This window comes from Caballeronia sp. EK, assembly GCF_014384845.1.
Lineage (GTDB): Bacteria > Pseudomonadota > Gammaproteobacteria > Burkholderiales > Burkholderiaceae > Caballeronia > Caballeronia jiangsuensis.
The window spans coordinates 1-230,686 of record NZ_JACSUE010000003.1 but is presented as its reverse complement, the minus strand read 5'-3'; the positions used below and the strand labels follow the sequence as shown (position 1 = coordinate 230,686).

197 protein-coding genes, 7 tRNA genes, 1 other RNA gene and 2 pseudogenes (1 of these 207 cut by a window edge) are annotated in these 230,686 nt (G+C 63.5%); 69 read left to right on the top strand and 138 right to left on the bottom strand.

Annotated elements, in window-relative coordinates; all coding sequences use genetic code 11:
• The 3 genes from IAG25_RS09700 to IAG25_RS09690 all read right to left on the bottom strand — a co-directional run.
• A protein-coding gene (locus IAG25_RS09700) for a saccharopine dehydrogenase family protein (protein WP_187604672.1) crosses the window boundary here: on the bottom strand, window positions 1–337 show its start. The gene continues 773 nt to the left of window position 1, outside the view; the window shows 337 of its 1,110 coding nt (coding positions 1–337); its start codon is at window positions 335–337; its stop codon lies beyond the left edge, outside the window.
• Between the two features lie 152 nt (window positions 338–489).
• Window positions 490–945: an Lrp/AsnC family transcriptional regulator gene (locus IAG25_RS09695; RefSeq protein ID WP_187604671.1), complete on the bottom strand. Its 456-nt coding sequence runs from the start codon at window positions 943–945 to the stop codon at window positions 490–492.
• 152 nt (window positions 946–1,097) lie between these two features.
• A complete protein-coding gene (locus IAG25_RS09690) occupies window positions 1,098–1,988 on the bottom strand; it encodes a LysR family transcriptional regulator (protein ID WP_187604670.1) in 891 nt (296 codons plus the stop codon).
• A 162-nt stretch (window positions 1,989–2,150) separates the two neighbouring features.
• Here IAG25_RS09690 and IAG25_RS09685 point away from each other — a divergent pair, with 162 nt between their 5' ends.
• On the top strand, window positions 2,151–2,669 hold the full coding sequence (locus tag IAG25_RS09685) for a Spy/CpxP family protein refolding chaperone (RefSeq protein ID WP_187604669.1): 519 nt from the start codon (window positions 2,151–2,153) through the stop codon (window positions 2,667–2,669).
• Between the two features lie 119 nt (window positions 2,670–2,788).
• Window positions 2,789–3,217, top strand: a complete 429-nt coding sequence (locus IAG25_RS09680) for a PGDYG domain-containing protein (protein WP_187604668.1) — start codon at window positions 2,789–2,791, stop codon at window positions 3,215–3,217.
• On the opposite strand, the gene IAG25_RS09675 is transcribed toward IAG25_RS09680, so the two are convergent.
• The 8 genes from IAG25_RS09675 to IAG25_RS09640 form a co-directional block, all read right to left on the bottom strand.
• Complete coding sequence (locus tag IAG25_RS09675; RefSeq protein ID WP_187604667.1) at window positions 3,214–3,579, bottom strand: DUF3022 domain-containing protein; 366 nt, start codon at window positions 3,577–3,579, stop codon at window positions 3,214–3,216. The genes IAG25_RS09680 and IAG25_RS09675 overlap by 4 nt on opposite strands.
• A gap of 40 nt (window positions 3,580–3,619) precedes the next feature.
• The gene (locus IAG25_RS09670) at window positions 3,620–4,411 is read right to left on the bottom strand and encodes a YhfC family intramembrane metalloprotease (protein WP_187604666.1); all 792 of its coding nucleotides are present in this window, start codon (window positions 4,409–4,411) and stop codon (window positions 3,620–3,622) included.
• On the bottom strand, window positions 4,412–5,500 hold the full coding sequence (locus IAG25_RS09665; protein WP_187605054.1) for a LacI family DNA-binding transcriptional regulator: 1,089 nt from the start codon (window positions 5,498–5,500) through the stop codon (window positions 4,412–4,414).
• Window positions 5,501–5,604: 104 nt separating this feature from the next.
• The gene (locus IAG25_RS09660; RefSeq protein WP_187604665.1) at window positions 5,605–6,573 is read right to left on the bottom strand and encodes a 2-hydroxyacid dehydrogenase; all 969 of its coding nucleotides are present in this window, start codon (window positions 6,571–6,573) and stop codon (window positions 5,605–5,607) included.
• Between the two features lie 705 nt (window positions 6,574–7,278).
• Window positions 7,279–8,559: an MFS transporter gene (locus tag IAG25_RS09655; protein WP_187604664.1), complete on the bottom strand. Its 1,281-nt coding sequence runs from the start codon at window positions 8,557–8,559 to the stop codon at window positions 7,279–7,281.
• Between the two features lie 44 nt (window positions 8,560–8,603).
• Window positions 8,604–9,605 (bottom strand): sugar kinase, encoded by a 1,002-nt coding sequence (locus IAG25_RS09650; protein ID WP_187604663.1) that lies wholly within the window; start codon window positions 9,603–9,605, stop codon window positions 8,604–8,606.
• A gap of 43 nt (window positions 9,606–9,648) precedes the next feature.
• A complete protein-coding gene (locus IAG25_RS09645; RefSeq protein ID WP_187604662.1) occupies window positions 9,649–10,464 on the bottom strand; it encodes a sugar phosphate isomerase/epimerase family protein in 816 nt (271 codons plus the stop codon).
• Between the two features lie 133 nt (window positions 10,465–10,597).
• Window positions 10,598–11,488, bottom strand: a complete 891-nt coding sequence (locus tag IAG25_RS09640; RefSeq protein ID WP_035507833.1) for a LysR family transcriptional regulator — start codon at window positions 11,486–11,488, stop codon at window positions 10,598–10,600.
• Window positions 11,489–11,603: 115 nt separating this feature from the next.
• Here IAG25_RS09640 and IAG25_RS09635 point away from each other — a divergent pair, with 115 nt between their 5' ends.
• From IAG25_RS09635 to IAG25_RS09620, 4 genes are all read left to right on the top strand, one after another.
• Window positions 11,604–12,677: a YeiH family protein gene (locus tag IAG25_RS09635; RefSeq protein ID WP_035507832.1), complete on the top strand. Its 1,074-nt coding sequence runs from the start codon at window positions 11,604–11,606 to the stop codon at window positions 12,675–12,677.
• 66 nt (window positions 12,678–12,743) lie between these two features.
• Complete coding sequence (locus tag IAG25_RS09630) at window positions 12,744–15,674, top strand: molybdopterin oxidoreductase family protein (protein ID WP_187604661.1); 2,931 nt, start codon at window positions 12,744–12,746, stop codon at window positions 15,672–15,674.
• An 11-nt stretch (window positions 15,675–15,685) separates the two neighbouring features.
• Entirely contained in the window at window positions 15,686–16,405 is a 720-nt protein-coding gene (locus tag IAG25_RS09625) for a 4Fe-4S dicluster domain-containing protein (RefSeq protein ID WP_187604660.1), read from the top strand.
• Between the two features lie 20 nt (window positions 16,406–16,425).
• Window positions 16,426–17,364, top strand: a complete 939-nt coding sequence (locus IAG25_RS09620) for a dimethyl sulfoxide reductase anchor subunit family protein (RefSeq protein WP_187604659.1) — start codon at window positions 16,426–16,428, stop codon at window positions 17,362–17,364.
• A gap of 107 nt (window positions 17,365–17,471) precedes the next feature.
• Here the strand turns inward: IAG25_RS09620 and IAG25_RS09615 are convergent, their stop codons facing one another.
• The 7 genes from IAG25_RS09615 to IAG25_RS09585 all read right to left on the bottom strand — a co-directional run bounded on the left by IAG25_RS09615 (window position 17,472) and on the right by IAG25_RS09585 (window position 27,728).
• Complete coding sequence (locus IAG25_RS09615) at window positions 17,472–20,552, bottom strand: hypothetical protein (protein WP_187604658.1); 3,081 nt, start codon at window positions 20,550–20,552, stop codon at window positions 17,472–17,474.
• Window positions 20,553–20,554: 2 nt separating this feature from the next.
• A complete protein-coding gene (locus IAG25_RS09610; protein ID WP_187604657.1) occupies window positions 20,555–21,151 on the bottom strand; it encodes a hypothetical protein in 597 nt (198 codons plus the stop codon).
• Between the two features lie 10 nt (window positions 21,152–21,161).
• Window positions 21,162–21,656, bottom strand: coding sequence for a hypothetical protein (locus IAG25_RS09605; RefSeq protein WP_187604656.1), 495 nt, complete (start codon window positions 21,654–21,656; stop codon window positions 21,162–21,164).
• A gap of 123 nt (window positions 21,657–21,779) precedes the next feature.
• The gene (locus tag IAG25_RS09600; protein WP_255503619.1) at window positions 21,780–23,165 is read right to left on the bottom strand and encodes an HlyD family type I secretion periplasmic adaptor subunit; all 1,386 of its coding nucleotides are present in this window, start codon (window positions 23,163–23,165) and stop codon (window positions 21,780–21,782) included.
• Window positions 23,162–24,889 carry a type I secretion system permease/ATPase gene (locus IAG25_RS09595; protein ID WP_187604655.1) on the bottom strand — a complete coding sequence of 576 codons (1,728 nt, stop codon included), beginning with the start codon at window positions 24,887–24,889 and terminating at the stop codon, window positions 23,162–23,164. The genes IAG25_RS09600 and IAG25_RS09595 overlap by 4 nt, the downstream gene beginning before the upstream one ends.
• Entirely contained in the window at window positions 24,886–26,283 is a 1,398-nt protein-coding gene (locus IAG25_RS09590) for a TolC family outer membrane protein (protein ID WP_255503618.1), read from the bottom strand. The genes IAG25_RS09595 and IAG25_RS09590 overlap by 4 nt, the downstream gene beginning before the upstream one ends.
• A 203-nt stretch (window positions 26,284–26,486) precedes the next feature.
• Window positions 26,487–27,728 (bottom strand): cystathionine gamma-synthase family protein, encoded by a 1,242-nt coding sequence (locus IAG25_RS09585; protein WP_187604653.1) that lies wholly within the window; start codon window positions 27,726–27,728, stop codon window positions 26,487–26,489.
• A 192-nt stretch (window positions 27,729–27,920) separates the two neighbouring features.
• On the opposite strand from IAG25_RS09585, the gene IAG25_RS09580 reads away from it, so the two are divergent.
• The 7 genes from IAG25_RS09580 (at window position 27,921) to IAG25_RS09550 (ending at window position 35,350) form a co-directional block, all read left to right on the top strand.
• On the top strand, window positions 27,921–28,655 hold the full coding sequence (locus IAG25_RS09580; RefSeq protein WP_187604652.1) for a glutathione S-transferase: 735 nt from the start codon (window positions 27,921–27,923) through the stop codon (window positions 28,653–28,655).
• A 34-nt stretch (window positions 28,656–28,689) separates the two neighbouring features.
• Window positions 28,690–29,493, top strand: a complete 804-nt coding sequence (locus tag IAG25_RS09575; RefSeq protein WP_187604651.1) for an aldo/keto reductase — start codon at window positions 28,690–28,692, stop codon at window positions 29,491–29,493.
• A 145-nt stretch (window positions 29,494–29,638) separates the two neighbouring features.
• Entirely contained in the window at window positions 29,639–31,375 is a 1,737-nt protein-coding gene (locus tag IAG25_RS09570) for a ClcB-like voltage-gated chloride channel protein (RefSeq protein WP_035507824.1), read from the top strand.
• A gap of 228 nt (window positions 31,376–31,603) precedes the next feature.
• Window positions 31,604–31,870, top strand: a complete 267-nt coding sequence (locus tag IAG25_RS09565) for a hypothetical protein (RefSeq protein WP_187604650.1) — start codon at window positions 31,604–31,606, stop codon at window positions 31,868–31,870.
• 38 nt (window positions 31,871–31,908) lie between these two features.
• Window positions 31,909–32,151 carry a DUF2795 domain-containing protein gene (locus IAG25_RS09560; RefSeq protein WP_035507820.1) on the top strand — a complete coding sequence of 81 codons (243 nt, stop codon included), beginning with the start codon at window positions 31,909–31,911 and terminating at the stop codon, window positions 32,149–32,151.
• A 518-nt stretch (window positions 32,152–32,669) separates the two neighbouring features.
• The gene (locus tag IAG25_RS09555; RefSeq protein ID WP_187604649.1) at window positions 32,670–33,059 is read left to right on the top strand and encodes a DUF2946 domain-containing protein; all 390 of its coding nucleotides are present in this window, start codon (window positions 32,670–32,672) and stop codon (window positions 33,057–33,059) included.
• 191 nt (window positions 33,060–33,250) lie between these two features.
• Window positions 33,251–35,350, top strand: coding sequence for a TonB-dependent receptor family protein (locus tag IAG25_RS09550; RefSeq protein WP_187604648.1), 2,100 nt, complete (start codon window positions 33,251–33,253; stop codon window positions 35,348–35,350).
• Between the two features lie 15 nt (window positions 35,351–35,365).
• Here IAG25_RS09550 and IAG25_RS09545 read toward each other — a convergent pair whose 3' ends face one another.
• Window positions 35,366–37,738 carry an AsmA family protein gene (locus IAG25_RS09545; protein WP_187604647.1) on the bottom strand — a complete coding sequence of 791 codons (2,373 nt, stop codon included), beginning with the start codon at window positions 37,736–37,738 and terminating at the stop codon, window positions 35,366–35,368.
• A 136-nt stretch (window positions 37,739–37,874) separates the two neighbouring features.
• On the opposite strand from IAG25_RS09545, the gene IAG25_RS09540 reads away from it, so the two are divergent.
• Window positions 37,875–38,594 (top strand): ABC transporter ATP-binding protein, encoded by a 720-nt coding sequence (locus IAG25_RS09540; protein WP_187604646.1) that lies wholly within the window; start codon window positions 37,875–37,877, stop codon window positions 38,592–38,594.
• On the top strand, window positions 38,591–39,406 hold the full coding sequence (locus IAG25_RS09535; protein ID WP_187604645.1) for an ABC transporter permease: 816 nt from the start codon (window positions 38,591–38,593) through the stop codon (window positions 39,404–39,406). Before IAG25_RS09540 ends, IAG25_RS09535 begins: the two co-directional genes overlap by 4 nt.
• 1 nt (window position 39,407) lies before the next feature.
• Here IAG25_RS09535 and IAG25_RS09530 read toward each other — a convergent pair whose 3' ends face one another.
• From IAG25_RS09530 to IAG25_RS09480, 11 genes are all read right to left on the bottom strand, one after another.
• A complete protein-coding gene (locus tag IAG25_RS09530; RefSeq protein ID WP_187604644.1) occupies window positions 39,408–39,884 on the bottom strand; it encodes a VOC family protein in 477 nt (158 codons plus the stop codon).
• 29 nt (window positions 39,885–39,913) lie between these two features.
• Window positions 39,914–40,384 (bottom strand): VOC family protein, encoded by a 471-nt coding sequence (locus IAG25_RS09525; protein ID WP_035507810.1) that lies wholly within the window; start codon window positions 40,382–40,384, stop codon window positions 39,914–39,916.
• Between the two features lie 131 nt (window positions 40,385–40,515).
• Complete coding sequence (locus IAG25_RS09520) at window positions 40,516–42,453, bottom strand: hybrid sensor histidine kinase/response regulator (RefSeq protein ID WP_187604643.1); 1,938 nt, start codon at window positions 42,451–42,453, stop codon at window positions 40,516–40,518.
• Between the two features lie 74 nt (window positions 42,454–42,527).
• A complete protein-coding gene (locus IAG25_RS09515) occupies window positions 42,528–42,992 on the bottom strand; it encodes a response regulator (protein ID WP_035507806.1) in 465 nt (154 codons plus the stop codon).
• Window positions 42,985–45,354: an ATP-binding protein gene (locus IAG25_RS09510; RefSeq protein WP_187604642.1), complete on the bottom strand. Its 2,370-nt coding sequence runs from the start codon at window positions 45,352–45,354 to the stop codon at window positions 42,985–42,987. The genes IAG25_RS09515 and IAG25_RS09510 overlap by 8 nt, the downstream gene beginning before the upstream one ends.
• Window positions 45,354–45,983 (bottom strand): biliverdin-producing heme oxygenase, encoded by a 630-nt coding sequence (locus IAG25_RS09505; protein WP_187604641.1) that lies wholly within the window; start codon window positions 45,981–45,983, stop codon window positions 45,354–45,356. The genes IAG25_RS09510 and IAG25_RS09505 overlap by 1 nt, the downstream gene beginning before the upstream one ends.
• 205 nt (window positions 45,984–46,188) lie before the next feature.
• Entirely contained in the window at window positions 46,189–46,491 is a 303-nt protein-coding gene (locus tag IAG25_RS09500; RefSeq protein WP_187604640.1) for a hypothetical protein, read from the bottom strand.
• A 22-nt stretch (window positions 46,492–46,513) separates the two neighbouring features.
• Window positions 46,514–49,213 carry a DNA ligase D gene (gene ligD, locus IAG25_RS09495; protein WP_187604639.1) on the bottom strand — a complete coding sequence of 900 codons (2,700 nt, stop codon included), beginning with the start codon at window positions 49,211–49,213 and terminating at the stop codon, window positions 46,514–46,516.
• 27 nt (window positions 49,214–49,240) lie between these two features.
• A complete protein-coding gene (gene ku, locus IAG25_RS09490) occupies window positions 49,241–50,137 on the bottom strand; it encodes a non-homologous end joining protein Ku (RefSeq protein WP_187604638.1) in 897 nt (298 codons plus the stop codon).
• 315 nt (window positions 50,138–50,452) lie between these two features.
• Complete coding sequence (locus IAG25_RS09485) at window positions 50,453–51,004, bottom strand: DUF6013 family protein (RefSeq protein ID WP_187604637.1); 552 nt, start codon at window positions 51,002–51,004, stop codon at window positions 50,453–50,455.
• 152 nt (window positions 51,005–51,156) lie between these two features.
• Entirely contained in the window at window positions 51,157–52,173 is a 1,017-nt protein-coding gene (locus IAG25_RS09480; RefSeq protein ID WP_187604636.1) for a zinc-binding alcohol dehydrogenase family protein, read from the bottom strand.
• A gap of 99 nt (window positions 52,174–52,272) precedes the next feature.
• Between IAG25_RS09480 and IAG25_RS09475 the strand changes: the two genes are divergently transcribed.
• Window positions 52,273–53,229, top strand: coding sequence for a LysR family transcriptional regulator (locus tag IAG25_RS09475; RefSeq protein ID WP_187604635.1), 957 nt, complete (start codon window positions 52,273–52,275; stop codon window positions 53,227–53,229).
• Between the two features lie 47 nt (window positions 53,230–53,276).
• Window positions 53,277–54,116, top strand: a complete 840-nt coding sequence (serB, locus tag IAG25_RS09470) for a phosphoserine phosphatase SerB (protein WP_187604634.1) — start codon at window positions 53,277–53,279, stop codon at window positions 54,114–54,116.
• A gap of 616 nt (window positions 54,117–54,732) precedes the next feature.
• Here serB and IAG25_RS09465 read toward each other — a convergent pair.
• The 6 genes from IAG25_RS09465 to rimO all read right to left on the bottom strand — a co-directional run bounded on the left by IAG25_RS09465 (window position 54,733) and on the right by rimO (window position 61,492).
• Window positions 54,733–55,878 carry an IS481 family transposase gene (locus IAG25_RS09465; protein ID WP_187604633.1) on the bottom strand — a complete coding sequence of 382 codons (1,146 nt, stop codon included), beginning with the start codon at window positions 55,876–55,878 and terminating at the stop codon, window positions 54,733–54,735.
• 174 nt (window positions 55,879–56,052) lie between these two features.
• Entirely contained in the window at window positions 56,053–57,252 is a 1,200-nt protein-coding gene (locus IAG25_RS09460; protein ID WP_187604632.1) for a cystathionine beta-lyase, read from the bottom strand.
• Window positions 57,253–57,322: 70 nt separating this feature from the next.
• Window positions 57,323–57,976: a hypothetical protein gene (locus IAG25_RS09455; RefSeq protein WP_187604631.1), complete on the bottom strand. Its 654-nt coding sequence runs from the start codon at window positions 57,974–57,976 to the stop codon at window positions 57,323–57,325.
• Between the two features lie 11 nt (window positions 57,977–57,987).
• Window positions 57,988–59,172 (bottom strand): beta-ketothiolase BktB, encoded by a 1,185-nt coding sequence (gene bktB / locus IAG25_RS09450; RefSeq protein ID WP_187604630.1) that lies wholly within the window; start codon window positions 59,170–59,172, stop codon window positions 57,988–57,990.
• Window positions 59,173–59,227: 55 nt separating this feature from the next.
• Window positions 59,228–60,151, bottom strand: coding sequence for a sugar kinase (locus tag IAG25_RS09445; RefSeq protein WP_187604629.1), 924 nt, complete (start codon window positions 60,149–60,151; stop codon window positions 59,228–59,230).
• Window positions 60,152–60,154: 3 nt separating this feature from the next.
• A complete protein-coding gene (gene rimO / locus IAG25_RS09440; protein WP_222946451.1) occupies window positions 60,155–61,492 on the bottom strand; it encodes a 30S ribosomal protein S12 methylthiotransferase RimO in 1,338 nt (445 codons plus the stop codon).
• A 292-nt stretch (window positions 61,493–61,784) separates the two neighbouring features.
• Here rimO and IAG25_RS09435 point away from each other — a divergent pair, with 292 nt between their 5' ends.
• Window positions 61,785–62,528: a hypothetical protein gene (locus IAG25_RS09435; protein ID WP_309243929.1), complete on the top strand. Its 744-nt coding sequence runs from the start codon at window positions 61,785–61,787 to the stop codon at window positions 62,526–62,528.
• Between the two features lie 67 nt (window positions 62,529–62,595).
• Here the strand turns inward: IAG25_RS09435 and phaR are convergent, their stop codons facing one another.
• The 6 genes from phaR to IAG25_RS09405 all read right to left on the bottom strand — a co-directional run bounded on the left by phaR (window position 62,596) and on the right by IAG25_RS09405 (window position 69,751).
• Entirely contained in the window at window positions 62,596–63,171 is a 576-nt protein-coding gene (gene phaR, locus IAG25_RS09430) for a polyhydroxyalkanoate synthesis repressor PhaR (protein ID WP_035500980.1), read from the bottom strand.
• A gap of 157 nt (window positions 63,172–63,328) precedes the next feature.
• Window positions 63,329–64,069 (bottom strand): 3-ketoacyl-ACP reductase, encoded by a 741-nt coding sequence (locus tag IAG25_RS09425; protein ID WP_035500981.1) that lies wholly within the window; start codon window positions 64,067–64,069, stop codon window positions 63,329–63,331.
• An 84-nt stretch (window positions 64,070–64,153) separates the two neighbouring features.
• The gene (locus IAG25_RS09420) at window positions 64,154–65,335 is read right to left on the bottom strand and encodes an acetyl-CoA C-acetyltransferase (protein WP_187603757.1); all 1,182 of its coding nucleotides are present in this window, start codon (window positions 65,333–65,335) and stop codon (window positions 64,154–64,156) included.
• A gap of 77 nt (window positions 65,336–65,412) precedes the next feature.
• The gene (gene phaC / locus IAG25_RS09415; RefSeq protein WP_187604627.1) at window positions 65,413–67,425 is read right to left on the bottom strand and encodes a class I poly(R)-hydroxyalkanoic acid synthase; all 2,013 of its coding nucleotides are present in this window, start codon (window positions 67,423–67,425) and stop codon (window positions 65,413–65,415) included.
• Between the two features lie 329 nt (window positions 67,426–67,754).
• Window positions 67,755–68,591, bottom strand: coding sequence for a peptidoglycan editing factor PgeF (gene pgeF, locus IAG25_RS09410; RefSeq protein ID WP_187604626.1), 837 nt, complete (start codon window positions 68,589–68,591; stop codon window positions 67,755–67,757).
• Window positions 68,588–69,751: an RluA family pseudouridine synthase gene (locus IAG25_RS09405; RefSeq protein ID WP_187604625.1), complete on the bottom strand. Its 1,164-nt coding sequence runs from the start codon at window positions 69,749–69,751 to the stop codon at window positions 68,588–68,590. The genes pgeF and IAG25_RS09405 overlap by 4 nt, the downstream gene beginning before the upstream one ends.
• Window positions 69,752–69,837: 86 nt before the next feature.
• Here IAG25_RS09405 and IAG25_RS09400 point away from each other — a divergent pair, with 86 nt between their 5' ends.
• On the top strand, window positions 69,838–70,671 hold the full coding sequence (locus tag IAG25_RS09400) for an outer membrane protein assembly factor BamD (RefSeq protein ID WP_187604624.1): 834 nt from the start codon (window positions 69,838–69,840) through the stop codon (window positions 70,669–70,671).
• A gap of 78 nt (window positions 70,672–70,749) precedes the next feature.
• On the opposite strand, the gene IAG25_RS09395 is transcribed toward IAG25_RS09400, so the two are convergent.
• From IAG25_RS09395 to IAG25_RS09385, 3 genes are all read right to left on the bottom strand, one after another.
• Window positions 70,750–72,978 carry an ATP-dependent DNA helicase gene (locus IAG25_RS09395; RefSeq protein WP_187604623.1) on the bottom strand — a complete coding sequence of 743 codons (2,229 nt, stop codon included), beginning with the start codon at window positions 72,976–72,978 and terminating at the stop codon, window positions 70,750–70,752.
• 82 nt (window positions 72,979–73,060) lie between these two features.
• Window positions 73,061–73,246, bottom strand: a complete 186-nt coding sequence (locus IAG25_RS09390) for a DUF465 domain-containing protein (RefSeq protein ID WP_035500990.1) — start codon at window positions 73,244–73,246, stop codon at window positions 73,061–73,063.
• Window positions 73,247–73,347: 101 nt separating this feature from the next.
• Window positions 73,348–74,145, bottom strand: a complete 798-nt coding sequence (locus tag IAG25_RS09385; RefSeq protein ID WP_187605051.1) for a colicin transporter — start codon at window positions 74,143–74,145, stop codon at window positions 73,348–73,350.
• A gap of 252 nt (window positions 74,146–74,397) precedes the next feature.
• On the opposite strand from IAG25_RS09385, the gene IAG25_RS09380 reads away from it, so the two are divergent.
• Window positions 74,398–76,731 carry a Tex family protein gene (locus tag IAG25_RS09380; RefSeq protein ID WP_187604622.1) on the top strand — a complete coding sequence of 778 codons (2,334 nt, stop codon included), beginning with the start codon at window positions 74,398–74,400 and terminating at the stop codon, window positions 76,729–76,731.
• A gap of 76 nt (window positions 76,732–76,807) precedes the next feature.
• On the opposite strand, the gene IAG25_RS09375 is transcribed toward IAG25_RS09380, so the two are convergent.
• From IAG25_RS09375 to ndk, 17 genes are all read right to left on the bottom strand, one after another.
• On the bottom strand, window positions 76,808–78,700 hold the full coding sequence (locus IAG25_RS09375; RefSeq protein WP_187604621.1) for a potassium transporter Kup: 1,893 nt from the start codon (window positions 78,698–78,700) through the stop codon (window positions 76,808–76,810).
• A gap of 264 nt (window positions 78,701–78,964) precedes the next feature.
• Window positions 78,965–79,525 (bottom strand): phosphoribosyltransferase, encoded by a 561-nt coding sequence (locus tag IAG25_RS09370; RefSeq protein ID WP_008349397.1) that lies wholly within the window; start codon window positions 79,523–79,525, stop codon window positions 78,965–78,967.
• A 101-nt stretch (window positions 79,526–79,626) separates the two neighbouring features.
• Window positions 79,627–80,973 carry an adenylosuccinate synthase gene (locus IAG25_RS09365; RefSeq protein ID WP_035500996.1) on the bottom strand — a complete coding sequence of 449 codons (1,347 nt, stop codon included), beginning with the start codon at window positions 80,971–80,973 and terminating at the stop codon, window positions 79,627–79,629.
• Between the two features lie 155 nt (window positions 80,974–81,128).
• A complete protein-coding gene (locus tag IAG25_RS09360; protein WP_187604620.1) occupies window positions 81,129–82,280 on the bottom strand; it encodes an ATP phosphoribosyltransferase regulatory subunit in 1,152 nt (383 codons plus the stop codon).
• A gap of 124 nt (window positions 82,281–82,404) precedes the next feature.
• The gene (locus IAG25_RS09355; protein WP_035500998.1) at window positions 82,405–82,596 is read right to left on the bottom strand and encodes a DUF2065 domain-containing protein; all 192 of its coding nucleotides are present in this window, start codon (window positions 82,594–82,596) and stop codon (window positions 82,405–82,407) included.
• 54 nt (window positions 82,597–82,650) lie between these two features.
• Window positions 82,651–83,553 (bottom strand): protease modulator HflC, encoded by a 903-nt coding sequence (gene hflC, locus IAG25_RS09350; protein WP_187604619.1) that lies wholly within the window; start codon window positions 83,551–83,553, stop codon window positions 82,651–82,653.
• Window positions 83,554–83,564: 11 nt separating this feature from the next.
• A complete protein-coding gene (gene hflK, locus IAG25_RS09345) occupies window positions 83,565–84,959 on the bottom strand; it encodes an FtsH protease activity modulator HflK (RefSeq protein WP_187604618.1) in 1,395 nt (464 codons plus the stop codon).
• 60 nt (window positions 84,960–85,019) lie between these two features.
• Window positions 85,020–86,288 carry a GTPase HflX gene (hflX, locus tag IAG25_RS09340; protein WP_187604617.1) on the bottom strand — a complete coding sequence of 423 codons (1,269 nt, stop codon included), beginning with the start codon at window positions 86,286–86,288 and terminating at the stop codon, window positions 85,020–85,022.
• Window positions 86,289–86,375: 87 nt separating this feature from the next.
• Window positions 86,376–86,612, bottom strand: a complete 237-nt coding sequence (gene hfq, locus IAG25_RS09335) for an RNA chaperone Hfq (RefSeq protein ID WP_008349383.1) — start codon at window positions 86,610–86,612, stop codon at window positions 86,376–86,378.
• A gap of 160 nt (window positions 86,613–86,772) precedes the next feature.
• The gene (gene der / locus IAG25_RS09330) at window positions 86,773–88,113 is read right to left on the bottom strand and encodes a ribosome biogenesis GTPase Der (RefSeq protein ID WP_187604616.1); all 1,341 of its coding nucleotides are present in this window, start codon (window positions 88,111–88,113) and stop codon (window positions 86,773–86,775) included.
• Window positions 88,114–88,504: 391 nt separating this feature from the next.
• Complete coding sequence (bamB, locus tag IAG25_RS09325; protein ID WP_187604615.1) at window positions 88,505–89,650, bottom strand: outer membrane protein assembly factor BamB; 1,146 nt, start codon at window positions 89,648–89,650, stop codon at window positions 88,505–88,507.
• A gap of 133 nt (window positions 89,651–89,783) precedes the next feature.
• A complete protein-coding gene (locus IAG25_RS09320; protein ID WP_187604614.1) occupies window positions 89,784–90,413 on the bottom strand; it encodes a tetratricopeptide repeat protein in 630 nt (209 codons plus the stop codon).
• Between the two features lie 105 nt (window positions 90,414–90,518).
• The gene (gene hisS, locus IAG25_RS09315; protein WP_187604613.1) at window positions 90,519–91,868 is read right to left on the bottom strand and encodes a histidine--tRNA ligase; all 1,350 of its coding nucleotides are present in this window, start codon (window positions 91,866–91,868) and stop codon (window positions 90,519–90,521) included.
• A gap of 6 nt (window positions 91,869–91,874) precedes the next feature.
• Complete coding sequence (gene ispG / locus IAG25_RS09310; protein ID WP_187604612.1) at window positions 91,875–93,203, bottom strand: flavodoxin-dependent (E)-4-hydroxy-3-methylbut-2-enyl-diphosphate synthase; 1,329 nt, start codon at window positions 93,201–93,203, stop codon at window positions 91,875–91,877.
• A 134-nt stretch (window positions 93,204–93,337) separates the two neighbouring features.
• A complete protein-coding gene (locus IAG25_RS09305) occupies window positions 93,338–94,453 on the bottom strand; it encodes a RodZ domain-containing protein (RefSeq protein WP_187604611.1) in 1,116 nt (371 codons plus the stop codon).
• A 182-nt stretch (window positions 94,454–94,635) separates the two neighbouring features.
• A complete protein-coding gene (rlmN, locus tag IAG25_RS09300; protein WP_187605050.1) occupies window positions 94,636–95,778 on the bottom strand; it encodes a 23S rRNA (adenine(2503)-C(2))-methyltransferase RlmN in 1,143 nt (380 codons plus the stop codon).
• 150 nt (window positions 95,779–95,928) lie between these two features.
• Window positions 95,929–96,354, bottom strand: a complete 426-nt coding sequence (gene ndk, locus IAG25_RS09295) for a nucleoside-diphosphate kinase (protein ID WP_062605519.1) — start codon at window positions 96,352–96,354, stop codon at window positions 95,929–95,931.
• 338 nt (window positions 96,355–96,692) lie between these two features.
• On the opposite strand from ndk, the gene IAG25_RS09290 reads away from it, so the two are divergent.
• Window positions 96,693–97,391, top strand: coding sequence for a Bax inhibitor-1/YccA family protein (locus IAG25_RS09290; RefSeq protein WP_187604610.1), 699 nt, complete (start codon window positions 96,693–96,695; stop codon window positions 97,389–97,391).
• Window positions 97,392–97,463: 72 nt separating this feature from the next.
• On the opposite strand, the gene rlmD is transcribed toward IAG25_RS09290, so the two are convergent.
• From rlmD to surE (IAG25_RS09260), 6 genes are all read right to left on the bottom strand, one after another.
• Complete coding sequence (gene rlmD, locus IAG25_RS09285; RefSeq protein WP_222946465.1) at window positions 97,464–98,768, bottom strand: 23S rRNA (uracil(1939)-C(5))-methyltransferase RlmD; 1,305 nt, start codon at window positions 98,766–98,768, stop codon at window positions 97,464–97,466.
• Window positions 98,769–98,947: 179 nt separating this feature from the next.
• A complete protein-coding gene (locus IAG25_RS09280; protein ID WP_187604608.1) occupies window positions 98,948–99,724 on the bottom strand; it encodes a 3'-5' exonuclease in 777 nt (258 codons plus the stop codon).
• A 48-nt stretch (window positions 99,725–99,772) separates the two neighbouring features.
• On the bottom strand, window positions 99,773–100,870 hold the full coding sequence (gene rpoS, locus IAG25_RS09275) for an RNA polymerase sigma factor RpoS (protein WP_187604607.1): 1,098 nt from the start codon (window positions 100,868–100,870) through the stop codon (window positions 99,773–99,775).
• 12 nt (window positions 100,871–100,882) lie between these two features.
• Window positions 100,883–101,848, bottom strand: a complete 966-nt coding sequence (locus tag IAG25_RS09270; protein WP_035501019.1) for a peptidoglycan DD-metalloendopeptidase family protein — start codon at window positions 101,846–101,848, stop codon at window positions 100,883–100,885.
• Window positions 101,849–101,852: 4 nt separating this feature from the next.
• Window positions 101,853–102,935, bottom strand: coding sequence for a protein-L-isoaspartate(D-aspartate) O-methyltransferase (locus IAG25_RS09265; RefSeq protein WP_187604606.1), 1,083 nt, complete (start codon window positions 102,933–102,935; stop codon window positions 101,853–101,855).
• On the bottom strand, window positions 102,932–103,690 hold the full coding sequence (surE, locus tag IAG25_RS09260; RefSeq protein WP_035501021.1) for a 5'/3'-nucleotidase SurE: 759 nt from the start codon (window positions 103,688–103,690) through the stop codon (window positions 102,932–102,934). The genes IAG25_RS09265 and surE (IAG25_RS09260) overlap by 4 nt, the downstream gene beginning before the upstream one ends.
• Window positions 103,691–103,811: 121 nt before the next feature.
• Between surE (IAG25_RS09260) and IAG25_RS09255 the strand changes: the two genes are divergently transcribed.
• Window positions 103,812–104,786: an NADPH:quinone oxidoreductase family protein gene (locus tag IAG25_RS09255; RefSeq protein WP_187604605.1), complete on the top strand. Its 975-nt coding sequence runs from the start codon at window positions 103,812–103,814 to the stop codon at window positions 104,784–104,786.
• Window positions 104,787–104,796: 10 nt separating this feature from the next.
• Here the strand turns inward: IAG25_RS09255 and IAG25_RS09250 are convergent, their stop codons facing one another.
• From IAG25_RS09250 to ffs, 9 genes are all read right to left on the bottom strand, one after another.
• Window positions 104,797–105,621 carry an ABC transporter permease gene (locus IAG25_RS09250; protein WP_187604604.1) on the bottom strand — a complete coding sequence of 275 codons (825 nt, stop codon included), beginning with the start codon at window positions 105,619–105,621 and terminating at the stop codon, window positions 104,797–104,799.
• A gap of 12 nt (window positions 105,622–105,633) precedes the next feature.
• Window positions 105,634–106,461 carry an ABC transporter ATP-binding protein gene (locus tag IAG25_RS09245; protein ID WP_222946449.1) on the bottom strand — a complete coding sequence of 276 codons (828 nt, stop codon included), beginning with the start codon at window positions 106,459–106,461 and terminating at the stop codon, window positions 105,634–105,636.
• A 3-nt stretch (window positions 106,462–106,464) separates the two neighbouring features.
• On the bottom strand, window positions 106,465–107,502 hold the full coding sequence (locus tag IAG25_RS09240; RefSeq protein ID WP_187604603.1) for an ABC transporter substrate-binding protein: 1,038 nt from the start codon (window positions 107,500–107,502) through the stop codon (window positions 106,465–106,467).
• Between the two features lie 41 nt (window positions 107,503–107,543).
• Window positions 107,544–108,749 (bottom strand): CaiB/BaiF CoA transferase family protein, encoded by a 1,206-nt coding sequence (locus IAG25_RS09235; protein WP_187604602.1) that lies wholly within the window; start codon window positions 108,747–108,749, stop codon window positions 107,544–107,546.
• Window positions 108,750–108,779: 30 nt separating this feature from the next.
• Window positions 108,780–109,004, bottom strand: coding sequence for a DUF1653 domain-containing protein (locus IAG25_RS09230; RefSeq protein WP_035501030.1), 225 nt, complete (start codon window positions 109,002–109,004; stop codon window positions 108,780–108,782).
• Between the two features lie 28 nt (window positions 109,005–109,032).
• Entirely contained in the window at window positions 109,033–109,629 is a 597-nt protein-coding gene (recR, locus tag IAG25_RS09225) for a recombination mediator RecR (protein ID WP_187604601.1), read from the bottom strand.
• Between the two features lie 41 nt (window positions 109,630–109,670).
• Complete coding sequence (locus tag IAG25_RS09220) at window positions 109,671–109,997, bottom strand: YbaB/EbfC family nucleoid-associated protein (RefSeq protein WP_014191628.1); 327 nt, start codon at window positions 109,995–109,997, stop codon at window positions 109,671–109,673.
• 84 nt (window positions 109,998–110,081) lie between these two features.
• Window positions 110,082–112,301, bottom strand: a complete 2,220-nt coding sequence (locus tag IAG25_RS09215) for a DNA polymerase III subunit gamma/tau (protein WP_187604600.1) — start codon at window positions 112,299–112,301, stop codon at window positions 110,082–110,084.
• 163 nt (window positions 112,302–112,464) lie between these two features.
• Window positions 112,465–112,563: signal recognition particle sRNA small type (ffs, locus tag IAG25_RS09210), an RNA gene on the bottom strand.
• A 335-nt stretch (window positions 112,564–112,898) separates the two neighbouring features.
• On the opposite strand from ffs, the gene trxA reads away from it, so the two are divergent.
• From trxA to IAG25_RS09160, 11 genes and pseudogenes are all read left to right on the top strand, one after another.
• On the top strand, window positions 112,899–113,225 hold the full coding sequence (gene trxA / locus IAG25_RS09205; protein WP_008349330.1) for a thioredoxin TrxA: 327 nt from the start codon (window positions 112,899–112,901) through the stop codon (window positions 113,223–113,225).
• 272 nt (window positions 113,226–113,497) lie between these two features.
• Complete coding sequence (gene rho / locus IAG25_RS09200) at window positions 113,498–114,763, top strand: transcription termination factor Rho (protein ID WP_035501035.1); 1,266 nt, start codon at window positions 113,498–113,500, stop codon at window positions 114,761–114,763.
• 105 nt (window positions 114,764–114,868) lie between these two features.
• Window positions 114,869–115,696 carry a M90 family metallopeptidase gene (locus tag IAG25_RS09195; RefSeq protein WP_187604599.1) on the top strand — a complete coding sequence of 276 codons (828 nt, stop codon included), beginning with the start codon at window positions 114,869–114,871 and terminating at the stop codon, window positions 115,694–115,696.
• 139 nt (window positions 115,697–115,835) lie between these two features.
• Window positions 115,836–116,090 carry a type B 50S ribosomal protein L31 gene (locus IAG25_RS09190; protein WP_035501039.1) on the top strand — a complete coding sequence of 85 codons (255 nt, stop codon included), beginning with the start codon at window positions 115,836–115,838 and terminating at the stop codon, window positions 116,088–116,090.
• A complete protein-coding gene (locus IAG25_RS42230; RefSeq protein WP_371881082.1) occupies window positions 115,991–116,236 on the top strand; it encodes a hypothetical protein in 246 nt (81 codons plus the stop codon). Before IAG25_RS09190 ends, IAG25_RS42230 begins: the two co-directional genes overlap by 100 nt.
• 101 nt (window positions 116,237–116,337) lie before the next feature.
• Entirely contained in the window at window positions 116,338–118,101 is a 1,764-nt protein-coding gene (locus IAG25_RS09185; protein ID WP_187604598.1) for an ArnT family glycosyltransferase, read from the top strand.
• A 40-nt stretch (window positions 118,102–118,141) separates the two neighbouring features.
• Complete coding sequence (locus tag IAG25_RS09180) at window positions 118,142–119,503, top strand: MATE family efflux transporter (RefSeq protein ID WP_187605048.1); 1,362 nt, start codon at window positions 118,142–118,144, stop codon at window positions 119,501–119,503.
• Between the two features lie 117 nt (window positions 119,504–119,620).
• Window positions 119,621–125,635, top strand: coding sequence for an alpha-2-macroglobulin family protein (locus IAG25_RS09175; RefSeq protein ID WP_187604597.1), 6,015 nt, complete (start codon window positions 119,621–119,623; stop codon window positions 125,633–125,635).
• A gap of 4 nt (window positions 125,636–125,639) precedes the next feature.
• Window positions 125,640–127,850, top strand: coding sequence for a penicillin-binding protein 1C (gene pbpC, locus IAG25_RS09170; protein ID WP_187604596.1), 2,211 nt, complete (start codon window positions 125,640–125,642; stop codon window positions 127,848–127,850).
• Between the two features lie 212 nt (window positions 127,851–128,062).
• Window positions 128,063–128,647 (top strand): ComEA family DNA-binding protein, encoded by a 585-nt coding sequence (locus tag IAG25_RS09165; RefSeq protein WP_035501046.1) that lies wholly within the window; start codon window positions 128,063–128,065, stop codon window positions 128,645–128,647.
• Between the two features lie 127 nt (window positions 128,648–128,774).
• Window positions 128,775–129,263, top strand: a pseudogene (locus tag IAG25_RS09160) (YidB family protein); the annotation flags it as partial.
• 167 nt (window positions 129,264–129,430) lie between these two features.
• Here the strand turns inward: IAG25_RS09160 and clpB are convergent.
• Both clpB and IAG25_RS09150 read right to left on the bottom strand, forming a co-directional pair.
• Window positions 129,431–132,028, bottom strand: a complete 2,598-nt coding sequence (gene clpB, locus IAG25_RS09155; RefSeq protein ID WP_187604594.1) for an ATP-dependent chaperone ClpB — start codon at window positions 132,026–132,028, stop codon at window positions 129,431–129,433.
• A gap of 180 nt (window positions 132,029–132,208) precedes the next feature.
• On the bottom strand, window positions 132,209–132,706 hold the full coding sequence (locus IAG25_RS09150) for an Rrf2 family transcriptional regulator (RefSeq protein WP_187604593.1): 498 nt from the start codon (window positions 132,704–132,706) through the stop codon (window positions 132,209–132,211).
• Between the two features lie 246 nt (window positions 132,707–132,952).
• Here IAG25_RS09150 and IAG25_RS09145 point away from each other — a divergent pair, with 246 nt between their 5' ends.
• The gene (locus IAG25_RS09145) at window positions 132,953–133,495 is read left to right on the top strand and encodes a group III truncated hemoglobin (protein WP_187604592.1); all 543 of its coding nucleotides are present in this window, start codon (window positions 132,953–132,955) and stop codon (window positions 133,493–133,495) included.
• A 6-nt stretch (window positions 133,496–133,501) separates the two neighbouring features.
• On the opposite strand, the gene moaE is transcribed toward IAG25_RS09145, so the two are convergent.
• The 3 genes from moaE to IAG25_RS09130 are packed head-to-tail and all read right to left on the bottom strand — an operon-like array spanning window position 133,502 to window position 135,454.
• Window positions 133,502–133,975 (bottom strand): molybdopterin synthase catalytic subunit MoaE, encoded by a 474-nt coding sequence (gene moaE / locus IAG25_RS09140; RefSeq protein ID WP_187604591.1) that lies wholly within the window; start codon window positions 133,973–133,975, stop codon window positions 133,502–133,504.
• 1 nt (window position 133,976) lies between these two features.
• Window positions 133,977–134,234, bottom strand: a complete 258-nt coding sequence (gene moaD / locus IAG25_RS09135) for a molybdopterin converting factor subunit 1 (protein ID WP_035501053.1) — start codon at window positions 134,232–134,234, stop codon at window positions 133,977–133,979.
• Window positions 134,231–135,454: a molybdopterin molybdotransferase MoeA gene (locus tag IAG25_RS09130; protein ID WP_375336510.1), complete on the bottom strand. Its 1,224-nt coding sequence runs from the start codon at window positions 135,452–135,454 to the stop codon at window positions 134,231–134,233. The genes moaD and IAG25_RS09130 overlap by 4 nt, the downstream gene beginning before the upstream one ends.
• Before the next feature lie 221 nt (window positions 135,455–135,675).
• Here IAG25_RS09130 and IAG25_RS09125 point away from each other — a divergent pair, with 221 nt between their 5' ends.
• From IAG25_RS09125 to IAG25_RS09100, 6 genes are all read left to right on the top strand, one after another.
• The gene (locus tag IAG25_RS09125; protein ID WP_035501055.1) at window positions 135,676–136,221 is read left to right on the top strand and encodes an NUDIX hydrolase; all 546 of its coding nucleotides are present in this window, start codon (window positions 135,676–135,678) and stop codon (window positions 136,219–136,221) included.
• A 43-nt stretch (window positions 136,222–136,264) separates the two neighbouring features.
• Window positions 136,265–136,996, top strand: coding sequence for a leucyl/phenylalanyl-tRNA--protein transferase (aat, locus tag IAG25_RS09120; protein ID WP_187604589.1), 732 nt, complete (start codon window positions 136,265–136,267; stop codon window positions 136,994–136,996).
• A 115-nt stretch (window positions 136,997–137,111) separates the two neighbouring features.
• Window positions 137,112–137,939, top strand: a complete 828-nt coding sequence (locus tag IAG25_RS09115; protein WP_187605047.1) for an arginyltransferase — start codon at window positions 137,112–137,114, stop codon at window positions 137,937–137,939.
• 96 nt (window positions 137,940–138,035) lie between these two features.
• Window positions 138,036–139,058, top strand: coding sequence for a quinone-dependent dihydroorotate dehydrogenase (locus IAG25_RS09110; protein ID WP_035501059.1), 1,023 nt, complete (start codon window positions 138,036–138,038; stop codon window positions 139,056–139,058).
• 114 nt (window positions 139,059–139,172) lie between these two features.
• A complete protein-coding gene (locus tag IAG25_RS09105) occupies window positions 139,173–139,973 on the top strand; it encodes a cystine ABC transporter substrate-binding protein (RefSeq protein WP_187604588.1) in 801 nt (266 codons plus the stop codon).
• Between the two features lie 138 nt (window positions 139,974–140,111).
• Window positions 140,112–140,771, top strand: a complete 660-nt coding sequence (locus IAG25_RS09100; protein WP_106856555.1) for an amino acid ABC transporter permease — start codon at window positions 140,112–140,114, stop codon at window positions 140,769–140,771.
• 31 nt (window positions 140,772–140,802) lie between these two features.
• On the opposite strand, the gene IAG25_RS09095 is transcribed toward IAG25_RS09100, so the two are convergent.
• The 4 genes from IAG25_RS09095 to IAG25_RS09080 form a co-directional block, all read right to left on the bottom strand.
• A complete protein-coding gene (locus IAG25_RS09095; protein ID WP_187604587.1) occupies window positions 140,803–141,807 on the bottom strand; it encodes a Gfo/Idh/MocA family protein in 1,005 nt (334 codons plus the stop codon).
• A 144-nt stretch (window positions 141,808–141,951) separates the two neighbouring features.
• Window positions 141,952–142,704 (bottom strand): FadR/GntR family transcriptional regulator, encoded by a 753-nt coding sequence (locus tag IAG25_RS09090; protein ID WP_035501066.1) that lies wholly within the window; start codon window positions 142,702–142,704, stop codon window positions 141,952–141,954.
• 484 nt (window positions 142,705–143,188) lie between these two features.
• Window positions 143,189–144,340 carry a glycosyltransferase family 4 protein gene (locus IAG25_RS09085; protein WP_187604586.1) on the bottom strand — a complete coding sequence of 384 codons (1,152 nt, stop codon included), beginning with the start codon at window positions 144,338–144,340 and terminating at the stop codon, window positions 143,189–143,191.
• Between the two features lie 216 nt (window positions 144,341–144,556).
• On the bottom strand, window positions 144,557–145,090 hold the full coding sequence (locus tag IAG25_RS09080) for a GNAT family N-acetyltransferase (protein ID WP_187604585.1): 534 nt from the start codon (window positions 145,088–145,090) through the stop codon (window positions 144,557–144,559).
• Between the two features lie 376 nt (window positions 145,091–145,466).
• Here IAG25_RS09080 and IAG25_RS09075 point away from each other — a divergent pair, with 376 nt between their 5' ends.
• The 3 genes from IAG25_RS09075 (at window position 145,467) to IAG25_RS09065 (ending at window position 149,708) form a co-directional block, all read left to right on the top strand.
• Window positions 145,467–146,492, top strand: coding sequence for a DUF1839 family protein (locus IAG25_RS09075; RefSeq protein ID WP_187604584.1), 1,026 nt, complete (start codon window positions 145,467–145,469; stop codon window positions 146,490–146,492).
• A gap of 1,014 nt (window positions 146,493–147,506) precedes the next feature.
• A complete protein-coding gene (locus IAG25_RS09070) occupies window positions 147,507–148,253 on the top strand; it encodes a Crp/Fnr family transcriptional regulator (protein ID WP_016345545.1) in 747 nt (248 codons plus the stop codon).
• Between the two features lie 33 nt (window positions 148,254–148,286).
• Window positions 148,287–149,708: an undecaprenyl-phosphate glucose phosphotransferase gene (locus IAG25_RS09065; protein ID WP_238214418.1), complete on the top strand. Its 1,422-nt coding sequence runs from the start codon at window positions 148,287–148,289 to the stop codon at window positions 149,706–149,708.
• A gap of 51 nt (window positions 149,709–149,759) precedes the next feature.
• Here IAG25_RS09065 and rpiA read toward each other — a convergent pair whose 3' ends face one another.
• The 6 genes from rpiA to rnr all read right to left on the bottom strand — a co-directional run bounded on the left by rpiA (window position 149,760) and on the right by rnr (window position 156,026).
• Complete coding sequence (gene rpiA, locus IAG25_RS09060; RefSeq protein WP_187604582.1) at window positions 149,760–150,449, bottom strand: ribose-5-phosphate isomerase RpiA; 690 nt, start codon at window positions 150,447–150,449, stop codon at window positions 149,760–149,762.
• Between the two features lie 64 nt (window positions 150,450–150,513).
• A complete protein-coding gene (locus IAG25_RS09055) occupies window positions 150,514–150,909 on the bottom strand; it encodes a SirB2 family protein (RefSeq protein WP_187604581.1) in 396 nt (131 codons plus the stop codon).
• A 13-nt stretch (window positions 150,910–150,922) separates the two neighbouring features.
• Window positions 150,923–151,759, bottom strand: coding sequence for an N-acetylmuramoyl-L-alanine amidase (locus IAG25_RS09050; RefSeq protein WP_187605046.1), 837 nt, complete (start codon window positions 151,757–151,759; stop codon window positions 150,923–150,925).
• 5 nt (window positions 151,760–151,764) lie between these two features.
• Window positions 151,765–152,658 carry an HNH endonuclease gene (locus tag IAG25_RS09045; RefSeq protein ID WP_255503615.1) on the bottom strand — a complete coding sequence of 298 codons (894 nt, stop codon included), beginning with the start codon at window positions 152,656–152,658 and terminating at the stop codon, window positions 151,765–151,767.
• Between the two features lie 56 nt (window positions 152,659–152,714).
• Window positions 152,715–153,458 carry a 23S rRNA (guanosine(2251)-2'-O)-methyltransferase RlmB gene (rlmB, locus tag IAG25_RS09040; RefSeq protein WP_187604579.1) on the bottom strand — a complete coding sequence of 248 codons (744 nt, stop codon included), beginning with the start codon at window positions 153,456–153,458 and terminating at the stop codon, window positions 152,715–152,717.
• Between the two features lie 99 nt (window positions 153,459–153,557).
• The gene (gene rnr / locus IAG25_RS09035) at window positions 153,558–156,026 is read right to left on the bottom strand and encodes a ribonuclease R (RefSeq protein WP_187604578.1); all 2,469 of its coding nucleotides are present in this window, start codon (window positions 156,024–156,026) and stop codon (window positions 153,558–153,560) included.
• 253 nt (window positions 156,027–156,279) lie between these two features.
• Between rnr and IAG25_RS09030 the strand changes: the two genes are divergently transcribed.
• The 3 genes from IAG25_RS09030 to IAG25_RS09020 all read left to right on the top strand — a co-directional run bounded on the left by IAG25_RS09030 (window position 156,280) and on the right by IAG25_RS09020 (window position 158,109).
• Window positions 156,280–156,366 (top strand) — tRNA-Leu (locus IAG25_RS09030).
• Window positions 156,367–156,503: 137 nt separating this feature from the next.
• Window positions 156,504–156,590, top strand: a tRNA-Leu gene (locus tag IAG25_RS09025).
• A gap of 292 nt (window positions 156,591–156,882) precedes the next feature.
• The gene (locus tag IAG25_RS09020) at window positions 156,883–158,109 is read left to right on the top strand and encodes an MFS transporter (protein ID WP_187605045.1); all 1,227 of its coding nucleotides are present in this window, start codon (window positions 156,883–156,885) and stop codon (window positions 158,107–158,109) included.
• Window positions 158,110–158,126: 17 nt separating this feature from the next.
• On the opposite strand, the gene IAG25_RS09015 is transcribed toward IAG25_RS09020, so the two are convergent.
• Entirely contained in the window at window positions 158,127–158,492 is a 366-nt protein-coding gene (locus IAG25_RS09015) for a helix-turn-helix domain-containing protein (RefSeq protein ID WP_222946448.1), read from the bottom strand.
• A 380-nt stretch (window positions 158,493–158,872) separates the two neighbouring features.
• Window positions 158,873–159,295: a hypothetical protein gene (locus tag IAG25_RS09010; protein ID WP_187604576.1), complete on the bottom strand. Its 423-nt coding sequence runs from the start codon at window positions 159,293–159,295 to the stop codon at window positions 158,873–158,875.
• 364 nt (window positions 159,296–159,659) lie between these two features.
• Here IAG25_RS09010 and IAG25_RS09005 point away from each other — a divergent pair, with 364 nt between their 5' ends.
• The 9 genes from IAG25_RS09005 (at window position 159,660) to IAG25_RS08965 (ending at window position 170,448) form a co-directional block, all read left to right on the top strand.
• On the top strand, window positions 159,660–162,164 hold the full coding sequence (locus tag IAG25_RS09005) for an acyl-CoA dehydrogenase (protein ID WP_187604575.1): 2,505 nt from the start codon (window positions 159,660–159,662) through the stop codon (window positions 162,162–162,164).
• Window positions 162,165–162,218: 54 nt separating this feature from the next.
• Window positions 162,219–163,646 carry a 3-oxoacyl-ACP reductase gene (locus IAG25_RS09000; protein ID WP_187604574.1) on the top strand — a complete coding sequence of 476 codons (1,428 nt, stop codon included), beginning with the start codon at window positions 162,219–162,221 and terminating at the stop codon, window positions 163,644–163,646.
• An 11-nt stretch (window positions 163,647–163,657) separates the two neighbouring features.
• Window positions 163,658–164,563, top strand: coding sequence for a MaoC/PaaZ C-terminal domain-containing protein (locus tag IAG25_RS08995; RefSeq protein ID WP_187604573.1), 906 nt, complete (start codon window positions 163,658–163,660; stop codon window positions 164,561–164,563).
• Window positions 164,560–165,855 carry an acetyl-CoA C-acetyltransferase gene (locus IAG25_RS08990; protein ID WP_255503614.1) on the top strand — a complete coding sequence of 432 codons (1,296 nt, stop codon included), beginning with the start codon at window positions 164,560–164,562 and terminating at the stop codon, window positions 165,853–165,855. Before IAG25_RS08995 ends, IAG25_RS08990 begins: the two co-directional genes overlap by 4 nt.
• A 65-nt stretch (window positions 165,856–165,920) precedes the next feature.
• On the top strand, window positions 165,921–167,672 hold the full coding sequence (locus IAG25_RS08985) for an AMP-binding protein (protein WP_187604571.1): 1,752 nt from the start codon (window positions 165,921–165,923) through the stop codon (window positions 167,670–167,672).
• 15 nt (window positions 167,673–167,687) lie between these two features.
• A complete protein-coding gene (locus tag IAG25_RS08980) occupies window positions 167,688–168,575 on the top strand; it encodes a DUF1571 domain-containing protein (protein ID WP_187604570.1) in 888 nt (295 codons plus the stop codon).
• 194 nt (window positions 168,576–168,769) lie between these two features.
• Window positions 168,770–169,012 (top strand): hypothetical protein, encoded by a 243-nt coding sequence (locus IAG25_RS08975; RefSeq protein ID WP_187604569.1) that lies wholly within the window; start codon window positions 168,770–168,772, stop codon window positions 169,010–169,012.
• Between the two features lie 94 nt (window positions 169,013–169,106).
• Entirely contained in the window at window positions 169,107–169,895 is a 789-nt protein-coding gene (surE, locus tag IAG25_RS08970; protein WP_035501100.1) for a 5'/3'-nucleotidase SurE, read from the top strand.
• A gap of 88 nt (window positions 169,896–169,983) precedes the next feature.
• Window positions 169,984–170,448, top strand: a complete 465-nt coding sequence (locus tag IAG25_RS08965; protein WP_187604568.1) for a DUF2147 domain-containing protein — start codon at window positions 169,984–169,986, stop codon at window positions 170,446–170,448.
• Window positions 170,449–170,526: 78 nt separating this feature from the next.
• Here the strand turns inward: IAG25_RS08965 and IAG25_RS08960 are convergent, their stop codons facing one another.
• The 6 genes from IAG25_RS08960 to typA all read right to left on the bottom strand — a co-directional run bounded on the left by IAG25_RS08960 (window position 170,527) and on the right by typA (window position 180,152).
• Complete coding sequence (locus IAG25_RS08960) at window positions 170,527–170,919, bottom strand: transposase (protein WP_035501104.1); 393 nt, start codon at window positions 170,917–170,919, stop codon at window positions 170,527–170,529.
• A 143-nt stretch (window positions 170,920–171,062) separates the two neighbouring features.
• Window positions 171,063–172,160, bottom strand: coding sequence for a cell division protein ZapE (zapE, locus tag IAG25_RS08955; protein WP_187604567.1), 1,098 nt, complete (start codon window positions 172,158–172,160; stop codon window positions 171,063–171,065).
• Window positions 172,161–172,245: 85 nt separating this feature from the next.
• Window positions 172,246–173,676 carry a dihydrolipoyl dehydrogenase gene (gene lpdA / locus IAG25_RS08950; protein ID WP_187604566.1) on the bottom strand — a complete coding sequence of 477 codons (1,431 nt, stop codon included), beginning with the start codon at window positions 173,674–173,676 and terminating at the stop codon, window positions 172,246–172,248.
• Window positions 173,677–173,766: 90 nt separating this feature from the next.
• The gene (gene odhB / locus IAG25_RS08945) at window positions 173,767–175,065 is read right to left on the bottom strand and encodes a 2-oxoglutarate dehydrogenase complex dihydrolipoyllysine-residue succinyltransferase (RefSeq protein ID WP_187604565.1); all 1,299 of its coding nucleotides are present in this window, start codon (window positions 175,063–175,065) and stop codon (window positions 173,767–173,769) included.
• A gap of 83 nt (window positions 175,066–175,148) precedes the next feature.
• On the bottom strand, window positions 175,149–178,007 hold the full coding sequence (locus IAG25_RS08940; protein ID WP_187604564.1) for a 2-oxoglutarate dehydrogenase E1 component: 2,859 nt from the start codon (window positions 178,005–178,007) through the stop codon (window positions 175,149–175,151).
• A 318-nt stretch (window positions 178,008–178,325) separates the two neighbouring features.
• A complete protein-coding gene (typA, locus tag IAG25_RS08935; RefSeq protein WP_035501110.1) occupies window positions 178,326–180,152 on the bottom strand; it encodes a translational GTPase TypA in 1,827 nt (608 codons plus the stop codon).
• Between the two features lie 313 nt (window positions 180,153–180,465).
• On the opposite strand from typA, the gene IAG25_RS08930 reads away from it, so the two are divergent.
• The 4 genes from IAG25_RS08930 to IAG25_RS08915 all read left to right on the top strand — a co-directional run bounded on the left by IAG25_RS08930 (window position 180,466) and on the right by IAG25_RS08915 (window position 185,459).
• Window positions 180,466–180,981, top strand: coding sequence for a MarR family winged helix-turn-helix transcriptional regulator (locus IAG25_RS08930; protein WP_187604563.1), 516 nt, complete (start codon window positions 180,466–180,468; stop codon window positions 180,979–180,981).
• A gap of 75 nt (window positions 180,982–181,056) precedes the next feature.
• Complete coding sequence (locus IAG25_RS08925; protein ID WP_187604562.1) at window positions 181,057–182,583, top strand: efflux transporter outer membrane subunit; 1,527 nt, start codon at window positions 181,057–181,059, stop codon at window positions 182,581–182,583.
• Window positions 182,584–182,635: 52 nt separating this feature from the next.
• On the top strand, window positions 182,636–183,886 hold the full coding sequence (locus tag IAG25_RS08920; RefSeq protein ID WP_187604561.1) for an HlyD family secretion protein: 1,251 nt from the start codon (window positions 182,636–182,638) through the stop codon (window positions 183,884–183,886).
• A gap of 13 nt (window positions 183,887–183,899) precedes the next feature.
• Window positions 183,900–185,459, top strand: coding sequence for a DHA2 family efflux MFS transporter permease subunit (locus IAG25_RS08915; protein ID WP_187604560.1), 1,560 nt, complete (start codon window positions 183,900–183,902; stop codon window positions 185,457–185,459).
• A 58-nt stretch (window positions 185,460–185,517) separates the two neighbouring features.
• Here the strand turns inward: IAG25_RS08915 and truB are convergent, their stop codons facing one another.
• The 9 genes from truB to IAG25_RS08870 form a co-directional block, all read right to left on the bottom strand.
• Window positions 185,518–186,456 carry a tRNA pseudouridine(55) synthase TruB gene (truB, locus tag IAG25_RS08910; protein ID WP_187604559.1) on the bottom strand — a complete coding sequence of 313 codons (939 nt, stop codon included), beginning with the start codon at window positions 186,454–186,456 and terminating at the stop codon, window positions 185,518–185,520.
• Window positions 186,457–186,459: 3 nt separating this feature from the next.
• Window positions 186,460–186,846, bottom strand: a complete 387-nt coding sequence (rbfA, locus tag IAG25_RS08905) for a 30S ribosome-binding factor RbfA (protein ID WP_035501116.1) — start codon at window positions 186,844–186,846, stop codon at window positions 186,460–186,462.
• A gap of 95 nt (window positions 186,847–186,941) precedes the next feature.
• Window positions 186,942–189,926, bottom strand: a complete 2,985-nt coding sequence (gene infB, locus IAG25_RS08900) for a translation initiation factor IF-2 (protein ID WP_187604558.1) — start codon at window positions 189,924–189,926, stop codon at window positions 186,942–186,944.
• A gap of 93 nt (window positions 189,927–190,019) precedes the next feature.
• Window positions 190,020–191,495, bottom strand: a complete 1,476-nt coding sequence (gene nusA, locus IAG25_RS08895; protein WP_035501118.1) for a transcription termination factor NusA — start codon at window positions 191,493–191,495, stop codon at window positions 190,020–190,022.
• A complete protein-coding gene (gene rimP, locus IAG25_RS08890) occupies window positions 191,492–191,950 on the bottom strand; it encodes a ribosome maturation factor RimP (protein WP_035501172.1) in 459 nt (152 codons plus the stop codon). The genes nusA and rimP overlap by 4 nt, the downstream gene beginning before the upstream one ends.
• Window positions 191,951–192,324: 374 nt before the next feature.
• The gene (rluB, locus tag IAG25_RS08885; protein WP_187604557.1) at window positions 192,325–194,226 is read right to left on the bottom strand and encodes a 23S rRNA pseudouridine(2605) synthase RluB; all 1,902 of its coding nucleotides are present in this window, start codon (window positions 194,224–194,226) and stop codon (window positions 192,325–192,327) included.
• Between the two features lie 130 nt (window positions 194,227–194,356).
• Window positions 194,357–195,310 (bottom strand): SMC-Scp complex subunit ScpB, encoded by a 954-nt coding sequence (gene scpB, locus IAG25_RS08880; RefSeq protein ID WP_187604556.1) that lies wholly within the window; start codon window positions 195,308–195,310, stop codon window positions 194,357–194,359.
• Window positions 195,311–195,642: 332 nt separating this feature from the next.
• Window positions 195,643–196,878, bottom strand: a complete 1,236-nt coding sequence (locus IAG25_RS08875) for a pyridoxal phosphate-dependent aminotransferase (RefSeq protein ID WP_255503613.1) — start codon at window positions 196,876–196,878, stop codon at window positions 195,643–195,645.
• Between the two features lie 74 nt (window positions 196,879–196,952).
• Window positions 196,953–197,855: a LysR family transcriptional regulator gene (locus tag IAG25_RS08870; RefSeq protein WP_187605043.1), complete on the bottom strand. Its 903-nt coding sequence runs from the start codon at window positions 197,853–197,855 to the stop codon at window positions 196,953–196,955.
• A gap of 429 nt (window positions 197,856–198,284) precedes the next feature.
• Here IAG25_RS08870 and IAG25_RS08865 point away from each other — a divergent pair, with 429 nt between their 5' ends.
• The gene (locus IAG25_RS08865; RefSeq protein ID WP_008349224.1) at window positions 198,285–198,686 is read left to right on the top strand and encodes a transposase; all 402 of its coding nucleotides are present in this window, start codon (window positions 198,285–198,287) and stop codon (window positions 198,684–198,686) included.
• Between the two features lie 251 nt (window positions 198,687–198,937).
• Window positions 198,938–199,195 (top strand): hypothetical protein, encoded by a 258-nt coding sequence (locus IAG25_RS08860; protein ID WP_035501122.1) that lies wholly within the window; start codon window positions 198,938–198,940, stop codon window positions 199,193–199,195.
• A gap of 236 nt (window positions 199,196–199,431) precedes the next feature.
• On the opposite strand, the gene IAG25_RS08855 is transcribed toward IAG25_RS08860, so the two are convergent.
• Window positions 199,432–199,743 (bottom strand): hypothetical protein, encoded by a 312-nt coding sequence (locus IAG25_RS08855; RefSeq protein WP_035501123.1) that lies wholly within the window; start codon window positions 199,741–199,743, stop codon window positions 199,432–199,434.
• A gap of 352 nt (window positions 199,744–200,095) precedes the next feature.
• Here IAG25_RS08855 and IAG25_RS08850 point away from each other — a divergent pair, with 352 nt between their 5' ends.
• A complete protein-coding gene (locus tag IAG25_RS08850; RefSeq protein ID WP_309243928.1) occupies window positions 200,096–200,731 on the top strand; it encodes a YdcF family protein in 636 nt (211 codons plus the stop codon).
• A gap of 260 nt (window positions 200,732–200,991) precedes the next feature.
• Window positions 200,992–201,234 (top strand): hypothetical protein, encoded by a 243-nt coding sequence (locus IAG25_RS08845; protein WP_187604555.1) that lies wholly within the window; start codon window positions 200,992–200,994, stop codon window positions 201,232–201,234.
• 105 nt (window positions 201,235–201,339) lie between these two features.
• On the opposite strand, the gene IAG25_RS08840 is transcribed toward IAG25_RS08845, so the two are convergent.
• Entirely contained in the window at window positions 201,340–201,756 is a 417-nt protein-coding gene (locus IAG25_RS08840; RefSeq protein ID WP_187604554.1) for a gamma-glutamylcyclotransferase family protein, read from the bottom strand.
• Window positions 201,757–201,907: 151 nt separating this feature from the next.
• Here IAG25_RS08840 and IAG25_RS08835 point away from each other — a divergent pair, with 151 nt between their 5' ends.
• Window positions 201,908–202,750, top strand: coding sequence for an AraC family transcriptional regulator (locus IAG25_RS08835; RefSeq protein ID WP_187604553.1), 843 nt, complete (start codon window positions 201,908–201,910; stop codon window positions 202,748–202,750).
• A gap of 10 nt (window positions 202,751–202,760) precedes the next feature.
• Here the strand turns inward: IAG25_RS08835 and IAG25_RS08830 are convergent, their stop codons facing one another.
• The 7 genes from IAG25_RS08830 to gltX all read right to left on the bottom strand — a co-directional run bounded on the left by IAG25_RS08830 (window position 202,761) and on the right by gltX (window position 205,700).
• Window positions 202,761–203,225: a GNAT family N-acetyltransferase gene (locus tag IAG25_RS08830; RefSeq protein WP_187604552.1), complete on the bottom strand. Its 465-nt coding sequence runs from the start codon at window positions 203,223–203,225 to the stop codon at window positions 202,761–202,763.
• 163 nt (window positions 203,226–203,388) lie between these two features.
• A tRNA-Asp gene (locus tag IAG25_RS08825) sits at window positions 203,389–203,465 on the bottom strand.
• 70 nt (window positions 203,466–203,535) lie between these two features.
• Window positions 203,536–203,611: transfer RNA gene (locus IAG25_RS08820), tRNA-Glu, on the bottom strand.
• 71 nt (window positions 203,612–203,682) lie between these two features.
• Window positions 203,683–203,759, bottom strand: a tRNA-Asp gene (locus IAG25_RS08815).
• A 71-nt stretch (window positions 203,760–203,830) separates the two neighbouring features.
• Window positions 203,831–203,906, bottom strand: a tRNA-Glu gene (locus tag IAG25_RS08810).
• A 159-nt stretch (window positions 203,907–204,065) separates the two neighbouring features.
• Window positions 204,066–204,141, bottom strand: a tRNA-Ala gene (locus tag IAG25_RS08805).
• Window positions 204,142–204,290: 149 nt separating this feature from the next.
• Window positions 204,291–205,700, bottom strand: a complete 1,410-nt coding sequence (gltX, locus tag IAG25_RS08800; RefSeq protein WP_187604551.1) for a glutamate--tRNA ligase — start codon at window positions 205,698–205,700, stop codon at window positions 204,291–204,293.
• A gap of 204 nt (window positions 205,701–205,904) precedes the next feature.
• Between gltX and IAG25_RS08795 the strand changes: the two genes are divergently transcribed.
• Complete coding sequence (locus IAG25_RS08795; protein ID WP_187604550.1) at window positions 205,905–206,849, top strand: patatin-like phospholipase family protein; 945 nt, start codon at window positions 205,905–205,907, stop codon at window positions 206,847–206,849.
• A gap of 75 nt (window positions 206,850–206,924) precedes the next feature.
• On the opposite strand, the gene IAG25_RS08790 is transcribed toward IAG25_RS08795, so the two are convergent.
• The 14 genes from IAG25_RS08790 to IAG25_RS08725 form a co-directional block, all read right to left on the bottom strand.
• Window positions 206,925–208,160 carry a c-type cytochrome gene (locus IAG25_RS08790; RefSeq protein WP_187604549.1) on the bottom strand — a complete coding sequence of 412 codons (1,236 nt, stop codon included), beginning with the start codon at window positions 208,158–208,160 and terminating at the stop codon, window positions 206,925–206,927.
• Window positions 208,157–208,729 (bottom strand): (2Fe-2S)-binding protein, encoded by a 573-nt coding sequence (locus IAG25_RS08785; protein ID WP_187604548.1) that lies wholly within the window; start codon window positions 208,727–208,729, stop codon window positions 208,157–208,159. The genes IAG25_RS08790 and IAG25_RS08785 overlap by 4 nt, the downstream gene beginning before the upstream one ends.
• Complete coding sequence (locus IAG25_RS08780) at window positions 208,726–211,548, bottom strand: xanthine dehydrogenase family protein molybdopterin-binding subunit (RefSeq protein ID WP_187604547.1); 2,823 nt, start codon at window positions 211,546–211,548, stop codon at window positions 208,726–208,728. Before IAG25_RS08780 ends, IAG25_RS08785 begins: the two co-directional genes overlap by 4 nt.
• A gap of 323 nt (window positions 211,549–211,871) precedes the next feature.
• Window positions 211,872–212,069, bottom strand: a complete 198-nt coding sequence (iscX, locus tag IAG25_RS08775; RefSeq protein WP_035501134.1) for a Fe-S cluster assembly protein IscX — start codon at window positions 212,067–212,069, stop codon at window positions 211,872–211,874.
• Window positions 212,070–212,083: 14 nt separating this feature from the next.
• The gene (gene fdx / locus IAG25_RS08770; RefSeq protein ID WP_187604546.1) at window positions 212,084–212,425 is read right to left on the bottom strand and encodes an ISC system 2Fe-2S type ferredoxin; all 342 of its coding nucleotides are present in this window, start codon (window positions 212,423–212,425) and stop codon (window positions 212,084–212,086) included.
• 48 nt (window positions 212,426–212,473) lie between these two features.
• A complete protein-coding gene (hscA, locus tag IAG25_RS08765) occupies window positions 212,474–214,339 on the bottom strand; it encodes a Fe-S protein assembly chaperone HscA (RefSeq protein ID WP_187604545.1) in 1,866 nt (621 codons plus the stop codon).
• A 35-nt stretch (window positions 214,340–214,374) separates the two neighbouring features.
• The gene (hscB, locus tag IAG25_RS08760; protein WP_187604544.1) at window positions 214,375–214,905 is read right to left on the bottom strand and encodes a Fe-S protein assembly co-chaperone HscB; all 531 of its coding nucleotides are present in this window, start codon (window positions 214,903–214,905) and stop codon (window positions 214,375–214,377) included.
• Between the two features lie 83 nt (window positions 214,906–214,988).
• Entirely contained in the window at window positions 214,989–215,312 is a 324-nt protein-coding gene (gene iscA / locus IAG25_RS08755; protein ID WP_035501138.1) for an iron-sulfur cluster assembly protein IscA, read from the bottom strand.
• Between the two features lie 57 nt (window positions 215,313–215,369).
• Window positions 215,370–215,798 carry a Fe-S cluster assembly scaffold IscU gene (gene iscU, locus IAG25_RS08750; protein ID WP_187604543.1) on the bottom strand — a complete coding sequence of 143 codons (429 nt, stop codon included), beginning with the start codon at window positions 215,796–215,798 and terminating at the stop codon, window positions 215,370–215,372.
• A 36-nt stretch (window positions 215,799–215,834) separates the two neighbouring features.
• A complete protein-coding gene (locus tag IAG25_RS08745; protein WP_035501140.1) occupies window positions 215,835–217,058 on the bottom strand; it encodes an IscS subfamily cysteine desulfurase in 1,224 nt (407 codons plus the stop codon).
• A gap of 86 nt (window positions 217,059–217,144) precedes the next feature.
• Window positions 217,145–217,672, bottom strand: a complete 528-nt coding sequence (gene iscR / locus IAG25_RS08740; protein WP_035501141.1) for a Fe-S cluster assembly transcriptional regulator IscR — start codon at window positions 217,670–217,672, stop codon at window positions 217,145–217,147.
• A gap of 141 nt (window positions 217,673–217,813) precedes the next feature.
• Window positions 217,814–218,296, bottom strand: coding sequence for a low molecular weight protein-tyrosine-phosphatase (locus IAG25_RS08735; RefSeq protein WP_187604542.1), 483 nt, complete (start codon window positions 218,294–218,296; stop codon window positions 217,814–217,816).
• A gap of 124 nt (window positions 218,297–218,420) precedes the next feature.
• Window positions 218,421–219,632 (bottom strand): DUF3734 domain-containing protein, encoded by a 1,212-nt coding sequence (locus IAG25_RS08730; RefSeq protein ID WP_187604541.1) that lies wholly within the window; start codon window positions 219,630–219,632, stop codon window positions 218,421–218,423.
• A gap of 15 nt (window positions 219,633–219,647) precedes the next feature.
• A complete protein-coding gene (locus IAG25_RS08725; RefSeq protein WP_187604540.1) occupies window positions 219,648–220,442 on the bottom strand; it encodes a 3-hydroxybutyrate dehydrogenase in 795 nt (264 codons plus the stop codon).
• 290 nt (window positions 220,443–220,732) lie between these two features.
• Here IAG25_RS08725 and IAG25_RS08720 point away from each other — a divergent pair, with 290 nt between their 5' ends.
• Window positions 220,733–221,578 carry a 23S rRNA (adenine(2030)-N(6))-methyltransferase RlmJ gene (locus IAG25_RS08720; protein ID WP_187604539.1) on the top strand — a complete coding sequence of 282 codons (846 nt, stop codon included), beginning with the start codon at window positions 220,733–220,735 and terminating at the stop codon, window positions 221,576–221,578.
• 13 nt (window positions 221,579–221,591) lie between these two features.
• On the opposite strand, the gene IAG25_RS08715 is transcribed toward IAG25_RS08720, so the two are convergent.
• Entirely contained in the window at window positions 221,592–221,963 is a 372-nt protein-coding gene (locus IAG25_RS08715; protein WP_187604538.1) for a hypothetical protein, read from the bottom strand.
• Window positions 221,964–222,076: 113 nt separating this feature from the next.
• Between IAG25_RS08715 and copM the strand changes: the two genes are divergently transcribed.
• Window positions 222,077–222,475: a CopM family metallochaperone gene (copM, locus tag IAG25_RS08710; RefSeq protein ID WP_187604537.1), complete on the top strand. Its 399-nt coding sequence runs from the start codon at window positions 222,077–222,079 to the stop codon at window positions 222,473–222,475.
• A gap of 98 nt (window positions 222,476–222,573) precedes the next feature.
• On the opposite strand, the gene IAG25_RS08705 is transcribed toward copM, so the two are convergent.
• Window positions 222,574–222,720, bottom strand: a complete 147-nt coding sequence (locus IAG25_RS08705) for a DUF3563 family protein (RefSeq protein ID WP_075583840.1) — start codon at window positions 222,718–222,720, stop codon at window positions 222,574–222,576.
• A gap of 236 nt (window positions 222,721–222,956) precedes the next feature.
• Window positions 222,957–223,343, bottom strand: a complete 387-nt coding sequence (cueR, locus tag IAG25_RS08700) for a Cu(I)-responsive transcriptional regulator (RefSeq protein WP_187604536.1) — start codon at window positions 223,341–223,343, stop codon at window positions 222,957–222,959.
• A gap of 98 nt (window positions 223,344–223,441) precedes the next feature.
• Between cueR and IAG25_RS08695 the strand changes: the two genes are divergently transcribed.
• Both IAG25_RS08695 and IAG25_RS08690 read left to right on the top strand, forming a co-directional pair.
• Window positions 223,442–223,648 carry a heavy-metal-associated domain-containing protein gene (locus IAG25_RS08695; protein ID WP_187604535.1) on the top strand — a complete coding sequence of 69 codons (207 nt, stop codon included), beginning with the start codon at window positions 223,442–223,444 and terminating at the stop codon, window positions 223,646–223,648.
• A complete protein-coding gene (locus IAG25_RS08690; protein WP_187604534.1) occupies window positions 223,645–224,583 on the top strand; it encodes a dTDP-4-dehydrorhamnose reductase family protein in 939 nt (312 codons plus the stop codon). Before IAG25_RS08695 ends, IAG25_RS08690 begins: the two co-directional genes overlap by 4 nt.
• Here the strand turns inward: IAG25_RS08690 and IAG25_RS08685 are convergent.
• From IAG25_RS08685 to imuA, 3 genes and pseudogenes are all read right to left on the bottom strand, one after another.
• Window positions 224,577–228,047: an error-prone DNA polymerase gene (locus IAG25_RS08685; RefSeq protein WP_255503612.1), complete on the bottom strand. Its 3,471-nt coding sequence runs from the start codon at window positions 228,045–228,047 to the stop codon at window positions 224,577–224,579. The two genes, IAG25_RS08690 and IAG25_RS08685, sit on opposite strands and share 7 nt — an antisense overlap.
• Before the next feature lie 7 nt (window positions 228,048–228,054).
• Window positions 228,055–229,621 (bottom strand): annotated as a pseudogene (locus IAG25_RS08680) (Y-family DNA polymerase).
• Window positions 229,506–230,369: a translesion DNA synthesis-associated protein ImuA gene (gene imuA / locus IAG25_RS08675; RefSeq protein WP_187604533.1), complete on the bottom strand. Its 864-nt coding sequence runs from the start codon at window positions 230,367–230,369 to the stop codon at window positions 229,506–229,508. Before imuA ends, IAG25_RS08680 begins: the two are co-directional and overlap by 116 nt.
• Window positions 230,370–230,686: the final 317 nt, after the last annotated feature.

Genomic DNA, 230,686 nt, shown 5'->3' with positions numbered 1-230,686 from the left:
GTTCGGAATCGTCGGCGATTGCGCGGATCGCGTGGGTGGCGCGCACATCCTCGGTCAGGTCGAAGTAATGCACGCCCGCCGCTTTCGCCGCCGACGCGACATTGATCGCGAGGTAATACGGCAGCGCATTGACGAGCGCATCGAAGCCGATCAATGCCTGGCGCAGCGCGGGCGTGTCGGCGGAATCGACGCGGCGCGTCGGAATGCCTTGCGCATCGAGAAGCGCGAGCGCGTGCTCGTCGCGATCGAACGCGACGACGTCGAAATCCCCCGTTTCACGCAGCAAATGGGCAATGCTTTGTCCGATCAATCCGGCGCCGACGAGGGCCACTTTCATATTCATCTCCTTTACGTGTGCGGATGGCGGGCGATCCAATGCCCTTCTTCACACAGTTTAGGAGCGCGCGAATACTGATCCTAGACACAAAATGATGCGCTTCGACGATGCTTTTCGTCGTTTCGACGATCGAACGCTGCGATATGTAGCGCTCAGCCGACGCGATCGATCTTCCGCGCGAGGATGATGGAGGTCGTGGTCCGCTCGACGCCTTCCAGCGCGCCGATCTCGTCGAGCAGGTCGTTGAGCCTGTCGGGCGAATCGGCGCGCAGCCACGCGACGTAATCGAACTCGCCGCTCACCGCGCAGAGCAACTGAATCTCCGGCATGCGCGCAAAGCGCTTCTGCAGATCGCGGCCGTACTTCGGCGTGAGCTTGATGCCGACATACGCCTGAATGCTCGCATCGAGCACGTCCTGCCCGAGCCGCACGCCGTAGCCCGCGATCACGTTGTTCTTTTCGAGTCGCGCAATGCGCGCGATCACCGTCGTGCGCGCGACGCCCAGTTGCCGCGCCAGATTCGCGACGCTCTCGCGCGCGTTCATCTGCAGCAACGCGACGAGATTGCGATCGATGTCGTCGAGCTGGTCGAGGCGCGGCGGTCTCATGTGTGCGTCTCCGTTGGCATCTTGTGTTTTGCGTTATGCGTTTTGAATGCCATCTGGCATTCAGCGTTTTGTGTTTTGCATTATCGCCGAGACGTCGTGAAACGAATCCCGATCACGCGATCACACAATCGCGCGATCACACGGTCACACAGTCACACGCCGAGCTTCGTCACCATGAAATCGACGAAGCTCGCGAGCTTGGGCGTTCCGCGCGTATCGCGTGGATAGACGAGATGCGCGGGCGATGGTTTCGGCAGGCAATCCTGCAGCACGGCGACGAGCGCGCCGCTTTTCAGCTCGTCTTCGACGAGCGCATGCGGCTGAAGCACGAGACCGAATCCCGCGAGCGCCGCCTTTTTGAGCGCTTGCCCGTTGTTCGCGCGAAAGCGTGCGGACTGCGTGCGATGCGCGTGCATGGCGTCATCCTCGCCTTCGAGCCGCCAGCCCGCCTCGCGGCCCAGATGCACAAAACCCAGGCACTCGTGACCCGCGAGATCGGCAGGCGTTGCAGGCGTGCCCGCGCGTGCGAGATAGGCGGGCGATGCGCACACGGTCATCGCATACGGCTTGAGCGGACGCGCGACGAAGCTGGAATCGGCGAGCGTACCGATGCGCACGGCCGCGTCGAAGCCCTCTTCCACGATATCGACCACGCGGTTGGTCAGATCGAGCTCGACGCTTATCTGCGCGAACGCCGCGAGAAACTCGGTCACAGCGGGCGTGACGAACTGCACGCCGTAAGTGAGCGGCACGGTCACGCGCAATACGCCACGCGGCGTCGCGCTCATCGACTCGGCGAGCGAATCGGCCGCATCGACTTCCGTCAGAATGCGACGGCAGCGCTCGTAGTATTCGCGGCCGATCTCGGTGAGGCTCTGACGCCGCGTCGTGCGCACGAGGAGCCGTGCATCGAGCCGCGCTTCGAGCGCCTGAAGATGCTTGCCGGCCATCGGCGCGGATATCGAAAAGCGCTCAGCCGCGGCGCTCAGGCTCCCCGCCTCGACGATGGCGACGAAGATCCGCATGCTCAACAAGGTATCCACTGCGTTTTTTCCAGAGACGTTTCGAATGTAAGCAGTTGTGGCAATGCAGGCGAATTCGCATGCAATCGTGATACTAATATCCGCCGATGGCGTGCTCATCGCGCTGCCTTTCAGCGCAGCTTACGAGCACGCCGCTATTAATATCGATCGAAGGTAACCCGAATGAAAAGAACACTCGTTGCATTGGCCGCTTTCTGCGCTTTGAGCCCGGTTTTCGCGCAGACGTCCGCGCCCGCCGCGGCATCGGCGCCCGCCGCGCAGGCCGCGGCATCCGCTCCGGCCGCCAGCAAGCGCGAGGCGCGCGTCGAGGAGCGTATCGCGGATCTGCATTCGAGCCTCAAGATCACGCCGCAGCAGGAAGATCAGTGGTCGAAATTCGCCGACGTGATGCGCGACAACGGCCGCACGATGGCCGATCTGTATCGCCAGCGCATCGCGCAGCGCGACACCATGTCCGCGCTCGACGACATGAAGCAATACGAGCAGATCACCCAGGCGAACGCGGACGGCACGAAGCGCCTCGTCGAAGCTTTCGAGCCGCTTTACGCGAGCCTTTCGCCCGAGCAGAAGAAGCTCGCCGATACGAGCTTCCGCGACGAGCACGGCAAGGCGAAGCACACCCACGTGCATCGTCGTCCGCATGCGGCGGGTGCGGACGCGGCATCGACGACGAAGCCCTGAACGGTCGTCGAACCGGAAAGCCCGCATCGCGCGATGCGGGCTTTTTTTCGTCCGACGGGTGCACAATGGCGCGAATGCCGTTACGATCCCGCTCCGCCAACGTCACTCCGGATCGCATCATGCTCAATCTCTCCAAGCTCGATCTCGCCACCGATCCCGCCGCACGCCGCGTCGTGAAAGACGAAGCCGTTGCCGTCGAATTCGCCGCCGCATCGGGCGAACTCATGAGCCTCGAAGGGCCGAACCGCTATGCGAGCGGCGACGCGATCGTCACGGGCAGCAGCGGCGAGCGCTGGGTCGTATCGCGCGAACGCTTCGATGCCAAGTACGTGCCCGAAGGCGGCATCGCGCATGGCGAGTCGGGCGTCTATCGCAACCGTCCGAGTGTCGTGCTCGCGAAGGAGATGCGCGAGCCCTTCTCGATCGCACGATCCGCGGCCGGCGACGTCCTCACCGGCGACGCCGGCGACTGGGTCATGCAATACGCGCCGGGCGACTATGGCGTCGTAAAGGCGGCGCGCTTCGCGAAGGTCTATCGCGAAGCTTAAGCGAAGTCCTCGCCCATCTCGATGTCCACTTCGCGCGGCACGGTCTGGCCGTCCGCGTACATCTCTTCGAGCGATCCGAGCGTCGCTTCGACATACGCGCGCAGCACCGCATAACTGCGTGCGTGCATGCGCGGCGGCATCGCACGATAACGCGCGAGCGCGGCCGGATCGAAGCGCACGTCGATCGTGATGCGCCGCGCGCTCGACCCGAAGCGCATCGCCACGTAGTGAATCACGAGCGACGTCCGTCCCTCATCGTCCCTACGTTCGGCGAACTGCGTCTGCTCGGGAAAGAGGTCGCAGATCACGTGCGCGAGCATGTCGATGTCCGCGCTCGGACAGTCGTATTGGTAGTCGTCCATTCGATATCGAAATCCGATTGAAGCGCCGGTCCGGCCGCGCTCAGGCGATCCGGGCGGCAGCGCGCCGATAGTAGCGCACGAGCGCCACCGCGACGATCACGCCGAGCACGAGATACACGGCGTCGGCGGCGATGAGCGGCACGAGCCGCGCCTGAAACAGCGCGGCAGGCAAGCCGACGAGCGCATGCGCGGCGATGAGAAATACGAGCGCATGACGCGAGCGCTCGCGCAGCATCTGCCACATCAGCGCGGAAAAGCCGAGTTGCAGCACGAAGGCGCTCGCGCGTTCGACGATGAAGATGCCTGCCGACAACGGCGACAGGCTCATCAACACCAGATGAATGCGTGCGAGCGCTTCGAGCGGCGCGCTCTCGAAGTGCGAGTCGAGCGTGCCCCGGTTCGCGAGCACCGCGTAGACGATCCATTGCACCTGCACGAGCACACCGACGATCCACGCTTCCGCCCCGCCGTGCCCGATGCCGTAACCCAGCGCGGGCCCGTAACGATCGAGCGCGCCCGGCTCGCGCGAAATGAGCCATTTCATCGCGAGAAAACGTCCGACTTCCTCGCACAAGCCCGCCGCGATCGCGCCATAGATGACGAATATCGCGGGATTCACGAGCCACGCCGACGTGACCGGATTGCTCAGCATGAAGCCGTGCAGCGCGCGTTCGATGACCATCGCGAAGAGCGCGAACACGGCGATGCCGAGAATCGCCTCGCGCGGCACGATGCCGAAATGCGGCCGCAGCTTCGTGTACAACACGATGGGCATCGCCGCGATGATGAGCGTCGCGAGCGCGAGGCTCAGCAACGTCGAAACACTGACCATTCAGATTCCCTGTGATGCTTGTTGCACTTGTTGCGTTTCCCGTGTCGTCGATGCGCGCACGACGAGTTCGCCCGGCAGCAGACATTCGCGCGCGGGCATCGCGGCGCCGCCGAGCCGCTCGTGGAGAAATTCGACCGCGCGCCGGCCGATATCGTACGTCGGCTGGCGCACTGTCGTCATGCCCGCGAGTTGCGCCCATTCGGAATCGTCGATCGACATCAGCGCGACGCTTGCCTGCCAGTCGGCGCCATGACGCTCCTTCAGATGCACCGCGACGCGCAGCGCAACCGGCCCGTTCGCGGCGAAAAGCGCGACGCGCCTGCCCGCCGCTTTCGCCGCCGCGACGCGCGTGTCGAGTTCCGTGAGCGCGGGCGATGCATCGGCGAGATCGATCACGAGCGTCGAACCGCTTGCATCGAGCGCGGCGACGGTCTCGCGAAACGCGGCTTCGCGCAGACGCCGCGAACTCACGTGCGTGACGGGCTGCACGATGAACAGCAGCTCGTCGAAACCTTCATCGACGAGATGACGCGTGGCGAGCTGCACGGCGGCGGGATTGTCGAGCCCGACCATGTCGGTGATGAAACCATCGACTGAACGATCGACGAGCACGACCGGAATGCCGCCTTGCGCGAAGCCTTGCAGCAGTTCTTCCTTCACGCCGAGCGCATTGACGATCACGCCTTCCACGCGATATGTCGTCAGCAGTTGCAGATAGCGGCGCTCCATGTCGATCTCGTTGGCCGCGTGACAGATGAGCGGCATGTAGCCGAGCGCGTGACACGCGGCCTCGACGCCCTGCAGCACTTCGACGGAATACGGATTGGTCAGGTCGGCGAGCAACATGCCGATCAGACGATTGCGGCCGCGCTTCAGGCCGCGCGCCATCTGGTTCGGCCGATAGTCGAGCTTCGCGATGGCCGCTTCGATGCGCTCGCGCAGGTCGGGCGACAGCACGCCCATCTCGCCGTTCAGATAGCGCGAAATGCTGGTCTTGCCGGTGCCGGCTTCGCGGGCGACATCGGTGATCGTCGCGCGGCGCGCGCCGTATGCGGCCGGGCGGTTGGTCAATGTGGGATCGTCGGACATAGTGGTCGTGGGCACGCGCTTCGCCTTGAAGCGGGACGCGATGCCGTCATTATCGTTCTCCTCGCATCGCGCATGTTAGCGCATGCCCGCCCGACGCCGCGCTTTCAGCGCCCGAGCGCGTCGCGATTGACGATGTTCTGCGTGAGCGTGCCCTCGAGTGCGCCGATGAGATTTTCGGCGGCATTGCGCGCCATCGCGTGACGCGTTTCGTGCGTGGCCGAGCCGATATGCGGCAGCGCGACGACGTTCTTCATCGCGATGAGCGGCGAATCGGCGGGCAGCGGTTCCTGCTCGAACACGTCGAGGCCCGCGCCGCGAATCGTGCCGTTCTTCAGGGCTTCGATGAGCGCGCTTTCGTCGACGGTCGGTCCGCGCGATGCGTTGATCAGGATCGCGTTCGGCTTCATCTTCTTCAACTCGTTTGCGCCGATCAGACCGCGCGTTTGCTGCGTGAGCGGCACTTGCAGGCACACGAAGTCGGATTGCGCGAGCAGTTCATCGAGCCTGACGCGCTTTGCGCCGAATTCTTTTTCCGCCTGCTCGTTTGCGCTGCGGTTCGTGTAGAGCACGTTCATGCGAAAGCCGAGCGCGGCGCGCCGCGCGACCGCTCCGCCAATGCGTCCGAGACCTACTATGCCGAGTGTCTTGCCCTGCACGTCGACGCCGAAGCACGCCTCGCCGATGCTCGATTTCCAGTGGCCTTGCTTCACCCATTCGGCGAGTTCGACGACGCGGCGCGCGCTCGCGAGGATCAGTGCGAAGACGGTGTCGGCGGTGGATTCGGTGAGCACGTCGGGCGTGTGCGTGAGCACGATGCCGCGGCGCGTGAGGTCGTCGACGTCGAATTGATCGTAGCCTACGGAGATGGTCGATAAGGCTTTCAGCTTTGTGGCGCCTTCGATCATGTCGGGGGTGATTTTCACGCTTGCGCCGATGGCTCCGTCGGCGGTTTTTAATGCGGCGACGAAGGCCGCATGGTCGTTTGGATCGACGTTCACCACGTCGGCGGTTTTGCGAAGGTAGGCTTCGATTTCGCTCGGCAAGGCTTTGTAGACTACGATCGTTTTTTTCATGGGGTTTTCTTTGGGTTGGGCTTTTGGGGAATCCTGAATTCGTCGGTTTGAGATTTTTGTGAAATCCTGAATTCGTGTCGGTCTATTGGCTCTGCCCCTGTGCGGGGCGGCAGTCACTTTCTTTGCTGCTGCAAAGAAAGTAACCAAAGAAACAGCTATCCCCAGCCTAAGCACTTCACGCCGGCCGCGGCACAGGCGATTGGCCTAATGGCCCGGCAGTAGCGAGTGCCCTCACAAGCAGATAAGGGCTTGGATCGCGCACGGTCTGACGCTCCAAATGTTTTGGCGCGCTGGTTCAGCACCAAACGGCTCCGGCCTGCTTCGCGGCCGATGGGTCAATCGGGTTTGCGGGCGCACGGGTACTGCTACGCTTCCATTTCACTGCATTCGTGATTCGATGGTTTCCCTAGCATACCCAACGGCAGCGCGTAGCGCTGTGCCGAAGCTATTTCGTGCTGAACCAGCGCGCCAAGACATTTGGTGCGGCAGACCGTGCGCGAGCCAAGCCCGGTTAGGCCTTTGAGGGCGACACTTAGGCGAGTGTCACCGCGGGCTGGCAAGCATGGCCAAACTGCGTGTGACCTCGGGCCTGAACGAGCTGCTTTCTTTGGTTACTTTCTTTGCAGCAGCAAAGAAAGTGACTGCCGCCCCGCACAGGGGCAGTGCTAATAGACCGACACGAATACAGGATCCCCAAAAAAAACATCAAGACCGCACAACAACCCCCGCCCGCACCGCAGCCTGCGGTTTAACCGCAAGCGTAAGCCAAACAGAAACGAGCAAAGCAGCACTCATGAACACGTAAGAGGCCGCCGGCGACCCTGTCGCCCCATTCAGATAGCCAACAAAATACGATCCAACGAACGACCCCAACGCCCCCATGCTGTTGATGAGCGCCATCGCCCCGCCGGCGACATTCTTCGGCAGCAACTCCGGCACGATCGCAAAGAATGGCCCATACGGCGCATACATCGCAGCGCCTGCGATCACGAGCAACGCATACGAAGCCCAGAAATTCGTCGAACCGAGCAAGTACGATCCCGCGAACGCAATCGCGCCGATCAGCAGAAACGGCCACACAAAGGCCTTGCGCGCCTGAAGCTTGTCGGAAGCCCACGAAGCAAGCAGCATCGCGATCGTCGCGGCAAGATACGGCACCGCGGAAAGCCAGCCCGTCTCGACCATGCCGAGCGTCGAACCGCTCTTCAGGATCGAAGGCAGCCACAGCACGAAACCATACACGCCGATGCTCCAGCAAAAATACTGCGCGCACAGCTTGATCACCGCCGGCGACTTGAACGCCTCGCGATAATTCTTCACCGGCTTGATCGCAGCCTGTTCGGCGCGCATCGTCGCATCAAGATCCTTCTTTTCCTGCTCCGAAAGCCAGTTCACCTGCGCGGGCTTGTCCTTCACGATGAACCACCAGATCACCGCCCACACGATGGCAGGCACGCCTTCGGCAATGAACATATGGCGCCATCCGAACGAATTCACGAGATAGCCCGATACGACCGACATCCACAGCACCGTCACCGGATTGCCGAGAATGAGAAACGTGTTCGCGCGCGAGCGCTCGGACTTCGTGAACCAGTTCGCGATGAAGACGAGCATCGCCGGCATCACCGCGGCCTCGACGACGCCGAGCGCGAAGCGGATCGCCATCAGCGATGGAATATTGCTCACCATGCCCGTGAGCGTCGCGCATCCGCCCCACAATACGAGGCTCCAGAACACGAGCTTCTTCACGCTGCGACGCTCGGCATAGATCGCGCCGGGAATCTGGAAGAAAAAGTAGCCGAGGAAGAACAGCGCGCCAATCAGCGACGACAATCCCTTGCTGATGCCGAGATCCTGGTTGATGCCCGCAGCCGCGGCGAAGCCGTAGTTGGCGCGGTCGAGATACGCGAGGCTGTACGTGATGAAGACGATCGGCATGATCGCCCACCAGCGGCGCACCGCAAGCTTGGGAGTCGTGGATTGCATGGTTGTCTCCGAACGCAATTCGGTTGAGTCTCTCGGTTGCTGGCTTAAGCCAGATCGAACGCGGCTTTGGCCGTCTTGTCGTTGGAATCTTTTGCTTCGAGCAAGTCGAGCGCCGCGCGCGTCGGCAAGCCCTCGCTGTCGCCGATCACCTGAATCGCCAGCGCGCCGATGCGGTTGCCGCGCGCAATCGCGTGACGGATATCGCGTCCTTCCAGCAGCGCACTCACGACGCCGACCGCGAAGCCATCGCCCGCGCCGACCGTATCGACCACGTTGTCGACCGGCACGCCCGGCACGATGCCCGCTTCGCCGTCCGCCGTGCGGAAGTACGCGCCATGCGCGCCGAGCTTGACGACGACGCCCTTCGCGCCACGATCGAGGTAGAACGCGGCGATGTCTTCGGGCTTCGCATGACCCGTCAGCGTCAGCCCTTCGGACACGCCCGGCAGCACCCAGTCGGCCAGCGCGGCGAGCGCGTTGAGCGACTCGGCCATCGCCTCGCGCGACGGCCAAAGCGTCGGGCGCAGGTTCGGATCGAACGAAATCGTCTTGCCTGCAGCACGCATTTCGCGGGCCATGTGGAAGGCGAGCTCACGCGAGCTGGCCGATATCGCGGGCGCCACGCCCGTCAGATGCAGATGACGCGCACCGAGCACGTAGTCGGCGACGTAATCGTCGAGCGACAGATGGCTCGCAGCCGAGCCCTTGCGGAAGTATTCAACCTCCGGATCGCTGCCGTCGTCGCACTTGCCTTTGAGTTGGAAGCCGGTCGGATAGCGCTCGTCGATCGTCACACGGCTGGCGTCGATGCCCTCGGAGGCCAGCACGTCGAGCACGTAGCGCCCGAATGAATCGTTGCCGACGCGGCTCATCCAGCCCACCTTGAACCCGAGGCGCGACAGGCCGATCGCGACGTTCAGGTCCGCGCCCGCGATGCGCTTCGTGAATTGACCGGCCTTCGCGAGATCGCCGGTGACAGCCGCGACGAACATCGTCATGGCTTCGCCGTAGGTGACGACGTCGAGAGCTTCAGGCTTGGCTTGCATGTCGGGTCCTTTGCAGATGAATGCTGAATGCAAAATGTGTAATTCAGAATGCCGCGATTCGCGCGACCTGGCGCGCGGCGTCGGCATCGAGCGAAACGTCCGCGCCGGGAATAAATGGATATTCGATGCCGCGCGGCACATCGCCCGGCAAATGCGCGAGCAGCGTCGCGAAGCGCGCGTCGCCGTTCGCGGGCGCGGCGGCGAAACGGCGCGCGCCCTCGCCCATCACCGCCTTGCAGTGCACGTAGGCGACGTGCGGAGCAAGGCGCCTCGCGGCGTCGAGCGGATCCTGCTCCGCCCAGTGCCAGTTGCCGGTGTCGAAGGTCATCGCGAGGCCGCTTTGATCCGGCAGCGCTTCGAACAGCGCGTCGAATGCGCCGATCGTTCCGCCCGCCTTCAGTTGCCCGTTCTCGACGACGACACAAGCTTTCGACGCCGCAATTCCTGTCATCAGGCGATCGAGCGTGGCCGGATCGGTCGCGACGCCGCGCTCCGTGCCGCCCAGTTGCAGCTTGACGATGCGCGCGTTCAACGCCGCCGCTTCGTCGATGGCGAGTTCGAGCGCAGCGCGATCGAGCGAGCCGTCGTCATGAAAAAGCGTCGCGGGGGTCGAATACACGGCCCACAAACCCAGCGCGCTGATCCGGTCGCTGAGCTGTGCGAGCGATCCCGGCTGCGCGTCGGCTTCGTTTGCGAGCAATTCGCGACGCACTTCGAAGCCGTCCGCGCCCGCGCGCGCCGCGGCGGCGGCCCAGAAGGCGTGACCGTCGCGCCGAATCGCGTCCGCGCCGAACGCGCTCGCGACGATCACAACTTCGGTGCCTTCTCTATCGATCCGGGAAATCTCGTTCACTTGCATCTCGCTGTCGGTTTCAGTGCCAAAACCAGTTTGGAACCGGTTCCATAAACGATTTTCAAAAAGGACGCCGCAGCGCCCCTGTTGAGAACGAATGGTGCGTCAGACCGCTATCGACGCGCCATAGTGGAATTCCCTAGCCGAGCAGACCCGGCTCGTCGCACAACTCCAGAAAGCGCGCCGCGACGCGCGACGGCGTCGCGGCATGCGGCAGCAGGATGGAGAAGCGCCGCGTGAGCGGCTGCGGCGCGATGCGCACACGCTGCAGCGCGCTGTCCTCGTGACGAATCGACATCGCCGATACGAAACCGATGCCCATGCCCGCGCGCACCGCCTCCTTCACGCCCTCGACGCCCGCGATTTCCAGCGCGACGCGCATCGGCGCGTCGCAGTCCGCGAATGCGCGCTCGATCACCTGCCGCACGCCGGAGCCCGGCTCGCGCAACACGAGCGGATGCTCGCCCAGTTCGTCGAGCGTGACGGATTCGCGCCCGTCGGCGAGCGGATGGCCGTTCGGCAGAATCGCGACGATTTCGTCCTCGCGCCACGACGTAACGGTTGTGCCGAGCGGCAGATCGTGCCCGGGCGAGCCTTCGACCAGCGCGATATCGAGCGAGCCGAGCGCGGCGACGATATCGGCGGTATTGCCGTCGATGGTCGTCACGACGACATCCGGATAGCGCTTGTGGAACGCCGCGATGAGATACGGCAGGAGATAGCTCGCGGGCGTCGTGCTCGCGCCGATGCGCAGCGTGCCGCGCTCGAGCCCGCGCAGCGCGTCTCGCAGCGCATGCGCCGCGCGGAAAGTCTCGCGCAGGCGCTCCGCGTGGCCGAGCAACTGTTCACCGGCGGCGGTCAGACGCACGCCGCGACCATCGCGCTGATATAGCGGCTCGCCGAATTCCTCCTGCAGAAGCCGCAACTGGCCGGACACCGCGGGCTGCGACAGATGCAGCGCCACCGCCGCGCGGCTGATATTGCCGTGCTCTGCAACAGTCGCAAAAGTTATCAGTTGTTCCGGGGTCATCTTCCGTAAATATCAGCTCATCCGATACTTCTCATTCTAAATCACGATTTTTCATATTGATATATCGGGAATAGGATTAGCCCATCGAGTCATCCAATCCAAAACAGGTTCATCCATGTCCACGGTTCAGTCCGCACACACTCTCGCGCCAGCCGCGTCGTCCACACGGGGGCAGCTCAACGGCATCCTGTTCGTCGCACTGTTCGCGGCCGCCGTCACGCGCCTCGCCAGCATCCCCGCCGTCGCCGGTCTCGGGATCAGCCCGCTGATCGTCGGCATCGTCGCAGGTGGCATCTACGGTAACGCGTTGCGGCACGGCATGCCCGATAGCTGGGCGGCAGGCGTCAACTTCTCCGCGCGCAAGCTGCTGCGCATCGCGGTCGCGTTTTTCGGGCTGCGCGTGAGTCTCCAGGAAATCGCGCAAGTCGGCGTGTCGGGCTTCACGGTGTCGGTGCTGGTCGTCGTCAGCACGCTCGTGATCGGCACGTGGGCCGGCATGAAGCTGATGAAGCTCGATCGCGACACCGCGCTCCTCACGGCAGCCGGCAGCGCGATCTGCGGCGCGGCGGCGGTGCTCGCGTTCGAATCGACCCTGCAATCGAAGCCGCACAAGAGCGCGATGGCCGTCGGCAGCGTCGTGCTGTTCGGCACGCTTTCGATGTTCCTCTACCCGCTCGCGCTCAACGCCGGCTGGCTGCATCTCGATACGCTCGGCGCGGGCCTGTTCTTCGGCGGCACGATCCACGAAGTGGCGCAGGTGGTCGGCGCGGCGAGCAACGTGAGCCCGGAAGCGACGCACATCGCGACCATCGTCAAAATGACGCGCGTGATGCTGCTGGTTCCTGTGCTGCTCGTGATCGGCTTCTGGATCAGCCGTTCGCGTGCCGCATCGGCGGACGGTTCGGCGCAAGGCAAGGGCAAGATCGCGGTGCCCTGGTTCGCACTCGGCTTTCTCGCGCTCGTCGTCGTGAACTCGCTGCACGTTCTGCCCGATGTCGCGACGAGCACGATCAACACGCTCGACACCTTCGCCCTCACGATGGCCATGACCGCGCTCGGCATGGAGACGCGCATCGCGCAGATCCGCCAGGCCGGCCCGCGTGCCCTCGCCACCGGCGCGATCCTGTATGCATGGCTCGTCGGCGGCGGTCTCGCGATCACCCTCGGCGTCGAAAAGCTGTTCGGCTGATCGAAGCACTGAAGTACCCTTCGCGCGAGCATCCCCTCGCGCGAAAACGCTTTTGGAGGAGCACTCATGGAACACGGCGCTCGTACCCAGAACGAAAAACTCGAAGTCAAGACCACGACGTGCTACATGTGCGCATGCCGCTGCGGCATCCGCGTGCATCTGCGCGACGGCGAAGTCCGGTACATCGACGGCAATCCGAACCATCCGCTCAATCAAGGCGTGATCTGCGCGAAAGGCGCGTCGGGCATCATGAAGCAGTACTCGCCCGCGCGCCTCACGCAGCCGCTGATGCGAAAACCCGGCGCACTGCGCGGCGAAGCGCAATTCGAGCCGGTCTCATGGGAGGTCGCGCTCGACACGCTCGAAAAACGTCTCTCACATCTGCGCGCCACCGATCCGAAGAAGTTCGCGCTCTTCACGGGCCGCGATCAGATGCAGGCGTTGACCGGCCTCTTCGCGAAGAACTTCGGCACGCCCAACTACGCGGCGCACGGCGGCTTCTGCTCGGCCAACATGGCAGCCGGGATGATCTACACGATCGGCGGCTCGTTCTGGGAATTCGGCGGCCCCGATCTCGATAGCGCGAAGCTCTTCTTCATGATCGGCACGGCGGAAGATCATCATTCGAATCCGCTCAAGATCGCCCTTTCGAAGTTCAAGCGCGCGGGCGGGCGCTTCATCGCGATCAATCCGATCCGCACGGGCTACGCTGCCATCGCCGACGAATGGGTGCCGATCCGCCCCGGCACCGACGGCGCGCTCTTCATGGCGCTGATCCACGAACTGATCGCCGCCGATGCCTGGGATCACGAGTTCGTCACGCGTTACACGAACGCCGCCGAACTGCTCGACATGAACGAAGCGAGCGAGACCTTCGGGCTTTTCGTGAAGGACGGCGAGACGCCCGAGTCGAATCCGCTCTTCCCGCAAAATCATCTGTGGTGGGACACGAAAACGAATCGCGCGGTCGCGCATCATGGCGATGACGCCGAGCCCGCGCTCGATGGCCGCTACACGCTCGACGACGGCACGCCCGTCGCGCCCTCCTTCGCGCTGCTGCGCGAGCAGGTGGCGTCGTGCACGCCCGAGTGGGCCGCCGACATCACCGGTATTCCCGCCGCGACGATCAAACGTCTCGCCGCCGAAATGATCCAGGTGGGCCGCGATCACAAGATCACGCTGCCGATCGAATGGACCGACTGCTGGGGCAAAAAGCACGCTACCGTGACGGGCAATCCCATCGCTTTTCACGCGATGCGCGGGCTCGCCGCACACTCGAACGGCTTCCAGTCGATCCGCGCGCTCGCGGTGCTGATGTCGCTGCTCGGCACGATCGACCGGCCGGGCGGCTTCCGTCACAAATCGCCATTTCCGCGCGCGGTGCCGCCGTCCGCCAAACCGCCGAATCATCCCGATCAGGTCAAGCCGAACACGCCGCTCGCGAGCGGCCCGCTCGGCTGGCCCGCCGCGCCCGAAGACCTCTTCATTCACGACGACGGCACGCCCGTGCGCATCGACAAGGCGTTCTCGTGGGACTATCCGCTCGCGGTGCACGGCGTGATGCACAGCGTCATCACGAACGCGTGGCGCGGCGATCCTTACCCCATCGACACGTTGATGATCTTCATGGCCAACATGGCGTGGAACTCGTCGATGAACACGATCGAAGTGCGCAAGATGCTCGCCGACAGAAACGATAACGGTGAGTACAAGATTCCGTTCATCGTCGTATGCGATGCGTTCCAGTCGGAGATGACCGCGTTCGCCGATCTCATCCTGCCCGACACGACCTACCTCGAACGTCACGACGCGATGTCGATGCTCGATCGCCCGATCTCCGAGTTCGACGGTCCCGTCGATTCGGTGCGCGTGCCGGTCGTGCCGCGCACGGGCGAATGCAGGCCGTTTCAGGAAGTGCTGGTCGAACTCGGCAGCCGCCTGAAGCTGCCAGCCTTCACAACGCCCGAAGGAACGCGCAAGTATCGCGACTATCCGGACTTCATCATCAATCATCAGACGGCGCCGGGATCGGGCGTGGGCTTTCTGATCGGCTGGCGCGGCAAGGATGGCAAGGACGCGCTCGTCGGCGAGCCGAATCCGAACCAGTGGGAAGAGTACGCGAAGCACGATTGCGTCTATCACTACACCTTGCCCGAGTCGCTGCAATACATGCGCAACTGCAACGGGCCTTATCTGCAGTTCGCCGTCGACAAGGGCTTTCGCAAGTTCGGCGAGCCGATCCTGATCCAGCTCTATTCCGACGTGATGCAGAAGTTCCGCCTCGCCGCGCAAGGGCGCACGAAAGGCCGGCAGCCGCCCGATCATCTGCGCGCGCGCATCGAACAGTATTTCGATCCGCTGCCGTTCTGGTACGCGCCGCTCGAACTCGATACGACCGATCTCGAGGCGTACCCGCTCGCGGCCGTCACGCAGCGCCCGATGGCGATGTATCACTCGTGGGACTCGCAAAACGCGTGGCTGCGGCAGATTCACGGCGAGAACCTGCTGTACATGAATCCGCGGATGGCGAAGGCAAACGGCATCGAGGATGGCGGCTGGATCTACGTCGAATCGCAATGGGGCAAGGTGCGCTGCATGGCGCGTTACAGCGAGGCGGTCGAGCCGGGCACGGTGTGGACTTGGAACGCGATCGGCAAGGCGTCGGGCGCGTGGAGTCTCGGCCCCGACGCCAACGAATCGCAACGCGGCTTCCTGCTCAATCACCTCATCACCGACGAGCTTCCGCCGTCCGCGAACGAAGGCACGCGCTTCTCCAACTCGGACCCGATCACAGGACAAGCGGCGTGGTACGACGTGCGCGTGCGCGTCTATCCAGCCGAAGCCGATGCGAACCACACGCTGCCGCAATTCGCACCGATGCGTCCATCGCCCGGCATGCCGGGTCCGATCCAGCGCGTCGTGCAGACGTATTTCGCCGGGCGCGGCGAGTTTGCGGCGCGTTTGCGCAATGTCATCAAGCGAAACCCAGGCAACTGAAGGAGACCATCATGACTCAAATGGCCCTCGTGATCGACCTGAACGTCTGCGTCGGATGCCACGCGTGCGTGACGAGCTGCAAGGAATGGAACACGTCCGGCGAAGCGGGCAGCCTCGCGGATCAGCGCCCTTACGACGCCGATCCGTCCGGCACCTTCTTCAACCGCGTGCAGACGTATGAAGCCGGTGAGTTTCCGCTCGCCGACACGATCCACTTTCCGAAGTCCTGTCTGCACTGCGAGGACCCGCCGTGCGTGCCCGTCTGTCCGACCGGCGCGAGCTACAAGCGCAAGGAAGACGGACTCGTGCTCGTGGACTTCGACAAGTGCATCGGCTGCAAGTACTGCGCGTGGGCGTGCCCATACGGCGCGCGCGAGCTCGACGAAGAACGCAAGGAGATGACGAAGTGCACGCTGTGCGCCGATCGCATCTACAACGAGGCGCTGCCCGAACGCGATCGCAAGCCCGCATGCGTGCTCGCGTGTCCGACTTCGGCGCGGCTCTTCGGCGATATCCACGATCCGGAGTCGGTGGTGTCGAAAGCGATCGCGGAACGCGGCGGCTATCAGCTGATGCCCGAATGGGAGACGAAGCCCGCGAATCATTATTTGCCGCGGCGTCCGGTGAACTCGTGCAGTAGCGGCGGTTCGTGCGGTTGTCATTCCGCCGACGAAGCCGCGCCCGAAACACACGGCGACCTGAATCTCGCGGCGATGGCCGTGCGCGTCTGACTTTTCATCGGAGCTCAACCATGAAACCCGCGTTTTCCGTCGTGTTTCTCACGACATTGAGCGGCGCCGCGCAAGGCTTGCTGATCGCGCTCGTCGGCGTCGAACTGTTCGCGAAGCTCGGCTTGACCGGCGCGCCTTCGCAGATGTTCTTCGTCGTCGGCGCGGCATTGTCGGTCGTGCTTGGCGCGCTCGGGCTGCTCGCATCGTTCTTTCATCTCGGGCATCCGGAGCGCGCCTGGCGTGCAATCGCGATGTGGCGCACGTCGTGGCTCTCGCGCGAATGCCTGTGCCTGCCCGCATTTCTCGCATGCGATGCGCTGTACGGCGTCGCGCATTGGCTCGGCACGCCCTGGTCGCTCGTGATCGGCGTGATCGGCGTGATTGCGTCGGCGGCGCTTTTCGTCTGCACCGCGATGATCTACGCATGCCTGCGCTTCCTGCAGGAATGGGCGACGCCGCTCACGATGGTCAACTTCGTGCTGCTCGGCTGCGCCTCCGGCTTCACGCTCGCGACCGCATGCGCCGCGTGGCTCGCGCCGTCGGCGGCCGCCGGTCTCGCGGCTTGCGCGTGCACGTTGACGCTCGCAGGTTGCGCGACGCGCGTCGCCTCGCTCAGGCGCAATGCCCGCTTGCGGCCGAAATCGACTGTGCAAAGCGCGACGGGTATCAAAGGACCGAACGTCGTGCAGAAATCGCGCGGCTTCACGGCGGGCGCGTTCAATCTGCGCGAGTTCTTTCATGGACGTTCTGCCGAAGCGATCAAGCGCATCAAGTGGACGTTTCTCGTCGGCGCGTTTGGTGTGCCCTTCGTGCTGATGCTGGCGGGCATCGGCGCGCAGTCCGTGGCGCTGTTCGGTCTGGCGTTCGTCACGCAGTATCTGGGGCTCGTCGCCGAACGATGGTTCTTCTTTGCCGAAGCGCGGCATCCGCAGAACATCTACTACGCGCGCGCTTCGTGATAGGCACTGAATTTATCTCGCATACCTTAATACATATGCCGCGGTGAGCGGCATATGTATTACCCGGTTAGCGAATCAGCCCTGGCTTTTCGAGTTGAAGCGCCACGTCACCAGTTGAATCCAAAGTCTCCCCCGTAGCCAAAGTCGTTGTTGAACGACCCCCAATCCCAGTCGTCCTCGCCGCTTCCATAGTCGTCGCTGAGAGAGAAGTTGTAAGCATTGCCTCCCGATGACATGACCATCCCGTTGCCGCCGTAGTCGGCCCAACCGGTCTCGTAGCCCGTCGGTCCGTAGGCAATGGCGTCATAGCCGCCGCCTGCTCCATACGTGAACTGAGTGAAGCCTGTGAGTTGACCGCTGCTGTTGAAAGCGTCGTACTCGATCTCCTGACCGTTGCCGTTGAAAATAATGGCGTCTTGCGAGTTATCGCTGTTGAACAGGTGGGCAATCATGCTGCCATCGTTGCCGTACTTGTCGTACTCCGTCTCCCGCCCTGTCGTGTGGTCGAAGAAATAGTCGTCCGTTTTCTGGCCGCCCGAGTTGAACTTTGCGAACTCGATTTCGTTCCCGAATGCGTTGTAGACGGTCGCTGTCTGTGAATTGTCCGCGCCGAAGGTTCTGACGATGGTCTGCGTATTCGAGTATTCGTTCAACTGAGTCTCGCGGCCAGTTGCGTCAAAGAAAGCGTCGCTCGTGATCTGGCCGTTTTTGCCGTAGGTTGCATACTCGGACACATGCCCGGACGGATCGAAGACCGCTGAGTTTTGCGTTCCATCCGGATTGAAGACATGTGCGACGCCACCGCCCGAACTGTTGTAGTCGGTTTCCTGCAACTCGCGCCCGGTGCTTCCGTCGAAGATGATGTCCTGAGTCAGTTTCCCGCCGGTATCGAACGACGCCTGCTCCGTCTGATGACCAGCGCTGTTGTAGACGATCGCGTTTTGGGTGCCATTGATGTTCAGGATATGGTCGACCTGGCTGCCATCGGCGTTGATGTCGTTTTCTTGCGTTTCGCGGCCCGTGTTTGCGTCGAAGTAGACGTCCTGCGTCATCTTTCCATTTGTGCCGTACGTGGCGTATTCGGTCTCGTGGCCAGACGCGTTATAGACGGTCGCGTTCTGCGTGCCGTTGGTGTTGAAGATGTGATCGATCTGGCTGCCGTCGGCGTTGATGTCGTTCTCTTGCATCTCACGGCCCGAGTTCGAATCGAAGAAGACGTCTTGCGTCATCTTGCCATTCGTACCGAAAGATGCGTATTCGGTTTCGTGGCCAGCCGTGTTATAGGCGATCGCATTCTGGGTGCCGTTCGTATTGAAAATATAGTCGACCTGGCTGCCGTCGGCGTTGATGTCGTTTTCTTGCGTTTCGCGGCCCGTGCTTGCGTCGAAGTAGACGTCCTGCGTCATCTTGCCACTCGTGCCGTACGTGGCGTATTCGGTCTCGTGGCCAGCCGCGTTATAGACAGTCGCGTTCTGTGTGCCGTTGGCGTTGAAGATGTGATCGATCTGACTGCCGTCGGGGTTAATGTCGTTTTCCTGCAGTTCTCGGCCCGTATTCGAGTCGAAGACGACGTCTTGCGTCATCTTGCCGTTGACGCCGTATGTCGCGTACTCGGTCTCGTGGCCCGACGCACTATAGACGATGGCGTTCTGCGTGCCATTGGCGTTGAAGACGTGATCGATCTGACTGCCGTCGGCGTTGACGTCGTTTTCCTGGATTTCGCGACCCGTGCCGGCGTCGAAGAAAATGTCTTGCGTCATCTTGCCGTCCGCACCATACGCTGCGTGTTCGGTCTGCTGGCCGGCGGCGTTATAGACGTTTGCGTTATGTGAGCCATCTGCATCTAGCAGATAGTCGGTCTGGCTGCCGTCCGCGTTGAAGTGATTTTCCTGTGTCTCGCGACCGGTGGTGGGGTCAAAGAATACGTCCAGAGTCTTCTTGCCGTCGACGCCAAAAGCGCCGTACTCGGTTTCGCGGCCGGAAGCGTTGTAGACGGTTGCATTCTGCGAACCGTCTGCATTCAACGTGTAGTCGACCTGACTGCCGTCGGCGTTGAGGTGATTTTCTTGTGTCTCGCGGCCGTTTGTGGGGTCGAAGAAGGCGTCGAGGGTTTTCTTGCCGTCGGTGCCGAAGGTGGCGTATTCGGTTTCCTTCCCTGAGCCGTTATAGACGGTTGCTGCTTGCGAGCCGTCGGCGTTGATTTGAAACGCAACTTCAGAACCGTCGGCGTGAAATTGATCTTCGTTCGTCAAGCGCCCTTGAGCATCGTAGATGTCTGCGTTGTAGCTGCCGTTTCCGTTCCGCGTATATATTGTTTGAGAAATGATATTGCCCGACTGGTCTGTCTCAACCGAGGAAGCGAGAGAAGAATTGCTGAAATGGAGAGAGGTGGAGTCGCCGTTGCTGAATTTTTCCGTAACAGACGAAAAATCGCCGTTCGATCCTGAATCCGTAAAATCAACGTCGGTGATCGCGCCAGGTAGAGCCTTCCCTGACGCAATACCCATCTCGTTGAATATTTCGCCCCCGTGGGCAGCATATAGGTCCGCGTAGGTCTCCGAGGGATCTGTTCCGCTGGGATGCAATCCTGCAAACATTTTTCCGGCAGTTTGGATCATTGCGTTCATGTCCTGCGCCGAATCGAGTCCATTGGCCATGTCGGACGCATGCAACGATTTTAGTGTCTGATCGATTTTACCATTTGGTCCAGCGTCGCCATTAATGTAAATGGCGCTTCCGCCCTTTTGCACGATTTCCTGCTGGACGAGCCAGTTGTTATACACTGCCTCCCCTTCCGCCCGCAAACCTACCGCACTATACAGTGCACCGGCGTTCGGGTCATTCGCGTTGATTTGCAGACTGTTAAAAAACTGGTTGTCATTTTCCAGGTTCACAAAGTGGCCGATTTCATGGCTTAGATTACCAACAAATTGCTCTGGCGACCATGATGCCCAGTTTATTCCGAACTCCACAAGGTGTCCTGTGAACTGTAATAGTCCAGGCTGCTCAAGATTAACGGTCATTGGCTGGATCGTTCCATCACCACTTGCCGCCGCCACACCATACTGAAGTAGTTCGTTCACAAGTGTGGAACTTTTGTTTATCTCATCAAGCGTATCTTTTGAGAGTTGCCCCTTCAACGGGCCCCAAAAGGCTTCATTTCCTGAAATTTGAGGTATAGCCGCCATAATTACTCCGACAACTTATTTTGATCGATATTAATGAACTCAAGGCAACGTGTTTGCTTAGAAAAAACATAAATCACAATTACATTATCATTCCTCTTCGAAATAAAATCGTACCGAACATGCGCTTCGTACGACAGCCTTTCGTTCCATCCCTCGCCACCCACAGCGCTCGTCAACCTTTCTTGCGTCAGGCATTCTGCGTCTGGTCGAATTGGGATTTGCATGAAGCTTGGATTTTGGTCGCGACTTCTATTGAGTACATAGACAACCTTGCTCTGATCTATGAACTTCCCGTAACAACTGGACGGCGACATAGCCTCATAGCTTATGGAAAGGATATTTGTTTTCACGCCCAGCCTAAAAACTGGCTTTTTGGCCTTAAGGGCAAAGTCGATTCCAAGCTCTTTCGAGGTATATTTGTAGTCACCAAGATCCCCGTATCTCGCTATATTATGTATAGTTGAAACAAGAGCGCTCCATGAACCGTCATGACGGGCGATATCCGTTGCCCCAGAGCAGGCGGAGACCGTGATCAGACATGCCATATTCATCAGCAGGCGCATCTTTTTCGACCAATGATTGCGGGTCTCAGTCGGCACGGTTATTCACCTAGTCAAATCGATTCTGAAAAAGATAGAAAGCGTTTGCGCACTTTTCATTTGAAGGATCGAACATTACACCTAAGTCATAACTCTGCCCCCTCTTAATGAAATATCGAAAGATTTTGACCGGAACATCGGGGTTGAGAAAAGGTCTTGCAAATCCGAACGCTTTGAACATAGACGCTTCATCGATACAGCTTTTGGACCCTAAGTGGTATATCGACAATCCCCCTCGATACTTGTTTCCCCCACTCGCCCTAGAGAGTCCATAATTGAAATCATTTGGCATCACAGAGAACCTGGCCGTTATGCTTTCATCTGTGAAAAACTCCATCCGGTCCCCCCGATAGTTATGTGTCTCCGGATCCGAAAGCGTTTCCAACGGCCCCGCCGTGATATTTATACCGAGCCTTTGAGCCACATACTTATAGTCATCGAGTTGACCGTGATCCACGATGTCGCGGATTGCCGCCGCCAGGTCCGGATTGTCGGCGCTCGCCATCCCAGCGGACCCACATCCGGATAAAGCAGCGATTAAACTCAAGCAATACAACCAACGACGTTTGCTGATTAACGACACAAAAATCTACCTCCCGTTTTGAATTTGATCGCGAGCAAGCTCAACTCAATCCCGCATCGACCTCTGAATCCCATCCCTGACAGGCTCCAGCAAATACTCAAACGCACTCCGCGTACGCGTCCTGATGAAAACCTCCGCCCGTAAGCCGGGCCCCAGCACCACCGGTTCCTTCGCCAACCGATTCGCCCGTGCCAGCGCCTGCGCCGAAATCTCAACGCGAGCTACGTAGAACTGCTGATGATTGTCACGATCCGCAAGCGAATCGGCCGAAAGATAGGCGACCTTCCCCTCGAGAACCGGTGACGTTCGTGGGTTGTACGCGGTCAGTCGCACATCGGCCTCGCTGCCGATAGCGATCTCGCGGACGTAATCGGGCTTGATCTTCGCCTCCACGATCAGCGGCGTTCCAGACGGCACGAGGTCGAGGATGGGATCACGTGGGCCGATCGCTTCCCCGATCGTATGCACTCTCAGTCCGACCACTTCCCCGGCCACCGGCGCGACAATGCGCGTTCGTGCATCCATGTCCCGTGCGGGACGCAACTGCTCTTCGATCTGTCCAGTCTTTTCCTTGCATTCTTTGAGCTGAGTATCGGCCGATCGAACATAGTCGTTACGCAATGAGGCGATCTTGAGGGTGAGATCCGTTTGTCGCTGCCGCGATCGAATCAGCTCCGCTGTATCGGATTGCTGGCGTGACTGATAGTCGGCAGCAGCACGACGAAGCTCCATCATTTTGGTTTCCGTAACATAGCCTTCGGTTCGCAACTGCTCGTTGACCTGCAACTCCTGCTTCGCGATGCCGAGGCTCTGCTCACTGGTGCCCACGAGTGCGCGTTCCGCTTCCGTTTCCTGACGTGTTTGAGCAAGTTGTTGTTGCAACAGCACGAGTTGATCGTCAAATGCGCGACGTTCCGAATCGAACAGCGTGCGCTCGCGTTGCAACTGCGCAGCGACCGCAGGATCGCTCTGCCGTGCAAGCAGGCGCTGCGAAAATGCGATCGAACTTTGCATGTCTCGCTCCGCAGTCAGACGCGCCGCCTTCGCTTCTTCATCGTCCAGTTGCGCTTGCAGGGCGGTCATTTCGGCGTTGGAGCGCACGTCATCGAGCATGACGAGCGCCTGGCCAGCCTTGACGCGGTCGCCGTCCTTCACGAGGATCGCCCGGACGATGCCGCCTTCCTGATGCTGAATGGTCTTGCGCTCACCTTCGTCGCGGACCATACCTTCGGCCACGACAGCCCCGGACAGCGGCGCAACCGCTGCCCAGACACCCATCGCGCACGCGCCCACGAAGACCGAGAGGCAGCCGAATGCAATCACCCGGCGTGGCAAGGCGAGCCCTGGAGCCGGGACAGCAGAACACACCACGTTGCGCCGGGCGAGGCGACACATCGCCCGATACACGCTCATCACAATACGAGTTCTCATGACGCGGGCGTCTCCTGCCGGGACTCGTGCGAAGGTGCAGCGGCCGGCTTCATGCGTGATTGCATCCATCCCTGCACGTGTTCGCGTGTGCCGAAGCAATCGATCTCGCCCGCGCGCATCACCATCACGCGATCAGCAAGCGCAAGCACGGTTTGACGATGCGTCACCACCACGACCGTCACGCCGTCGCGCTTCAGAGCCTGCAACGCCATATTGAGCCGACGTTCGCCTTCGACATCGAGGTTCGAATTCGGCTCGTCGAGAAGCACGAGGCGCGGGTCGCCAAAAAGCGCCCGTGCGAGAGCGATCCTCTGCCGCTGCCCGCCCGACAAGGCCAGTCCGGAATCACCGATGTGCGTCTGATACCCGTCCGGCAAGGCGAGAATCATGTCGTGCACGCCCGCTCGTTTCGCCGCGAGAATGATGGCCGCCGAATCATGCCGTGACGCGTCGGGATCACGAGCGATATTGGCCGCTACGCTTCCTCCAAACAACTCGACGTCCTGAGGCACGTAACCAAGGAATCGACCCAGCGACTCTCGCGGCCACTGGGCGATGTTCGCGCCATCGAGTCGAATCGCGCCGGCATGCGGCTTCCAGATGCCCGCAAGCAGGCGCAGCAGCGTCGACTTGCCGGAAGCGCTCGGACCTACAATCACCAGCAATTGCCCGGCCCCGAGCGTGAAGCGCACATTCCCGAGCAGCGCGCGCCCGCGCGGATCGCCGATCTCCCTGCTGCTGAAGCCGATGACATCGCTACTCAGATGACCGGCGGGACGTGGCAAAGCGACCGTCTGAGGCGCGGGTGGCTGACAACAGAGCGCGTTGAGCCGGCTCCACGCTTGCCGCACTTCGGTCAGCTGTTTCCAGCTTCCGATGATCTGATCGATCGGTGCGAGTGCTTTGCCGAGCAGCAACGTCGTCGCCATCATGACGCCGCCCGTCGCGAATTGATTGATGACGAGCCACGCGCCGGTTCCCATCATCGCCACCTGAATCGCCTGCCGTGCAATCTTGCCAATATTCCGATTGAGCGCCGACACGTCCGCTACCGATGTCTGAGCGTCGACATCGATGCGTCGACGCTCGGACCAGGCGTCGATCATCGCAGTGTTCATTCCGAGGACCGTCACGATTTCGGCGTTCCTGTTGATCTGCGCGTAGAGCTGCTCGGTTTCCCGCTGACGCGCCGTGTTGCTTCGAATGTTCGCCTCGGTCAACCGGTCGTTGACGAGCGCAAGCCCGATCAGCAGCACCGCGCTCGACATGGCGATCAATCCCAATGACCAGTGGAACAGAAACATGATGAAGAGATAGAACACGAGCCAGGGCAGATCCATCAGGGCGATGACCCCGGCGCCCGACAGAAACGAACGAAGCGCCGCGATATCGGAAGGGTTGGCCAACGCATGTGTGGACGCACGACGTGCCTGCATCTCGACCCGCGCGGCCAGCGCGAGACGATCGAGTCGATCGCCGATCTCGCGCGCGAGATGGCTCAGAATGCGCGCACGCACGACATCGACACACAGCATCATGCCCAATGCAATGCACATGAAAACGATCAGCATCACGAGTGTTTCGATGCTCCGGCTAGGCAGCACCCGATCGTAGACCTGCAGCATATAAAGCGTAGGCGCGAGCACGAGCAGATTGCTGGCGACACCGAACGACGCGGCCACGACGAGATGTCGTCTGATGGCGTGCAAAATGGATCCGTTCATTTCTGTTGCGCTTCCGAATGTTTCACCGAAGCACCCGCGAGGTCTTCGAGTGTCGTCTCGTCCAGTCGAGCAACGCTTGCCCGCAAGCGCAGAAACTGCATCACGGTGTCGTAACGGGCTTTCGCAAGATCACGCCGCGTGGTGAAAAGCTTCTCCGCCGCGCCGAGCACATCGGCGTTGATGCGCACGCCCGCCTTGAATCCCTTCTGATTCGATTTGAGCGACGTTTCCGCCGACAGTTGGGCCGTGCGCAACGCGGCGATCTGCGCAACGCTTTCTTGCAGCGCGAGGAACGACTCACGCGCGTCGAGAGCGGCCGAGCGTCGAGCGTCCTCGAGATCGCCCCGTGCCTTGTCCTGCAATGCCAGCGCCTCGGCTTTTTTGCTGGACGTCTGTAAGCCGTCGAAGAGGGGAATGTTTATCTGAATGCCGATTTCGCCCGAGCTTGCCCGGTTGGCGCCCGTGTAGAAGCTGGTCTGGCCGTTGATGAAAGCGGCATTTCCGTGGTTGATGTTGCCGACGATCGATACGCTCGGGAGGTAGCCCGCATTGACCTTGCTCACCTCGCGCTTTGCGATTTCGAGCGCGATCTCCTGCTGCTTCACGTCGAAAGACTCGCGTTGCGCGGTATCCGCCCAATGATCGGCGCCATCCGCGCCGGTTGCGGGCGCGCTCAGGTCTGGAGCGAAGGCATCGACGTCGGTGACCGGATGCGCCACGATCTTCTCGATGGCCGCATAGCGCTTCAGTACCTCCGCACTGGCATGCACGAGATCGGATTGCGCCGCGTCCGCACCGGCCTGCGCCTCGTTCAGGTCCACGATCGTGGCAGTGCCGAGATTGAAACCGCGCTGACTGATGGCCAGTTGTTCGTCGAGCGTACGGACATGCTCGCGCGCAAGGACATGCTGATCCTGGGCGGCGAGCGCGTCGAAATAGGCCTGCGCGGTGCGCAGAAGCAGATCCTGCCGTGCCGCCGCAAGTCCAAAGCCGGCGGATATCGCACTGAGCTTGCCTTCCTGATAGGACTGCCAGTCATCCCACTTGAAAACGGCTTGATTGAGCGACAGGCTCGTGCCAAGCGTCGAATACGATTCGGGGGATTTTCCCGGAACAAAGATGCCGTTGCGGAAGACGGACTGACTCAGCCCCAAATGAGGCAATAGCGCCGCTCTTGCTTCCGGCTCTTTTTGCATGGCCGCGCGAAACTGCGCGTCGGCGCTTGCGAATTTGGCGTCATGCTGTGCAGCTTCCTGCAAAAGCTCAGGCAGGCTTTCGGCCGGACAAGGCGCTGCAACAAGGATCGTCTGGAGTCCTGATAGGACAATAAGGCGCTTGATGCAAAGCGCCCGCCGCCTCTTCCCGCAAAGCGGCGCAACTGCTGTTCTTCTCATTCTTGCTGGCCTCGATAGTGAACGGGGTCTCGAACGTTTCCCTATTCACCATCGCGACTATGCCGCACCGCCTGCGTTGTGGCCCTAATCCAAATCCGAATTAAATAGTTAATGAATAAGCAAGGTTCCTTGCATTTTGATGCGGCCTTTAAACCTCATAGCGTGCATTTGAAAGCTTGGTTTAAATCGCGCCCACGCTCCGATTACACCGCGAGCCTGAGCGCCTGATCAAAATCGGCGATGAGGTCGTCGATATCCTCGATGCCCGCGGACAAGCGCAGCATGCCGTCCGAAATGCCCATCGACTTGCGCACTTCGGGGCCGGCTTCGTAGAAGATCGTCGGCGCGACGGGAATGATCAGCGTGCGTGTGTCGCCCAGACCCGTCGCCTTGATCGGCAATTGCAGCGCGTTGACGACGTCGATCATGCGACCGGCGTCGCGCAACTCGAACGACAGCAGCCACGACGCGCCCTTGAACAGCGCCTGCGCGAACTCGTATTGCGGATGACTCTTCAGCCCCGGATAGAACACCCGCCCGATGGCCTCGTGCTGCTCCAGAAACTGCGCGAGCGCGAGCGCATTCTCGCTGCACTTCGCAACGCGCAGCGCGAGCGTTTCCGCGCCCATCGCAATGGAATGCGCCTGCTCCGACGACAGCGACGCGCCCATGTCGCGCAGCCCCTTCTTGCGGATCTGCAGGAGCCCCTGCTCCTTCGACGGCGAGCGGCGGTAGTCATCGGCGATATTCGGGTACTGGCTCCAGTCGAAGAGGCCCGTGTCCGTCACCGCGCCACCGAGCGCCGCGCCATGCCCGGCGATGGTCTTCGTCAGCGAATTGACGACGAGACTCGCACCGACCGCCTTCGGCCGGAACAGCGCGGGCGACGTGATCGTATTGTCGACGACATACGCGAGACCGCGCTCGCGGCACAGTTCGCCGATGCCCGCGAGGTCGGGAATCTGCGTGCCCGGATTTGCGATGGTTTCGACGAACACCATGCGCGTGTTCGGCTTGATCGCGCTCGCAACGTTCGCGGCCGATGTCGAATCGACCATCGTCACGTCGATGCCGAGCGTTCGCAGCGTGCCGAAGAGGCTGTTGGTGTTGCCGAACACGTAGCGGCTCGACACGACATGATCGCCCGCGCGCAACAGCGTGAGGAACACCGCCGTCAGCGCCGCCATGCCCGTGCTGAAGCAGATCGACCCGACGCCCTCTTCGAGGTTCGTGATCTTGCGTTCGAGCGCGGCCGTCGTCGGCGTGCCCTGGCGCGCGTAATTGAAACCGCCTTTTTTCGTGCCCTGAAAGACGCCGATCAGATCTTCCACGCGCTCGAATCCGTACTGAACCGATGTGTGGATCGCCTGATGCACGCCGCCATGTTCCACGCCCACGTTTCTGTCGCCGTGGACGATGCCTGTGGTGAAGCCTTGCTTGTCCATCCCTTCTCCGCTGCGTCGAAAACCCAAAACATCGATTTTGGCACGATCCGCGCCGATTCATGGCGTCGCCGCGAAACAGGAACGCGTGTTGCTCGCTCGCCATTTCGTACGCGTGTTTCGCAGCACGCCGGAAAACGCGCACACTCAACTGTCGCCGCGGATGCGGCACGCTTCGACGAGGAGCCTTTTCTCATGGCTTACGAACTCCATTACTGGGACGGATTGCAGGGCCGCGGCGAATTCGTCCGGCTCGCGCTGGAAGACGCCGGAGCCGAATACATCGATGTCGCCCGCGAATCGAAAACGCGCGGCTACGGCATGGACGCGATGATGAAAGTCCTGAACAGCAAGACAGAGCCGCACATCCCTTTCGCCCCGCCGTTCCTGAAAGACGGCGAGTTGATCGTGCCGCACGTCGCGAATATCCTGCTGTATCTCGGACCGAAGCTGAAACTCGCGCCGAAGGACGAAGGCCTGCGCTACGTCGCGCATGGCCTGCAACTGACGATCGCCGATTTCGTCATGGAAGTGCACGATACGCATCATCCGCTCGCGACCGATCTCTACTACGAGGATCAGAAGGACGCGGCCAAGATCCGCACGCAGAATTTTCTCGACAAGCGCGTGCCGAAATTCATGAAGTATTTCGAGCGCGTGCTGAAGCAGAACCCGCACGGCGACACGCAGATGATCGGCGATGCGGCGACTTACGTCGATCTTTCGATCTTCCAGATCGTCGACGGCCTGCATTACGCCTTTCCGCGCGCGATGAAGAAGTTCGGCGCACAGTATCCGCGCGTCGCGGCGATCCATGACGCGGTGCTGCAAAGGCCGAACATCGCGGCCTATGTCGATTCGGAACGGCGCATCCCGTTCAACGAGTCGGGCATTTTCAGGCACTATCCAGAACTCGATCAGGACGCTTGAACCGCTTGAATCCCAACGCAAACCAGGAGCCAGCATGGTAGAAACGATTCCTTCCTTCGGTCTCGGCACGTTCCGCGTCGATGCCGCGAAAACCACGAACGCCGTGAAGAGCGCCTTGCAGATCGGTTACCGTCATATCGACACCGCGCAGTTCTACAACAACGAGGCCGCCGTCGGCCAGGGCGTGCGCGATTCAGGCGTGCCGCGCGACGACATCTGGGTCACGACGAAAGTCTGGTGGGAGCGGCTCTCGCGCGATGCGCTCGTCGCGAGCCTGAAGGACAGTCACGCGAAGCTCGATATCGGCACGATCGATCTCGCGCTGGTCCACTGGCCGTCGCCCGATGGCGCGGTCCCGATCGCCGAAACGCTCGCGGCGATGCAGGAAGCGCAGAAGCTCGGTCTGATCCGTCATTACGGCGTGTCGAATTTCACCGCGCCGCTGCTCGAAGAAGCGCTGAAGGCGCCGGGCGGCAAGGAGATCGTCACGAACCAGTTCGAAGTGAGCCCCTTTCTCGCGAACCGCAAGCTCGTCGATGCGACGCAGCAGCTCGGCGTGAAGGTGACCGCGTATATGCCGCTCGGCGAAGGCCGCGCGCATACCGACGCGACGCTCAAGGCGATCGCGGAGAAGCACGGCGCGACGCCCGCGCAGGTGACCTTCGCGTGGCTGCTGTCGCGCGATATCGTGGTGCTGTCGGCATCGACGAATCCGGCGCATCAGCAGGCCAACTGGGACGCGCAGAAGCTCAAGCTCGACGCCGACGACATCGCGAAAATCGACGCGCTCGACGAAGGCAAGCGCCACGCGAATCCGCCGTTCGCGCCGAAGTGGTGACGCGCGGCGCATCGAACGGAGCCCGGCTGTAAAGGCCGGGCTTTTTTTGTACTCGTCGCAAGCGTGCCCGCAGCGCCGCCCTGCGATGCTATCCTTGCGAGTCCCTTATTCCGTTTGCTTCTAAGCTTTCCACGATTTCGTAAAAGTGCTCTCATTCCTGCTCAAGCTCCGGACACGCGCTCAACGCCTCTTCCGTCTCTCGGACTCGCATACGATGCTCGTCTGGGCGGTCGTCGTCGGCGTGGCGGGCGCCTTTGCGACATCCGTCTTTCGTGAAGGCATTCAGGTTCTGCAACGTCTTCTGGGCAATCCGTCGGAAGGGCTCGTCGCGCTCGCGCATGTTCTACCCTGGCCCGTGCGCGTCCTGCTGCCGGCCGTGGGCGGGCTTATCGCGGGCGTCTGTCTGCTGATCGCGCGCAGGCACGCCAGCAAGAACGCGAGCACGGACTACATGGAAGCCGTGACCATCGGCGATGGCGTCGTGCCCGTCTGGCAGAGTCTCTGGCGCAGCCTGTCCTCGCTCATCACGATTTCGAGCGGCGGTTCCATCGGCCGGGAAGGCTCGATGGTGCAGCTCGCCGCGCTCTCGTCGTCGCTGATCGGGCGCTGGGTCCACTTCGATCCGCCGCGCCTGCGTCTGCTCGTCGCGTGCGGCGCGGCGGCCGGCATTACGTCGGCGTACAACGCGCCCATCGCCGGCGCGTTCTTCGTCACCGAACTCGTGCTCGGCTCGATGGCGATGGAAAGTTTCGGGCCGATCGTCGTCTCGTCGGTCGTCGCCAATATCACGATGCGCGAGTTCGCGGGTTATCGCCCGCCGTACGAGATGCCGGTGTTCCCGACCGTCACGGGCGTCGAAGTGCTGCTCTTCGTCGTGCTCGGGCTGTTGTCGGGCGTGCTCGCGCCGCATTTCCTGCGGCTCCTCGCGGCGTCGAGGAAGCGCTTCTCGACGCTGCCCTTGCCGTTGCCGCTGCGCCTCGCGCTCGGCGGCCTGATCGTCGGCGTGATTTCGATCTGGTGGCCCGAAGTCTGGGGCAACGGTTACGAGGTCGTGAACTCGCTGCTGCACGAACCGTGGACATGGACCGCGCTGCTCACCGTGCTCGTATTCAAGCTCATCGCCACCGCCGCCACCGCTGGCTCGGGCGCGGTCGGCGGTATCTTCACGCCGACGCTCTTCGTGGGCGCGGTGCTCGGGTGCCTGTACGGCATCGGCGTGCACACGATCTGGCCGGACTCGACCTCCGCGCCCTTCGCCTACGCGATGGTCGGCATGGGCGCGTTCCTCGCCGCCGCCACCCACGCGCCGCTGATGGCGATCCTGATGATCTTCGAGATGACGCTCTCGTATCAGGTCATGTTGCCGCTCATGGTGTCGTGCGTGATCGCCTACTTCATCGCGCGCACGTCCGAGCAGACGTCGATGTACGAAGTCACGCTGCGCCGCAATCGTGAGGAGAAAGAGCGCGTGCGCCTCGCCGCGACCCAGATGCGCGAGCTCGTCAAGCCCGCGGACACCGTCGTGCCGCTCACCGCGAACATCAAGGACATGACGCGCGTGTTCCTCGAATATCCGGTGAAGTATCTGTACGTGGTCGATGAAGCCGAGCGCTTTCGCGGCGTGGTCGCGCTGAAGGACATCACCTCCGATCTCCTCGACGAGCACGACACCAAAACCAAGACCGCCGCCGACTATCTTCAGCCGCAATTCGACGTGCTCACGCCCGACATGTCGCTCGGCGAAGCGCTCCAGCACTTCCTCGCGTTTCAGGGCGAGCGCCTTCCGGTGATCGAGAAAAAGACGCAGCCGCTCTTGCTCGGCGTCGTGTACAAAACCTCCCTTCTGGACGCATACTTCCGTTTGAACCCGACGTCGCGCTGAAACTGCGCAGCCGTGCAATTTCGCGGCGCGCAACGACGCGTGCGCGCGTGTTTCGCGCGAGTCGGACCGACTTCACAATTCACTCGAAGTATGTCCGCGCGACGCCCACTCGTCGCGCCCGTGTGCGCATCGTCCGAACGGACCGCGTGCACGGCGAGCGGCGCGAAGGCCCATCGGCATAGGCTTTGCTTGGTGCCTTTCGCTGCTTACGTGAGGAGGGGTTGCCCGATGAAGACCTCAACGTTGTTGTCGATGGCCCTGGTTTCGGTCTCGTGCTATGCCGCGCCGCTGCATACGAGTTCGACCGACGAATCGACCGCCACTATCACCGCGACGCGCGCCGCGCTGCGCATGAACGCCGCGCCCGTTGCGCCGCCCGCGCCCGAAGTTTCGTCGCAGGACCTCGACCACGCGCGCTGGCGACACGTGCCGCTGCCGAAGTCCCGAACGCCGAATCACGGCATGGCGAGCCAGCCCATTCAGGTGCAGACCTGAGCGCCCTCCTCTCCACCGACTCGACCCTGGACCTCGGAATGACCGACACGCACGCAAAACACGCCTTGAACGACGAGCCGATCGACGACGAGATCGCCCAGGTGCTGCGCCTCGTGAAGTATCCCGCCAACAAGGACGCGATCGTCGATGCTGCGCGGGAAGCGGGCGTATCCAACGACGTCATCACGGTGTTCGACGGGCTGCCCGAACAGGATTACACGGACGCGAATTCCGTCGAGCAACTGCTGGGCAGCAACGGCGGACCGGGCATCTCCATCTGATCCCGTCACGGCGCGCGAACGATGTGCGCCGATTGCGCGCGCCTTGGGTCAGGTCGTACAAAACGTGGTTCATCAAACACTTAACGTCGATACGCGCGCCTTTTCAACACTGCTATCCACAGAAAATGTGGATAAGTTGGGCATCGGACCGATGCGCCTCGCGAGCGCGAAAAAGTGGCGCGATCCGCGTCGCTCGGGGATTTCAGCGCGAAATCAAGAAACTAGGTGAGTCGCCAAGCGGTTTTCCACAGCCCTTTCCCCTTGCGCTGGGGATAAGTTATGCAAGGCCCGACACGCATTGATGCGCCACGAGGCGCATGTGACTTTTCCTTGGGCATCAGTCATTTAGCAGACTTTTGAGCGCCTTTTCAACAGGGTGCTCCCCAGTTCGTGGGGACAACCTGCGTTCGACATGCCCGCCGTCTGATCCCAGGAATTTCTGTCCGTTTTGCTTTGTAATACAAAGTAACCCGATGGCATAATCCCCGCACTCGGGATCTCAACAAACCTTCACCCTCATGCGCGGTCGCGTCCATCAACGAACGGGTTCACTGCTGGCATTGCTCGCAATGTTGCTGATCACGTTCGCGCCGATGGTCTCGCAACTGCTCGCGGCCAACGCGCATGCCGGCGACCTGAGCGCCGAACTCTGTTCGGCGCATGCGTCCGCTTCCACGGTCGAGCTTTCTGCCGGCCATCATGATCCGGACGCGCTCGCGCATCTCGACGATCACGCCTGCGGCTACTGCCATTTCTTCGCGCATGCGCCGGCAATCTCGAGCGCACGCGCATCCGCGACGCTCGACGTTCCGGCGCGCCGCACCGTCGTCGTCGCGCGGATCGGCGACGAGCGTCCCACTCCCGCGTTCACCACAGCGCAACCGCGCGCTCCACCGGTTCTCATCTGATTTCGTCAAAACGGATCGATGCCATCGCGGCATCGAACGGCGTCGCACGTCCATAACGTCGCGCCGCGCTCCTTCATCACGAATTCAAGAAGAACCATGCTCACTCTTTCAGCGAGGGGCGGCGTCAGGCCGTCCGTACATCCGCGCGTCGATGGCGCGTCCCGATCGCACGACATCGCGGGGACGCAATCATGAAGCGTTCCGCCCGAAGAAGCATCTTCGTGACCGGCATGACCGCGATGTTCGCCACACGCGCATTCGCACAGACTACGGAAACCGGCGAGTCCACGACGCTTCCCGCCGTGATCGTGCAGGGACAGGCGCAACATTCGCTGACATCGCAAAACGTCGCCGACGAGAAGCGGACGCTCGATCAGACGGTCGGCTCCGTGGGCTTCGTCGATAGCGCCGACTATCAGAACACTTATGCCTTCACGCTGCGCGACGTCCTCAAGAACGTGCCCGGCGTCTTCGTGCAGACCCGCTACGGGCAGGAGTTGCGCGTGTCCATTCGCGGTTCGGGGCTCGCGCGCGGCTACCATACGCGCGGCCTGGAGATCCTCCAGGACGGCATCCCGACCAATCTCGCCGATGGCAGCGGCGACTACTATCAGATCGATCCGCTCGCGCTGCAATCCGTCGATGTCTACAAGGGCGGCAACGGTCTCGCGTATGGATCGTCGATGATGGGCGGCGCGATCGACTTCGTGACGCCCACCGCCTACACCGCCGACGCACCGAACATCCTGCGGCTCGAAGGCGGCAGCTTCGGCACGGTCAGGGGCAGCGCGCAGTTCTCGCGCGTGATGGGACCGCTGGATTTCATCGGCACGTTCTCCGTGAACCACGCGGACGGCTATCGCGATCACGAGCGTGGCCAGTACGAACAGTTCAACGCGAATATCGGCTATCGATTCTCGCCGGCCGTCGAGACGCGCTTCTATCTCGGCGCGTATGTCGTGGATCAGCAGCTTCCCGGCACGCTGTCGCTCTCCGATGCCCTCAACAACCCGACGAAGGCATCCGCGAGCGCGCTATCCGGCGATCAGGCGCGCGACACGCGCACCGAGCGCATCGCCAACAAGACGACGGTCAAGCTCGATGTCGGTCAGCTCGACTTCGTCACCTGGGCGATCCACAAGAGTCTCTATCACCCGATATTTCAGGTCATCGATCAGGACGGCTGGACCTACGGCTTCGCGCCGCGCTATACCGCGACGTTCAACGTCGGCGGCATGCGCAACGACGTCATCGCCGGCGCGCGCTTTTTCGGCGGCACCACGCAGGCGCGGCAGTATGTGAACGTGTCGGGCAACGAAGGCGCGCAGACGCTCGACTCGACGCAAAGCGCCTACAACTACGAGGCGTATGTCGAAGACCGGCTGTTCTTCCTGCCGACGGTCGCGCTGATGGCCGGCTTCAAGGCGTTGCGCGATGTGCGCAAGTACGTCGATCACGGCGGGCTCGCGGCCGATCCGGCCTACAAGTCGGCGAGCGAAACGTTCAGCGGCGTGAATCCGAAGCTCGGCGTGATGTGGCAACCGAATCGCGAGATCCAGGCGTATATCGACATCACGCGCAGCCAGGATGTGCCGGATTTCACCGACCTCACGCAGACCTTCGCGAACACTACGCGCTTCACGCCGCTCACGTCGCAGCACGCGTGGACGCTCGAACTCGGCACGCGTGGCACGCGCGATCGCGTGAGCTGGGATGTCACCGCGTATCGCTCGCTCGTGCGCGACCAGTTGCTTCAGTACACGACGAATCCCGACATCCCGGCATCGACGTTCAATGCGAACAAGACGGTGCTGCAGGGGATCGAGGCGGGCGTGTCGGTCGATGTGTGGCGCGACATCACGCACGCGGGCGCGGGCGACAAGCTCACGCTGTCCGGCTTGTGGAACCTGAGCGACTTCCGCTTCAAGGACGATCCGCAGTACGGCAACAACCGCATCGCGGGCGTGCCGGTCAATGTGCTTCGCGCGGTGCTCGGCTACTCGCGGCCCAACGGCTTTCACGTGTCCGCATCGGTCGACTGGGTGCCGGCCGGGGCGTGGGCCGATGACGCCAACACGCTGCGCGTGCCGGGCTATACGCTGCTCGGCGTGCAGGCGGGGATGGATTTTCGCAACGGGCTGTCCATCTTTCTCGATGCGCGCAATCTGACCAACAAGCGCTATGTGAGCGACATCAGCACCATTGCGAATGCGCAAACGGCATCGTCGACCGCGATCTTCTATCCGGGCGAAGGCCGCAGCATATTCGCGGGCGTGCGGTACGCGTTCTAGCCGCGAGGCAGTCGATCAACTCCCCCGATACTGCGCCGCACTCGCCGGCGCGGGCGCGGCGGGCTTCTTCGCGCCCTTGTCCTTCGCCGCGCCGCTCGCCGCCGCATCCGACGACATATACGCCGGCGCGGCCTTTGCCTGCTGCTTCTGCCCGGCGGGCGGCGCGCTCGGCGGACGGCCGATGTCGGCGAGCATCTGCTGGCAAGGCAGCGGCTTGTTGTTGCTCGGCGCGATGAGCGGAATCAGCGCCGCGAACGGATTGATCAGTCCCAGCCCGACCGCGGCGGCGCCACGCAGCGCCAGCACCGGACTCACGCCGATGTGAGGATCCTTGAACGTGCCCTTCACATACAGCGGCGAGCGCAACGAGAAAACGCGCAGGCCCTTCGTGTGGGGATGGATGCCGAGATCCATGTCCTCGGTCTTGAGATTGATCGTGCCATCGACATTGATGACCGCGTCGTCGGTATCGAGCGCGAACACGCGTGAATCGAGCACGCCGTCGGTCACGACGAAATCCGCCGCCGCGCAGTTGATGTTCACGTCGCGCTTGCCGAAAAGCTTCTCGTACACGACGTTCGCCACGTTCAGCCCGGCCGCCTCCATATACAGGCGGCTCACGGTGCCCTCCGTGATGAGCGCCTTCACTTCGCCGTTCGATGTCGCCGCGAGCGCCGCAGGCGAGTTGCCGGTGGCCGAGAGCGCGGCATCGCCGTTGACTTCGCCGAGCGCGGACTGCATCGTCTTCACGGTCGGGAAAAGCTGCTTGAGCTTCAGATGCCGCGCCTGCGCCGACACGCGGCCCTTCAGCGGCGTGGTGCTGCCGTCGAGATGAATGTTCGATGCGAGCGAGCCGCCCGCCACGCCGAACTTGAGCGGCTCGAACGAGAGCACGCCGTTCGTCATCAGGACATGCGTGTACAGGTTCGTGATCGGCAGATCCGGGTCCTTGATGATGCGCTCGCCGGTGAACTTCACGTCGGCGTCGATGGCCTTCCAGCGATCGGTCTTGAACTCCTCGGTCGGCAGCGCCTTCGACGTCGGCTGCTTTTCCGTCTCGCCGCGCTTGGCCTTGCTCGCGTTCGAATCGGCGCCGATGATCGGCGCGAGATCCTTGAACTGCAGCAGATGCGACACGAGTTCGCCCTGCAGCAGCGGCCGCGGCTTCTTGCCCGCATAAACGAGCGATCCGTTGATGTCACTGCCGCCCACGCGCCCGGTGAAGTTCTCGTAGTGGAACACGTTGCCGTCTTCGCGGAACTGGCCGGTCAGCCGCCCTTCGGTGGCGAACGGCGGCGTCTCGGGCAGCGTCACGCCGGTGAACGGATAGAGATGCGCCATGCTCACGGCCTGAATCCACAGCCGCAGATCGAGCGCGGCGAGATGCGCGGGATCGGTCACGGTGCCGACGAACGCGATATGCGTGTCGCCCAGGCGCACGTCGGCCTGAACCGGGAACGGGCGTGTCGCGTCCTGCACGGCGAGCACGCCGCCAAGTTTGCCGTCGCCGGAGACCCTGCCGCCGTTGTAGGTGCCCTTCACGGTCCAGCCGAACGCGTATGGCGGAATCGGTGGCTTCGGGCCTTGCTTGGTCGTGATGCTGGTATTCGCCGACGTGCTCGCCGGATTCGGCGTGGACGCGTTCGCCGCGGCGGCCGCGGACGCGGCAGACGCCGCCGACGCTTCGGATGCCGCGGCCGCATCGGCCTGTTTGTTGAGCTTCGCCGCGCCGCTCTTGCCGACCATCTCCGACGACGACTTCGCGGACGCCGCTTCCTGCTGCTTCATCACATCGCCGATCGGCACGGGCTGCCCGAGCGTATCGATGACGACGTGCATCTCGGCCTTGGTGACTTCATCGCGCACGTCGACGGTGCCCTTCGCGAGCGAGATATCGCCGAGCTTGAGATTCCACGTGGACGGTTCGCTGGATTGCTTGAACTTGAACGTCCAGTTGTTGCGATTGTCCTTGAGGCGCTCGATATCGATCGACGGATTCACGAGATTGATCGTCGGCACCACGATGTCGTGCGCGAGCAGCGGCAGCACGGCCACCTGAAAGTCGATTTCGTCGAGGGTTGCGAAGAATTTCTGACGCGTCCAGTCCGGATTCGCGATGGTGATTTTTTCAGCGGAGAAGCGCGGCCACGGCACCCAGCGTTTCCAGCCCGTCTCGTTGGGCGGACGACGCCAGCCGACTTTCAGATCCCCCGTAATTTCGAAGCGGCGGCCGATCGCTTCGGACACTTTGTCATCCACCCAGGGTCGCAGACGGTTCCAGTCGAATGTCAGAAATATGACCACCAGTATCGCGATCAGAACCGCCAGAACGGCAAAAAACCATGCGACGATCCTTCCGATTTTTCCGGTCGTTCTGGCCTGCGGCATGACGGCTCCATCCGTTTTTTCTGATTATGAGTGCGGCAGCACATAGTGTGCCCGCGCGAATCGCGCGCCTTGTCGCCGCAAACCGCGGAATGTCCGTAAGATGTCCGCTCGAAGAACGAGACCCCACATAAAAACGATGCCCGACGCGACATCGCCCGCCCTTTCGCTTTCGCCTTCGCCTTCGATCGAGCTTGTCGCCGCGCATGGCGTCGTGCGCCGCGACGCCGTGCGCGGCACGGTGCTTCTGCATCCAACGGACTTCACGCTTTACGCGGGTCAACGCGCGGCAATCACCGGGCCATCGGGCTCGGGCAAGAGCGTTTTCCTGCGCACGCTCGCGCTGCTCGATGCGTGCGATGCCGGCCATGTCACGTGGCGCGGCGAGCGCATCGCGCGCTCGCGCATACCGGCTTACCGGCGGCGCGTCGCCTATATCGCGCAGCGGCCCGCGATGCTCGATGGCACTGTCGAAGACAATCTGCTTTATCCGTTCACGCTGAAAACCTATCGGGACGCGCAGTTCCATCGCGACACGGCGATGCGGCTCGCGCTGGCTGCCGGACGCGCCCCGGATTTCCTCGACAAGCTCGCGAGCGATCTGTCCGGCGGCGAGGCGCAGATCGCGGCGCTCGTGCGCGTGCTGCAACTCGCGCCCGACGTGCTGCTCCTCGACGAGCCGACCGCATCGCTCGATCCGGCTTCGGCGCGCTCGATCGAAGCGCTCGTTTCCGCCTGGTTCGACGCGGACGCGGAGCGCGCATGCATCTGGGTGTCGCACGATGTGGAACAGGCGCGGCGCGTCGCCACGCGTCATCTGACGATGAACGCGGGCGTGCTCGGAGGCGATACGCGATGAGCGGCTATCAGAACCTCAGTCTCTTCGATATCGGTCTCGCGGCGGCGCTGATCGTCGTCAATGGCGCGCTCTCGGTCGCGCTCGACCTCGGGCTCGAACGCAGGTTGCTCATCGCCGCGGTGCGGACCGTCGTGCAACTGCTGCTGATCGGCTATGTGCTCGGCTGGGTGTTCGCGTTTAGCCGCTGGTATGTGGTGCTGCCGCTGATGGCGCTGATGACGATCATCGCCGGCTTCGCTGCCTCCGGCCGCGGACGGCGGACCTACGCGGGACAGCGCGCGGACAGCATCGTGTCGATCTGGGGCAGTTCGTGGCTGATCGGCGCGTTCGGGCTGTTCGTCGTGATCCGGATTCATCCGTGGTACGAGCCGCAATACGCCATCCCGATTCTCGGCATGATTCTCGGCAACACGCTGACGGGCGTGTCGCTCGGCATCGAGCGCATGACGGAGGAACTGACCGCGGGACGCGCGGCGGTCGAGATGTCGCTCGCGCTCGGCGCGTCGCGCTGGGAAGCGGCGCAAGGGCCCGCGCGCCAGGCCGTGCGCGCGGGCATGATTCCGACCCTGAACCAGATGGCCGTGGTCGGGCTCGTCAGCCTGCCGGGGATGATGACGGGCCAGGTGCTGGCCGGGCAGTCGCCGTTGCAGGCGGTGCGGTATCAGATCGTCATCATGTTTCTGATCGCGGCGGCGTCGGGGCTCGGCGTGGTCGGGGCCGTCGTGCTGACGTATCGGCGGCTTTTTTCGAGCGATCACCGGTTCATGGCGTCGAAGCTGATCGAACGAAACGCCCGCAAGCGCGCCGCGTAACTTACTCGCCGTTATAGGCCCGTTCGAGCGTCGGGAGATCGAGCTTGATCATCTCGCGCATCGCTTTCATGGTGCGATCGGCCTTCACCGGGTCCGGGTCCTGGAGCATCTTGAGCAGGCGTCTCGGCGCGATCTGCCACGTCACGCCGAAGCGATCCGTGAGCCAGCCGCAGGCCAGCGACTGGCCGCCGTCCAGCAGCTTGTCCCAGTAGTGGTCGATCTCTTCCTGCGTATCGCATTTGATGAACATCGAGATGGCCGGAGTGAACTTGAATTCCGAGCCGCCGTTCAGCGCCAGGAACGCCTCTCCTTCCAGTTCGAACAGGATGGCGAGCACGCTGCCGACCGGTCCCGGACTGGACTCCGTATGACGCATGATCTCCGTGATGCGCGCATTCCTGAAGGTGTCGACATAAAAGTTCACGGCCTCTTCAGCGTTGGCGCTTTCGAACCATAGACAGGGCGAAATCTTGTGCATATGCGGATCTCCGTTGGTGGAATCGTGCGTCACGCGCACGGTTGCTGTCCCATCGCCTGCTTCATTTCTTCCGGCGTGACGTCGCGCGTGTGCGTCGCGACCGACCATTGATGGCCGAACGGGTCTTCCAGACGCCCGTAGCGATCGCCCCAGAACATGTCGGCGACGGGCATCGTCACTTTCGCGCCGGCGCTTTCGGCCTGCTTCACGGTGGCATCGGCGTCTTCGACATACAGGTGGATCGTGACCGGCGAGCCCTTCAGCGCCTTCGCACCGACCGATCCAAATTGCGGGAATTCGTCGACGAGCATCAGCATGGAATCGCCGATCTTGACCATTGCATGCATGAGCTTGCCGTCCGGTCCGGGCATGCGGCCCAGCTCGACGGCGTTGAACGCGCGCTTGTAGAACTCGATCGCTTCGGCCGCGCCCGCGCAGACGAGGTGCGGGGTCAGCGAATGCATGCCTTCGGGGATCGGCTTGACAGCGGAAGTGGACATATCGGCTCCGTGTAGTGAACGAGGCGCGCCGGGTCGGCGCGGCTCTCATACCCTACAACGAACGGGCAGCCGGTCAATCGACACGACTACCCACACCGCCGTCAAATTTCGTGTACCGGCACGCAGATAGCCTATTTCGAAGACTGCTCCGCGAGCGATTGAATCAGCGCTTCGAGCCGCGAGAAATTGACGGGCTTGGTCAGATGATCGCGAAAGCCCGCTTCGCGGCAGCGGCGAATGTCCTCGTCCATGCCGTAGCCCGTGATCGCCACCGATGGCTTGTCGGGCTGAAAGGTCTGCCATGCGCGAGCAACGTCGAGACCGCTGCCGTCGGGCAGGCCGATATCGCTGACGAGCAGATCGAACGGCCCGCTCTTCGCGCGCTCCAGCGCCGCCGCGACGGTCACCGCGACCGTCACTTCGTGGCCGAGCATTTCGAGCACCTCGGCCATCGCCGACGACGTCTGCTCGTTGTCCTCCACGAGCAGCACCCTGAGTGCGCGTCCCTGCTCCTGACGCGCGGCCTCGACCGCCGGCTCGTCCTCGTGCGCGGGCTGAACGCGGGCGAGCGGCAGCGTGAGCGTGAAGCGCGCGCCGGCGTCGCGCCCCTCGCTATGTGCGGAGAGCGTGCCGCCGTGCTTCTGCGCCAGCGTGCTCGCGATCGCGAGGCCGAGGCCCAGGCCGCCGAACGAGCGCGTGATCGAATCGTCGGCCTGTTCGAACGCGGAGAAGATGCGCGGCAGCGCCTCGGCGCTGATGCCGATTCCGCTGTCCGTCACCGAAACCGCGATCGTCGCCGGGTCCGGGTTCCAGGTGCGCACGTCGATGCGCCCGCCCGCGGGCGTGAACTTCACCGCGTTCTTCATCAGGTTCCAGACGATCTGCTGCAGACGGGCCGCGTCGCCGAGCACGACGAAATGGTCCGCATCGAAACGCGTGTCGAGCGTGAGGTCCTTCGTGCGCAGATCGGCCTCGGACATGTCGAGCGCGCTCGTGAGCAGGGTATCGAGCGCGACACTCGCGAAATTGAGCGACAGCTTGCCGCGCGCGATGCTCGTAAGATCGAGAAGATCGTCGATCAGACGCGCTTCCAGCTCGACATTGCGGCGGATGAGATCGAGCGTCGGATGCGCCTCGCGCGGCAACGAATGCTTCATCTCCAGGAGGCGCACGGCCGCGAGGATCGGCGTGAGCGGCGTGCGTAGCTCATGCGACAACACCGCCAGAAAATGGTCCTTCGCGCGATTCGCGGACTCGGCCTGATCTTTCGCGAGGCGCAGCGCGTCGGCGGCCATGTGGGCGTCGGTCGCGTCGCGCACGATCTTCGAGAAGCCGATCAGCTCGTCATGCTCGCTGCGGATCGCGGTCGTCACGCCCGACGCGAAGAACGAATGGCCGTCCTTGCGCCAGAGCCAGCGGTCGTCGCTCGCGCTGCCTTCGCGCCGCGCCGTCTCCAGCTCGGCTTCGAACACGCCCGCTTCGCGGTCTTCCTGCGCATAGAAGATGCTCGCGGACTGACCGAGCACGTCCTGCGCGGGAAAGCCCAGAATGCGCTCGGACGCCGCGTTCCACGTGCGGATGCGCCCTTCGGGATCGAGCGTGATGACGGCGTAGTCCTTGAGCGCATCGATGAGCAGGCGAAAATGCGTTTCCGTCTCGCGCAGCGCACGCTCGACCGCGATGCGTTGCGCGCGCTCCGCGCTCTCGCGCATCGCCCGGCGCACGACCGCGGGCAGGCGTTGCAGGCGCTGCTTCAGAACGTAATCGGTCGCGCCGCGCTTGAGCATATCGACCGCATGTTCTTCGCCGAGCAAGCCCGACACGAAGATGAACGGCGTATCCGGCGAGCGCTCGCTCGCGATCGTGAGCGCCTCGATGCCCGAGAAGGTGGGCATCACGAAATCGGCGAGGATCACGTCGAAGCGCTTCTTGTCGAGCTCGCCGATGAAGGCCGCGGAGTCGTACACGATCGATGCATCGACCGCGTAGTCCGCGCGCTCAAGCTGGGCGATCGTCAGCTCCGCATCGAGTGCGTTGTCTTCGACGAGAAGCAGATGCAGGGGCTGCATGATCTAGACGTCCTCTTCAAAGGACGCTTGCGGGCCCATCGGACGGGGCGGGTTCGCGAACATGAGCGCTGCGGTCATTGAGTGGACGTCGGCCGCCGAAAGCGCGTGGAGCCGGGCGGCGGCTCGTTGAGCACGGCCCAGAATACGCCGAGATCGCCGATCGCCTCGACGAATTCGGCGAACTCCACGGGCTTGACGACGTACGCGTTCACGCCGAGCTCGTAGCTGCGTATGAGATCCTGTTCTTCGCGCGAGGAGGTCAGCATGACGACCGGCACGCTCTTCAACGAAGCATTCGAGCGGATCATGTCGAGCACTTCGAGACCGTCGATCTTCGGCAGCTTCAGGTCGAGCAGGATTACGGCCGGATTGCCGGGCGCGCGCTCCTTCCACTCGCCTTCGCAGGTGAGATAGTCGATGGCTTCCTGGCCATCGCGCGCGACGATCACTTCGTTCGCGAGCTGACTCTTGTCGAGCGCGACGAGTGTGAGCTCGAGGTCGTTTGGATTGTCTTCAACGAGCAAAATCGGTTTAAGCATGGTCTTTTCTTGACTTTGTAGCTGGCGCGCCCTGCGTTCCATTCGCATTGCGGAATTCGACCGGCAGCGAGAAATAGAATACCGCGCCCTTTCCCAGCCGGCCTTCGGCCCATGTGCGCCCTTCGTGACGCTCGACGATGCGCCTCACGTTGGCGAGCCCGATGCCCGTGCCTTCGAATTCTTCCGCGCGATGCAGCCGCTGGAACACGCCGAACAGCTTCGCGCCGTACTTCATGTCGAAGCCGACGCCGTTGTCGCGCACGCCGATCACGTATTCATCGCCGTCCCGGCTCGCGAATATCTCGATTTTCGCCGATTCCCGCGTCCGCGTATATTTCACCGCGTTCGAAATCAGGTTGCGAAGTGCAAGCTGCAGGAAAGCCGCGTCGCCGATGACGCGCGGCAGCTCGCCGATGACCCATTCGATGCGCCTACCCGCGCTTTCCGCCTCGAACTCCTGAACGACCCCGCGCACAAGCTGCCCGAGATCGGCGGGCGCGGGTCTGAGCGCCGCGCGGCCCATCTGCGAGAACGTCAGGAGATCGTCGACGAGCGTGCCCGCGAAGCGGGCCGAGTCCAGCATGTTGTTCAGAAAGCGCCGGCTCTTGTCCGACATGCGTTCGCCTTCCTGCTCGCGCAGCAAATCGCCGTAACCCGCGATATGGCGCAGCGGCGCGCGCAGGTCGTGCGACACCGAATACGAAAACGCTTCCAGCTCCTTGTTCGCGCGCGCGAGCTCGGTCGCGAGCTCGGCGCGTTCTTCCGCGCGGCGCAGCACGATATTCAGCAACGCGCCGCGCAATTCGCCGGCGATTTCGAGTTCGCCCTGACGCCACATCGCGGACTGGCCGCGCACCGTTTCGAGCCACGGCGAAAAGTTCGTGCGCGGCGCGCTCGCGCCATCAGCGCCTTCTATCTTGACCGGCTCGCCCGCCCACTTGATGGTCTGCATCACTTCGGGCCTGAACCACAGCAGATAGTTGCGAAAGATCTGCGAGACCGGCACCGCGAGCACGCCGCACGCGTGGTCCTCGTGTCCTTTCGCCGGCGCCCATTCGCGCGCGAGCGAATCCGTCGCCCATACGCCGGACGTGTTCTCCGCGAGCCAGTGCGTGAGCGCGCGCACGGTGTCCTCGTCGGGCGTCGAGCCGAGCAGCGTGATCTGGTCGTCGAAAACGATCGCCGCGCCTGCCGAGCGCGCGAAGCTCAACACGTCCTTCGGCACCGCCTGCAAGCCCGCGACGAAGTTCTCGTGCTCGCCCATCGCGGAGATCAGACGGCCCATCGTGCGGCGCAGCGCGGCCAGATACTCGCCTTCGGCGCGCTCTTCCTTCGCTTCGATCTGCAACGACAGCATGTGACCGAGATGCTCGACCGCGACGCGCGTGTTGAACGGCACGATACGCGCGTCGTGATCGTGACACGAGACGAGTCCCCACAACTGCCCGCGCACGACGATCGACACCGACATCGACGCATGCGTGCCCATGTTGCGCATGTACTCCAGATGCACCGGCGAAAAACTGCGCAGCGTCGCGTAGGTGAGATCGGTGGGACGGCCCGTAACCGGGTTCACGCCCGGCACGAGCCGCGCGGGCGTGTAGTTCACGTCGGCGACGAGGCGGATGCGGTGTTTCAGATACAACGCGCGCGCCTGGCGCGGAATGTCCGACGCAGGGAAGAACTGATGCAGGAACGACGGGTAACCCTCGTCGCGATCTTCCGCGAGCACATGGCTGCGGCCTTCCTCGTCGAAGCTGTAGAGCATCACGCGGCCGAAGCCCGTGATCGCGCGCACTTCGCGCACCGCGAGCTCGGCGAGCGCCTGCACGTTCCCCGCATCCTGAAGGCCGCGCGCGAACGTGCGCACGAGCGGATACATCGATGCGAAGGCATCGCCGCTGGCTGCGGCGGCTTCCATCTCGACGATGAGCGCGCCCTCATGACGATGCATCGTCACATCGAAACGCAGCGGATTGTCGGAGGAAGAAGCGGTCACGTCGATCGGACCGATGTAGAGCGGCGCATCGTCGAGCGCGGACGTGACGGCCGCCTGCGCGATGCGTTGCGCGCCCGCCGCGCCGATCACGGCATCGAGCGGCTCGCCGAGCAATGCATCGACGGCCTCGCCTGTCAGCGACGCAAGGTTTTCGCTTGCCTGCACGATGCGCAGATCGTCGGCGAGCACGAGCAGAAATCCGTGCGGCTGGATGCCGCCGGGGATATGGATCGGCTCGGCATCGCAGTCCTTGCCCGCGACGCCCGAACTGAGCGTGCGGCGACGCGCCTCGGCATCCGGCGGTCCTTGCGATGCTTCGTGCGAAGCCTTCGCGATAGGCGGTTCGCTTGCGGATTCGTTCATCAGGCCGCTCCCGCCGCCGGCTGCAGACGCTGCTGCACATCGTCCGCTTCGGGGCATAGCCACGCGTGCAGGCTTTCGAAGGTGGCGATGGCGGCTTTCACCGCGTCGTCGTACTGGCTTTCGGGTACGGTGGCCGCCGCGGTCTCGCGAAACGCATTCCACATGCTGCCGGTGCGCGGGCCGTAGCCTTCGAAATAGGCGTTGCCGCGGCCCGGCGCGAGATCGAGCCGCTCGGCGACGTGAGGCGCGATGAAGCGCCCGCCCAGCGTGCTGCCTTCCATCACGTACATCGAGCCGAACGCATCGCCGATGTTATGCATGCGCGGCAGATCGTCGTGCGAATCGGCGTGTTGTACTGAAGCGCTGCGCTGGGTCTCGCCCGTCAGCGCGACGAGGTCGGCGGCGAGGAGCTGCGCCTTGCGGCGCGCATCGAAGAAGTCCGCGAGCGATGCCGGCATGCACGCCGCGGTCGCATCTTCCCACGGCGCGACATAGCCATAGAATCGTTCGAGCAGCGCGATGTATTCGTCGCCCTGCAGATCGTCACGCATCAGGTCGAGCGCATTCTCGAGCCGCGCATGACACGCGGCGGTTTCGTTCTTCAGACGGGACAGAAGGTCGTGTGGCATGTTCCGTTAAGTTGGCTTCGGTCCGCATGGCGGGGCAAAGGATGCAAGCATCGGAAGGGCTTACCGGTTCGCGCGTCCCATCTATTGCGTGCATCGGTAGAAAAAACGTGGCAAACGATAGCTTCCAGACCCACTCATGATCAACGGTTCATTCTACGCAAGCGGCCCGTGCGGTGCCATTCGCGAAGGCTTTTCACCGTTCGGTTCACCGCTTGGCCGAGCGCCCTTCATCGCTGTTGACGTTTGCCTGTTCGTCGCGCTGCGTATCGCGTTGATAATCGTCGCCGCCCCGTCGATCCGTATCGACCAAACCGCGTTCGATGTCCTCATGCGCCTGCATGCCGACATCGCGCGGTTCATGTTCATGCTGCGATTCGACGCTCTGATCCGCCTCGTGAGGCAGCGGCGCGTTGGACGCATCGTCATGCGTTTGCGTCGCGCGATCCTTGCTCGCCATCTCGCGTCCGCTATCGGGCGCGCTCGCGGGTGTCGTGTTGGTCTGCTTCATCTTCGTCTCCCTGTGTGAACGCTCACTTGCGTGAGCCGTTCATGCCGAGCCGCTTCTTCATCTCGGCCGTAAGCCGTTGACGCGCCTTGTCATAGCCCGCCCACGGATCGCCTTTCAACGCATCGAGCCGCTCGCGCACGTTGCCGATGTTCCATTGATCGCCGCTCGTAACGGAATCGAGCTCGTCCCACGAGAGCGGCATCGATGCGCCGAGCCCCGCCCGCGCGCGCAGCGAAAACGCCGCCACGGTGCTCGACCCGCGGTTGTTTCGCAGATAGTCGATGAAGATCTTGCCCTTGCGGTTCTGCATGCCCATCTTCGCGGAGAAGAGCTTGGGCAGCGCGCTCGCCATGTGCTGCGCGACCGCCTGCGAGAAGTCCTTCATATCGTCCCAGCCGGCCTGCTTCGCGAGCGGCACGACCACATGAAAGCCCTTGCCGCCGCTCGTCTTGCAGAACGACGTGAGGCCGAGTTCAGCGAGCAGATCCTTCGTCAGCTTCGCGGCCTCGATCATGCGCTCCCAGCCGACGCCTTCGCCCGGATCGAGATCGAACACCATGCGATCCGGCTTCTCGATGTTCGAAGTCACCGCGTTCCACGTATGCAGCTCGATCGTGCCCATCTGCGCGGTGCCGACGAGCGCTTGCGACGATTCGATCGTGAGCAGCGGCGGATGCCCCGGATCGATGTCGGCATGCTGCGTGATATGCGGAATCGCGAGCTTCGCGCTGTGCTTCTGAAAGAACAGTTCGCCGCCGATATCTTCGGGCGCGCGTACGAGCGACACCGGTCGATCCTTCAGATGCGGCAGCATCCAGTCGGCGACGGACGCGTAATACTCGACGACATCGATCTTGGTGAAGCCGGTCGATTTGTCGATCACGCGATCCGGATGGCTGATCTTCACGCCTTCGATTTCCGCCGAGCCCGCCTTGGCTTTGGTAGCGGTCTTCTTTGCAGGCGTTTTCTTCGACGCCACTTTCTTCGCCGATGCCGGCACTTCCTTCACGATCTGACGCGCGGGTTTATCGTCGCGCAGACTGACGAACGAGGCTTGTCGCACGATGCGCTCCTTGGTCCATTCCGCAAAATTGCATTCGGCCACGAGTTCGGGCTTCACCCAATGCACGGGCGTACGGCTGCGTTCCTGCGGCTCGCTGGCGAACGGCATGCGCTTCACTTCGCGCTTGTCGAGCTCCTTCTTCACCGCGATGAGCGTCGCGTGATCGAAGCCGCTGCCCACGCGACCCGCGTACTGCAATTTGCCGTGCGTGTCGTACACGCCGAGCAGGAGCGCGCCGAACTGCCCGCGGCTGCCCGACGGCTCCGAATAGCCGCCGATCACGAACTCCTGCCGGCGACGGCACTTGAGCTTGATCCACGAGGTGCTGCGCCCCGACACATACGTGCTGTCGATGCGCTTGCCGATGATCCCTTCGAGCGCCATGTCGCAGGCGCTTTTCAGAAGATCGTCGGCGTGAAAGGCGAAGTCCTGCGAATAGCGCAGAACGGGATCGTCTATCGGCTCGATGAGCGCCTTCAGGATCGCGCGGCGCTGCACGAGCGGCACGTTGCGCAGGTCATAGCCGTTCAGATACGGCACGTCGAAGAAATACACGACAATGTCCTGCGGGCGTCCTACATCGAACGCGTTTTGCAGCGCCTGAAAATCAGGCAGGCCACGATCGTCGAGCACCACGGCTTCGCCGTCGAGCCAGCCGCTTTCGATATCGAGCCGCTCGAGCGCCTTCACCTGCTTCGAGAACTTCGCGGTCCAGTCGTTGCCGTTGCGCGTATAGATCAGAATCTCGTGCTTGCCTTTGATGGTTTCGATGCGCGCGAGCACGCGATAGCCGTCGAACTTTATTTCGTAGGCCCAATCATTTCCGGGCGGCGCGGCATCGACCAGTGTTGCGAGTTGCGGCTTGAAGGTCGCGGGCAGCTTGGCCTTTACCGCGCCTTCGATCGCCGGTTCGTGCGACAACGTGCGCAACGACTCGGCGCTGCGATTCGCGACGATATCCGGATGCGCGTGTCCGTTCGCTTTCTTGCCGGCCGGTTTCCGCGCCGGCGCTTTCTTCGCGACGGCCTTGCGTTCGGTGCGCTCGCGTACCGCGCCGCTTTTGTCGCGCGCACCGAGCGATGTCGACATCACGCTGCCTGGCTTCTTCAGCAAAATGTCGTATTCGGCTTCGGGACGCGCTTCGTCGTCGCGTTCCTTGATGAGCAGCCACTGCTCCTTGTCGCCGCTGCCGCGCATGTGACTTTTCACGAGCGTCCAGCCGCCGTGCAGCTTTTCGCCGTCGAGTACGAACTTGAGCTTGCCCTTCTCGTATTCGCGTGCGGCTTCCTCGACAGTGCCCGACTGCGGCGCCCACGTCCCGCGATCCCACACGATCACGCTGCCCGCACCGTAGTTGCCCTCGGGAATATCGCCTTCGAACGAGCCATAGTCGAGCGGATGATCTTCGACATGCACCGCGAGCCGCTTGACCGAAGGATCGAGGCTCGGTCCTTTCGGCACCGCCCACGATTTGAGCGTGCCGTCGAGTTCGAGACGGAAGTCGTAGTGCAGACGGCGCGCGTCGTGTTCCTGGATCACGAACGACAACGCGTGATCCGCGGACTTCCTTGCGCGCGCACTGCGCTTCGCGGCGCCGGAGGGCTCGGGCGTCTTGTCGAAGGTACGCTTGCGCTGATAGGTTTCGAGTTTGTCAGCCATCGTTGTCTATCGTCGTCTATGCGTGACTCACGCGCGTTTGCGACGCGTCGTCTTGCGTGCCGGGCGCGCCGTTTCCTCGCTGGTATCGTCGTCGGATGGCGCGGCCTTGCTGCCGCGTTTGGCCGGAGCGCCCTTCTTCAGACTGCGCTTGAGCAATTCCGACAGATCGAGAATTTCGGCGGATGCCTTTTGCTCGCCGCCCTCCTCGACCTTCATGACTTCGGCGACCTTGCCTTCCTTCACCTTCTTGTCGACGAGCGCCATGATGTCGTCCTTGAAGGTGTCGTGATACTTGGCCGGATCCCATGAGTCGCTCATGTCGTCGATGAGACGCTTCGCCATTTCCAGTTCCTTCGGCGTGACGCCGGCCTTCTTGGTGTCTTCGTCGGGGAACTTGAACTCGCTGAAGTCGCGCACTTCGTCGCCCCAGCGCAGCGTGTTGAGCGCGAGCGCGGGGCCGACCGGAATCAGCGCCGCCAGATGCTGCTTGTTGTGCAGCACGACGCTCGCGATGCCGACCTTGCCGGTGTCCTTCAACGCGTCTCGCAGAAGCGCGTAGACTTTCTCGCCCTTGCGATCGGGCGCGAGATAGTACGGCGTATCGAGCGAGAGGAACGAGATGTCGGGCGCATCGACGAAAGCGAGAATGTCGACCGTCTGCGTCGATTCGGGATTGGCCGCGCGGATTTCGGCGTCGGTCATCACGACGTATTTGCCCTTCTCGTATTCGAAGCCGCGCACGATGTTGTCGCGCGTGACTTCCTTGCCCGTGTTCTTGTTGATCTGCTTGTAGCCGATCGGATCCATCGAGCGCTTGTCGAGCAGATTGAAGCCGACCTTCTCCGACTGCGTCGCCGGATAGAGTTGCACGGGCACGTGGACCAGCCCGAAGCTGATCGCGCCTTTCCAGATCATGTGCGGCATCGCGGCACCTTCGCTGTCGGATCGAGTCGATTGGATACGCCCGGGCGCGTGAGCCGAGGCGGTTTTCGCGCCGGCAATCAGCGCGGTATCGAATGGAATCGCACGAAGCGTGCCAAGAGGTATTCAAGCGCCGACGCGCGCAGCATCTGGACGATCGCGTTTACACGCGAAGCGATTCGCCGTCCTTATCTGTAAGCTTTACTGACGATGACCGCGTGAAGGAAATTTGAGACGGTTGAAAGTAAAGACCGTTAGTTGCAGATAGCGTTTCTAAAAAACGCGCCGACCGGAAATCGGCGCGTCGGACAGCGACGGTTATTTGCGGTTCGCCGTGACGGTCAACTGCGTGCCGTCGTCGAGCGTGACGGTTTTCTTGGAGCCTGTGGACGTCGGCATCGAAAAACGCACGATCTGGCTGAAGCGATTATCGACCGGACATTGCACGGTCTTGCCGCCCACGTTCACCTTGCTCGTGCCCTTCGGCGCGTAGGCGCGAAAGCTGATCTGCACGTTCGCGGAACCGTTATCCGCGACGACCGGCGCGAAGCGGATCTGCACCTGCCGCACCGCCTGCCCGTCCGCGCTCTTCGGCACCGACGCCGCCTGCGGGCAAGCATCCGGAACCGCCTGCGCGCCGCTCGGCGCCGAGCCCTGCCAGGTGAAGTCGTCGGTCTGGCCGGAACGGATGGTGCGCGTTTCCTGCTCGTTGCCGAAACTCTTCGATGCCATCTTCACCGTGTACTTGATGGGACCGTCATTGGGCGCTTCGGAGAGAACCTTGATGCCTGGCGTCGCGTGGGCGGTCGCCGCGAACATTGCGAGCGCGGCGACGGAAACGATGCGACGAACGACCGAACGACGATTCATGCCGCCACCTCCGTATCGAGCGCTGAGGAAGGCCGGCGCCGCGAGGCGCCAGCGTGCTGTAGGGCGGTTTCAGTCTAGCGCCCCGCATGGCGGCTCATCCTAGTGGAAAACCCGCGTGCGCGGCACTGTCGATGACGTTCGTCAACGCGCGCTCAGAAGCCGGTCAGCACGAGCTTGCCGACCGTGCGCCCTTCTTCCAGCAGCCGATGCGCCTCGCGCAGATTCGCGGCGTCAATCCTGCCGAGATCGCGTCCGAGCGTCGTGCGAATCGTGCCTGCGTCGATCAGCCGCGCCACTTCGGAAAGCAGCTTGTGCTGCTCGATCATGTCGGGCGTCTTGAACATCGCGCGCGTGAACATGAACTCCCAGTGAAACGCCGCGCTCTTCGATTTCAGCAATTCGACCGGCAGCGGCTTCGCGTTCTCGACGATCGTCGCGATTGCGCCTTGCGGCTTGATGACTTCGGCGGCGGCGGGGAAATGCTTGTCGGTGTCATTGAAGATCAGCACGTAATCCACCTGCGGGAAGCCGATATCCTTCATCTGCTTCGGGATGTCCCCGAAGTGATCGACGATGTGATCCGCGCCGAGATCCTCCGCCCATTTCGCCGATTCGGGGCGCGAGGCCGTGGCGATCACCTGAAGCTTCGCGACGCGCTTGGCGAGCTGGATGCCGATCGAGCCGACGCCGCCCGCCCCGCCGATGATCAGCACCGACTTGCCCGCGTCCTTGCCTTCCGCCGACACGCGCAGCCGGTCGAAGAGCGCTTCCCACGCGGTGATGGTCGTGAGCGGCAGCGCGGCGGCGCAGGTGAAATCGAGCGACTTGGGCTTCGCGCCGACGATGCGCTCGTCGATCAGATGGAACTCGCTGTTCGCGCCCTGGCGCGTGATGTCGCCCGCGTAGTAGACCGGGTCGCCCGCCTTGAACAGCGTGACCTCGGGACCGACCGCCTCCACGACGCCCGCCGCATCCCAGCCGAGCACGCGCGGCGCTGCTTCGACCTTGTCCTTCGGCGCGCGCACTTTCGTGTCGACGGGATTGACCGCGATTGCCTCGATTTTCACGAGCAGGTCGCGGCCCGTCGGCACGGGCTTGTCGAGCTCGATATCGACGAGCGATTCGGGGTTGGAAATCGGAAGGTAACGCGTCAGGCCGATGGCTTTCATGTGTGTGCTCCGTGAAGTGAACTTGCTTCGATCTTAGTGCGCGATCTCCATCTCGAAAACCGTCATAATCGATGAAACATTTTTCGGGAAATCCATCGAATGGCGAGCGATCCCCTGACGGACGGCGCGACACGCGAGCGGCTCGATCTGCTCGACGTCGGCCTGTTCATGCGTGCGGCGGCGCTGGCGAACCTGTCGGCGGCGGCGCGTGAGTTCGGGTTATCGCCGGCGGTGGCGAGCGCGCGCATCGCCGGGCTGGAACGCATGCTCGGCGCGCGGCTTTTGCATCGCACGACGCGGCGCGTCTCCATCACGCAGGAAGGCGAAATCTTCGCGGCGCATGCGCGCGAGCTGCTCGACGCCGCCGACGCCGCGCGTGCCTCGGTCGGACAGGCGCGCGAGCATCCGCACGGCCGCCTGCGCGTGACGATGCCCTCGTCGCTCGGCCGCCAGCACATCTCGCCGCTGATTCCCGCGTTTTTGCGCGCGTATCCCGGCGTGAGCGTCGATCTGCGCATGACCGACCAGATCGTCGATCTCATCGATGAAGGCATCGATCTCGCGATCCGCATCGGCGCGCTGAAGGATTCGACGCTCGTCGCGAAAAAGCTCGCGAGCAACCGGCGCGTGCTGTGCGCGTCGCCCGCGTATCTCGCCGAGCGCGGCACGCCGCGTCATCCGGCCGATCTCGCCGGGCACGAATGCGTGATACTCGCCGATCAGCGCGACTGGAGTTTCGTGACGCCGACCGGCGTGATCGATGTGCGCGTGTCGGGGCGGCTCGTAACGGACAACGGCGAAGTGATCCGCGACGCGCTCGCGGCGGGCGTCGGCATCGGGCTCAAATCGACGTGGAGCGTCGCGCCGCTGATCGCGAGCGGCGAGCTCGTCACCCTTCTCGACGATTACCCGCTCGCGCAGACGGTTGCGATCTGGGCCGTGTATCCGAGCCGCGCGTTCGTGCCGCCGAAGACGCTCGCGTTCATCGACTTTCTTGCGGCGCAGTTCGGCGAGCCGCCTTACTGGGACGTCGATCCTGCGCGCGTGCAGCGCTGAAGGTTCTTTACAATGGCGGTTTCCGCCTTCATGCGTTTGCCCCGCCGATGAACCTCGTCATTCAAAGTCCCAGCCCTATCTCCGATTCACATCTGCGCCCGCTCGCGGCGCTCGCGCGCTCGCGCGAGACGCAACGCGCCGACGACACGCTGCTGCGCCTGATCGACGCCGATCCGCTCCAGCGTCCGGATATCGACGCCTACTGCGGCGCGCATTCGCTCGATTACGCCTACATCGATCCGAACGCGAAGCTCGCCGATTTCGGCCTTGTCGCGATGGATATGGACTCGACGCTCATCACGATCGAATGCATCGACGAGATCGCCGATTTCTGCGGGCTGAAGGCCGAGGTCGCGGCGATCACGGAAGCGTCGATGCGCGGCGAGATCAAGGATTTCGACGAGAGCCTCACGCGGCGTGTCGCGCTGCTGAAGGGCCTCGACGCGGGCGCGCTGGAGCGTGTCTACGAGGAACGGCTCAGGCTTTCGCCGGGCGCGGAACGCATGCTCGAAGGCGCGCGCGCTGCGGGTCTTAAGACGCTGCTCGTGTCGGGCGGGTTCACGTTCTTCACCGAGCGTCTGAAGACGCGCCTCGGGCTGGATTACACGCGCGCGAACACGCTCGAAATCGTCGATGGCAAGCTGACTGGGAAGGTCGTCGGCGACATCGTGAACGCGGATGAGAAGGCGCGCACGCTGATCGACACGTGCGCGAAGATCGGCATCGAGCCGAAGCGGGCCATCGCGATGGGCGATGGTTCGAACGATCTCAAGATGATGGCCGAAGCGGGGTTGTCGGTGGCGTTTCGGGCGAAGCCCGTTGTGAGGCAGTCGGCGAGTGTCGCGTTCAACTTCGTTGGGCTCGATGGGTTGTTGAGGCTTTTTTGATCGATGTATGGGTGGGGGTTTTTTTGCTGGATCCCGTATTCGCGTCGGTCTATTAGCACTGCCCCTGTGCGGGGCGGCAGTCACTTTCTTTGCTGCTGCAAAGAAAGTAACCAAAGAAAGCAGCTCGCTTAGGCCCGCGGTCACACGCACGTTGGCCATGCTTGCCAGCCCGCGGTGGCACTCGCCTAAGTGTCGCCCCCAAAGGCCTAATCGGGCGTGGCTCGCGCACGGTCTGCCGCCCCAAGTGTTGTGGCGTGCTGGTTCAGCACGAGAGAGCTTCGGCACAGCGCTACGCGCTGCCGTTGGGTATGCGAGGGAAACCGTCGAAGAAGAAGCGCACGCAAACTCGATTGACCCATCGGCCGCGAAGCGGGCTGGAGCTATTTGGTGCTGAACCAGTTTGTTCTGTGGTGCGATGAGTCAGACCGTGCGCGAGCCAAGCCCGATTGGGCCTTCGAGGGCGACACTTAGGCGAGGGCCGCCTGCGGCTGGCAAGCATGGCCAACGTGCGTGTGACCGCGGGCGGTGAGAAGCTGCTTTCTTTGGTTACTTTCTTTGCAGCAGTGTATGGACCGGAGACATAGGTAACAGGTGTGTCAGGACATGGGTAACACATTTAGCTCCTTTTGCCGCGTTCCTTCAAGTTGATGGTATCGATTCGATGATGAGCGAAGTACACGTCGTAGCAGCCGTCGGTTTCGCTACAGGCGCGCAACGCGATGGGCAGCTCAGCCAGCGCACTTGAAACCTTGAAGCATTGCGACTTGAAGCGCACCTCGCCGTTGATGCCCACGCGAAGCACCACGTCTGCGTCGCCGTACTCGATCGGCGGCAGACGCTCCGGATACGCTCGCGGGCTGGGTTGATAGCGCGAGATCGGCGTGGCCATGCCCAGCGCCTGATGCGGCCGCTCGTGGTTGTACATCTGGCGCCACGTATCGAAGGCTTGCTGGATACTCTTCAGGCTCTGGAAGTGTCGACCCGCGAGCAGTTCCGCCTTCAGCGTCCGATGAAACCGTTCGTCTTTACCGTTGGTCTGCGGATGCCCGGGCCGGCTGTACGAAGGTCGGATGCCCAGGCGGATCAGCCAGATCGCCAGCGCAGGCAGTTGTCCGGGTCGCGCAGGGCTGCCCCATGGCGGACCGTTGTCCGCATTGATGCGCAGCGGCAACCCGTAACGGCGAAACACCGCGCGCAAGTGCTCACGCACGACCCGCGTGGGCGTGCTGCCACACGCATCGAGCGCCAGATCGAAGCGCGAATGATCGTCAAGCACCGTGAACGGCAAGCAACGTCGTCCACTGTCGAGTTCGATATAGCCCTTGAAATCCATCTGCCACAGATCGTTGGGATGCTCGTGTTCAAAGCGCTGCCATCGCAAGGCCTCGGTGCTGCTCTCAGCGGTGATCAAACCTTGCCGATGCAGGATGCGCGTCACGGTGCTCGGCGAAGGGGTCTGAGCGCAACCCAGATCGCTCAGGCGCCTGGCAAGCTTGGCCGCCCCCCAGGCGGGATGCGCTTGACGCAGTTCGACCACGCGTGCCTCCACTTCGGCAGCGGTACGCGAGGGGCTATGCACGGGCCGTCGGCCCTGATCGGCCAAAGCGGTGTCGCCTTGCTCGAAGCGCCTGATCCACTTGTACCCCGTCTTCGCGCTGATGCCGTACTGGCGACACAAGGCGCGCCGATTGGCCCCTTCTCGGATGGCGAATTCCACGAATTCAAGTCGCAGTTCCATGATGTCTTTGCTATCCCAGGTCATGATCTACTCCAGACGAACCATTCGTCCGAAGTGTTACCCATGTCCTGGAACAGGTGTTACCCATGTCTCCGGTCCATACACTGCAGCAAAGAAAGTGACCCCCGCCCCGGGGAGGGGCAGTGCTAATAGACCGACACGAAAACGGGACCCAGCGAAAGCCTAAATATCCCTCGGTCAACCAAGCGCTTTGCCCAGCGCCCCCTCCAGATCCGCCCGCAAATCCGCCTCCGCTTCCAGCCCGACATAAAACCGCACCAACACCCCCTCATACGGCCATTGCGAAGCAGTGCGCATCGAAGAAATGTTGTAGGGCATCGCGAGACTGTGCGCGCCACCCCAGCTCCAGCCGATCGAGAACAGTTCGAGCGCTTCGACGAACGCATCGACTTGCGAAGGCGTATAACGGCCATCGAACACGATCGAGAACAAGCCCCCCGCGCCGCCCTTGAAATCGCGCTCGTAGAACGCGTGCCCCGGACAATCCTCCAGCGCCGGATGCAGCACCGCAGTCACTTCTGGGCGCGTCTTGAGCCACTGCGCGAGCGCAAACGCCGTGCGGTCGTGCGCTTCGTAACGCGCCTTCATCGACGGCAGGCTGCGCAGCACGAGCGATGCATCGTCCGCCGATACGCCGATGCCCATTCTCATGCGCGCGCGCTTCAGCTTCTTGTGCAACTCCGGATCGCGCGTGATGGTCGCGCCCATCAGGATGTCGCTGCCGCCCGACTGATACTTCGTCAGCGCCTGCACGGAAATATCGACGCCATGTTCGAACGGCTTGAACGCAAGGCCTGCGGAATACGTGTTGTCGATCGCCGTGACGATGCCCTTCGCCCGCGCAACAGCGACGATCGCCGGCACGTCCTGCACTTCCATCGTCACCGAGCCGGGCGCTTCGAGCCAGATCAGCTTCGTGTTCGGACGGATCGCATCGGCGATGCCCGCGCCGGTCATCGGGTCGTAGTAAGTCACTTCGAGCCCGAAATCGGCGGCGAGCCAGTCGGCGTGATCGCGGTTCGGCGAATAGGCATTGTCGGGCACGAGCACGTGATCGCCCGCCTTCACCAGACCGAAGTAAACGTTGGAGATCGCCGCGAGCCCCGACGGCTGCAACAGCGCGTACTCGCCGCCTTCGATCGCCGCGAGGCGCTGCGCGAGCGCGATGGTCGTCGGCGTGCCGTGCAAGCCGTAGCGCCACTTCGAATCGTCGCTCCAGACGAGCGAGCGCATCGTCGCGAGATCGGGGAACACCACCGTCGAAGCGCGCGCAACCGGCACCGAGAACGACTCGAAGCCGGGCGTGATGCGATCCTCGGGCTGCACGATGCGCGTCTGCAGGTCGCGGTCGAGGGCGTTGTTGCTGGAATCGGTCATGAGGTCGATTTGAAGCGAAATAAGGAAAAGCCGCCGCCGGAAACCCCCGGCGGCGTGAAGTCGAGACAGCCTATTCGCCGATGATGACGTTGCTCGTGCCACCGACAGAATTCTTCGGCGGCGCGGGCGGAGCAGGTTCAAGCGACGGCGCGGCCGGCGCCTTGGCCGCGCCCATCGGCGGCAAGGCCTTCCCGGGCACCGCCGGGCGCAGATCGAACGGCTGCGCGTTCGATTCGTCCGGGTCCATGCGCTCGCCCGACACACTGCCGTCCGCCGCAAACTTGCCGACCCAGTTGCCCGTGATATGCGTGCCGTCGTTCGATTCCTCGATCTCGAGCGTGTCGCCATCGCGATCGCCCGCGACCAGAATCACGTTCGGACTGCCCGCGAACTTGTATTCGCCATGCACGCCGGAGGGCTCGTCGGTTTTCGCGCCGAGCTTCATCTCGATCTGCCTGTCGCCGAGCGTGCCGACATAGCGCGGAAACCGCGCGTATTCCGCGTTCGGCGTCAGCGGCTTCTGCGGCGGCAGCGCAAGCTCCTTGATGGCGGCCTGCGCGCCGTGCGCATCGGCGCCCGACGGTTCGCGCTGATCGACTGGAATGACACCGGACGCGCCGGACGAACCCGGCGGCATCGGCGAATTGCAGCCGGCCAGCGCAAGCAGCGCGGCCGAGATCGCGAAGGCCGCGAAGAGGCGCGGCCCGGTCTTGCTTTGCGTCATCCTTCGATCCTTCAAATGCGCTCGAAGATCGCCGCGATGCCCTGCCCGCCGCCGATGCACATCGTCACGAGCGCGTAACGCCCGCCGATGCGCTGCAGTTCGTACAGCGCCTTCACGGTGATGAGCGCGCCGGTCGCGCCGATCGGATGACCGAGCGAAATGCCCGAGCCGTTCGGATTGACCTTCGCGGGATCGAGCTTCAGTTCCTGCGATACGGCGCACGCCTGCGCGGCGAACGCTTCGTTCGCTTCGATGACGTCGAGATCGCTCACGGTCAGGCCCGCGCGCTCCAGCGCCTTCTGCGTCGCGGGAACCGGGCCGATGCCCATGATCTTCGGATCGACGCCCGAATGTGCGTAGGCGACGAGGCGCGCAAGCGGTTTCGCACCGCGCTTTTCCGCGACGCCGCGTTCCATCAGCACGACGGCCGCCGCCGCGTCGTTGATGCCCGACGCGTTGCCCGCCGTCACGGTGCCGTTTTCCTTCACGAAGACCGGCTTCAGCTTGGCGAAGTCTTCGGCGGTCGCGTTCATGCGCACGTGCTCGTCGCGGTCGAACACGGTGTCGCCCTTCTTCGACGCGAGCGTGATCGGCAGGATCTGTTCCTTGAAGTAACCGGCTTCGGTCGCCTTCGCCGCGCGACGATGCGATTCGAGCGCAAGCGCGTCCTGCATCTCGCGCGTGATGCCGAACTTCTGCGCGACGTTCTCGGCCGTCACGCCCATGTGGATCTTGTCGAACGGATCGTTCAGCGCGCCGACCATCATGTCGACGATGCGCGTGTCGCCCATGCGCTGGCCGAAGCGCGCGGCGGGCATGATGTACGCCGCGCGGCTCATGTTTTCCGCGCCGCCGCCGATCGCGACATCCGCATCGCCGAGCAGAATCGACTGCGACGCCGAGACGATCGCCTGCAGTCCCGAGCCGCACAGGCGGTTCACCGTGAGCGCGGGCGCGTGCTGCGAAACGCCGCCGTCGAGCGCCGCGACGCGTGCGAGATACATGTCGCGCGGCTCGGTATGAACGACATTGCCGAACACCACGTGGCCGACTTCATCGCCCGCGACATTCGCCCGCGAAAGCGCCTCGCGCACGACACGCGCGCCGAGGTCGGTCGGGGAGAAGTCCTTCAGCGCGCCGCCGAAATCGCCGATTGCCGTGCGCACGCCGCTTACCACCACTACTTCACGTTGCATGTTGCCGTCTCCGCTGGGTTGTGTTGATCTGGTAACTCGTTCGATGATCGATTCGTCATTCGCCGAGCGCGCGCTCGACGGTTGCCTTGTCCGGGATCGGTGCGACCGCGCCGAAGCCTTGCGTCGACAAAGCCGCCGCGACGTTCGCATAGCGCGCCGCCGTGAAAGGATCGTCGCCCGCGACGATGCGCGCGATGAACGCGCCGCCGAAGCAATCGCCCGCTCCGGTCGCATCGACCGCCTTCACGACGCGGCCCGGCACGACGCGCCGCTCGTCGGGTGTCGCGATATACGCGCCTTCCTTGCCAAGCTTCAGCGCCACGACCTTCGGGCCGAGGTTCAGCAGCGCGTCGACGATCGCGTCCTTGTCTTCGCGACCCGTGAGCAAGGTTACGTCGTCCCAGCTCGGCAGACAGATATCCGTCGAGCGGATCGCTTCGAGCATGACGGCGCGCGCGCGTGCGAGCGGCCACAGCTTCAGGCGCAGGTTCGTGTCGAAGCTCACTTTCACGCCGTGCGTGCGCGCGTGATCGATCGCGGCGAGCGCGGCGTCGCACGCCGCTACGCCGATCGCGAGGCTGATGCCCGACAGATGCACGACCTTCGCGGCGGCGATCGCGTCGAGCGGCAGATGCGACGGCGCGTAGCGGCTCGCCGCCGAACCCGCGCGCAGATAGTCGAAGCGATGCCCGTTCTCGCCGTGCGACACGAAGTAGACGCCCGTGGGAGCGTCGTGGTCCACGCGAACCGTCGAGGTATCGACGTTTTCCGATCGCCACAAATCGAGCAGCAATTGCCCGAAATGATCGTTGCCGACTGCCGACACGAAGCCCGTCGCCGCGCCCTGGCGCGATGCCGCGATCAGGAAGTTGGAGACGTCGCCGCCGAAGCCTTGCAGATAGTCCGGCTGATCGCGCGTCGACTGATTGAACTCGATCATCGCCTCGCCGAGCGCGAGAATTTGCGGCGTTTGCGGCATGGCTTACACCTCGCCCCAGAGATCGTGGCCATCGGCGCCGGTGATCTTCACCGACACGAAGTCGCCGGCCTTGTAGCGCTTCGATGCCTTCGTCGCCGGCGCGATGTACACGACGCCGTCGATTTCCGGCGCATCCGCCGCCGTGCGGCCGATGCCGCCGTCCGTGCTCACTTCATCGACGAGCACCTTCAGCGTCTTGCCGACCTTCTTCTTCATGCGCTTCGCCGAAAGTTCTTCGGCCAGTTCCATGAAGCGCGCGCGGCGTTCCTCGCGCACTTCGTCGGGCAGCGCGCCGTCGAGTTCGTTCGCGGTGGCGCCTTCGACCGGCGAGTACGCAAAGCAGCCGACGCGATCCAGATCCGCTTCTTCGAGGAAATCCAGCAGCGTCTGGAACTGCTCTTCCGTCTCACCCGGAAAGCCCGCGATGAACGTGCTGCGGATGGTCAGATCGGGACAGATTTCACGCCACGTCTTCACGCGTTCGAGCACCTTCTCGGCGTTGGCCGGGCGCTTCATGCGCTTCAGCACTTCGGGATGCGCGTGCTGGAAAGGCACGTCGAGATACGGCAGCACGTGGCCGCGCAGCGGACCTTCGGCCATCATCGGAATGACATCGTCCACGCTCGGATACGGATAGACATAGTGCAGCCGCACCCACGCGCCGTATTTCGCGGCCAGTTCGCCGAGCGCGCCGACGAGATCGGTCATGCGCGTCTTGAGCGGCTTGCCGTTCCAGAAGCCCGTGCGGTACTTCACGTCGACGCCGTATGCGCTCGTGTCCTGCGAGATGACGAGCAGCTCTTTCACGCCGGATTTGAAGAGATTTTCCGCTTCGAGCATGACTTCGGCGACGGGGCGCGACACGAGATCGCCGCGCATCGACGGAATGATGCAGAACGTGCAGCGATGATTGCAGCCTTCCGAAATCTTCAGATACGCGTAGTGGCGCGGCGTCAGCTTGATGCCGGCGGGCGGCACGAGATCGGTGAACGGGTCGTGCGGTTTCGGCAGGTGCGTGTGCACGGCGTTCATCACTTCGTTGGTCGCGTGCGGACCGGTCACGGCGAGCACTTTCGGATGCACTTCCTCGATGAGGCCCGAGCCGCTCGCGCTCTTTTTCGCACCGAGGCAGCCGGTGACGATGACCTTGCCGTTCTCGCTCAATGCCTCGCCGATGGCGTCGAGGCTTTCCTGCACGGCTTCGTCGATGAAGCCGCAGGTGTTGACGACGACGAGATCCGCGCCGTCATAGGTGCCGGAGATTTCATAACCTTCGGCGCGCAACTGGGTGATGATCTGCTCGGAATCGACGAGCGCTTTCGGGCAGCCAAGCGACACCATGCCGATTTTCGGCGCGGGAGTCGTTCTGGCGGTTGAATCTAAAGAATTTTTCACGGGAACAGTGTCTTGTGGGGACGCGCGAGGCCAATCCAACATTTTACCCCGGAGTGCCGATGGCACGGTTTCGCCGGTCCGGAATGGCCGATATCCATCGGGACGCTTTCCGTCCTTGTCCCATTCCCTTCGTGGGCCGGGCGCCGCAAACTCGGCGCCCTTTTCGCCGCTTCCGGCTCACACATAACCCGTTCTCATGCTCGACGACTCCGCTCTGCGCCACTTCAATCCCCTTTTCATGACCCCCTGCTATTCCGGCCAGGTAACGTCCGGCTTCGCCACCAGCATGCTCGCCCTCACCAACGAGCTCTGGCGTCTCGGCGTGCAAGGCTCGGTGCGCATCCTCTCCGGCGAAAGCCTCGTGACCCGCGCGCGCAACGAAGCCGTCGCGCATTTCCTCGCGCAAAAGCAGCACACGCATCTTTTCTGGATCGATGCCGATATCGGCTTCACACCGGACCAGGCGCTGCGATTGTTGCTGGCGGATCGCGATGTCGTCACGGGCGTCTATCCGCTCAAACGCATCGACTGGACGGGCGACATTCCCGCCGGCCTCACGCAAGAGCAGTTTCTGACGCGTGCGTTGCGCTATCCGGTCAACGCGCACGCGGGCGCGCACCTCGAGATCGACGCCGACGGTTTCTTGGAAGTCACCGAAGCGCCGACGGGCTTCATGTGCATTCGCCGCGCGGTGCTCGAAACGATGATCGCGCGCATGCCCGAACTGCAATACACGCCGGACGCGCCGCCCGACTCGCCGCTGCACGGCTACTGTCATCGCTTCTTCGACGTGATGGTCGAGCGCGAAACCGGACGCTATCTTTCCGAGGACTACGCCTTTTGCCGCCGCTGGCGCGATCTGGGCGGAAAGGTCTACGTGGATGCCCGCTCGAAGCTCGCGCACCACGGCTCGTACACCTATCGCGGAGATTTCGGCGCGGCGTGGGCGCAGGACCCGGCAAGAGCGGTAGGCGGACTCTAGGCATCCGACGCGCGCTCGCTCGCACCGGGCGCGCCAACCCGGCGCCCGAACGCGCGCCTGAAATGGATTACTTCTTCTCCGTCGACGGCGGCGTGGGCGTCGGGAACGGGAATGTGTTGAACATCGACTTCGCCTGCGTCTGCATCTGCTCCTGCATCTGCACGAACATGTTCTTCGACTGCTCGATGTAGCTCGTCATCATGCCCTGCATCATCGGCGCCTGCATGTTCATGAACTGCGACCAGACTTCCGGATTGAGCGCGTTGCCGTCGTAGATGCCCTTGCTCTGCTCGGTCAGCTTCTGCTGGATGTCGATGAACGCCTGGATGTTCTTTTCCAGATACGTGCCCATCATGCCCTGCATCGCGTGACCGTAGAAGCGGATGATCTGTGAAAGCATCACCGATGAAAACATCGGCAGGCCGCCGCTCTCTTCTTCCAGAATGATCTGCAGAAGGATGCTGCGCGTGAGGTCGTCGTTGCTCTTCGCATCGAGCACCTTGAAGTCTTCCTGATCGAGCACGAGCTGCTTCACATCCGACAACGTGATGTAGGTGCTCGTTTCCGTGTCATACAGCCGACGGTTCGGATACTTTTTGATAAGTCGTTCGGCGGCTTTCTTTGTAGTAGTAGTGGTGGTCATTTAACGCCTTTAAACGCAAAACTTTACTGCGATGGCAGCAAGCAGGTCTTGCGTTGTCGCAAAAAAGCGCTGCTGCATGTTCGCCGCATCGTTGATGTACCCCGGCGAGTGGCGGCTTCCCGCGCGCATGAAAGGCGTCGCGGGAAGCCGCCGCCCGTCAGCCCATATGCAAGCCGCCGTTCAGCGAGAAGTCCGCGCCGGTCGAGAAACCGGATTCGTCGGACGCGAGCCAAGCGACGATAGAACCGATCTCGTCAGGCGTGCCGAGTCGCCGCACGGGAATCGTCGCGACGATCTTCTCGAGCACTTCGGGGCGAATCGACTTCACCATGTCCGTGCCGATATAGCCCGGCGACACCGTGTTGACCGTCACGCCCTTGGTGGCCACTTCCTGCGCGAGCGCCATCGTGAAGCCGTGAATGCCGGCCTTGGCGGTCGAGTAGTTCGTCTGGCCGAATTGCCCCTTCTGGCCGTTCACCGACGAAATGTTGATGATGCGGCCAAAGCCGCGCTCGACCATGCCGTCGATGACCTGCTTCGTCACGTTGAAGAGGCTCGTCAGGTTCGTGTCGATGACCGCGGTCCAGTCTTCGTGCGTCATCTTGCGGAACACGACGTCGCGCGTGATGCCCGCGTTATTCACGAGGATATCGACCTCGCCGACTTCGGCCTTCACCTTGTCGAACGCATTCTTGGTCGATTCCCAGTCGCCGACGTTGCCTTCCGAGGCGATGAAGTCGAATCCGAGCGTCTTCTGGTCTTCCAGCCATTTCACCCGGCGCGGCGAGTTCGGGCCGCAGCCCGCGACGACCGTGAAGCCGTCCTTGTGCAGACGCTGGCAGATGCTGGTGCCGATGCCGCCCATCCCGCCGGTTACATACGCTACGCGCTTCGTCATTCCGCTCTCCATTTTCGTTATGCGGACGGCGATCTCCTTGCCGCCCGCTGGCCCTTCCCATTCCCGCCATCGACCGCCAGTGACTTACGGACGTTCCAGCGCCAGCGCGACACCCATGCCGCCGCCGATGCACAGCGACGCCAGACCCTTCTTCGCATCGCGCTTCTGCATTTCGTGCAGCAGCGTGACGAGAATCCGGCAGCCCGATGCGCCGATCGGGTGACCGATCGCAATCGCGCCGCCGTTCACGTTGATCTTCGACTGATCCCAGCCCATCTGCTTGTGCACCGCCAGCGCCTGCGCCGCGAACGCCTCGTTGATTTCCATCAGGTCCAGATCGTTCACCGACCAGCCCGCGCGCTCCAGACAGCGCTTCGATGCCGGCACCGGGCCCATGCCCATGATCTTCGGATCGACGCCCGCGTTCGCGTACGCCTTGATGCGCGCGAGCGGTGTGAGACCCAGCGCCTCGGCCTTCTTCGCCGACATCACGACGACCGCCGCCGCGCCGTCGTTGAGGCCCGACGCGTTCGCCGCCGTCACCGTGCCTTCCTTCGAGAACGCGGGCTTCAGGCCCGCAAGCGCTTCGGCCGTCACGCCGTGGCGCACGAATTCGTCGGTGGCGAACTGCAGCGGCTCGCCTTTGCGTTGCGGAATCGAGACCGGCACGATCTCGTCGTTGAAACGGCCCGACTTCTGCGCGGCTTCCGCCTTGTTCTGCGACAGCGCCGCGAACTTGTCCTGATCCTCGCGCGTGATGCCGAATTCCTTCGCGACGTTCTCAGCCGTCGTGCCCATGTGGTAGTTGTTATAGACGTCCCACAGGCCATCGACGATCATCGTGTCGATCAGCTTCGCATCGCCCATGCGAAAACCGTCGCGCGAGCCCGGCAGCACGTGCGGCGCGGCGCTCATGTTTTCCTGACCGCCCGCGATGACGATCTCCGCGTCGCCCGCGATGATCGCGTTCGCCGCCAGCATCACCGCCTTCAGGCCCGAGCCGCAGACCTTGTTGATCGTCATGCCCGGAACCATGTCGGGCAAACCGGCCTTGATGAGCGACTGGCGCGCCGGGTTCTGGCCCGAGCCGGCCGCGAGCACCTGACCCAGAATCACTTCGCTCACCTGGTCCGGCTTCACGCCTGCGCGCTCCAGAACCGCCCTGATTACCGTCGCGCCCAGCTCCGGCGCCGCGATCTTCGCGAGCGAGCCGCCGAACTTGCCTACCGCCGTACGCGCGGCCGATACGATCACTACGTCAGTCATTTCAGTTTCCTTTTGGCATCGGATGTTAATGCGATTCGGAACGGCACCGTGCGCTCTCGCACACGGTCAGACGCCGCTCACACATCGCGTTCCAGTACGTAACGGCCGGGTGCGGCCTCGATTACCGGGTGAGTCTTCGATCCCTGCGCCGCGCGCGCCTTGACCCGCTCGCCCGCGTTTTCGGCGAGCCACTTCGACCAGGCCGGCCACCAGCTTCCGGGATGCTCCGCCGCGGCATCGAACCACGCATCGGGATCGTCCGGCAGACGCTCGTCGTCGCTGTCGATCATCCAGAAGCTGCGCTTGTTCTTCGACGGCGGATTGATCACGCCCGCGATATGACCGGACGCGCCGAGCACGAACTTCTGCGGACCGCTGAGAACCGGCGCGGACGCATAAGCCGATTTCCACGGCACGATATGGTCTTCCCGCGAACCGTAGATGAAGGTCGGCAGCGTGAGGCGCGACAGGTCGATCGACTCGCCGCACACCGTCAGCGCGTGCGGCGTCTTAAGCTTGTTCTCGAGATACGTATTGCGCAGATACCAGACGCACATCGGGCCCGGCAGGTTCGTCGAATCGCTGTTCCAGAAGAGCAGATCGAACGCTTGCGGCGTGCGGCCCTTGAGGTAGTTGTCGACGACATAATTCCAGACCAGGTCGTTCGGACGCAGATACGAGAACGTGTTGGCGAACTCGATGCCGCGCATGAGGCCGGCAGGCGCGCCGCCCTTGCCGCCGATCGACTGCTCGCGCATCTGCACGTGCGCCTCGTCGACGAAGACATCGAGCACGCCCGTATCGGAGAAGTCGAGCATCGAGGTGAGCAGCGTCATCGATGCGGCCGGCTCCTCGCCGCGCGCCTTCGCCACCGCGAGCGCGGTCGCGAGGATCGTGCCGCCGATGCAGAAGCCGAGGGTATTGATCTTGTCCTCGCCGCTGATCTCCTGCACGACGCGGATCGTTTCGAGGGCGCCCTCTTCGACGTAGTCGTCCCACGTCTTGTGCGCGATCGACTGATCCGCATTGCGCCACGACAGGATGAACACCTGATGCCCTTCTTCGAGCGCATAGCGCACGAGCGAGCCTTCCGGCGACAAATCGAGGATGTAGAACTTGTTGATGCACGGCGGCACGATCAGAAGCGGGCGCGCGTACACGTTCGGCGCGAGCGGCTTGTACTGGATCAGTTGCACGAGATCGTTCTCGTACACGACCGACCCTTCCGTCGACGCTATGTTCTTGCCGACGAGAAAGCGCGATTCGTCCGACTGCGAAATCTTGCCGCGCTGCATGTCGTTGAGCAGATTCATCATGCCCTGGCGCAGGCTTTCGCCCTTGCTTTCGATGAGCGTCTTCTGCGCATCGGGATTGAGCGCGAGGAAATTGCTCGGCGCGGCGGCGGCGGCCCATTGCTGCACGGCGAAGCGGATGCGCTCGCGCGTCTTCGGATCGCTCTGCACCGCATCCGCGAGTTCCTGCAGATAGCGCGCGTTCAGCAAATACCACGCGGCGGTGAACGCGTAGGCGGGCGTGGTTTGCCAGGAGGTATCGGTAAAGCGCCGGTCTTTCAGCGCGCTCGGATCGATGCTTTGCGCGCCCGCCTGCTTGAGCAGATCGGCGGCGTCGCGCGAATAGCTGCTCTGCAATTCATGGAGGCGCTCGGGCGCGATCGCGGCGGTCGGAATCTTCGGCAGCGTGGGCAATCCCTGCATCGCCGCGCCGAAGCCCGGCATGCTGCTCGCGAGTTTTGCGAACTCCGCGAGGCCGTTCATCTTGGTGAAATCGGGCATCTGCGGCATCGCGCCCGTAGTCGGGAATGCCGTCGGAAATGCCGCGGAAGGAAATCCGTTCGAAAAGCCTTTGGCAAAATCGGCGAATGCAGCGAACGGCGCTGCCGCCGCATCACTTGCGGTATTCGTCTGTTGAGTGAATTTCGACCATTGCGAAGGATCAGCGACGGAACGCCAGGCGTTCAGCCATTGATCGAACGCCTGCTGTACGCCAGTCGTATCGGCGGATGATGCTTCGGCCGAGGTGCTGTCGGCGGTACGGGAGCGGGAAGATGAGGAAGTTGATTTGGAAGCCATACCCGCTATTGACCTGTGAGTCTCGCAAGACTTGGATTGCTGATGCAGGCATCGCCGGGCTTTCCTCGACCAGCGCGCAAGTATTGGTGCGCCTTATGCGCGCGGCAAGTGTGTGCCTTGCTACGCCGTGCCCGATTGGTTGAATTCCAGGAACATTCTTGCTCCAGGATGTCAGGCATGTCAATGCTTCGTCCCGATTTTGCCGCAGTGCGATATTTTTTTAATTATCGTTTTCCCCCATGCGAATTATTGCGTTTCGCATGAGGTTTAGTCATCGGCGGGAAATGCTTGTCGGGTATCTTCCGAGACGATTGCCGGCAGCCAATCGTTTAATCGGCGAGCCAGATCATCGCGGCCATGCGGCCGGTCACGCGATCGCGACGGTACGAATAAAAGCGCTCTTTTTCCGTGACGGTGCAATGCGTGCCGCAATGAACGCGCGCGACGCCCACGCCGAGATCGGCCAGGCGCAGACGCGCGAGCGCATAGATATCCGCGAGATATTTGTCCGGTGTGCCGTCGATAAGACTGAACGCGGCCTTCGTCGCGTCACGGCGATCCGGCCGCGCGGCCGCGACGAACGCATCGAGCACGTCCTCGCCCACTTCGAACGCGTTCGGCCCGATCGCCGGTCCGAGAAACGCATTGAGCTTCGATGCCGGCACGCCCGCGAGCGCCGCCACGCGCTCGCCCGTCTTCTCGACGATGCCGCCGGCAAGACCGCGCCAGCCCGCATGCGCTGCGCCGACCGCGCGGCCGTCGTCGTCGCAGAAAAGTACTGGGAGGCAATCGGCCGTCATCACGACGCACACTACGCCCGCGCGATCCGTCACGCTGGCGTCGGCGCGCGTGCGCTCGCCAAGCGAGAGGCGTTCGATGACCGCGTGCGCATCCTCGACCTGCGTGCCGTGAATCTGTTCGAGCCACGCGGCGTTGTGCAGACCCGTCGATGCGAGCGCGCGGCGGCGGTTTTCCTTCACCGCGTCGGGCGTGTCGCCGGATGAGAAGCCGAGGTTGAGGCCGCCCGCGCCGGGCATGCCGCCATCGTAGGGCGTCTCGCTCACGCCGCCCGCACGGGTCGTGACGAATGCGCGCACGCGCGGCGACACATTCCATTGCGGCAACACGCAGTCTTTCGATTGCAGTTCGGCGGCGTCGTTGGTCATGCTTCGTCGTCCTCGCTCTCTTCGTCGTCCCAGTCGTCTTCTTCGCCCTCGCCCATCTCGTAGACTTCGACGAAGCCCTCATCCTCGTCGAACTCGACTTCCTCGTCCTGTCCGAAGCCGAGTTCCGCTGCGAGCGCCGCGATGTCCTCGGGCACATCCGCGCGCCAATGCACTTCCTTGCCCGTCGCGGGATGAATCAGGCCGAGCCGCCACGCGTGCAGCGCCTGACGCGCGAAATCGTTGGGCAACGGCTTCACGGAGCGCTTGCCGCGCGCGTGTCCGTACACCGGATCGCCGAGCAGCGGATGCTGGATATGCGCGCAATGCACCCGAATCTGATGCGTCCGGCCCGTTTCCAGATCGCAATGAATCGCGCTGACGGGCTGACCGTGCCACGTGGTCCGGTCGATGGTGCGGAAATGCGTACGCGCGGGCTTGCCCGATGCCGTCTTCACGACCGCCATGCGCGTGCGCTCGCGCGGATCGCGGCCGATCGGCGCGTCGATCGTGCCTTCGTCGGGCATGTTGCCCCACACGAACGCGACATAGCGGCGCTTGACCGTGCGCGCCTGCAACTGGCGCACCAGATCGGTCTGCGCCTCGAGCGTGCGCGCGACGACCATCAGGCCGGACGTTTCCTTGTCCAGCCGATGCACGATGCCCGCGCGCGGCAGGCCGGCGGCGGCATCGCCGTAACGATGCAGAAGGCCATTGAGCAGCGTGCCGCTCCAGTTGCCCGCGGCCGGATGCACCACCATGCCCGCGGGCTTGTTGATGACGACGAGCGTCTCGTCCTCGTACACGATATGCAGCGGCACCGGCTCGGGCGCGAAGGCGAGCTGTTCGGGCAGGAGATCGGGCACGAGCGTGATCGTCGCGCCGAGCGGCACGGGCTGGCGCACTTTCGCGCCCGCGCCATCGACGAGCACGCGCCCTTCCTCGATCCAGCCCTGCAGCCGGCTGCGCGAAAACTCGGGGAAGACTTTGGCGAGCACCTTGTCGAGCCGCTCGCCCGCGAGTTCGTCGGGCACGTGCGCCTCGCGCGTCGCTTCGCGGCCCGCGCTGCCGGTCGAATCGGGCGATGCCGAGTCGTGGCCGGGGTCGCATGGGCTATAATCTTTGAGTTGGTCTTTGGTACGACGAGTACTTGAGCGGGTCATTTGAACGAGATTCGGCGGCATGAAACGGAAGCCGCGCCGGAAATACAGCTAGAACAGCGAGAATCAGCCAGGAACAGCAAGCACTGATGCGAGCCTTCAACACCATTCATCTCTCGATGCGTCAATCCATCAAGTATCTGGCGCTGGCCGCGAGCGTCGCCATCGTAACGGCCTGTCACGGCCTGCCCGAGAAGACCGACGAAACGGCAACGTGGAACAACAACAAATTATATACGGAGGCTCAGGACGCGCTATCCGGCAGCGACTGGGGCAAGTGCGCGAAGTATTTCGAAGCGCTCGAAGGCCGCGACCCGTTCGGCCATTTCGCGCAGCAGGCGCAGATCAACGTCGCGTACTGCGACTGGAAGGATAGCGAAACCGCCAACGCCGACCAGGCCATCGATCGTTTCATCAAGCTGCACCCGGATCATCCCGAGATCGCTTATGCGTACTATCTCAAGGGCATGATCCACTTCAACGACGACCTCGGCCTCTTCGGCCGCTTCTCCGGTCAGGACATGAGCGAGCGCGACCCGAAGTCGCTGCGCGAGTCCTATGACGCATTCAAGGTCGTCGTCGACAAATATCCGCAAAGCAAGTACGCGCCCGATGCCGCGCAGCGCATGCGCTACATCGTGAACGCGCTGGCATCGCATGAAGTGCACGCTGCGGATTATTACTATCGCCGGGGCGCGTACGTGGCCGCGATCAACCGCGCGCAACTCGCGATTCGCGAGTACCGCAATGCGCCGGCGACGGAAGACGCGCTGCACATCATGATGCTGTCGTACGAGAAGCTCGATCAGCCGCAACTCGCCGACGACACCAAGCGCGTGCTCGCCGCGACCTTCCCGGACAGCCCGTATGTGACAGGCAAACGCCGCGCGGGCGCCGACAAGCCCTGGTACCAGATCTGGTAAGACACGCAGGCAATAAAAGAAACGGCCGGTTGATAACCGGCCGTTTTTTTACGTCGATGAAAATCAGGATTCCGACAGTTACTCCGCCAGCTCCGTTTTCCACTTCGCCGCATCGCTGAAGAATTCGCGCACCACGTCCAGTTCGCGCGTGCGCTTGAACGGCGGCAGGCTTTGCCAGATGCGCCGGCCATACGGTTTTTCGACGAGGCGCGTGTCGCAGATCATCAGCACGCCGCGATCCGTCTCCGCGCGAATCAGCCGCCCCGCGCCCTGCTTCAACGTGATGACCGCCTGCGGCAACTGATGCACGGCGAACGGGCTCAGGCCTTTTTTAGTCAGCGCGTCGAGCCGCGCGGCGAGCACGGGATCGTCGGGCGGCGCGAACGGCAGCTTGTCGATGACGACGAGCGACAGCGCATCGCCGCGCACATCGACGCCCTCCCAGAAGCTTTGACTGCCCACCAGAATCGCATTGCCGTAGGCGCGGAAACGGTCGAGCAGCTCGGTGCGGCTCGCGTCACCCTGCACGAGCAGCGGATTGTCCCAGCCACGCCGTTCGATGATGTCGCGCATGCGCGTCGCGATGCGATCCACCGCGCGCAACGTCGTGCACAGCACGAACACGCCGCCGCCCGCCGCCTCGATCACGGGCAGCGCCGCCTCGAACACGGCATCGGTGAATTGCGGCGACGAAGGTTGCGGCAGATTGCGCGGCACGTACAGCAAACCTTGCGACGGGTAATCGAACGGGCTCGGCAAGGTCATCGAACGGCGCGCGTTCAGGCCCATCTGCGCCGCGTAGTGCGTGAAGTCGCCGCGCACCGAAAGCGTCGCGGAAGTGAAAATCCATGCGCGCGGCACGCCCGCGCGCTGCTTCGCGAAGATCGGCGCGACCGACAGCGGCGTCTCGTGCAACTGCACCGTGTGCGAGAACACTTCGATCCAGCGCACCATCTCGTTCGGCTCTTCCTTCGCAGCCTGCTTCGCGGTGTCCTCGTCCGCGACGACCGCGCGTTCGAGCGATGTCGGCGGCGTCGTCCAGCCCGCGAGCAGATCCTGCAACTCGCGCGCGCGGCGCACCAGCGCCTGCAACGACTCGGCCCGCTCCGCATGCGACGAGAGCGTCGTGGCGAGCGCGGACAAATGCGTCTCCAGCGTGTCGAGCGCCTCGAAGATCGGATGACCGTCCGGCAATTGCCCGAGCGACAGGCGCACCGAATCTTCCTTGAACGCGAGCCGCACATCGCGCGCCGCACGCTCCAGCGCCGCGCCGAGCTTGGTCCAGTCGGCGGCGTCGCGTGCGTGCGAGAGACCTTCGGCGACCGTATCGCGCGCGAGTTCGAGCAACTGCGTCGTCGAGAGCGTATCGCCGAAAAAGAGCGTCGCCGTCTCGGGCAACTGATGCGCCTCGTCGAAGATGATGGTGTTTGCCGTCGGCAGCAACTCGGCCATGCCGGTGTCGCGCAGCATCACATCGGCGAAGAACAGATGGTGATTCACCACGACGATGTCCGCCTGCTGCGCCTCCTTGCGCGCCTGCATCACGAAGCATTCCTTGTAATGCGGACATTCCTGACCGAGGCAGTTATCGCGCGTGGACGTGACCATCGGCCAGACGGGCGAATTCTCCGGCACGCTCGCGAGCTCGGCCTTGTCGCCGGTGCGCGTGATCTTCGCGAAACGGATGATCTCCTGCAGATGCGACGTATCCTGGCGCGACGACAGACGGCCGTTGTCGGCGGTGCGTTCCAGGTAGTAATGGCACAGATAGTTCGCGCGGCCCTTCAGCATCGCGACGGACACGGGCACGGCGAGCGCGTCGCGCACGGTCGGGATGTCGCGCTGGAAGAGCTGATCCTGCAGATGCTTCGTACCCGTCGACACGATGACCTTGCCGCCCCACAACATGGCCGGAACGAGGTACGCATAGGTCTTGCCGGTGCCCGTGCCGGCCTCGACGATGAGCGTGTTCTCGCCGCCGTCGATGGCCGCTTTCGCCGTCGCGATGCCGATTTCATCGGCCGGCTGCTCGTCGGGCGCGTAAGGCTTGTCGGAAGGCCCGAGCTTGCGCGCGGGACGGCGCTGCGCCTCGAACATCGCGGGTTCGGGCATGGCGCGGCCGGATGCTTCCATCGCGGCCGCGACCGAGCGCGCCATTTCGATCTGCGATGCGCGCGAACGATAACCGTCGATCGCGCGGGCAAGCAGTCCTTGCGCGGAAAAGATGGCGTCGAGCTCGACGCCGCGTTTGTCGGTCAGCGCGAGCGGCGCGCTGGCGCCGTCGGTGGATTGTGCGGGTGAATTCAAGGCGTGCTAAATCCTGCGGGTTTCGGCGCGGCCGCGCACGCGAGGCGCCGACGGCAGCGAGCCTGCGGCCGGCGCGCTGCGTTCAGTGCGCGTCAGAGTCCAGCTGCAATTGCAGCAGGAGAATGGTGTCCTTCACCTTGAGCTTGCGCTTTTTCAGGCGCCTCAGCTCCAGGTCGTCGGTGCCGGACATCTTTTCGATCAACGTGTCCAGGCTGTGATGCTCTTCCTGCAATTGCGCGATCCGGTCGCGCAGCACAGCGGCATCCATGGCGGGTTGTCGGGGTGCGCGCGTGGATTCATTCAAGCGCTGCTGCATGCTCGCCTCCTTTCATCCTCTTTGCGCGGGCCCAAAGAGCGAGCCCGACCGCCCTACTTACCTTGCTGCTGTTGTTGCTGCTGCTGCAGTTTCAGTTGCTCCTGGCGCTCCTGCTCCTGCTGTTGCGCCTTTTCCTGCGCCTTTCTGGCGGCTTCCTTCTGACGCGCATCGACTTCCGCTCGATGCTGCGCGGCTTCCTGCTGTTTCTGCTCGTAGCGCTGCGCCTTTTGCTCGCGTTCCTGCGCGTCCTGCACGCCGCGAGCGCGCGCGTCATCGAGCTTCTTCTGGTAGTCCGCCTGCTTGCGATCGTACGCGGCCTGGTTGGCCGCGCGCTGCGGCGCTTCGGCGTCACGCTGGGCAGCGGCCAGCGCGTTCTGACGCTGCTTGTCTTCGTAGGACTGCTGGCTGGCCTTCTCGTTCGCGGCGCGCTGCGGCGCTTCCGCTTCGTATTGCGCCCGCTTGATGGCCGTCTGCTCGTCGCGTTGCTTCGCCCGCTCGGCGCGCTGCTCGTCGTCGAGTGCGAGTTGTTGCTGGCGGATCTGCTGACGCACTTCGCGCATTTCGTTGCGCGCGTTATCCAGACAATGATTCACGAAGAATTTGCTGTAGCAGTCGTGCTGCTTCACGCCGTAACTGTAATTGTTTTCTTCGGTGCGCCGGTCGAGCACCTTCTGGCGCTGGACGAACTCGGCTTTCAGCGCGTCATCGGGATTTTGCGCCGCCGGTGCATCCAGCGGACGTGCGCTCACGGACGTGCCGGGATCGATCGGCCTGGCGGTTTGAGCAAGCGCTTGCGGCGACGCGAATGCGCCTGCCGCGCACAGCAGCGAGAGAGCCGCGGCGACCGGCACGTTTGAAAGGCGAAAGTTGGGCAAATGGATGAACGGCAACGTGATAAAGAATCAGGTGCGAAACGGCTTGTGCGATGTCCAAATTCTATCACCGCGCGCCGGAGCGCTCCGCCATTTATGGCAAAATGCCCCGCTCCAGCAACCCGGTCCGAACCTGGCTCGTTGCACGGTCATCCGCCCGCGGCGTCTCGCTCTCGCGAGGCTGCGCACGCGGTGCGAATCTTGCCGGCGAGCCGCAGACAGCGCAGAAACATGACGGAAACCGTAGCACTCAAGATCGTACAGCGCATTGCCTCCGAACTCACCGTGCAGCCGCGCCAGGTCGCCGCCGCCGTGGGGCTTCTCGACGAAGGCTCGACTGTCCCGTTCATCGCCCGGTATCGCAAGGAAGTCACCGGCAATCTCGACGACACGCAGTTGCGCACGCTCGAGGAGCGCCTGCTGTACCTGCGCGAGCTCGAAGACCGCCGCGCGACGATCCTGCAAAGCATCGACGAGCAAGGCAAGCTCACGGCCGAACTGCGCGGGGCCATCGAAGGCGCGGACAGCAAACAGGTGCTCGAAGACCTCTACCTGCCCTACAAGCCCAAGCGCCGCACGCGTGCGCAGATCGCACGCGAGGCCGGTCTCGAACCGCTCGCGCAGGCGCTGCTCGCCGATCCCACGCTCGATCCGCAAGCCGAAGCCGCAAAGTTCGTCGATGCGGAAAAAGGCGTCGCCGACACCAAAGCCGCGCTCGACGGCGCGCGCGACATTCTCTCCGAGCAGTTCGGCGAAACCGCCGAAATCCTCGGCAAGCTGCGCGAGCATCTGTTCAACCAGGGGCTCGTCACGTCGAGCGTGGTGGACGGCAAACAGGGCGAGGAAGGCGAGAAGTTCCGCGACTACTACGACTACAGCGAGACGATCCGCACCGTGCCGTCGCACCGCGCGCTCGCGCTCTTCCGTGGCCGCAATGCGGGCGTTCTGACCGTCAAGCTCGGCCTCGGCGAGGAACTCGACGCGCAGATTCCGCACCCGTGCGAAGCGATGATCGCGCAGCATTTCGGCATCGCCAATCGCGGCCGCGCCGGCGACAAGTGGCTCTCCGACGTGTGCCGCTGGTGCTGGCGCGTGAAGGTGCAGCCGCACATCGAAACCGAATTGCTTACGCAATTGCGCGAAGAAGCCGAGCATGAAGCCATTCGCGTGTTCGCGCGCAATCTGAAGGACTTGCTGCTCGCGGCGCCTGCCGGCCCGAAGGCCGTGATCGGTCTCGATCCGGGCTTGCGCACCGGCGTGAAAGTGGCGGTCGTGGATCGCACCGGCAAGGTGCTCGCGACCGACACCATCTACCCGCACGAACCGCGCCGCGACTGGGACGGCTCCATCGCGAAGCTCGCGCGCATCGCGCACGCGACGCAAGCCGAACTGGTGTCGATCGGAAACGGCACCGCATCGCGCGAAACCGACAAGCTCGCGAGCGAGCTCATCGCGAAGCATCCGGATCTGAAGCTGCAGAAGATCGTCGTGTCCGAAGCGGGCGCATCGGTCTATTCGGCATCCGAGCTCGCCGCGAAGGAGTTCCCGGAACTCGACGTGTCGCTGCGAGGCGCCGTGTCGATCGCGCGGCGGCTGCAGGACCCGCTCGCCGAACTCGTCAAGATCGAGCCGAAAGCGATCGGCGTCGGCCAGTATCAGCACGACGTCAACCAGCGCGAACTCGCGCGCTCGCTCGATGCGGTCGTCGAGGATTGCGTGAATGCCGTCGGCGTCGATGCGAACACGGCGTCGGTTGCGCTGCTCGCGCGCGTGTCGGGGCTGAATTCGACGCTCGCGCGCAATATCGTCGATTATCGCGATGCCAACGGGCCGTTCCCGTCGCGCGCGCATCTGAAGAAGGTGCCGCGTCTCGGCGACAAGACCTTCGAGCAGGCAGCGGGCTTTCTGCGCATCAACAACGGCGAGAATCCGCTCGATCGCTCGTCGGTGCATCCGGAGGCGTATCCGGTCGTCGAACGCATTCTCGCGAAGATCAAAAAGCATATCGGCGATGTGCTCGGCAAGCGCGACGCCTTGACGGGCCTTTCGCCCACTGAATTCGTCGACGATCGTTTCGGCCTGCCGACCGTGCGCGACATTCTCGTCGAACTCGAAAAACCGGGCCGCGATCCGCGCCCCGAGTTCAAGACGGCGACGTTCAGGGAAGGCATCGAGAAAATTTCGGACCTCGTGCCGGGCATGATCCTCGAAGGCGTGGTGACGAACGTCGCGGCGTTCGGCGCGTTTGTCGATATCGGCGTGCATCAGGACGGTCTCGTGCACGTTTCGGCCATGTCCACGAAATTCATCAAGGACCCGCACGAAGTCGTGAAGGCCGGCCAGGTCGTCAAGGTGAAAGTGATCGAGACGGATGTGAAGCGTCAGCGTATTTCGCTCACGATGCGTCTGGACGATGACTCCGCGCAGGCTTCGGCGAGCGGCGGCGCGGGCGCAGCGCAATCGCGCGGTTCGCAGGATCGTCGTTCTGGCCAGCGTCCGCAGCAGCGTCGCGAACCGGAAGCGGCCGGTGCGATGGCCGCGGCATTCGCAAAACTGAAACGCTGACGGTTCCTGCTGCCAACAAAAAACCCCACGTCTTGCGACGTGGGGTTTTCTTTTTGCGCTTCTGATAAACGAAGCGTCAGATCTCGATCTTCGTTCCCAGCTCGACCACGCGATTCGCGGGAATACTGAAGAAATCCGTCGGCTTCGCGGCGTTCTGATGCATCCACGCGAAGACGCGCTCGCGCCACACCGACATGCCCGGCAATTCCGTCGGCACGACCGTCTCGCGCGCCATGAAGAACGACGTGTCCATCAGTTCGAAGGTCATCGCGTGCGTGCGTGTGATCTGTTCGAGCACGGCCTTCACATCCGGCGTCTCGTTGAAGCCGTATGCCGCCTTCACGAGGAACAGACCGCCGCCGATGTCCTTCACTTCGAGACGATGCGCATCGTCGACATAAGGAATGTCGCGCGTCTTGAAGTTCATGAAGATGGTGCGCTCGTGCAGCACCTTGTTGTGCTTCAGGTTGTGCAGAAGGCTCACGGGTACGAGCGAATCGCTGCCGGTGAGATAGATCGCCGTACCCGACACCCGATGCGGCGGATGCGCGAGCAAGCCCTGCAGGAACGGCATCAACGGGATACCGTCCGCCGCCGTGCGATCCTTCACGATCATGCGGCCCTTGTACCAGGTCATCAGCAAGAAGAAGAGCGCCCCGCCGATGCACAGCGGCAGCCAGCCGCCCTGCTCGATCTTCAGCAGGCTCGCGCCGAAGAAGCCGATGTCGATCATCAGGAACACGGCGATCATCCCGCCGACGAGCCAACGGTTCCAGCCCCACAGATTCACCATCACGACTGAAACCAGGATGGTGGTTGTGAGCATCGTCGCGGTGACGGCGAGACCGTACGCGGCGGCGAGATTTTCGGAACTCTTGAAGCCGATGACGATGCACAGGATGATGAAAAGCAGCATCCAGTTCACGAGCGGAATATAGATCTGGCCGATCGCAAGTTCCGACGTATGAAGGATCTTCATGCGCGGCACGTAGCCGAGCTGAATCGCCTGGCTCGTCAGCGAATACGCGCCGGAAATGACCGCCTGCGATGCGATCACGGTCGCGACCGTCGACAGAATCACGAGCGGCAGCAACGCCCAGTCGGGCGCGAGCAGAAAGAACGGATTCTCGATGGCTTGCGGCGAGTGCATCAGCAACGCGCCCTGACCAAAGTAGTTCAGCAACAGCGACGGCATGACGAAGCCGTACCAGCCGTAGCGAATCGGCTTGACGCCAAAGTGCCCCATGTCCGCGTACAGCGCTTCCGCCCCGGTCAGCACCAGCACGACCGAGCCGAGCACGATATACGCCTGCAGGACGTGCTGCGCCATGAAGGAAAAGGCGTAATAGGGATTGAGCGCGACGATGATGCGCGGCTCCATGACGATATGCGCGGCGCCCAGCACCGCGAGCGTCGCGAACCACACGACCATGATCGGGCCGAAGAGCTTGCCGACCACCGCCGTGCCGTGGCGCTGAATCCAGAACAGCGCGATGAGAATCACGATCGTGATCGGCAGCACGTACGGCGAGAGCTTGGGCGCGGCGATCTCGAGACCTTCGACCGCCGACAGCACCGACATCGCCGGCGTGATGACCGCATCGCCGTAGAACATGCACGCGCCGAAGATGCCCAGCATCATCAGTACGCCCGAGATCTTGCCGGCCTCTCTCACGCTGCGCAGCGCGAGCGTCGTCATGGCGAACACGCCGCCTTCGCCGTTGTTGTCGGCGCGCATGACGAACAGCACGTATTTGACGGCGACCACCATGACGATCGCCCAGAAGAGCAAGGAGATGACGCCGAGAATCGACGCCTCCGACAAGCCGATGCCGTGCGACGGGCTAAAGGCTTCCTTCAGGGAGTAGAGAGGACTCGTGCCGATGTCGCCGAAAACGACGCCAATGGCGGCGAGCGCAAGCGAGTGCATTGGCTGTTTATGCTCGTGCGCGTGAGTCGTGTTAGTCATAAAAGCGATATATCCGTCCAGGGCGGAAAAAACGAACGCCATTCTATCTAACGTTGCACGCGAAGACGCCTTCTCGCGTGTTGCTCCAGCGCCACGAGAGACGCGTGTCAGAGTGTAGCATCGCGCTCCGTGTGCGTAGGCGGGCGCGTTCAGCTCGATTCTTCGGCGTTCGGTCCGCCATCATGCAAAAACAAAAAACGCCGTTGCGCCCGGCATCGTGCCAGGCGAACGGCGTCTGTCATGCGAAAGATCAGGCGTCGCCGATCATCCGCGCCCGTTTTGCGTGCCGCGCTTGATCCACGCGCCCAGGTTGTGCGGACGCACCGTGTCCCACTCCTCGAAAGGCTGATGAATCCACGGATTCGTTTCAAGATGCTGAACGTGATAGTCGGGTTTGACCTTCGAGCACGCCTTGTACCAGAGCACCGCCGAACGCACCGCCGTGATGGCCGGATAACGCTCCTTCAGATGCTCCTGCACGCGCGCGAGCGTGACGCCCGAATCGACCAGATCGTCGACGAGCAGCACGTTGCCGGACAGATCGCCGCGCGTCATGGTGATGTATTGCGCGATGTCAAGATCGCCCTGCTCCGTGCCCGCTGCTTCGCGGTACGAGCTCGTCGCGAGAATGGCGAGCGGCAGGTCGTAGATGCGCGACAGCTGATCGCCCACACGCAGGCCGCCGCGCGCGAGACACAGGATCTTGTCGAACTTCCAGCCCGACTCGTGCACCTTCAGTGCGAGGAGTTCGATCAGCCGGTGATATTCATCCCAGCCGACCCAGAGGTTCTTGTCGTCGTTGCGCGGGTCCGTCATCGCGATCATGGTGAGGCTCTTTCAAATGCTTAGGTTATATACGAAATGTGGCCGCATCAGGCGGCCACATTCTTTACAGCGTCCGGCTCCGGTCGAGGCTCGTTAAGCGCTCAGACCTTGAACGGATGGCGAAGCAGGATCGTTTCGTCGCGGTCCGGACCGGTCGACACCATGTCGATCGGCACGCCCGCCACTTCCTGCACACGCGACAAGTACTTGCGCGCGTTTTCCGGCAGCCCGTCCCATTGCGTGATGCCGATGGTGCTTTCCTTCCAGCCGCCGAAGGTTTCATACACCGGCTCGCAGCGCGCCACTTCCGATGCGCCGCGCGGCAGGATGTCGATCAGCTTGCCGTCGAGCGTGTAGCCCGTGCACAGCTTCACTTCGTCGAGACCGTCGAGCACGTCGAGCTTGGTCATGCACAGGCCCGAGATGCCGTTGATCTGAATCGAACGGCGCAGCGCGGCGGCGTCGAGCCAGCCGGTGCGGCGCGGACGGCCGGTGACCGAGCCGAATTCCTTGCCGACGGTCGCGAGATTCAGGCCAACCTGATCCTGACGCTGCGCGTTGTCCGCGTCGTACAGCTCGCTCGGGAACGGGCCCGAACCGACGCGCGTGCAGTACGCCTTGGTGATGCCGAGAATGTAGTTCAGACGCTGCGGCCCGATGCCCGCGCCCGAAGTCGCCGCGCCCGCGACGCAATTGCTCGAGGTGACATACGGATACGTGCCGTGGTCGATGTCGAGCAGCGTGCCTTGCGCGCCTTCGAACAGCAGATTCCGGCCGGCGTGGTTTTCGTCGTAGAGACGGCGGGAAACGTCCGTGACCATGGGCGCGAGACGGTCGGCGTAACCGAGCATCGTCTCGAGCGTTTCCTGAAAATCGACGGCCTTCGCGCCGAGGTATTGCGTCAGCACGAAGTTATGGAATTCGAGCGTTTCGCGAAGGCGCTCCTCGAACACCGCGCGATCGAAGAGGTCCTGCACGCGCAGGCCGCGACGGGCCACCTTGTCTTCGTACGCCGGGCCGATGCCGCGGCCGGTCGTGCCGATCTTGCCGGCGCCGCGCTTGGCTTCGCGCGCCTGGTCGATCGCGACGTGATACGGGAGAACGAGCGTGGCGGCTTCGGAAATGAACAGGCGCTTGCAGACGTCGACGCCCGCAGCTTCCAGTTCATCGATTTCCTTGAACAGCGCTTCCGGCGACAACACGACGCCATTGCCGATGTAACAGGCCGTGCCCGCGCGCATGATGCCCGAGGGAATGAGGCGAAGAATGGTCTTCTTGCCGCCGATGATGAGCGTATGGCCGGCGTTGTGACCGCCCTGGAAGCGCACGACGCCCTGGGCGTGGTCCGTCAGCCAGTCGACGATCTTGCCTTTGCCCTCATCACCCCACTGGGTGCCCACCACGACGACGTTGCGCCCCGGGTTCACATTCACTGCACTGGCAGACATGTTGATTCGTTAGCTGGTTAAAAACGTATTTTACCTATGTTCGCGAAAGGTTCCGAGTTTTTCGGGACGCGTTTCGCGATTTCGTCACGCTCGCGTGATTGGAATCCGCTAAGCAAATTCCCTTGCCGATCAAGCGCCTGTATTCATCGTCCGCTTCAGGTGCGGGTTTCGACCGTCCATTTGCCGTTGCGCTCGACGAGCACACGGTCGAACGCAAATTCGTCCAGATCGTGGTCGTGGCCGGGCAGCGCCTGGATCACCACTTCGCCCGCGTCGCGTAGCGCGAGAATCGCAGCGCGCAGCGGTTCATCGTGTTTCCAAGGCGCGACGATCGCGCTGCCGCGCGCGTCGACGGGCGAGATGCGCGCCACTTCGCGCAGGTCGAGCGAGAAGCCCGTAGCGGGCCGCGCACGGCCGTAGGCCAGGCCAACGTCGTCGTATCGGCCGCCGCGCGCGACGGCGTTCGGCACGCCATCGACATAGGCGGTGAACATCACGCCGCTGTGATAGGCATAGCCGCGCAGGTCCGCGAGGTCGATCATCAGCTCGGCACCTTCGACCTGACCCGCGAGGAACGCGAGATCGTCGAGCGCGCGCGCGATCACCGGCAGATTCGGCAGACGGCCACGCGCAATCTGCAGCACCGAAGCATCGCCATAGAGCGACGGCAATGCCCGCAGCGCCTCGCGCGGCACTTGTCCGAGATGCGCGGTCAGTTCATTGAGGCGCGGCACGTCCTTGCTCGCGAGTGCTTCGTAAAGCGCTTCACCGAGCGATGCCGCCGCCGGCTCGAGTTCCAGCAGCGCGGCGAGCACGCCGGCGTGGCACAGATCGAGCCGCACTTTCTTCAGACCTGCGAGATGCAGCGAATCGAGCATGAGCTGCTGGATCTCGAGATCCGCTTCGAGCCCGGCGTGCCCATAGATTTCCGCGCCGATCTGAATCTGCTCGCGCGTCGCGTGCAGCCCGCGCGGGCGCGTGTGCAGCACGACGCCCGCGTAGCACAGACGCGTCACGCCCTGCCGGTTCAGCAGATGCGCGTCGATGCGCGACACCTGCGGCGTGATGTCCGCGCGCAGGCCGAGCGTGCGCCCGGACAATTGATCGACGAGCTTGAAGGTGCGCAGATTCAGGTCGCTTCCGCCGCTCGTCAGAAGCGATTCGAGATACTCGAGCATCGGCGGCATCACGAGCTCGTAGCCGTACGAACGGAAACGGTCGAGCAGGCGGCGGCGCAGCTCTTCGATCTTGCGGGCTTCCGACGGCAAGACATCGGCGATATTCTCGGGAAGTAACCAGGTGGACATCGATACGTTTCCTACGGGACGAGAGGGCTCGGCGCGGATCGCGCGGCGCTCACGGACTTGAACGGTCAGGGACGAAAGGATAAGGACAAGATAGGCGAAATGGCGGCGGCCTGCCGGACGAGGCTCACGTCGCGATCAGGAGCAGAATCAGGCCGAGCACCATGGCGACCAGTCCGCCGATGCGGATATGGTGCACCGGTCGCTCCGCGATGCGGCGAAAGGTATCGCGCCAGGCGGTCGGGAAAACGAAGGGAAACATGCCTTCGATAATCAGCATCAACGCAAGAGCGAGCAGTAACGTCTCGGCCATGTCCAAGGGTTTTTTTATGCCGCGCGACCGGGACGATCCGGCGCGCGGCGCGGACGGGAATCAGCGCTTCGCCGTCGCCGGGGCCGACGTATCCGTCGCGCCGCCGGTCGGGCTCTTCATGAAGCGGAAGAAATCGCTGTTCGAGTCGACGACCATCACGTCCCCCGGCTTGAACGTCTTCTTATACGCTTCCAGGCTCTGATAGAACTGGTAGAACTGCGGATCGCGTCCGTACGCATCGGCCGCTATGGCCGCCGCCTTGCTGTCTCCTTCGCCCTTGATCGACTGCGCCTGGCTGTAGGCGTCCGCGACGATGGCCTGCTGCGTGCGCTCCGCGTCGGCCTTGATCTTGTCCGCGTCCGCCGTGCCCTTCGCGCGTTCGTTCGCCGCGGCCTGCTGGCGTGCCGCGATCATGCGCTTGTAGACGGAATCGGCCACCGCCGACGGGAAGTCGATGCGCGTCATCTGCAAGTCGACCAGTTGCACGCCGAACACCGCGGCCGCGCTTTCCACGCTCTTCTGCGCGTCGGTTTCGATCGCCTGCTGAGCGCCGAGCGCGTCGGTGAGCGGGCGCTTCGCAAAGGCGCTCGCGAGCGCCGTGCGCGCAAGCGCGGTGATGCGTTCCTCTGCCGTCTGGGTGTTCTTCTCGTTGCTTTCGAAGAGCTTCAAAGGATCGGAAACGCGATACTTGATCACCGTGTTGACCAGCACTTCGTTCTTGTCCGCCGTCGAGAAACGGTCGGCGCCGGATTCGTCGATGGTGAGCGTGCGCGTGTCGATGAGCGTAAGCGTCTGGAACGGCGGCGGCAGCTTGAAGTGCAGACCGGGGCCTTCGAGACGCGGATTTCCTTCGCCGTGGGCGGCGACGACGGCGGCATGTCTTTCGTCGACGGTGAAGATCATCGACGAACCGATGAACAGCACGATGACGACGGCGACGACGAGCGCAAAGATTCGATTCATGTTCGCGCTCCTTATTGCAGGTCTTCCGACCGGCTGCGGGAACGGAACGCATCGCGCGAGCGCAGCGGATCGCCGCCGGCATTCGCGCTCGCGCCACTGGCAGCGCTTGCCGCGCTGGCGGGTGCGGCAGCAGCCGGCGCCGACGCGCTCGCCGTGCCCTGCGCGCGCGCCTGAGGCGCTTCCGTCGCGGCGGGTGCGCCGGATGCGGCTGCGCCGCTCGCGCCTTCGGCCGCGTCCTTCGCCTGCTGTCGATTGGCTTCGACGAGCTTGTCGAGCGGCAGATAGACGACGTTATTGCCCGCCTTGCTGTCGACGAAAACTTTCGTGGTGCGCGAGTAGATCTGCTGCATCGTGTCCAGGTACATGCGTTGACGAATGACCGCGGGCGCCTTCGAGTATTCCGCGTAGACCTCCTTGAAGCGCTCCGCGTCTCCCTGCGCCTGCGTGACTTCGCGGTTGCTATAGGCGCGCGCCTCGTCGATCAGCTTCGCCGCGTCGGCCTTCGCGCGCGGCAGCAACTGATCCGCATAGGCTTGCGCGGTGTCGCGGGCGCGTTCGTTGTCCTGACGCACACGCGCCGCTTCCTCGAACGCCGACTGCACCTGTTGCGGCGCCTGCACGCTTTGCACCGCGACGCCCGTCACCTGCAGACCGGTGCGATAGGTGTCGAGCGAACGCTGGATCGTTTCGATCAGGCGCGCGCGCAGCGCCTCGCGATCCTTGTAGAGCATGTCGTCTGTCGTGAGGCCGCCCGCGATCTCGCGGATCGCCGATTGCGCGGCCTGCGTGACGCTGTCGTCCGCATTGACGCTGCGGAAGAGGAAGTCAGTGGGCGACTTGATCTGGTACTGCACGGCAAAGCGCACGTCGACGATATCCGCGTCGTTCGTCAGAAGCGACGCGTCGCGCACGTTGCCTTGCGACAGCGCGGTGCCGCGCCCGACTTCGACGGAACGAATCTGCGACGTATCGACGATTTCGCTCGACTGGAACGGATACGGCAGACGCCAGTGAATGCCTTGCGAGACCGTCTGACGATACTTGCCGAACTGAGAAACGACGCCGACATGCCCGTCCTGCACGACGAACACGCCACTGCCGAGATAGATGGCGATCAACACGCCGATGACGATGCCGACGCCGATCTTCGTGCCGCGGCCGTTCTCGCGCGGGGCGCCGTTGCCGGGCTTCTTGCCGAACACGCCGGCGATGCGGCGATTGAACTCGCGCCACATCTCGTCGAGATCGGGTGGACCTTCGTCCTTGCCGTTCGGGCGCTTGCCGTCTTGCGGGCGTTTCGAGTCGTTCTTCACGCCATTGCCGTCGCCCCGCCCCCAGCGCGGATCGTTGATCGAAAAGACGGCATGCACAGCTTGCCGGATAGTCCGCTCTTTGTAGTCGTTCACTCGGTGATTCACCATTAGACAGCCGGGGTCGATTCCGGGTCGATGCAATTCCGAAGCAACTTAATGTCCGTGCTCGGGGACCTTGTGATCGTCACGTTCGACAGCCTGCCGGTGGTCGTCCGGCTGCGCGTTCGTGTCGTGTGTGGCGTTTGACTCGGACTGCGTGGATTGCGTTGCGTCGGACGCCTCGTGCGAGCCCGGAAATTCGGCGAGCACGCTGGGTAGGCCCGCATCGATCTCACCGATTTCCGCCGTGGCGATTTCGGCGATGGCAGCGCGCAGCGCATCGAGCCCCTGACCCGTGCGTGCACTCAAGAAAACGCGCGAAATATTACCATACTCGTCCCTTTCAACCGCTTCGTCACGGGCCGCGAGCTCAGGCACCGCGTCGATCTTGTTGAAGACGAGAATCTGGCGAATGCTGTCCGCGCCGATGCCGCGCAACACCTCGTTCACCTGATCGATCTGATCGAGGCGCACCGCGCTCGATGCATCGACCACATGCAGCAGCACGTCCGCGTGAATGGTTTCTTCGAGCGTGGCGCGGAATGCGGCGACGAGCTGGTGCGGCAATTCACGGATGAACCCGACCGTGTCCGACACGACGACATGCCCCGCTTCCTCGCCGAGGAAGACCCGGCGCGACGTGGTGTCGAGCGTGGCGAAGAGCTGATTGGCCGCGTACGCCTGCGCCTTCGTCAGCGCGTTGAACAAGGTGGACTTGCCCGCGTTCGTATAGCCGACGAGCGACACCGACATGGTCCGGTTGCGCACGCGCTGACGCCGCTGCGTGCCGTGCTGACGGCGCAGCTTCTCGAGCCGCGACTTGAGCGCCTTGATGCGCTCGCCGATCAGACGGCGGTCTGTTTCGAGCTGCGTTTCACCCGGGCCGCGCAAGCCGATACCGCCCTTCTGGCGTTCGAGGTGAGTCCACGCCCGAATGAGGCGCGTCGACAAATATTGCAGCTGCGCGAGCTCGACCTGCAGCTTGCCTTCGTGGCTGCGGGCGCGCTGCGCGAAGATATCGAGAATGAGGCTCGTGCGATCGACCACACGGCGATTCAGCGCGACCTCGAGATTGCGCTGCTGCGCCGGCGCGAGCGCATGATTGAAGATGACGAGTTCGACGTCGTTCGCTTCACACTGCAGGCGCAGTTCCTCGACCTTGCCGCTGCCGATGAACATCTTGGCATCGGGGCTCGAGCGGCGGCCGGTGAGCGTGACGGCGGGATGAGCGCCCGCACTTTGTGCGAGCAAGCTGAGTTCTTCCAGACTGGCTTCGAAATCGATCTTGCCGAAGTCTATGCCGACGAGCGCTGCGTTGATCAAATTGATGTATTTACGTTTTTGAAGCGACCGGCGAGTTGCTTAATGTTCGCTTTTGAAATGGCAGATTCGCGCCGGCCGCGACGAGGTTTAGGACGGTTCAGCGTCCGGGTGGAAATTCACCGGGCGGGCAGGCACGACCGTCGAAATAGCGTGCTTATAGACCATCTGGGTGACCGTATTTCGGAGCAACACGACGTACTGGTCGAAAGATTCGATGTTGCCTTGAAGCTTGATGCCGTTGACCAAATAGATCGACACCGGCACATGCTCTTTACGCAGTGCGTTCAAAAACGGGTCTTGTAACAATTGCCCTTTGTTGCTCATAGCAAACTCCGTGTTTTTTTGCAGGTTGGAAGTATTGTGGACGAAGAAAAAGAGATCCGCCGACAATCGCTACACTATAGCCGATTTTCGCTGTTTTACGTTTTCGGGACCCCTCGGCCAAATGGCTGACGGCACCGAACCGTAAGGCTTCACGCGGTTCTCAATCCTTGTCCGCGTATGGGTTGTGACTCGACCGAAACTCTATGCGAAGTGGAGTGCCGGCGAGCCCGAAAGTTTCGCGAAAACGCCCTTCCAGATAACGCTTGTATGTCTCGGTGATCGCGTCGAGCGCGTTGCCGTGCACGACGATGATCGGCGGATTCTGCCCGCCCTGATGCGCATAACGCAGCTTCGGCCGCACCGGCCCGCGACGCCGCGGCTGCTGGAACTCCACCGCGTCGATCAGCGCGCGCGTGAGCTTCGGCGTCGGCAGCTTTGCCATCGCGGCGGCGTAGGCGTCGTCGACCGATTTCATCAGCGCGCCGATGCCCGTCTTCTCGAGCGCCGAAACGTAGTGGAATTTAGCAAAGTCCAAAAACTTGAGCTTGCGCGTCAGGTCCGCCTTCGTGCGCTCACGCACATGCGAGTCCAGACCGTCCCACTTGTTCACGCCGACGACGAGCGCGCGCCCCTGCTCGACCACGAAGCCCGCGATGTGCGCGTCCTGCTCCGAGATGTCCTGCTGCGCATCGAGCAGAAGGATCACGACGTTGGCGTCAGCGATGGATTGCAGCGTCTTCACGACCGAGAACTTCTCGATCGCTTCGAACACCTTGCCGCGGCGGCGCAGGCCGGCCGTGTCGATCAACGTGTATTTGCGGCCTTGTCGCTCAAAATCAACATAGATCGAATCGCGCGTGGTGCCGGGCATGTCGAACGCGATCACGCGCTCCTCGCCGATCAGCGTGTTCACGAGCGTCGACTTGCCGACGTTCGGACGCCCGACGATCGCGATCTTGACGCCGTGCTTCGCCTTCTCTTCGTCCGTTTCTTCCGGCTGATCCTTGTAGGCAATGTCGAGCGCATCGTTGATCATCTCGACGACGCCGTCGCCGTGCGCGGCCGAGATCGCGCGCGGATCGCCGAGGCCGAGCTCGTAGAAGTCCGCCGCGACCGCCGAATACTTCATGCCCTCGGCCTTGTTCACGACCAGAAAGAGCGGACGGCCGGTCTTGCGCAGATAGTCGGCGATCGCCTTGTCCTGCGGCGCGAGTCCGTTGCGGCCATCGACGATGAACACGACGATATCGGCCTCTTCGACCGCCTGACGCGTCTGCCGCGCCATCTCGTGCAGGATGCCGTCCTTCGCCACCGGCTCGAAACCGCCCGTGTCCACGACGAGATACGGACGTTCGCCGCCCACGCGGCCTTCGCCGTAATGGCGGTCACGGGTCAGGCCCGGCAAGTCCGCGACGAGCGCGTCGCGCGAGCGCGTTAGCCGGTTGAAAAGCGTCGATTTCCCAACATTGGGGCGCCCGACGAGCGCAATCACGGGTTTCATCTGATTTTGTTCAAGGTTGAACGCAAGGCGAACGCGGAACGGGCGGTAGAAACGTCTCGTTGCGTTCCGCTACGCCGCGCAATGGCTGCGCTTGTCGCAAATTAGCATGGATTCGGCTTGCCGCACGCGAGGCGCGTCGGTTGGCCGGATGATCGGCGGTCGTTCGCCGGTCTTGCCTCGTTCGAGGCTCGTCTTGCGCGGCGCCTTCGCACGACGCGCTCGTTCTTCTACCCTGCTTTTGCAGGCGGGTTTTATCGCGATGCGCGCGCGGCGCGACGCTTCTTTCTCGTGCGGCTCGTCGTGGCGAGCCTGCCGCGCCGCCGGACATCGACGGCGCGCTTGCTGCTTACGGCTTCGAGCGCGCGTCACGCGCCCGAAGCCTGGCTGTCACTCAGTTGCCCGGACGGAAACCGTAGAGATCGCCGTCATGCGTCTGCACGACGAGCGTGTTGCCCGCCATCACGGGCGCCGCGGTGATCGCGCTGCCGTCGGTCGGTGCGCGGCCGATGAGCTGGCCGTTTTCCGTGTTCAGGAAGTGCACGAAGCCCTGATAGTCGCCCACGACGACCGCACGGCCCAGAATGTACGGCACGCTGACACTGCGGTTCTTCAGCGTATCGGTCTTCCAGATCTGCGAGCCGTCCGTCGCGCGGAACGCGTTCACGACCGACCAGTCGTCGCCCGCCGCGACGATCTGCTCGTCTTGCGCGAGGCCGCTGTCGCTCGAGAAATTCTTTTCCCACACCGGCTGGCCCGAGTTCGCATCGAAGCAGCCGATGCGGCCCTGGAACGTCACCGCGCAGGTCTGCGCGCCGACGAGTCCCGGCGCGCCGGTCACGTCGTTGATACGCTCGACTTCGGTCACGCCCTTCGGATACGAAACCGGCGCCTGCCAGTAGGCGTCGCCCGTCTGCAGGTTGATCGCCGCGAACGTGCCGCCGGGGAAGCCCGCGAGCACTGCCTGATTGCCGGCGAACGTCATGCCCGCCGCGACACGCAGGTTCAAAGGCACGGCGCGCAACTGAAAGACCCACTTTTGCTCGCCCGTCTGCGCGTTGAACGCGATGACCTTGCCGTCGATCGTACGCACGATCACGAGATCGTTGCCGACGAGCGGCGGCGAGACGATCTCGCCGGGCGCCGTGGCCGTCCACAGCAGCTTGCCATCGGCGCCGAGCACGTCGACCTGACCCTTCAGACCGCCCACCGCCGTGAGATTGCCGTCGCTGCCGACGCCCGCGGACAGATCGTCCTTGAGCTTGATGCGCCAGACGTCCTGACCGGTCTTCGCGTCGATTTTGGCGACGGTGCCGTTCGTGCCCGCGGCGAAGACGTAATCGCCGACCGCGACCGGCGAGAACAGATACCGGCCCGCCTTGCCGACGCTCGCCTTCCACGTCTGGTTGACGCTCAACACCGGCTTGAAGTCCGCGAGCGGTGTCGGCACGCGGCGTTCATCCTTGGTCGACGAGCAGGCGGCCAGCAAGACGGTCATCGCGCAAGTGAGCGGCACGGCGTAGCGTTTCAAAAAAGTCATCGGTGGACGCAACATGAATTGGTGAATTGGGTTGATCGGCGCCGGCCGCCGCGTCGCTGCATCGCGACGCCGTGGCGGGCGGCTTGATTGACTGATGTGCAGGATCGATCGATACCGATTGAAACGATGCGGATCAGCCGCCGAGCGCATCGAGCTTGAACTGGATCAATTGACGCGCGGACGTGTCGTTCTCGGGCAGCGTCTCGAGCGCGACCTTGTAGGCCGCGCGCGCATCGTCGCGCTTGCCTTGCGCGGCGAGCAGGTCGCCACGTCGATCCGCGATCACGCCCTTGAACGCATCGAGCGGTTGATCCGCGAGCAGCTTGAGACCTGCGTCGTAGTTCTTCTCGTCGAGCAGGACGAGCGCGAGACGCAGCTTCGCGATCTGCTTGTACTCGTCGTCCTTCGCGTGATCGATGGCCCATTGCAGCTGCGCCTTCGCACCCGCCGTGTTGCCCGCCATGTAAAGCGATTTCGCGGCCGCGAGCGCGCTCATCTGCGCGTAACCCGTGCCGCCGAACTTGTCTTCCATGTCGGTGGCCACACGCGTGACCAGCGCCTGATCGTTGGCGTTGACTGCCTGCTGAAGATGGTCGTAGAGCACCGACGCTTCGGCCGCCTGACGACGCTGCCAGAAATTCCATCCGTTGTACCCGGCCCCAATGACGAGCGCCACGAGCACAACCCACGTCGTGGTGTTACCCCATTTGGCCCACCAGGCCTTTACGCTTTCAAGTGATTCTTGTTCGTCGTGATAGCTCATCGTCCAGCTATTCCTTCCTGCGTTTCAATTCCCTCAACGAGCACCGCGCGCGATGCCGGATTGTGTCGATCCGGACCGCGGCGAACGGCAAAATGGGCCTGTATCTCAGGCGCCCTCGTCATCGGCGGTTGCAACCATCGCATTGATTAGGTATTCGGTCAAGTCTTCCGCCGGAACGTTCACTTGCTCGTTCTTCTGGCTGTCGGAGGTTTCGTCGCCCGAACGGCGCAGCGGTTTGACGCCGATCATGCCCTGCGCGAGTTCGTCCTCGCCGAGCACCACCGCGAAGGCCGCGCCGCTTGCGTCGGCCTTCTTCATCTGCGACTTGAAGCTCGCGGACGCGCCGTCCGGGCTGCAATGCAGGATGACGTCGAGGCCCGTGTCGCGCAGACGCTCGGCGACGATGAACGCGTGCTCCGCCGCCTTTTCGCCCTGATGCACGACATACACATCCGTGCCTTCGGCTTCCGGCACGAGCTGCTCTTCCTTCAGCAACTCGAGGATGCGCTCCACGCCCATCGCCCAGCCGCAGGCGGCCGTCGGCTTACCGCCGAGCTGCTCGATGAGCGGATCGTAGCGACCGCCGCCCGCGACCGTGCCCTGGGCGCCGAGCTTGTCGGTAACCCATTCGAACACGGTGAGGTTGTAATAGTCGAGGCCGCGCACGAGACGCGGATTGATCTTGAACGGAATGTTGTTCGCCTTGAGCAGACGCTGCACGCCTTCGAAGTGCTTGCGCGACGCGTCACCGAGAAAATCGACGAGCTTCGGCGCGTTCTGCGCGATCTCCTGCATCGCAGGATTCTTCGTGTCGAGCACGCGCAGCGGGTTCGTGTAGAGACGGCGTTTCGCTTCTTCATCGAGCGAATCGACATGCTTCTCCAGATACGCGATCAGTTCCTTGCGATGCGCCGCGCGCTCTTCCGCCTGACCGAGCGAATTGAGTTCGAGGCGAATGCCGGTGAGCCCGAGATCGTCCCAGAGACGCTGGCACATCATGATGATTTCGGCGTCCGTATCGGGACCCGCGAAGCCGAGCGCTTCCACGCCGACCTGATGGAACTGGCGATAACGCCCGCGCTGCGGACGCTCGTGACGGAACATCGGGCCCACGTACCACAGGCGCTTCGGGCCGTCGTACAGCAGGTTGTGCTCGATGGTCGCGCGCACGACCGCCGCGGTGTTCTCCGGGCGCATCGTCAGATGCTCGCCGTTGAGCGCATCCGTGAAGCTGTACATCTCTTTCTCGACGATATCGGTCACTTCGCCGATACCGCGCGTGAACAACTGCGTATGCTCGACGATCGGCGTGCGGATGTTCTGATAGCCGTATGCGCGCAGCATCGACTTGACGGTGGTTTCGAAGAAGTCCCACAACGCGGCATCCTGCGGGAGGATGTCGTTCATGCCCTTCACACCGCTCAGTTTCTCGAGCCGTTTCTTCTGTTCAGTCATCTGTCTTCAAAGGGTTGCGGTGGACGTCTCTTCACACGTGGCTGCACCTTGCCCGTAGGTGCGCTCGACATAGTCGCTGACGATTTGCTGGAACTCCTCGGCGATGCGCTCGCCGCGCAGCGTCTTCACCTTCACGCCGTCGACGAACACGGGCGCCGCCGGATTCTCGCCCGAGCCCGGCAAGCTGATGCCGATGTTCGCGTGCTTCGATTCGCCCGGTCCGTTGACGATGCAGCCCATCACCGCGACGTGCATCTTTTCGACGCCGGGGTATTGGTCGCGCCAGGTGGGCATCGAGCTGCGCAGGTAAGTCTGGATTTGCGATGCGAGCTCCTGGAAGAGCGTGCTCGTCGTGCGGCCGCAGCCGGGGCATGCGATGACCATCGGCGTGAAGGAACGCAGGCCCATCGTCTGCAAAATTTCCTGGCCGACGACGACTTCGCCCGTACGCGCGCCGCCCGGTTCAGGCGTGAGCGAGATGCGAATCGTGTCGCCGATGCCTTCCTGCAGCAGCACCGAAAGCGCCGCCGTCGACGCGACGATGCCCTTCGAGCCCATGCCCGCCTCGGTCAGGCCGAGGTGCAGAGCGAAACTGCAACGCTTGGCGAGTTCACGGTACACAGCGATCAGATCCTGCACGCCGCTGACCTTGCACGAGAGGATGATCTTGTCGCGGCCGAGACCCAGTTCGACAGCGCGTTCCGCAGAGCCGATCGCCGATTGAATCAGCGCCTCGTACATGACGCTCTGCAGTTCCCACGGCGTCGAACGCGCGGCGTTCTCGTCCATCATGCGCGCGAGCAGATCCTGGTCGAGACTGCCCCAGTTCACGCCGATGCGCACCGGCTTGTCGTATTTGATCGCGGCTTCGATCATCTGCGCGAATTGCGTGTCGCGCTTCGCGCCCTGACCGACGTTGCCCGGATTGATGCGGTATTTCGACAACGCTTCCGCGCACGCGGGATAGTCGCGCAGCAACAGATGCCCGTTGTAATGGAAGTCGCCGACGAGCGGCACGGTCACGCCCATGCGATCCAGTTGCTCACGGACATGCGGCACGGCCGCGGCCGCTTCCGGCGTGTTCACCGTGATGCGCACGAGCTCGGAACCGGCTTGCGCCAGTTCCTTGATCTGGATGGCGGTGCCGATCGCGTCGGCGGTGTCGGTGTTGGTCATCGACTGGACGCGCACGGGCGCGTCGCCGCCGATCGTCACGAGCTGTCCGCCCCAGCGCACATCGACAGCGTGCGATGCGCGGCGCGTCAACGGACCGCCGAAGACCGGCTCGGTCGAACAAATCTTGCTGCTGATCAGGGATTGAGCTTCGGATTGCATCGAAAAACCCTTTGGCAACCTTTTCGCCGATGCGGCGCGGGGTTGCGTGTATGGAACCTCGAACGGGCGTCGCGGCTTGCACCGTGACGCCCCTGACTTGTTCGTCGCTCAGCGAACCGATCGACCTCGCCGACTCAAGGCAGCGAGAGACGCGCGACGTTTCCGCGTGCGGACGAATAGCGCTTGGCATCGACGGGTTCGTCGTCGACCGACAACGATTCGACGCCCTTCACGTTGCCGACGGTCACCTTGAACGGCGCCTCGCCTTCCACGCGCTGCGTGCTGCCCGCACGGACGAGGCCGGAATAGAGTTCCTTGCCGTCCTTGCCGCGCACGCTGAACCAGCTATCTTCCTTCACTTTCAACTCGATCGCGCCCGAGCCGCTGCCCGCGACGGCAGGCGCGGACGCCGCCGCCACAGCCGGCGCGGTCTTCGCAGCCGGTGCGGGCGTCGCGGCAGCCGGCGCGCTCGCGCCCTGCACCGCCGACAACGTCGATGACGAAGCCGGCAGCGCGTTCGTGCCGAGCGGACGCGGCATCGGCTGCTCGCCGGGCGCGGCCGCCACTTCGGGCAGCGATGCTTCGCCGGTGTTCGCGGCCGCTGCCTCGTCGGGCGTCTGCGTGGACGATGCGCTCGCCGATTCGTTCGACGGCGATGGCGATGTCGACGACAAGCCCACGCCCGTGGTCGCTTTCAGGCGCGCGAGCCAGTTGTTCGATTCACCGCCGGTATGCCACGTCACGAGCGCCGCCAGAACGACGATGATGGCCAGCACGCCCCACATCCACGAGCGCTTGCGGCTCGACGAATTGCCGAGCGGCACCGACACGCGACCGCGCGGTAGCCCCCCGCCCGCCGATGCCGGCACTTTCAGATTGTGCTCGATCTCGCCGCCATCGCGCCGGAAAGCCTGCGTGAAGGGCGCGGGATCGGCGCCCAGAATTTTCGCGTAACTCCGCACGATGCCAGCGGCGAACGTGCGATCGGGCAAATGACTGATATCGCCCGCTTCGAGCGCGAGCAATTTTGTGGGCGAAACCTTGAGGCGCGCGGAGACGTCGTCGATCGACCATGCTTTCGCCTGACGGAGCTGCGCGAGACGCGCGCCGACCGCCTGTATCGAGTCCAGAGGCCCCGCCTGGCTCGCATTCGACGCCGCCCCTTCCGCGCCGGCCTGACCGTCGTACTGACCGCCGGACCGGTTGCCGGAATGACTGCCGAAAGGCGTCGGGTGCTGCGGCTCACTCATGCCAAATTCCTCGCATCGATTCTTTCATATAGCGCTGTCGCGTTCGGTTCGAATAAACCACGTGAACGATACAACTCCGGCGCCATTGCAGACCGCTTTATAACAAAATGTTCGGCTTTTAGTGCCGTATCCCGACGCTTTCTGCGCCTTTCGCTGCGGCTTCGTTCAGTTCGAACGCGCCGTCAGATCGCCCGTACCTCGATAGTCTTGCTGCCCGCGCGGCTCATGCGTTCGGCAAGACGCGTGCGATCCTGCACCGCGCCCGCGAGCTGGCCGCAAGCGGCGTCGATGTCGTCGCCGCGCGTCTTGCGCACGGTGGTAACGACACCCGCGTCCATCAGAACCTGCGCGAATCGCTTGATCTGCTCGTTCTTGGAGCGCGTCAGGCCCGATTCCGGGAACGGATTGAACGGAATGAGGTTGAATTTGCACGGCACGTCGCGCGTCACTGCGAGCAGTTCGCGCGCGTGCGCCTCGGTGTCGTTGACGCCGTCGAGCATGCAATATTCGAACGTGATGAAGTCGCGCGGCGCGACCTTCAAATAACGCTGACACGCCGCCATCAATTCGCGCAGCGGGTATTTTTTGTTTAGCGGCACCAGCATGTCGCGCAACGGGTCGTTTGGCGCGTGCAGCGATACGGCCAGCGCTACAGGCAGGTCGGCGGCGAGACGATCCATCATCGGCACGACGCCCGAAGTGGACAGCGTCACGCGGCGGCGCGAGAGTCCGTAGGCGTTGTCGTCGAGCATCAGCCGCATGGCCGGCACGACGGCGTCATAGTTGAGCATCGGCTCGCCCATGCCCATCATCACGACGTTGGTGACGACGCGATCGCCCTTGCCCGGCCCGCCGACTTCGCGCCCGAGCGACTTGCGCAGCGCGAACTCCGCCATGCGCAACTGGCCGATGATTTCGCCGGTAGTCAGGTTGCGGGAAAAGCCCTGCTTGCCGGTGGAACAGAACCGGCAGTTCACCGCGCAACCCGCCTGCGAGGACACGCACAGCGTGCCGCGCGTTTCTTCGGGGATGAACACGGTTTCGACCGCGTTGCCGTTGCCGACGTCGATCAGCCACTTGCGTGTACCGTCGGTGGAAACGTGGTCGCTGATGATGTCGGGCATCGCCATATTGGCGCGGCCCTTGAGTTTTTCGCGCAGCGACTTCGCGAGATCCGTCATGCCGTCGAAATCGTCGGCACCGTATTGGTGGATCCAGCGCTGCAATTGCTTGGCGCGAAACGGCTTTTCGCCCAGGCTCGCGCAGTACGCGGTCAGCCCGGCGGCGTCCAGATCGAGAAGATTGACGGTGGTGCTGCTCGTCATGTCGAGTTCTGCCATTTCAGATTGCGAAGCCCGGACTATGTCGTCCGGGACCGTTCGCGCCAATTCCTGCTTCTTTCATACTGCTTGTTTCTGCGTCGAGGCGCGATGCGCGCGACGGCCAACAGACCGACGCGCATTCCAACGCGAAAATTAACGCGAGTAGACGTTCACTTCCGGGAAGAAGAACGCGACTTCTTGGCGCGCCGTTTCCGCAGCGTCCGAACCATGCACGGCGTTCGCATCGATGCTGTCGGCGAAGTCGGCGCGGATCGTGCCCTTGTCCGCCTTCTTCGGATCCGTCGCGCCCATCAGGTCGCGGTGCTTGGCGATTGCGTTTTCGCCTTCCAGGACCTGAATCACGACCGGGCCGGAAATCATGAATTCCACGAGGTCCTTGAAGAACGGACGCGCAGCGTGAACAGCGTAGAACTTTTCTGCGTCGGCGCGCGACAGATGAACCATGCGCGACGCAATGATCTTGAGACCTGCGTTCTCGAAACGGCTGTAGATCTGGCCGATAACGTTCTTTGCTACTGCGTCCGGCTTGATAATCGACAGGGTGCGCTCGATCGCCATGAAAAACTCCAAAAAATGAACGGTTTACGGATTAAAACGAATCGACAATTGTAGCACGAAGCAAGGTATGATTGCGATTGAAACCTTACGGCACCGTAAGAATCAAACCCTGCGAGGACTTAACCGTCCGGACGGCCGAATCAGCCTTTAGAACTATTGAAATCGGCGCGCGCCGGGGCCATATTGGAGCCGAACGCTGCATTGCAACGGGAACCGCGCCTTCAGGCTGGCACGGCAAAGCGGTCCTAATACTGGCTTAAGTCCGCGCACCTTATCATTCGTGTGTGACGGATGTCGCGGGAAGACCGAACGACAGACAATTGGAGCAAGGAGAAACCATGAACGAATCACCCTACAGCTTTGGCCGTAATGGCAGCGTCACCTCGGTCGAGGTACGCAACCGCGTGCTGCGCAACACCTACTGGCTGCTCGCGCTCTCGATGGTGCCGACGGTGCTCGGCGCGTGGGTCGGCGTCGCGACGGGCTTCTCGCTGTTCGCGGCCACCAGCCCGGCGATGAGCTTCATCGCGTTCCTCGCGATCGCGTTCGGTTTCATGTTCGCCATCGAGAAAACCAAGGAAAGCGGGATGGGCGTGGTCGTCCTGCTCGGCTTCACGTTCTTCATGGGCCTGATGCTCTCGCGCCTGCTGAGCTTCATTCTGGGCTTCTCGAACGGGCCGCAGCTCATCATGATGGCGTTCGGCGGCACAGGCGTGATCTTCGCCGCGATGGCGACCATCGCCACCGTCAGCAAGCGTGATTTCTCGGGTCTCGGCAAGTTCCTGTTCATGGGCGTGATCGTGATTCTGCTCGCCGCGTTCGCGAACATCTTCCTGCAGTTGCCGGCGCTGATGATGACGATCTCCGTGCTCGCCATCGTGATCTTCTCGGCGTACATGCTGTTCGACGTCCAGCGCGTGGTGAATGGCGGCGAGACGAACTACATCAGCGCGACGCTCGCGATCTACCTCGACCTGTACAACGTCTTCACGAACCTGCTGGCGCTGCTCGGCATTTTCGGCGGCAACCGCAATTAAGCTTCGGTTCTTTCCGAGGCAATAAAAAAAACCGGCCTTCGGGCCGGTTTTTTTGCGTCTGCTTCGTTCGAATCAATCACGCTCGAACAAAGCGATCGACTCGACGTGCGACGTGTGCGGGAACATGTTCACCACGCCCGCGCCTTTCATCCGATAACCGGCTTCATGTACGAGCAGGCCGGCGTCGCGCGCGAGCGTCGCCGGGTTGCACGACACATAGACGATGCGCTCCGGCAACGGCCCATCGCCGGACTGGGCAATGTCCGCGAGCGCCTTCGATACGGCGAGCGCGCCTTCGCGCGGCGGATCGATGAGAAATTTGTCGAATTGACCGAGCGCGCGCAGGTCGTCGGCGGTGACTTCGAACAGATTGCGGCACGCGAACGACGTGTGCCCGTCGACGCCATTCGCCTTCGCGTTCTCCAGCGCGCGGGTGGTCAGCGCCTCGCTGCCTTCGATTCCGACGACTTCGCGCGACACGCGGGCGAGCGGCAGCGTGAAATTGCCGATGCCGCAGAACAGATCCAGCACGCGATCCGACCTTTGCGGTGCGAGCAGGCTGAGCGCGCGGCTCACTAGCACACGATTGATCTGGTGATTCACCTGCGTGAAATCGGTCGGCTTGAACGGCATGCGGATATCGAATTCCGGCAGCGTGTACGCCAGTTCGCGATCCAGCGGATAAAACTGATAGACAGTGTCCGGCCCCTTCGGCTGGAGCCACCATTGAACGTCGTGTTCGTCGGCGAAGGTGCGCAGCAGCGCTTCGTCGGCTTCGGTCAGCGGCTCCAGAATGCGCAACACGAGCGCCGTCACGTCGGACCCGACCGCGAGTTCGATCTGCGGCATGCGATCCCGAATCGACAAACCCGCCACCAGATGACGCAGCGGCACGAGCATCGCGGAGACGTGCGGCGGCAGCACTTCGCAGCTCGTCATATCGGCGACATAGCTGCTCTTGCGCTCGTGAAAGCCGACCAGCACGCCGCCCTTCTTTTCGACGTGCCGCACGGTCAGGCGCGCGCGATAGCGATAGCCCCACGACGGTCCGTGAATCGGCCGGAACATGGTTTCCGCGCGCAGCTTCGACAGATGTTGCAGGCTGTCCTCGAGCACGCGCTGCTTCACCGCGATTTGCGCGCGCACGTCGAGATGCTGCATCGAGCAGCCGCCGCAGACGCCAAAAAACTGGCACTTCGGCTTCGCGCGGATCACGCTCTCACGCAGCACGCTCACCACCTGCGCCTGCTCGAAGCTCGGCTTCCGCCGAAAGCTCGAATAGCTCACTCGTTCGCCCGGCAGCGCGCCTTCGACGAAGATGACCTTGCCCGGCTCACCGTTCTCGTTGACTGTGCGGCCTACGCCGCGCGCTTCCATATCGAGCGACTCGATTTCGAGCTCGGGCGCGACGAAGTCGGGATCGGGCGTGACGAACTTCGCCGGCGCGGCGCGGCGGCGATTCTGGGTTTTGCGAGCGGCTTCAGACACCTGCGTACTTCCTGGCTAACGAATTGGCAAAGGCGAGATTGTAGACGAACGTCACGACGACGCCGCGCCTAGTTCCCGAACGCCGCGAGATACTCGGCCCAATGCGGCGACGATTCCTGCGCGAGCGCGTTCTTCACGAAGTTGATTTCGTCGGCGTACTCGTTAGCCGTGAAGCCGCCGCGCATCATCTGAAAACGACAGTACATCAGATATGTATTGACGACATCGGTCTCGCAATAGTTGCGGATTTCGTCGATCTGTCCGTCGCAATACGCGTCCCAGACCTTGCCGCCGTCCATACCGAGCTTGCCGGGAAAGCCGCACAGCTTCGCGAGCGCATCGAGCGGCGCGTTGGCGCGCGCCTGATACATCGCGAGCACGTCCATCAGGTCGATGTGCCGCATGTGATAGCGGCTGATGTAATTGTTGAACTTGAATTCGCGGTCGTCCTGACCGAGATCCCAGTAACGCGGCGCGGCGATGCCGTGCACCAGCGCGCGGTAATGAAGCACGGGCAGATCGAAGCCGCCGCCGTTCCACGACACGAGTTGCGGCGTGTACTTCTCGATCACGCGATAGAACGACTGGATGAGCGCGGCCTCGCCATCGGCGGTCGTGCCGAGCGAGCGCACGCGAAAGCCGCTGTTGTCGCGAAACACGCAGGAAATCGCCGCGACGCGCTGCAGATGATGCGGCAGAAAGTCGTTGCCGACGCGCTCGCGGCGCGCCTCGAACGCATGTTCGGCCACCTCGCGGTCGGAAAGATCGTCGGGCAAATCTTCGAGACGGCGAATGCCGTCGACATCGGGGATCGTTTCGATGTCGAAAACAAGAATCGGTGTCATTGAATCCTGGAACGCGACGCCCTGCCGGTGCCGGGCGTCGTCAAAGCGTTAAAGCACGGCGTCCTTGCGAACGCCGTTGGAGGCGAAAAAGCGCTTGAGCCGCACGAGCGCCTCTTGCTGGATCTGGCGCACACGCTCGCGCGTGAGGCCCATTTCGTCGGCGAGTTCTTCGAGCGTCGCGGGCTCGATATGGTTCAACCCGAAACGCCGCTCGATCACGTGCCGGTGTTTGTCCGACAGGCGCGACAGCCACAGGCGCGTCAGCGATTCGAGTTCGCGATGCTGCACTTCGGCATCCGGCGACTGACTCTGGTCGTCGGAGAGAAGATCGAGCAGGCTGCTGCCCGGATCGAGGTCGAGCGGCGCGTCGAGCGAAGCCGTGTGCTCGTTGAGCGCGAGGATATCGGTGACTTCCTCCGGCGTCTTGCCGGTGAGATACGCGATATCGTCGATGCTCGCGTCGCGTCGCTCGGGTGCGACGCTGTCGTTCGAATTGGCGGAATTTTTTTCCAGATGGCGCTTCGCGCGCAGCACCTGATTGAGTTCGCGGATCACGTGCACCGGCAGGCGCACCGTGCGCGCCTGGTTCATGATCGCGCGCTCGATGCTCTGGCGGATCCACCAGGTGGCGTAGGTCGAAAACCTGAAGCCGCGCGTCGGATCGAACTTCTCGATGGCGTGCATGAGGCCGAGGTTGCCTTCCTCGATCAGATCGAGCAACGGCACGCCGCGATTCAAATATCCCTTCGCGATGCTGACGACGAGACGCAGATTGCGCTCGATCATCACCTGCCGCGCCTCGAATTCCCCAGCCTTCGCAAGGCGCGAATAGCGCTGCTCTTCCTCGACGGTAAGCAGCGGCTTCACGCTGATGCGGTTCAGGTAGTGCTGAATGGTGTCGGCCGTGAGTTCGGCCTGCAAAAGCGAGCGGAAATCGTCCGCGTCAGGGGCGGAATCGTTTGCGCCTTCACCCGGTTCGTCGCTGCCCTTTCCCCGGCTGCCGCCTTCTTCCTCGGAGTCGACCTCGACATCGACGTTATCGATATCGTCATCATGAGTCGAAGCACCGTCCTCCACCGACACTTGCAAAGGTCGGCTGATCTTCTCAGTCTCGGCTTGCGGCAGGCGGCGCTTCGTTTTTGGCATGATGGTTTCGCTTTATTGCGGCGGCAAATACTTCAGTGGGTCAACAGGTTTTCCCTGCCGGCGAACTTCGAAATGCAACATCACGCGGTCCGAATCGCTGTTCCCCATCTCAGCGATCTTCTGCCCTTTAGTTACCGCGTCCCCTTCTTTTACCATCAAAGCGCGATTATGTGCGTACGCGGTGAGAAAAGTCGCGTCATGTTTGATGATAATGAGATTGCCGTAGCCGCGCAGCCCATTTCCGGAGTAAACCACTCGTCCGTCCGCCGACGCGTTGACCGGATCTCCCGCCGCACCGCCAATATTCAAACCCTTGTTCTTCGCGTCATCGAACGTACCGAGGATCGGTCCGCGCGCAGGCCAGATGAACGCCGGCTGGCCCGTGGGCGCCGTCGCGTTCGCATCCGCGCCAGGCACACCCGGCACGCCGGGCGCCGATGCCATACCGGCCGCCGCACCTGCTGTTCCGGGCGCGGCGCCCATGCCCGAATTCGCACCGTAATACGGCGGCTGCGCGGTCGCGCCCGGCTGCGGCGTCGCAGAGCCGGTCGCGCCGTTGAGCGGCTGCGTCTGCACGCCGCCGCCCACGATCGGCGCAGTGGCCACACCGGGCGTCGCCGCTGCGAGATTCGCGCCCGGAGGCGCCACGCGCATCAGCTGGCCGACTTCGATCTGATTCGGGTTGGTCAGGTTGTTCCACGTCGCGATATCGTGATAATTCTGACCGTTTTCCAGTGCGATCCGATATAGGGTGTCGCCCGGTTTTACACGGTAATAGCCCGGCGGCGGCGGACCGTTGTCCGGCGTCTGGGCCGCCGTCGTGCCGATGGGCGCGCCCGTTCTGTCGACGACCGGCGCCATGTCCATGCGCGTCGAACACGCCGCCAGCGCGGACAACGCCAGCACACACACGCCGCGCTGCGCCGCGTTCAGGCGTTGGCCTGCACTTCCCTCTTGCAAAGCACGCAGGATACTCATCGGGTCAAATCACTCCGGATTTTAAAGGTACAAAAAAGACGCGATCGAGCTGCTCTTCCCGCCATTGCGTCGCCGACACGCGCGTGACGAGCGTCAGCACCTGCGACTGCGCGGCCTGCGATCCGACCGGCGCGACGAGCTTGCCGCCCACCGCCAGTTGATCCAGCAGAGCCTGCGGCACGTCGAGGCCCGCGCAGGCGATCACGATTGCGTCGAAGGGCGCGGCCGCGGGCAAGCCCAGGCGGCCGTCGCCGTAATGCAGTCTGATGTTCGGCACGCGCAATGGCCGAAGGTTGAGCTTCGCGCGCTCCGACAGCGGGCGCACACGCTCGATCGAATAAACCTCTGTGGCGACCTGCGACAGCACCGCCGCCTGATAGCCGCAACCTGTGCCGATCTCCAGCACCTTGCTCAATGCCCGCCCCGTCGCGACCAGCTCGATCATGCGCGCCACGACGGACGGCTTCGAGATGGTCTGGTGATGACCTATGGGCAGCGCGGCATCTTCGTACGCCTGCGCGGCGAGCCCCGGATCGACGAACATGTGGCGCGGCACCACCGACATCGCGTTGAGCACGCGCGGATCGGTCACGCCGTTCGATCGCAGCCGTTCAACCATGCGCTCGCGCACCCGTTCCGAGGTGAGCGTCTGCGTGCTCGCCAGCGCGACATTGGGCGCGCCTTTTTTCGGCGCGGTGGCGGTGGCGTTCAGGTCGCGCTCGGCGGGACGCGCCGCCGCTCGCAATGCGCTCGTTCGCGGGGCGTGAGACGCGTGATGCGTCGTCGCGTTTTTGCTCGCGGACGGAACCGGTTTCGCCGCGCCAGTGGCGGGCTTCGCGCCGGAACGCGCCGGAAAAACCGAGGTCGCTGGCTTCGCGGACGCCGCGGCAGTCGCGGGATTCTTCATCGGTGCGCTCGCCGCGCGCGATGGTCCCGGCTTGGCCGGTTGCGCGGGCGTCGACGACTTGAGCGCTGAAACGGCGGCTTGCTTGCCGCGCGGATCCTGCGGACGGTTCGCGGACTTGCGCGGCTCGCGAACCAGATCCGCGAGCGCCAGCGGAAAGCGCTTGGCGCGCTCGTCGCTCATGTGCGACCGCTCCCGGCCCGCGCCCATTCGCGCGTCTCGGCCATGAGCTTCGTATGAGTGAGATCGAGTTGCAGCGGCGTGATCGAAACGAAGCCGTTCGCGACCGCGTGGAAATCGGTGCCTTCGCTCGCGTCGAGTGCATCGCCCGACGGGCCGATCCAGTAGATCGGGTTGCCGCGCGGATCGCTCTGGCGAATCACCGGCTGCGAAGGATGACGCTTGCCGAGGCGCGTCACGGTCCATGCGCCGAGCTGATCGTACGGCAGGCTCGGGATGTTCACGTTCAGCAACGGATGGCCCGGCATCGGATGTTCGAGGAAATGCGCGACGATCTCGGCTGCCACGCGCGCCGCGTCTTCGAGATGAAGCCAGTCGCGGCCAACGAGCGAAAACGCGATGGCGGGAATGCCGAACATGAAGCCTTCGGTGGCCGCCGCGACCGTGCCCGAGTACAGCGTGTCCTCGCCGACGTTCTGCCCGTTGTTGATGCCCGACACGACGAGATCCGGCTGATGCTCGAGCATGCCGGTGAGCGCGATGTGCACGGAATCGGTCGGCGTACCGTTCACGAAGTTGAAACCGTTGGGCGCCTGATGAACGCTCAAGGGCCGCGACAGCGTAAGCGAGTTGGACGAGCCGCTGCAGTTCTGCTCGGGCGCCATCACCGTCACTTCGCCGAGCGGCTGCAGGACCTCGTGCAGCACATTGATGCCGCGCGCAAGATAACCGTCGTCGTTGCTGAGTAGGATTCGCATCCGACGATTGTAACCGAGGAAAGTGGCGCGACGACGACTCGAAAGCTCGCTCCCGACGACGTCGCTGCCCTACACTGAGCCCACTTCAACGCTTTGCACGAGACCCGGACAAGGAGACGCGATGCGCGCCGTACGATGCAACCAACACGGACTACCCGACACCCTTTCTATCGAAACGCTGGCCGACCTGCATCCGGAAGCTGGCGAAGTCGTCATCGACGTGAAAGCGGCGAGTGTGAACTTCCCCGACGTGCTCATCATCCAGAACAAGTACCAGTTCAAGCCGCCGCTGCCGTTCACGCCCGGCGCGGAATTCGCGGGCATCGTGCGCGAGGTGGGCGCGGGCGTCACGCGCCTGTCGCCGGGCATGCGCGTGGCCGCCTATACCGCGCAAGGCGCGTTCGCCGAGCAGGCGCGCGCGAAGGAAGCGGATTGCATCGTTTTGCCCGATGACGTCGATCTCGCCGACGCCGCCGCGTTCACGCTCGCGTACGGCACGTCGTATCACGCGCTCGTCGATCGTGGGCAACTCAAGGCCGGCGACACGCTGCTCGTGCTCGGCGCGGCCGGTGGTGTCGGTATTGCGGCGATCCAGATCGGCAAGATCACCGGCGCGCGCGTGATCGCGGCGGCATCGAGTGCGGAGAAGCTCGCGTTCTGCCGCAAGCATGGCGCGGACGAGGTCATCGACTATGCAAAAGAAGACTTGCGCGAGCGCGTCAAGGCGCTGACCGGCGGCAACGGGCCGGATGTCATTTTCGATCCCGTCGGCGGCGCGTATGCGGAACCCGCGTTTCGAAGCATCGGCTGGCGCGGACGGTATCTGGTCGTCGGCTTCGCGAACGGCGAGATTCCGAAGCTGCCGCTCAATCTCGCGCTGCTGAAAGGCGCGAGCATCGTGGGCGTGTTCTGGGGCGGTCACATGCAGCGCGAACACGCGATCGCCGATCAGGAATTCGCGACGATGGTCGGCTGGATCAAGGCGGGCAAGCTGCGCCCCGTCGTCACGAAACGCTATTCGCTCGATGACACGCCACGCGCCCTCGACGACATGATGAATCGCCGCGTGACCGGCAAGATCGTGATCGAGCCGTGATGCGCGCGCGTCAGAGCTTTTCGGTTTCCCCGCTTTTCGGCTGCCACTTCATGAGCCGTCGCTCGACCAGCGCGACGAGGCCGTCGAGCACCAGCGCGAACGCAGTCAGCACGAGGATGCCGGCGAACACCGTGTTGATGTCGAAGGTGCCTTCGGCCTGCAGAATCAGATAGCCGACGCCGCGCGCCGAGCCGAGATACTCACCCACCACCGAGCCGACGAACGCGAGCCCCACCGATGTATGCAGGCTGGAAAACACCCAGCTCGTCGCGCTCGGCAAATAGACGTATCGCAGCAACTGCTTGCGATTCGCGCCGAGCATGCGCGCGTTGGCGAGCACGACCGGGCTCACTTCCTTCACGCCCTGATAGACGTTGAAGAACACGATGAAAAACACGAGCGTCACGCCGAGCGCGACCTTCGACCAGATGCCGAGCCCGAACCACACCGCGAAGATCGGCGCGAGAATCACGCGCGGCATCGAGTTGGCGGCCTTGATGTAGGGATCGAGGAGCGCGCTCGTCATGGGCGCGAGCGCGAGCCACAGCCCCACGCCGAGCCCGAACACGGTGCCGATGACGAACGCCAGCACGGTTTCGATCAACGTCACCCAAAGATGGATGTAAATCTCGCCGCCCGTGAACCACTCCCAGATGCGCACGAGCACCTTCTGCGGCTCGCCGAAAAAGAACGCGGCCTTGTTGGCGTCGTCGAAATAAAAAGGCGGCAGGAGCGTCGGGCTCGTCAGCGCGTACCACAGCACGAAGCACACGAGCAGCAACAGCCATTGCCATACGATGAGATTCGCTCGATTCGGGCGCAGCTTGTTCCACATGATCGTATTGTCTTATTCAGCGGCGGGCTTCAGTTGCTGCTGGTAGCCCTTCAACACTTCCTCGCGCAGCACGCCCCAGATCTGCGCATGCAGTTCGACGAAGCGCGGATGCGAGCGGATCTCGGCGACATCGCGCGGGCGCGGCAGGTCGATCACGAATTCGCCGATCGGATGCGTGCCCGGCCCCGCCGCCAGCACGACGACGCGGTCGGACATCGAGATCGCCTCGTCGAGATCGTGCGTGATGAAGAGCACGGCCTTGCGCTTCGCGGCCCACAGGTCGAGCAACTCGTTTTCCATCAACTGGCGCGTCTGAATGTCCAGCGCGGAGAACGGCTCGTCCATCAGGATGATGTCGGGATCGAGGATGAGCGTCTGCGCCATCGCGACGCGTTTTCTCATGCCGCCCGACAGTTGATGCGGATAGCGATCGCCGAAGCCGCCGAGGCCCACGCGCTTGAGCCATTCCTCGCCGCGCGCATCGGCTTCGGCCTTCGGCACGCCCCGGAACACGAGGCCGGCCGTCACGTTGTCGAGCGCCGAGCGCCACGGCATCAGCGCATCGGCCTGGAACATGTAGCCCGCGCGCCGGTTGATGCCCTTCAGCGTTTCGCCGAACACGCTCACCGTGCCCGACGAAGGTTCGAGCAGCCCCGCCGACACGTTGAGCAGCGTGGACTTGCCGCAGCCGGTCGGCCCGACGACGGAGACGAACTCGCCCGGCGCGATCGCAAGGCTCGTATCGCGGACCGCGGTATAGCGGTCATTGCGATTCTCGCGCGACGAGAACGTGCAGGTGACGTCCGCGAGCGCGAGCGCATGTTTCGAAATCGACGACATCGATCAGACCTTGACGGAGGCGAGCGCCTTCTTGACGAAGTCGTTGGTCCAGGTCTTCGACAAGTCGATCGGCTTGCCCTTCACGGTTTCGTCAAAGGCTTGCAGCGTCTTGAGCGAGGTCGCGGGACCGTCCGCGGGCATCAGGCCGTCCGGCGACAGCGCTTCCCTCACGTGCTGCCACGAGTCGAGATAGAGCGCGCGATCGCCGAGCAGATAGCTTTCCGGCACGGTCGAAATCAGATCCTTGCCCGATGCCGCCTGCAGCCACTTCAGCGCGCGCACCATCGCGTTGGTGAGCGCCTGCGTCGTGTTCGGGTTCTTCGTGATGAAACTCTGCGATGCATACAGGCAGCCCGCCGGCATGTTGCCGCCGAACACCTTCACGGTATCCGCGAGCGTGCGCGTGTCAGAGACGATGCGGATATCGCCCGCGCGATCGAGCTTGGTCATCACCGGATCGAGATTGGCGATGGCGTCGATCTGGCCGGATTGCAGCGCGGCGATCGCGCCCGCTCCCGCGCCCACGCCGATGAACGACACGTCGGACGCCTTCAGCCCGGCTTGCGCGAGCACGAAGCTCGCCATGATCGAGGTCGACGACCCCGGCGCCGTCACGCCGATCTTCTTGCCCTTCAGATCCGCGACCGACTTGTAGTTCGGCATCGTTTTCTTCGACACCGCGAGGACGATCTGAGGCGCGCGTCCCTGAAGCACGAACTCGCGGAAGTACTGATTCTTCGCTTGCAGCAGGAGCGTGTGCTCGAACGCGCCGGACACCACGTCCGCGCTGCCGCCGACGGCCGCCTGCAGCGCCTTCGCGCCGCCCGCGAAATCGGCGATTTCGACGTCGAGCCCTTCGTCCTTGAAGTAGTTGCGGCGCTCCGCGATCGTGAGCGGCAGATAGTAGAAGAGATTCTTGCCGCCGACCGCGATCGATACCTTGCTCTGCTCCGGCTTCGTCTGCGCAAACGCGAGCGGCATGGCGGACCATGCCCCGGCCGCAATCGCGGCGCCGCTCGCGATGAACGTTCTGCGTTTCATCGTGTTTCGTCTCCTTGGAATTCTTGTTGTCTGCGCGCGCGTCAAATCACTTTGGCCGCCCGCAGCCGCGCAATATCGTCGGCATCATACCCGAGCGTTTGAAGTACTTCATCCGTGTGTTCACCGAGTTGCGGACCGAGCCAGCGCGTTTCGCCCGGCGTGTCCGAGAGCTTCGGCGTGACGTTGGGCAGCGTGATGTCTCGGCCGTCCTGCCACGGAAAACGTTGCAGCATCTGGCGCGCGATGTATTGCGGATCGGTGAACATGTCGGCGACGCTGTAGATGCGCCCGGCCGGCACGTCGGCGGCGTTGAGCACGGCGAGCGCCTCGTCGATGCTGCGCGTCGCGAGCCACGCGGCGATGGCGTCGTCGATTTCCTGCGTGCGCGGCACGCGGCCGTCGTTCGATGCGAGCGCGGGATCGTCCGCGAGGTCCGCGCGATCGATCGCGTTCATGAGGCGCTTGAAGATCGGATCGCTGTTGCCGCCGATCACGATGCTGCCGTCGCGGCACGGGTACGTGTTCGACGGCACGATGCCCGGCAGCGATGCGCCGGTGCGTTCGCGCACCATGCCGTACACGCCGTATTCCGGGACCACGCTTTCCATCATGTTGAAGACGGCTTCGTACAGCGCGACATCGACGACCTGCCCCTTGCCGCCGTTCACCTGCCGATGATGCAGCGCCATCAGCGCGCCGATCACGCCATGCAGCGCGGCAATCGAATCGCCGATGGAAATGCCGATGCGCGGCGGCGGCAAGTCCGGGTAGCCGGTGATGTGCCGCAGGCCGCCCATCGATTCGGCGATCGCGCCGAAGCCCGGCCGGTCGCGGTACGGCCCGGTCTGGCCGTAACCGGACAGCCGCACCATCACGAGACCGGGATTCTCGGCGGACAGCACTTCATAGCCGAGCCCGAGCTTTTCGAGCAGACCGGGCCGGAAATTCTCGACAACGATATCGGCTTCTTTAGCAAGCCGGCGCACGATCTCCTTCCCTTCCTCGGCCTTGAGATTCACCGTCACCGATTTCTTGTTGCGCGCCTGCACCGCCCACCAGAGCGATGTGCCGCCCACTTCGGGATAGAGCTTGCGCCACTTGCGCAGCGGATCGCCGCCGTTCGGGTCTTCGACCTTGATGACATCGGCGCCGAATTCGCCCATGAAGCGCGCGGCGAACGGGCCGGCGATGAGCGTGCCGAGTTCCAGCACCTTGACGCCGGCGAGTGGTCCCGTCGTTGCGTTCATGGTTGCGTCTCCTTTTTTTGCTGGCTTTTTTTACAGCGGAATATCGAGCGGCTTGAAGCGCGGCGTGCCGTCGGCGAGCGTCTCGTTGAACATTTGCGCCGGGCGCACCCACAAGCCGCGTTCGTGCGGCCACAGATGTTCGTAGACGATCATCGCTTCCTCGGTTTCCGAGTGCCGCGCGACGCCGATCACGCGATAAAGACCGCCCTTGTAGTGACGGTGGGTCGCGAGCGCGAGAGCTTCGGTTTCTGTCATCGGTATGGTGTCCTGCTGATGGTCGCGTTCAGACCGAGCGGCGATCGAGCATCGCGCGCGCGATCGTGCCCGCATCGACATATTCGAGCTCGCCGCCGACGGGCACGCCGCGCGCGAGCCGCGTCACCTTCAGCCCTTTCGACTTGAGCGTCTGCGCGAGATAGTGCGCGGTCGCTTCGCCTTCGTTCGTGAAGTTGGTGGCGAGCACGACTTCCTGCACCACGCCGTCGAGGGCGCGGCCGATCAGGCGCTCGAAGTGGATTTCCTTCGGCCCGATGCCGTCGAGCGGACTCAAGCGCCCCATCAGCACGAAATAGAGCCCGCGATACGTGAGCGTCTGCTCGAGCATGATCTGATCGGCGGGCGTTTCTACGACGCACAGCAAGGCCGGGTCGCGTTCCTCGTCGCCGCAGACTTCGCAGATTTCAGCTTCGGTGAAGGTGTTGCACTTCTCGCAGTGCTTCAGATGCTCGGTCGCGAACAGGAGCGACGCGCCGAGCTTTTCGGCGCCCGCGCGGTCGTGCTGCATCAGGTGATACGCCATGCGCTGCGCCGACTTCGGTCCGACGCCGGGCAGCGCGCGCAGCGCCTCGACCAGCGCCGACAGGGCGGAAGGTTGTTTCATGTGTCCTCATGACGCGCCGAATTCGCTTCGGCGCGCGCGGTTTAGAACGGCAGCTTGAAACCCGGCGGCATCGGCATGCCGGCGGTCATGCCGCTCATCTTCTCTTGCGTGGTGGCCTCGGCCTTGCGCACGGCGTCGTTGAACGCGGCAGCGACGAGGTCTTCCAGCATGTCCTTGTCGTCGGCGAGCAGGCTCGGGTCGATGGACACGCGCTTGACGTCGTTCTTGCAGGTCATCGTCACCTTCACGAGACCGGCGCCGGACTGGCCCTCGACCTCGATCAGCGCGAGCTGATCCTGCATCTTCTTCATGTTTTCCTGCATCTGCTGAGCCTGTTTCATCAGCCCGGCGAGTTGGTTCTTCATCATGGTTCGGCTCCTTACTGGAAAACGTGTGGCGAAAGCGCACGCGATACGCGCGCTCGGAATTCAGTGGCTAAGCGCGGCGTCGATTCATGACGGGTTCGCGCCCGATGCGGAGATCGGCTTGATCGAACCCTGCACGATGCTCGCGCCGAAATCGCGGATCAGCGATTGCACGAACGGATCCTGCTTGATCTCGTGCTCGGCTTCCTGCTGGCGTCGCGCGCGGTCGGCGGCATCGAGCGCGGCGGCGGTGCGGCGCACGGGCGCGACGCTCACGCTGACTTCGATCGCGCGGCCGAGCTTTTCGGCGAGCGCGGTCTTGAGCTTCGTGACGTGCGAGACGTCGGTGTACATCTGCACCGCGACCGCGAGCGTGACGGAATTCGCGTCGCAGGCGGTCAGTTCGCTGTTGAATGCGAGCTGATAGGCGACACCCTTCAACGGCAGATCGACGGCGAGCGCGGGCCATTCGACCGACACGCCGAGCGCATCGAGCGGCACGGCGGGCGGCAGCGGCGTCATGTCGATGACGGGCGCAGGCTTCGCGACGGGCTCGGCGTTAAAGCGCATGTCGTCGGGACCGCTGTCGAATGCGGGCACGAAGCCGTCGTCGGGCGGCATGAAATATTCGTCGTCCGATCCTGCCGGCGGATAGTCGTCGGGCGGCATGTCCTCCCACGGCGGCACGACGCCGGACTTGCCGGCAGCGGGTTTGGACTCGGCCGCCACAGGCGCTGCCGGTGCTGCTGGCGCGCGACGAGGCGTAGGCACCGGAACTTGCGCAGCCGGTTTCGCGACGGGTTTGGGCGCTGCCGCGGCCGGTGCGCCGCGTGCGCTCCGATCGGATGAAAGACGCATGCCGGCGCTACGCAGAACGTCGAGCGCAGCGCTCGCGCCGCTTGCGCCACGCGACGTCGCGGGCTCGGATGCGCGCGCAGCTTGAGGCGCGGCTTCTTCCACGGTTTGCCGCGCGGCGCTCGGCACCGGCGCAGGTTTCGCAGGAACGACTGGCTCGCTCGTTTCGATGGGCGGCGCCGGCTTCGCGCTTTCGATCGCGGGCGTCTCTTTCGCCTTGACGACGACGGTTTCCACGGGCGGCGGCGACGCCTTAGCGACAGGCGCGGGCGCAATCGTCCGTTCCGCCATTGCGCCCGCGAGCGCCGCCGTGCGCACGGGCTTCGCGCTTGCCGGCGCGCTGACGGCCACACCGCCGCCCGGCCCGCCCGCCGGTTCGAAGGCGAGCATGCGCAGCAGCGTCATCGTGAAGCCGGCGTATTCGTCGGGGGCGAGCCCGAGTTCGCCGCGCCCGACCGTCGCAATCTGGTAGAAAAGCTGAACCTGCTCGGCGGAAAGCGCCTCGGCGAAGCGGCGGATATCCGCGGCTTCCGGCCATTCATCCAGCACCGACGAAGGCGCGAACTGCCCCCACGCGATGCGATGCAAAAGGCTCGCGAGATCCTGAAGCGCTGTCGAGAACGACAGGCTGCGCAGCGCCATTTCGTCGGCGATCGCGAGCACGCCGGGGCCGTCGCTTTCAGCGAGTGCATCGATGAGACGGATCAGATAACTTTGATCGAGCGCGCCCAGCATGCCGCGCACGGCTTCCTCGGTGACCTGGTTGGCCGAATAAGCGATGGCCTGATCGGTCAGCGACAGCGCATCGCGCATGCTGCCGTCGGCCGCGCGCGACAAAAGACGCAGCGCCTGCGACTCGAACGGAATGCTCTCCTGCTGAAGAATGTTCTCCAGATGCGACACGATATGTCCCGCCGGCATTTGCTTCAGATTGAACTGCAGGCAGCGCGAGAGCACGGTGACCGGAATCTTCTGCGGATCGGTCGTCGCGAGAATGAACTTCACATGCGGCGGCGGTTCTTCCAGCGTCTTCAACATCGCATTGAAGGCGTGGTTCGTGAGCATGTGCACTTCGTCGATCATGTAGACCTTGAAGCGCGCATCGACGGGTGCGTACACCGCGCGTTCGAGCAGCGCCGCCATTTCGTCGACGCCGCGATTGCTCGCCGCGTCCATTTCGACGTAATCGACGAAGCGGCCTTCGTCGATTTCCCGGCACGCGCGGCACACGCCGCACGGCTTCGAGGTCACGCCGGTTTCACAATTGAGCGCCTTCGCGAAGATGCGCGAAAGCGTCGTCTTGCCGACGCCGCGCGTGCCCGTGAAGAGATAGGCGTGATGCAGACGGCCGCCGTCGAGCGCGTGCGTGAGCGCACGGACGACGTGCTCCTGGCCGACGAGCGACTCGAACGATTTCGGCCGCCATTTGCGTGCGAGAACTTGATAGGTCATGCGCGAAATTGTATCAGCAACGACCTTGCGCAAACGCCGCTCCGAAAGGCTGCCGAGCTACCCGGACGAGCGGCGCGGACGCGCGAAAACCTGCCCCGCGACGGCGCACAGTACAGAGAACGAACGAGGGAAAACGAGAGAGGAACGACAGAAGAAAGCGGAAGGTGACGAGCCCGACCCTCGGCACTGGTGGAAAACGGCTGTGGCTGCTTCGTTCCCGACCTGACCAGGTTGACCGCGCCACCATGCGAGGAGGCCCGTCACGACGAATCATACCACGGGGCCAGTCGCGCCCGGAAGGCGCTCGGTGAAATGCGCGGACCTTTGCGGCGCCCTCTTGCGCTTCGTGTTTTCGGCCTCAGATGCGCCCTATCGGTACCCGGCAACGGATAGCAAAGTAGGCTAAGATGACATTTGAATAACCCGGATGTGGTGCAACTTGCCCTTCCTCGGATCATTCGCCGCCGTTTGCGAGCCGTTCTGGCGCACGGCGTGCGGGCCGAATCCTGGCCGTTGGCGACGAAAGTTTTTTTCAGTTTTGGTGTATCGTGGCGAGCATTCAAACGCGGGCCTCGAAACAATTGAGGTATTCAGACAATGAGCGAATCAATCAAGCACATCAGCGACGCTTCTTTCGAACAGGATGTCGTCAAGTCGGATAAACCTGTCCTGCTCGACTTTTGGGCGGAGTGGTGTGGTCCGTGCAAAATGATTGCCCCGATCCTCGACGAAGTCGCGAAGGATTATGGCGATCGCCTGCAAATCGCGAAGATCAACGTGGACGAGCATCAGTCGACGCCGGTCAAGTTCGGCGTGCGCGGCATCCCCACGCTGATTCTCTTCAAGAACGGCGCGGTCGCCGCGCAGAAGGTCGGCGCGTTGTCCAAGTCGCAACTGACCGCGTTCCTCGACAGCAACCTGTAACGGCATCACCGGCGGGCGTCGGCATCCACTGACGCCCGCCTCTGCATTCGCAGCGCCGCATCGGCACCACCGATAAGCGCTAATGGAATGCAGCCGATGTTGTCACGCGACAACATCGGCCGAAAAGCCCCGCCCAAAGCCAACCCGAGGCTCGCGCGGCGTGTGCTATGCTAGAATCACAAGAGTTCAAGAAGTATTAAGTCTCGAGCGGTTCCGCTCACCTCTTCTCCCAAATCTTTCTGTCGCACCTCTCTCCCCGGCGGGAAATCCGTATGCATTTATCCGAGCTCAAGTCTCAGCACGTGTCTGCACTGATCGAGATGGCCAATGGCCTCGAGATCGAAAATGCGAACCGCCTGCGCAAGCAGGAACTCATGTTCGCCATTCTTAAAAAGCGCGCCAAAGCTGGCGACACGATTTTCGGCGACGGCACGCTCGAAGTGCTGCCCGATGGCTTCGGCTTTCTGCGCTCGCCCGAGACTTCGTATCTCGCGAGCACGGACGACATTTACATCAGCCCGTCGCAAATCCGCCGCTTCAATCTGCACACCGGCGACACGATCGAAGGCGAAGTCCGCACGCCGAAAGACGGCGAGCGTTATTTCGCGCTCGTGAAGGTGGACAAAGTCAACGGGCAGCCGCCCGAGGCCTCGAAACACAAGATCATGTTCGAGAACCTCACGCCGCTGCACCCGAACAAGCCGCTGCCCCTCGAGCGCGAAATGCGCGGCGAGGAAAACGTCACGGGCCGGATCATCGACATGATCTCGCCGATCGGCAAAGGCCAGCGCGGCCTGCTCGTCGCATCGCCGAAGTCGGGCAAAACCGTGATGCTTCAGCACATCGCGCATGCGGTGAAGGCGAATCATCCGGACGTCATCCTGTTCGTGCTGCTCATCGACGAGCGTCCGGAAGAAGTGACGGAAATGCAGCGTTCGGTGCGCGGCGAAGTCATCGCCTCGACCTTCGACGAACCCGCCGCGCGTCACGTGCAGGTGGCCGAAATGGTCATCGAGAAGGCGAAGCGTCTCGTCGAAATGAAGCATGACGTCGTCATCCTGCTCGACTCCATCACGCGTCTCGCGCGCGCCTACAACACCGTCGTGCCGGCATCGGGCAAGGTGCTGACGGGCGGTGTCGACGCCAACGCGCTGCAACGTCCGAAGCGCTTCTTCGGCGCGGCTCGCAACATCGAGGAAGGCGGTTCGCTCACGATCATCGGCACGGCGCTCATCGAAACGGGCAGCCGCATGGACGACGTGATCTACGAAGAGTTCAAGGGCACCGGCAACATGGAAGTGCACCTCGAGCGCCGTCTCGCGGAAAAGCGCGTGTATCCGTCCATCAACCTGAACAAGTCGGGCACGCGCCGCGAAGAACTGCTCATCAAGCCGGACCTGCTGCAGAAGGTCTGGGTGCTGCGCAAGTTCATCCACGACATGGACGAAGTCGAAGCCATGGAATTCCTGCTCGACAAGATCCGTCAGACGAAGAACAACGCCGAGTTCTTCGACATGATGCGTCGCGGCGGAGGCTGATTCCGCTTCGCTGCTTCAAGACAGAAAACCGCCTGCTTCGTCAGGCGGTTTTTTATTGGCGCCGTGCGTACAATTCGCAACTGTTCCAGTCCTCCCGTTCGACGCATGGCCAACCTCTTCTCCCGCTGGTTCGGCGCGCAACGCCGCGAGCGCGCGCTGCGCAAATACGCGATCGACGACGCGCTGTGGCAGCGCACACTCGACACGTACCCGTGCTTCGGCCATTTGAATGCGGACGACCTCGGACGCCTGCGCGAAACCGCGAGCCTTTTCATCGCCCAAAAGGAATTCTCGACTGCGCACGATCTCGAACTGACGGATCAGATGGTCGTCTCGATCGCCGCGCAAGCCTGTCTGCCGGTGCTCAATCTCGACCTCGATCTGTATCGCGGCTGGGTCGGCGTGATCGTCTATCCGGGCGAGTTCATCATCAGGAAGACGGTCGAAGACGAAGACGGCGTCGTGCACGAAATCGAGCACGATGCAAGCGGTGAGGCGTGGGAAGGCGGTCCCGTCGTGCTCTCGTGGGAAGACGCGCAAATGGCCGACGGCTCGGACGCCTACAACGTCGTGATCCACGAGTTCGCGCACAAGATCGACATGGTGACGGGCGAAGCCGATGGTCATCCCCCGCTCTTTCGCCGCTGGCACGCGCCGCTCGACACGACCGCCTGGTCCGATATCTTCGACAACGCGTACGACCAGTTCTGCGCACGCGTGGACGCGGTGCCGGAGCGGCGCTGGAGCCGCTTCGAGCGCGAATCGTTGATCGATCCGTATGCGGCGGATCATCCGTCGGAGTTTTTCGCGGTGTGCAGCGAGGCGCTTTTCGTGACGCCGCAGGCGTTCGAAGCCGGGTATCCCGAACTTTACCGGCTGCTCGCGCGCTATTACCGGCAAGACCCGGCGGGCGTCGGCGCGCTCGATGCATGAGTTCCGCCGCGACCTCCGGAAAAGATGTCAAGCGCCTGATTTTCTGGCATAATCGCCGTTTTTCGACCCCAGGCAAGTGACTCGCTCGGCACTCAGCAACGTGCGACGGGTTGGCTACCGCCAGATATCAGGAAAGACCATGAAAGAAGGCATTCACCCGAATTATCGCGAAGTCCTGTTCGTCGACATGTCGAACGACTTCCGTTTCGTGACCCGTTCGACCATCCAGACGCGCGAGACCGCCGAATTCAACGGCAAGACCTACCCGCTCGCGAAGATCGAAGTGTCGTCGGAATCGCACCCGTTCTACACCGGTCAGCAAAAGATCATGGACACGGCAGGCCGCGTCGAGAAGTTCAACAACAAGTTCGCGCGCTTCTCCACCAAGAAGTAAGTCGGGCTTCGGACCGGTTCGGCCGGTCAGCAAAAAGGGCAGCTTTGGCTGCCCTTTTTTGTCGCCGGTCGCTTTTCGTCGTCCGTGCACCGCCTTTGCTGCATTTGGTAAGCGTTGTTGCGCCCGGTTACGGCGAGCATCGATGAACCGCCCTTAACGCCGCCGCGCGACTACAATGCCGGTTTGCTCCAGCACCAGACTCGCTTTGCGCGAGCTCAGCGGACCGTTTTCCATCAAGCCATCCCGCATGCGATCTGTCGTTCGTCTGACCGCCTCCGCCACCAGCGCATTGCCGCGCTGGCTGCTGCTCGCCATCTGCATTATCTACGCGTCGTTCGGTCTGTTCGGCCGGGATCCGTGGAAGAACGAGGATGCGGCAGGCTTCGGCGTGATGTGGACGATGGCCAACGGCGACGCGCGCGACTGGCTGCTGCCGAACCTCGTCGGCAAGGCGCCGACCGCCGACGGCCCGCTGATGTACTGGCTCGGCGCATCGGCCATCCGGCTGCTGAGTCCCTGGGTCGATGCGAGCAACGCCTCGCGCATCGTCACGGGTCTGCTCTTTTGTCTGGCCTGCGCGTTCGTGTGGTATTCGGCCTATCTGCTCGGCCGGCGCGACGAGGCCCAGCCGTTCAAATACGCTTTCGGCGGCGAACCGGAACCCCGCGACTACGGCCGCACGCTCGCGGACGGCGCGCTCCTCATCCTGCTCGCGTGCTTCGGGCTCGCCGAGCGCGGTCACGAAACCACGCCGCAGCTCGCGCAGTTCGCCGGCACCGCGATGCTCCTCTACGGCCTCGTGCGCAGCCTCGACAAGCCGATTCACGGCGGCCTCGTGTGGGGCGTGGCGATCGGCGTGGTCGGGCTGTCGAGTTCGCCGGTGCTCGTGTTCGCGCTCCTGCTCTGCACGCTCGCGATGACGATCATCGTGAAGCAGGTGCGGGCCGCGCCGCTCCTGATCTTCGGTCTGCCGATCGCCATCGTGCTGATCGCCGCGTGGGTGCTGCCGACGCTGCATTACTTCCCCGATGACGGCGAATGGTGGCTGCGCCAATGGTGGCGCAACAGCTTTTCGTTCTTCTCCGGCACGCCCGGCGCGATCTTCGGCTACGCGATCAAGAACCTGCCGCTCTTCACGTGGCCCGCGTGGCCGCTCGCGGTCTGGGCGTTCGTCAGCTGGGGCGGGATGCGCCGCTCGCCGCACGTCGGCGTGCCGCTGTCGATCATCGGGCCGCTGCTCGTGCTGGTCGTCCTGCAGGCGCACGAGACCAACCGGCTCTTCATGCTGCTGCTGCCGCCGCTTTCGGTGCTCGCGACCTTCGCGCTGCCCACCTTGAAACGCGGCGCGATCAACGCGATCGACTGGTTCGCGATGCTGAGCTTCACCATCATCGGCTCTCTGGTGTGGCTCGTGTGGACCGCGGGCATGTTCGGTTTCCCCGCGTCGATGGCCCGCAATCTCGCGCGTCTCGCGCCGGGCTTTCATCCCGAGTTCAAGCTGATTTCCTTCGCGTGCGCGGTCGCCGTGACGGTCTGCTGGTTCCTGCTCGCGCGCTGGCGGCTCGCGCGTCATCCGAAGGTGCTCTGGCGCAGCGTCGTGCTGTCGAGCGCGGGCACCACGCTCATGTGGGTGCTGCTCATGACGCTGTGGCTGCCGGTGGTGAACTACAGCCGGACGTATCGCGACGTGGCCGAGCAGATCGCCGATCATCTGCCGCCCGACTACACCTGCATCTCGCCCGTGCGTCTGGGCGACGCGCAGATCGCCACGTTCGCCTACTTCGGCGGCATGCATTTCGCGTTCGACGAGGACTGCGACGTGATCCTGCGTCAGGATCCGGCGGATTACGGCGAGCCGTCGTCGATGTCCGCGTTCCAGTGGAAGCTCGTATGGGAAGGCCGCCGCGTCGCCGACCGCGACGAGCGCTTCCGCCTCTACGTGCGCATCGAGCGCCCCACGCCGCCAGCGAAAAAACCGCTGCGTCCGAAGAGCCTGCGCCGGGCGCAGTAACGCGATGCGCGCGATGTCGACCTCCATCAGCACGACCGGCATGCTGCGCGACGTGCGCAAGATCGCCGCGCTCGCATGGCCGGTGCTGATCGGCCAGCTCGCGGTGATCGCGTTCGGCGTGATCGACACCGCGATGGTCGGCCGCTTCTCCGCGACGGATCTGGCCGCGCTCGGCCTCGGCGGCTCGGTCTATATCTCGGTGTATATCGGCCTGACGGGGATTCTCGTCGCGTTGCAGCCGATCGCCGGGCAGCTTTTCGGCGCGGGCCGCGAAAGCGAAATCGGCGAGGAAACGCGGCAGGCGCTGTGGCTCGCCGCCGCGCTCACCGTCGTCGGCTTCGTGCTGCTCTACTTTCCCGAACCGCTGCTTTCCCTCGCGAAAAGTCCGCCCGCGCTGCACGACCGCACAGTCGACTATCTGCGCATTCTCTCATTCGGCCTGCCCGCGAGCCTCGCGTTTCGCGTCTACAGCTCGCTCACCAACGCGGTCGGCAAGCCGCGCCTCGTGATGTTCCTGCAAGTCGGCGGACTCGTGCTCAAGTTTCCGCTCAACACATGGTTCATCTTCGGCGGCTTCGGCATGCCGGCGCTCGGCGGCCCGGGCTGCGCGCTCGCGAGCACGCTCATCAACTGGGTGCTCGCGATCGTCGGCATGACGGTGCTCGTGAAGTTCGAATTCTTCCGCCCGTTCGGCATCTTCTCGCACTTCTGCTGGCCGGTCTGGCGGCGTCAGCTCGCGCTCCTGCGTCTCGGCATTCCGATGGGCCTCTCCTATCTGATCGAAGTCACGTCGTACACGTTCATGGCGCTCTTCATCTCGCGCTTCGGCACCACGACGCTCGCCGGCCATCAGATCGCGGGCAATCTCGGCGCGGTGCTCTACATGACGCCGCTGTCGATCGGCATCGCGTCGTCGACGCTCGTGTCGCAAGCGCTCGGCGCCGGACGCTTCGACGACGCCCGCTCGATCTCGCGTCACGGCATCGGCATGGCGTGCGTGCTGGCGCTCGCGTACGGCGTGATCCTGGTCGCGGCGCGTCCGCACGTGATCGCGGCCTATACGCCGGATGCGAACGTCATCGCGGCCGCGATGCCGCTCGTGCTCATCATCTTCTTCTATCACCTCTGCGACGCCCTGCAGATCACCACCGCGTTCATCCTGCGCGCGTACAAGGTGACCCTCGTGCCGACCGTGATCTACGCCATCGCGCTGTGGGGCATCGGGCTCGGCGGCGGCTATCTGCTCGGCTTCGACGTGGGCGGCGGCGTGCCCGAGTGGCTGCAAGGCGCGCGCGGCTTCTGGGTCGCGAATTCGGCGAGTCTGGGCGTCGCCGGCGTCGGCCTGTTTCTCTACTGGCGGCGCGTGAGCGCGCGGCATCTGAACAACGTCGATCCGACCTGAGCCATTCGCATCCGATCCGATGATTTGTGTAGAAAAACATCGGCGGCTCGCATCGTCGGAAAGAATGACGTAAGGCTCCAGTAGAATTTCGCGTCGAGGGAAACTCGGAGCGAGTGGATGAGCCGCATTACAACGTCACAAAAAAAATGGATTCTGGCCACAACCACGCTGATCGCCGCGCTGGGACTGGGCGCCGCGTTTCATCGAGCCGATGCCGCGCGCATCGCGAGCGTGTCGCCGCAAGGCAAGGTTGCGCAAGTGCGGCAGGTCGTCGCCAAATTCGACGAACCGATGATCGCGTTCGGCAATGCGGCGGCGCCCGCGCCCGGCCAGGTCACGTGTAGCGGCGCGAGCGCTTCCGATACGGCGGGCTCGCAGCGCTGGATCGACGCCAAAACCTGGGCTTTCGACTTCGAGCACGATCTGCCGCCCGGCGTGCGCTGCGCGCTCGATCTCGCAGACGGCCTCAAGTCGGTCTCCGGCACCGCGCTGTCCGGCCCGCGCCACTTCGCGTTCCAGACGGGCGGACCGTTCGTCACGCGCATCATGCCGGGCTACGGCGACATCGAAGAAAATCAGGCTTTCGTGCTGCGCCTGAACGGTCCCGCGACGCAAGCTTCGGTGCTTCAGCATGTCTGGTGCGAATCGAACGCGCTCGGCAACCGGATTCCGGTGCACGCGGTCGATGACGCCACCCGCGCCGCCCTGCTCAAACATTTCCGGCTGGACAAGGAAAGCGATCGCGTGCTCACGCTCGCGTGCCAGCAAACGTTGCCGTCGGCGACGAAGATGCAGCTCGTGTACGGCGCGGGCGTGACGGGGCCGAGCGGCATCGCCAACGATGTCGAAAAGCGCTTCGACTTCAACGTGCGCGAGCCCTTCACGGCGAGCTTTTCGTGCGAGCGTGAAAACGCGAAAGCGCCGTGCACGCCGCTGCGCCCGTTGCGCCTGAACTTCAGCGCGCCGATCAGCCGCGCCGACGCGCAGAAGTTCGTGCTGCACGGCCCGAAAGGCAACGCGTCGCCCAGTTTCGACGCGTCCGACAAGGACGCCGAAGTGAGCTCCGTCGAGTTCGCCGCGCCGCTGCCCGAACGCGCCGATCTCACCATCGACGCTCCCGCGAATCTGAAAGACGCGAGCGGCCGCACGCTCGCGAACGCCGATCTCTTCCCGCTCAAGACCGCGACCGCCGCGATGCCGCCGCTCGCGAAGTTCTCGTCGGGCACGTTCGGCATCATCGAGCGATTCGCCGAGCCGGGCATGCCCGCGATGCTGCCGGTCACGCTGCGCCACGTCGAAGCGGACCTGCATGTGCAGGGGCTGAATTCGGGCACGTCGCAGATCACGAAGCTCAAGCTCGACGCCGACACCGACATCCGCCAATGGATGCGCGCCGTCGATATGTTCGACGGCATCTCGATGTCGCGCTCGACGATCGAGGAGCGCATGCCGCAGATGCTCGACAACGGCATCGCACCGGTCATCATCCCGAACAGCGACGGCTCGTCGTCCAAAGATCCGCAAATCGACATCCGTTCGCTGTCGATGCTCGCGAAGCAGCGCGGCGTCGAAACCCTCACACTGCCCGCCGCCGATCCGAAAGCGCTGCGGCCGTTCGAAGTCGTCGGCATTCCGCTCACGAAACCCGGTTTCTATGTCGTCGAACTGGGCTCGCCCGCGCTCGGCGCGTCGCTGCTCGGCAAGAATCAGGCGATGTACGTGCGCACGTCGGTGCTCGTCACCAATCTCGGCGTGCATTTCAAGCAGGGACGCGAGAATAGCCTCGTGTGGGTCACGACGCTCGACAAGGGCAAGCCCGTCGCCAACGCCGACATTCGCGTCACCGACTGCAACGGCGACGAAATCGCCACCGCCAAGACCGACGCGCAAGGCCTCGCGAAGATCGGCAAGCCGCTTGCGGCCACGCGCGAATGCAACGAGCACAGCCTCGCGTGGGGCGGCTTCTTCGTGTCGGCGCGCGTGAACGATCCCGTCACCGGTCCGGACATGGCCTTCGTGACCTCGGACTGGAATCGCGGCATCGAATCGTGGCGCTTCAACGTGCCGACGGACATGAGCGCGACGCGCACGACCCGCGCGCATACCGTGTTCGACCGGACGCTCCTGCGCGCGGGCGAAACCGTGTCGATGAAGCATCTGCTGCGCGTCGAAACGCTGCACGGCTTTGCGTTTCCGTCGAGCTATCCGGGCCGCGTGACGATCCGGCACGTCGGCAGCGGACAGACCTGGCATCTGCCGCTGAAATGGGCCGCCGACCACAGCGCCGACTCGACTTTCACCGTGCCCGTCGCGGCGAAGCTCGGCGAATACAGCGTGTCGCTCGACAACGGCGCTGCCTCTGCGAACGACGACCAGGACAACGACAACGCCGTCACGCAGTCGTATGAATCGGGCAGCTTCCGCGTCGAGGAATTCCGCCTGCCGGTGTTCAAAGGCTCCATCACCGCGGGCGACGCCAAAGCGCCTGGGCTCGTCGCCGCGCATGAAGCGCCCGTCGCGGTGCGGCTCGAATATGTGCAGGGCGGACCGGCGTCGAATCTGCCGGTGCAGGTGTCCGCGCTCGTGCGCGATGTAGCACCGCCCTTCGCTTCGCAATACGAAGCGTTCAGCTTCGCGCCGTATCGAAAGCCGTCGAACGACGGCGCCAGCGCGCCCGCCGAGGACGAAGACAGCGAGCAGGAGGACCATGCGACGACGAAGCTCATCGCCGACAAGCTGCGCGTCACGCTCGATCGCGACGGCGCCGGCAAGGTCACGGTGAAGCCGCTGCCGGCCGTCGACTCGCCGAAGCGTCTCGCGCTCGAAGCGAGCTTCGCCGATCCGAACGGCGAGGTTCAGACGATCAGCGGCGGCACCACGCTCTGGCCGGCCGCGGTGGCCGTCGGCGTGAAGGCGGGACATTGGGTGTCGGTCGGCGGCGCGCTGCCCGTGCAGGCGCTCGCGCTCGACTTGCAGGGCAAGCCGCACGCGGGCGTAGCGGTCGACATCAAGGCCGTCGCGCGCGTGATGTCGAGCTCGCGCAAGCGCATGGTGGGCGGTTTCTACGCGTACGACAATCACACCGAGATCAAGGATCTCGGCACGCTGTGCAGCGGCAAGAGCGACGATCACGGCATCGTCTCGTGCGATGCGAAGCTCAAGGAGCCGGGCAACGTCGATCTGATCGCGGTCGCGAAAGACGGCGATGATCGCGTGGCCAACGCGAGCACATCGGTATGGGTCACGCGCGAGGACGAGTTGTGGTTCGGCGGCGAGAACACCGATCGCATCGACGTGTTGCCCGAGAAAACGAGCTACGAGCCCGGCGAGACCGCGCGCTTTCAGGTGCGCATGCCCTTCCGTTCGGCGACGGCGCTCGTCGCGGTCGAGCGTGAAGGCATCGTCGAGACGCGGGTCGTCGAACTGAACGGCAAGGATCCGACCGTCGAGCTGAAGGTCGAGAACGCGTGGGGGCCGAACGTCTACGTGTCGGTGCTCGCGTTGCGCGGACGCATCCGCGAGGTGCCGTGGTATTCGTTCTTCACCTGGGGATGGAAGGCGCCGGTCGAATGGGCGCGCGCGTTCTGGTACGAAGGCCGCCAATATCAGGCACCGACGCCGCTCGTCGATCTGTCGAAGCCCGCGTTCCGTTACGGGCTCGCGTCGATCAAGGTCGGCACGGCGTCGCACAGGCTCGCGGTCATCGTGAGTCCGGATGCGAAGTCGTACGCCGTCCGAAGCAAGGCACACGTGAAGCTCAAAGTCGCGCTGCCCGATGGCAAACCCGCGCCCGCCGGTACGCAGATCGCGGTTGCGGCCGTCGATGAAGCATTGCTCGAACTCATGCCGAATCAAAGCTGGAACGTGCTCGACGCGATGCTTCAGCAACGCGCGTACGGCGTCGAGACGGCCACCGCGCAGATGGAGATCATCGGGCGGCGTCACTTCGGACGCAAGGCGGTGCCTGCGGGCGGCGGAGGCGGACACAGCGCGACGCGCGAGCTGTTCGACACGCTCTTGCTGTGGAATCCGCGCGTCACGCTCGACGCGAACGGCGAAGCCAGCGTCGATGTCCCGCTGAACGACGCGCTCACGCGCTTTCGGATCGTCGCGGTCGCGGCGGTCGGCGCGGGTCAGTTTGGCACCGGCAGCGCGTCGATTCAAAGCACGCAGGATTTGCAACTGATCTCGGGATTGCCGCCGCTCGTGCGCGTCGGCGATGCGTTCCGCGCGCAGTTCACGCTGCGCAACACGACGGCGCGGACGATGCGCGTCGTCGTCACGCCGCGCGCCGGCACGCTCGCGCTCGACGCGCGCACGGTGGAGCTCGCGCCGGAATCGTCGCAGGAAGTGGCCTGGGACGTGACCACGCCCGATGTGCCCGGCGCGGGTAATTCCGCGAGTCTCGACTGGAACGTGAGCGCGTCGGAACAAGCCGGGCCGAAGGCGAGCGATTCCGTGAAGCTGACGCAGAAGATCGTCGCGGCGGTTCCGGTGACCGTGCAGCAGGCGACCATCGCGCAAGTCGACAGCACGTTCAGCGTGCCGGTCGCGCCGCCCGCCGACGCGAGCACGTCGAGCGACGGCGCGGTGCGCGGCGGCATCGCGGTGTCCTTGCAGCCGAAGCTCGCCGATGGCCTGCCGGGCGTACGCCGCTGGTTCGAGCGTTATCCGTACAACTGCCTCGAACAGCAGACCTCGCGCGCGCTCGGCCTGATGGACGCCGCGCAATGGCAGGCCGTGCTCGCGAGGATGCCGTCGTATCTCGACCGCGATGGCCTCGCGAACTACTTCCCGCCCGCCGACGACGAGCGCCCGACCGGCAGCCCAGCCCTTACCGCGTATCTGCTCGCCGTGACGAACGAAGCCGCGAAAGAGGACAGCCGCTTCGCCTTGCCCGCCGACCTGCGCAATCAGATGGCGGCGGGCCTCGCGAACTTCGTCGATGGCAAGATCGAACGCAAGTTCTGGGCGCCGCGCAACGATCTCGACTTCGAGAAGCTCGCGGCCATCGAAGCCTTGTCGCGCTATGGCCTCGCGCAGCCGCGCATGCTCGGCTCGATCACGGTCGCGCCGGATCAGTGGCCGACATCGGCGGTGCTCGACCTCTACGCGATCCTTTCGCGCGTGGACGGCATTCCGAATCGCGATGAGATGCGCGCGCACGCCGAGCAGGTCATCCGTGCGCGCCTGACGTATCAGGGCACGCGCCTGACCTTCACGACCGAACGCGAAGACAATCTCTGGTGGCTCATGACCGGCACCGAGACCAACGCCGCGCGCACGGCGCTCATTTTCGCGGACGCGCCCGGATGGAAGGACGAGATGCCGCGTGTGGTCGCGGGCTTGCTCGCACTGCAGACGAACGGCGCGTGGCAGACGACGACCGCCAACCTGTGGGGCGCGCTTGCCGTCGGGCGATTCTCGCGGCTCTTCGAAAGCACGCCGGTGACGGGTCGCACGTCGATCGACTTGGGCGGCTCGACGCAAAGCGTGAACTGGGGCGCGCCGGCTTCGAGCGCGCCGGCTTCGAGCGCGCCTGCATCGGCGACGCCGGTCACGAAGACCGCCAGCGTGCGCAGCGTCATGCTGCCGTGGAGCAGCGGTTCGCTCGCGCTGACGCAAGACGGCACGGGCAAGCCGTGGGCCACGATCGAAAGTCTCGCGGCCGTCGCGTTGAAGGCGCCGTTCGCGGCGGGTTATCGCATCGCGAAGACCGTGACGCCGGTCGATCCGGCCGTGAAAGGCGTGCTCTCGCGCGGCGACATCGTGCGTGTGCATCTCGACATCGACGCGCAAAGCGACATGACCTGGGTCGTCGTCAACGATCCGATTCCCGCGGGCGCGACGATTCTCGGCTCCGGCCTCGGACGCGACTCCGAAGCGGCGACCCAGGGCGAAAAACGGGATCGCGGCGCGTGGCCCGCGTTCGTCGAACGCGGCTTCGACGGCTATCGCGCGTACTACAACTATCTGCCGAAGGGCAAGCTGACGGTCGAATACACGATGCGGCTGAACAATCCCGGCACGTTCGGTTTGCCGCCCACGCGCGTCGAAGCGCTTTACGCACCTTCGTCGTTCGGCGCGTTGCCGAATGCGCCGGTGGTCGTCAAGCCGCTTGCCGCGAAGTGATGTCATGAAACGCGCCGCCGGCCTCGTCATCGCGTGCGTTCTGTCGGCGGCGGCGCACGCGTCGCCGAGCTTCGACGACGTGCGCGCGAACTGGCGCAGCTCCGACTGGGTCCTGCTCTCCCGCGACGGCGAGCCGCTCGCCCGCACGCGCATCGATAAAAGCGCGCGGCGCGGCGACTGGGTCGCGCTCGCGGATGTATCGCCGGCATTGCGCGAAGCGATCGTCGTGTCGGAGGACAAGCGCTTCTACGAGCACGCGGGCGTCGACTGGCGCGGCGCGGCGGCGGCCGCGTGGGGCAATCTTTGGAACACGCGCACGCGCGGCGCATCGACGGTGACGATGCAGCTCACCGGCCTCATCGACGCCGATAAGTCGGCCGGCCGGCGCTCGATCGGCGAAAAGGCCGGGCAGACGATTGGCGCGCTGTGGCTCGAACGAACCTGGCGCAAGGACCAGATTCTCGAGGCGTATCTGAATCTCGTGCCCTTTCGCGGCGAGATCGTCGGGTTGTCGGCGTTGTCGCAGACATTGTTCGGCAAGGCGCCGTCCGGGCTCGATGAACGCGAGGCCGCGCTCGCCGCTGCGCTCGTGCGCGCGCCGAACGCGCCGTATGTGAAAGTCGCCGCGCGCAGCTGCGTGATCCTGCGCGACATGCAGACGCTGCACGGCGTCGCCCGAAGCGTCGATCCATGCGTCAATCTCGACAGCTACGTGCAGCTCGCGCTCACGCGCACGGCCGCCGCGCCCGCCTATGCACAAGGCGACGACGCCCTCGCGCCGCATCTCGCGCGACGTATCGCGAACGAAGCGCATCCGGCGGCGGGCGCGCGCGTGCGCTCCACGCTCGATTCGCGTCTGCAACGCCTCGCCCGCGACACGCTCGCGCGAACACTCGCCGAACTGAACGCGCGCGCGCATCCGCGCAACGTGCACGACGCGGCTGCCATCGTGATCGACAATCGCTCGGGCGACGTGCTCGCGTGGGTCGGCTCGGCGGGCGGTTTGTCGAACGCGCCGGAGGTCGATGCCGTAGTCGCTCCGCGTCAGGCCGGCTCGACGCTGAAGCCCTTCCTCTATGCGCAGGCGTTCGACGAGAAGCGCGTCACCGCCGCCACGCTGCTCGACGACGCGCCGCTCGATCTCGCGACCGGCGGCGGTCTCTACATCCCGCAGAACTACGATCACGATTTCAAAGGCTGGGTGAGCGTGCGCACCGCGCTCGGCTCGTCGCTGAACGTGCCGGCGGTGCGCACGCTCGTGATGGTCACGCCGCATCGGTTCGCGAAAACGCTGGTCGCGCTCGGCATTCCCCTATCGCAGGCGGGCGATTACTACGGCTTCAGCCTCGCGCTCGGCAGCGCCGACGTCACGCTGGCGACGCTCGCCAACGCTTATCGCGCGCTCGCGAACGGCGGAATCGCGCGGCCCTTCTTCGATCTCGCCGACCATCGGCCGACGAACGCCGAGAAACGCGTCTTCAGCGCGGAAGCGAGCTTCATCGTCACCGACATCCTCGCCGACAACAACGCGCGCACGCGCACCTTCGGCTTCGACAGCGTGCTCGCGACACGCAGCTTCAGCGCGGTCAAAACCGGCACCAGCAAGGACATGCGCGACAACTGGGCGGTCGGTTTCACTTCGCGATACACCGTGGGCGTGTGGGTCGGCAATGCCGACGGCGCACCGATGTGGGACGTGTCGGGCGTGACGGGCGCGGCGCCGGCATGGAACGCCATCGTCAACTATCTGAACCGGCGATCGGATAGCCGCCCGCCGCAAGCGCCGCCGGGCGTCGTCACGACGCGTGTCACGTACCAGAACGATATCGAACCCGCGCGCAGCGAATGGTTCGTGCGCGGCACGCAGATGAGCGCCATCGGACTCACGGCGAACGCGTCGCAGAGCGCGCGCGGTGGAAATGCGGACGCGCAGGCCGCACGCATCGGCGCGCCCACGGACGGCACGATCTTCGCGCTCGACCCGGACATTCCGCCCGCGCGGCAGCGCGTATGGTTCGAGCGCTCGGACAGCGGCGCGCGCCTCGCGTGGCGGCTGGACGGCAAGCCCTACGGCCACGACGCCCGCGCGGCGTGGCTGCCCTGGCCGGGCCGTCATGTGCTCGAACTGGTCGATGCCAAAGGCGCGATCGTCGATAAGGTCGGCTTCGAGGTTCGCGGCGCGTTCGCGAAAACGGCGGCGGCCACGTCGAAGTGATGCGCGGCGCGCACGCCGGCAGAAACGGCGCGTCATCCATCCGGCGTATCGCAACGTTAAAGATTGTGCGGAAGCGCAGTGCGCGCGGCGGGGGTCGTGCACAATGCGATCCGTTTTCGTTCGGAACAGGTTTTTGCCCTATCCTTAACGGCATCTTCCCAATCGGCCCGAACTTATCGATTCATCCTTTCTCTTTAGCCCGGAGTGCCGTCATGCTGAAAAAGCTGCTGATGCTGTGCTTAGCGTTCATGCTGTCGATGGGAGCGGCCTTCGCCGCGGTCGATGTCAATACCGCGGATCAAGCCGCGCTGGAAGCGGTGAAGGGTCTGGGTCCGGTGAAGTCGAAGGCGATCGTCGACGAGCGCACGAAGAACGGCCCGTTCAAGGACGCAGACGATCTCGCGACCCGCGTCAAGGGGCTCGGCACCAAGTCGGTGGCGAATCTGGAGCAGAACGGCCTGACGATCGGCGGTTCGTCGCTGCCGCCGACGGGCAAGACGTCGAAGCCCGCGACCTCATCGACGCAAGGCGGCAGCGCCGCGCCGAACTCGACGGTGAAGTCATCGACGGCGGCCACCGCCGCGACATCGCCAGCGGCCACCACGGCGCAGACGCCGGCCACGGCACCCGCTGCTCCGGCATCGGGCACGAAGGCGTCGAAGAAATCGAAGAAGGAAAGCGCGGCAGCAGCGACGACGAGCGCATCGGGCACGATGGCCGCGAGCGACGCGAAGCCCGCCAAATCGAAGCGCAGCAAGAAAGATAAGGCCGCCAGCGCCGCGGCCGCCAGTCAGTAATTCTTCGGGGAACCTTGTCGAAGGAAAATTGCCTTCGTTTGACCATCCTTGAACGGCCGCTCGCGGCCGATGCCCGCGCCGCCACGCCCGGTTCCGAGCCGGACGCGGCGGCGCGGGCGAACCCACCCCCGCAACCTCTCGTAGTGAGACTGCCATGAGCCTAATCGATATCCTCGCCTCCTCCCTCGGCAATTCGTCGCAACAACCAGGCGGCCAGCAGGGCCAGTCCGGCCAAGCCGCGCTGATCGCGGCGGCGCTCGCGTTCGTCAACAGCCAGCCGGGCGGCATCATGGGCCTGATCCAGCGCTTCCAGCAACACGGCGCGGGCGATGTCGTCCAGTCGTGGATCGGCACGGGCGAGAACAAGCCCATCAGCCCCGACACGCTCACCAACGTGCTGGGACAGGACAACGTCGGCGCGCTCGCGCAAAAAGCCGGCGTCTCGGGCGATCAACTCTCGGGCATGCTGGCCACGGTGCTGCCGCATATCGTCGATCGCGCGACGCCCAATGGCGAAGTGCCGCCCGAAGGCCAGCTCGATCTGACCGGCGTGCTCGGCTCGCTCGGCGGCCTCGCAGGTCTCTTCGGCAAGAGCGAAGAGCCGAAGCAGGGCTAAGCGCGCTGTTTCGATTCGCATCGAAAGAAAGCCCCGCAGGCATCGCGCCGCGCGGGGCTTCTGCTTTTCGGATCGCGTTCCGAGCGAACGAAAAAAAGGGCAACGAATTGCTTCGTTGCCCTTTTGTATGAACGGTCGTCCCGCATCCGGGACGACCCGAGCGCGCCTCAGTGCACGACGCGATCGAACACGAACTTCCCTTCCCGCACATCGACCGGAATGACGTCCTTCGGCCCGAAACGCCCCGCGAGAATGAGCTTCGCGACCGGATTCTCGATCTCCTGCTGAATCGCGCGCTTCAACGGCCGCGCGCCGAACAACGGGTCGTAGCCGACCTTGCCGATCTGCTCCAGCGCCGTATCCGACACCTCCAGTTGCATGTCGAGCTTCGCAAGACGCTCCTGCAGACGCTGCAACTGAATCTTCGCGATCGACTCGATGTTGGTGCGATCGAGCGCATGGAACACGACGACATCGTCGATACGGTTCAGGAACTCCGGCCGGAAGTGCAGCTTCACTTCTTCCCAGACGGCATCCTTCACCCTTTCCTGCGGCTCGCCGACCATGCCCTGAATGATTTGCGAACCGAGATTCGACGTCATCACGATCACCGTATTCTTGAAGTCGACCGTGCGGCCCTGGCCATCGGTCATGCGGCCATCGTCGAGCACTTGCAGCAGCACGTTGAACACGTCCGGGTGCGCCTTCTCGATTTCGTCGAGCAGAATCACGCTGTACGGCTTGCGGCGCACGGCTTCGGTGAGATAACCGCCTTCTTCATACCCGACATATCCCGGCGGCGCGCCGATCAAACGCGCGACGCTGTGCTTCTCCATGAACTCGCTCATGTCGATGCGGATGAGATGATCCTCCGAATCGAACAGGAAAGAAGCGAGCGCCTTGCACAGCTCGGTCTTGCCGACGCCCGTCGGACCCAGGAACAGGAACGAGCCATACGGACGGTTCGGATCGGACAGACCCGCACGCGAGCGGCGAATTGCATCCGCCACCGCGCCGATCGCCTCGTCCTGGCCGATCACGCGCTCATGCAGCTTGCTCTCGATCTGTAGCAGCTTCTCGCGCTCGCCCTGCATCATCCGCGATACGGGGATGCCGGTGGAACGCGACACCACTTCCGCAATTTCCTCGGCGCCGACCTGCGTGCGCAAAAGACGCGGACGCGTCGGATTGTTCTGCTCCTGCGATTCGGCCTGCGTCACCTGCTTCAGACGCGCCTCGAGCTCGGGCAGCTTGCCGTACTGCAATTCGGCGACTTTTTCGAGCTTGCCTTCGCGCTGCAAACGCGTGATGTCCGCACGCACCTTCTCGATTTCTTCCTTCAATTGCGCGCTGCCCTGCACGGCCGCTTTTTCGGCAGTCCAGATTTCTTCGAGATCGGAATACTCGCGGTTCAGCCGATCGATTTCCTCTTCGATCAGTTGCAGACGCTTCTGCGACGCTTCGTCCTTCTCCTTCTTCACGGCTTCGCGTTCGATCTTCAGCTGGATGAGACGGCGGTCCAGCTTGTCCATCTCTTCGGGCTTCGAATCGATTTCCATCTTGATGCGCGACGCCGCTTCATCGATCAGATCGATGGCCTTGTCCGGCAAAAAGCGGTCCGTGATATAGCGATGCGACAGTTCAGCGGCCGCGACGATCGCCGGATCCGTGATCTCGACGCCGTGGTGCAGCTCGTACTTTTCCTGCAAGCCGCGCAGGATCGCGATGGTCGCTTCGACCGACGGTTCATCGACGAGCACTTTCTGGAAACGCCGCTCCAGCGCCGCGTCCTTCTCGATGTACTTGCGGTATTCGTCGAGCGTGGTCGCGCCGATGCAGTGCAGCTCGCCGCGCGAGAGCGCCGGCTTCAGCATGTTGCCCGCGTCCATCGCGCCTTCGGCCTTGCCCGCGCCGACCATCGTGTGAATTTCATCGATGAAGACGATCGTCTGGCCTTCGTCCTTCGCGATGTCGTGCAGCACCGCCTTCAGGCGTTCTTCGAACTCGCCGCGATACTTCGCGCCCGCGAGCAGCGCCGCCATGTCGAGCGACAGCACGCGCTTGCCCTTGAGCGTTTCCGGCACTTCGCCGTTGACGATGCGCTGCGCCAGCCCTTCGACGATCGCCGTCTTGCCGACGCCCGGCTCGCCGATCAGCACCGGATTGTTCTTCGTGCGGCGTTGCAGGATCTGGATCGAGCGGCGAATTTCGTCGTCGCGGCCGATCACCGGATCGAGCTTGCCCGCGCGCGCTCGCTCGGTCAGATCGACGGTGTATTTCTTGAGCGCCTCGCGCTGGCTTTCGGCGTCCTGGCTATTGACCTGCGCGCCGCCGCGCACGGCATTGATCGCCGCTTCGAGCGCTTTCCTCGACAGGCCGTGCTGCTTCGCGAGACGGCCCGCTTCGCCGCGGTCGTCCGCGACGGCGATCAGGAACATCTCGCTCGCGATGTACGTGTCGTTGAGCTTCTGCGCTTCCTTGTCGGCGGCGTTCAGCAGGCCCGCGAGTTCGCGGCTCACCTGCACATTGCCGTCCGTGCCCTGCACTTGCGGCAAACGGTTGATCGCGTCGTTCAGCGACGTCTGCAGCGCCTGGACCTGCACGCCCGCGTGCGACAGCAACGAGCGCGCGGAGCCGTCCTGCTGCGCGATGAGCGCCGCAAGCAGGTGCACCGGTTCGATGTACTGGTTATCACGCCCGACCGCCAGGCTCTGCGCGTCGGAGAGCGCTTCCTGGAATTTGGTGGTGAGTTTGTCGATTCTCATTTTTTGAAAGCTCCAATTCTGAATACGACCAAAATGAGGCGCTTTTTGTCACTTTCAAGCACGCTTTGGCTCAAAAAGTGCACTTTTTTGCTCTTCGACAATGACGGCGTCGACCGACTCCAAGCTCAGGATTGACTGCGGCATTCGGGTTTTGTTCAGCGCGCGATGCGTCCCGGCGCGTCAGGACGATGCGCGCACCGGCACGAACGCGCCCGCCGGAACCGGCGCGATGCTGACGATGCCGAGCAGCCGCGCGAGTTCGTTCGCCGGATGCGCGAGTTCGCCGACCGTATGCTTGTCGAGTTCGGCGAGAAAAGCGTCGCGCGCGGCCGCGAGCACGCCGCGCAGACGGCAGCTCGGCTGAATCACGCAGCGCTGGCGCGTTGCATCGCCCTGCTCCGCGAAACAACCGACGATCGCAAAATCATTCTCCGTCTTGCGCACGACGTCGCCGATCGTGAGGTCGCGCGACCGCGATGCGATCCGCAGGCCGCCATTTCGGCCGCGCACGGTTTCGACCCAGCCGAGCTCGCCGAGCTGCTGGACGATCTTCATCAAGTGATTCTTCGAGATGCCGTACGCATCCGAAATTTCCTGAATCGTCGAAAGGCCCGAAGGTCGAACGGAGAGATAAAGCAGAACACGCAGCGAATAATCGGTGTAATCGGTGAGTCGCATGATTTCGCGCGTATAGAGTTGGATGCAAAGGCGCATCGGTGATTTGACGGAACGCGCGTCTCGTCAAAAAATCCGCGCAAGGACAGGGAGCGATGTTTAAATCGACGCTGCATGAAACGCAAACGAACGTCCATGCGTTTCGGACAACCGAGGGCGCCTGAGCACGGAAGCACCATTTTGCGTCATCTTGATATCCTCCGTCAGCAAAATATCCGATCAACTCTTTCATTGTTTCGCAGATCGACGATGACCACCGAACATCCCGCCACCGACACTCCGCGCGAGCGCGAACCCAGCGAAGCCAACGTCCGCGCGCTGGTCGAAGCCTTTTATCGCCGCGTCGACGACGATCCGCTGCTCGGACCGATTTTTTCGCGCGCGCTCACGGGGCGCTGGGACGAGCATCTCGCCAAGATGACGACGTTCTGGTCGAGCCTCGTGCTCGGCTCGAAGCAATATCGGGGAAACGTGCAGGAAGCGCATCGTCCGATCGACGATATCGAGCCGCGTCACTTCGCGCGCTGGCTGTCGCTGTTTCTGAATACGGTCGAGTCGCGCTACGAGCCGGCGGCCGCCGTGCAGTTCATGGAACCGGCGCTGCGCATCGCGCAGAGCCTGCAACTCAGCAAGTTCGGCTGGGAATATCAAGTTCCCGTCGAGCAGCAGGAACTGCTCGCGGCGCTCAAGCGTCAGCGCACGGGAGATGCGCCCGAACCGCGCTTTCCCGAGCGTCCGGACGCTGAGCCGTTTCCGGCGAAGTTCATCGGCAGATCGGCCGACGACAAGTAACGCGGATCAGGACGGATCGTTTTTCCAGCGCGCGAGCGCCGCATCGTCGGAGTCGCGCGCGTCGACCCAGCGCTCGCCCGCCTCGGTTTTTTCCTTCTTCCAGAACGGCGCTTGCGTCTTGAGATAGTCCATCACGAAGGCGCACGATTCGAACGCGTCCGCGCGATGCATCGCCGTCGTCGCGACGAGCACGATCTGGTCGAGCGGCTTCAATTTCCCCACGCGATGCACGATCAGCACGTCCGAGCCGCGCCAGCGCTCGCGCGCCTGATCGGCGATCGCTTCGAGCGATTTTTCCGTCATGCCGGGGTAATGCTCCAGCTCCATCGTTTCGACGGCGCTGCCTTCGTTCAGATCGCGCACCGTGCCGACGAAGCACGCGACCGCGCCGACCTTCGGATTGTCGGCGCGCAACGCGGCCACTTCCGCGCTGATGTCGAAATCGGCTTCCTGCACGCGGACCTTGGAACGCGTCGACATGTCAGCCACCCGTGACCGGCGGGAAAAACGCGACTTCGCAGCCTTCGGTGATGCGCTGACCCGGATTCGTCATCACGTGATTGCACGCCATGCGCAACGCGCGGCCTTCGGCGAGCGCCTCTTCCCACACACCGCCGCGCATGCGCAGCCAGGCGCGCACATCGCCGACATTGACCACCGTGTCCGGCACGCTGACCGTCTCGTTCGCGACGCCCAGCGCCTCGCGCACGCTCGCGAAAAACCTCAGTTCGACTTTCATATCAGTTCTGAAAATGGGATGAAGCGCACGATCTCGCCGGCGCTGATCGCATGATTCGGCGGATTGTCGATGAGACCGTCGCCCCAGACGGTCGATGTCAGCACGGCCGAACTCTGGTTGCCGAAGAGATCGAGCCCGCCCGACTCGTTCACGCGCGCGCGCAGGAACTCGTTGCGGCGATCGCCTTTTTTCTGGCTGAAGTCGGCGCGCATCGAGTGGACGCGCGGCGTGACGTTCGTCACGCCCGCGAGACGCAACAGGAACGGCCGCACGAACAGCAAAAACGTGCAGAAACTCGACACCGGATTGCCCGGCAAGCCGATGAAAAATGCCTCGCTTCCTTCGTCGCCGCGCCGCACCGCGCCGAAGGCGAGCGGCTTGCCCGGTTTCATCGCGATCTGCCACATCGAAATGCGCCCTTCGGCCTCCACCGCCGGCTTCACATGATCCTCCTCGCCGACCGACACGCCGCCGCATGTCAGGATGAGATCGTGGTCGGTGGCGGCGCGCCGCAGCGTTTCGCGCGTCGCATCCAGCCGGTCCGGCACGATGCCCAGATCCGTCACCTCGCAGCCGAGCTTCGCGAGCAGCGCATGCAGCGTGAAGCGATTCGAGTTATAGATCGCGCCGGGTTCGAGCGGCTCGCCGGGCACGCGCAGCTCGTCGCCGGTGAAGAAGATCGCGACGCGCACCCGGCGCACGACATCGAGCTCAGCGCAACCGACCGACGCCGCCAGCCCGAGCGCCTGCGGCGTGAGGCGCGTGCCCGCGGGCAGAATCACCGAATCGCGCCGGATATCCGCGCCTTGCCGCGTGATCCACTCGCCCGCCGCGGGCGTCTGCGCGAACGCGACGTGCCCGTCGTCCGTTGCGTGCGCCATTTCCTGCATGACGACGGTATCCGCGCCGGGCGGCACCGTCGCGCCGGTGAAGATGCGCGCGGCCGTGCCCTCCGCGAGCGGCCCGGCCGCGTGGCCCGCCGGAATGCGCTGCGACACCGGCAACGCGACGGGCGCGCCTTCGCTCGCGCCGGCGAGATCGGCGGCGCGGACCGCGTAGCCGTCCATCGAGCTGGTGTGCATCGGCGGGACGTCGAGCGGCGAGGTCACGTCGGCGGCGAGCACGCGGTTCAGCGCGTCGAGCGTGCCGACGCGCTCGCGGCCGTCCACCTGACGCGCGGCGTCGAGCAGACGGCCGAGCGCCTCGGCGGTGGCGAGCATCGGAGGACGGCTGGAAGCGGCTGGCGTGGTTGACATGGAGTTCATCGTGAAAAGGGACACTGCAATTCCGGTCAACTATTGTAGCGAGAAGGCAGGCGTCGCACTGTCGGCTCCGGGCAAACCGGTCATGCGGCGCGACTGATGCCGCAAACCATGTGCGTGCCTCAAAGCCGCAGCGGCACGGTGATACACTCGCAGGCACACTTCCCACGTCCATTTCCATGAAATTCTGCTCCGTCTGCGGCCACGAAGTCGGTCTCGCCATTCCGCCCGGCGACAACCGCGAGCGCTTTGTCTGCAACAATTGCGGCACGGTTCATTACCAGAATCCGCGCAATGTCGTGGGCACCGTGCCGGTGTGGGACGACAAGGTGCTGCTGTGCCGCCGCGCGATCGAGCCTCGTTACGGTTACTGGACGCTGCCCGCCGGCTTCATGGAAATGCAGGAGACGACGAGCGAAGGCGCCGCGCGCGAGACGCTGGAGGAAGCAGGCGCGCGCGTCGAGATCCAGAGCCTCTTCACGCTGCTCAACGTGCCGCACGTGCATCAGGTGCATCTCTTCTATCTGGCGCGGCTGCTCGATATCGAAGTCGATCCCGGCGAGGAAAGCCTGGAAGTGAAGCTCTTCGAGGAAAGCGAGATTCCGTGGGACGAGATCGCGTTCCCGACAGTCGGCCAGACGCTGCGCTTTTTCTTCGCCGACCGCGCCGCAGGCAACTTCACGCTGCATACGGGCGACATTTTCCGCACGCTGCGCGACGGCTGATCGCACGCTCGCCGACATCACAGAACGCCGCCCACCCGAGAACATGGTTCCCTGGCTCGCCGACGACGATCCCTTCCCGCCCGTCGAGCGCGCGCTCGACGCGGCGAGCGGCGCGCCGGGCCTGCTCGCGGCGAGCGCGGATCTTTTGCCCTCACGGCTCATCGACGCCTATGGGCGCGGTATCTTCCCGTGGTATTCGGACGGCCAGCCCGTGCTGTGGTGGAGTCCCGATCCGCGCATGGTGCTCTTTCCGGCCGAGTTCAAGGTGTCGGATTCGCTGCGCAAGACCCTGAAGCGCGTCGTGCGCGATCCAATCTGGGAAGTTCGCGTCGACGACGATTTTTCCGCCGTGATGCGCGCCTGCGCAGACACGCCGCGCGACGGCCAGCGCGGCACCTGGATCACCTCGGACATCGTGGATGCGTACACCACCTTGCATCGCGCGGGCAACGCCCACAGCGTCGAGACGTGGTACGACGGCGTGCGCATGGGCGGACTTTACGGCGTGTCGTTCGGGCGCATGTTCTTCGGTGAATCGATGTTCGCGCACAGAACCGATGCGTCGAAAATCGCGCTCGCGGCGCTCGTCGGACACTTGCGCCGCAATCAAATTGAGATGATAGACTGCCAGCAGAACACGTCGCATCTGGCGTCGCTGGGCGGCCGCGAGATCGCGCGCCGCGCGTTCGTCGCGCATCTGCGGCGGGCCACGGCGGAACCGGCGATCGGCTGGCGCTTCGACAAATCCGTCCTGCTCGACGTGCTGGCGCGCTGAACGCTTCGCACGACGCCCGAGCGACAAACGTAATGCAGCCGCCATGCGCGCGCCCGAAAAAGGATTGCGCGCGCCGGTCGGCAACGACGAGACGACGCCTGCGAGAGCCGCCAACGTGACACATCCGAACGAGCTGCCGCTGTCACCGCTTTCCGCGCTGCAATTCTATGCAACAGCGCCCTATCCTTGCAGTTATCTGGAAGGGCGCGTCGCGCGCTCGCAGGTCGCGACGCCGAGCCATCTGATCAACTCCGACGTCTATACCGAACTCGTCAAGGCCGGCTTCCGGCGCTCGGGCGTCTTCACCTATCGTCCGTATTGCGACGGCTGCCGCGCCTGCGTGCCGGTGCGCGTGCCAGTCGCGCGCTTCGTGCCGAACCGCACGCAGCGGCGCGTGTGGAAGCAGCACGGCGATCTCGTGGCGAGCGTCGCGCCGCTGCATTACGACGAAGAACACTACGCGCTCTACATGCGCTATCAGTCGGCGCGGCATGCGGGCGGCGGCATGGACCGCGACAGCCGCGACCAGTACGAGCAGTTCCTGCTGCAGAGCCGGATCAATTCGCGTCTCGTCGAGTTCCGCGAACCCGTCGATCCGGCGCATCCGGATACGCCCGGCGTGCTGCGCATGATCAGCATGATCGACATCCTTGGCGACGGGTTGTCGTCGGTCTATACGTTCTTCGAGCCGGACATGCCGAAGACGAGCTTCGGCACCTTCAACATTCTCTGGCAGATCGAGCAGGCGAAGAGCCTCGACCTGCCGCATGTCTATCTCGGCTACTGGATTCGCGAAAGCGAAAAAATGGCCTACAAGGCGAATTTCCGGCCGCTGGAAGGCCTGATCGACGGACACTGGACGCTGCTCGATCCCGCGAACACGCAGTCCGCCGGCGCGTTGCCGATGCCCGGGCGCATCCACGGTCCGGGCCAGCCGAAATAGCCGCCCGAGCACTTCCGGCAGAGCCCGACCGGTCCGCCGTCCAAAGCCGCTAAAATAGCGGTCTTAAAAAAATCCGCCGTCGCCGGCTTTCATTTCGTGTTCAGTTCCCTCTATCCGATCGCGCGCTCGCATCTTTTCAAGATGGACGCGGAAGACGCTCATCACCTGACGCTGCGCATGCTGGGCGCCGCCGGCCGCACCGGACTCGCGGGCATGCTCGCCAAGCGCGGCCCCGATTCGCCCCGCACCGTCATGGGCATCACGTTCCGCAACCCGGTCGGCCTCGCGGCGGGCCTCGACAAGGACGGCGCGTGCATCGACGGGCTCGCCGCGCTCGGCTTCGGCTTCATCGAGGTGGGCACCGTGACGCCGCGCGCGCAGCCGGGCAACCCGCGTCCACGCATCTTCCGTCTGCCCGACGCGAACGCGCTCATCAACCGGATGGGTTTCAACAACGGCGGCGTCGATCAGTTCGTCGCCAACGTGAAGGCGGCGCATTATCGCGGCGTGCTGGGCCTGAACATCGGCAAGAACGCCGATACGCCGATCGAGCGCGCCGCCGAGGACTATCTCTATTGCCTCGAACGCGTCTATCCGTTCGCGAGCTATGTGACGATCAACATTTCGTCGCCGAACACGAAGAATCTGCGGCAGTTGCAGGGCGCGGGTGAACTCGATTCGCTGCTCGGCGCGCTGAAGGAGAAGCAGACGCGGCTGTCCGACCTGCACGGCAAGCTCGTGCCGCTCGCGCTCAAGATCGCGCCCGATCTCGACGACGAGCAGATCAAGTCGATCGCGGGCACGCTGCTGGCGCACAAGATCGATGGTGTGATCGCCACGAACACGACACTCTCGCGCGCCGCCGTGACCGGCATGAAGCACGGCGACGAAGCCGGCGGCCTGTCGGGACGTCCGGTCTTCGACGCGTCGAACGAAGTGATCCGCAAGCTGCGCGCGGAAGTCGGGACCGACGTGCCGATCATCGGCGTAGGCGGAATTTTCTCGGGCGAGGACGCGCGCGCGAAGCTCGCGGCGGGCGCGTCGCTCGTGCAGATTTATACGGGGCTGATCTATCGCGGCCCGGCGCTCGTGCGCGAATGCGTCGAAGCGCTCGCGTGACGCCGCCGATCGCGCATATAGACATGAACAAACGATATGACGCGGCGATTGCATTCTTACTATGATCGCCGCATCTGATAAAGACGCTGTGCCCATCAAGAGGAAAACAACACAATGAAACTGTCCACGCTCAAGAAGCTCGTCGCCGCCAGCCTGATCGGCGCGGCATTCACCGCCGTCACGACGGCAGCCCACGCCGACGACCTGCTCGATCAGGTCAAACAGCGCGGCACGCTGCGCGTCGGCCTGGAAGGCACCTTCCCGCCGTTCAACTCGAAAGCACCGAACGGCGAGCTGGTCGGCTTCGACGTCGATATCGCCAAGGCGGTCGCCGCGAAGCTCGGCGTGAAGCCCGAATTCGTCACGACCGAATGGAGCGGCATCATCGCGGGCCTGCAGGCAGGCAAGTTCGATGTGATCGTGAACCAGGTCGGCATCACCGATGCGCGCAAGCAGACGCTCGACTTCTCGCCGGCGTACACGTATTCGAACGCGCAACTGATCCAGCGTTCGGACGACAAGCGCGAGTTCAAGACGCTCGACGAGCTGAAGGGCAAGAAGCTCGGCGTCGGTCTCGGCACGAACTACATGGACATGGCGAAGTCGGTGCCGGGCATCGATGTGAAGACGTATCCGGGCGCGCCCGAGTATCTGCGTGACCTCGCCGCCGGCCGTCTCGACGCGGCGCTCAACGACCGCCTGATGCTCGCGTATCTGCTGAAGAATTCGCAACTGCCGCTGCGCACGGGCGCGAATGTCGGTGCGGGCAATCCGTCGGGCATTCCGTTCAAGAAGGGCAATCCGAAGTTCGCGAAGGCCATCGACGACGCGATGAACCAGCTCGAAGCCGACGGCACGTTCACGAAGATCTCGGACAAGTGGTTCGGCATCGACGTGACGAAGCCGGCAAAGTAAGTCAGCATTGTTCTGCTGGCCGGGGCGGCATCGGATGACGGTGCCGCCCTTCGTTTTTTCGCTGCCGGTTTATGATGTGCGCTTTGCGCGCGCCGATCGATCCAATTCGCGCGCCGGCTCCTCACCGCATTCCCGTTCATGTCCACGACTTCCCTGCTCGTTCAATCGGCGCCCGTGCTGGCGCAAGGCGCGCTACTGACGATCAAGTTCGCGCTCTACTCGATGTTCTTCGGCCTCATCGCGGCCGTCGTCCTGGCGTTGATGGGCATCAGCCAGAGTCGCGCGCTCGTCGCAATCGGGCGCTTCTACGTGAGCGTGATGCGCGGCACGCCGCTGCTCGTGCAGATTTTCGTCATCTACTACGGCCTGCCGAGTCTCGGCATCTCGCTCGAACCCACGCCCGCCGGCGTGATCGCGCTATCCGCGAACGTCGCGGCGTATCTGTCGGAAAGCATGCGCGGCGCGATTCTCGGCATCCACGCCGGACAGTGGCTCGCGGCCTATAGCCTCGGGTTGTCGCGCACGCAGACGCTGCGCTACGTAATCGGGCCGCAGGCGCTGCGCATCGCGGTGCCGAGCCTGTCGAACAGTCTCATCAGTCTGATCAAGGACACGTCGCTCGTGTCGGTCATCACCGTGACCGAGCTGTTGCGAAGCGCGCAAGAAGTGATCGCGGCGACCTATCAGCCGCTGCCGCTTTATCTCGCGGCGGCGTTCGTCTACTGGATTCTGTGCAGCGTGCTCGAATTCGTGCAGCGGATTTTCGAGCGGCGTCTCGCGCTGCCCGGGCGACACTAAGAAAAAGCCGCTGAAAAGCGGCTTTTTCGTATCAGTCGGTCTCGAAGGGAAAGCGCAGATTCAGATCGCGCCGTGCGGCGTCGATGATCGCGATCATGCGCATCGACATCGCGTGCGGCATCACCGGGCTTTCGGTTTCGCCCGCGCGCAGCAGCTCGCAAAAATGCGCGGTTTCGTAGTTGAGGCCGCCGCCCGTGAAAGGCTCGTCGAGTTCGATCTTGCGTCCGTCCGTGTAAGCGATGGTCGCGCGCGCCGGATTCCACCAGTTTTCGTGGATCGTCACCGTGCCGAGCGTGCCGCCGATGAGCGCATCGCCGCGGCCTTGCAGATCGAGTCCGCAGAACAATTGCGCGATGCCGCGTTCGTGGCGCACATTCAGGCTCGCGAACACATCGACGCCGGTCGCGCCGAGACGGCCGATGGTCTGAACGTCGAGCGCTTCGCCGAGCCAGTCGACCGCGAGAAACGCCTCGTAGATGCCGATGTCGAGCAGCGCGCCGCCGCCCGCTTCGAGCGTGAACGACGGATGATCGAGCGGCACGTTCGCCATCGAGCAACCCGCGCGCACGAGCCCGACCTCGCCGATCGGATCGCGCTCCAGATGCTCGCGCAGACGCCGATACAGCGGATAGAACGGCGGCTTCATCGCTTCCATGAAGAGCAGCTTCGCCTCGCGCGCCGCGTCGATCATGCGCTGCAAATCGCGCGCGTTCACCGCCGCCGGCTTCTCGCACAGCACGGGCTTGCCCGCCGCGAAGGCGCGCAACGCGTATTCCGGATGACTGTCCTGCAAGGTCGCGATGTAGAGCGCATCGACATGGTCGAGCATCGCGTCGAAATCGGCGAACGCGCGCGCATCGAATGCATCGGCCAGCGTGCGCGCCGGTTCCTCGCGACGCGACCAGACCGCCGCGAGCCGCGCGCCCTGCACATGCGTGAGACTGTCGGCGAAGCGCCGCGCGATGCGTCCCGCGCCGACGATGCCCCAGCGTATCGTTGCTGCGTCGATGTTCGTATCGGTCAATCCTTCCTCCATGCGCCAGGTTCGTGGTGCGACGCATTGTGCCTCATTGCATCGCATGACGACTTCGCACGGCGCGCGCAGACGGCAAAAAGCCGGGACATGTCCCGGCTCCGTGCTTGCGGCTCAGCCATCATCGACCGACGTGCTACGAACGCGTTACACCCCCGCGGATGCATTCACGTTCGGCGCGGCGGGCTGGCTGTTCACTCGTTCCAGCGAGAACGCGCGGCCCACTTCTTCCGCCGCCAGATCGACGAGCGCGCGCGTCGCGGATTCGGCCGCGGCGGAATCCTTCGCCTCGATCGCCTCCACTACGCTTTTCTGCGCCGCGAGCGTAGCCTCGCGCACGGATTCGATGCCATCGACGATCGGATTGACCGTCACCAGCGCGCCGCGCACGATCGCCGTCATCTGACGAAAGAACTGGTTGCCGCTCGCCGCCACGATGCGCGTGTGCAGAACCTCGTCAGCCGCCTGATATTCCGGCTCGCCGACCTGCAAACGCGAGAGCGTGTCGAACGCGTCGCGGATTCCGGCGATTTCGTCCGGTGTCGCCCGCGCCGCCGCCAATGCGGCCGCACGCGGCTCGATCAGCATGCGGAATTCGATTACATCGCGCAAAAATGTCTGATCCGGCTTGGCGCGAAATCTCCAGCTCACCACATCCTCGTCGATGAGACGCCAGTCGCTCATCGGACGAATCCGCGTGCCGGTCTTCGGCCGCACGTCCAGCATGTGCCGCGCGAGCAGCATCGAGAGCGCCTCGCGCATGACGGTGCGGCTCACGTCGAACTCCTTCGAGAGGATGTCCTGCGGTGGCAGTATCGCGCCATATTTTTGCTCGACGATGCCGGAAACCAGTCCGTCCATGACCTTCGCCACCAGCGATCGCTCTTTGTTGTCATCCATCTCGCTTCTCCCCTTCTCGCCTGTTCCGTAGCCGTATGTATGAGCGCATCGCTTTCGCTTTCCCCGGGCTGCGAAAGGCACGACGAGTTCCCGACAGGTCCATTCGTCGTGCTAGATACGTTGCGTCTTCGTTGCTTCGAATGCCAGTTGGGAAATTCCTGACAGGGTAATCCCTCTGACCTCGATATCGATATTTCGTTTTTTTCTTTCTTCTGCTTTCGCGTGTATCTGCTGCGCTCGCGCCGCGCGCGCGCAGTCATTCATCAGGGAAACTGAAGAATGGCGGCGTCGCAGCGCGGCAAGTGCGTTTTTTGCAGTCCTTGATCTCCTCGGACCGATCATGCACTCATTTGAGCAAGCATCTCGTAGGCGTTCTGTGCGAACGCGAACGGAAGGCCGATGGGAAAGTCCTTTTGTATGATCGGATGGTTTGGACGAAAGTACCGTGGCGCGGTGCGAGCGCGGGGATTTGTCAGCGCTATGCTTAAATCGCGCCATCTGTCGTCCGGGGCCTTCGCGCATCGAGCGCGAGCTGACGGCGGCTCATCGATTCGCGCTCCTTGAGCGTCTGCTGGTAGACCGCCATATACTCGCCGCAGACTCTCTCGACCGAAAGCGGCTGCAGGTTTTGCCGCGCACGCGCCGCAAGCTGGCCGCGTGCCTGCCGGTCGAGCAGAAGCCAGCGCAGCTTCGCCGCCGCCTGTTCGATGTCGCCCGCGGTCACGAGCAGGCCCGCCGCGCCGTCGTCGAGCATTTCGGGAATGCCGCCCACGCGCGTCGCGACGATCGCGCAGCCGGCCTCGCGCGCCTCCGCGATCACGAGCGGCCCCGGATCCTCGCGCGACAGGAGCGCGAAGATATCCGCGCTCGCCAGATAGGGCCGCGCATCGGCGACGAAGCCGGTGAAATGCGCGACCTCCGCGATGCCGAGTTCGGCCGCGAGCGCTTCCATCGAAGCGCGCTCGGGGCCATCGCCGACAAGATACAGATGCGGCTCGGACATGAACTCCCGCTCGCTCGCGGACTGCTCGCGCACGAGCGCGAACGCCTGCAGGAGATCGGCGATGCCCTTCCTGCGATACATGCCCGCCACGCAGACGATGTTCGGATGCTTCAGGCGCACCGGCTTCGCGGCGGGCCTGCATACGAGCCGCGGCGCGCCCACGGCGCCGTTGAGCACGATCGACATGCGCGCGGAATCGATACCGCGCGCCTGCAGATCCATCGCGACCGCGCGGCTCACGGCCACCATGCGATCGCCCGCGCGCACGAGCGATGCGCTTTTCTGCAGTTCGTGATGCACCGTCGTCACGAGCGCGAAGCGGCGGCGCATGCTGCCGAAACGCGAAATGAGCGCGCCGGTCATCATGTGCGCGTGGACGATCTCGGGATCGAAGCGATCGATGAGACGATTGAAGCCCGCGATCATCGACGGCACGCGCCAGGGCTGCCGCGATTGCTGTAGCGGCACATGCGTGATGCCGTGACGGCGCAAAAGCGGCTCGAAGCCTCCGCCCGACGATGCGACCACGACGTCCTGACCCATGCGCGCCTGCATGCAGGCGAGATCGACCATCATGTTGACGGTGCCGTTGCCGATCGTCTGCGCGTGATTGGCGAGATGGACTATTCGCATGAGATAGGCTGTTTGTACGCTCGCCGGTATTGGCCGGCGGCGTTGATCTTATTGTTTCGAGGACACGCTTCGAGGCGGCCTGCGCCACCTCGGTCGATGTTATTGCGTTGTTCTTGCCTCGATGCCCGGACGGTCCACGCCTTGTGATGACTGATGCGTTGGCTTCTGTCGCCGCGCGCGCGGGTTGCGGCGCACGCGACACGTCTGTGGTGGCGCTTAGAGCAACTCGTACGTGGTGGCGTGCTCGCTCGGCGCGAACAGCGTCTTGCTCGCGCCGGCCGTCTCGCGCGGCTGCCGGCTCTTTCTCGTCAGACCGATGAAGGGCATGCCGTGCTCGAGAAACGGACCTTCGGTCTTGCGAAAGCCGAACGCCTCATAGAAGCCTCGCAGGCTCACGGGTGCCGTCAGGCGCACGCCGCGGCCCGGCCAGCGCTCGGCGGTCACCGCGAGCACGCGTTCGATGAGCGCGTGCGCGGTGCCATCGCCGCGGCGCAGCGGGCTCGTCAAGATCTTGTCCACCACGACCTCAGGATCGTCGGCATTGCCTTCGTGAATGCGTGCATAGGCGAGGACGGGCATCGAACGGCTCATGTCTTCGGCCGCGAATACGTGCGTGCCGGTTTCATCGCGGCCATCCGGATCGAGATGGACATGCGACTGTTCGACGACGAACACCGCACTGCGCGCGCGCAAAATCAAATAAAGCTCACGCGCAGTGAGTTGTTCGAAATCCAGGGTTTTCCAGTTCATCGATTATCTCCATGCTTTACCGGTAATTACCGGCGTTGCGACGATTAAACGTTACGTGCCAACCCGCCTGAAATCGGTGCGCCATCGCACCGACCCAAGCCTCGCGCGCCTTTCAAATAAGCTCGACCACACGCAAAAAGGCGTCCCGGGGAAAAAGACGCCTGCCCGACGAACGAACCGACCACGCGACGGCCCTCTCATCCGGGCCGCCGCGCGCGTCGGCACGCGTCGATAGCACTCGCGTAATACGGCACCTTCATGGGAAAATCACAATGCATACCGCCATCGAACGCGACAGAGACGCACAACGAAAAGCACACTCGCTCACCCGCGCGCGCGGTATCGAACGCCGGCCTTGCCGGCCCGAGGTCACGGCATGAGCGCGTTCCATACGAGCGGTGTGACGGATTCAGGCGCGAGTCGTTCCCGCGTCGTGTCGCTCGATCCCTTGCGTATGCGTGCGCGGCGCCATCATGCGCATGCGCTGCATCGCGGCGAGCGCATCTGGCGCGAAGCCGTGTCGCCGGCCGATCTATGGATAGAAATCCTGCACGGCAACGGCCTCGAACCGCGCGCCGCGCTGGCCTTCACCGTTGCTCAGGACTTCGAAGCCGATCAGTTCACGCTCGGCAAGCTGCCGCCGGACGACATCGAAAAGCTTTACGGCCTGCAGGTGCAGGAGCTTTCCGTGTTCGATTCGCTCGAAGAGCGCGCGCTCGTGCAGACACGCCGCTCGAACATCGTGCTCGTCGAAGTGGATGCGTTCTTTCTGCCCGACATGCGCACGGTTTCCTATCATCGCGAGCATGAGAAGACGACCATCGGCATTGATGTGATCGATCCCGATGCGCGGCGGCTCGGCTACTTTCATCACACGGGTTATCACCTTCTCGACGGTGACGATTACGACGGCGTATTGCGTCCGCACGCGCCGCAGCCGGCGCTCTTTCCGCACGTCGAATTCGTCAAGCGCGTACGGGAGCCGATGTCCGGCACCTCACTCGCCGAAGTCTCCGCCGATACGCTATGCGCGCATCTGTTGCGCCGCCCGATGCATAGCCCCATCACCCGCTGGCGGGCGGTGTTTCCCGAGCATGTCGATACGATGATCGCGCGCGGCGAAGCGTATGCGCGCGTTTATGCGTTCAACATGATGAGGCAGCTCGGCGCGAATTTCGAACTGCTCGCGCACTACCTGCAATGGATGCGCGATCAGGGCTTCGATATTCCCGTTCAGACCCACGCGGGCGCACGCAAGATCGCGAGCGAAACGATGGTCATGCAGTGCCGGCTAGCACGCGCGCTTTCGCGTGGCCGTCACGACCTTTGCGAAGCATCGTTCGACGCCATCGAGGACGCGTATGAACGCGTTATTCCGCCTCTTGCGAATATCGTGTGCTGATCGCTCGCGCACGCAGGGATTACTCGTCGATTCGTATAAGCAAAACGCATCCGGTAAAAACATACTTGAGCCCTTGTTTCAAGGGGTTTTTCACTCGCTTACGTTCGCGCCGTATATTCGCTTCGTGACCTCGTTATGTCTTTGCTGCAATTTTGGCGAAGCTCGTTTCGCGCGCGTAAATCGGTTCCGCATGAAATTGTCCCCGATGAAACATTTCGGGGCACCTCGCTTCCTGTCGAACACACATATTCGAAACGATCGATCCGACGAAACACGCGCAAACGTTTTACGGCTAAATGCCGCTCGTTGCGACGCCTTGGGGGTCCCCACAAGCCCTGTGTGCGCTATTGCACGCTCGAATACACGCTTCTTGGGCGCGAACAAGCGAGGCATCACGCACCGACTTTTCACTTCGTGCAATCGGCGCAACGTTTCCGCTTCATGCAACGCACGGCGGCAGACTTTTCCGCTCGCCCGCAAAGCCCCGTCCGGCAAGGCTTCGCGGGTAATCAAGCGCTGACGAAAATAACGCGCGTTCGATAGCCCACGAAGCCCATGCAACACGGATGAATCATTTTTCATTGTCCCTACGAAAGCAGGTGGGCTGTCGAAGGGATGTCGACCTGTGAGGCTTGTCGCACGGTAGTCGGAAATGCCTGAACCGCCATTCGGGGGGATTGCGCTGATGAAACTCATCGGTGCTCTCAGGCATTCCTAAGACCACCGATGTTCAAGACTGAAACAAAAACGCTGCGCTGCGCTGCATCACGAAAAGTGCATGAGTTATGAGGCCCCGCCAGCATTGCGATTGCCCGCACTGGCACAGTCCTCGCTAATAGAACCTCGCAACCCGGAACAGCGCGAACAACAAACTCGAATTCACGCGCAAACGGGCCGCTACGGGGCTGGAGTGACGCTTCATCGAGTTGGTCGAAAGCGACGACATTCGAAAACGGTCACACCAGTAAATAAAAATTGAAGCGCAACGCGCGAAGTTACGAGAGAGAACAAATCATGCTGACCCTCCAGTCCGACCTGCACGGCAATCATCTGCTTGGCGCACTTCCGGCGCACGAATGGCAGGCGCTCACACCGCATCTCGAACTCGTACAACTGCGCACCGAGCAACTGCTCTGCGACTCGGGCCAACGTATTCACCACGTCTATTTCCCGACGACGGCGATCATCTCGCTCCTGCACACGATGGAAGACGGCGGCTCGGTCGAGATCGCCGCGGTGGGCCGCGAAGGCATGACGGGCGTGCCCGTGCTGACCGGCGGCGAAACGATGCCGACGCGCGTGCAGGTGCAATGCCCCGGCTTCGCCTATCGTATGAGCGCGCAAGCCTTGCGCGAGCAGTTCGGCCGCTCGGACTTCCTGCGCCGCCTGATGCTGCTCTATATGCAAGCGCTGCTTACGCAAGTCGCGCAGACGGCCGCGTGCAACCGGCATCACTCGTTAAACAAGCAACTTTGCCGCTGGCTGCTGATCGAAATCGATCGTACCGCGTCCAACGAACTGCAAGTCACGCAGCAACTGATCGCCGACATGCTGGGCGTGCGCCGCGAAGGCGTGACCGAAGCGGCGGGCAAGCTTCACGACGCGGGTCTGATTCATCACAGCCGCGGATGCATCAAGGTCGTGGATCGCGAGGGGCTCGAAGCCCGCGCCTGCGAATGCTACGGCCTCGTCAAACGCGAGTTCGACCGTCTGCTCCCGCGTCTTCGCGCAACCGAGGCGGTATCGGCCTCAAGTGTCTAACGGCTTGGATTAATGCAAGAAAAAAATCACGATTTGTTTTCATGGCTGGCGCGTTGTCTTGATGTCTGTCTCATCATCGCGGGCGGATTGATCGCGCATGACGTACGCTTTTCATCGCTCGATTTCAGCGATATCGAAAGGCTGCTGATCGCGTTCAACTCCGCACTCGCCCTTCTGCTCTTCCCCGCGTTCGGCGTGTACGAAACCTGGCGTGGCAAGCCGCTCGCCATGATGCTCGCGCGCGTCACGCTGGCGTGGATGGCCGTGGTCGCGGCGGGCCTCCTGCTCGCATTCACGCTGCATCGCATGGATGCCGTGTCGCGTCTGTGGTTCGGCTATTCGACGCTCATCTCCGGTGCGCTCATCATCGCGGCGAAACTGCTGGTGTACTCGGGCTTGCGGCTCATGCGCGGACGCGGTCTTAACCAGCGCACCGTGGCGATCGTCGGTGCGCAGGGTTTCTCGCGGACCTTGCTCGCGCATCTGGGCAGCACGCCCGAGCAGGGCTTCACGCCCGTCTGCGTGCTCGACACGACCGGCGACACGGAACTGCAGGCAACCGGCGCCGACGGCGTGAACCCTCCGACGACAGCAATCGGCACCGGAGGCAATCGTTTGCCCGTGCTGACCGACTTCGACGAGCTGGTGGAGAAAGTGCGCGCCGAGGAGATCGACGAAGTGTGGCTCGCGCTGCCGCTGTCGCAGGAACACACGATCTACCGGTTCGTGCACGCGCTGCGGCATGACTTCGTGAATCTGCGGCTGATTCCGGACACGCGCAGCATCTCGCTCTTCAATCATTCGATGACCGATGTCGCCGGTCTAGCGACCATCGATCTGACGACGTCCCCGCTCGGCACTTTGCAGATGTGGCCGAAGCTGCTCTTCGACCGCCTCTTCGCGGCGACCGCGCTGCTCGCGCTTTCACCGCTGCTGATCGCGATCGCGATCGCCGTGAAGGCCACATCGAAGGGTCCGGTGTTCTTCACGCAGCATCGCAAGGGCGCGGACGGGCGGCCGTTCCGCATCTACAAATTCCGTTCGATGGGCGTGCATCGGGAGACCACGGGCAGCGTCACGCAGGCGACGCGCAACGATCCGCGCGTGACGAAGGTCGGCGCGTTTTTGCGGCGCACGAGTCTCGACGAGCTGCCGCAGTTCCTGAACGTGCTGTTCGGGCATATGTCGGTCGTCGGTCCGCGCCCGCATGCGCTCGAACATGACGATCTCTACAAGGATCTCGTCTACGGCTACATGTTCCGTTACCGCATCAAGCCTGGCATTACAGGCTGGGCGCAGGTGAACGGCTATCGCGGCGCGACGGAAAAAGTGGAGAAGATGCAGAGCCGCGTGAAGTTCGACCTGTTCTACATTCACAACTGGTCGTTCTGGTTCGACATCAAGATCGTCGCGATGACGATGTTCAAGGGATTCATCGGACGCAACGCGTATTGATCGATGCGACCGCAGAAAGCCCGGCGATGCCTGCATCGCCGGGCTTTGTTCTTACTTGTAGTCGATTCGCTCGACGCCCGTTTCGGTGCCGAGCAGACAGATGTTCGCGCCGCGCGCGGCGAACAGCCCGACCGTCACGACACCCGGCCACGCGTTGATCTGCGCTTCGAGCGCGCGCGGATCGGTGATCGAAAGACCTTTCACGTCGATGATTTCGTTGCCGTTGTCGGTGATGAAAGGCGCGCCGTCCTTCGCCACGCGCACGATCGGCACGCCGCCCAGCGCCGCGAGCTTGCGGCCGATCGCGGTGCGGGCCATCGGCACGACTTCGACGGGCAGCGGGAATGTGCCCATCACCGGCACGCGCTTGCTCGCATCGGCGATGCACACGAACACGTCCGCCACCGACGCGACGATTTTCTCGCGCGTGAGCGCGCCGCCGCCGCCCTTGATCATCGCGCCGCTCGCATCGATTTCATCGGCGCCGTCGACGTAGATCGAGAGCGTTTCGATGTCGTTCAGATCGAACACCTTGAAGCCGTGCGCTTCGAGCCGCGTGGTGGTCGCGAGCGAGCTCGACACCGCGCCGCGGTAACGCGCCTTCGACTTCGCGATGGCGTCGATGAAGCAATTCGCCGTCGATCCTGTGCCGACGCCGATGATCGCGCCTTCCGGCACGTTCGCGTTCACGTAGTCGGCGGCGGCCTGGCCGACCAGTTGCTTGAGTTCGTCTTGAGTCATGGGAGCGGTGCTGCTTATCGGAGAAAACTGAGATTTTATCGGAGCGCGCGAGGCGCATCGCCGATCATGCAATCGCGTGCAGGAAACCGAGCGGATCGTGCGTGCGCGCGACCGATGCGATGAACGCGAACACGACGATCGCCAGGACGCCATAAACGGCGCGCGCGCCCTTCGTGCGGCCGCGCTTCAGCGCGAACGTGCCGAGCACGATATAGGCGACGAGGCCCGCGATTTTCGCGCCGAGCCACGCGGCGTTCGCCCAGAAGCCGATGATCGCGACCAGCGCGATGGCGCTCACGAGCAACAGCGTATCGATGATATGCGGCAGGATTTTCGTCATGCGCGCGCTCAGATGCCGCGAATTCGTCAGCATCCAGATCCAGCGCAGCACGAAACCGGCGATGGAAAGGCCCGCACAGGTCATGTGGACCGCGCGCAGCGGCAGAAAATAGTCGCCCATCGCGAGCTCCCTTTTAGTTGGCGAAGTACTTGTCGAGCAAGGCCTGGGCGATGGCGTCGCTTTGCGCGTCCACGTTGCCCGCGTAGTCCGACGGACGGAAGTGCATCTGGAACGCGCTGAAGACGCGGCGGGTCTTGTCGTCCAGCACGCCGTCGGTCGCGATGTCGTAACCGTAGCGCTTCAGCTTTTCCTGCAGCGCGCGCACGTCGGCCGGGGCTTTGGGATCGCGTCCGGCGAGATAAGCCGCGACAGTCGCTTCGTCGGGCCATGCGCCCACGCCGGCATCGTAGAGCGCGCGCCACGGAAAAAGCGGTCCCGGGTCGATCTTGCGTTGCGGCGCGATGTCGCTGTGGCCGACGACGCGCGTCGGCGGGATGTTGTAGCGCGCGATGATATCGCGCGAGAGTTTGATGAGCGCGTCGACTTGCGCGGGCGGATACGGCTGCCATACGCGCTCGCCGTTTTTCTCGCCGATAGGCCCGAGGTTCACGTTCTCGATGCCGATCGACGACGCATTGAGTTCCGTCGCGCCTTGCCATGAGCTCACGCCGGCATGCCAGGCGCGTTTGTCTTCGGGCACCAGTTGATAGACGACAGGCTCGCCCTTCTCGATGCGCGGCGCGTCGGGGACGACGTAGTGGACGCTGACCTCATCGCCCGTCAGGACCGTGAGCGATCGCGCTTCGTCGATTTCGGTGTAGTGCATCACGAGGAAACGGATGCGGGAGTCGGCGTTTTTGGCGTGGTAGCGCGTGTCGGCAATGTAGGTGCCGCGGTCTTGCATCGTGGTGGTGCAGGCGGTGAGGATGCACATCGATATCGATGCGGCCAGTCCGAGCGCCCTCTTCATGCCCATCACGATTGCCTTTCCCGGATCGAACGCACGTGCATCCAGTGAATCTGCAGCGCTTCGGGACTTGGACGTTGCCCGGGATGTTTCGGCAGACGGAGCAAACGTCCTTCGAGCGAAGCGTATTCGCTTTCTCGCAGTTCCGAAGCGATCGACACTTCGTGAGTCGCCGGATCGATCGCGATCAGCGCACGGTCATAAAGCGTGTGCAGGTCGGCGCGTAGTAAGAGTCCGTTGCGTACGTCGTTGGTTTCCGGGCCCATGTAGCCGCAAATGTGAGCGGCTTCGAGGACCTGCGGGACATCGCAACCGGTCAGCGCGCAACGGTGTTCATAAGCGTTGAGCAACGCCCGGCGGAACGCGGGCTGGCCCTGACGCGTGACGATGGCGGCAAATGTTTTCTTACGGGCATCTTCGATACTCGAAGGATCGAAAGCGCCGCTTGCTTCGACTTGTGCTTCAGCCTCGGCTTCCGCTCTGAGTTCCACCTGGGCGAGGTTCTCGCCTGCCCGCCGCAACGTGAAACTCGCGGGCAATGCGCCCTGATGCGAGACGTAGTCGAAGGGGCCTTTGTACCTGAATCCGGCGCCGGGGTACTCGTACTTCTTCGTGCGATAGAACAGCAGCAGTTCCAGCCCGCGCTTCCGATGCTCGACGATCCACGAGTCGGTACGTCCAGCGTTCTGCCCTTGCCAGTGCAAGATGTCGCCGTCGAGTTTATCGATGTACTGAACTCGATCCGGCGTTTTCTTTTCGGTGACGAACAACATGACCGAATCGAAACCTGCAGGACGGAATACGCCCGTGTTGATCGTCGCGTCCTGAGAATCGAGGACACCCTTCAACTGTTCGCGCGTGTACACGCTCTCGGCGGCGAGCAGATCACTAAGTCGATTCAACGCCATGAACGATGTTTGATGCTTTCAATGAACGATGTGAAGACCGACATCGGCCCTTACTTCTTCACCCCCCGCTGCCTCACCGCCTCAAACAAACAAACCCCGCTCGCCACCGACACATTCAGACTCTCGACCGTCCCCGCCATCGGGATATTCATGACCTCATCGCAGGTTTCCCGCGTAAGGCGTCGCATGCCCTCGCCTTCCGCGCCGACGACGATCGCGACCGGACCGTCCAACTTCGTCTCATAGAGCGAAGCCGTCGCCTCACCCGCCGTCCCGATCACCCACACGCCCGCGTCCTTCAGCTCGCGCAGAGCCCGCGCCAGATTCGTCACGGTGATGTACGGCACGCTGTCCGCCGCCCCGCTCGCCACTTTCGCCGCCGTCGCATTCAACCCGGCGGAACGGTCACGCGGTGCGATCACCGCATGCGCGCCCGCCGCATCCGCGACGCGCAGGCACGCGCCGAGGTTATGCGGATCGGTGACGCCGTCGAGCACCAGCAGCAACGGCGTGCCCGAGATGCCATCTAGCAGCTCGGCGAGGTTCTGCGCGAGCGGCAGATCGTTCGCGCGCGCGACGATACCCTGATGCTGAATATTGCCCGCGAGCCCCCACAGACGCGATTCGTCCGCCGCGATCAGCCGCACGCCCGCTTCCTTCGCGGTCCGCAGAAAGTCCTGCATCCGTCGATCCTTGCGTGTGGGGTCGTACAGCACCTCCTCGATCGAGGAAGCGTCCGCGCGCAAACGTGCGGTCACTGCGTGAAATCCGTATAGAACCTTGAGACGTGACATGACTGATTCGAACCTTTGAAATCTTGAAAAGCACGACGCGGTCCGATGCACGAAGCTTCGGACCGCGCGTATTCGATGGCGGAAGTGTTACGCGCCGCCCTAGCGCTTCTTGCGCGCCGGCCGCCCCTGCGGCGCCGACTTCGACGCCGCTCCACGCTTCTTAGCCGCCGCGCCGCCGCGCGGGCTTGCCGATAGCGGCGCGCCCTTCTTCGTGCCGCCGCGAGCGCGCGTGCTCGGCGCGTCGTCGTCGCTGAAGGGGCGGATGCGCGGTCCCGCTGCACCATTGCCGACGCTCGCGACATCGCCCGCACCCGCCGACGGACGCGGCGACGGCGGCTTCACCGGCGTATCGCGGACGAGCCGGAAATCGATCTTGCGCGCATCGAGATCGACGCGGCCCACCTGCACGCGCACGCGATCCGACATCCGGTAGCGGATGCCCGTGCGCTCGCCGCGCAGCTCGTTCTTGATCTCGTCGTACTGGAAGTAATCCGAGCCGAGTTCGGTCACGTGCACGAGACCTTCGATGAAAAGCGAATCCAGCTGCACGAAGATGCCGAACGACGTCACGCCGTTCACCATGCCGCCGTATTCCTCGCCGAGCTTGTCGCGCATGAAGTAGCACTTGAGCCACGCCTCGACGTCGCGCGAGGCTTCATCGGCGCGGCGTTCGTTCGACGAGCAATGCAGGCCCAGTTCTTCCCAGATCGCGACGCTGTTGCGCGCACGGCCACGCGCAGTGTCGTCGGCTTTCTGCATCTCGCGCGCGGCCTTCGTGAGGCCGGTGCTCAGCGACACATCGTGACCGATGTCCGGCAGATACTTCTTGCCCTGCAGAATCGCGTAGATCGCGCGATGCGTGAGCAGGTCGGGATAGCGTCGGATCGGGCTCGTGAAGTGCGCGTACGCCTCATATGCGAGACCGAAATGGCCTATGTTGTCCGGGCTGTACACGGCTTGCTGCATCGAGCGAAGCACCATCGATTGCAGCATCTGCGCGTCGGGCCGGTCGCGAATCTGCGCGATCAGCGCGGCGTAGTCGCTCGCGTGCGGCTTGGCGCCGCCGGTCAGCGTCAGGCCGACGCCGCGCAGGAACGTGCGCAGATTCTCGAGCTTCTCTTCCGTCGGCCCCGCATGCACGCGATACAAACCCGGATGCTTGTTGCGCTTCAGGAAATCCGCCGCGCAGACGTTCGCGGCCAGCATGCATTCTTCGATCAGCCGATGCGCGTCGTTGCGGTGACGCGGCACGATCTGCTCGATCTTGCCCTGCGAGTTCACGACGATATACGTCTCGGTCGTATCGAAATCGATCGCGCCGCGTTTCTGACGCGCGGCATGCAGCGACTTGTAGACGCCGTAGAGATCCTGCAACTGCGGCAGGATATCGGCGCGCTTCGCCGCTTCCGGACCCTTCGTGTTGGTCAGCACGGCCGCGACTTCGGTGTACGTGAGCCGCGCCGCCGAATGCATCACGCCCGGATAGAACTGATACGCCTTGATTTCGCCGCGCGCCGTGATGACCATGTCGCACACCAGCACGCAGCGGTCGACATTCGGATTCAGCGAGCAGAGACCGTTCGACAGCTTTTCCGGCAGCATCGGAATCACGCGGCGCGGGAAATAGACCGATGTGCTGCGATCGAGCGCATCGACATCGAGCGGCTCGCCGGGGCTCACATAGTGCGACACGTCCGCGATCGCGACCAGCAGGCGAAAGCCCTGGCCACGCCCGACGGCGACCGGCTCGCAATACACGGCGTCGTCGAAGTCGCGCGCATCTTCGCCGTCGATGGTGACGAGCGGCACGTCGCGCAGATCGACGCGATGGCGGATATCCACCGGGCGCACTTCGTCGGGCAGCTTGGCGGCCGAAGCCAGGGCGGCGTCGCTGAACTCATGCGGCACGCCGTATTTGCGCACCGCGATCTCGATCTCCATGCCGGGATCGTCGATATCGCCGATCACTTCGGCCACGCGCCCGAGCGGCTGCGAGTGGCGGCTCGGGAAATCCGTCAGATCGACGGACACCACCTGCCCGACCTTCGCCTTCTTCGGATTCTGCGTGATGAGGATGTCGTGACCGATGCGCTTGTCTTCCGGCACGAGAATGAGCGCGCCGTTCTCGTTGACGAGGCGACCGATGATGCGCTTGTTCGCGCGATCCGTCACTTCGACTATATGCCCTTCCGGCCGCCCGCGCCGGTCATAGCCGACGATACGCGCCAGCACGCGATCGTTATGCATGACCTTCTGCATTTCGCCGTTGGGCAGGAAGAGATCGTCCTGGCCGTCGTCGCGAATCAGGAAGCCGAAGCCGTCGCGATGTCCCTGCACACGGCCCGCCACGAAATTCGACGGATGCGTAAGTTGATAGTGGCCGCGCTTGTCGAGGCGGATTTGCCCGTCGCGTTCCATTGCCGCCAGTCGCTTGAAAAATCCTTCGCGCTCCTGGCGCTTGATCGACAGCGCCTCGGCAATGTCGTTCGCGGCATGCGGTGTCTCGCTCGTGCGCAGCACGCCGAGAATTTCTTCGCGGCTCGGAATCGGATACGGATATTTGCTCAAGGGCGTAGTCGTGTTTTTTCTCGTTGGATGGGACTTTTGCGGTGCTTTGCAACCAATAATGCGGACATCGTTGCGGGCCATTCTAACACCCGTCTTTTAGGCCTCACGGGGCTGGCGAGCCGATACGGCGCGGCCGGCGCGCCGTTACACGCATTGCGTCGAAATGCTTGACAGTCCCAATGGGGTCGCTATAATGGCGTTCTTTGCTGCTGACGCAAAACGAATTGCAGCGAATTGAAGTACACGCACCCTTGCCCAGGTGGCGGAATTGGTAGACGCACTAGGTTCAGGTCCTAGCGGTGGCAACACCGTGGAGGTTCGAGTCCTCTCTTGGGCACCAGATGTTTGGAAAAGCCACCTTCGGGTGGCTTTTCTGTTTTATGCGGAGACTGTGTTTCTGATTCCGATAAGTCATATGACTTTACGGTTGACACGGTGCCCGTTCCCGCTAGAATAGCGGGCTTGCTGTACCCCTTGGCCCAGGTGGCGGAATTGGTAGACGCACTAGGTTCAGGTCCTAGCGGTGGCAACACCGTGGAGGTTCGAGTCCTCTCCTGGGCACCAAGGTCCCTTTTTCGCGAGACGCTCGTTCGAGCGCATCGCACGCAAAAACCCCACGCATCGACGTGGGGTTTTTTGTTTTCCGCCTTCATTTTCAATTCGATCTTCTTTCGTTTCTGATTCGATTATTCCTGCGTCGAACGGTAAATGAATTGATCACCCCGCCTCGATTATCCAGCCGCACGCACTCGATCGCACGAACCTTGGCGAGCCCGCCCTGACGCGCCCGTGGCCGGTTCGTTAATTGCTCCGTCGCATGGCAACACTCGCCAATCGATTATTCGACCCGGAGAATCTGGCCATGAGTTGGACCCGCGAACAGAGAAACGTGACGGTTGCCGCCTATCTGGGCTGGACCCTCGACGCATTCGATTTTTTTCTGATGGTCTTCGTATTGAAGGATATCGCCGCCGAATTCAATACGAAAATCCCGGATGTCGCTTTCGCGATCACGCTCACGCTGGCGATGCGCCCGCTAGGCGCCTTGATCTTCGGCCGCCTCGCGGACAAGTTCGGCCGCCGTCCCACGCTGATGATCAACATCGCGTGCTATTCGCTGCTTGAGCTGCTCTCCGGCCTATCCCCCAACCTCATGACGCTCCTCATCCTGCGCGCGCTTTTCGGCATCGCGATGGGCGGCGAATGGGGCGTCGGCTCTGCGCTGACGATGGAAACCGTCCCGCCGAAAGCGCGCGGCATCGTTTCGGGGCTCTTGCAAGCGGGCTATCCGAGCGGCTATCTGCTTGCGTCGATCGCTTTCGGTGTCGTGTATCCGCTCATCGGCTGGCGCGGGATGTTCTTTATCGGTGTCGCGCCCGCGCTGCTCGTGATGTACGTGCGTGCGCACGTGCCGGAATCGCCGGCGTGGCGCGCGATGGAAAAGCGCCCGCGCCCCGGCCTCCTCGCCACGCTCAAGCGGAACTGGACGCTCTCGATCTACGCAATCGTGCTGATGACCGCGTTCAACTTCTTCTCGCACGGCACGCAGGATCTCTATCCGACCTTCCTGCGCGAGCAGCATCATTTCGATCCGCATACCGTTTCGCTCATTACGATCACGCTGAATATCGGCGCGATCATCGGCGGGCTGCTTTTCGGGGCGCTGTCGGAGAAGATCGGCCGGCGAGTGACGATTTTCATCGCCGCGCTGATCGCGTTGCCGGTGTTGTATCTGTGGGCATTCTCGACGACGCCGGTCATGCTCGCGCTCGGCGCGTTCCTCATGCAGATTTCGGTACAAGGCGCATGGGGCGTGATTCCGGTGCATCTGAACGAAATCTCGCCCGATGAGATTCGCGCGACTTTCCCGGGCCTCGTCTATCAACTCGGGAACTTGCTCGCGGCGGTGAACGCGACGATGCAGGCGTCGCTCGCCGCGTCGCACGGCAACGACTACGGCATGGCGATGGCGATCGTCGCGGGCGTCGTCGCCGTTGTTATCGCTGCGCTGATTTTCTTCAGCCGCGAGCGCAGAGGTATCGATATGACGCGCACAGCGCGCGAAGCGGGCGCGCCAGGATAATCGCGCCCTCGGCGAATTTAAACGCGCCGGCGGAAACGCAATCCGGCGACGCTACGCTCACGGACGCGCGCGGACGGAAAGGCAAGCATCCGCAGCAGGAAATTCGTATTCCGGGGACGCAGCGCGACGACCTTTTGCAATTCCTTGCGATATCGATACACCGTAGTCGTCGACAAGTTCACGCCGCGCGAAACCGCTGCCACCGAGGCGCCATCCCGCAGCAACGCCAAAGCCTGAAACTTCCGTTTCGGATCGATTCGTCCTCCGAAATTTCTGCCCGGCGATGCCTCGATCACGCGAATGTCCTTGTGCAGGTTATCGATCGTCTCCCCGTCCAGCGACCTTGTGCGGTATGCGTAGCCGTCCGCTTCGTTGCTGAACACGAACAGCCTGTCGTCGTAGATGTAGCTCCGATCAATTGCGGCGACCTCTCTGAATAGAGAGTTTATATTTAGCTCTACCGGGTAAACACTTTTGTTTAGGAACACTTAATCTCCTGTTGCCGCTATTTCAGGGCAGGTGGTTGCTGCCTACAGGAGCATTCTGTAGTTTTGCGATCGTCATGAGCGGGTCCGCCAACTCGCTCACGACATCTCCTACTGGTCCCGGTTCTGCGCAAGCGAACCCGGGATCGACACCACTCGCGCGCCCCCGACCGGCGAGATCGTCGCGCGAGCGGTCTGTATTTTGGGCGCGTCGAGTTTCGATCCCAACCAGAAGGTTCCGAATTAAACCAATATGGCGATAATCCCCAAGGCTCGTTTCAGCTATGTCCATCGAATGCCAAGAGGCGAATCAGTTCGAGTCGATTGTTTCGGTCGATAACTCCGGCGACACATTGCCAGACGCCGAGCAACCATTTCATCGCCGCTTCGGACATTCCGAGTTCATGTCTGATCGTCGAGGCGGACACATCGTGCTCCAGAAAAACCAGCGCAAGATATATCGCCAGTTGTGTCGGTTCGCCGTTGATATTCCGATATATGCCGTGTGCTGCGCCCTCGCTCGATTCGCGTATTCTGCTGAGCATCTCCATATCCACCGGGACATGCAGATAGCTGACCTCTCCATCAGAGCGGATCAGCATGTAAAGCAAGTCGCCCAACATAAAAACCCAATCCGTAACGCCGTGTTCTTCGGGCGCCGTGCCAATGTTTAGTCTGACCAGGTGATCCGGTGTCTCCATTTCCAAATAAGCTCCCGTGGCCACCATGCGCGTGGCAGGTGGTCACAATATGAAGCCCGGCGTTGTGACTTGCTGTGGCGCATCCCGCGAAGATTCACCCACAGCGCCCTTTGACGCCCCGCTCAGGCGGGGCGTCAAGACTCATGCTGTCCCTCCCCATTTGTTTAGCAGTTCGAACTAATAATTCCATTATTTCATTTCTGATATGAGCAAAAAGAATAGCTCGCGCATTATTGTGCATTGAAGTGTGAAGGTCTTGAACAGGAAGAGGTTCGAACGAAAGCTCTAATCGCACCGATCCTGCTTGAAAGCTGACGTCGTGGTATGAAGCATGCTTCTTCGCAGGAAACTCCGGAGACCCGTGATGCTCGCGCTCTACGTCATCGCCTTCCTCTTGCTCGCCGGCACTCTCACCTTCCTGCAGGCGCCCGCGCTCGCCTGGCTCGTCGGGCTGGCGATCTGGGTGGCCGTCGGGCCAGTCATCGGCGTGACGGGCACGATCGGCGTCACGCTGCTCTCGATCGTCTTCGTGCTTCCGGCGCTCATGCTCGCCATCAAGCCCCTGCGCCGCGCGATCGTGAGTCGCCGCGTGCTCGCCATCTTCCGCAAGATCCTGCCGGAGATGTCCTCGACGGAGCGTGACGCCATCGAAGCCGGCACCGTATGGTGGGACGCCGAACTCTTCTCCGGCCGCCCGCGATGGGACAGCCTCCTCGAACACGGCGCCCCGAAACTGACGCAGGAAGAACAAAGCTTCATCGACAACGAATGCGCGCGCCTGTGCGAACTGTCGAACGACTGGGACACGACCGCGATCTGGCAGGATCTGTCGCCGCAAGCGTGGGCCTGGATCAAGGAACAGGGCTTTCTCGGCATGATCATTCCGAAGCGCTACGGCGGAAAGGCGTTCTCCGCGTATGCGCACTCGCAGGTCATCATGAAGCTCTCAACGCATTCGTCGGCGGCGGCCGTATCGGTGATGGTGCCGAATTCGCTCGGTCCCGCCGAATTGCTGCTGCACTACGGCACCGAGGAACAGAAGAACCACTATCTGCCGCGTCTCGCGCGCGGCGACGAAATTCCGTGCTTCGCGCTCACCAGCCCGTACGCCGGATCGGATGCCGCCGCCATTCCGGATGTCGGCGTCGTGTGCCGCGGCCTTCACGAGGGTCGCGAGACGCTCGGCTTTCGCGTCACATGGGAAAAACGCTACATCACGCTCGGGCCGATCGCGACCGTGCTCGGCCTCGCCTTTCGCGCGCTCGACCCCGATCATCTGCTCGGCGACGACGCAACGCCCGGCATCACCTGCGCGCTCATTCCGACGAACCATCCCGGCGTCAACATCGGACGACGCCATTGGCCGCTCAACGCCGTGTTCCAGAACGGCCCGAACTGGGGCGAGGATGTGTTCATCCCGATGGACTGGGTCATCGGCGGACGCGCGCAAGTAGGCAACGGCTGGCGCATGCTGATGGAATGTCTCGCCGCCGGGCGCGCGATCTCGCTGCCCTCGTCGAATGTCGGCATGGCGAAGCTCGCCGTGCGCGGCACCGGCGCCTATGCCGCCGCGCGCCGCCAGTTCCGCACGTCGATCGGCCGCTTCGAAGGCATTCAGGAAGCGCTCGGGCGCATGGGTGGCAATCTGTACGTGATGGACGCGGCGCGCCGCCTGTCCGCGCAGGCCGTCGATCTCGGCGAGAAGCCCTCGGTCATCTCGGCGATCGCGAAATATCACATCACCGAACGCGCGCGCAAGGTGATCAACGACGGCATGGACGTGGTCGCCGGCAAGGGCATCTGCATGGGGCCGTCGAACTTTCTCGCGCGCGCGTATCAGCAGATGCCGATCTCGATCACCGTCGAAGGCGCGAACATTCTGACGCGCTGCCTGATCATCTTCGGACAGGGCGCGATCCGTTGCCATCCGTACGTGCTCAAGGAAATGGCCGCGACGCGCGAAGCCGATCCGCACCGAGCGCTGCGCGATTTCGACGACGCATTCTTCGGTCACGCGAGCTTTCTCGCGTCGAACGCGATGCGCAGCCTCGTGTACGCGTTCGGCGGCGCCGCGCTCGTGCGCAAGCCCGCGCGCGCCGATGCGCGTCTTCTGCCTTACTACCGCGCCGCCACACGCCTGTCGAGCGCGTTTGCATTGTTCGCCGACGTGTCGATGCTCGCGCTCGGCGGCGAGCTCAAGCGCCGCGAGCGTCTGTCGGCTCGGCTCGGCGACATTCTTTCGCAGTTGTATCTGCTGTCCGCGACGCTCAAACGCTTCGAGGACGACGGCCGGCCCGAGAGCGACCTGCCGCTCGTGCGCTGGGGCGCCGAAGACGCGCTTCATCAGGCGAGCGCCGCGTTCGCAGGCTTGCTCGCGAACTATCCGAATCGCGCCGCCGCCGCGTTGCTGCGCGCGCTCGCGTTCCCGTTCGGCCTGCCGCACGCGCCGAGCGCCGATGTCCTCGGCAACGACATCGCGATGCTGATGCAAACGCCCGGCGAGGCTCGCGAACGCCTCGTCGCGGGCTCACACGTTTCGGCATTCGAAACCGATCCGATCGCGCGCGGAGAAAAATTGCTCGCGCTCACGCCCGCCGTCGCGGCGCTCGAAGCGCGTCTGCGCGATGCCGTCAAGGCGGGCCAGGCCGAAGCGCTGCCGCAGAGCCCGCAGGAAGTGACGGCGTGGGCGCAAACGGCCTCGGAGCGCGGTTTGATCGACGAAAGCGAGCACGCGCTTCTGGCCGAATGGGCGGCTCATGCGCGCGAAGCGGTGAAAGTCGATGATTTTTCCGCAGACTTCGGTATCCTCGAAGCATTGCAAAAGCGCAGCGCGGCACTCAAACGGCAATGGCCGGAAACGGTCGCCTGAACCACGCAGGCCCGAGGCCACGCCGCGCGCGCCCCGACGACCGATCGCCAATCGATGAAAGACCGCTATCTCGACTTCGTCAATTCGCCCTTCGGCACGAGCATCGCACGCTCGCTCGGCCTGCCGCGTCCCGAGGTATTGCGCCGCCATCGCGCGGATCATGCCGAATTCGGCGGCATGGCCGCCATCGGCGCGGGACCGTCGCCTGCGCTCTTCGATGACCTGATGGCCGTGCTGTCCGCCATCGGCATGACGAGCATCGCGCACGAAAGCGCGTCCGGCTGGCTGCCAGTCGCCGCGCGCCACGGCGCGATGAGTGGCCGCTTCGAGCCGCACGCCCGCGACACATCCGCGAGCGATCGTGTCGAAGCATTGATCTTCGATGCGACCGGCATCGACGAAAGCAGCCAGTTGCATTCGCTGTACGCGTTTTTCCACGACGCGCTGCGCTCGCTTGCCAGGAACGGACGCATCGTCGTCATCGGGCGTCCACCCGCCACGCGCAAAAGCGTGAAAGCCGCCACCGCCCAGCATGCGCTCGAAGGAATGACCCGCTCGCTCGGCAAGGAAGCGCGCAACGGCATCACGGCGAATCTGCTGCGCGTGGCCGATGGCGCAAATTTCGAATCGGCGCTGCGCTTCTTCCTTTCTCCGCGTTCGGCCTATGTCTCGGGCCAGGTCGTGACCATCGACGCGTCCGCCACCGCACCCGATAGCTGGACGAAACCGCTCGCGGGCAAGCGCGCGATCGTGACGGGCGCGGCGCGCGGCATCGGCGCGTCGATCGCTGCGGTGCTGGCGGAGCATGGCGCGATCGTCACCGGGATCGATATCGACGCCGCCCGCGACGCGCTCGATCAGACCATGCTGTCGATCGAAGACGCATCGCCCTCGGGCGGCGCGCATGCGGCGCTCGTCGCGGACATCGCCGCACCCGAAGCACCCGCCGATATCGCCGCCGCGCTTGCCGCCTCGGGCGGCATCGATATCGTCGTGCACAACGCGGGCATCACGCGCGACAAGACCATCGCCCGCATGAGCCCGGAGATGTGGGACAGCGTGATCGACATCAATCTGCTGGCGCAGGAGCGTATCGACGACGCGCTGCTCGCGCAAAACGTGCTGCGCGAGCAGGGACGCATCGTGGCGGTGTCGTCGATCAGCGGCATCGCGGGCAATCGCGGCCAGACCAATTACGCGACCTCGAAAGCCGGCGTAATCGGCCGCGTGCACGCGATGGCGCCGTTGCTGCGCGCGCGCGGCATCACGATCAACGCGGTCGCGCCCGGCTTCATCGAAACGCATATGACCGCGCGCATGCCCTTCGGCGTGCGCGAGGCCGGCAGACGGCTCAATTCGATGGGACAAGGCGGCTTGCCCGTCGATGTCGCCGAGACCGTCGCGTGGCTCGCGAGTCCGGGCAGCGCGGGCATCACGGGCAACGTGGTGCGCGTGTGCGGCCAGAGCCTGATCGGCGCGTGAGGGGCGACCGCATGCACGCACCGACCATGCCGCGCGCCCGCACCGTCGTCATCGATACCCTGCCGCCGCCCGCAAAGCTCTACGGACGCGCGCTGCCCGCGCTCTTCAGACGCGCACGCTCGCCGGAGTTGCCCGCGCTCAGGCTCGTGCGTCCGGACGTCAAGCTCGACGCGGAGCAGGTCGGCCGCTATGCGCGCGTCTGCGGATTCATCCCCGAGCATGGCGTGCCGCTCACCTTCCCGCACGTGCTCGCGTTCCCCTTGCATCTGATGATGCTCACCGACCCATCGTTTCCCTGGTCCGCGCTCGGCGTCGTGCATCTGTCCAACAGCGTGCGGCTGCGCCGTCCGCTCACGGCGGGCCAGGGCTTGCGCATCGAAGTGGAGTGCGGGCCGCTCGTGCCGCATCAGAAGGGCCAGGCGTTCACGCTGCATACGCGCATCTACCGGCGCGGCGAGGCCGTGTGGGAAGGCGACAGCGTCTATCTGAAGCGCGGCGTGCGCAGCGAAAGCGCCGCACCGTCGATCGAAATCGCCGATGCTTCCGATGCGCGCGTGCCGCTGCTCGCACGCGAAGCGCGCTGGCAGCTCCCGCCGCAACTCGGACGCGATTACGCGAAGGCATCGGGCGACTTCAATCCGATCCATCTGCATATGCTGAGCGCGAAAGCGTTCGGCTTTCCACGCGCGATCGCGCATGGCATGTGGACGCTCGCGCGCACGCTCGCGGCGCTGCATCCGATCAAGCCGCTCGCGTCCGGACATGCGCACGGCGATTTCAAGTCGCCGCTCTATCTGCCCGGCGACGCCACGCTCTGGACCGCCGCGCCCTCGCCCGCCGCGCGCGATTTCGAAGTGCGCGATCTCGCGGGCGACCGGCCGCATCTGCGCGGCCATTTCGAATGGGAGCTGCCATGAGCGAAGCGCGGAGGGTCGCGATCATCGGCAGCAACCGGATTCCGTTCGCGCGCTCGAACACGGCCTACGCGAGCGCGTCGAATCAGGACATGCTGAGCTTTACGCTGCAAGGTCTCGTCGATCGCTTCGATCTGCATGGCATGCGTCTCGGCGAAATGGCCGCGGGCGCGGTCGTCAAGCATTCGCGCGACTTCAACCTGACGCGCGAAGCCGCGCTCTCGACCACGCTCGCGAAGGAAACGCCCGCCTACGACGTGCAGCAGGCGTGCGGCACCGGCCTCGAAACTGCGATTCTGGTCGCCAACAAGATCGCGCTCGGGCAGATCGACGTGGGCATCGCGGGCGGCGTGGATACGGCGTCGGATGCGCCCATCGCCGTGAACGAGCGCATGCGCAAGATCCTGCTCGAAGCGAATCGCGGACGCTCGGCGGGTCAGCGTGTCGGCGCGCTCGCGAAACTGCGGCCCGGCATGTTCTTCCGGCCGCTTTTGCCGCGCAACGCGGAACCGCGCACGGGCCTCTCGATGGGCGAGCACTGCGAACTGATGGCCAAGCGCTGGAAGATTTCGCGCGAGTCGCAGGACGCGCTGACCGAGGAAAGTCATCGCAAGCTCGCGGCTGCTTATGGGCGCGGTTTCTTCAACGATCTGATGACGCCGTACAAAGGGCTCGCGCGCGACAACAACCTGCGCCCCGATGTCACGCTCGATCAGCTGTCGCAGTTGAAACCCGTCTTCGATCGCGACGCCGGCACGCTCACCGCAGGCAACTCGACGCCGCTCACCGATGGCGCATCGGCCGTGCTGCTCGCCTCCGAGCAATGGGCCGCCGAGCGCGGACTGCCGGTGCAGGCGTTCCTCACGTTCTCCGCGACCGCGGCCGTCGACTTCTTCGACAAGCGCGAAGGCCTTCTGATGGCGCCCGCTTACGCGGTGCCGTCGATGCTCACGCGCGCCAAGCTCGCGTTGCAGGACTTCGATTTTTACGAAATTCACGAGGCGTTCGCCGCGCAAGTGCTGTGCACGCTCGCCGCGTGGGAAGACGATGAATACTGCCGCACCGCGCTCGGCCTGGGCAGGCCGCTCGGAGCGATCGACCGCGCGCGGCTCAACGTGAACGGCGGATCGCTAGCGACCGGACATCCGTTTGCGGCGACGGGCGGGCGTATCGTCGGCACGCTGGCGAAGATGCTCGCGAAAGCGCCCGAACGCAGCGACGGCAAGCCGTTGCGCGGACTGATCTCGATCTGCGCGGCGGGCGGCCAGGGCGTCGTCGCGATACTGGAGCGGTAAGCGGAAGAAGCAAAAAATAAGGCGCGCCAGTCCACGAAAACGAAGCGCGCCGACGGAGACACCACATGAGCCCGGGACAGACAGCGCCGCGCGGGGCTTTTACGCCGCACGCGACGGACGGCATCTGGTACGCGTCGTATCCGCCGTATGTCGCGCGAGACATCGATCCTTCGCGCTATCGCTCGCTCGCGCATTTCTTCGATGAGTGCGTCGAGCGGTTTCGGGATCGCGTCGCGTTCGTGAGTCTCGGCTCCGAACTGACATTCGCCACGCTCGGCGAGAAGGCGCATGCGTTCGCGTCGTATCTTCAAAGTATCGGCGTGAAGCCCGGCGATCGCGTCGCGCTGATGATGCCCAACACGCTGGTCTATCCCGTCGCGCTTTTTGGCACGCTGATCGCGGGCGCGATCGTCGTCAACGTGAATCCGCTCTACACGGTGCGCGAACTGAGCCATCAGCTCAAGGATAGCGGCGCGCAGACCGTGGTTGTGTTCGAGAACTTCGCGAAGACCGTGCAGGACGCGCAGCCGGGCTCGCGTGTGAGGAATATCGTCGTGACCGGGCTCGGTGACCTGCTCGGCAACGGCCTCAATGTGAAAGGCCGCGCGATCGATCTGTTCCTGCGTCATGTGAAGAAGCAGGTGCCCGCGTACGCGCTGCCCGATGCGGTCCGTCTGCCGCAGGCGCTCGCGCGCGGCGCGCGGCAGAAGTTCGAGCCGGTGAGAGTCGGTCATGGCGACATCGCGTTCATTCAGTACACCGGCGGCACGACGGGCGTCGCGAAGGGCGCGATGCTCACGCATCGCAATGTCATCGCCAATCTGCTGCAGGCGCTCGCATGGGCAGGCGGACAGCTCGTCGATGGCGAGGAAATCATCGTCACGCCGTTGCCGCTCTATCACATCTATTCGCTGACGGTGAATGCGCTCGCCTTTCTCGCGATCGGCGCGCGCAACGTGCTGATCGTCAATCCGCGCGATATCAACGCGCTCATGCGCACGCTGCGTCACGAAAACTTCACGGCGATCACCGCGCTCAACACGCTCTACAGCGCGCTCATGGACAACGACGCATTCCGCCAGCGCGACTTCTCGGCGCTCAAGCTCGCGATGGCGGGCGGCATGGCGACCCAGCGCGTGATCGCCGAGCGCTTCAGGGCGATGACCGGCCAGACGCTCGTCGAAGGCTACGGCCTCACCGAATGTTCGCCGCTCGTCGCCGCGACGCCGCTCGATGCTCACGGCGCGAGCGAATTCGACGGCACCATCGGCGTGCCGGTGCCCTCCACGCTCGTGCGCATGCGCCGCGACGATGGCGCATGGGCGAACGTCGACGAACCGGGCGAACTCTGCGTGCAGGGCCCGCAAGTGATGAAAGGCTACTGGAACCGTCCCGAGGACACGGCGAAAGCCATCGATCCGGACGGCTGGCTCGCGACCGGCGACATCGGCGTGATGGACGCGCGCGGCATCATCCGGCTCATCGACCGCAAGAAGGACATGATGATCGTGTCGGGCTTCAACGTGTATCCGAACGAAATCGAGGAAGTGCTCGCCGCGCATCCGAAAGTGCGCGCGGTGGCGGCCGTGGGCGTGCCCGATCCGGTGACGGGCGAGCGCGTGAAGGCGTTCGTCGTGCGTCGCGACGACGCGCTCACGGTGGAAGAACTGCTGAAGTTCGCCCGTTTACACCTGACCGGCTACAAGGTGCCATCCTACGTCGAGTTCCGCGACGCGTTGCCGCTCACGACGATCGGCAAGGTGCTCAGACGCGAATTGCGCGACGCCGAATTAAAACCACGAAAATCGCAGGACTGACTTTCGGAGATGCTTATGCCGCGTGCGCGATGCCGCCAAGCTTCTGACTTGCTGCTCGCGTGCGCGGGCCTGTTGTGCCTCGTGCTCGCGCTCGCGTCTTCGGGTGCGCGTGCGGATGCAACCGATGACGTCGCGCGCGTCGGTGACCTGAGCGTCGAGCAGCAGGCGCAATGGCTCTCGCGCTCGGCCGAAAGCGGCGCGCTCGCGAAACTCGACGACGCGCAACTCGTCGCCCTGTTTCACTCGCTCGACGCGCGCACGCTGTCGCGCTATTTGCAGGAAGGCCTGGACGACTTCCAATCCTGCGAATTCACGATGCGCCGGCGCGAGCGCATCAAGGGCAAGTGGCCGAAGCGCGCGGATCACATGCTCGTGCGCGTCACGCGCGAGCCCTTGCGCATCTACGCAAAATGGCTGCCCGATGGCGCGCATGCGGGCCAGGAAGTCATCTACGACGATTCCAAACGCCCCGACCAACTCTACGGTCATCTGGGCGGCTTGCTCGGCGTCGTGCCGATGTGGACATCGGTGAACGGCGCCTTCGCCCGCGCGCAATCGAATCATTCGATCCGCGAGCTCGGTATCGTCGCGATCACGCAGCGCTTCATCGAGGAAGGGCGCAGGTTCGCCGAAGCGGGCATCACGAAGCCGTCAAATATCGAGGTGAAGATGATCGACGGACTGCGCGTCGTCGCGCTCACGTATGAAACGCCCACGGGACAGCCCGAGTTTTACGCGAAGAAGGAAGTGCTCGGGCTCGACCTCGAGCGGCCGGTTTTCCGCACGGTGGAGTCGTACGACAACGACGGCAATATTTTCGAAAGCGTCGTGTTCGAGCGCATCGAAATCAAACCCTTCGATGATCTGACGTTCGACCCGAAGAATCCTGACTATCGCTTCTGAGCGGCACGCCGATGAAATGAACGCTGAACTCGTGACATCGGATGTAACAACGTGCCGCGTCGCGCGCCGCGTGTTTTAAGTTTCGCCTAAGAGTCGGCCGATAACCTTCCCGCACTCCATCGACATCAAGGTCCGCGCAGAGGCACCGCGCCAGAAGCGCCGCACATCGTCATGCAAACTTGAGGAATTCGTTCATGAACCTCCGCCGTCCGGCTTCCGCACCCGTGCGAGCCATCAAAAGGCTTCTGAGCCATCACGAAATCGCAACGTTGCTGTTGCTGTTTCACGCGCCCATCGACGTGATGGCCGCCACGCCCGACGTCGCCTCGCTGCAGGAATATGGCTATGTCGAGATCGTGTCGCCGGACATGGGCGCGCCGAAACTGCGTCTGACCGCGGACGGCAACGCGGTGCTGCGCGGTCTGGGCGTAAAGTAAGGCGTCAGGAAGAACCGGGCAGCGGACGCCCGAATACGCGAACTCTGTAATAATCGGTCGATACTTTTCACCATCGACCAAGGAGCGATTCGCGATGTCCGCCCTCTCACCCATCGTGCAGCGTGTGCTCATCACCAACGATGACGGCATCGACGCGCCCGGCTTAGCCGCGCTGGAAGCCGTCGCCGCCGAACTCGCGCACGAAGTCTGGGTCATCGCGCCCGAGCACGATCAAAGCGGCACGTCGCACTCCATCAGCCTGCATTCGCCGCTGCGCGTGTCGCGCCAGGGCGAGCGGCGCTACGGCGTGCAGGGCACGCCCGGCGACTGCGTCGTGATGGGCGCGCGCCACATCATGAAGGACGCGCCGCCCACGCTCGTGCTCTCCGGCATCAACCGCGGCGCGAATCTCGGCGTCGAGACGATGTTCTCCGGCACCGTCGGCGCGGCGATGACGGGCCTGCTGCTCGGCCTGCCCTCGATCGCACTCAGCCAGACCTTTACCGACCGCGAGAACGTGCGCTGGGATACGGCGCGCGCGCTCGCGCCCGGCGTGATCCGCCAGTTGCTCGCGATCTCCCACGACGCGCCCACATGCCTGAACGTCAACTTCCCCGATTGCGATGCGTCCGCCGCCGGTCCGCTGACCGTGACGCGGCAGGGCGTCGGCCTCGTGGAAGGCATCGATGTGCTGCCGCTCGTCGATCCGCGTGGCATCGACTATCACTGGCTGCGCTTTCAGCGCGGCCCGCGCCCGAATTCGCCCGATAGCGAAACGGCGGTGGTCGCGTCCGGCCGCGTCTCGGTCACGCCGCTGCATTTCGATCGCACCGACGAGCGCACGTTCGCCACACTCGAAGCGGGTCTGAAAGGCGGCGTCTGAGTCTTGAACGCGCGCCGCTAGAACGTTTCCTCCCAGACGGGAGCGGTCGCTTTCTCGTATGCTCGGGCGATCACAACAAGGAGACGACATGACCCGTTCCATCGGCTCGCGCGGCGTGCGCGCGATGCTCGGCGCGCTCTGCGCCACCTTCGCCGCGAGCGTGTTCGCGCAAGCGGCGACGCCCGTCGGCACCTGGCAAACCATCGACGATCAGACCGGCAAGCCGAAAGCGATCATCCAGATCGTCGACGACGGGAGCGGCCAGTTGTCGGGCAAAGTCGTGCGCGGCATCGGCGAGTTCGATCATCCCGAGCGACGCTGCACGGCCTGCACCGATGAGCGGAAGGATCAACTGGTCAAGGGCATGACGATCATCACCGGCATGCGGCAGAACGGCGATGCATGGGATGGCGGCCAGATTCTCGATCCCGAGAACGGCAAGCTCTACAAGTGCAAGATGAAGATGGAGGACGGCGGGCAGAAGCTCGTCGTGCGCGGGTATATCGGCGTGTCGCTGCTGGGGCGTTCGCAGACCTGGCTGCGCCAGCAGTAAGTTCCAGAAAGGACAAAGCCGGTCGAAGCTATATATCTTCGACCGGCTTTGCTTATCTCGTACGTGCGTTCGACGAGATCATGCGGCGTGACGGTGATGCACCTCGACCACTTGCACGCCTTCGGGCAAGCCCACGCTCTCGGGCTTGAACTCCGGCGGCACGCGCATGCGCGATGTCATCAACGCATAGAGCGATTCTCCGGCCGGCCCGAACAGTTGCGACATGACGCGCAGCAGGACGCCCGACTCGTGCCACGTCTTGAAACGCCGATGACACGTTTGATACGACGGATATTTGCGCGGCAGCGTGGACCACGACGCGCCGCTGTACATCACCCAGAGCACACCGTTGAGCACGGCGCGGGTGTTGGCGAGCGGCCGGCCCCGCAGTTCCAGACGCGGGCGCAGTTCGGGAAGCAGCGGTGCGACCATCTGCCATTCTTCGTCGGACATGTCGCGGTAGGGCTTCACGGTAGTTTCTCCAATTTGCTGACTGATAACCGGCATCGACGATACCGAGTACCCGAAAGCCGGCAAATCGGAGTGATCCGAATCTTGAAATAGCCCCCAAAGCCTTATGCCGATTGGCTAACCGCAGATTTTTGATACTCGTATTAGGTGAGCGAGATATCCGCGACGCGCCGTGGCGCCTCCAGATACTCCTTCGACTGCATCTCGATAATGCGCGAAACCGTGCGTGCGAATTCGTTGGCCATCGGTCCTTCCACGTACAGCTCTTCCGCGGGCACGGCCGCCGACATCAGCAGCTTCACCTTGTGGTCGTAGAAGACATCGATGAGCCACGTGAAGCGGCGCGCTTCGGACGCCATGCGCGGCGTCATCTGCGGCACGTCCGACAGGATCACCGCATGGAACCGGTTCGACAGTTCGAGATAGTCGTTCTGCGAACGCGGGCCGCCGCAGAGCGTCGCGAAGTCGAACCACACGACGCCGTCGGCCTTACGCAGCGCCTTGATCTCGCGCTTTTCGATGTGCAGGATCGGGCTCTCGTCGGGCACGGCCGCGAGCTTCGCATAGTCCGCGCGCAACGCTTCGCTCGCCGCCGCACCGAGCGGCGTGTGATACGCCTTCACCTGCGACAGCGTGCGCTTGCGGTAGTCGGTGCCGGCATCGACGTTGAGCACGTCGAGATGCTCCTTGATGAGTTCGATCGCGGGCAGAAGACGATCGCGATGCAGCCCTTCCGGATACAGCGTGTCCGGCTCGTAATTGGACGTCATCACGAACTGCACGCCGTTCTTGAAGAGGCGGTCGAGCAGACGATAGAGAATCATCGCGTCGGCGATATCCGAGACGTGAAATTCGTCGAAGCAGATCAGCCTGTATCGTTTGGCGATGCGTTTCGCCAGTTCGTCGAGCGGATCGGCCTGCCCTTTCAGCTCTTCCAGTTCGCGATGCACTTCGCGCATGAACTCGTGAAAATGCAGCCGCGTCTTGCGCTGCACCGGCACGACGGCATAGAAGCTGTCCATCAGGAAGCTCTTGCCGCGTCCGACGCCACCCCACATGTAGACACCGCGCGGCAGGTCCGGACGCACGAGAAACTTCTTGAGCGCGTTGGAGCGGCGCGACTTGTATGCGACCCACTCTTCGTAGCACTGCTGCAGGCGCGCGACCGCCGCGAGCTGCGCCTCGTCCGATTGATAACCCCGTGTGCGCAGTTCGCTTTCGTAGTATTCGGTGACGTTCATCTTCTGCCGTTTGAAGTGACGAAGGCGAGCGGTTTGATCCGCTCGCCTTCGTGTGCGATGCCTGACTGCCCGAAGCCGAGCTCGATTACATGTTCAACGCGCGCTTGTCGACGGCCAGCGCCGCTTCACGCATCACTTCCGACAGCGACGGATGCGGATGGCAAATGCGGCCGATATCTTCCGACGCCGCCTTGAACTCCATCGCGACAACGGCTTCCGCGATCAGATCCGATGCGTCCGCTGCGATCACGTGCACGCCGAGGATCTCGTCGGTCTTCGCGTCGGCGATCATCTTGACGAAGCCTTCAGCCTTGCCGATGCCGAGCGCGCGGCCATTGGCCATCATCGGGAACTGGCCGGTCTTGATCTCGCGGCCTTCGGCCTTGAGCTGCTGTTCCGTCTTGCCGACCCACGCGATTTCCGGTTCCGTGTAGATGACCCACGGCACGCAGTTGTAGTCGATATGCGGCTTCTGACCATCGATGATCTCCGCCACCGCCACGCCTTCGTCTTCCGCCTTGTGCGCGAGCATCGGGCCGCGCACCACGTCGCCGATGGCGTACACGTTCGGCACGCTCGTCGCGCAATGGTCGTCCACGTCGATGAAACCGCGCTCGTTCGCCTTCAGGCCGATTGCTTCCAGGCCGAGGTTATCGGTGTTCGGCACGCGGCCGATCGACACGATCAGGCGGTCCGCTTCCAGCGTCTGCGCGTTGCCCGCGTTGTCCGTGTAAGCGATCGAGACACCCTTGTCCGACGTCTTCACTTCGCCGATCTTCACGCCGAGGTGAATGTCGAGACCTTGCTTCTTGAACTGCTTCGCGGCTTCCTTGGCGAGCGATTCGTCCGCCGCGCCGAGGAACTGCGGCAGCGCTTCGAGCACGGTCACGTCCGCGCCGAGACGCCGCCACACCGAGCCGAGTTCCAGACCGATCACGCCCGCGCCGATCACGGCGAGCTTCTTCGGCACGGCATCGAACGACAGCGCACCTTCGTTGTCCGCGACGATCTTGTTATCGACCGGAATGTTCGGCAGATGACGCGCCTTCGAGCCCGTCGCGATGATCACGTTCTTCGCCGTGACGACTTCCGTCTCGCCTTCCCCCGACACTTCGATCTGCACGCCGGCAGCATTCTTGCCGGTGAATTTGCCATGACCCTTGAGCCACGTGATCTTGTTCTTGCGGAACAGGAACTCGATGCCCTTCGTCATCTTCTCGACGATGCCGTCCTTGCGCGCCAGCATCTTCGACACGTCGAGCTTCACGTCCGACACGCTGATGCCGTGATCGGCCAGATGCTTCGACGCATTTTCGAATTCTTCGGAAGACGCGAGCAGCGCCTTCGACGGAATGCAGCCCACGTTCAGGCACGTGCCGCCGAGCTTCAACGCGCCCGCCGGATTCTTCCACTTCTCGATACACGCAACCGTCTTGCCGAGCTGCGCTGCGCGAATCGCCGCGATATAGCCGCCGGGGCCCGCGCCGATCACGACGACATCAAATTCCTTGGACATGACTTTCCTTTGGTCTGGCTCCGCTCATGCGGAGCAGCCTCGTGCGATGCGCGCGAGCCTATCGCGCGCATCGAGGCGAATTGCTTTTTCTTACAGGTCCAGCAGCAGACGGGCCGGATCTTCCAGCGCGTCCTTCATCGCGACCAGCGACAGCACTGCTTCGCGGCCGTCGATGATGCGGTGGTCGTACGACAGCGCGAGGTAGTTCATCGGGCGGATCACGATCTGGCCGTTTTCCACCACGGCGCGTTCCTTCGTCGCGTGCACGCCGAGAATCGCGGACTGCGGCGGGTTGATGATCGGCGTCGACAGCATGGAACCGAACACGCCGCCGTTCGAGATGGAGAACGTGCCGCCGGTCATGTCTTCGATCGACAGCTTGCCGTCCTTCGCCTTCTGGCCGAATTCGGCGATCTTCTTCTCGATGTCGGCGAGGCTCATCTGATCGGCGTTGCGCAGGATCGGCACCACCAGACCGCGCGGCGAGCCGACCGCGATACCGATGTCGAAATAGCCGTGATAGACGATGTCGTTACCGTCGATCGACGCGTTCACGAGCGGGAACTTCTTCAGCGCATGCACGGCGGCCTTCACGAAGAACGACATGAAGCCGAGCTTCACGCCATGTTCCTTCTCGAAGCGATCCTTGTACTTGTTGCGCAGATCCATGACCGGCGCCATGTTGACTTCGTTGAACGTCGTCAGGATAGCGTTGGTTTGCTGCGATTCGAGCAGACGCTCGGCGATACGCGCACGCAGGCGCGACATCGGCACGCGTTGTTCCGGGCGGTCCTTGAGCCACTGATCGGCCGATGCCGGCGCCGACACTTGCGGCAGCGCAGGCTTGGCGGCGCGCGCGGGCGCGGCGGCCGGAGCCGGAGCAGCGGCCTTGGCAGGCGCCGGAGCAGATGCCGAAGCGGCGAGCGCGTCGCCCTTCGTGATGCGGCCATCGCGGCCCGAGCCCGAAACCTGATCCGCCGAAACGCCCTTCTCGGCCAGAATCTTCGTCGCGGCAGGCGAAGCAGCTCCGCCCGCCGACGCTTGCGCAGCAGCCGGAGCGGCGGCGGCGGTCGTTTCCGCGACCGGCGCGGGTTTCACTTCGGCGTCGCCGGCAGCGGCGACGGCGGCAGGCGCTTCGCCCGCTTTCGCTTCGGTGTCGATCTTCGCGATGAGTTCGTCGGCGGTGACGATATCGCCGTCGTGCTTGATCACTTGCGCCAGAACGCCCGCGGACGGCGCGGGCACTTCCAGCACGACCTTGTCGGTCTCGATTTCGATGAGGATTTCGTCCTGGGCGACAGCCTCACCCGGCTTCTTCTTCCATTGCAGCATGGTCGCTTCCGAGACCGACTCGGAAAGCTGGGGAACCTTGACTTCTACGATAGCCATTTCTGTATTGTCCTAATGCGTGTCTGTGTGTTCGAGCGTCGGGACCGGGCTGCGGCGTGCGCGCCCGGTCTCTCGAGCGTTGCTTACTTCGCGATGATCTGCGCGCCCTTCAGGCGGCCGAACGCGCCTTCCACGAGCGCCTTCTGCTGCTCGTAGTGCTTCGCGTAGTAGCCGACTGCCGGCGATGCCGAAGCCGGACGGCCGCTGTAGGCCAGCTTCATGCCGTCGCGCATGCCTTCGCGCAGATGGTGCTCGACGTAGAACCAGGCGCCCTGGTTCTGCGGCTCGTCCTGCACCCAGACCACTTCCGTCGCGTTCTCGTACTTCTTGATTTCCGCGTCGAACTGCTTGTGCGCGAACGGATACAGCTGCTCGATACGCACGATGGCGACATCGTTGCTCTTCGCTTCGCGGCGATGCGCGACGAGGTCGTAGTACACGCGGCCCGAACACACGACCACGCGCTTGACCTTCTTCGGCTCGATGCCTTGTTCGACTTCACCGATGACCGGCTGGAACGAGCCCTTCGACAGTTCCGTCAGATCCGACACGGCTTCCTTGTGACGCAGCAGCGACTTCGGCGTGAAGATGATGAGCGGCTTGCGGAACAGGCGGATCATCTGACGGCGCAGCAGGTGGAAGACCTGCGCCGGCGTCGTCGGCTGGACCACCTGCATGTTGTGGTCCGCGCACAGTTGCAGGAAGCGCTCGATACGCGCCGACGAGTGCTCCGGACCCTGACCTTCGTAGCCGTGCGGGAGCATCATCGTGAGACCGGAGACGCGGCCCCACTTCACTTCGCCCGACGAGATGAACTGGTCGATCACGACCTGCGCGCCGTTCACGAAGTCGCCGAACTGCGCTTCCCACGCGACGAACGTGTTCGGCTCGGCCGTCGAATAGCCGTACTCGAAGCCGAGCACCGCTTCTTCGGACAGCACGGAGTCGATCACCGTGAACTTGGCCTGGCCTTCCGCGATGTTCTGCAGCGGAATGTAGGTGCCGTCGTTCCAGCGCTCACGGTTCTGATCGTGCAGCACCGCGTGACGATGCGTGAACGTGCCGCGACCGGAGTCCTGGCCCGTCAGACGCACGGCGTAGCCCGATGCGACCAGCGACGCGAACGCGAGATGCTCGCCCATGCCCCAGTCGAGCTTGGCTTCGCCGAGACCCATCGCGCGGCGATCGTTGATCACGCGCTCGACGAGCGGGTGAACCTTGAAGTTCTCGGGAATCGTCGTGATGCGCTCGGCGAGACGCTTCAGTTCGGCGAGCGGCACGGCGGTGTCGGCCGCGTCGGTCCACTTGCGGTTCAGGAACGGCACCCAGTCGACCGCGTACTTGCTCTTGTAGTTCGAGAGCACGGGATCGATCGTGTGATGGCCTTCGTCCATCGCCTGACGATATTCCTTGATGTACCGGTCGGCGTCGTCGGCCGAGATCACGCCTTGCTGCACGAGCTTTTCCGCGTAGACGGCGCGCGTGCCCGGGTGCTTGGCGATAGTCTTGTACATCAGCGGCTGCGTGACCGCCGGCGTGTCCTGCTCGTTGTGGCCGAGCTTGCGGAAGCAGATGATGTCGACGACCACGTCCTTGTGGAACTTCATGCGGAAGTCGATCGCGAGCTGCGTGGCGAGCACGACGGCTTCGGGATCGTCACCGTTCACGTGCAGCACCGGCGCCTCGATCATCTTGACGACGTCCGAGCAGTACAGCGTCGAGCGCGCATCGCGCGGGTCCGACGTGGTGAAGCCGATCTGGTTGTTGATGACGATGTGCAACGTGCCGTGCGTGCCGTAGCCGCGCGTCTGCGCGAGGTTCAGCGTTTCCATCACGACGCCCTGGCCCGCGAAAGCCGCGTCGCCGTGCACTTGCACCGGCAGCACTTGCAGACCTTCTTCGTCGCCGCGGCGATCCATACGCGCCTTGGCCGAACCTTCGACCACCGGATTCACGATTTCCAGGTGCGACGGGTTGAACGCGAGCGACAGGTGAACCGGGCCGCCTTCGGTGGCGACATCCGACGAAAAGCCCTTGTGGTACTTCACGTCGCCGGCCGGCAGGTCATCGACGTGCTTGCCTTCGAATTCGGCGAACAGGTCCGCCGGCATCTTGCCGAGCGTATTGACCAGCACGTTCAGACGCCCACGGTGCGCCATGCCGATGACGATTTCCTGCACGCCGCTCTTGCCCGCGTGACGGACGACTTCGTCCATCGACGCGATGAAGCTCTCGCCGCCTTCCAGCGAGAAACGCTTCTGGCCGACATACTTGGTGTGCAGGAAACGCTCAAGGCCTTCGGCGGCCGTCAGGCGGTTCAGGATGTGCTTTTTCTTTTCGTTCGTGAAGTTCGGCGTCGAGCGGATCGACTCGAGCTTCTCCTTCCACCAGCGCTTCTGCTCCGGATCGCTGATGTACATGAATTCGGCGCCGATCGTGCCGCAGTACGTGTCGCGCAGCGCCTTGACGATGTCGCGCAGCGATGCCTGCTCGAAACCGAAATACAGGTTGTTCGCGTTGAACACCTGATCCATGTCGGCTTCGGTGAAGTCGTAAAAGCCGGGTTCGAGTTCGGGGATCGCGGGACGCTCGCGGCGCTTGAGCGGATCGAGGTTCGCCCATTGCGTGCCGAGGAAGCGATACGCGCCGATCAGCGATTGGACGTAGACCTGCTTGCGGGCAGTGGTGAGGTCGCCTGTGCTTTCACGCGGCAGGAAGGCATTCGCCTTTGCGCGCTGAGCGAACGACTCGACGATCGGGCCATGGGCCACGTCGTTATGAGCCGTGCCGTCCGATGCGGGCACGTTCTGCAACGCATCGAAGTAGGCTCGCCAGGTCTCGGGCACTGACGCGGGATTATCGAGATATTGCTCGTACAACTCTTCGACGTACGGAGCATTACCGCCGAACAGATAAGAGTTCGACTGGAATTGCTTCATCATTTTACGCTCACCTTTCTTCGAGTTTCTCGAGGAAGTGCGGGTTAAGAAACCTTCCGCGCCACGGCCTGACCGTTTAGCGGATTGCGCGAATCAAGTCTGCTTGGAAGGACCTAAAAAGCGACAGCTAATCGAAGAAGCATAGCACAGAACGAATAGTCATATGACGGATCGCCGCATGTGCCTGCCGTCGTCATCCTTTACGCAACAAGCATGTGCGGGCTTTTATGAGATACGCAAGGGTCTCTTGCACGACGACGAAAAAAGCAAAAGCCGCCCGAAGGCGGCTTTTGCTCTGCCGATGCGACCGTCGCCTGAAACTTACTCGGCGTTCGCTTCACGGCTCGCGCGACGGCGCTCGTGCTCCTTCAGATGACGCTTGCGCAGGCGGATCGACTGCGGCGTCACTTCGACGAGTTCGTCATCGTCGATGAACTCGACCGCGTATTCCAGCGAAAGCTGGATCGGCGGCACGAGGCGCACGGCTTCGTCGGTGCCCGACGCGCGCACGTTGGTCAGCTGCTTGCCCTTGATCGGGTTCACGACGAGGTCGTTGTCGCGGCTGTGAATGCCGATGATCATGCCTTCATAGAGCGCATCGCCGGGCGACACGAACATGCGGCCGCGATCCTGCAGCTTCCACAGTGCATACGCGACGGCGGCGCCGTCGTCCTGGGAGATCAGCACGCCGTTACGACGCTCGCCGACCGAGCCTTCCTTCACCGGCGCGTACGAATCGAACGTGTGGCTCATCAGACCCGTGCCGCGCGTGAGCGTCAGGAACTCGCTCTGGAAGCCGATCAGACCGCGCGCCGAAATCTTGTACTCGAGACGCGTGCGGCCACGGCCGTCGGAGGTCATGTCGAGCATTTCGCCCTTGCGGCGGCCGAGTTCTTCCATCACGCCGCCCTGATGCTGGTCTTCGATATCGACCGTCAGGTTTTCATACGGCTCGCACTTCACGCCGTCGATTTCCTGCAGCACGACGCGCGGACGCGACACCGCGAGTTCGTAGCCTTCACGGCGCATGTTCTCGACGAGAATCGTCAGATGCAGTTCACCGCGGCCCGACACTTCGAACGTGGTTTCGTCGCCGGTGTCTTTCACGCGCAGCGCCACGTTGTGGTTCAGTTCCTTCGTGAGACGGTCGCGAATCTGGCGGCTCGTCACGAACTTGCCTTCCTTGCCCGCGAGCGGCGACGAATTCACGAGGAAGTTCATCGTGAGCGTCGGTTCGTCGACGGTGATCATCGGCAGCGCTTCGGGATTGTCCGGCGAGCAGATCGTCACGCCGATGCCGATTTCCTCGATGCCGTTGATCAGCACGATATCGCCGGCCTGCGCTTCTTCGACCTGCACGCGCTCGAGACCGTGGAACGACAGCACCTGATTGATCTTGCGATTGATGATCGCGCCGTCCGGGCCAGAACGCACCGCCACCTGCATGCCGGGGCGAATGCGGCCACGCGCGACACGGCCCACGCCGATACGGCCGACATACGAGTTGTAGTCGAGCGACGTGATTTGCAGTTGCAGCGGGCCGTCCGGATCGGCCGGACGAACCGGCACGTGTTCGAGAATGGCTTCGAAGAGCGGACGCATCGTGCCTTCGCGCACTTCGGGCGAGAGCCCCGCGTAGCCGTTCAGACCCGACGCATAAACGATCGGGAAGTCGAGCTGCTCTTCGGTCGCGCCGAGCTTGTCGAAGAGATCGAAGGTCTGGTTGATCACCCAGTCGATACGCGCGCCCGGACGGTCCACCTTGTTGATGACGACGATCGGCTTCAGACCCAGCGCGAGCGCCTTCTTCGTGACGAAGCGCGTCTGCGGCATCGGGCCTTCGACGGCGTCGACGAGCAGCAGCACGGAATCGACCATCGACAGCACGCGCTCCACTTCACCGCCGAAGTCGGCGTGGCCCGGCGTGTCGACGATATTGATGTGCGTGCCTTCGTATTCGACGGCGCAGTTCTTCGCAAGAATCGTGATGCCACGTTCCTTTTCGATGTCGTTCGAGTCCATGACGCGCTCGGCGACCTGCTGGTTTTCCCGGAACGTGCCCGACTGGCGGAGCAACTGGTCGACGAGCGTGGTCTTGCCGTGGTCGACGTGGGCAATGATGGCGATATTGCGGAGGGCGCGAGTCATATAGAGATGTCTTGGTTGTGCGCCGTCGGAGCGAGTCTCTTCAGCGAGACTTCATGGCTCGGCAAACCCCCCTTGAAACCGTCATGCAAGCATGACTATGCGGGCCCGGCGCGGTGAGAACCGTAAATTATAGCACGCATGGATGTCGTTCCCTTGCAATAGGACTCAACCCGTAAGTCTTGGGTCTCGACCCCGCCCCGTCGCGGCCGCGCACGCCCGATTGTTAAGCGGTTTCAGAAAAGAGTCTTGCAGCGACTGAAACGCTTGCCTATAATCCTGCCTAGTCAACTATTGCAATCGCACAATTATTTCCATGAGCGACGCTCCGAAATCTGCGGCCATCGGCGACTATGTTTTCGCCGAGAGCGTCGGCTACCTGATCGGCCGGGTGCGCTCGACCATGTGGAACATGGTCACGCAACACACGACATCCGAACTCGGCATCACGAGTACACAGGCAAGCATCCTCTTCATGCTGGCAGTCGGCAAGTGCCTGACGGCCGCGGACATCGCCCGCGAATACGGGATCGACGCAAGCGCCGTGACGCGCCTCATCGACCGGCTGGAAAAACGCGGCCTGCTCTCGCGCGTACGCAGCGAGGAAGACCGGCGCGTCGTGCGCCTCGCGCTGACGGACGAAGGCCAGGCAACGGCCGAGAAGATTCCCGCCATCTTTACGCGCGTGCTGGATAACCTGCTCGCGGGCTTCACGCCCGAAGAAGTGGGCTTCCTGAAAAGTATGCTGCGGCGGATTCTGGCAAATTCCTGCGATCCTTCCGTCGCATCGCTGCTTCATGCCAACGATAAGCCTGGTACGTCATTGCGATGACAAGCAAATTTGTCATCGCGAGCCTACAAAATGGTTGCAACGTCCATCTTTAATTCTCTTCTCAAGAGACGAGATATGAACCACCTTTCCTTGTCCGCGCTGCCCGGCGAGCGTCGCGTGAAGAGCGCAGTGGCTGCCGCGATGGCTGCGCTCGCGCTCGCGGGTTGCGCGAACTACGCGGGCATTTCGAGCGACAAGCAGATTGCCGCGCCAGAAAACTTCGATGCCACGCAGAGCCTACCGGGACAAGGCGGCCAGTGGCCGGCGCTCGACTGGGCGAAGCAGTTTGGCGATCCGCAGTTGCCGCAACTGATCGACGAGGCGCTCGCGGACAATCCGACCATCGCGCAGGCGCAGTCGCGCATCGCGAAGGCGTCGGCGTACATCGAGACGTCGCGCTCGGCGCTCTATCCGAAGGTCAACGGATCGTATTCGTGGACGCGCGAGCTGTATTCGGCCAACGCGCTCTTCCCGCCTCCCTACGGCGGCACCTGGTACAGCGAGAACAACGTGCTCGCGAGCGCGTCGTGGGAACTCGACCTGTGGGGCAAGAACCGCTCGCGGCTGAACATGGCTGTCTCGCAGCAAAAGGCCGCCGAGGCGGACATGCAGCAGGCGCGCGTGACGCTGGCGACATCGGTCGCGCGCACGTATAACCAGCTAGCGCTGCTCTACGCGCTGCGCGACGTGGCCCAGCGCGAGATCGCGAACCGGCAGGACGTCGGGCGCATCACGAACGGGCGCGTCGCGGCCGGGCTCGACACCAACGTGGAGCGACGCACTGCGGAAGGCAACGTCGCGACGAGCCAGACGAACTCGACCGAGCTCGACGGACAGATCGAAACCGTCCGCTATCAGCTCGCCGCGCTGCTCGGCAAGGGTCCGGACCGCGGCCTGCAGATCGCCAAGCCCGTGATCAATCCGAACGTCAACGTGGCGCTGCCCGACAACGTTCCCGCCGACCTCGTCGCGCGCCGTCCGGACATCGTCGCCGCGCGCTGGCAGGTCGAAGCCGCGACGCACAATATCAAGGAAGCGAAGGCCGAGTTCTTCCCGGACATCAACCTCGCGGCGGGCTTCGGTTTCGACGCATTCGGCTGGGGCCGCTTCCTGCAGGCGAGCAGCCGCCAGATCCAGATCGGGCCGGCGATTCATCTGCCAATCTTCGATGCCGGCGCCTTGCGCGGCCAGTTGAAGGGCCGTTATGCCGACTTCGAGGGCGATGTCGCGAATTACAATCAGACGCTCATCAATGCGATGAACGACGTCGCGACCAATATTTCCGCGATCCGCTCGCTCGACAAGCAGATGGCCGACGCCCAGCGCGCGCTCGCGGCGGCGTCGAGCGCCTATCAGCTCGCGGTGATCCGCTACAAGGCCGGCCTGTCGCCGCAGTTGCAAGTGCTCAACGCCGACGAAAACCGCCTCGCCAACGAGCAGACCGTGACGAATCTGCGCCTGAAGCGCACCGATCTGCAAATCGCGCTGATCAAATCGCTCGGCGGCGGCTTCGACGCGACGAGCACGAATCTCGCGATCGGCGGCAACGGGCAGAATCCGGCGAGCACGCAGGCGGCGAATCAGTCCGCGTCGTCGAAGTAAGCCGCGCACAAGAACACGCATCAAGACCAATACGGAATATTCGGAGTCTTTCATGAGCGACCCTCAACAAACCGCCGCCGCGCCCGCGCCGAAGCAAAGCAACGGCAAACGCCGCCGGCTGATGACGCTGATCGTGCTCGTCATCATCATCGCCGCCGTCGCGTACGGGCTGTACTACTTCCTCGTCGCGCGCTTCCACGAAGCCACCGACGACGCCTATGTCAACGGCAATGTCGTGCAGATCACGCCGCAGGTCGTCGGCACGGTGATCTCGGTGAACGCGGACGACACGCAAACCGTGAAGGTCGGCGATCCGCTCGTCGCGCTCGATCCGGCCGACTCCAAGGTCGCGCTCGATCAGGCCGAGGCGAATCTCGCGCAGACCGTGCGTCAGGTGCGCACGTTCTTCGTGAACAACAACCAGTACGAAGCGCAGATCGCGTTGCGCAAGTCGGATCTGTCGCGCGCGCAGGACGATCTGAAGCGCCGCATGCAGGTTGCGCAGACGGGCGCGGTGTCGCAGGAAGAAATCTCGCACGCCCGCGACGCAGTCCGCGGCGCGCAGGCCGCACTCGACTCGGCCGAGCAGGAACTCGCGTCGAACCGTTCGCTCACGGCCAACACGACGATCGCGGATCATCCGAACGTGCTCGCCGCGGCCGCCAAGGTGCGCGACTCGTACATCAACTTCGCGCGCAACACGCTGCCGGCGCCGGTGACGGGCTATGTGGCGAAGCGCTCGGTGCAGGTCGGCCAGCGCGTCTCGCCGGGCAATCCGCTGATGGCGATCGTGCCGCTCAACGGCGTTTGGGTCGACGCGAACTTCAAGGAAGTGCAGTTGAAGCACATGCGCCTCGGGCAACCCGTGGAACTGACGGCCGACCTGTACGGTTCGAGCGTCGTGTATCACGGCAAGGTCATCGGCTTCTCGGCCGGCACGGGCTCGGCGTTCTCGCTCTTGCCCGCGCAGAACGCGACGGGTAACTGGATCAAGGTCGTCCAGCGTCTGCCGGTGCGTATCCAGCTCGATCCGAAGGAACTGGAGCAGCATCCGCTGCGCATCGGCCTCTCGATGAACGTCGATGTGACGATCAAGAACGAGGAAGGCGGCCAGCTCGGCAACGCGCAGAACACGGTCTACCAGACCAACGTGTTCGACAACTACGGCGCGCAGGCCGATCAGGAAATCGCGCGCATCATCCAGCAGAACGCGGGCACGGGCGCGGGTTCGTCGGCGCAGAACACACCGTCGTCGGCGCGCGGCAAGGCGACGAAGTCCGCATCCGCCGCCAAGCTGATGTAAGCGGATTCGCCTCATGTCTTCGCAAAACGTCGTTCACCCGCCGCTGTCGGGCGGAAAGCTCGTCATCGGGACGATTGCCGTATCGCTCGCCGTGTTCATGAACGTGCTCGACACGTCGATCGCGAACGTCTCGATTCCGTCGATCTCCGGCGACCTCGGCGTGTCGTCGGATCAGGGCACGTGGGTCATCACATCGTTCGCGGTAGCGAATGCGATCTCCGTGCCGCTCACCGGCTGGCTTACGCAGCGCATCGGCCAGGTGCGGCTCTTCCTCGGCTCGATCATCCTGTTCGTGCTCGCGTCGTGGCTCTGCGGCCTCGCGCCGACGCTGCCGTTCCTGCTCGCCGCGCGCGTGCTGCAAGGCGCCGTCGCCGGCCCGATGATCCCGCTGTCGCAGACGCTCCTGCTCGCGAGCTATCCGCGCGAAAAAGCGCCGATGGCGCTCTCGATGTGGTCGATGACCACGCTCATCGCGCCGGTCGCGGGCCCGGTGCTCGGCGGCTGGATCTCCGACAACATCTCGTGGCCGTGGATCTTCTACGTGAACATCCCGGTCGGTATCGCGGCGGCGCTCGCCACCTTCGCGATCTTCCGCGACCGCGATTCCGCGATCCGCAAGGCGCCGATCGACACCGTCGGGCTCGCGCTGCTCGTGATCTGGGTCGGCTCGCTGCAGGTCATGCTCGACAAGGGCAAGGATCTCGACTGGTTCAACTCGACGACGATCGTCGTGCTCGCGCTGATCGCGGTGATCTCGTTCGCATTCTTCATCGTTTGGGAGCTGACGGCGGAGCATCCGGTCGTGGATCTGTCGCTGTTCGAATTGCGCAATTTCACGGGCGGGACGATCGCGCTGTCGATCGGCTACGGGCTCTATTTCGGCAATCTCGTGCTGCTGCCGCTGTGGCTGCAAACGGATATTGGCTACACCGCGACGAACGCCGGCCTCGTGATGGCGCCCGTCGGCCTGTTCGCGATCCTGCTTTCGCCGATCACCGGCAAGTTCCTGCCCCGAACCGATCCGCGCTATATCGCGACCGCCGCGTTTCTCGTGTTCGCGCTGTGCTTCTGGATGCGCTCGCGCTATACGACGGGCGTCGATACCTGGGCGCTCACGGTGCCGACGGTGATTCAGGGCATCGGCATGGCGGGCTTCTTCATTCCGCTCGTGTCGATCACGCTGTCGGGTTTGCCGGGGCATCGGATTCCGGCGGCGTCGGGCTTGTCGAACTTCGTGCGGATCATGTGCGGCGGCATCGGCACGTCGATTTTCTCGACCGCGTGGGAACATCGTTCGATCGTGCATCACGCGCAACTCGTCGAGCAGGCGAACTCGTATAACCCTGTCTTCGCAAACTCGATGCAGCAGATGGGCGCGCTCGGCTTCTCGAAGGATCAGACCTACGGCCTGTACAACAGCATGGCGACGCAGCAAGCCGCGCAGCTCGGCGTGAACGACATGTTCTATATCTCCGCGGGGATTTTCGTCGCGCTGATCGCGTTGATCTGGATCACGCGGCCCGAGCGTTCGGGCAGTGGGGATTCGGCAGCGGCGGCGTCGGCGGCGCACTGACCGAATTGCCGCACGTGGAATGAAGAGAGCCCGGTTGATCGCTCAACCGGGCTCTTTTTTATTGCGCCGTGACGATCAATCGTTCGGGCGCGAGCACACCTTCGCCCGCACGCGCCACGCCGAGCAGGCGACCGCCTTCTCGCGCATAGACACGCACGCGGCCTTCTTCGAGGCGCGTTTGCACGACGTCCGCGAGCCGCAGGCGCTGGCCGTGAAGAAAGCGCTGAGTCGCTTCGTCGTTCAGTTCAACCGCGGGAAAAGTGGACAGGAGCGCGTCGACAGGCTGAAGCCGTGCATCGCGCTCCGCTTCGTTCATGCCAGCGAGTTCGTCCAGCGTGACCGCGTGCTCCAGCGTCAACGCGCCGACGCCCGTTCGCCGCAGCGCCGTCAGATGCGCGCCGCAACCGAGCGCCTCGCCGATATCTTCCGCCAGCGTGCGCACGTATGTGCCCTTGCTGCACGTCACACGAAACGTCACGAGCGGCAGCGCGCACGAGAGCAACTGCAACGCGTGAATCGTCACCTGACGGCCTTCGCGTTCCACCGTCTGACCTGCACGAGCGTATTCGTAGAGCGGCTTGCCGTCGCGTTTGAGCGCGGAGTACATCGGCGGAACCTGCGTGATTTCGCCGAGAAACTTCGTCATTGCTTCTGAAACCGCCGCCTGGTCGCACGTTACGTCACGCGTGTCGATGGCCTCGCCTTCGGCATCTCCGGTCGTCGTGCGGATGCCGAGACGCATGGTCGCTTCGTAAGTCTTGTCCGCTTCGAGCAGGTCTTGCGAGAACTTCGTCGCCTCGCCGAAACAAAGCGGCAGCAAACCCGTCGCGAGCGGATCGAGCGTGCCGGTGTGGCCCGCCTTCTTCGCGAGATAAATCCGCTTCGCCTTGATGAGCGCATCGTTGCTCGACAGCCCGAGCGGCTTGTCCAGCAGCAGCACGCCATTTAGCGCGCGACGCGGAATCTTCGGCCGCGCCTGTTTTTCCGTGCCACTCATGGCTTACTTGCCTTCCTGATCGTCGTCCGCGTCCTTCGCGCGCGAGGCGTTCGCTTCGTCGATCAGGCGCGACATCTCGACGGCCTTCTCGATCGTCTGGTCGTAGTGGAAGTGCAGCGTGGGCACCGTATGGATATGCAGGCGCTTGAACAGCATATTGTGCAGATGTCCCGCCGCGTGATTCAAACCTTGCTCGGTCTGTTTCGGATCGCCGGTGAGTGTCGTGAAATAGATCTTCGCGTGCGCGTAGTCGGGTGTGAGCTCGACGCTCTGAATCGTCACGAGACCCACGCGCGGGTCTTTGACCTCGCGCATGAGCTCCGAAAGATCGCGCTGAATCTGGTCCGCAATCTGCACGTTGCGGTTCGGGGATGTCCGTTTTTTAGCCATGATGTCGTTTCCGTGTTTCTCTTCTTGCCGGCCGATGCAAAAAGGGCGGAGCGAGCCGCCAGGCTCACCCCGCCCTTTTATCGGCGGCTAGCGCATTACAGTGTGCGAGCCACTTCCGTCACTTCGAAGACTTCGAACTGGTCGCCTTCCACGATGTCGCTGAAGTTCTTGATCGACATACCGCACTCGAAGCCCTGACGCACTTCCTTGACGTCGTCCTTGAAGCGCTTGAGCGAATCGAGCTCGCCGGTGTGGATCACGACGTTGTTGCGGATCACGCGCACCGACGAGGAACGCTTGACGACGCCGTCCGTGACCATACAACCCGCGATCAGACCGACCTTCGGCACGCGAATGACCTGACGCACCTCGACCATGCCCGTCACCGTCTCGCGCTTCTCCGGCGCGAGCATGCCGGACATCGCTGCCTTCACCTCATCCACTGCGTCATAGATGATGTTGTAGTAGCGGATGTCGATGCCGTTCGACTCGGCCAGCTTGCGGGCTTGCGCATCCGCACGCGTGTTGAAGCCGATGATGACCGCCTTCGACGCCGTCGCCAGGTTGACGTCCGATTCGCTGATCGCGCCGACCGCGCTGTGCACGATCTGCACACGCACTTCGTTGGTCGAGAGCTTCTGCAGCGACTGAACCAACGCTTCCTGCGAACCCTGCACGTCCGCCTTGACGATAAGCGGCAGGTTCTGCACTTCGCCTTCGCCCATCTGCTCGAGCATGTTCTCGAGCTTGGCGGCCTGCTGCTTCGCCAGCTTGACGTCGCGGAACTTGCCTTGACGGAACAGCGCGATTTCGCGCGCCTTGCGCTCGTCCGGCAGCACGATGACTTCCTCGCCCGCCGCCGGCACTTCCGACAGACCCTGGATTTCCACCGGGATCGACGGACCCGCCGTTTTCGTCGGCTTGCCGGTTTCGTCCAGCATCGCACGCACGCGGCCGTAGGCGCTGCCCGCGAGAACCACGTCGCCGCGATTCAGCGTGCCCGACTGCACCAGAATGGTCGCGACCGGACCCTTGCCCTTGTCGAGCTTGGCTTCGATCACGAGGCCCTTCGCGGCTGCATCGACCGGCGCGGTCAGTTCCAGCACTTCGGCTTGCAGCGATACGTTTTCCAGCAGATCGTCGATACCGCGGCCGGTCTTCGCCGATACTTCGATGAACGGCGAATCGCCGCCGTACTCTTCCGGCACCACGCCTTCCGCGACGAGTTCCTGCTTCACGCGGTCGGGGTTGGCTTCCGGCTTGTCGATCTTGTTGATCGCGACGACGATCGGCACGCCGCCCGCCTTCGCGTGGGCGATCGCTTCCTTCGTCTGCGGCATCACGCCGTCATCCGCTGCTACCACCAGAATGACGATGTCGGTTGCCTTTGCACCGCGCGCACGCATGGCCGTGAAGGCCTCGTGACCCGGCGTGTCGAGGAAGGTGATGACGCCGCGCGGCGTTTCGACGTGATACGCGCCGATATGCTGCGTAATGCCGCCCGCTTCGCCCGCCGCCACTTTCGCGCGACGGATGTAGTCCAGGAGCGAGGTCTTGCCGTGGTCGACGTGACCCATGACGGTGACGACCGGCGGACGCGGCAGCTTCTCCGCCGTGTCTTCGGTGGCTTCGCCTTCGACGAGCAGCGCTTCCGGATCGTCCAGCTTCGCCGCGACCGCGCGATGGCCCAGTTCCTCGACGACGATCATCGCCGTTTCCTGGTCCAGCACCTGGTTGATCGTGACCATCTGGCCGAGCTTCATCATCACCTTGATGACTTCCGAAGCCTTCACCGACATCTTGTGCGCGAGGTCGGCCACCGAAATGGTTTCCGGCACATGCACTTCACGGATGATCGGCTCGGTCGGCGCCTGGAACGTGGTCTGATCCTGATGCTTGCCGCGACCCTTCGGACCGCCGCGCCAGCCGCGATCGACGCCGCCGCTCGAATCGCCACGGGTCTTCATGCCACGACGCTTCGATGCGTCGTCCTGCTGCCAGCCGCCCTTGCCAGCTTTCTTCTTGTCGCCAGCGCCTGCCGGAGCCGTCGATGCGGGAGCCGTCGTGCCCGGCGCAGCCGGCTTCTTCGCCGCCGCGGGACGGGCCGCCTGCGCGCCTTCCGGTCGCGCGGGCTTGTGCAGCGTGCCCTTCGCTTCAGCGGCCTTCGCCGCTTCCACCGGCTTCGGTGCGGGCGCGGGTTCCGGCGCCTTCACCTGCGCCTTGCGCGGGGTGTTCATCATTTCGCGGATGGCACGGGCTTCGGCTTCCGCCGCCGCACGACGCTTCGCGATGGCTTCCTGCTCCAGACGCGCCTTGTCGGCCTTTGCCTTCGCGTCTTCTTCCGCCTTCTTCGCGGCTTCACGCTGAGCAGCGCGCTCGCTCGCGGCCTTCTCTTCCGCTGCCTTTTCGGCGGCTTCGCGCTGAGCGGTATCGTCCTGCTTCGGTTCCGGCTTGGCTTCGACCGCCGGTTGCGTACGCGCTTCCTGACGCGCCGACTGCGCCGCACGCGAGATTTCCGCCGCCTGAGCCGCAGCCGCCGCACGGCGCGCTGCTTCCTCTTCCTGCTTCTTGCGCTCGGCTTCCGCCGCTTCCTCGCGGGCGCGGCGCTCGGCTTCCTCGCGTTCGAGCTTCGCCTGTTGCTCCTTCAGCTCGCGCTCTTCGCGTTCGAGCTGCTCGGCGGCGTGACGCGCTTCTTCCTCGCGGCGCTGCAGTTCGGCCTCGTCGACTTCCGGCTCTTCGACGTGATTCGGCGCCGCCTCGGCCTGCTCGAGACCGGGTTCGTCGCGCTTCACGAAAACACGCTTCTTGCGCACCTCGACCTGAATGGTGCGAGCTTTACCCGTTGCGTCGGATTGTTTGATTTCCGACGTATGCCGGCGGGTCAAAGTGATCTTGCGCTTGTCGGCGTCGGCGGAACCGTGCGACTTGCGCAAATGATCGAGCAGACGCGCCTTGTCCGTTTCAGACAGGTCGTCATTCGCGCTCGCTTTCTGGACGCCAGCCGCCTGCAACTGCTCGAGCAGGACGCCCGCAGGCATTTTGAGTTCCGCGGCAAATTGGGCTACGTTGTTACTCGCCATTCATTCCTCTTGATGCAAGGACATATCCTTGCGGTTAGATCGGGGTCACGCGGCCAAACAGGCCGCCAAATATCAGTGCGCCATGGTCATTTCTCACTGGAACCAGTGTTCACGTGCTTTCATGATCAACGCCTTAGCGGCATCCTCTTCCATACCGGTCATTTCGACCAGTTCATCGACTGCCAGCTCCGCGAGGTCGTCGCGGGTCTGAATCTGGTGCTCCGCGAGCTTTGCAAGCAGCTCGTTGTCCATGCCGTCGAGACTCTTCAGCTCGAGCGCGACGCCTTCCACTTTCTCTTCGTTGGCGATCGCCATCGTGAGCAGCGCGTCGCGTGAGCGATTGCGCAGCTCGTGCACGGTGTCTTCGTCAAAGGCTTCGATTTCGAGCATTTCGTTGAGCGGCACGTAGGCGATTTCTTCGAGGCTCGTGAAGCCTTCGTCGATCAGGATGTCGGCGACTTCCTCGTCCACATCCAGACGCGCCATGAACAGGTCGCGCAACTTGCCCCGCTCTTCGTTCTGCTTCAACGCCGACTCGTCCGGCGTCATGATATTGATTTGCCAGCCGGTGAGTTCGCTTGCGAGTCTCACGTTCTGGCCGGCGCGGCCGATGGCGACGGCGAGCTCGTTTTCGTCCACGACGACGTCCATCGAGTGCTTTTCTTCATCGACGACGATCGACTGAACGGCTGCCGGCGCGAGGGCGCCGATAACGAACTGCGCGGGATCTTCCGACCATAGCACGATGTCGACGTTCTCGCCACCGAGCTCGTTACGCACGGCCTGCACGCGCGAACCGCGGATGCCGACGCACGTGCCGATCGGGTCGATGCGCTTGTCGTAGGCGATCACCCCGATTTTCGCACGCACGCCGGGATCGCGCGCGGCCGCCTTGATTTCCAGCAGGCCCTGCTCGATTTCCGGCACTTCCAGCTCAAAGAGCTTCATCAGGAATTCGGGCGCGGTGCGCGACAGCTCGATCTGCGGACCACGCGCGGTGCGGTCGACCTTCGCGATATAAGCGCGCACGCGGTCGCCCACGCGCAGATTTTCCTTCGGAATCAGCTGGTCGCGGCGCAACAGCGCTTCGACACGGCCCGACTCGACGATGAAATTGCCCTTGTCCAGGCGCTTCACCGAGCCGGTCATGATCTTTTCGCCGCGCTCGAGGAAGTCGTTCAGGATCTGCTCGCGCTCGGCATCGCGCACCTTCTGCAGGATGACCTGCTTGGCGGCCTGCGCGCCGATGCGGCCAAATTCGATCGACGGAATCGGCTCCTCGATGAAGTCGTCCACCTCTGCGTCGGGCTTCTGTTCCTTCGCTTCGAACAGCAGGATTTCCTGATCCGGCTCTTGCAGGCCGGCCTCGTCCGGCACGACGCGCCAGCGGCGGAAGGTTTCATGCTCGCCGCTCTCACGGTCGATAGCGACGCGGATATCCACGTCTTCTTCGAAGAGCTTCTTCGTTGCGGAAGCAAGCGCAGCTTCCAGCGCTGCGTACACGACGTCCTTGTTGACGTTCTTTTCGCGTGCCAGCGCATCCGCCAGCATCAATACTTCGCGACTCATTGTTTGCGGCTCCTAAAATCAACCTTGGGGACGAGACGTGCCTTATCGAGGTCCGCGAGCGTGAAATCGAGCATCGCGGCGCCGTCCTTCCCTTCAAATTCCAATCCGATCGTGTCGCCGTCAGGGGCGTGCAAGATGCCACGGAACGATTTGCGCCCGTCCAGCGGCTTTTTCAACGTGATGGAGACTTCGCTCCCCGCGAAGCGCTCGAAATCCGCCAGTTTCTTGAGCGGGCGGTCGAGCCCCGGCGACGAAACCTCGAGCCGGTCGTAATCGATGTTCTCGACTTCGAGCAAATATTGGAGCTGGCGCGTGACCTTCTCGCAGTCTTCGATGGCGATACCAGCCGGCTGGTCGATATATATACGCAGCATGCCGCCTCCCGAACGCTCGAGATCGACAAGCTCGTAGCCAAGGCCCGAGACCGTGGTTTCTATCAATTCCGTCAGTTGCACAGTAACTCCAAGGTGTTTCGCGCGCTCCACGCAAAAACACCTGCGAGCGAGCGCCTTCATGCGGGCGCGCACCCTGCTCCCGAGATGCCGAACCGAATAGCCAAAAAAAAATGGGCGCAACGCCCATCATCTTCAACCGAGGTCGCACCCGGGCAGCGAAAAAAACTACGTGCCCAGCGACTTCATGATTTTAGCCATTTTTCAGGATAAACGCAAACGTAACGCGCGCTTTCAGCCCTGTTGAGCCCAATTTCACGTCGATTCGTCTTCGTGATCCCGAAGAGTAAAGCGCATGTTTTCGCCATCGGAAACAGGTGCGGCCATCGCACCCGATTCCCAATGGCGTTTTTGCATTTCTTTGCGCTTTGCTGTGCTCAGCGGCCGCGCGAGCGATTGCGCGCGCCCCGGCCGGCGCCGCCGCCCGGCTTGCCCTGCGACGGGCCCTGCTGTGCGCCGCCCTGGCGATTGCCACGCGGCGCATTGCCGCCCGCAGCACGCTTGCCAGCGCCGCTGCCGCCCATGCCCGGCGCGCCGCCTTGCGGACGAGCGCCGCGCGGACCCGGCCGGCCGCCGCCACCGTTAGCCCGGTTGCCGTTCGGCTCGTTGCCCGCGCGATTGCCGTTTGCTTCGCGGCCGCCGCGACGGCCCATGCCGCCCGGGTTGCCCGTTCCCGTGTTGGCGCCGAATCCGCCGCCCATGCCGCCGAGCCCGAAGCCGCCGGCGACGCCGCCCGGCTGACCGCGCCGTCCGCCGCGACCCGGCGTCTGCTGCTGGGCCATGCGCGAGTGCGAGCTCAGCACCGGTTCGCGTGTGATGAAGCCCATCGACGTCTGCATCGGATCGGGTTGCACGCGCGGCGCCGCACTGCGTCCGCCCTTCTCAGCTGTCGGCAGCTTCAGGCCGACCGACTCCAGCAGGCTGCGCACCTCATTGTCTTCGAGCTCCTCCCAGCGACCGCGTTTCAGGCCACGCGGGAGCGCGATCGGACCGTGACGCGTACGGATCAGGCGGCTCACCATCAGACCCGCGGCCTCGAACATGCGGCGCACTTCGCGATTGCGGCCTTCGGCCAGCGCGACGTGATACCAGTGATTCGTGCCTTCGCCGCCACCGTCCTGAATGCGCAGGAAGTTGGCGGGACCGTCGTCGAGTTCGACGCCCTTCAGGAGCTTCTGCTTCATCCCCTCCGACAGCTGGCCGACCACGCGCACCGCATATTCACGCTCGACGCTGTAGCGCGGATGCATGAAGCGGTTCGCCAGATCGCCCGACGTCGTGAGCAGCAGGAGACCTTCCGTGTTGAAATCGAGACGGCCGACCGCGAGCCATTTGGCGGTTTTCATCGACGGCAGCTTGTCGAACACGGAAGGACGGCCTTCCGGGTCCGCGTGGCTGACGATCTCGCCCGTCGGCTTGTGATAAAGCAGGATACGCGGCGGTTTGCTCGCGAGCTTGCGCTTGAGCGGCTTGCCGTTGATGCGCACCTGATCGCTCGGCATGATGCGCTGGCCGATATGCGCCGGCTCGCCGTTCACCGATACGCGGCCGGCGATGATCAATTCTTCCATGTCGCGACGCGAGCCCATGCCCGCGTCGGCGAGCACCTTGTGCAGCTTCGGCGCGTCGTCGTCCGGTTCCAGCACGCGCTTTTGCTGCGGGGCGTTGCGGCCGCGTCGCAGCATCGGGGCGCGCACGCCGCCCGAGCCGTTGTCGGCGTCGAAGGCCGGCGAGGTCACGTAGGCGAAGACGTCGTCGACGGCGGCAGCGGCCGCGCTCTCGACCGTCGCGGGCCCCGAGTCATTGGCGTTGCGCTTGCCGCCGCGCTTTTGCTGCGGCGGGTTTTTGCGCCGTCCGCCTTCACGCGGCGCGGATGCCTCGGCCTGCACGACCGGTTCATCCGCCGCTTCGGCACTGGCCTCGCCAGCATCGGCGCGCACGTTTTTGCGGCCGCGCGGACTTGCGCCTTCGCTCTTGCGCGGTTTTGCGCCCGGGTCCTTGCGCGGAGTGCGCACCTGCGCCGCGACGACGCCATCGGGCGGCGTCTCGTTCACGGCGCCCGGCACGCTTTCGTCCTTGGTCTTCGCGACAGCGCGACGCCGTGCGATCAGGCTGCGCGGCCCGCGGCGCAGTCCGCGGCGCGGCCGGTCTTCGCCCTCGCCGCTTTCATCGGCGCGATCGGCGCGCGTGCGTTCGCCGGCGTCGGCCGACTCGGATGCGTCCGCGGCATGCGCCGGGCGCGCGGATTCAGGCGAATCGCTGTCGTGGGAGTGTGTCAAAACAACCTCAAATGTCGAATCGCGCGCCCGTCGCGGGCGCGTCTAAAAATCCGCTGATCGGTCCGGCTGGTCGTCTCGAGATGATCTTTATGGAGAGCCGGGTTGTGCGATCAGGGGCGTTGCAATTGCGTCAGGCGCGGCGCGCCGTCGGTTCTTCGGAGTCGTCGTCCAGTTCTGCGTCGTTCGATGGACTTGCGTCTCTTTCCTCTTCACGCGGCATCGACACAGGTGCGTCGTGCGTGGTGCTCAGCGACTGCGCGTGAATCCCGGGCGGCAATGCGACGCGCTCGTTCAGCGCGTCCGCATGTCCCGATCCGAGTGTTTCCTGCTGTTCTTCTGCCTGTTCTTGCTCTGCCGGGACGTCGGCTGCGCTCTCATCGCCGCCGGATGTTTCGGCTTCGACGGTTTCAGCCGACTGCGCCGCTTCAACCGGGTTGACCGGCGCGGCTGCGTCGTGTTCCCCGCTATTCGCCGCTTCGTGCGCCTGAGCGCTCGCCGGCTGCGCGTCCCCGGCGATGCTGTCCGGGAATTCGATCGAATGCTGCGCGAGCAGCGATGCCTCGAGTTGCGCCGCCGGATTGTCCAGCGCGGGCAACTCGTCGAGCGCGGTCAGACCGAGATCGTCGAGAAACTGCTTGGTCGTCGCGTAAAGCGCCGGACGGCCCGGCACGTCGCGATGACCGATCACCTCGATCCAGCCACGGTCTTCCAGCTGCTTCACGACTTGCGTGTTCACCGTCACGCCGCGAATCTCTTCGATATCGCCCCGCGTAACCGGCTGCCGATACGCAATGATCGCCAGCGTTTCGAGTACGGCCCGCGAATACCTCGGCGGCTTTTCGGGGTGCAGCCGATCGAGATAAGCCCGCATCGCCGGCTTGCTCTGAAAACGCCAGCCCGAGGCGAGCGCCACGAGTTCGACACCGCGTCCCGACCAGTCGGCCTTGAGCGCTTCGAGCAACGTGCGAACGGTATCCGCCGAAATATCGTCGGCGAACAGCTTGCGCAATTCATTCAGCCTCAGCGGTTCCTGCGCGCAAATCAAGGCAGTCTCGAGGACGATCTTCGCCTCTTGGGTATTCATGCAGCTTGGGTCAACCCTGTATGGTCAATGATTCAATTCAAAATCGGGCTTGCGCAGGACCGAACGCCACCAAACTGGTGCGAACGATAAAGCTGGACGCGGAGTTTCAAGACGCGCTCGCCCGATTGTAATCGGTCATATTGATTGGGAGCACGCACCGGGGAGAGGCGATATTGGGCGATCGGTGAGCGAATCGCCGGGCCATCCCAGCCGGACGAGGTGGCGCTTTCATAGGCGAAAGCGCGTGACTGAGCGCCATATTACGCAAAAACAACCGGGGCGTAAAGGTGAACGCTTCAACCTCGACCCAACTCACTCGACGCCGGCACGACTCAGGCGACGGCGCGCGCCGCCAGGAAACGCTGCAAACGCTCGACGCCCGCGTCGAGCCGCGCGGGATCGCATGCGTAGCACCAGCGCACGAAACCTTCGCCTTCCGGGCCGAACGCGCTTCCCGGCGCGAGACCGAGACCGGCTTCGCGCACGAGCGACTTGCACAATTCGAGACTGCTTCGCGCGCCCGGCAGCGAGAAGAACAGATACATCGCGCCGTCGGGCGCGCGGACGTCGACGCCTTCGATCGTCTGCAAAGCATTCACCAGATGATCGCGGCTCGCGCGCAAATCGGCGACGAGCGTCTGCGTGAAGCGCTCGCCCTCTTCCACCGCGACGATGCCCGCCTGCTGCACGAACGACGGCGCGCACGAGGTGTTGTATTCCACGAGCTTGCCGAGGTCGCCCATCAACTGCGTCGGCGCAACGATCCAGCCGAGCCGCCAGCCAGTCATCAGCCATGCCTTCGAAAACGAATTCACCGCGATCACACGTTCGTCGCGCTCGGCGAGATCTAGAAAGGAAGGTGCGACCGACATGCCGTCGCCGTAATACAGACGCTCGTAGACTTCGTCCGCGACGATCCAGATGCCGTGACGGCGGCAATGTTCCAGCACGATGCGTTGATCTTCGCGCGTCATCGTCCAGCCGGTCGGGTTGTTCGGCGAGTTGATCATCAGCATGCGCGTGTCCGGCGTAAGCGCCGCGAGCAGGCGGTCGAGGTCGAGCGTCCAGCCGCGCGCGTCATAAGTCAGCGAGACCGTGTCGACACTCGCGCCGAGGATCTTCGGAATCTCGACGAGATTCGGCCAGAGCGGCGTCACCGCGACGACCCGATCGCCCGCTCCGACGACGAGTTGCGCCGCGAGCATCAGCGCATTCACGCCAGCGCTCGTGACGGCGATGTGCGCCGGCGTCGTCGCGCCATGCAGCGCGCTCACGTAACGGCTGAGCGACTCACGCAGGGGCGCGATGCCGAGGTTGTGCGTGTAGAAGGTGGCGCCGTCGGCGAGCGCGCGGCTCGCGGCGTCGCGAATGAACTGCGGCGTCACGCGGTCCGATTCGCCGAACCAGAACGGAAGCACGTCGGGTACGCCGAAGCCCGCGTTCGCGACCTCGCGGATCTGCGACGGCCTCAAGGCTCGCACCGCGTCGCGCGCGTTCGGCGCACCGGATCCGTGCACGCCAGTCAGCTGGCTCAGTTCGCTGATCACCGCCCCTTCCGACTCACTCATCGCTCGCCCCGTCGTCTTGTCTTAAAAAAGGAAGTCTAACGCGTGTCCTGCCTTTCCCGAGTCGGCCGAACGGCCTAAGCGAGGTCTTCCGCACGCCTCGGCAGCGACGCGATCAGCGACCAGACCGATTCCGCCGCCGGCGACAGCGAACGGTCGCGCCGGCGCACGAGCTCCACGGTCCGCTCGGCACGCGGTTCGAGCGGCAAGGCGACGAGCGACGAGTCCGCCGGCAGCGGCAGCGCCAGCCACGGCAAGACGCTTACGCCGACGCCCGCCTCCACGAGCCCGAACACGGTCGCCGAGTGGCCGAGTTCCTGCACGACCTGCGCTTCCACGCCGTGCTCGTGCATCACGGCATCGATGATTGGCCGGCTGCCGGATGCGTAGTCGAGCATGACGAGCCGCTCGCCGGCAAGCGCTGCCCACGGTACCGCGGCTTCGCGCCCGAGCCGATGATCGCGCCGCGCGACGAGACAGAACGAATCGGTCATCACGGGCTCGCCATGTAGATCGTCGGAGGAAAACGGGCCGATCACCACGCCGAAATCGACTTCACCGGACTTGACCTTGCGCAGGACGTCGGACTGGACGTCGTCGCGCAAACTCAGCGTGATCAGCGGAAACTGACGCAGGCACGTCGCGAGCACCCGCGGCATCAGCCGGCACGCGACGGTCGGGCTCGCGGCGACGATCACGCGCCCGCGACGCTGCTCACCGAGATCACGCACCTCGCGCAGCGCCTCGTCGAGATCCGCCAGAAGACGCGACACGGTGCCGACGAGGTTCGCGCCGACGTCGGTCAGCAGCACCTCGCGCGTCGTCCGGTCGATCAGCTTGAGACCGATCTCTCCTTCCAGTTCGCGCACGCAGCGGCTGACCGCCGACTGAGTCAGACCAATCTCGTCCCCCGCGCGGCTGAAGCTGCGCAGTCTCGATACTTCGATGAAGACGCGCAGTTGCCGCAACGTCACGTTCAAGGGCGCGCTCATTCAGATTGCTCATCAATTAGCCTGTTTCATGCGAAATTATAACGGCCTATTGGTGTGATTTCATGCGCGAACGCACGTTTCGCTGCGGTGCAGCAAATTGCCGAAACGCACGCTGGATGGGCCTATTGCACTTGATTGGTGATTGTCCCGATTTCTTAATCAGTCTGTTTCGGGTCTGATACGGGCCATGCTGACATCGCGTCAGCCTACTGCCATGCGGGTTTCCCGGATTTCGCGACATGCATGGCACGGTTCTCGCATTTCATTGCGCACAGAGGTCGGGGCCATACGCGGTTACATCGAACATTCGTCCGCCGCAACCGCTCCGGCCTCCTTCCCAGGTATTCGTTTTTCGAATTCCGCCCAGAGTGCGCGGCGCGGGGCAGCGCACCGGGGTTAGCTTCGCTGAGGTGAGATATGGTGCTGTTCGACGATTTGAGAGATAACGAGTGGGCGCTGGTCGAGGCGTTGTTCTGTTCCGAGCCGGCGCGTAGCGAACGGCGTGGACGTCCGCGCGTCGAAGCGCGAGCTGTGGTCAACGCGGTTTTGTGGGTACTGTCGACTGGCGAAGGCTGGTCGAAGTTGCCCGGACGCTATCCGTCCCCGCCGACCTGCCGCCGCCGCTTCGATGAATGGCAGGCGGACGGCACGCTGGCCGAAATCGTGAAGCGCCTTTCCAGCAACGGCCGTGAAGTGTCGCTGCGCGGGCGCATCGGTTCGAGCGCCGCGAAACCGCCGGCGCCGCCGAGTCGCGATCGTCTGCGCGGCGCGTTCTGGACGAATCCGGAATCGTGGCGCGCTCCGGCGAAGATGGCCTGACCGGATTCGCTTCTTCGAAGCCGGCGCTGCCGGCTTCACGCAGACGTTTTGCCTCTCGCGCAGGCCCTGGCCTGCGCGAAATCCAGTCCTTCCGAATTCGTCGCGCCGACGCCACAGCCGGCGCGGGCCAGCCGTCCGGCGTGAGGCCACGACGAAACAACTCTTTACCATTCCTTACAGCGCTACGGCCGATCACAGCATAGCTTGGTGAATGATCGAACAGGCCCCACGAAGGCTTCGAGGATTTCACCATGAAGGCATCGACGCTGCTCGTGCATGGCGCGTTCGTCGCGCTGACGAGCACTGCGGCGATGAGCCAGGCCCAGCCCCCGCCGCCTGCATCCGATTTCCACGTGACTACGAAGGCCTCGATGGCCGCGTCGCAGAACGCCGGCCGGAGTCGCGACGCCGCGCCACCCGCGCCGCGTGGCGATCTGCGGGGCGACATCGCGAGTAACGCGCGCCCACGCCCGGATTCGGAACGCGATCCGCACTTGCAGCATCGTTGAGTTCGCTGCAGGACGATGCGCGCTTCAAGGAACCACTTCGGCGCGCGCCAGTCACACCCCATGCCATGAACAGCGCGTGGCAACAGTGATATCCGGTCTGCCCGTGTCGTTCGCGATACGGGCACTTTTTTGGCTGAGCGTCGACTGCAGGCCGATTGTCGGCTTTTTCATTTGACGACAACCCGCCCTCGACCCGTCTGTCGACTGTCGAAGGCTTCCGGGCGTACCCGGAAGTATTAGACTCGCGCCTCCAGAACCGCTTCCTGACCGCCGAACGTGTAACGTTCAGCACGACGCAAGTCCCAGTCGCTGGAGCGCTCGTCGCGCGAAAGCCGCGAGAATTCGTGCTTGCCGCGCTCGGTGACGACCGCGATATCGACGGGAGCATGAAATCCAGGCGCGGGCGCCACGGTGCGCTGCCGGGTGAGTTCGAGCAAACCGAGCGCGCGCAGGAGGTCGAAAACGTTGGGACGTTTCGCCCAGGGAACCTGACGATACTGCGCACGGCGAAGTGCTTCGAGTACAACTTCGTTGGAATACGTGGTCATCTCGTTCTTTCTTCCTGTGCAGCCATGACGACGCCCGTGACGGTCGCAAAACGGGCCGCGACGTCGACTAAACGCGGCGCGCCGAATCTCGTCTGCGATGACGACTCGCAGCCGAATGTTTGGCCGCCGCTTGCGTTAGGTGCTGCTTTCTATTACAAGCCCCGTTGAGAGCGCGCTAATCACGCGCTTTACTGCGACATCCGCCGATGCGTTCCAAAGCACGCGATGACGGAACGAATTGCCCTCAAACCAATACGTTACCCCAATCAAATTGGTTCTATTCACTTTATTGCTGCTTTTTTTTGCATTATTTGCGCTGTGGCGACGCCGCCGCACCCAGATCGCGATCGCCGTGGCGGCGTTCGCGTGGGCGATGGGCGCGGGCTGGCTCGCGACCCCGCTGCTCGATCTCGCGCAGCACGGCTATCGTCATACCGACGTGCCGTCGTTCGCCCCTCAGACGACGATGGTGCTGATGGGCGGCGGCACCGCTCGCAGCGACGCGGGACTCGTTCCGCAGTTCAATGCGATGCGCCGCATCGCCGCCATCGGGAAGCTTTATCGCGAGTGCCGCGAAACCGGCGCGTCGTGCAAGGTGATCCTGAGCGGCGGCGACCCGCAGCGCCACGGGCAGGCCGAAGCCGACAATTACGCGCCTTACGTGCTCGCCGAGGGCGTCGCTGCGGACGATCTCGTGCGCGAGAATCAGAGCCTCAATACTTACCAGAACGCGCGCAACGTGGCCGAAATTGTGGGCCCCGCACGTGACAGCCGTTTGATCGTCGTCACATCCGCGTATCACATGCGGCGCTCGATGCGCGCGTTCGAGGCTTTCGGCTACGCTCCCGTGCCTTACGTGTCGGACGTGCGGCCCACTCGCGTCACCTTGCTTCCGCGTATGCGAGGTTTCGCGAACAGCGAACTCGCCATGCACGAACTCGTCGGGCTCGCGCGCTTCAATGTGTATCGCTGGTTGCATCTCTACTAGCCGGGGCGCGTGTCGCGATGCTAAGCACTCTAAAATAATTCGACGACGACGCCTGCGCGTTCATGACCGGCGTCGGACGGACGCACGACACACGGTTGCCCGATTCCAGGCTTATGATGCAGATTGTCTGATCGTCAGACGCGCGAGGCTCGCGACTGACGTCCCGCGAAACGGCGGGAGCGATTTTTGCTCAGACGGAGGCGTCATTCCACCGGATCGGACAGACGATTCCCGGGTTCAACTGCCACTAGGAGGTAACAATGAAGAAAGTGTCCCTGGCTGTTCTGTTGTCCCTCAGCGCAGTCGCGTCGGGCGCTTATGCCCAGAGCGATCAAGGCGTGACCATGAGCACCGATCCTGCGAAGATCGCCGATATCGAATCGCGTGCGCAAAATTTGCAGACGCAGCAAGAGAACATGCAAAACATGCGCTCGCAGGCGCCTTCGCACAAGTCGATGCATCACAAGAAATCGCCCAAGCCGGCGGCTGGCTCGACCCAGTAAGCCCGGCTTCACACTGTAGGCACGGGGTCATTCACGCCGCCCTGGAACCGACACATCGGCTCCGGGGCGGCGCGGAATTTATTTAGTCGTTGTATCGCCCAGCGCTCACGCGCGTGTCGCGCGATGCGACACCCAGTCTCCGCTCTCGATACACGGCTGGCCGGCGACGGCCGCAGCCGCGACTGGATAGATCAGGCAATCGATCCGATCCGTCCTGCCATCGACATCCACCTCCACATGCAGTCGATGCGATCGGAACAAGCCTTCGACGCCCGGATAGACCTCTTCGATTTCATCGAGCACGGGTACGAGCGCGTCGTCGATGCGATAGACGTCGCCGCGAATCGGCGCGCCCTCTTCGTCGATCACGAGCCCCGGATACGTGCCGAAGTCGAATAATCGCCCCTGCACATGCGCAGCGCCGATCCATTCCGGTGTCGCGATGCCGTTGCGTCCGGCTGCGCGGGTGATATCGTTGACCTCACCGGCGCGCAGCGTGCCGTAGACAAAAACGTATTGCATCGAAAACGCGCTCCTGTTGTCGGGAAGTTGACCCACGGCAATTATGCCCCGCGAAAAAATCGCGGCGCGCTCCGGCGAGCGCTTTCGGCTACCATCGGCGCGTGCGTCCGGATGAATCCAAGACGCCCGAATACACTCCAACCGAGCGAACATGCCTACGTTTGTCGAATCGAGACCGTCGAGCGAGGAAGTCGAGCATCTCGACATTCCCGTCGAGCATTCGCCGACGCTCGATCATCCGATTCGCGTACGGTCGCGGCCGGTTCCTTATGGCGTGCGTATCGCGCTGCATACGCACCCCTGGGCGCAGGTCGCGTACACGTCGCGCGGCGTGCTGCGCGTCGCGACCGCCGATTCCACCTGGATGGTGCCGCCCTCGCGCGCGATCTGGGTGCCACCCAATGTCACGCATGAAGTCGTGATCGTCGAGGACGCGTATCTGCGCACGCTATATGTCGATGCGAGCGTGGTGCCGGCCGGACTCGGCGCGTGCCGCGTCGTCGAAGTGTCGCCGCTCTTGCGTGAAGTCATCGCCGCGCTCGACGAAGAATCGATTTCCCGTCAACGCGAGCGGCTGCTCGGCACGCTCGCGCTCGATGAGATCATCCGTTCGCAGCCGCTGCCGCTCTCCGTGCCGATGCCGAACGAAAAGCGTCTGCGCGCCTTGTGCAACGCCGTGCTGGCCGATCCGTCGCATTCGGATCTGGAACGCTGGTCGTCGGAAGCGGGTGCGAGCTCGCGCACCATCGCGCGCCTGTTCAGACGCGAACTGGGCGTGAGTTTTTCGCAGTGGCGTCAGCAGGCCGTCCTCGCGCGTGCAATTCCTTTACTGAGCCAAGGGCGCCCGCTCGCGCAAGTCGCGCGCGAACTGGGCTATCAAAGCCAAAGCGCATTTTCCGCGATGTTTCGTCGTGCGTTCGGCGAGAGCCCGCGCGCATTTTTCGCGCGCGATACCCGCGATGATCGCGAGACGCGCGAAATCGACGGCGCATAGGCGCGCGTCTTCAGACGCGCCGCACCATGTGCCGGATCGCGCCGAGCTGCGCGAGACGCGGACCCGCCGGCCGGTATCCCAGACGAACGTAGAGCCGTGCCGCGGGGTTATCGACGAACACGCGCAACTGACATTCGGCGAGCCCGCGCGCTCTCGCCCATCGATGCGCCGTGTTGAGCAGGAACGTTCCCGCTCCGCGCCCGCGATAACCCTGCGCGATCTGCACGTCCCGGACATGCAGCGAATTGTCTTCCTCGGTGACGCGCATGACCCCGATCGGAATCCCGTCCGCCTGCAAGATGAAATTTTCGGACTCACGCCAGCTGGAGAGGAAGAGATCGCCGCGCCACACGAGATTATGGCGACGGTAATAGCCGACCATGTTGTCGTGCGTGAGGGCTTCGGCGAAGGCGAAGTCCGCCATGGTCGCCTGGCGCAGTTGATAGAGCGAGAGGTCTTCGGTCGGGTCGAGCATCGCACGGGCACGAGAACAAGTGCCTAAACACTAAGACAGTGCGCGCGGGCTGGCAATGGCCATTATTACGGTCGAGTGCGAATCGAACGCGGACGAAAGGGAGCGGCCCGGCGAGCGGGCAAAAAAAATCCAGCCGACGGGCTGGATTTTTCGCACAACGATTTGGCGGAGCGGACGGGACTCGAACCCGCGACCCCCGGCGTGACAGGCCGGTATTCTAACCAACTGAACTACCGCTCCACTTCTTTAATCGACTCGCAGTGTCATCTGCGAACCTTGCAGCGCTTTCTACTAGCAGCCGCCGATGTTCTGGCGTCCCCTAGGGGATTCGAACCCCTGTACTCACCGTGAAAGGGTGATGTCCTAGGCCTCTAGACGAAGGGGACTTCAACTTCTACACACTTTGCGGCGAAAAAAAACCGGCTCTCATTAGCCGGAGTGTTCCTGCTCGCAAGTTTGGCGGAGCGGACGGGACTCGAACCCGCGACCCCCGGCGTGACAGGCCGGTATTCTAACCAACTGAACTACCGCTCCACTTCTTTTCATCAACCCGCAATGTCACCTGCGAGTCTTGCAGCGCTTTTTACTAGCAGCCGCCGATGTTTTGGCGTCCCCTAGGGGATTCGAACCCCTGTACTCACCGTGAAAGGGTGATGTCCTAGGCCTCTAGACGAAGGGGACAGAAACTTGTGATTCTGTCTATACTACGTTTCGCTTTGGCAACCTACCTGACGCCAATCAGCGAAGACCGAAATTCTATACAACTTCGTGTTACTTGTGAAGTATTTTCTGCGCTTTCCGATTCCGGTCAAACAGCCTTGCGCTACTTCATCTGTTCTATGGTGGAGGTAAGCGGGATCGAACCGCTGACCTCTTGCATGCCATGCAAGCGCTCTCCCAGCTGAGCTATACCCCCTTGCAGAACAGAAACGAGATTGTATAGGGCGTATTTGAAGCTGTAAATACCTTCTGACGACTTAAGCGAAACTTTTTTGTCTCGCCGGACGCCGATGCGCGCAATGGATGACGCGCGATCGCCGCCGCGAGTCATCCGTCGTTGCGCAATCAGCCGTTCGCCTTCTCCAGACGCTTCAACACGGCATCGCGACCGAAAAGCATCAGGACCGCATCGATCGATGGCGTGTGGGTCGTGCCCGCGACCAGCAGCCGTACCGGCATCGCGAGTTGCGGCATCTTGAGCTTGTGCGCCGTGAGGGTCGCCTTGAGCGCCGCCGCGATCGCTTCCTTGCTCCACTCGACGTTCGCGAGCGCCGCACGCAAGTCGGCGATGGCCGGACGCACGGCATCGGTGACGTGTTGCGCGAAGGCGTCCGGATCGATGGCAGGCTCGCGGTAGAACATTGCGGCGTTATCGGCGATCTCCTTCACCGTCGACGCGCGATCCTTCAGGAGCGCGATCGCCTGATCGAGCGGCGCGCCGCCGTCGATGGCAGCGGTATCGACGCCCGCCTCCAGCAGGAACGGCTTCGTCAGCTCCGCGAGCCGCGCGTTGTCCGCTTCCTTGATGTAATGCGCGTTGAGCCAGTTGAGCTTGTCGTGGTCGTACTGAGCCGGCGACTTGCCGAGATGCTCGAGATCGAACCATTCGACGAACTGCTCGCGCGAGAAGATTTCGGCATCGCCATGCGACCAGCCGAGGCGCGCGAGATAGTTCACGACCGCCTCCGGCAGATAGCCGTTGTCGCGATAGCCCGTCACGCTCATCGCGCCGTGACGCTTGCTCATCTTCTCGCCCTGCTCGTTCAGCACCGTCGGAAGATGCGCGTACACGGGCGCCTCGCCGCCGAGCGCGCGCAGGATGTTGATCTGGCGCGGCGTATTGTTCACGTGATCGTCGCCGCGAATGACGTGCGTGATTTTCATGTCGAGATCGTCGACGACCACGCAGAAGTTATAGGTCGGCGTGCCGTCGGGACGCGCGATCACGAGATCGTCGAGTTCCTCGTTCGAGATTTCGATGTGCCCTTTCACCGCGTCGTCCCAGGCGACCGCGCCGGCGAGCGGATTGCGAAAGCGCACGACCGGCTTCACGCCTTCCGGCACCGGCGGCAGCACCTTGCCCGGCTCAGGACGCCACGTGCCGTCGTAGCGCGGCTTTTCGCCCGCGGCGCGCTGGCGCTCGCGCAGCGCGTCGAGTTCTTCCGTCGACATGTAGCAGTGGTAAGCGAGCCCTTTCTCCATCATCTGCGCGACGACCTCGCGATAACGCTCCATGCGCTGCATCTGATAGAACGGACCTTCGTCGAAATCGAGTCCGAGCCACGCCATGCCTTCGAGAATCGCATCGACCGATGCATCGGTGGAGCGCTCCAGATCGGTGTCCTCGATGCGCAGCACGAAGGTGCCCTTCATCTTGCGTGCGAACGCCCACGGATAGAGCGCGGAGCGGATGTTGCCGAGATGGATGAAGCCGGTCGGGCTCGGGGCGAAGCGTGTACGGACTTGGGTGGTCATTGCTGTTTACTCGATGAATGGCGGTGCGCGCTCGCGCTCGATTCCCGCTCAAAATGAGACGAAATTATACTCGCCGCCCGCTTTGCGCCGGTCCGCGCGCCTTTTGTTTTATGATGTGCGCGCTTTTCCCGATCTCCCGAAACACCCGCCTGCAACGCCCGCACGGACGGGCGCCCGGGACCCGCTGCACCGCCGGAGCACAACTTGAATTCATCGTCACCCCGTCTTTCGCGCCGCGCGTTCTCGCTCGCGGCCGCATCGTCCATTCTCGCCGCCTGCACGACCACGAGCGGCGGCGTGTCGGGCGAAACCGCCTCCGGCACGCCGGTCGCGCCGCCGTCGAACACGGAGCCGCAGCGGCCGATGCGCATCGGTCTCGCGCTCGGCGGCGGCGCCGCGCGCGGCTTCGCGCATATCGGCGTGATCAAGGCGCTGGAAGCCCGCAACGTGCGCGTCGATCTCGTCGCGGGCACGAGCGCCGGTTCGGTGATCGCGGCGCTGTACGCATCGGGGATGACCGGCATCGCGATCAACAAGCTCGCGCTCACCATGGACGAAGCCTCGATCAGCGACTGGGCGATGCCCTTTCGCACGCGCGGCATCCTGCAGGGTGTCGCGCTGCAAAACTATCTGAACAAGACGCTCGACAACCGTCCGATCGAAAAGATGGCGAAGCCGCTCGGCATCGTCGCCACGGATCTGAAGAGCGGCCAGCCGATTCTCTTCCAGCGCGGCAACACGGGCATCGCGGTGCGGGCGTCGTGCAGCGTGCCGTCGATTTTCGAACCGGTGAAGATTGGGGATCGCGAGTATGTCGACGGCGGCCTCGTGAGTCCGGTGCCGGCGGCGTTCGCGCGCAAGATGGGCGCCGATTTCGTGATCGCGGTCGATATCTCGGCGCGGCCGGAAAGCGGGCTCACGTCCAGTTCGTTCGACGTGCTGATGCAGACGTTCACGATCATGGGTCAGACCATCAAGGCCTATGAACTCGACAAATACGCCAACGCGGTGATTCGCCCGAATCTCGTCGCGATGAGCAGCAGCGATTTCAGCCAGCGCAACGCGTCGATCCTCGCGGGCGAGGAAGCGGTCGCCAAAATGTGGCCGACGCTGCAGCGCCAGCTCGCGGAGCGCGGCGCGCGGGTCTGATCGCTTTCATCGCGCGTCAAATGCAACGAGGCCACGCAATATCGCATGGCCTCGTGTCTTTTCAAGCGTCCAAATTTAACGCAGCGACTTCACCTTGTCGGCCGTCACATCGCCGGGCTGACCACCCCACGTCACGCGAAGATAGTTCGCGAGTTGCGCGATCTGCTCATCGCCGTAAGTGCCGGCGAATCCCGGCATGGTTTGCATGTTCTCGATGCCCGGAAAACGCTGCGCCTCGATGCCGTCGAGAATCGACGTGACGAGATTGCGCGGATCGGCCTGACGCAAGGTCGAGTTGCCATCCATGCCCACCGCGACATGCGGCTTGCCCTGAGCTTCGATCCCGTGACAGCCCGCGCAGGAATCGAGGTAGAGATGGCGGCCCGCGGTGAGTTGCGCCGTATCGTCGAACTTGACGGTGACGAGCGGCGCGGGTTGCGGCGGCGCGTCGCCGAGTAGGTATGTCGAGAGAGCGCGCAAGTCCTCGGGATTCAGATGCTGCGTGCTCAGATAGATCACGGGATGCATCTCGCCGAACGCGGAACCTTGCTTCGCCACGCCGGTTGCGAAGAACGCCTGCAGATCCGCGCCCGTCCAGCCACGCGCGGCGAGCGCGGTCGGCGTGATGTCCGGCGCCCCGATGCGCCCGAGCGTGCCGCCCTGCAACGTCAGCGCGCCCTGCATCTGGCCGAACGCGCCGCGCGGCGAGTGGCATTCCGCGCAATGGCCGAGCGCGTTGGCCAGATAGCGCCCGCGCGTCCAGTCGGCGGATTGTCCCGACGATGCATCCGGCAGCGTGTCCTTCAGAAACAGCATGTCCCAGAAGCGCACGGCGAAGCGCACGCTGTACGGGAACTTGAGATCGGATGCGACGTTCGGCACCGCCGCGGGCTTTTGCGTCATCAGGTACGCGTAGATCGCGTCGCTGTCCTCGCGCGACATCTGCCGGTACGACGTGTACGGCATCGCGGGATAGAGCTTGTGCTTCGGCGTCACGCCATCGTGCAGCGCGCCGTAGAACTCGTCCGCGCTCCACATGCCGATGCCGTAGTTCGGATCGGGCGTGATGTTCGTGCCGTAGAAGGTGCCGAACTGCGATTCGAGCTTCACGCCGCCCGCGAACGGCGCGCCGCCGGGCGCCGTGTGGCACGCGGCGCAATCGGCGGCATGCGCGAGGTAGCGTCCGCGCGCGATCTGCTCGGGCGAGCTTTTCGGCGGTGTCGCCATATCGTTGTGGCCGCCGCAACCGGCGAGCGCGAACGATGCCGCCACCAAAGGCGCAACGACACGGGTCAGGATCGATCTCATCATGCGGCGTCCTTCACGAGTCCGGGCGTGGCGAGCACGAGATCCTTGACCGCTTCGTAGTAGCGCACATAGCCGGTGCAGCGGCAGATGTGCTCGTTCAGCGCGTCCATGATCGTCGCTTCGATCTGGTCTTTCGCGATCGGATTGCGCCTGAGCCTTTCGATCAGCACGGTCGTCGCGTTGACGAAGCCCGGCGTGCAATAGCCGCACTGGAAGCTGAAGTGTTCGAGGAACTTTTGCTGCACCGTCGACATTTCGACGACCTCGCCCTGCTCATTGCGCTTCGCATGACCTTCGACCGTGCGCACGGACTTGCCGTCGAAGAAATGCGCGCCGTTGATGCACGTGCGCGCTTCCTCGCTCGTGCCGTCGGCGTGGTCGACGATCACCACGCACGCGTGGCAGATGCCCTGACCGCAGCCGAGACGCGAGCCGGTGAGGCCGAGATATTCGTGCAGAAAATCGATCATCGACAGACCGGCGGGCACCTGCATCGGGCCGATCTTTTTGCCGTTGATCGTCATCGAGAGCGCGCGCGATTCGATGCTCGCGGCGGATTGGATGGCCGTCATGCGAGCACCTCCTGAATGTTTTGCGGCGTCACGGGCAGATCGGTGAAGCGATGGCCGATCGCGTGCGCGATCGCGTTGACGATGGCCCCGACCACCGGAATCATCACCACTTCGGCGATGCCCTTCGGCGGATCGGTTTCGGAAAGCGGCGGCAGCACTTCGCCCGTCTGCTTCCACACGGCGACGTCGCTCGCGAGCGGCAGGCGATAGCGATTGAAGTTCCACGTGCCGTTGCCGGGGCCGTCTTCGTAGAGCGGCAGGTATTCGTGCAGCGCGTGCCCGATGCCCATCGCGAGGCCGCCCTGCAACTGGCCCGATACGAGTTGCGGCGCGATCTGATTGCCGCACTCCATGATCGAATGATGCGAAAGCAATTCGACCTCGCCGCTCGATTCGCTCACGGCCAGTTCGACGAGCGTGCCGAGCGCACTGTAGTACGTGACCATCGCGTTGTTGCGTTGCACGGGCGCGATGAAAACGCGCTTGCGATCGAGCACCGTGTAACCGTTGGGCGTGGCTTTCGCGGCGCGTTTTGCGTGGCCGTCGCCGAAACGCAGCGAAAGGCCGTCGAGCGGAAGGCGCACGACCTCGCCCGCGATGTCGAACTGCGCCTCGCTCCATTGCCAGCGATTGAACGTATGCACCGCCGCGCCCGTGACGAGCCCGAGTTCGTGCGCCTTCTTCGCGAGTTGCTCGAAGGGAATCGGCTCCAGTCCGTCGGCGGAAAGCTTGCCGTCCGTCCAGCGCGCGTCTTCGCTGCGCACCACGAACGACGTCGCCTGACCGCCGCCGATGCCCTGCCCCCAGATCGCGAGCGCCGCGGGCCAGACGCCGTGACGGAAGATCACGCGCGCCGCCTCGCGCGTCGCGTGCGTGAAGTAGTACGCGGAGTTCGTCGCGCTCGCCGGCGACATGTACGCCGGCGACCAGCGCGGATTCGCGCTCAGGCGATCCTGCTCGGCCTGCGACATGATGTACGGATCGCCGCTCGTGACGACAGGCAGGTCGGTCCAGTCGATCGTCGCCATGTGAACCTCGGCCGCGGGCTTGCCGAGCCATTTCGCGCACGCGAGCGCCTGCGACGTCGACGAACCTGTGCCGATCTCTGCGCCCGAATGATGCAGCGCGATGCGGCCATCGACGGTGAATTCGATCCTGGCGAACGCGCTCTCCGCGCCCGTGCCGAAGTCCTTCTGCGTGCACGCGAAACCGACGCCGTAGCGCCTGCCCGGATGCGCGGCTTCGTATTCCGACTTGCGTTTCGCGCGCTCCGTCCAGAGCGGATGCGCCTGTGCGCGCCGAAGCACGTCCTCGGCGCGGACGGCGCCCGCCGGAATCGCGCCCTGCGTGTTCTTCATGCCGGTGCGCATCACGTTCTTCAGGCGCAGTTCGATCGGATCGAGTTCGAGCGTGTGCGCGATTTCGTCGATCATCATCTCGGTCGCGGCCATGCTCTGCAGCGTGCCGTAGCCGCGCGCCGAGCCCGCGTCCACCGCGCGCGATGCGATCGCGGTCGCGGTCAGATCGCTCTTCGGGATGTAGTAGATGGATTGCGCCGCCGTCGCACCGACCATCGCGACCGATGGCGAGAAGTTGCAGCGCCCGCCGCCATTGGCGACGAAATCGCCCTTGAACGCCTGAATCATTCCCGACTTCCGGTCGATCGCCATGCGATAGTGCATGTCGAACGCGTGCCGCTTGATCGAGGTCTGGAACTGCTCGAAGCGATCGTTGGCGAGACGCACCGGACGGCCATCGCCGTACAGCGACGCGAGCAGGCCGTAGAACGGCATGTTGTAGTGATCCTTCGATCCATAGCCAACCGTGTAGCACGGATGCAGGAACAGGTTCTTCACCGCAAAGCGCGACTTCGCCGTCATCTCGATCGCGCTTTCGGCCACTTCATGCGGGCCTTGCGTCGGGATGACCATATGCAGCGACTGCGTCGCCGCGTCGTACCAGCAGTTCGCGTTGTCGGGTTCGAGCGCGGCCGTGTCGACGGATTGCGTGCGATAAGCGCGGTCCACAACGAGCCACTCGGCCGGCGGATGATCGAGCGCGTCGCCGATCGCGTTCGCATGGAACACGCCCTGCTCGTCGAGCTTGCCGTGCTCGGCGGCGCTCGCCCAGACCGGCTCGCGCTTCTTCATCATGTGCGGAAAGAGCGGCGTGTCCTTGAGGCTCGAGAAGGTATCGTCGTCGTAAGGCGTCTTGCCGCCGACGCGCACGAAGCGAAACGCCGCCCACGGGTCGCGCTCGATCGGGCCGGTCGTCGCGCCGTAACGGATGACGCCATCGCGGAACTGGAGCTTGTCCTTCGCGAAGCGAAAGCGCGCGAAATCGTGGTAGATCAGGATCGCGACCGCCTGCCCGAGATACGCCGGCGTCTTGCCGGCGGGCAGCAGCATGTCGTCGCCATAGAAAGCGGGGAACGCGAGCTTGTCGCGCGCGAGATCGTCCGCCGTGACGATGCGATCGGGCGCGAGGCCGCCGTCGAGCATCGAGAGATCGAAACCCTCGTAGATGCAGTCGGCGCGCGTCGTGCGCAGGATCAGCGCGTGCGACTGGTCCTTCGGCCAATGCGGCATGTCCGCCGCGCGAACGTCACGCGCGAACACCTTCGCACCCGTCACCTTCGCGATGCCGTCAATGCGAAACTTCGCGCCGCCGCTTGTCGCATCCCACTGGACGGGAGTCAGAATCTTCTCTTCGAACAACGCGGCGAATGCACGGCTGCCGAGCGGCGCAACGAACACCGACACGCCAGCGAGCGCACTCGCCTTCAGAAAACCGCGCCTCGACAGGCCGAGTTTCCCCATTTACTTCTCCCCAAGTGATCGCCAGCGGATCGTCCGCAGCGGGACCGTTGCCCGCCGCAAGTTCGGCAATGTGAAATTTGTTTGCAATGCGAAGCATTGCCACGCGGGCGATTGCTTTTCCGAACGCGTGACTCAGCGGGCCGGAATTGATTGCCGACGCGCAGCGGGCGCGATTTTAAGTCGCAGGGGAAGGGGCAACAACGCTCGCGACGTCAAGTTCTGTCAAACATGAAAAGCGTTGCGGACGAGCGGAAAGTCGCGAGCAAAAACAAAACGGCGGCTCGCAATGAGCCGCCGTTCGTGGAAATGCAGGCAGGACCGGATCAGTAATCCGCGTCCTCGATCCAGGCCGCCTGGATCGCCTCCAGAATCTTTTCGTTGGATTTTTGTGGATCGTCGTCGAAACCGTCCAGTTCAGTAATCCAGCGATGCAGGTCAGTGAAACGCACATATTGGGGATCGATATCCTGATGCGCGTCGGTGAGTGCCATCGCGATCTCCTGAGTATCTGTCCACTTCATGGGCGAGCCTCCTGTCAGTGATTTTCTTTGGCGTGATTGATGGAGTACCGCGGGATCTCGACCACCAGATCCTCGTCGGCAGGCACCATTGCCTGACATGATAACCGCGATGTCGGTTCGAGACCCCACGCTTTGTCGAGGAGATCGTCCTCGTCTTCCTCGGACGGCTCGAGCGCGTTGAAGCCCTCTCGGATGATGACGTGGCACGTCGTGCATGCGCACGATTTCTCGCAGGCATGCTCGATCTCGATGCCGTGTTCCAGCAGGTTGTCGCAGATGCTCTTGCTGACGTCGGCGTCGATCACCGCGCCATCAGGGCAGAGTTCCACGTGAGGCAGCACAACGATTTGAGGCATGGGACTGATTTTCCGTAAATGCTTGTTTGTTCGATAACCGCGCGACGATCAGACGTCGTCGAGCTTGCGGCCCGCGAGCGCGCGGCGGATGCTCTTGTTCATGCGCCGCGCGGCGAACTCGTCGGTGCCGGTGGCCAGCGCCTTCGTGGCGTCCTCGATCTCTTCGACCGAATCGCCGCTCGCGAGCGCCGTGAGGCCGGTCACGAGCGTCAGAATGTCCGCGCGCTCTTCGTCGTCGAGCAGTTCGCCGTCGGTTTCGAGCGCGGCGTGCGTCGCCTCGATCAGACGCTCCGCTTCCACCTGCGCCTCGCGCAACGCGCGCGCGTGCATGTCGGTTTCCGCGGTCTGGAAGCTCTCTTCGAGCATGCGGGCGACTTCGTCATCGGCAAGACCGTACGACGGCTTCACCACCACCGACGCCTCCACGCCCGAACCCTGCTCCCGCGCGAACACGGAAAGCAGCCCGTCCGCATCGACCTGATAGGTCACACGAATGCGCGCGGCGCCGGCCGCCATCGGCGGAATGCCGCGCAGCTCGAAGCGCGCGAGCGACCGGCAGTCGGACACGAGCTCGCGCTCGCCCTGGACGACGTGAATCGCCATCGCGGTCTGGCCGTCCTTGAAGGTCGTGAAATCCTGCGCGCGCGCGGTGGGAATCGTCGAGTTGCGCGGGATGATCTTTTCGGTGAGGCCGCCCATCGTCTCGACGCCGAGCGACAGCGGAATCACGTCGAGCAGCAGCCAGTCGTCGCCTTCGCCACGGCGGTTGCCGGCGAGCAGATCGGCCTGGATCGCGGCGCCGAGCGCGACGACCTGATCCGGATCGAGATTGACGAGCGGCGGCTGGCCGAAGAACGCCTCGACCGCGCGGCGGATGACCGGCATGCGCGTCGCGCCGCCGACCAGCACGACGCCCTTGATGTCCTTGGGCGCGACCTTCGCGTCGCGCAGCGCTTTCTTCGTCGGCGCGAGCGTGCGCGCGACGAGCGATTCGGCCAGCGCGGCGAATTGCGCCTCGGTCACGGCGACGTCGATTTCGACGCCCGTGGAAAGCGTCGCCTGCACGCGCGTCTCGGGCACGTCCGACAGCGCTTCCTTCGCCGAGCGCACGCGATCGAGCATCAGGCGCACGTCTTCCGGCGTATCGAGCGTGACGCCCGCCTGCGCCAGCACATGGCGATACAACGCGTGATCGAAATCGTCGCCGCCGAGCGCGGAATCGCCGCCCGCCGCGAGTACTTCGAAGACGCCCTTCGTGAGCTTCAGGATCGACAGATCGAACGTGCCGCCGCCGAGATCGTAGACAGCGAAAAGGCCTTCGGAGCCGTTGTCGAGACCGTAGGCGATGGCAGCCGCGGTCGGTTCGTTCAGGAGGCGCAGCACGTTCAGGCCGGCGAGTTTCGCCGCGTCCTTGGTCGCCTGCCGCTGGGCTTCGTCGAAATAGGCGGGCACCGTGATCACCGCGCCGACGAGATCCTCGCCGAGCGTGTCTTCCGCGCGATAACGCAGCGTCGCGAGAATTTCCGCCGATACTTCGACCGGGCTCTTCACGCCGTCGATGGTGCGAATCTGCACCATGCCGGGCGCGTCGATGAAATCGTACGGCGCGTTCTCGGCGCCCTCGACTTCGCTCTTGCCGCGGCCCATGAAGCGCTTGACCGACACGATCGTGTTGCGCGGATCGATGACGGCTTGTTCCTTCGCGGTCCGGCCGATGCGCCGCCCGCCCTTCTCCAGATAGCGCACCACCGACGGCAGCAGCACGTGGCCGTCCTCGTCGGGCAGCGCTTCGGGCACGCTGCTGCGCACGGCCGCGACGAGCGAGTTCGTCGTGCCGAGATCGATACCGACCGCCACGCGCCTCTGATGCGGCGCCGGGGCCATGCCGGGTTCTGAGATTTGCAGTAAAGCCATCGTTGGTCTTATGGGGTTATTGCGGCTGACTCGTCTTACGCGTGTTCCAGCCGCTCGATCTGCGCGCCGATTTCATGAGCCACGCGTTCGATGAACATCAATTGCCGCACCGCCTCGCTCGCGGCCTGATCGGATCTGCTGTCGATCAGCGCTTCGAGTTTCGTGAAGCGCACGCGTTCTTCTTCACGCAATTCGTCGAGCAGCGCTTCGAGCGCGCCGATGTTCTTCGCGCCCGCGGCATCCTCGATATTTTCGCGCCATTCCATCTGCTGCATCAGGAACGCCGGCTCCATCGCGGTGTTGTTCTCCGCGCCGACGTCGATGCCGCGCTGCGACAGCATATAGCGCGCGCGCTTCAACGGATCGCGCAAGGTCTGATAGGCCTCGTTCGTGTGCGTGGCCCATTGCATCGCGAGACGTTTCTGCGCATCGCCGGCTGCGGCGAAACGATCCGGATGCACTTGCGCCTGCACGGTGCGATAAGCGTCGTCGAGTTTCTGCGGATCGACGGCGAACGTCTGCGGCAGATCGAAGAGGTCGAAGTGACTGTCGGTAAGCGAGGCCATGCTATGTCTATGGATTCAGTGTGCGCGAATGAAAAAGGCGGCACGCGCCGCCTCTTTTGCCGATGCCGCCGGCGTCATTCGCGTCAGACGCGGAACGATTCGCCGCAACCGCACTCGTCCTTCGCGTTCGGGTTGTTGAACTTGAAGCCTTCGTTCAGACCTTCGCGGGCGAAGTCCAGCTCGGTGCCGTCGAGATACGGAAGACTTTTCGGATCGATCACGATCTTCACGCCCGACGTCTCGAACACGGTGTCTTCAGGCGTGAGTTCATCGACATATTCGAGCTTGTACGCCAGACCCGAACAGCCCGTCGTGCGCACGCCCAGCCGCAGGCCGACGCCCTTGCCGCGCCGCGTCAGATACTTCTGCACGTGTTGTGCCGCTTTATCCGTCAACGTGATTGCCATAGTCTTCGCTTCTCTCTCCGAGGCGCCACGCACCTGCATGGCGCCCGCTTTCGTCACTTAAGCCGCGTGCTGCTTCGCTTCCGTCGCCTGCGCTTCCGGCGCCACGACGCCATGACGCTGCTTGTAATCGAGGACCGCTGCCTTGATCGCGTCTTCCGCGAGAATCGAGCAGTGGATCTTCACCGGCGGCAGCGCCAGTTCCTCGGCGATGTGCGTGTTCTTGATCGTCAGCGCCTGATCCAGCGTCTTGCCCTTCACCCACTCGGTCACGAGCGAGCTCGATGCAATCGCCGAACCGCAGCCATACGTCTTGAACTTCGCATCTTCGATCACGCCATCCGCGCCAACGCGGATCTGCAGTTTCATCACGTCGCCGCAGGCCGGCGCGCCGACCATGCCGGTGCCGACGGTGTCGTCGTCTTTCGAGAACGAGCCGACGTTACGCGGATTTTCGTAGTGGTCCAGAACCTTGTCGCTATAAGCCATGATTCAAACTCTCCTTTGTTCGGTGACGCGTGTCGCTCAGTGCGCGGCCCACTGGATGGTCGAGATGTCGATGCCGTCCTTGTGCATTTCCCAGAGCGGCGACAGATCGCGCAACTTCGCGATCTTGGTCTTCAGCAGGTTGATCACGTAGTCGACATCCTGCTCGGTGGTGAAGCGGCCGACCGTGAAGCGGATCGAGCTGTGCGCCAGTTCGTCGTTGCGACCGAGCGCACGCAGCACATACGACGGCTCCAGCGAAGCCGATGTGCACGCCGATCCCGACGACACCGCGACATCCTTCACCGCCATGATCAGCGATTCACCTTCGACGAAATTGAAACTGATATTGAGGTTGTGCGGCACACGACGTTCCATGTCGCCGTTGACGTACACCTCTTCGATGTCCTGCAGGCCCTTCAGCAGGCGGTCGCGCAACATGCGGATGCGCTCGTTTTCCGTCGCCATTTCTTCACGCGCGATGCGGAACGCTTCGCCCATGCCGACGATCTGATGCGTCGCGAGCGTGCCCGAACGCATGCCGCGCTCGTGACCGCCGCCGTGCATCTGCGCCTCGATGCGCACGCGCGGCTTGCGACGCACGTACAGCGCGCCGATGCCCTTCGGGCCGTACGTCTTGTGCGCGGAAAACGACATCAGGTCGACCTTCAGCTTTTGCAGGTCGATCTGGATCTTGCCGGTGGCCTGCGCCGCATCGACGTGGAAAATGATGCCCTTCTCACGCGTGATCTCGCCGATCGCCTCGATGTCCTGGATCACGCCGATTTCGTTGTTCACGCTCATCACCGACACGAGAATCGTGTCCGGGCGGATCGCCGCCTTGAGCTTGTCCAGATCGATGAGACCGTCATCCTTCACGTCGAGATACGTGACTTCGTAGCCTTCGCGTTCCAGCTCACGCGTGGTGTCGAGCACGGCCTTGTGCTCGGTCTTCACGGTGATGATGTGCTTGCCCTTGCTCTTGTAGAAGTGCGCGGCGCCCTTGATCGCGAGGTTGTCCGATTCCGTTGCACCCGACGTCCAGATGATCTCGCGCGGATCGCAATTGACGAGCGCCGCGACGTTCTCGCGCGCTTCCTCGACCGCACGCTCCGCATCCCAGCCGTACTGATGGCTGCGCGAGGCCGGATTGCCGAACTGCTCGCGAAGATACGGGATCATCTTGTCCACCACGCGCGGATCGACGGGGGTCGTCGCGCTGTAGTCCATGTAAATGGGCAGGTGGGGAATATCGTTGTTCATCAGTCGCTCCGGGAAATCGGTCAAAGCTCTTGGCTGGGATGCTTTCTATCTGCGCGCCCGGCTCTCGTGCCGGCGCAACGCCTATGTCATCCGGCCAGGTTGAAAATGGAATTCGGACCCTTGGGCGCGACGCGCGCGGCCTCCACGCCTGCCGATTCGGCGCGCCGGTCACGCAGCACCGTCGACGAACCTTCGCGTGCGCGCTGCTGGTCGACCAGATCCTTCAAGGAGACGGAATCAAGATACTCGACCATCTTCTGGTTGAGCGTCGCCCAGAGTTCGTGGGTCATGCAGTGGCCGTCGTGCTGCTTCGTGCCTTCGCACGTGCCCTTGCCGCCGCATTGCGTGGCGTCGATCGGCTCGTCGACCGCGATGATGATGTCCGCGACCGTGACGTTCTCCGCGCGGCGCGCGAGGTTGTAACCGCCGCCCGGTCCGCGAACCGACTCGACGATCTCATGCCGCCGCAGCTTGCCGAAGAGCTGTTCGAGATAGGAAAGCGAGATGCGCTGGCGCTGACTGATGCCTGCCAGCGTCACCGGGCCCTGCTCCTGGCGCAACGCCAGGTCGATCATCGCCGTGACGGCGAAACGGCCTTTCGTGGTGAGTCTCATAATTGGGGGCTAACGCTAATACTCGATGATTTTCGTCAAGTATAAATATCCCACAGTTTTAGTCAAGTATCCGGGACGAGATAAGTAGCTTTTTAATTGGTTTCTTCGGCACTCGCGCGGCTGGCGAGCGGGCGCGGGCTGTCAGGCCGTCAGTTGGGCACGCAAGGCCTTCAGCAAGCCTTCGCAGGCGTCCTCGCACTGATCGAGCACTTTTTCGAAACCTTCCTCGCCACCGAAATAGGGATCGACGACGACGCGGCTGTCGTCGTTCGTGGCGAACTCCATAAGCAGACGAATCTTGTCGCGGTACTCGGGCGGGCAGACCGCCGCCAATGCGGTAGCGTTCGCGTCATCCATGACGATGAACAGGTCGAAACGCGCGAAATCGGCGGCGGCAACCTGACGGCCGCGCAGCGTCGACAAATCGTAGCCGCGCTTCTTCGCCGCTTTCTGGGCACGCTCGTCCGGCGGCTCGCCGATATGCCAGTCGCCCGTGCCCGCCGAATCTATGACGATCCGCTCAGCGAGCTTCGCGCGCTCGACGAGGTCGCGCATCACCGCTTCCGCGCTGGGCGAGCGGCAGATGTTGCCGAGACAGACGAAGCAGATCGCGATCGAGTTCATCTAAAGCCGGGAAAAGTGGTGGCGCCCGGCGACGTCGACTGAGACAGCCGCCGGAATGCGTCCGCGATTATACAAAGTGACACACTTTCTCGCCCAACCGGGCATTCCGGCGTTCAGAACGCGTTTACCGTTCGTCGCGATGGATGTCGTGCGTGACGAAGCGCGATTCGCCGTTGGGCATGTCGAGCCAGTCGCGATGCGTAAGCGTGCGGCGCATGTCGGCGAGACCGCTTTCCCAGTGCTCGCGCATCGTCGAAAGGCCGAACTGATAGTCCTTGTAATGGCCCTCGTATTCCTTTTGCCGGTAGATCAGGTGAATGATGTTGTAGCGCTTCGAACACGCCAGTTCGGCGGCAAGCCTGCACCATTCGTCATTCTTCCGAGTTTCTTCGGGCACGAGGTCGAGCACGTGCTGCAACACGTTGCGGTAGCGCTGCGAGCGCTGCATCTGATCCGTGACGAGGCGCGTGCGGCTCGAAAACTGCACGTCCTTCACGCGTCCCATTACGTCGACGATGCTGTCCGGCACGGGCCCGCGCGCGCTCCACAGATCGACCTGGAAGGCGAGCGTGTCGCGTCGCGGCGTCGCCTGCGCGATCTCGTAAAGCGGCGTGTTCGACATGAGGCCGCCGTCCCAGTAGAACTGGCCATCGATCTCGACCGCGGCAAAACCCGGCGGCAGCGCGCCGGATGCGATGAAATGCTCGGCGCGCAACTCGATCTGCGTGTTGTCGAAATAGGCGAAATTGCCGGTCGCGACATTCACCGCGCCGACCGAAACGCGAGTCTCGCCGGAGTTGATGCGGTCGAAATCGCAAAGACGCTCGAGCGTGGCCTTGAGCGGCGTCGTGTCGTAATAGCTCGCGGTTTGCGGCGAGCCCGACGCGATCGGCGACGGCGGCGGAAAGCGCGGAATGAAAAAGCCCTTCTGCCCTTCGACGACCGCGCCTGCGGCCTGCATCGCTGTGAAGGCCTTGCGAATCTCGTCGCCGGAATCGAAAAGCGCGCGCTCGACGAAGGCGGGCAACGGGAAACCGAAAGCCGGCTGGCAGATCGTCTCCCAGAATTCCAGCAAACGCGTCACGCGATGTTCCGGCGCATTACCCGCGATGAGCGCCGTGTTGAGCGCACCGATGGAGATGCCGGCGATCCAGTTCGGATGAATGTCCGCCTCGTGAAGTCCTTGATAGACCCCCGCCTGATAGGCGCCGAGCGCGCCGCCGCCCTGCAGCATCAGCGCGATCGTCTGATAGGGTGGCAGGTGGATCCGGGACTGCGCGCGCGCTTCGGCCGAAGCTGACACGCGCACCGCGTTTTCGTTCTCGATTTCCGACATCCCGCGTGTTCTCCCTTATTGCATGAACCAGCCGTGGCTCACGACGAACGATTGCCCCGTGAGCGCGGCCGTTTCGAACGCGGACAGGAAGAGCACGGTCTGCGCGACATCTTCGACGGTGGTGAAGACGCCGTCGACGGTGCCGCCCAGCATCACGCGCTTCACGACTTCCTCTTCGCTGATCTTCAGTTCCTTCGCCTGCTCGGGAATCTGCTTGTCGACGAGCGGCGTGCGCACGAAGCCCGGACAGACGACGTGCGAACGCACGTTATGCTTCGCGCCCTCCTTGGCGAGCACGCGCGCGAGGCCGAGCAAGCCGTGCTTCGCGGTCACATAGGCCGACTTGAGCGGCGACGCCTCGTGCGAATGCACCGAACCCATGTAGATCACGACGCCGCCGCGATCGTCCTTGTACATGTGCTTCAGCGCGGCTTTGGTGGTGAGGAACGCGCCGTCGACATGGATGGCCATCATCTTCTTCCAGTCGGCGTACGCGTAGTTTTCGATCGGATTGACGATCTGGATGCCCGCATTCGACACGAGGATGTCCACCGAGCCGAGTTCCGACGCGACGCGATCGATGCCCTGATTCACCGCATCTTCGTTCGTCACGTCCATCGCGATGCCGATGGCCTTTCCGCCCTGGCCGCGAATTTCCTCGGCGACCGCGTCCGCGCCCGCCTGATTCAGATCCGCGATGGCGACCGCCGCGCCCGCGCCGGCGAGCGTGAATGCGATCGCGCGGCCGATGCCGCTCGCCGCGCCCGTCACGACCGCGGTCTTGCCGTCGAGCTTACCGTTTGAGGACATGCGAACCTCCTATCCAGTGGAAGACATCAGGTGAATGAAAACATCTGTCAGCACGACTATCAAGCTGGCCGTTCGGCATAGGAAAGCTCATGCGAAACATCAGAATGCCTATGCCGTTCGGCCGACTGTTCATGAATGTCCGGGAGCGGCTATTGTGCATGAAGGACGCAGTGCGCTGCAGCGTAAGCCGGGCGTCATGCATATTGCGGCGGGCGGCGTCGGATAGAATAGGCCCCCTTCCCCGCACCTTTTCATTCCTGTTTTTTCACGCCCCGCGCGGGCCTCTCGACATGCTCAGTTATCGTCACGCCTTTCATGCGGGCAATCACGCCGATGTGCTGAAACACGCAATCGTCATTCAGATGCTTCGCCATCTCGGCCTGAAGGACAAATCGTATTGGTACATCGACACGCACGCCGGCGCCGGCGTCTACTCGCTCACCGAAGGCTACGCGGCGAAAAACGCGGAGTTCGAAACGGGGATCGGGAAGCTCCAGGATCGGGACGATTTGCCGCCGCTCCTCGCTGACTATGTCGATGAAGTGAAGGCGCTGAATCCCGACGGCGGTCTGCGCTTTTACCCCGGCTCGCCCTATCTCGCCTGGCGCACGATGCGCGAGCAGGATCGCATGCGGCTTTTCGAGCTGCACAGCACGGAGATCGACGTGCTGCGCCACAATTTCCGCGATGCTGGCCGGCGCGCGATGATTTACGAAGGCGACGGCTTCGACGGTATCAAGGCGCTTCTGCCGCCGCCGCCGCGCCGCGCGCTCGTGCTGATCGACCCGTCGTACGAGGACAAGCGCGACTACGCCCGCACGCTCACGTGTCTCGAAGAAAGCATCAAGCGTTTCGCGACGGGGACATACGCGGTCTGGTATCCGATCGTCACGCGCATCGAGTCGCAGCGCTTCGCCGACCAGTTGAAAGCAATCCAGCCGAAGGGTTGGCTGCATGCCGCCCTGACTGTGCGAAAACCGCCGACTGACGGCTTCGGCCTGTTCGGCAGCGGCATGTTCGTGATCAACCCGCCCTACACGCTGGCGAAGGAGCTGAAGGCATCACTGCCCTATCTCGTCGATGCGCTCGGCGAGGACGACAACGCGTCGTTCAAGCTGGAACATCGCGCGGACTGAGCCTGGCCAGCGATCAGGGATGAATTGTGCGCGGGACCCGCGGCCGTATCCCGCCGCCGGGCGGCGTAGGCACGGTGCTCTGCCCGTTCGAGTATTCGACGTAGGGTGAAACCACGATCGGCGGCTCGGCCTCCTGCGGCAGCCCGGGCAGCGTCGCCATCGGCACCATGCCGGGACCGCCGAACGGCCCGCTCTGAAGCACGGTTCCGCTGACGCCGCTGTGGATACCGGTTTGTGTATCGAGCACGAGAGGCTCACCGCCCGGCTTGGCGAACGTCGACTGCGAGCCGAACAAAGCTGCGGCGAGCGCGACGCAAACACATGCGATTCTCGCGACGCGATCGCGGATGCGTTTATTCGTCGTGTCGTTGATGTGGCCTGGCATCGTGCGCTCTTTTATGTAGACGAAACTGCTTTACCTTACCCCGATGGCAAGCTTTAGGCTAGGCGTTCGGACTCAGAAGCAGCTTCGCAACCGCCCTTTTCACAGGAGATACGATGAAATCGAAACGAATCGCGCTTGCCATCTTCACCGCCCTCTGTAGCGCAAGCGCGATCGCACAGTCCGCCGCGTCTGCGAGCGATGCGATGCCGGGGATGAACATGGAACAGCACGCGGCGAAGCCCACCGACGTGTCATCGACCGCTGCATTTCAAGCCGCCGATCAGAAAATGATGTCGGGCATGTCGGGGGTCGAATACACGGGCGACGCCGATCGGGATTTCGTCGCGCACATGATTCCGCATCACCAGGGCGCGGTGGAAATGGCGAAGGTCGAATTGAAATACGGCAAGGACGCGAAGCTCCGCAAGCTGGCGAAGGACATCATCGCTTCGCAGGACAAGGAAATCGCATTCATGAAGCAGTGGCTGGAGCAGCATCCGTCCAAGCATTGAGGCTCTGCCGCGCGTGCCGTAGCAGAAACGCAAAAGCCCCGCAATGCGGGGCTTTTCAATTTTCACGTTCGGCGCTTTCGACGCCAGGAACGAAACGCTTACGCGTTGTAGCCGTTCGATTCGAGCGAGCGGATGCGCTTTTCGAGCTGGACGATGTCCGTCGACTGCGCGAGATACGCTTCACGGCGGCGTTGCTCAGCGGCTTCAAACCAAAAGCTCAGTTTTTCGATCAGAAATGCAAACATGATGTTCTCCAAGGTCTTTAACAGATCCCTGGCAATTCGGGTCAGGGATTACCCGTACTAGGGAATACCCGGATTATAGAGGAGAACAGACGCGCCGGGGTAGTGAAATGCTTGAATACTGTGCATTCGGTTTCGGAATGGTGCGGGCCGAAGATTTGCTTTAAATCGCTGATTTTTCGGACAATTAGCAAGTCTCTAAGCGTGGCTTGGTATCCTTGAGCACCGTATTGGTGCAATCACTGCGCCAACTTGTCCAGAATCGGGCAATCCGGTCGGGCATCGCCATGACAGTGGGTCGCAAGATGCGACAGCGTGTCGCGCGTTTCCGTCAACTCGGCGATTCGCCGGTCCAGTTCCGCGACGTGCTCCAACGCGATCGACTTGACCTCGGCACTCGCCCGCGACCGGTCGTGCCATAGAGCCAGCAGCTTGCGGATATCCTCGACGAGAAAGCCGAGCCGACGCGCCTGTCGCACGAAGCGCAGCGCATGCACATCCGGATCGCCGTACACGCGATATCCGGACGACGTCCGCCCGACCGCATTGAGCAAACCGACGCTCTCGTAATAGCGGATCATCTTCGCCGTCACGCCCGAGGCGCGGGCCGCTTCGCCGATGTTCATCGTTCGCTCCTGAAAAAATGTCATCCCGACTCTACACCTTCCCATCATGGCAAGGTATACGATGACGTTGATCCGAGCTTTTTAAAGAGGAAACCGCAATGACCGAATTCGAAGTTCAGGGCATGAGTTGCCAGCACTGCGTCGCGGCCGTGACGCGCTCGATCCAGGAAATCGACCCACAGGCGCAGGTTCGCGTCGATCTGGAACGCGGCACCGTCGCCGTCGAGTCCGGGAAATCGAGCGACGAGCTGAAGGAAGCCATCGACGAAGCCGGCTATACGGTCGTCGGCGTCGCGTCGGCATGAGGGGGAGCGAGCGGTTCAACGTCGCGCTCATCGGCGCGTCGGGATTGCTGGGCCGCGCCATCGCGGGCGAACTGGCGAGCGCGCCCGGCGCGAAAGAATGGCGCATCGTGCGGACAGCCCACAGCCGCGCCGACGCACGGAACTCGAAACTCGATCTGCTCGACCGGGACGCGGTATCCGCATTCTTTCGCGAGTTCGCGCCCGATGCGATCGTGGTCGCGGCGGCGGAGCGGCGCCCGGACGTCTGCGAAAACGATCCGGCGCTCGCGCGCGCGCTGAACGTCGATGCGTTGAGCGTGATCGCAGACGAAGCGCGCTCGCTCGGCGCATGGGTCCTGTCGATTTCGACGGATTACGTGTTCGACGGCACCGCCCCGCCCTATTTTCCCGACGACGCGCCCGCGCCGCTCAACGCCTACGGGCAAAGCAAGCTGGACGGCGAACGCGCGTTGCTCGAGAGCGACCCGGCGTCCTGCGTGCTGCGCCTGCCGCTGCTTTATGGGCCGTTCACGGACTGGAACGAATCGGCGGTGACGAGCCTCACGCCCGCAATCGTGAAATCGGCCGATCCGGCGAGCCCGCCCGCGTCGATGGACGCCTGGGCGACGCGCTATCCGACGTTCACGCCGGATGTCGCCATGGTGATCCGCGGGATGCTTGAACATCATGCGAAAGGCGCGACGATCTCCGGCATCACGCAATGGTCTGGCGACGAACCGATGACGAAGTTCGACATCGCCCAGCGCATCGCGCGAGCGCTGAAAATTGACGCGAAGCTCGTCGCGCAGCGCGCGCCGACGGACGCGACGCCGCGCCCGCGCGACTGTCATCTCGATTCCGGGCGGCTGGAAGCGCTGGGCATCGGCCAGCGTACGCCGTTCGACAGCGCGATTGCCAGGCTGCTCGCCAAATATCCGGACTTCCCGGATCAGTGAAAATCGCGGCTCGGCGCAGCGAGGCGGCCGAGCAGCGCGCTATGGTCTTCGAGCCGTTGCGCCACCAGATGACGCACCTCGCCCTCCATTTGCCAGACGCCGTGCACGCCAAGGAGCGACGCCCCGAGCAGCACTTTGCGCTGCTTCTCGACGAGGCCCGGCCAGACGATCACATTGATCGCACCGGTTTCGTCCTCGATCGATACGAAGATCGTGCCGTTCGCCGTGCCCGGCCTTTGCCGCACCGTCACGATGCCGCACGCGCGCACGAAGCGTCCGTTTCTGATGTCCGCGAGTTCGGCGGCGGTCTTGAAACGCAGGCGGGAAAGCTTGTCACGCAAAAGCGCGAGCGGATGACGATTGAGCGTAAGTCCGAGGCTCGCGTAATCGTCGACGATTTCGCGGCCTTCCGATGCTTCCGGCAGCAGAAGCGGCGTCTCGCTCATCGGCGCATCGCGCAGCAATTCCGGCGCGCGCTGTTGTGCGGTGACCGCCCACCACGCCTGACGCCGGTGCCCCGCGATGCTCGCCAGCGCATTGCCCGCCGCGAGCGCTTCGAGTTCGCGTCGTGACAAGCCGGCACGACGCGTGAGATCGTCGACATCGATGAATGGCGCTTGCGCGCGCGCTGCCATGATCCGCTCGGCCGCCGCCTGCGGAAGACCCTTGATCAGTTGCAGGCCGATCCGCACGCCCGGCCCTTTTGCGCCGTATTGCCGTCCATCCAGCTCGACGCGCTTTCTGAGTCTGCGCGCCGCTCGCCGCACGGTCTTCCGAAACACGCGATCCGACGCGGCCGCGCCATAGAACTGCTGACGCCGCCGTTCCTTGCCGGCATCGAACACGACCCGCTCGCCATCGCCTGACCGCGCTTCCAGCACCGACTCCCAATCGCTCAGAGAAACATCGGGCGCGAACACCGGCACGCCGTGACGCCGCGCATCCTGCACGAGCTGCGACGGCGAATAAAACCCGAGCGGCTGGCTGTTCAGCAAACCGGCCAGAAACGCCGCAGGCTCGTAACGCTTGATCCACGCGCTGATATAAACGAGCAGAGCGAAGCTCGCCGAATGACTTTCCGGAAAGCCGTATTCGCCGAACCCCTCGATCTGCTTGCACACGCGCGCGGCGAAATCGTGCTCGTAGCCGCGCGCAAGCATCTTCTTCATGAGATCGGCCTGATACCTCTCCAGATGACTGCCACGGCGCCACGCGGCCATCGCGCGGCGCAACTGATCGGCCTGCTCCGCCGTGTAGCCCGCCGCGACCATCGCGAGCTTCATCACCTGCTCCTGAAAGATCGGCACGCCGAGCGTGCGGCCGAGCACTGGCCGCAGTTCCTCTTTCGGATACTCCTCGTCCTCCAGCCCCTGTTTGCGGCGCAGATACGGATGCACCATGCCGCCCTGAATCGGACCGGGCCGCACGATCGCCACTTCGATCACGAGGTCGTAGTACTTCTGCGGCCTCAGGCGCGGCAGCATGCTCTGCTGCGCGCGCGATTCGATCTGAAACACGCCGATGGTGTCCGCGCGGCAGCACATCTCGTAGACGGCCTTGTCCTCGCGACGAATATGCGAGACCCCGAAACCCGGCACGCCGCGCCGCAGCGCGACGAATTCGAGGGCGCGCCGGATCGCCGACAGCATGCCGAGCGCGAGCACGTCCACTTTCAGGAGCTTCAGCTGATCGATATCGTCCTTGTCCCACTGGATCACGCAGCGGTCTTTCATCGCGGCGTTTTCGATCGGCACGAGCCGCGACAAGCGTTCCCGCGCGATCACGAAACCGCCGACGTGCTGCGACAGATGCCGCGGAAAGCCTCGCAACTCGCGCGTCAACCGGATGAGATGCTTCGTGACGTGCGAATCGTCGCTGAAGCCCGCTTCCCTGAGATAGCCCGCCACCGCCGACGGCCCGTCCCACCATTGTTGCGACTTGCCGATACGCACGATCAGCGACGCATCGAGCCCGAGCGCCTTGCCGACGTCCTTCAGCGCGCTGCGCGTGTGATACGTGATGAGCGATGCCGCCAGCGACGCGCGATGCCGCCCGTACTTCCGATAGATGTACTGGATGACTTCCTCGCGCCGCTGATGCTCGAAATCGACGTCGATATCGGGCGGCTCGTTGCGCGCCTGAGAAATGAAGCGCTCGATCAGCAAACCCATCCGGACCGGATCGAGCTCAGTGATGAACAGGCAATAACAGACGATCGAATTCGCCGCTGAGCCGCGTCCCTGACACAGAATATTCTGGCTACGCGCGAACGAAACGATGTCATACACCGTCAGGAAGTACTTCTCATATTCCAGCCTGGCGATGAGCGCCAGTTCTTTTTCGATAAGACCGATCGTCTCGGCATCCATGCCGTTCGGCCAGCGTTGCAGCGCACCGGCAATCACCCGTTTGCGCAGATAGCTCGCGGGCGTCTCGCCGGGCGGCACCAGTTCTTCGGGATATTCGTACTTGAGTTCGTCGAGCGAGAAGGTGCAACAGGCGGCCACCTTCAGCGTTTGCCTGATCGCCTCCTTTGGATACAGCGCGCCGATACGGAGCCGCGTGCGCAGATGCCGCTCCGCGTTCGCTTCGAGCGCGTAGCCGCATTCGGCGAGCGGCCGATTCAGGCGAATCGCGGTGAGTGTGTCCTGCAAAGGCTTGCGCGAACGCGCGTGCATCAGCGCGCCGCTCGCCGCGACGAGCGGCAATCCGCTCGCTTCGGCGATCACGCGACACGAAGCAAGACGCTCGTCGTCGCTGCCGTCCTGCCAAAGCTCCAGCGCGAGCCACGCACGGCCCGCGGCAAAGCCGGCCAGCCAGTGCGCGCGGTCGAGCGTATCGGCGAGCGTCGCCGATCTCTGCGGCACGAGAATCAGGATGCAATCGGGCAAGTGCTTCAGATGCGCGATATCGCCGCGCAGATCGGCCGCGTTGGATGACGCCGCCGGATCCGTGAAGTCCTCCGGACCTATCTTGTAGCTGCCCTTGGGCGAACGAGCGCGCGCTTGCGAAATCAGCTCCGACAGATTGCCGTAGCCCGCCCGATTCGTCGCGAGCGCGATGAGCGTGCAGAACGGCGCGCCGTCGGCATCGGTGAGATGCAGTTCGCTGCCGATGATCAGCTTCAGATCCTGCTTCTTCGGCGGCGGCTCGCCGGCAAGTTGCGCGGCTTCGGCATCGGCGCGCGCCTTCGCTTCGATGTCCTTGATCGCGGCATGCGCACGCACGACGCCCGCGAGCGAGCATTCGTCCGTGATCGCGAGCGCGGTATAGCCGTGCTCGAGCGCCGCCGCAGCCAACTCCTGCGGATGCGATGCGCCGCGCAGAAATGAGAAGTTGCTCAGGCAATGCAGTTCGGCATAGCCGGGCAACAGCGCCGAGGCTGACATCGCGCCGGGAAAGGCGGTCTTGTCGTCGCCTTCGTCGCCCTCGCCCAGGCCGATGATGTCGCTCAAATCATCCATGTCGGCATCATCCGAAAAAACCGTGCAGAAACCAGTCGCCGGTGAGACGTTCGCGATACAGCCAGAACATACGGCCGCGATCGTCGGCGGCGACGTAGTAATCGCGCTGGACGCCATTGCCGTCCCACCATCCCGCCTCGATACGCTCGGTCCGGCTGATCAGCTTCAGCGGACGTCGATAGAACGGCCGCTCGTTGCGCAAGATCAGCTTTTGCGGCGTTTCGAGTATCCACGACGGACGGGGCTGCGAAGGAACGGCCACATCGGGAAGCTCGAGCGGCGCGCCTGATTCGGTTTGCGCTTCGGATTCCGCTTCGGTCGGCGTGTCGGCTTCTGCTGCTTGCGTCTTCGACGATTTCTTCCCGCGCTTCGGCTTCGTTTCGCCTGCGGGCTTATAAGCTTCGACCGTCATCGCCGCTTCGGGCCGGTGATCGTCTCGCGCGACCAGTTGCACGACGCTCTCGGCACCGAGCCGCGCGCTCAGGCGTTCGAGCAGTTGCGCCATCGATTCGCTGTCGGAACCGGGCATCGGAAACAGGGTCTCGGCCGGCGGCGCATGCTCGCTCACCTTGTCGGCGAGAAGCTTCATCTCGATGACGGGGGCTGCGAGCGCCGTCTGATTCAGCTTCTCGCGCAGCAGCCAGAGAATGTGATCGGCTTCGCGTGTCGGTACGGCCCACGCCACCTTGAACGTCGACGTTTTCGGCGCGTGACGGGCCGCCAGCTCGTGCTCGAGCAACAGAGAAAATTCGCTGACGGCCGCATGATGCGCGCTCAGCCAGCCGGCGAGTTGCAGCACGAGCCGGCGGGCGGCGAACAGCAGCGCCTCGGCACTTTCCACGCGCGCCTGCAATTCGAGCCGAGCCTCGAACGACGCCGGCGCGCAAAACGCCTCGCGCGGATCGGGCGCCTGGCCGTACGCTTGTGCGAGCCATTGCAGAACGCCTTGGCCGAACCGTCGCGCGACGCCCTTGCGCGGCAGCCGACGCAAATCGGCGAGCGTTGCGCAGCCGATCTGCTCGAACACGTTGCCGTGCGAATGCGCCGATGGGATGAGTGCTACGGGCAACGCATCGAGCACGTGAACGAGCGTCGCCTCTTTCACGATGCGCACGCGACGCGCGACACGACGCGTGCGCGCGTGAGCCAGCAGCCATGCGCCCCACGCTGTCGGCGCGCAGCCCATGCGCGACGCCGACTTCGAGCAGCACCGTGTTCGCATGGGCCAGCACGACTTTGGGCGTAAATGCGAGCAACGCCAGCGCAACGGCTTCGAGCGCGTTCTGCTCCTCGCGAACATCGACGGCGAGCAGCGTCAGTTGCGGCGCGAGCGCGAACGCATGCGAGCGCGTGCTGCCGGGCCGCACGCCGAGCCGAAACGCGACGAGATCGGGCATCAGGATGCGCGCGTGATCGGCGAGCGCGAAGCATGGTTGATCGATATCGCTGGCGCGAACGTCATTCGGCGTCGATGCTGCTCCAGGCGAGATCGAATTCGCCGATGCCGAGGGCATCGAGGGCGGCCTGACTGCTTCGAGCGATAAAAGCGGCAATGTCACCGCTATCCACAACATGTTTGACCTCTCGTGCTTTCCTTGCCTGATGCGCACGCCGAATATGTTCGGGCAGAGCAGGCATTTGCAGCGGCAAGCTCAACTGCAACGGCTTGCCCAGCAATGGACCACGCCGCTTGATGATGTCGATTTCGAACATGACGGCTTGCATCCATTCGCGACGGTTCATCGTCGGTGCGCTGGCGGGAAGTATCGGTTTGCAGACCATGCGCAATGGTGCGGCGGATGATTGCCTCGCCGCTTTGAGCGGACGAAACAGGAACGCCAGCGACCGCGCTTCCTGAGCCGCCACTTGCAGCCTTCGCAGCGCTTCGGGGCGCACTTGAGGCAGCCAGATCAGCACAGCGCCGATGCCTTCCTGCTTCAGCGACTGCTCCGCAGCCCAGAGCACCTGATCTTCGGGCGCCTTGACCCAGACCAGTTTGTCGACCGCGATTTTCATTGCCCGAAACGCAGCCAGATTGGGCTTCCACGGCGGCGCGATAAAGATGACGGAGCGGCCTTTGCTTACTGTCAGTTCTCGAAGCATGTGCGCGAGCAATCTGATTTCGCCTACGCCGCTCTCTTCGATCAGCAATTCCGTGACCGTGCCGGGCATCCAGCCTGCACCGGGCAAGGCTAGGTCAAGCGTCCGAAATCCGCTCGAGATGATGTTCGAGTCGGGATCGTTGATCGGACTGCCTTGCCAGATCTGACGCTGCAGATGCGAGGTCAGCCCGATGTCGAGCAATGAAAGTGCTGCACCCATCAGTTCCCCCGTCCAGCGCGAATGCAAGGGCCTGCTCATGGTTCGAGCACTCAGCGGTCTTTGGTTTTACTGTATATTTATACAGTATTTTGAGGCGGGAGGGTAAACATCTGGCGATGCAGGAGCGTGCGTTGCCAGAGCATGGGAGAGATTCGAGGAGGGAATTGTTGGCGTTCGTGCGAATTCGCCGCGCCAACGCAAAAACCCCACCTTTTCGGGGTGGGGTTTTTGTTTTCGGCATGAGGAGCCTGACGATTACCTACTTTCACACGGGCGATCCGCACTATCATCGGCGTGGAGTCGTTTCACGGTCCTGT

Coding starts and splice junctions, on each gene's coding strand:
- IAG25_RS09680 (WP_187604668.1), top strand. CDS start 2,789: ATGCTCAATCTCTCCAAGCTCGATCTCGCCACCGATCCCGCCGCACGC.
- IAG25_RS09370 (WP_008349397.1), bottom strand. CDS start 79,525: ATGATCGCGATGACGGACCCGCGCAACGACGACAAGAACCTCTGGGTC.
- IAG25_RS08725 (WP_187604540.1), bottom strand. CDS start 220,442: ATGTCCTCAAACGGTAAGCTCGACGGCAAGACCGCGGTCGTGACGGGC.
- hflC (WP_187604619.1), bottom strand. CDS start 83,553: ATGAATCGAATCTTTGCGCTCGTCGTCGCCGTCGTCATCGTGCTGTTC.
- IAG25_RS09475 (WP_187604635.1), top strand. CDS start 52,273: ATGGCGAGCGATCCCCTGACGGACGGCGCGACACGCGAGCGGCTCGAT.
- IAG25_RS09465 (WP_187604633.1), bottom strand. CDS start 55,878: ATGACCTGGGATAGCAAAGACATCATGGAACTGCGACTTGAATTCGTG.
- IAG25_RS09600 (WP_255503619.1), bottom strand. CDS start 23,165: ATGAGAACTCGTATTGTGATGAGCGTGTATCGGGCGATGTGTCGCCTC.
- ispG (WP_187604612.1), bottom strand. CDS start 93,203: ATGCAATCCGAAGCTCAATCCCTGATCAGCAGCAAGATTTGTTCGACC.
- zapE (WP_187604567.1), bottom strand. CDS start 172,160: ATGAACGTCACCGAATACTACGAAAGCGAACTGCGCACACGGGGTTAT.
- IAG25_RS08715 (WP_187604538.1), bottom strand. CDS start 221,963: ATGCCAGGCCACATCAACGACACGACGAATAAACGCATCCGCGATCGC.
- nusA (WP_035501118.1), bottom strand. CDS start 191,495: ATGAGTCGCGAAGTATTGATGCTGGCGGATGCGCTGGCACGCGAAAAG.
- IAG25_RS09545 (WP_187604647.1), bottom strand. CDS start 37,738: ATGCCGCAGGCCAGAACGACCGGAAAAATCGGAAGGATCGTCGCATGG.
- copM (WP_187604537.1), top strand. CDS start 222,077: ATGAAATCGAAACGAATCGCGCTTGCCATCTTCACCGCCCTCTGTAGC.
- serB (WP_187604634.1), top strand. CDS start 53,277: ATGAACCTCGTCATTCAAAGTCCCAGCCCTATCTCCGATTCACATCTG.
- IAG25_RS09125 (WP_035501055.1), top strand. CDS start 135,676: ATGAAATTCTGCTCCGTCTGCGGCCACGAAGTCGGTCTCGCCATTCCG.
- IAG25_RS09520 (WP_187604643.1), bottom strand. CDS start 42,453: ATGCAGCCCCTGCATCTGCTTCTCGTCGAAGACAACGCACTCGATGCG.
- rlmN (WP_187605050.1), bottom strand. CDS start 95,778: ATGACGAGCAGCACCACCGTCAATCTTCTCGATCTGGACGCCGCCGGG.
- IAG25_RS08845 (WP_187604555.1), top strand. CDS start 200,992: ATGAAGAAAGTGTCCCTGGCTGTTCTGTTGTCCCTCAGCGCAGTCGCG.
- IAG25_RS09685 (WP_187604669.1), top strand. CDS start 2,151: ATGAAAAGAACACTCGTTGCATTGGCCGCTTTCTGCGCTTTGAGCCCG.
- IAG25_RS09500 (WP_187604640.1), bottom strand. CDS start 46,491: ATGAAGCAGACCAACACGACACCCGCGAGCGCGCCCGATAGCGGACGC.
- rbfA (WP_035501116.1), bottom strand. CDS start 186,846: ATGGCTAAAAAACGGACATCCCCGAACCGCAACGTGCAGATTGCGGAC.
- IAG25_RS09215 (WP_187604600.1), bottom strand. CDS start 112,301: ATGACCTATCAAGTTCTCGCACGCAAATGGCGGCCGAAATCGTTCGAG.
- IAG25_RS08915 (WP_187604560.1), top strand. CDS start 183,900: ATGTCTTCGCAAAACGTCGTTCACCCGCCGCTGTCGGGCGGAAAGCTC.
- moaE (WP_187604591.1), bottom strand. CDS start 133,975: ATGTCGACGCGTTCCAAGGTCCGCGTGCAGGAAGCCGATTTCGACATC.
- IAG25_RS09305 (WP_187604611.1), bottom strand. CDS start 94,453: ATGAGTGAGCCGCAGCACCCGACGCCTTTCGGCAGTCATTCCGGCAAC.
- IAG25_RS08875 (WP_255503613.1), bottom strand. CDS start 196,878: ATGAGTGAGTCGGAAGGGGCGGTGATCAGCGAACTGAGCCAGCTGACT.
- IAG25_RS08780 (WP_187604547.1), bottom strand. CDS start 211,548: ATGGGGAAACTCGGCCTGTCGAGGCGCGGTTTTCTGAAGGCGAGTGCG.
- IAG25_RS09005 (WP_187604575.1), top strand. CDS start 159,660: ATGCTCGCGCTCTACGTCATCGCCTTCCTCTTGCTCGCCGGCACTCTC.
- rpiA (WP_187604582.1), bottom strand. CDS start 150,449: ATGACTCAAGACGAACTCAAGCAACTGGTCGGCCAGGCCGCCGCCGAC.
- IAG25_RS08840 (WP_187604554.1), bottom strand. CDS start 201,756: ATGCAATACGTTTTTGTCTACGGCACGCTGCGCGCCGGTGAGGTCAAC.
- rlmD (WP_222946465.1), bottom strand. CDS start 98,768: ATGGAAGCGCGCGGCGTAGGCCGCACAGTCAACGAGAACGGTGAGCCG.
- IAG25_RS08695 (WP_187604535.1), top strand. CDS start 223,442: ATGACCGAATTCGAAGTTCAGGGCATGAGTTGCCAGCACTGCGTCGCG.
- hscA (WP_187604545.1), bottom strand. CDS start 214,339: ATGGCTTTACTGCAAATCTCAGAACCCGGCATGGCCCCGGCGCCGCAT.
- IAG25_RS08855 (WP_035501123.1), bottom strand. CDS start 199,743: ATGACCACGTATTCCAACGAAGTTGTACTCGAAGCACTTCGCCGTGCG.
- imuA (WP_187604533.1), bottom strand. CDS start 230,369: ATGGGTGCAGCACTTTCATTGCTCGACATCGGGCTGACCTCGCATCTG.
- IAG25_RS09480 (WP_187604636.1), bottom strand. CDS start 52,173: ATGAAAGCCATCGGCCTGACGCGTTACCTTCCGATTTCCAACCCCGAA.
- IAG25_RS08720 (WP_187604539.1), top strand. CDS start 220,733: ATGCTCAGTTATCGTCACGCCTTTCATGCGGGCAATCACGCCGATGTG.
- iscX (WP_035501134.1), bottom strand. CDS start 212,069: ATGAAGTGGACAGATACTCAGGAGATCGCGATGGCACTCACCGACGCG.
- rpoS (WP_187604607.1), bottom strand. CDS start 100,870: ATGCCAAAAACGAAGCGCCGCCTGCCGCAAGCCGAGACTGAGAAGATC.
- IAG25_RS09390 (WP_035500990.1), bottom strand. CDS start 73,246: ATGGATGCCGCTGTGCTGCGCGACCGGATCGCGCAATTGCAGGAAGAG.
- IAG25_RS09400 (WP_187604624.1), top strand. CDS start 69,838: ATGCGAGCCTTCAACACCATTCATCTCTCGATGCGTCAATCCATCAAG.
- hscB (WP_187604544.1), bottom strand. CDS start 214,905: ATGGCCTCGCTTACCGACAGTCACTTCGACCTCTTCGATCTGCCGCAG.
- IAG25_RS09620 (WP_187604659.1), top strand. CDS start 16,426: ATGAAACCCGCGTTTTCCGTCGTGTTTCTCACGACATTGAGCGGCGCC.
- odhB (WP_187604565.1), bottom strand. CDS start 175,065: ATGGCTATCGTAGAAGTCAAGGTTCCCCAGCTTTCCGAGTCGGTCTCG.
- IAG25_RS09050 (WP_187605046.1), bottom strand. CDS start 151,759: ATGAAGAGGGCGCTCGGACTGGCCGCATCGATATCGATGTGCATCCTC.
- IAG25_RS09190 (WP_035501039.1), top strand. CDS start 115,836: ATGAAAGAAGGCATTCACCCGAATTATCGCGAAGTCCTGTTCGTCGAC.
- iscA (WP_035501138.1), bottom strand. CDS start 215,312: ATGGCAATCACGTTGACGGATAAAGCGGCACAACACGTGCAGAAGTAT.
- IAG25_RS09000 (WP_187604574.1), top strand. CDS start 162,219: ATGAAAGACCGCTATCTCGACTTCGTCAATTCGCCCTTCGGCACGAGC.
- scpB (WP_187604556.1), bottom strand. CDS start 195,310: ATGAATACCCAAGAGGCGAAGATCGTCCTCGAGACTGCCTTGATTTGC.
- IAG25_RS09165 (WP_035501046.1), top strand. CDS start 128,063: ATGCTGAAAAAGCTGCTGATGCTGTGCTTAGCGTTCATGCTGTCGATG.
- IAG25_RS09105 (WP_187604588.1), top strand. CDS start 139,173: ATGAAACTGTCCACGCTCAAGAAGCTCGTCGCCGCCAGCCTGATCGGC.
- fdx (WP_187604546.1), bottom strand. CDS start 212,425: ATGCCTCAAATCGTTGTGCTGCCTCACGTGGAACTCTGCCCTGATGGC.
- IAG25_RS08965 (WP_187604568.1), top strand. CDS start 169,984: ATGACCCGTTCCATCGGCTCGCGCGGCGTGCGCGCGATGCTCGGCGCG.
- IAG25_RS09425 (WP_035500981.1), bottom strand. CDS start 64,069: ATGACGAAGCGCGTAGCGTATGTAACCGGCGGGATGGGCGGCATCGGC.
- IAG25_RS09625 (WP_187604660.1), top strand. CDS start 15,686: ATGACTCAAATGGCCCTCGTGATCGACCTGAACGTCTGCGTCGGATGC.
- IAG25_RS09605 (WP_187604656.1), bottom strand. CDS start 21,656: ATGGCGAGCGCCGACAATCCGGACCTGGCGGCGGCAATCCGCGACATC.
- IAG25_RS09615 (WP_187604658.1), bottom strand. CDS start 20,552: ATGGCGGCTATACCTCAAATTTCAGGAAATGAAGCCTTTTGGGGCCCG.
- iscR (WP_035501141.1), bottom strand. CDS start 217,672: ATGAGACTCACCACGAAAGGCCGTTTCGCCGTCACGGCGATGATCGAC.
- IAG25_RS09055 (WP_187604581.1), bottom strand. CDS start 150,909: ATGGGCGACTATTTTCTGCCGCTGCGCGCGGTCCACATGACCTGTGCG.
- IAG25_RS09095 (WP_187604587.1), bottom strand. CDS start 141,807: ATGGAGGAAGGATTGACCGATACGAACATCGACGCAGCAACGATACGC.
- IAG25_RS09555 (WP_187604649.1), top strand. CDS start 32,670: ATGCGCGGTCGCGTCCATCAACGAACGGGTTCACTGCTGGCATTGCTC.
- ku (WP_187604638.1), bottom strand. CDS start 50,137: ATGCCGCACATGATCTGGAAAGGCGCGATCAGCTTCGGGCTGGTCCAC.
- IAG25_RS09090 (WP_035501066.1), bottom strand. CDS start 142,704: ATGGATGACAACAAAGAGCGATCGCTGGTGGCGAAGGTCATGGACGGA.
- IAG25_RS09100 (WP_106856555.1), top strand. CDS start 140,112: ATGTCCACGACTTCCCTGCTCGTTCAATCGGCGCCCGTGCTGGCGCAA.
- IAG25_RS09675 (WP_187604667.1), bottom strand. CDS start 3,579: ATGGACGACTACCAATACGACTGTCCGAGCGCGGACATCGACATGCTC.
- rimO (WP_222946451.1), bottom strand. CDS start 61,492: ATGGTGTCGCTTGGCTGCCCGAAAGCGCTCGTCGATTCCGAGCAGATC.
- IAG25_RS08975 (WP_187604569.1), top strand. CDS start 168,770: ATGAACCTCCGCCGTCCGGCTTCCGCACCCGTGCGAGCCATCAAAAGG.
- IAG25_RS09485 (WP_187604637.1), bottom strand. CDS start 51,004: ATGAATCGTCGTTCGGTCGTTCGTCGCATCGTTTCCGTCGCCGCGCTC.
- IAG25_RS09380 (WP_187604622.1), top strand. CDS start 74,398: ATGACGGAAACCGTAGCACTCAAGATCGTACAGCGCATTGCCTCCGAA.
- IAG25_RS08705 (WP_075583840.1), bottom strand. CDS start 222,720: ATGTTTGCATTTCTGATCGAAAAACTGAGCTTTTGGTTTGAAGCCGCT.
- IAG25_RS09010 (WP_187604576.1), bottom strand. CDS start 159,295: ATGGAGACACCGGATCACCTGGTCAGACTAAACATTGGCACGGCGCCC.
- IAG25_RS09535 (WP_187604645.1), top strand. CDS start 38,591: ATGAGCGGCTATCAGAACCTCAGTCTCTTCGATATCGGTCTCGCGGCG.
- IAG25_RS09660 (WP_187604665.1), bottom strand. CDS start 6,573: ATGAAAAAAACGATCGTAGTCTACAAAGCCTTGCCGAGCGAAATCGAA.
- IAG25_RS09445 (WP_187604629.1), bottom strand. CDS start 60,151: ATGCCGCAAACGCCGCAAATTCTCGCGCTCGGCGAGGCGATGATCGAG.
- ligD (WP_187604639.1), bottom strand. CDS start 49,213: ATGGCTGACAAACTCGAAACCTATCAGCGCAAGCGTACCTTCGACAAG.
- IAG25_RS09590 (WP_255503618.1), bottom strand. CDS start 26,283: ATGAGAAGAACAGCAGTTGCGCCGCTTTGCGGGAAGAGGCGGCGGGCG.
- rlmB (WP_187604579.1), bottom strand. CDS start 153,458: ATGTCACGTCTCAAGGTTCTATACGGATTTCACGCAGTGACCGCACGT.
- IAG25_RS09540 (WP_187604646.1), top strand. CDS start 37,875: ATGCCCGACGCGACATCGCCCGCCCTTTCGCTTTCGCCTTCGCCTTCG.
- IAG25_RS09595 (WP_187604655.1), bottom strand. CDS start 24,889: ATGAACGGATCCATTTTGCACGCCATCAGACGACATCTCGTCGTGGCC.
- IAG25_RS09265 (WP_187604606.1), bottom strand. CDS start 102,935: ATGAGCGACGAGCGCGCCAAGCGCTTTCCGCTGGCGCTCGCGGATCTG.
- bktB (WP_187604630.1), bottom strand. CDS start 59,172: ATGCAACGTGAAGTAGTGGTGGTAAGCGGCGTGCGCACGGCAATCGGC.
- IAG25_RS09270 (WP_035501019.1), bottom strand. CDS start 101,848: ATGAGTATCCTGCGTGCTTTGCAAGAGGGAAGTGCAGGCCAACGCCTG.
- aat (WP_187604589.1), top strand. CDS start 136,265: ATGGTTCCCTGGCTCGCCGACGACGATCCCTTCCCGCCCGTCGAGCGC.
- IAG25_RS09695 (WP_187604671.1), bottom strand. CDS start 945: ATGAGACCGCCGCGCCTCGACCAGCTCGACGACATCGATCGCAATCTC.
- IAG25_RS08730 (WP_187604541.1), bottom strand. CDS start 219,632: ATGTCGGAAATCGAGAACGAAAACGCGGTGCGCGTGTCAGCTTCGGCC.
- IAG25_RS09375 (WP_187604621.1), bottom strand. CDS start 78,700: ATGACTAACACGACTCACGCGCACGAGCATAAACAGCCAATGCACTCG.
- IAG25_RS09175 (WP_187604597.1), top strand. CDS start 119,621: ATGAGCCGCATTACAACGTCACAAAAAAAATGGATTCTGGCCACAACC.
- IAG25_RS09580 (WP_187604652.1), top strand. CDS start 27,921: ATGGCTTACGAACTCCATTACTGGGACGGATTGCAGGGCCGCGGCGAA.
- IAG25_RS09320 (WP_187604614.1), bottom strand. CDS start 90,413: ATGAGCTATCACGACGAACAAGAATCACTTGAAAGCGTAAAGGCCTGG.
- IAG25_RS09360 (WP_187604620.1), bottom strand. CDS start 82,280: ATGTCCACCTGGTTACTTCCCGAGAATATCGCCGATGTCTTGCCGTCG.
- IAG25_RS09085 (WP_187604586.1), bottom strand. CDS start 144,340: ATGCGAATAGTCCATCTCGCCAATCACGCGCAGACGATCGGCAACGGC.
- IAG25_RS09145 (WP_187604592.1), top strand. CDS start 132,953: ATGACCACCGAACATCCCGCCACCGACACTCCGCGCGAGCGCGAACCC.
- truB (WP_187604559.1), bottom strand. CDS start 186,456: ATGAGTGGCACGGAAAAACAGGCGCGGCCGAAGATTCCGCGTCGCGCG.
- IAG25_RS08685 (WP_255503612.1), bottom strand. CDS start 228,047: ATGGATGATTTGAGCGACATCATCGGCCTGGGCGAGGGCGACGAAGGC.
- rho (WP_035501035.1), top strand. CDS start 113,498: ATGCATTTATCCGAGCTCAAGTCTCAGCACGTGTCTGCACTGATCGAG.
- moaD (WP_035501053.1), bottom strand. CDS start 134,234: ATGAAAGTCGAACTGAGGTTTTTCGCGAGCGTGCGCGAGGCGCTGGGC.
- IAG25_RS09185 (WP_187604598.1), top strand. CDS start 116,338: ATGCGATCTGTCGTTCGTCTGACCGCCTCCGCCACCAGCGCATTGCCG.
- IAG25_RS09180 (WP_187605048.1), top strand. CDS start 118,142: ATGCTGCGCGACGTGCGCAAGATCGCCGCGCTCGCATGGCCGGTGCTG.
- bamB (WP_187604615.1), bottom strand. CDS start 89,650: ATGACTTTTTTGAAACGCTACGCCGTGCCGCTCACTTGCGCGATGACC.
- IAG25_RS08940 (WP_187604564.1), bottom strand. CDS start 178,007: ATGATGAAGCAATTCCAGTCGAACTCTTATCTGTTCGGCGGTAATGCT.
- IAG25_RS09585 (WP_187604653.1), bottom strand. CDS start 27,728: ATGGACAAGCAAGGCTTCACCACAGGCATCGTCCACGGCGACAGAAAC.
- clpB (WP_187604594.1), bottom strand. CDS start 132,028: ATGAGAATCGACAAACTCACCACCAAATTCCAGGAAGCGCTCTCCGAC.
- ndk (WP_062605519.1), bottom strand. CDS start 96,354: ATGGCGATCGAGCGCACCCTGTCGATTATCAAGCCGGACGCAGTAGCA.
- pgeF (WP_187604626.1), bottom strand. CDS start 68,591: ATGACCAACGACGCCGCCGAACTGCAATCGAAAGACTGCGTGTTGCCG.
- IAG25_RS09670 (WP_187604666.1), bottom strand. CDS start 4,411: ATGGTCAGTGTTTCGACGTTGCTGAGCCTCGCGCTCGCGACGCTCATC.
- IAG25_RS08865 (WP_008349224.1), top strand. CDS start 198,285: ATGGTGCTGTTCGACGATTTGAGAGATAACGAGTGGGCGCTGGTCGAG.
- IAG25_RS08835 (WP_187604553.1), top strand. CDS start 201,908: ATGCCTACGTTTGTCGAATCGAGACCGTCGAGCGAGGAAGTCGAGCAT.
- phaR (WP_035500980.1), bottom strand. CDS start 63,171: ATGACCACCACTACTACTACAAAGAAAGCCGCCGAACGACTTATCAAA.
- recR (WP_187604601.1), bottom strand. CDS start 109,629: ATGAAACAACCTTCCGCCCTGTCGGCGCTGGTCGAGGCGCTGCGCGCG.
- IAG25_RS08985 (WP_187604571.1), top strand. CDS start 165,921: ATGAGCCCGGGACAGACAGCGCCGCGCGGGGCTTTTACGCCGCACGCG.
- der (WP_187604616.1), bottom strand. CDS start 88,113: ATGAAACCCGTGATTGCGCTCGTCGGGCGCCCCAATGTTGGGAAATCG.
- IAG25_RS09220 (WP_014191628.1), bottom strand. CDS start 109,997: ATGATGAAGAACCAACTCGCCGGGCTGATGAAACAGGCTCAGCAGATG.
- IAG25_RS09290 (WP_187604610.1), top strand. CDS start 96,693: ATGAACGAATCACCCTACAGCTTTGGCCGTAATGGCAGCGTCACCTCG.
- surE (WP_035501100.1), top strand. CDS start 169,107: ATGTCCGCCCTCTCACCCATCGTGCAGCGTGTGCTCATCACCAACGAT.
- IAG25_RS09665 (WP_187605054.1), bottom strand. CDS start 5,500: ATGTCCGACGATCCCACATTGACCAACCGCCCGGCCGCATACGGCGCG.
- IAG25_RS09630 (WP_187604661.1), top strand. CDS start 12,744: ATGGAACACGGCGCTCGTACCCAGAACGAAAAACTCGAAGTCAAGACC.
- trxA (WP_008349330.1), top strand. CDS start 112,899: ATGAGCGAATCAATCAAGCACATCAGCGACGCTTCTTTCGAACAGGAT.
- IAG25_RS09575 (WP_187604651.1), top strand. CDS start 28,690: ATGGTAGAAACGATTCCTTCCTTCGGTCTCGGCACGTTCCGCGTCGAT.
- IAG25_RS09505 (WP_187604641.1), bottom strand. CDS start 45,983: ATGCCACACGACCTTCTGTCCCGTCTGAAGAACGAAACCGCCGCGTGT.
- IAG25_RS08745 (WP_035501140.1), bottom strand. CDS start 217,058: ATGAACAACGATATTCCCCACCTGCCCATTTACATGGACTACAGCGCG.
- IAG25_RS09455 (WP_187604631.1), bottom strand. CDS start 57,976: ATGACGCAAAGCAAGACCGGGCCGCGCCTCTTCGCGGCCTTCGCGATC.
- IAG25_RS09650 (WP_187604663.1), bottom strand. CDS start 9,605: ATGCAAGCCAAGCCTGAAGCTCTCGACGTCGTCACCTACGGCGAAGCC.
- IAG25_RS09635 (WP_035507832.1), top strand. CDS start 11,604: ATGTCCACGGTTCAGTCCGCACACACTCTCGCGCCAGCCGCGTCGTCC.
- hfq (WP_008349383.1), bottom strand. CDS start 86,612: ATGAGCAACAAAGGGCAATTGTTACAAGACCCGTTTTTGAACGCACTG.
- IAG25_RS09235 (WP_187604602.1), bottom strand. CDS start 108,749: ATGAACGCAACGACGGGACCACTCGCCGGCGTCAAGGTGCTGGAACTC.
- typA (WP_035501110.1), bottom strand. CDS start 180,152: ATGACTCGCGCCCTCCGCAATATCGCCATCATTGCCCACGTCGACCAC.
- IAG25_RS09070 (WP_016345545.1), top strand. CDS start 147,507: ATGCTGACCCTCCAGTCCGACCTGCACGGCAATCATCTGCTTGGCGCA.
- IAG25_RS08995 (WP_187604573.1), top strand. CDS start 163,658: ATGCACGCACCGACCATGCCGCGCGCCCGCACCGTCGTCATCGATACC.
- IAG25_RS09530 (WP_187604644.1), bottom strand. CDS start 39,884: ATGCACAAGATTTCGCCCTGTCTATGGTTCGAAAGCGCCAACGCTGAA.
- IAG25_RS08990 (WP_255503614.1), top strand. CDS start 164,560: ATGAGCGAAGCGCGGAGGGTCGCGATCATCGGCAGCAACCGGATTCCG.
- IAG25_RS08690 (WP_187604534.1), top strand. CDS start 223,645: ATGAGGGGGAGCGAGCGGTTCAACGTCGCGCTCATCGGCGCGTCGGGA.
- infB (WP_187604558.1), bottom strand. CDS start 189,926: ATGGCGAGTAACAACGTAGCCCAATTTGCCGCGGAACTCAAAATGCCT.
- IAG25_RS08925 (WP_187604562.1), top strand. CDS start 181,057: ATGAACCACCTTTCCTTGTCCGCGCTGCCCGGCGAGCGTCGCGTGAAG.
- hisS (WP_187604613.1), bottom strand. CDS start 91,868: ATGACTGAACAGAAGAAACGGCTCGAGAAACTGAGCGGTGTGAAGGGC.
- surE (WP_035501021.1), bottom strand. CDS start 103,690: ATGCGAATCCTACTCAGCAACGACGACGGTTATCTTGCGCGCGGCATC.
- IAG25_RS08980 (WP_187604570.1), top strand. CDS start 167,688: ATGCCGCGTGCGCGATGCCGCCAAGCTTCTGACTTGCTGCTCGCGTGC.
- lpdA (WP_187604566.1), bottom strand. CDS start 173,676: ATGTCCAAGGAATTTGATGTCGTCGTGATCGGCGCGGGCCCCGGCGGC.
- IAG25_RS08860 (WP_035501122.1), top strand. CDS start 198,938: ATGAAGGCATCGACGCTGCTCGTGCATGGCGCGTTCGTCGCGCTGACG.
- IAG25_RS08735 (WP_187604542.1), bottom strand. CDS start 218,296: ATGAACTCGATCGCGATCTGCTTCGTCTGTCTCGGCAACATCTGCCGC.
- IAG25_RS09640 (WP_035507833.1), bottom strand. CDS start 11,488: ATGACCCCGGAACAACTGATAACTTTTGCGACTGTTGCAGAGCACGGC.
- IAG25_RS09080 (WP_187604585.1), bottom strand. CDS start 145,090: ATGAACTGGAAAACCCTGGATTTCGAACAACTCACTGCGCGTGAGCTT.
- IAG25_RS09510 (WP_187604642.1), bottom strand. CDS start 45,354: ATGAACGAATCCGCAAGCGAACCGCCTATCGCGAAGGCTTCGCACGAA.
- IAG25_RS09245 (WP_222946449.1), bottom strand. CDS start 106,461: ATGTCGTCGATTTCGAAACATGCGCTCGCGCTCGCGGACGTCACCTGC.
- IAG25_RS08790 (WP_187604549.1), bottom strand. CDS start 208,160: ATGATGAGATCGATCCTGACCCGTGTCGTTGCGCCTTTGGTGGCGGCA.
- IAG25_RS09240 (WP_187604603.1), bottom strand. CDS start 107,502: ATGAAACGCAGAACGTTCATCGCGAGCGGCGCCGCGATTGCGGCCGGG.
- pbpC (WP_187604596.1), top strand. CDS start 125,640: ATGAAACGCGCCGCCGGCCTCGTCATCGCGTGCGTTCTGTCGGCGGCG.
- IAG25_RS09250 (WP_187604604.1), bottom strand. CDS start 105,621: ATGTGGAACAAGCTGCGCCCGAATCGAGCGAATCTCATCGTATGGCAA.
- gltX (WP_187604551.1), bottom strand. CDS start 205,700: ATGACCACCCAAGTCCGTACACGCTTCGCCCCGAGCCCGACCGGCTTC.
- IAG25_RS08785 (WP_187604548.1), bottom strand. CDS start 208,729: ATGACGGCCATCCAATCCGCCGCGAGCATCGAATCGCGCGCGCTCTCG.
- IAG25_RS09420 (WP_187603757.1), bottom strand. CDS start 65,335: ATGACTGACGTAGTGATCGTATCGGCCGCGCGTACGGCGGTAGGCAAG.
- IAG25_RS09560 (WP_035507820.1), top strand. CDS start 31,909: ATGACCGACACGCACGCAAAACACGCCTTGAACGACGAGCCGATCGAC.
- IAG25_RS09150 (WP_187604593.1), bottom strand. CDS start 132,706: ATGCGACTCACCGATTACACCGATTATTCGCTGCGTGTTCTGCTTTAT.
- IAG25_RS09195 (WP_187604599.1), top strand. CDS start 114,869: ATGGCCAACCTCTTCTCCCGCTGGTTCGGCGCGCAACGCCGCGAGCGC.
- IAG25_RS09435 (WP_309243929.1), top strand. CDS start 61,785: ATGACCCCCTGCTATTCCGGCCAGGTAACGTCCGGCTTCGCCACCAGC.
- IAG25_RS09405 (WP_187604625.1), bottom strand. CDS start 69,751: ATGACCCGCTCAAGTACTCGTCGTACCAAAGACCAACTCAAAGATTAT.
- IAG25_RS09280 (WP_187604608.1), bottom strand. CDS start 99,724: ATGACACCGATTCTTGTTTTCGACATCGAAACGATCCCCGATGTCGAC.
- cueR (WP_187604536.1), bottom strand. CDS start 223,343: ATGAACATCGGCGAAGCGGCCCGCGCCTCGGGCGTGACGGCGAAGATG.
- IAG25_RS09230 (WP_035501030.1), bottom strand. CDS start 109,004: ATGACAGAAACCGAAGCTCTCGCGCTCGCGACCCACCGTCACTACAAG.
- iscU (WP_187604543.1), bottom strand. CDS start 215,798: ATGGCTTATAGCGACAAGGTTCTGGACCACTACGAAAATCCGCGTAAC.
- phaC (WP_187604627.1), bottom strand. CDS start 67,425: ATGGCTTCCAAATCAACTTCCTCATCTTCCCGCTCCCGTACCGCCGAC.
- IAG25_RS09525 (WP_035507810.1), bottom strand. CDS start 40,384: ATGTCCACTTCCGCTGTCAAGCCGATCCCCGAAGGCATGCATTCGCTG.
- IAG25_RS09365 (WP_035500996.1), bottom strand. CDS start 80,973: ATGTCTGCCAGTGCAGTGAATGTGAACCCGGGGCGCAACGTCGTCGTG.
- IAG25_RS09550 (WP_187604648.1), top strand. CDS start 33,251: ATGAAGCGTTCCGCCCGAAGAAGCATCTTCGTGACCGGCATGACCGCG.
- IAG25_RS09565 (WP_187604650.1), top strand. CDS start 31,604: ATGAAGACCTCAACGTTGTTGTCGATGGCCCTGGTTTCGGTCTCGTGC.
- IAG25_RS09255 (WP_187604605.1), top strand. CDS start 103,812: ATGCGCGCCGTACGATGCAACCAACACGGACTACCCGACACCCTTTCT.
- IAG25_RS08830 (WP_187604552.1), bottom strand. CDS start 203,225: ATGCTCGACCCGACCGAAGACCTCTCGCTCTATCAACTGCGCCAGGCG.
- IAG25_RS09130 (WP_375336510.1), bottom strand. CDS start 135,454: ATGCTCGCCACCGCCGAGGCGCTCGGCCGTCTGCTCGACGCCGCGCGT.
- IAG25_RS09075 (WP_187604584.1), top strand. CDS start 145,467: ATGAGCGCGTTCCATACGAGCGGTGTGACGGATTCAGGCGCGAGTCGT.
- IAG25_RS08920 (WP_187604561.1), top strand. CDS start 182,636: ATGAGCGACCCTCAACAAACCGCCGCCGCGCCCGCGCCGAAGCAAAGC.
- IAG25_RS08930 (WP_187604563.1), top strand. CDS start 180,466: ATGAGCGACGCTCCGAAATCTGCGGCCATCGGCGACTATGTTTTCGCC.
- IAG25_RS09655 (WP_187604664.1), bottom strand. CDS start 8,559: ATGCAATCCACGACTCCCAAGCTTGCGGTGCGCCGCTGGTGGGCGATC.
- IAG25_RS09645 (WP_187604662.1), bottom strand. CDS start 10,464: ATGCAAGTGAACGAGATTTCCCGGATCGATAGAGAAGGCACCGAAGTT.
- IAG25_RS09460 (WP_187604632.1), bottom strand. CDS start 57,252: ATGACCGATTCCAGCAACAACGCCCTCGACCGCGACCTGCAGACGCGC.
- IAG25_RS09515 (WP_035507806.1), bottom strand. CDS start 42,992: ATGCTTAAACCGATTTTGCTCGTTGAAGACAATCCAAACGACCTCGAG.